This is a genomic window from Salinibaculum sp. SYNS191 (assembly GCF_037338445.1).
Taxonomy (GTDB): domain Archaea; phylum Halobacteriota; class Halobacteria; order Halobacteriales; family Haloarculaceae; genus Salinibaculum; species Salinibaculum marinum.
In genome coordinates this window covers 109,969-328,529 of record NZ_CP147838.1, presented here as the reverse complement: position 1 = coordinate 328,529, position 218,561 = coordinate 109,969, and the positions used below count along the sequence as shown (strand labels likewise).

Annotated in this window: 227 protein-coding genes, 4 tRNA genes, 1 other RNA gene and 3 pseudogenes (1 of these 235 running past the window's edge); 98 read left to right on the top strand and 137 right to left on the bottom strand. The window is 65.6% G+C overall.

Annotated features, from left to right (window positions below; genetic code table 11):
- Positions 1 to 301 precede the first annotated feature (301 nt).
- From WDJ57_RS01750 to WDJ57_RS01740, 3 genes are read left to right on the top strand one after another with little or no spacing between them, the layout of a single operon-like run.
- On the top strand, positions 302 to 706 hold the full coding sequence (locus WDJ57_RS01750; RefSeq protein WP_338903321.1) for a hypothetical protein: 405 nt from the start codon (positions 302 to 304) through the stop codon (positions 704 to 706).
- Complete coding sequence (locus WDJ57_RS01745) at positions 699 to 887, top strand: hypothetical protein (RefSeq protein WP_338903319.1); 189 nt, start codon at positions 699 to 701, stop codon at positions 885 to 887. Before WDJ57_RS01750 ends, WDJ57_RS01745 begins: the two co-directional genes overlap by 8 nt.
- 2 nt (positions 888 to 889) lie before the next feature.
- Entirely contained in the window at positions 890 to 2,284 is a 1,395-nt protein-coding gene (locus WDJ57_RS01740) for a hypothetical protein (RefSeq protein ID WP_338903318.1), read from the top strand.
- Positions 2,285 to 2,321: 37 nt separating this feature from the next.
- Here WDJ57_RS01740 and WDJ57_RS01735 read toward each other — a convergent pair whose 3' ends face one another.
- The 6 genes from WDJ57_RS01735 to WDJ57_RS01710 form a co-directional block, all read right to left on the bottom strand.
- Entirely contained in the window at positions 2,322 to 2,678 is a 357-nt protein-coding gene (locus WDJ57_RS01735; protein ID WP_338903315.1) for a DUF4177 domain-containing protein, read from the bottom strand.
- Positions 2,679 to 2,758: 80 nt separating this feature from the next.
- Positions 2,759 to 3,826: a CAP domain-containing protein gene (locus WDJ57_RS01730; RefSeq protein ID WP_338903312.1), complete on the bottom strand. Its 1,068-nt coding sequence runs from the start codon at positions 3,824 to 3,826 to the stop codon at positions 2,759 to 2,761.
- A 185-nt stretch (positions 3,827 to 4,011) separates the two neighbouring features.
- Positions 4,012 to 4,863 carry an HNH endonuclease gene (locus WDJ57_RS01725; protein WP_338903309.1) on the bottom strand — a complete coding sequence of 284 codons (852 nt, stop codon included), beginning with the start codon at positions 4,861 to 4,863 and terminating at the stop codon, positions 4,012 to 4,014.
- 611 nt (positions 4,864 to 5,474) lie between these two features.
- On the bottom strand, positions 5,475 to 6,008 hold the full coding sequence (locus WDJ57_RS01720) for a hypothetical protein (RefSeq protein WP_338903307.1): 534 nt from the start codon (positions 6,006 to 6,008) through the stop codon (positions 5,475 to 5,477).
- A 113-nt stretch (positions 6,009 to 6,121) separates the two neighbouring features.
- A complete protein-coding gene (locus tag WDJ57_RS01715) occupies positions 6,122 to 6,682 on the bottom strand; it encodes a hypothetical protein (RefSeq protein ID WP_338903304.1) in 561 nt (186 codons plus the stop codon).
- Positions 6,683 to 7,093: 411 nt separating this feature from the next.
- Positions 7,094 to 7,867 carry a hypothetical protein gene (locus tag WDJ57_RS01710; RefSeq protein ID WP_338903302.1) on the bottom strand — a complete coding sequence of 258 codons (774 nt, stop codon included), beginning with the start codon at positions 7,865 to 7,867 and terminating at the stop codon, positions 7,094 to 7,096.
- A 188-nt stretch (positions 7,868 to 8,055) separates the two neighbouring features.
- Here WDJ57_RS01710 and WDJ57_RS01705 point away from each other — a divergent pair.
- Positions 8,056 to 8,205 (top strand): annotated as a pseudogene (locus WDJ57_RS01705) (HNH endonuclease); the annotation flags it as partial.
- 102 nt (positions 8,206 to 8,307) lie between these two features.
- A pseudogene (locus WDJ57_RS01700) lies at positions 8,308 to 8,439 on the top strand (DeoR family transcriptional regulator); the annotation flags it as partial.
- 1,189 nt (positions 8,440 to 9,628) lie between these two features.
- On the opposite strand, the gene WDJ57_RS01695 reads toward WDJ57_RS01700, so the two are convergent.
- From WDJ57_RS01695 to WDJ57_RS01685, 3 genes are all read right to left on the bottom strand, one after another.
- Positions 9,629 to 10,756, bottom strand: a complete 1,128-nt coding sequence (locus WDJ57_RS01695; RefSeq protein ID WP_338903299.1) for a hypothetical protein — start codon at positions 10,754 to 10,756, stop codon at positions 9,629 to 9,631.
- Positions 10,757 to 10,761: 5 nt separating this feature from the next.
- Positions 10,762 to 11,442, bottom strand: coding sequence for a helix-turn-helix domain-containing protein (locus WDJ57_RS01690; RefSeq protein WP_338903296.1), 681 nt, complete (start codon positions 11,440 to 11,442; stop codon positions 10,762 to 10,764).
- A 788-nt stretch (positions 11,443 to 12,230) separates the two neighbouring features.
- On the bottom strand, positions 12,231 to 13,175 hold the full coding sequence (locus tag WDJ57_RS01685) for a tyrosine-type recombinase/integrase (protein WP_338903294.1): 945 nt from the start codon (positions 13,173 to 13,175) through the stop codon (positions 12,231 to 12,233).
- Between the two features lie 108 nt (positions 13,176 to 13,283).
- Here WDJ57_RS01685 and dinB point away from each other — a divergent pair, with 108 nt between their 5' ends.
- Positions 13,284 to 14,543 (top strand): DNA polymerase IV, encoded by a 1,260-nt coding sequence (dinB, locus tag WDJ57_RS01680; protein WP_338903292.1) that lies wholly within the window; start codon positions 13,284 to 13,286, stop codon positions 14,541 to 14,543.
- On the opposite strand, the gene WDJ57_RS01675 is transcribed toward dinB, so the two are convergent.
- The 3 genes from WDJ57_RS01675 to WDJ57_RS01665 form a co-directional block, all read right to left on the bottom strand.
- On the bottom strand, positions 14,544 to 14,891 hold the full coding sequence (locus WDJ57_RS01675) for a hypothetical protein (RefSeq protein ID WP_338903290.1): 348 nt from the start codon (positions 14,889 to 14,891) through the stop codon (positions 14,544 to 14,546).
- An 82-nt stretch (positions 14,892 to 14,973) separates the two neighbouring features.
- Complete coding sequence (locus tag WDJ57_RS01670) at positions 14,974 to 15,735, bottom strand: hypothetical protein (RefSeq protein ID WP_338903288.1); 762 nt, start codon at positions 15,733 to 15,735, stop codon at positions 14,974 to 14,976.
- Between the two features lie 74 nt (positions 15,736 to 15,809).
- Positions 15,810 to 16,388 (bottom strand): DNA-3-methyladenine glycosylase family protein, encoded by a 579-nt coding sequence (locus WDJ57_RS01665; RefSeq protein WP_338903286.1) that lies wholly within the window; start codon positions 16,386 to 16,388, stop codon positions 15,810 to 15,812.
- Between the two features lie 77 nt (positions 16,389 to 16,465).
- Between WDJ57_RS01665 and WDJ57_RS01660 the strand changes: the two genes are divergently transcribed.
- Positions 16,466 to 17,533: an mRNA surveillance protein pelota gene (locus WDJ57_RS01660; RefSeq protein ID WP_338903284.1), complete on the top strand. Its 1,068-nt coding sequence runs from the start codon at positions 16,466 to 16,468 to the stop codon at positions 17,531 to 17,533.
- An 84-nt stretch (positions 17,534 to 17,617) separates the two neighbouring features.
- Positions 17,618 to 18,862, top strand: coding sequence for a sensor histidine kinase (locus WDJ57_RS01655; protein ID WP_338903282.1), 1,245 nt, complete (start codon positions 17,618 to 17,620; stop codon positions 18,860 to 18,862).
- On the opposite strand, the gene WDJ57_RS01650 is transcribed toward WDJ57_RS01655, so the two are convergent.
- Positions 18,859 to 19,629 (bottom strand): MBL fold metallo-hydrolase, encoded by a 771-nt coding sequence (locus WDJ57_RS01650; RefSeq protein WP_338903280.1) that lies wholly within the window; start codon positions 19,627 to 19,629, stop codon positions 18,859 to 18,861. The genes WDJ57_RS01655 and WDJ57_RS01650 overlap by 4 nt on opposite strands.
- 96 nt (positions 19,630 to 19,725) lie before the next feature.
- On the opposite strand from WDJ57_RS01650, the gene leuS reads away from it, so the two are divergent.
- The 4 genes from leuS to WDJ57_RS01630 all read left to right on the top strand — a co-directional run bounded on the left by leuS (position 19,726) and on the right by WDJ57_RS01630 (position 26,896).
- A complete protein-coding gene (gene leuS, locus WDJ57_RS01645; RefSeq protein ID WP_338903278.1) occupies positions 19,726 to 22,389 on the top strand; it encodes a leucine--tRNA ligase in 2,664 nt (887 codons plus the stop codon).
- 100 nt (positions 22,390 to 22,489) lie between these two features.
- Complete coding sequence (locus tag WDJ57_RS01640) at positions 22,490 to 23,677, top strand: pyridoxal-phosphate-dependent aminotransferase family protein (RefSeq protein ID WP_338903277.1); 1,188 nt, start codon at positions 22,490 to 22,492, stop codon at positions 23,675 to 23,677.
- A 195-nt stretch (positions 23,678 to 23,872) separates the two neighbouring features.
- The gene (locus WDJ57_RS01635) at positions 23,873 to 24,043 is read left to right on the top strand and encodes a hypothetical protein (RefSeq protein ID WP_338903276.1); all 171 of its coding nucleotides are present in this window, start codon (positions 23,873 to 23,875) and stop codon (positions 24,041 to 24,043) included.
- A gap of 96 nt (positions 24,044 to 24,139) precedes the next feature.
- Positions 24,140 to 26,896, top strand: coding sequence for an ATP-dependent helicase (locus tag WDJ57_RS01630; protein ID WP_338903275.1), 2,757 nt, complete (start codon positions 24,140 to 24,142; stop codon positions 26,894 to 26,896).
- Between the two features lie 61 nt (positions 26,897 to 26,957).
- Here the strand turns inward: WDJ57_RS01630 and WDJ57_RS01625 are convergent, their stop codons facing one another.
- From WDJ57_RS01625 to WDJ57_RS01615, 3 genes are read right to left on the bottom strand one after another with little or no spacing between them, the layout of a single operon-like run.
- Positions 26,958 to 28,175 (bottom strand): lactate racemase domain-containing protein, encoded by a 1,218-nt coding sequence (locus WDJ57_RS01625; protein ID WP_338903273.1) that lies wholly within the window; start codon positions 28,173 to 28,175, stop codon positions 26,958 to 26,960.
- Between the two features lie 45 nt (positions 28,176 to 28,220).
- The gene (locus WDJ57_RS01620; protein WP_338903272.1) at positions 28,221 to 29,048 is read right to left on the bottom strand and encodes a phosphatase PAP2 family protein; all 828 of its coding nucleotides are present in this window, start codon (positions 29,046 to 29,048) and stop codon (positions 28,221 to 28,223) included.
- Positions 29,049 to 29,093: 45 nt separating this feature from the next.
- On the bottom strand, positions 29,094 to 31,775 hold the full coding sequence (locus WDJ57_RS01615) for an AAA domain-containing protein (RefSeq protein ID WP_338903271.1): 2,682 nt from the start codon (positions 31,773 to 31,775) through the stop codon (positions 29,094 to 29,096).
- Positions 31,776 to 31,882: 107 nt separating this feature from the next.
- Between WDJ57_RS01615 and WDJ57_RS01610 the strand changes: the two genes are divergently transcribed.
- From WDJ57_RS01610 to WDJ57_RS01600, 3 genes are read left to right on the top strand one after another with little or no spacing between them, the layout of a single operon-like run.
- A complete protein-coding gene (locus WDJ57_RS01610; RefSeq protein WP_338903270.1) occupies positions 31,883 to 32,434 on the top strand; it encodes a hypothetical protein in 552 nt (183 codons plus the stop codon).
- On the top strand, positions 32,434 to 32,829 hold the full coding sequence (locus tag WDJ57_RS01605) for a nuclear transport factor 2 family protein (protein ID WP_338903269.1): 396 nt from the start codon (positions 32,434 to 32,436) through the stop codon (positions 32,827 to 32,829). Before WDJ57_RS01610 ends, WDJ57_RS01605 begins: the two co-directional genes overlap by 1 nt.
- On the top strand, positions 32,829 to 33,080 hold the full coding sequence (locus WDJ57_RS01600) for a hypothetical protein (protein ID WP_338903267.1): 252 nt from the start codon (positions 32,829 to 32,831) through the stop codon (positions 33,078 to 33,080). The genes WDJ57_RS01605 and WDJ57_RS01600 overlap by 1 nt, the downstream gene beginning before the upstream one ends.
- A gap of 6 nt (positions 33,081 to 33,086) precedes the next feature.
- Here the strand turns inward: WDJ57_RS01600 and WDJ57_RS01595 are convergent, their stop codons facing one another.
- The 10 genes from WDJ57_RS01595 to WDJ57_RS01550 form a co-directional block, all read right to left on the bottom strand.
- Positions 33,087 to 34,754 (bottom strand): tRNA uridine(34) 5-carboxymethylaminomethyl modification radical SAM/GNAT enzyme Elp3, encoded by a 1,668-nt coding sequence (locus WDJ57_RS01595; protein WP_338903266.1) that lies wholly within the window; start codon positions 34,752 to 34,754, stop codon positions 33,087 to 33,089.
- Between the two features lie 51 nt (positions 34,755 to 34,805).
- Entirely contained in the window at positions 34,806 to 35,654 is an 849-nt protein-coding gene (locus WDJ57_RS01590) for a mechanosensitive ion channel family protein (protein WP_338903265.1), read from the bottom strand.
- Complete coding sequence (locus WDJ57_RS01585; protein ID WP_338903263.1) at positions 35,648 to 36,547, bottom strand: hypothetical protein; 900 nt, start codon at positions 36,545 to 36,547, stop codon at positions 35,648 to 35,650. Before WDJ57_RS01585 ends, WDJ57_RS01590 begins: the two co-directional genes overlap by 7 nt.
- Before the next feature lie 162 nt (positions 36,548 to 36,709).
- Positions 36,710 to 38,791: a DHH family phosphoesterase gene (locus tag WDJ57_RS01580; protein ID WP_338903262.1), complete on the bottom strand. Its 2,082-nt coding sequence runs from the start codon at positions 38,789 to 38,791 to the stop codon at positions 36,710 to 36,712.
- 74 nt (positions 38,792 to 38,865) lie between these two features.
- Positions 38,866 to 39,129 (bottom strand): hypothetical protein, encoded by a 264-nt coding sequence (locus WDJ57_RS01575; RefSeq protein ID WP_338903261.1) that lies wholly within the window; start codon positions 39,127 to 39,129, stop codon positions 38,866 to 38,868.
- Between the two features lie 63 nt (positions 39,130 to 39,192).
- The gene (locus WDJ57_RS01570; protein WP_338903260.1) at positions 39,193 to 39,792 is read right to left on the bottom strand and encodes a YIP1 family protein; all 600 of its coding nucleotides are present in this window, start codon (positions 39,790 to 39,792) and stop codon (positions 39,193 to 39,195) included.
- A gap of 75 nt (positions 39,793 to 39,867) precedes the next feature.
- Entirely contained in the window at positions 39,868 to 40,446 is a 579-nt protein-coding gene (locus tag WDJ57_RS01565; RefSeq protein ID WP_338903258.1) for an NADPH-dependent FMN reductase, read from the bottom strand.
- A gap of 46 nt (positions 40,447 to 40,492) precedes the next feature.
- Entirely contained in the window at positions 40,493 to 40,915 is a 423-nt protein-coding gene (locus tag WDJ57_RS01560) for a universal stress protein (protein WP_338903256.1), read from the bottom strand.
- 40 nt (positions 40,916 to 40,955) lie between these two features.
- Complete coding sequence (locus WDJ57_RS01555) at positions 40,956 to 42,047, bottom strand: sodium:phosphate symporter (RefSeq protein ID WP_338903254.1); 1,092 nt, start codon at positions 42,045 to 42,047, stop codon at positions 40,956 to 40,958.
- A gap of 357 nt (positions 42,048 to 42,404) precedes the next feature.
- Positions 42,405 to 43,574, bottom strand: a complete 1,170-nt coding sequence (locus WDJ57_RS01550) for a CBS domain-containing protein (RefSeq protein ID WP_338903252.1) — start codon at positions 43,572 to 43,574, stop codon at positions 42,405 to 42,407.
- Between the two features lie 111 nt (positions 43,575 to 43,685).
- On the opposite strand from WDJ57_RS01550, the gene WDJ57_RS01545 reads away from it, so the two are divergent.
- Positions 43,686 to 44,213 carry a phosphopantetheine adenylyltransferase gene (locus tag WDJ57_RS01545; RefSeq protein ID WP_338903250.1) on the top strand — a complete coding sequence of 176 codons (528 nt, stop codon included), beginning with the start codon at positions 43,686 to 43,688 and terminating at the stop codon, positions 44,211 to 44,213.
- Positions 44,214 to 44,264: 51 nt separating this feature from the next.
- On the opposite strand, the gene WDJ57_RS01540 is transcribed toward WDJ57_RS01545, so the two are convergent.
- The 4 genes from WDJ57_RS01540 to WDJ57_RS01525 form a co-directional block, all read right to left on the bottom strand.
- Entirely contained in the window at positions 44,265 to 45,188 is a 924-nt protein-coding gene (locus WDJ57_RS01540) for an A/G-specific adenine glycosylase (RefSeq protein ID WP_338903248.1), read from the bottom strand.
- A 152-nt stretch (positions 45,189 to 45,340) separates the two neighbouring features.
- A complete protein-coding gene (locus WDJ57_RS01535) occupies positions 45,341 to 46,039 on the bottom strand; it encodes a TMEM165/GDT1 family protein (RefSeq protein ID WP_338903246.1) in 699 nt (232 codons plus the stop codon).
- Between the two features lie 123 nt (positions 46,040 to 46,162).
- Positions 46,163 to 46,789: a fibrillarin-like rRNA/tRNA 2'-O-methyltransferase gene (locus tag WDJ57_RS01530; protein WP_338903243.1), complete on the bottom strand. Its 627-nt coding sequence runs from the start codon at positions 46,787 to 46,789 to the stop codon at positions 46,163 to 46,165.
- Entirely contained in the window at positions 46,786 to 47,616 is an 831-nt protein-coding gene (locus WDJ57_RS01525; RefSeq protein ID WP_338903239.1) for an NOP5/NOP56 family protein, read from the bottom strand. The genes WDJ57_RS01530 and WDJ57_RS01525 overlap by 4 nt, the downstream gene beginning before the upstream one ends.
- A 151-nt stretch (positions 47,617 to 47,767) precedes the next feature.
- Here WDJ57_RS01525 and WDJ57_RS01520 point away from each other — a divergent pair, with 151 nt between their 5' ends.
- The gene (locus WDJ57_RS01520; protein ID WP_338903236.1) at positions 47,768 to 49,813 is read left to right on the top strand and encodes an AMP-dependent synthetase/ligase; all 2,046 of its coding nucleotides are present in this window, start codon (positions 47,768 to 47,770) and stop codon (positions 49,811 to 49,813) included.
- A 26-nt stretch (positions 49,814 to 49,839) separates the two neighbouring features.
- Here the strand turns inward: WDJ57_RS01520 and WDJ57_RS01515 are convergent, their stop codons facing one another.
- From WDJ57_RS01515 to WDJ57_RS01490, 6 genes are all read right to left on the bottom strand, one after another.
- Positions 49,840 to 50,220, bottom strand: coding sequence for a secondary thiamine-phosphate synthase enzyme YjbQ (locus WDJ57_RS01515; protein ID WP_338903233.1), 381 nt, complete (start codon positions 50,218 to 50,220; stop codon positions 49,840 to 49,842).
- Between the two features lie 25 nt (positions 50,221 to 50,245).
- Positions 50,246 to 50,632 (bottom strand): hypothetical protein, encoded by a 387-nt coding sequence (locus WDJ57_RS01510; RefSeq protein WP_338903231.1) that lies wholly within the window; start codon positions 50,630 to 50,632, stop codon positions 50,246 to 50,248.
- A 72-nt stretch (positions 50,633 to 50,704) separates the two neighbouring features.
- On the bottom strand, positions 50,705 to 52,699 hold the full coding sequence (locus WDJ57_RS01505; RefSeq protein WP_338903228.1) for a SpoVR family protein: 1,995 nt from the start codon (positions 52,697 to 52,699) through the stop codon (positions 50,705 to 50,707).
- Positions 52,696 to 54,000: a YeaH/YhbH family protein gene (locus WDJ57_RS01500; RefSeq protein ID WP_338903226.1), complete on the bottom strand. Its 1,305-nt coding sequence runs from the start codon at positions 53,998 to 54,000 to the stop codon at positions 52,696 to 52,698. Before WDJ57_RS01500 ends, WDJ57_RS01505 begins: the two co-directional genes overlap by 4 nt.
- Positions 53,991 to 56,270 carry a PrkA family serine protein kinase gene (locus tag WDJ57_RS01495; RefSeq protein WP_338903224.1) on the bottom strand — a complete coding sequence of 760 codons (2,280 nt, stop codon included), beginning with the start codon at positions 56,268 to 56,270 and terminating at the stop codon, positions 53,991 to 53,993. The genes WDJ57_RS01500 and WDJ57_RS01495 overlap by 10 nt, the downstream gene beginning before the upstream one ends.
- Before the next feature lie 4 nt (positions 56,271 to 56,274).
- Complete coding sequence (locus tag WDJ57_RS01490) at positions 56,275 to 58,347, bottom strand: PrkA family serine protein kinase (protein WP_338903222.1); 2,073 nt, start codon at positions 58,345 to 58,347, stop codon at positions 56,275 to 56,277.
- 562 nt (positions 58,348 to 58,909) lie between these two features.
- Here WDJ57_RS01490 and WDJ57_RS01485 point away from each other — a divergent pair.
- Both WDJ57_RS01485 and WDJ57_RS01480 read left to right on the top strand, forming a co-directional pair.
- Positions 58,910 to 59,296 carry a DUF5820 family protein gene (locus WDJ57_RS01485; protein ID WP_338903221.1) on the top strand — a complete coding sequence of 129 codons (387 nt, stop codon included), beginning with the start codon at positions 58,910 to 58,912 and terminating at the stop codon, positions 59,294 to 59,296.
- A gap of 48 nt (positions 59,297 to 59,344) precedes the next feature.
- Positions 59,345 to 59,794 (top strand): UPF0179 family protein, encoded by a 450-nt coding sequence (locus tag WDJ57_RS01480; protein ID WP_338903220.1) that lies wholly within the window; start codon positions 59,345 to 59,347, stop codon positions 59,792 to 59,794.
- A gap of 9 nt (positions 59,795 to 59,803) precedes the next feature.
- On the opposite strand, the gene WDJ57_RS01475 is transcribed toward WDJ57_RS01480, so the two are convergent.
- The 6 genes from WDJ57_RS01475 to WDJ57_RS01450 form a co-directional block, all read right to left on the bottom strand.
- Entirely contained in the window at positions 59,804 to 60,598 is a 795-nt protein-coding gene (locus tag WDJ57_RS01475; RefSeq protein WP_338903218.1) for a succinylglutamate desuccinylase/aspartoacylase domain-containing protein, read from the bottom strand.
- A 150-nt stretch (positions 60,599 to 60,748) separates the two neighbouring features.
- Positions 60,749 to 61,231 (bottom strand): DUF309 domain-containing protein, encoded by a 483-nt coding sequence (locus WDJ57_RS01470; protein WP_338906229.1) that lies wholly within the window; start codon positions 61,229 to 61,231, stop codon positions 60,749 to 60,751.
- Positions 61,232 to 61,278: 47 nt separating this feature from the next.
- Positions 61,279 to 62,244 (bottom strand): alpha/beta fold hydrolase, encoded by a 966-nt coding sequence (locus tag WDJ57_RS01465; protein WP_338903215.1) that lies wholly within the window; start codon positions 62,242 to 62,244, stop codon positions 61,279 to 61,281.
- 207 nt (positions 62,245 to 62,451) lie between these two features.
- Complete coding sequence (locus WDJ57_RS01460) at positions 62,452 to 63,558, bottom strand: hypothetical protein (protein ID WP_338903212.1); 1,107 nt, start codon at positions 63,556 to 63,558, stop codon at positions 62,452 to 62,454.
- 103 nt (positions 63,559 to 63,661) lie between these two features.
- Positions 63,662 to 63,913: a hypothetical protein gene (locus tag WDJ57_RS01455; RefSeq protein ID WP_338903211.1), complete on the bottom strand. Its 252-nt coding sequence runs from the start codon at positions 63,911 to 63,913 to the stop codon at positions 63,662 to 63,664.
- A gap of 79 nt (positions 63,914 to 63,992) precedes the next feature.
- Positions 63,993 to 64,208, bottom strand: coding sequence for a hypothetical protein (locus WDJ57_RS01450; protein WP_338903209.1), 216 nt, complete (start codon positions 64,206 to 64,208; stop codon positions 63,993 to 63,995).
- Between the two features lie 209 nt (positions 64,209 to 64,417).
- On the opposite strand from WDJ57_RS01450, the gene WDJ57_RS01445 reads away from it, so the two are divergent.
- Positions 64,418 to 64,645, top strand: a complete 228-nt coding sequence (locus WDJ57_RS01445) for a HalOD1 output domain-containing protein (RefSeq protein WP_338903207.1) — start codon at positions 64,418 to 64,420, stop codon at positions 64,643 to 64,645.
- Between the two features lie 150 nt (positions 64,646 to 64,795).
- Positions 64,796 to 65,452 carry an AIM24 family protein gene (locus WDJ57_RS01440; protein ID WP_338903205.1) on the top strand — a complete coding sequence of 219 codons (657 nt, stop codon included), beginning with the start codon at positions 64,796 to 64,798 and terminating at the stop codon, positions 65,450 to 65,452.
- A gap of 408 nt (positions 65,453 to 65,860) precedes the next feature.
- Here the strand turns inward: WDJ57_RS01440 and WDJ57_RS01435 are convergent, their stop codons facing one another.
- On the bottom strand, positions 65,861 to 66,658 hold the full coding sequence (locus WDJ57_RS01435; protein ID WP_338903203.1) for a GNAT family N-acetyltransferase: 798 nt from the start codon (positions 66,656 to 66,658) through the stop codon (positions 65,861 to 65,863).
- Positions 66,659 to 67,009: 351 nt separating this feature from the next.
- Here WDJ57_RS01435 and WDJ57_RS01430 point away from each other — a divergent pair, with 351 nt between their 5' ends.
- Together WDJ57_RS01430 and WDJ57_RS01425 are read left to right on the top strand one after the other, a co-directional pair.
- The gene (locus WDJ57_RS01430; protein WP_338903201.1) at positions 67,010 to 67,174 is read left to right on the top strand and encodes a hypothetical protein; all 165 of its coding nucleotides are present in this window, start codon (positions 67,010 to 67,012) and stop codon (positions 67,172 to 67,174) included.
- 374 nt (positions 67,175 to 67,548) lie between these two features.
- Positions 67,549 to 67,839, top strand: a complete 291-nt coding sequence (locus tag WDJ57_RS01425) for a PadR family transcriptional regulator (RefSeq protein WP_338903199.1) — start codon at positions 67,549 to 67,551, stop codon at positions 67,837 to 67,839.
- A 112-nt stretch (positions 67,840 to 67,951) separates the two neighbouring features.
- Here the strand turns inward: WDJ57_RS01425 and WDJ57_RS01420 are convergent, their stop codons facing one another.
- The 3 genes from WDJ57_RS01420 to WDJ57_RS01410 all read right to left on the bottom strand — a co-directional run bounded on the left by WDJ57_RS01420 (position 67,952) and on the right by WDJ57_RS01410 (position 69,718).
- Positions 67,952 to 68,461, bottom strand: coding sequence for an SHOCT domain-containing protein (locus tag WDJ57_RS01420; RefSeq protein WP_338903197.1), 510 nt, complete (start codon positions 68,459 to 68,461; stop codon positions 67,952 to 67,954).
- Between the two features lie 127 nt (positions 68,462 to 68,588).
- Positions 68,589 to 69,122, bottom strand: a complete 534-nt coding sequence (locus WDJ57_RS01415; protein ID WP_338903196.1) for a phage tail protein — start codon at positions 69,120 to 69,122, stop codon at positions 68,589 to 68,591.
- On the bottom strand, positions 69,119 to 69,718 hold the full coding sequence (locus WDJ57_RS01410) for a phage tail protein (RefSeq protein WP_338903194.1): 600 nt from the start codon (positions 69,716 to 69,718) through the stop codon (positions 69,119 to 69,121). The genes WDJ57_RS01415 and WDJ57_RS01410 overlap by 4 nt, the downstream gene beginning before the upstream one ends.
- Before the next feature lie 306 nt (positions 69,719 to 70,024).
- Between WDJ57_RS01410 and WDJ57_RS01405 the strand changes: the two genes are divergently transcribed.
- Both WDJ57_RS01405 and WDJ57_RS01400 read left to right on the top strand, forming a co-directional pair.
- Positions 70,025 to 72,634, top strand: coding sequence for a PAS domain S-box protein (locus WDJ57_RS01405; RefSeq protein ID WP_338903192.1), 2,610 nt, complete (start codon positions 70,025 to 70,027; stop codon positions 72,632 to 72,634).
- Positions 72,635 to 72,764: 130 nt separating this feature from the next.
- Positions 72,765 to 73,784: an NAD(P)/FAD-dependent oxidoreductase gene (locus WDJ57_RS01400; RefSeq protein ID WP_338903190.1), complete on the top strand. Its 1,020-nt coding sequence runs from the start codon at positions 72,765 to 72,767 to the stop codon at positions 73,782 to 73,784.
- A gap of 198 nt (positions 73,785 to 73,982) precedes the next feature.
- Here WDJ57_RS01400 and WDJ57_RS01395 read toward each other — a convergent pair whose 3' ends face one another.
- Complete coding sequence (locus WDJ57_RS01395) at positions 73,983 to 74,879, bottom strand: hypothetical protein (RefSeq protein ID WP_338903188.1); 897 nt, start codon at positions 74,877 to 74,879, stop codon at positions 73,983 to 73,985.
- Between the two features lie 1,408 nt (positions 74,880 to 76,287).
- Positions 76,288 to 78,051, bottom strand: a complete 1,764-nt coding sequence (locus WDJ57_RS01390; RefSeq protein WP_338903185.1) for an adenosylcobalamin-dependent ribonucleoside-diphosphate reductase — start codon at positions 78,049 to 78,051, stop codon at positions 76,288 to 76,290.
- Between the two features lie 112 nt (positions 78,052 to 78,163).
- Between WDJ57_RS01390 and WDJ57_RS01385 the strand changes: the two genes are divergently transcribed.
- The 5 genes and pseudogenes from WDJ57_RS01385 to WDJ57_RS01365 all read left to right on the top strand — a co-directional run bounded on the left by WDJ57_RS01385 (position 78,164) and on the right by WDJ57_RS01365 (position 80,522).
- On the top strand, positions 78,164 to 78,907 hold the full coding sequence (locus tag WDJ57_RS01385; protein ID WP_338903183.1) for a SagB/ThcOx family dehydrogenase: 744 nt from the start codon (positions 78,164 to 78,166) through the stop codon (positions 78,905 to 78,907).
- Between the two features lie 79 nt (positions 78,908 to 78,986).
- On the top strand, positions 78,987 to 79,565 hold the full coding sequence (locus tag WDJ57_RS01380; RefSeq protein WP_338903181.1) for an SLC13 family permease: 579 nt from the start codon (positions 78,987 to 78,989) through the stop codon (positions 79,563 to 79,565).
- A gap of 119 nt (positions 79,566 to 79,684) precedes the next feature.
- Positions 79,685 to 79,867: a DUF5786 family protein gene (locus WDJ57_RS01375; RefSeq protein WP_338903180.1), complete on the top strand. Its 183-nt coding sequence runs from the start codon at positions 79,685 to 79,687 to the stop codon at positions 79,865 to 79,867.
- 5 nt (positions 79,868 to 79,872) lie between these two features.
- Positions 79,873 to 80,082: pseudogene (locus WDJ57_RS01370) on the top strand (IS5/IS1182 family transposase); the annotation flags it as partial.
- 83 nt (positions 80,083 to 80,165) lie between these two features.
- Entirely contained in the window at positions 80,166 to 80,522 is a 357-nt protein-coding gene (locus WDJ57_RS01365; RefSeq protein ID WP_338903179.1) for an SHOCT domain-containing protein, read from the top strand.
- A 132-nt stretch (positions 80,523 to 80,654) separates the two neighbouring features.
- Here the strand turns inward: WDJ57_RS01365 and WDJ57_RS01360 are convergent, their stop codons facing one another.
- From WDJ57_RS01360 to WDJ57_RS01340, 5 genes are all read right to left on the bottom strand, one after another.
- Entirely contained in the window at positions 80,655 to 81,563 is a 909-nt protein-coding gene (locus tag WDJ57_RS01360; RefSeq protein ID WP_338903178.1) for an ABC transporter permease subunit, read from the bottom strand.
- Positions 81,564 to 81,925: 362 nt separating this feature from the next.
- On the bottom strand, positions 81,926 to 83,014 hold the full coding sequence (locus WDJ57_RS01355) for a DUF4350 domain-containing protein (protein ID WP_338903176.1): 1,089 nt from the start codon (positions 83,012 to 83,014) through the stop codon (positions 81,926 to 81,928).
- Complete coding sequence (locus WDJ57_RS01350) at positions 83,001 to 83,897, bottom strand: S49 family peptidase (RefSeq protein WP_338903174.1); 897 nt, start codon at positions 83,895 to 83,897, stop codon at positions 83,001 to 83,003. The genes WDJ57_RS01355 and WDJ57_RS01350 overlap by 14 nt, the downstream gene beginning before the upstream one ends.
- Positions 83,894 to 84,559, bottom strand: coding sequence for a LolA family protein (locus WDJ57_RS01345; protein ID WP_338903172.1), 666 nt, complete (start codon positions 84,557 to 84,559; stop codon positions 83,894 to 83,896). The genes WDJ57_RS01350 and WDJ57_RS01345 overlap by 4 nt, the downstream gene beginning before the upstream one ends.
- A gap of 311 nt (positions 84,560 to 84,870) precedes the next feature.
- The gene (locus WDJ57_RS01340; RefSeq protein WP_338903170.1) at positions 84,871 to 85,203 is read right to left on the bottom strand and encodes a cupin domain-containing protein; all 333 of its coding nucleotides are present in this window, start codon (positions 85,201 to 85,203) and stop codon (positions 84,871 to 84,873) included.
- A 498-nt stretch (positions 85,204 to 85,701) separates the two neighbouring features.
- Between WDJ57_RS01340 and WDJ57_RS01335 the strand changes: the two genes are divergently transcribed.
- Positions 85,702 to 86,181, top strand: a complete 480-nt coding sequence (locus WDJ57_RS01335) for a hypothetical protein (protein ID WP_338903168.1) — start codon at positions 85,702 to 85,704, stop codon at positions 86,179 to 86,181.
- A gap of 634 nt (positions 86,182 to 86,815) precedes the next feature.
- Here WDJ57_RS01335 and WDJ57_RS01330 read toward each other — a convergent pair.
- Positions 86,816 to 88,108 (bottom strand): hypothetical protein, encoded by a 1,293-nt coding sequence (locus WDJ57_RS01330; RefSeq protein ID WP_338903167.1) that lies wholly within the window; start codon positions 88,106 to 88,108, stop codon positions 86,816 to 86,818.
- Between the two features lie 617 nt (positions 88,109 to 88,725).
- Positions 88,726 to 88,800, bottom strand: a tRNA-Arg gene (locus WDJ57_RS01325).
- Positions 88,801 to 88,969: 169 nt separating this feature from the next.
- On the opposite strand from WDJ57_RS01325, the gene WDJ57_RS01320 reads away from it, so the two are divergent.
- Positions 88,970 to 89,602 carry an RAD55 family ATPase gene (locus WDJ57_RS01320; RefSeq protein WP_338903165.1) on the top strand — a complete coding sequence of 211 codons (633 nt, stop codon included), beginning with the start codon at positions 88,970 to 88,972 and terminating at the stop codon, positions 89,600 to 89,602.
- 39 nt (positions 89,603 to 89,641) lie between these two features.
- Positions 89,642 to 90,049: a CoA-binding protein gene (locus WDJ57_RS01315; protein WP_338903163.1), complete on the top strand. Its 408-nt coding sequence runs from the start codon at positions 89,642 to 89,644 to the stop codon at positions 90,047 to 90,049.
- Here the strand turns inward: WDJ57_RS01315 and WDJ57_RS01310 are convergent, their stop codons facing one another.
- Together WDJ57_RS01310 and WDJ57_RS01305 are read right to left on the bottom strand one after the other, a co-directional pair.
- Positions 90,050 to 90,376 carry a DUF5798 family protein gene (locus WDJ57_RS01310; protein ID WP_338903159.1) on the bottom strand — a complete coding sequence of 109 codons (327 nt, stop codon included), beginning with the start codon at positions 90,374 to 90,376 and terminating at the stop codon, positions 90,050 to 90,052.
- A 50-nt stretch (positions 90,377 to 90,426) separates the two neighbouring features.
- Complete coding sequence (locus WDJ57_RS01305; protein WP_338903157.1) at positions 90,427 to 91,887, bottom strand: sensor histidine kinase; 1,461 nt, start codon at positions 91,885 to 91,887, stop codon at positions 90,427 to 90,429.
- A gap of 130 nt (positions 91,888 to 92,017) precedes the next feature.
- Between WDJ57_RS01305 and WDJ57_RS01300 the strand changes: the two genes are divergently transcribed.
- From WDJ57_RS01300 to ffs, 4 genes are all read left to right on the top strand, one after another.
- Positions 92,018 to 92,461 (top strand): response regulator, encoded by a 444-nt coding sequence (locus WDJ57_RS01300; protein ID WP_338906227.1) that lies wholly within the window; start codon positions 92,018 to 92,020, stop codon positions 92,459 to 92,461.
- Complete coding sequence (locus tag WDJ57_RS01295) at positions 92,458 to 93,552, top strand: hybrid sensor histidine kinase/response regulator (protein WP_338903155.1); 1,095 nt, start codon at positions 92,458 to 92,460, stop codon at positions 93,550 to 93,552. Before WDJ57_RS01300 ends, WDJ57_RS01295 begins: the two co-directional genes overlap by 4 nt.
- A gap of 48 nt (positions 93,553 to 93,600) precedes the next feature.
- The gene (locus WDJ57_RS01290; RefSeq protein ID WP_338903153.1) at positions 93,601 to 93,990 is read left to right on the top strand and encodes a DUF7548 family protein; all 390 of its coding nucleotides are present in this window, start codon (positions 93,601 to 93,603) and stop codon (positions 93,988 to 93,990) included.
- Positions 93,991 to 94,034: 44 nt separating this feature from the next.
- Positions 94,035 to 94,349: signal recognition particle sRNA (gene ffs, locus WDJ57_RS01285), an RNA gene on the top strand.
- A gap of 425 nt (positions 94,350 to 94,774) precedes the next feature.
- Here ffs and WDJ57_RS01280 read toward each other — a convergent pair.
- The 3 genes from WDJ57_RS01280 to WDJ57_RS01270 form a co-directional block, all read right to left on the bottom strand.
- Complete coding sequence (locus WDJ57_RS01280; protein ID WP_338903151.1) at positions 94,775 to 95,671, bottom strand: mechanosensitive ion channel family protein; 897 nt, start codon at positions 95,669 to 95,671, stop codon at positions 94,775 to 94,777.
- On the bottom strand, positions 95,668 to 95,916 hold the full coding sequence (locus WDJ57_RS01275; protein WP_338903149.1) for a YhbY family RNA-binding protein: 249 nt from the start codon (positions 95,914 to 95,916) through the stop codon (positions 95,668 to 95,670). Before WDJ57_RS01275 ends, WDJ57_RS01280 begins: the two co-directional genes overlap by 4 nt.
- A gap of 64 nt (positions 95,917 to 95,980) precedes the next feature.
- A complete protein-coding gene (locus tag WDJ57_RS01270) occupies positions 95,981 to 96,265 on the bottom strand; it encodes a ribonuclease P protein component 4 (protein ID WP_338903147.1) in 285 nt (94 codons plus the stop codon).
- Between the two features lie 87 nt (positions 96,266 to 96,352).
- Between WDJ57_RS01270 and WDJ57_RS01265 the strand changes: the two genes are divergently transcribed.
- Entirely contained in the window at positions 96,353 to 97,426 is a 1,074-nt protein-coding gene (locus WDJ57_RS01265) for a glycosyltransferase family 4 protein (protein WP_338903145.1), read from the top strand.
- Here WDJ57_RS01265 and WDJ57_RS01260 read toward each other — a convergent pair.
- Positions 97,423 to 99,195, bottom strand: coding sequence for an alkaline phosphatase D family protein (locus WDJ57_RS01260; protein WP_338903142.1), 1,773 nt, complete (start codon positions 99,193 to 99,195; stop codon positions 97,423 to 97,425). The two genes, WDJ57_RS01265 and WDJ57_RS01260, sit on opposite strands and share 4 nt — an antisense overlap.
- A gap of 158 nt (positions 99,196 to 99,353) precedes the next feature.
- Between WDJ57_RS01260 and WDJ57_RS01255 the strand changes: the two genes are divergently transcribed.
- Positions 99,354 to 100,463: a glycosyltransferase gene (locus tag WDJ57_RS01255; protein WP_338903140.1), complete on the top strand. Its 1,110-nt coding sequence runs from the start codon at positions 99,354 to 99,356 to the stop codon at positions 100,461 to 100,463.
- Between the two features lies 1 nt (position 100,464).
- On the opposite strand, the gene WDJ57_RS01250 is transcribed toward WDJ57_RS01255, so the two are convergent.
- Positions 100,465 to 101,208 carry a ribonuclease H-like domain-containing protein gene (locus tag WDJ57_RS01250; protein WP_338903139.1) on the bottom strand — a complete coding sequence of 248 codons (744 nt, stop codon included), beginning with the start codon at positions 101,206 to 101,208 and terminating at the stop codon, positions 100,465 to 100,467.
- Between the two features lie 160 nt (positions 101,209 to 101,368).
- Here WDJ57_RS01250 and WDJ57_RS01245 point away from each other — a divergent pair, with 160 nt between their 5' ends.
- Positions 101,369 to 101,869, top strand: a complete 501-nt coding sequence (locus WDJ57_RS01245; RefSeq protein ID WP_338903137.1) for a GNAT family N-acetyltransferase — start codon at positions 101,369 to 101,371, stop codon at positions 101,867 to 101,869.
- Positions 101,870 to 101,897: 28 nt separating this feature from the next.
- On the opposite strand, the gene WDJ57_RS01240 is transcribed toward WDJ57_RS01245, so the two are convergent.
- The 3 genes from WDJ57_RS01240 to gatC all read right to left on the bottom strand — a co-directional run bounded on the left by WDJ57_RS01240 (position 101,898) and on the right by gatC (position 104,168).
- On the bottom strand, positions 101,898 to 102,500 hold the full coding sequence (locus WDJ57_RS01240) for a hypothetical protein (protein WP_338903136.1): 603 nt from the start codon (positions 102,498 to 102,500) through the stop codon (positions 101,898 to 101,900).
- A 112-nt stretch (positions 102,501 to 102,612) separates the two neighbouring features.
- A complete protein-coding gene (gene gatA / locus WDJ57_RS01235) occupies positions 102,613 to 103,893 on the bottom strand; it encodes an Asp-tRNA(Asn)/Glu-tRNA(Gln) amidotransferase subunit GatA (protein ID WP_338903134.1) in 1,281 nt (426 codons plus the stop codon).
- Positions 103,890 to 104,168 (bottom strand): Asp-tRNA(Asn)/Glu-tRNA(Gln) amidotransferase subunit GatC, encoded by a 279-nt coding sequence (gene gatC, locus WDJ57_RS01230; RefSeq protein ID WP_338903132.1) that lies wholly within the window; start codon positions 104,166 to 104,168, stop codon positions 103,890 to 103,892. Before gatC ends, gatA begins: the two co-directional genes overlap by 4 nt.
- 219 nt (positions 104,169 to 104,387) lie before the next feature.
- On the opposite strand from gatC, the gene WDJ57_RS01225 reads away from it, so the two are divergent.
- The 3 genes from WDJ57_RS01225 (at position 104,388) to WDJ57_RS01215 (ending at position 108,027) form a co-directional block, all read left to right on the top strand.
- Positions 104,388 to 105,365: a transcription initiation factor IIB gene (locus WDJ57_RS01225; protein WP_338903130.1), complete on the top strand. Its 978-nt coding sequence runs from the start codon at positions 104,388 to 104,390 to the stop codon at positions 105,363 to 105,365.
- 97 nt (positions 105,366 to 105,462) lie between these two features.
- Positions 105,463 to 106,281, top strand: coding sequence for a transcriptional regulator TbsP (gene tbsP, locus WDJ57_RS01220; protein ID WP_338903128.1), 819 nt, complete (start codon positions 105,463 to 105,465; stop codon positions 106,279 to 106,281).
- 45 nt (positions 106,282 to 106,326) lie between these two features.
- Positions 106,327 to 108,027 (top strand): YcaO-like family protein, encoded by a 1,701-nt coding sequence (locus tag WDJ57_RS01215; RefSeq protein ID WP_338903125.1) that lies wholly within the window; start codon positions 106,327 to 106,329, stop codon positions 108,025 to 108,027.
- 31 nt (positions 108,028 to 108,058) lie between these two features.
- On the opposite strand, the gene WDJ57_RS01210 is transcribed toward WDJ57_RS01215, so the two are convergent.
- The 5 genes from WDJ57_RS01210 to WDJ57_RS01190 all read right to left on the bottom strand — a co-directional run bounded on the left by WDJ57_RS01210 (position 108,059) and on the right by WDJ57_RS01190 (position 112,794).
- A complete protein-coding gene (locus WDJ57_RS01210; RefSeq protein WP_338903123.1) occupies positions 108,059 to 109,207 on the bottom strand; it encodes a DUF63 family protein in 1,149 nt (382 codons plus the stop codon).
- A 78-nt stretch (positions 109,208 to 109,285) separates the two neighbouring features.
- Positions 109,286 to 110,122 carry an inositol monophosphatase family protein gene (locus WDJ57_RS01205; RefSeq protein WP_338903121.1) on the bottom strand — a complete coding sequence of 279 codons (837 nt, stop codon included), beginning with the start codon at positions 110,120 to 110,122 and terminating at the stop codon, positions 109,286 to 109,288.
- A 168-nt stretch (positions 110,123 to 110,290) separates the two neighbouring features.
- Positions 110,291 to 110,485, bottom strand: coding sequence for a hypothetical protein (locus WDJ57_RS01200; RefSeq protein WP_338903119.1), 195 nt, complete (start codon positions 110,483 to 110,485; stop codon positions 110,291 to 110,293).
- 379 nt (positions 110,486 to 110,864) lie between these two features.
- Positions 110,865 to 110,948: transfer RNA gene (locus WDJ57_RS01195), tRNA-Leu, on the bottom strand.
- A gap of 238 nt (positions 110,949 to 111,186) precedes the next feature.
- Positions 111,187 to 112,794, bottom strand: coding sequence for a hypothetical protein (locus tag WDJ57_RS01190; protein ID WP_338903117.1), 1,608 nt, complete (start codon positions 112,792 to 112,794; stop codon positions 111,187 to 111,189).
- 280 nt (positions 112,795 to 113,074) lie between these two features.
- Here WDJ57_RS01190 and WDJ57_RS01185 point away from each other — a divergent pair, with 280 nt between their 5' ends.
- On the top strand, positions 113,075 to 113,887 hold the full coding sequence (locus WDJ57_RS01185) for a MarR family transcriptional regulator (protein ID WP_338903116.1): 813 nt from the start codon (positions 113,075 to 113,077) through the stop codon (positions 113,885 to 113,887).
- On the opposite strand, the gene WDJ57_RS01180 is transcribed toward WDJ57_RS01185, so the two are convergent.
- The 6 genes from WDJ57_RS01180 to WDJ57_RS01155 form a co-directional block, all read right to left on the bottom strand.
- Entirely contained in the window at positions 113,884 to 114,891 is a 1,008-nt protein-coding gene (locus WDJ57_RS01180) for a TIGR04024 family LLM class F420-dependent oxidoreductase (protein ID WP_338903115.1), read from the bottom strand. The genes WDJ57_RS01185 and WDJ57_RS01180 overlap by 4 nt on opposite strands.
- A gap of 46 nt (positions 114,892 to 114,937) precedes the next feature.
- Positions 114,938 to 115,732 (bottom strand): hypothetical protein, encoded by a 795-nt coding sequence (locus WDJ57_RS01175; protein WP_338903114.1) that lies wholly within the window; start codon positions 115,730 to 115,732, stop codon positions 114,938 to 114,940.
- 42 nt (positions 115,733 to 115,774) lie between these two features.
- Positions 115,775 to 116,185: a peptide-methionine (R)-S-oxide reductase MsrB gene (gene msrB, locus WDJ57_RS01170; protein ID WP_338903113.1), complete on the bottom strand. Its 411-nt coding sequence runs from the start codon at positions 116,183 to 116,185 to the stop codon at positions 115,775 to 115,777.
- Positions 116,186 to 116,251: 66 nt separating this feature from the next.
- Positions 116,252 to 116,488, bottom strand: coding sequence for a hypothetical protein (locus WDJ57_RS01165; protein ID WP_338903111.1), 237 nt, complete (start codon positions 116,486 to 116,488; stop codon positions 116,252 to 116,254).
- A 200-nt stretch (positions 116,489 to 116,688) separates the two neighbouring features.
- The gene (locus tag WDJ57_RS01160; RefSeq protein ID WP_338903109.1) at positions 116,689 to 116,916 is read right to left on the bottom strand and encodes a HalOD1 output domain-containing protein; all 228 of its coding nucleotides are present in this window, start codon (positions 116,914 to 116,916) and stop codon (positions 116,689 to 116,691) included.
- Between the two features lie 270 nt (positions 116,917 to 117,186).
- The gene (locus WDJ57_RS01155) at positions 117,187 to 117,621 is read right to left on the bottom strand and encodes a hypothetical protein (protein WP_338903106.1); all 435 of its coding nucleotides are present in this window, start codon (positions 117,619 to 117,621) and stop codon (positions 117,187 to 117,189) included.
- A 159-nt stretch (positions 117,622 to 117,780) separates the two neighbouring features.
- Here WDJ57_RS01155 and glnA point away from each other — a divergent pair, with 159 nt between their 5' ends.
- Positions 117,781 to 119,136 (top strand): type I glutamate--ammonia ligase, encoded by a 1,356-nt coding sequence (gene glnA / locus WDJ57_RS01150; RefSeq protein WP_338903104.1) that lies wholly within the window; start codon positions 117,781 to 117,783, stop codon positions 119,134 to 119,136.
- A 336-nt stretch (positions 119,137 to 119,472) separates the two neighbouring features.
- Here the strand turns inward: glnA and WDJ57_RS01145 are convergent, their stop codons facing one another.
- A complete protein-coding gene (locus WDJ57_RS01145; RefSeq protein WP_338903102.1) occupies positions 119,473 to 120,132 on the bottom strand; it encodes a TMEM175 family protein in 660 nt (219 codons plus the stop codon).
- Positions 120,133 to 120,236: 104 nt separating this feature from the next.
- Here WDJ57_RS01145 and WDJ57_RS01140 point away from each other — a divergent pair, with 104 nt between their 5' ends.
- Together WDJ57_RS01140 and WDJ57_RS01135 are read left to right on the top strand one after the other, a co-directional pair.
- Positions 120,237 to 121,385, top strand: coding sequence for a hypothetical protein (locus WDJ57_RS01140; RefSeq protein ID WP_338903100.1), 1,149 nt, complete (start codon positions 120,237 to 120,239; stop codon positions 121,383 to 121,385).
- A 113-nt stretch (positions 121,386 to 121,498) separates the two neighbouring features.
- The gene (locus tag WDJ57_RS01135) at positions 121,499 to 123,022 is read left to right on the top strand and encodes a hypothetical protein (protein ID WP_338903098.1); all 1,524 of its coding nucleotides are present in this window, start codon (positions 121,499 to 121,501) and stop codon (positions 123,020 to 123,022) included.
- 103 nt (positions 123,023 to 123,125) lie between these two features.
- On the opposite strand, the gene WDJ57_RS01130 is transcribed toward WDJ57_RS01135, so the two are convergent.
- Positions 123,126 to 123,782, bottom strand: a complete 657-nt coding sequence (locus tag WDJ57_RS01130; RefSeq protein ID WP_338903096.1) for a lactate utilization protein — start codon at positions 123,780 to 123,782, stop codon at positions 123,126 to 123,128.
- A gap of 620 nt (positions 123,783 to 124,402) precedes the next feature.
- Between WDJ57_RS01130 and WDJ57_RS01125 the strand changes: the two genes are divergently transcribed.
- The 8 genes from WDJ57_RS01125 to WDJ57_RS01090 all read left to right on the top strand — a co-directional run bounded on the left by WDJ57_RS01125 (position 124,403) and on the right by WDJ57_RS01090 (position 130,968).
- A complete protein-coding gene (locus WDJ57_RS01125) occupies positions 124,403 to 124,681 on the top strand; it encodes an amphi-Trp domain-containing protein (protein WP_338903094.1) in 279 nt (92 codons plus the stop codon).
- A 97-nt stretch (positions 124,682 to 124,778) separates the two neighbouring features.
- Positions 124,779 to 125,789 (top strand): NADP-dependent oxidoreductase, encoded by a 1,011-nt coding sequence (locus WDJ57_RS01120; RefSeq protein WP_338903092.1) that lies wholly within the window; start codon positions 124,779 to 124,781, stop codon positions 125,787 to 125,789.
- Positions 125,790 to 125,839: 50 nt separating this feature from the next.
- Positions 125,840 to 126,370 carry an SRPBCC family protein gene (locus WDJ57_RS01115; protein ID WP_338903090.1) on the top strand — a complete coding sequence of 177 codons (531 nt, stop codon included), beginning with the start codon at positions 125,840 to 125,842 and terminating at the stop codon, positions 126,368 to 126,370.
- A gap of 412 nt (positions 126,371 to 126,782) precedes the next feature.
- The gene (locus WDJ57_RS01110; protein WP_338903089.1) at positions 126,783 to 127,106 is read left to right on the top strand and encodes a HalOD1 output domain-containing protein; all 324 of its coding nucleotides are present in this window, start codon (positions 126,783 to 126,785) and stop codon (positions 127,104 to 127,106) included.
- Positions 127,107 to 127,491: 385 nt separating this feature from the next.
- Positions 127,492 to 128,373, top strand: a complete 882-nt coding sequence (locus WDJ57_RS01105) for a mechanosensitive ion channel family protein (RefSeq protein ID WP_338903088.1) — start codon at positions 127,492 to 127,494, stop codon at positions 128,371 to 128,373.
- A 118-nt stretch (positions 128,374 to 128,491) separates the two neighbouring features.
- Positions 128,492 to 128,878: a DUF7344 domain-containing protein gene (locus WDJ57_RS01100; RefSeq protein WP_338903087.1), complete on the top strand. Its 387-nt coding sequence runs from the start codon at positions 128,492 to 128,494 to the stop codon at positions 128,876 to 128,878.
- A 435-nt stretch (positions 128,879 to 129,313) separates the two neighbouring features.
- Positions 129,314 to 130,543 carry a DUF4397 domain-containing protein gene (locus WDJ57_RS01095; RefSeq protein ID WP_338903085.1) on the top strand — a complete coding sequence of 410 codons (1,230 nt, stop codon included), beginning with the start codon at positions 129,314 to 129,316 and terminating at the stop codon, positions 130,541 to 130,543.
- A 98-nt stretch (positions 130,544 to 130,641) separates the two neighbouring features.
- On the top strand, positions 130,642 to 130,968 hold the full coding sequence (locus WDJ57_RS01090; protein ID WP_338903083.1) for a hypothetical protein: 327 nt from the start codon (positions 130,642 to 130,644) through the stop codon (positions 130,966 to 130,968).
- Between the two features lie 199 nt (positions 130,969 to 131,167).
- Here the strand turns inward: WDJ57_RS01090 and WDJ57_RS01085 are convergent, their stop codons facing one another.
- A complete protein-coding gene (locus WDJ57_RS01085) occupies positions 131,168 to 132,100 on the bottom strand; it encodes an alpha/beta fold hydrolase (RefSeq protein ID WP_338903081.1) in 933 nt (310 codons plus the stop codon).
- 85 nt (positions 132,101 to 132,185) lie between these two features.
- Here WDJ57_RS01085 and WDJ57_RS01080 point away from each other — a divergent pair, with 85 nt between their 5' ends.
- Positions 132,186 to 132,848 (top strand): helix-turn-helix domain-containing protein, encoded by a 663-nt coding sequence (locus WDJ57_RS01080; protein WP_338903079.1) that lies wholly within the window; start codon positions 132,186 to 132,188, stop codon positions 132,846 to 132,848.
- Positions 132,849 to 133,118: 270 nt separating this feature from the next.
- Positions 133,119 to 133,754, top strand: coding sequence for a class I SAM-dependent methyltransferase (locus tag WDJ57_RS01075; RefSeq protein ID WP_338903077.1), 636 nt, complete (start codon positions 133,119 to 133,121; stop codon positions 133,752 to 133,754).
- Between the two features lie 774 nt (positions 133,755 to 134,528).
- Here WDJ57_RS01075 and WDJ57_RS01070 read toward each other — a convergent pair.
- The gene (locus WDJ57_RS01070) at positions 134,529 to 134,777 is read right to left on the bottom strand and encodes a hypothetical protein (RefSeq protein WP_338903075.1); all 249 of its coding nucleotides are present in this window, start codon (positions 134,775 to 134,777) and stop codon (positions 134,529 to 134,531) included.
- Positions 134,778 to 135,022: 245 nt separating this feature from the next.
- Here WDJ57_RS01070 and WDJ57_RS01065 point away from each other — a divergent pair, with 245 nt between their 5' ends.
- The gene (locus WDJ57_RS01065) at positions 135,023 to 135,874 is read left to right on the top strand and encodes a hypothetical protein (protein ID WP_338903074.1); all 852 of its coding nucleotides are present in this window, start codon (positions 135,023 to 135,025) and stop codon (positions 135,872 to 135,874) included.
- A gap of 22 nt (positions 135,875 to 135,896) precedes the next feature.
- Here the strand turns inward: WDJ57_RS01065 and WDJ57_RS01060 are convergent, their stop codons facing one another.
- From WDJ57_RS01060 to WDJ57_RS01030, 7 genes are all read right to left on the bottom strand, one after another.
- The gene (locus WDJ57_RS01060; protein WP_338903071.1) at positions 135,897 to 136,718 is read right to left on the bottom strand and encodes an IS5 family transposase; all 822 of its coding nucleotides are present in this window, start codon (positions 136,716 to 136,718) and stop codon (positions 135,897 to 135,899) included.
- A gap of 838 nt (positions 136,719 to 137,556) precedes the next feature.
- A tRNA-Thr gene (locus tag WDJ57_RS01055) sits at positions 137,557 to 137,630 on the bottom strand.
- Between the two features lie 11 nt (positions 137,631 to 137,641).
- The gene (locus WDJ57_RS01050; protein ID WP_380630237.1) at positions 137,642 to 138,121 is read right to left on the bottom strand and encodes a GNAT family N-acetyltransferase; all 480 of its coding nucleotides are present in this window, start codon (positions 138,119 to 138,121) and stop codon (positions 137,642 to 137,644) included.
- 55 nt (positions 138,122 to 138,176) lie between these two features.
- On the bottom strand, positions 138,177 to 138,743 hold the full coding sequence (locus tag WDJ57_RS01045; RefSeq protein WP_338903066.1) for a CBS domain-containing protein: 567 nt from the start codon (positions 138,741 to 138,743) through the stop codon (positions 138,177 to 138,179).
- Positions 138,744 to 138,839: 96 nt separating this feature from the next.
- Positions 138,840 to 139,601 (bottom strand): GTP cyclohydrolase III, encoded by a 762-nt coding sequence (locus WDJ57_RS01040; protein WP_338903064.1) that lies wholly within the window; start codon positions 139,599 to 139,601, stop codon positions 138,840 to 138,842.
- Positions 139,602 to 139,646: 45 nt separating this feature from the next.
- Positions 139,647 to 139,958 carry a DUF7344 domain-containing protein gene (locus WDJ57_RS01035; RefSeq protein WP_338903062.1) on the bottom strand — a complete coding sequence of 104 codons (312 nt, stop codon included), beginning with the start codon at positions 139,956 to 139,958 and terminating at the stop codon, positions 139,647 to 139,649.
- Positions 139,959 to 140,058: 100 nt separating this feature from the next.
- Entirely contained in the window at positions 140,059 to 140,361 is a 303-nt protein-coding gene (locus WDJ57_RS01030) for a DUF5785 family protein (protein ID WP_338903060.1), read from the bottom strand.
- 193 nt (positions 140,362 to 140,554) lie between these two features.
- Here WDJ57_RS01030 and WDJ57_RS01025 point away from each other — a divergent pair, with 193 nt between their 5' ends.
- A complete protein-coding gene (locus WDJ57_RS01025) occupies positions 140,555 to 141,625 on the top strand; it encodes an ABC transporter permease (RefSeq protein WP_338903057.1) in 1,071 nt (356 codons plus the stop codon).
- Positions 141,626 to 142,327: an ABC transporter ATP-binding protein gene (locus WDJ57_RS01020; RefSeq protein WP_338903055.1), complete on the top strand. Its 702-nt coding sequence runs from the start codon at positions 141,626 to 141,628 to the stop codon at positions 142,325 to 142,327.
- A 1-nt stretch (position 142,328) separates the two neighbouring features.
- Here WDJ57_RS01020 and WDJ57_RS01015 read toward each other — a convergent pair whose 3' ends face one another.
- Positions 142,329 to 143,684 (bottom strand): RimK/LysX family protein, encoded by a 1,356-nt coding sequence (locus WDJ57_RS01015; RefSeq protein ID WP_338903053.1) that lies wholly within the window; start codon positions 143,682 to 143,684, stop codon positions 142,329 to 142,331.
- Between the two features lie 91 nt (positions 143,685 to 143,775).
- On the opposite strand from WDJ57_RS01015, the gene WDJ57_RS01010 reads away from it, so the two are divergent.
- Positions 143,776 to 144,780 (top strand): succinylglutamate desuccinylase/aspartoacylase family protein, encoded by a 1,005-nt coding sequence (locus WDJ57_RS01010; protein WP_338903051.1) that lies wholly within the window; start codon positions 143,776 to 143,778, stop codon positions 144,778 to 144,780.
- Between the two features lie 12 nt (positions 144,781 to 144,792).
- Here the strand turns inward: WDJ57_RS01010 and WDJ57_RS01005 are convergent, their stop codons facing one another.
- On the bottom strand, positions 144,793 to 145,851 hold the full coding sequence (locus WDJ57_RS01005; protein WP_338903049.1) for a saccharopine dehydrogenase family protein: 1,059 nt from the start codon (positions 145,849 to 145,851) through the stop codon (positions 144,793 to 144,795).
- 80 nt (positions 145,852 to 145,931) lie between these two features.
- Between WDJ57_RS01005 and WDJ57_RS01000 the strand changes: the two genes are divergently transcribed.
- Positions 145,932 to 146,249 carry a cupin domain-containing protein gene (locus WDJ57_RS01000; protein ID WP_338903047.1) on the top strand — a complete coding sequence of 106 codons (318 nt, stop codon included), beginning with the start codon at positions 145,932 to 145,934 and terminating at the stop codon, positions 146,247 to 146,249.
- 103 nt (positions 146,250 to 146,352) lie between these two features.
- On the top strand, positions 146,353 to 147,465 hold the full coding sequence (locus WDJ57_RS00995; protein WP_338903045.1) for a hypothetical protein: 1,113 nt from the start codon (positions 146,353 to 146,355) through the stop codon (positions 147,463 to 147,465).
- An 18-nt stretch (positions 147,466 to 147,483) separates the two neighbouring features.
- On the opposite strand, the gene WDJ57_RS00990 is transcribed toward WDJ57_RS00995, so the two are convergent.
- From WDJ57_RS00990 to WDJ57_RS00935, 12 genes are all read right to left on the bottom strand, one after another.
- Positions 147,484 to 148,050, bottom strand: coding sequence for a DUF192 domain-containing protein (locus WDJ57_RS00990; protein ID WP_338903043.1), 567 nt, complete (start codon positions 148,048 to 148,050; stop codon positions 147,484 to 147,486).
- A 562-nt stretch (positions 148,051 to 148,612) separates the two neighbouring features.
- Positions 148,613 to 148,696 (bottom strand) — tRNA-Ser (locus tag WDJ57_RS00985).
- Between the two features lie 26 nt (positions 148,697 to 148,722).
- A complete protein-coding gene (locus WDJ57_RS00980; RefSeq protein ID WP_338903042.1) occupies positions 148,723 to 149,478 on the bottom strand; it encodes a hypothetical protein in 756 nt (251 codons plus the stop codon).
- A 123-nt stretch (positions 149,479 to 149,601) separates the two neighbouring features.
- Entirely contained in the window at positions 149,602 to 150,519 is a 918-nt protein-coding gene (locus WDJ57_RS00975) for an alpha/beta fold hydrolase (RefSeq protein WP_338903040.1), read from the bottom strand.
- Positions 150,520 to 151,749 (bottom strand): chorismate synthase, encoded by a 1,230-nt coding sequence (aroC, locus tag WDJ57_RS00970; protein WP_338903039.1) that lies wholly within the window; start codon positions 151,747 to 151,749, stop codon positions 150,520 to 150,522.
- A 48-nt stretch (positions 151,750 to 151,797) separates the two neighbouring features.
- Complete coding sequence (locus WDJ57_RS00965; protein ID WP_338903037.1) at positions 151,798 to 152,283, bottom strand: hypothetical protein; 486 nt, start codon at positions 152,281 to 152,283, stop codon at positions 151,798 to 151,800.
- Positions 152,284 to 152,586, bottom strand: coding sequence for a ribbon-helix-helix protein, CopG family (locus WDJ57_RS00960; protein ID WP_338903036.1), 303 nt, complete (start codon positions 152,584 to 152,586; stop codon positions 152,284 to 152,286).
- 47 nt (positions 152,587 to 152,633) lie between these two features.
- Entirely contained in the window at positions 152,634 to 153,926 is a 1,293-nt protein-coding gene (gene aroA, locus WDJ57_RS00955) for a 3-phosphoshikimate 1-carboxyvinyltransferase (protein WP_338903034.1), read from the bottom strand.
- 57 nt (positions 153,927 to 153,983) lie between these two features.
- A complete protein-coding gene (locus tag WDJ57_RS00950; protein WP_380630232.1) occupies positions 153,984 to 154,877 on the bottom strand; it encodes an ABC transporter permease in 894 nt (297 codons plus the stop codon).
- Positions 154,874 to 155,893, bottom strand: coding sequence for an ATP-binding cassette domain-containing protein (locus WDJ57_RS00945; protein WP_338903032.1), 1,020 nt, complete (start codon positions 155,891 to 155,893; stop codon positions 154,874 to 154,876). Before WDJ57_RS00945 ends, WDJ57_RS00950 begins: the two co-directional genes overlap by 4 nt.
- A gap of 98 nt (positions 155,894 to 155,991) precedes the next feature.
- Positions 155,992 to 156,381 carry a winged helix-turn-helix transcriptional regulator gene (locus WDJ57_RS00940; RefSeq protein WP_338903031.1) on the bottom strand — a complete coding sequence of 130 codons (390 nt, stop codon included), beginning with the start codon at positions 156,379 to 156,381 and terminating at the stop codon, positions 155,992 to 155,994.
- 51 nt (positions 156,382 to 156,432) lie between these two features.
- Positions 156,433 to 156,921 carry a halocyanin domain-containing protein gene (locus WDJ57_RS00935; protein ID WP_338903030.1) on the bottom strand — a complete coding sequence of 163 codons (489 nt, stop codon included), beginning with the start codon at positions 156,919 to 156,921 and terminating at the stop codon, positions 156,433 to 156,435.
- A gap of 88 nt (positions 156,922 to 157,009) precedes the next feature.
- On the opposite strand from WDJ57_RS00935, the gene WDJ57_RS00930 reads away from it, so the two are divergent.
- Entirely contained in the window at positions 157,010 to 158,194 is a 1,185-nt protein-coding gene (locus WDJ57_RS00930; RefSeq protein ID WP_338903029.1) for a M24 family metallopeptidase, read from the top strand.
- Here the strand turns inward: WDJ57_RS00930 and WDJ57_RS00925 are convergent.
- Positions 158,161 to 158,832 (bottom strand): class I SAM-dependent methyltransferase, encoded by a 672-nt coding sequence (locus tag WDJ57_RS00925; RefSeq protein ID WP_338903028.1) that lies wholly within the window; start codon positions 158,830 to 158,832, stop codon positions 158,161 to 158,163. The genes WDJ57_RS00930 and WDJ57_RS00925 overlap by 34 nt on opposite strands.
- A gap of 425 nt (positions 158,833 to 159,257) precedes the next feature.
- On the opposite strand from WDJ57_RS00925, the gene WDJ57_RS00920 reads away from it, so the two are divergent.
- The gene (locus WDJ57_RS00920) at positions 159,258 to 159,467 is read left to right on the top strand and encodes a ribbon-helix-helix domain-containing protein (RefSeq protein WP_338903027.1); all 210 of its coding nucleotides are present in this window, start codon (positions 159,258 to 159,260) and stop codon (positions 159,465 to 159,467) included.
- On the opposite strand, the gene WDJ57_RS00915 is transcribed toward WDJ57_RS00920, so the two are convergent.
- The 3 genes from WDJ57_RS00915 to WDJ57_RS00905 all read right to left on the bottom strand — a co-directional run bounded on the left by WDJ57_RS00915 (position 159,468) and on the right by WDJ57_RS00905 (position 162,088).
- Positions 159,468 to 159,881 carry a hypothetical protein gene (locus WDJ57_RS00915; protein WP_338903026.1) on the bottom strand — a complete coding sequence of 138 codons (414 nt, stop codon included), beginning with the start codon at positions 159,879 to 159,881 and terminating at the stop codon, positions 159,468 to 159,470.
- Between the two features lie 25 nt (positions 159,882 to 159,906).
- A complete protein-coding gene (locus tag WDJ57_RS00910; RefSeq protein WP_338903025.1) occupies positions 159,907 to 161,241 on the bottom strand; it encodes a right-handed parallel beta-helix repeat-containing protein in 1,335 nt (444 codons plus the stop codon).
- A 154-nt stretch (positions 161,242 to 161,395) separates the two neighbouring features.
- A complete protein-coding gene (locus WDJ57_RS00905) occupies positions 161,396 to 162,088 on the bottom strand; it encodes a hypothetical protein (RefSeq protein WP_338903024.1) in 693 nt (230 codons plus the stop codon).
- Between the two features lie 122 nt (positions 162,089 to 162,210).
- Between WDJ57_RS00905 and WDJ57_RS00900 the strand changes: the two genes are divergently transcribed.
- A complete protein-coding gene (locus WDJ57_RS00900) occupies positions 162,211 to 162,894 on the top strand; it encodes a VOC family protein (RefSeq protein ID WP_338903022.1) in 684 nt (227 codons plus the stop codon).
- A 10-nt stretch (positions 162,895 to 162,904) separates the two neighbouring features.
- Here the strand turns inward: WDJ57_RS00900 and WDJ57_RS00895 are convergent, their stop codons facing one another.
- Positions 162,905 to 163,207, bottom strand: coding sequence for a DUF5779 family protein (locus WDJ57_RS00895; protein ID WP_338903020.1), 303 nt, complete (start codon positions 163,205 to 163,207; stop codon positions 162,905 to 162,907).
- A gap of 232 nt (positions 163,208 to 163,439) precedes the next feature.
- Between WDJ57_RS00895 and WDJ57_RS00890 the strand changes: the two genes are divergently transcribed.
- From WDJ57_RS00890 to leuD, 7 genes are all read left to right on the top strand, one after another.
- Positions 163,440 to 164,645, top strand: a complete 1,206-nt coding sequence (locus WDJ57_RS00890) for a LeuA family protein (protein WP_338906325.1) — start codon at positions 163,440 to 163,442, stop codon at positions 164,643 to 164,645.
- A gap of 330 nt (positions 164,646 to 164,975) precedes the next feature.
- Complete coding sequence (gene ilvB, locus WDJ57_RS00885; RefSeq protein ID WP_338903019.1) at positions 164,976 to 166,757, top strand: biosynthetic-type acetolactate synthase large subunit; 1,782 nt, start codon at positions 164,976 to 164,978, stop codon at positions 166,755 to 166,757.
- Positions 166,754 to 167,413, top strand: coding sequence for an acetolactate synthase small subunit (gene ilvN / locus WDJ57_RS00880; RefSeq protein WP_338903018.1), 660 nt, complete (start codon positions 166,754 to 166,756; stop codon positions 167,411 to 167,413). Before ilvB ends, ilvN begins: the two co-directional genes overlap by 4 nt.
- A complete protein-coding gene (gene ilvC / locus WDJ57_RS00875; RefSeq protein WP_338903017.1) occupies positions 167,406 to 168,419 on the top strand; it encodes a ketol-acid reductoisomerase in 1,014 nt (337 codons plus the stop codon). Before ilvN ends, ilvC begins: the two co-directional genes overlap by 8 nt.
- A gap of 5 nt (positions 168,420 to 168,424) precedes the next feature.
- Positions 168,425 to 168,640 (top strand): hypothetical protein, encoded by a 216-nt coding sequence (locus tag WDJ57_RS00870; RefSeq protein ID WP_338903016.1) that lies wholly within the window; start codon positions 168,425 to 168,427, stop codon positions 168,638 to 168,640.
- Entirely contained in the window at positions 168,637 to 170,058 is a 1,422-nt protein-coding gene (gene leuC / locus WDJ57_RS00865) for a 3-isopropylmalate dehydratase large subunit (RefSeq protein WP_338903015.1), read from the top strand. The genes WDJ57_RS00870 and leuC overlap by 4 nt, the downstream gene beginning before the upstream one ends.
- Positions 170,055 to 170,804 (top strand): 3-isopropylmalate dehydratase small subunit, encoded by a 750-nt coding sequence (gene leuD / locus WDJ57_RS00860; RefSeq protein WP_338903013.1) that lies wholly within the window; start codon positions 170,055 to 170,057, stop codon positions 170,802 to 170,804. The genes leuC and leuD overlap by 4 nt, the downstream gene beginning before the upstream one ends.
- Before the next feature lie 38 nt (positions 170,805 to 170,842).
- Here leuD and WDJ57_RS00855 read toward each other — a convergent pair whose 3' ends face one another.
- The gene (locus tag WDJ57_RS00855) at positions 170,843 to 171,043 is read right to left on the bottom strand and encodes a dodecin (protein ID WP_338903012.1); all 201 of its coding nucleotides are present in this window, start codon (positions 171,041 to 171,043) and stop codon (positions 170,843 to 170,845) included.
- Positions 171,044 to 171,165: 122 nt separating this feature from the next.
- Here WDJ57_RS00855 and WDJ57_RS00850 point away from each other — a divergent pair, with 122 nt between their 5' ends.
- Positions 171,166 to 172,173, top strand: coding sequence for a sodium:calcium antiporter (locus WDJ57_RS00850; protein ID WP_338903011.1), 1,008 nt, complete (start codon positions 171,166 to 171,168; stop codon positions 172,171 to 172,173).
- 2 nt (positions 172,174 to 172,175) lie between these two features.
- Here WDJ57_RS00850 and WDJ57_RS00845 read toward each other — a convergent pair whose 3' ends face one another.
- Complete coding sequence (locus WDJ57_RS00845) at positions 172,176 to 172,580, bottom strand: CBS domain-containing protein (RefSeq protein ID WP_338903009.1); 405 nt, start codon at positions 172,578 to 172,580, stop codon at positions 172,176 to 172,178.
- A 101-nt stretch (positions 172,581 to 172,681) separates the two neighbouring features.
- On the opposite strand from WDJ57_RS00845, the gene WDJ57_RS00840 reads away from it, so the two are divergent.
- A complete protein-coding gene (locus tag WDJ57_RS00840) occupies positions 172,682 to 173,662 on the top strand; it encodes an isocitrate/isopropylmalate dehydrogenase family protein (protein ID WP_338903008.1) in 981 nt (326 codons plus the stop codon).
- Positions 173,663 to 173,720: 58 nt separating this feature from the next.
- Entirely contained in the window at positions 173,721 to 173,870 is a 150-nt protein-coding gene (locus WDJ57_RS00835) for a DUF7557 family protein (RefSeq protein ID WP_338903006.1), read from the top strand.
- Here the strand turns inward: WDJ57_RS00835 and WDJ57_RS00830 are convergent.
- The 5 genes from WDJ57_RS00830 to WDJ57_RS00810 all read right to left on the bottom strand — a co-directional run bounded on the left by WDJ57_RS00830 (position 173,867) and on the right by WDJ57_RS00810 (position 176,142).
- The gene (locus tag WDJ57_RS00830; RefSeq protein ID WP_338903004.1) at positions 173,867 to 174,325 is read right to left on the bottom strand and encodes a DUF5799 family protein; all 459 of its coding nucleotides are present in this window, start codon (positions 174,323 to 174,325) and stop codon (positions 173,867 to 173,869) included. The two genes, WDJ57_RS00835 and WDJ57_RS00830, sit on opposite strands and share 4 nt — an antisense overlap.
- A 57-nt stretch (positions 174,326 to 174,382) precedes the next feature.
- Positions 174,383 to 174,778, bottom strand: a complete 396-nt coding sequence (locus tag WDJ57_RS00825) for an OsmC family protein (RefSeq protein ID WP_338903003.1) — start codon at positions 174,776 to 174,778, stop codon at positions 174,383 to 174,385.
- Between the two features lie 121 nt (positions 174,779 to 174,899).
- Positions 174,900 to 175,619, bottom strand: a complete 720-nt coding sequence (locus tag WDJ57_RS00820) for a metal-dependent hydrolase (RefSeq protein ID WP_338903002.1) — start codon at positions 175,617 to 175,619, stop codon at positions 174,900 to 174,902.
- Positions 175,620 to 175,690: 71 nt separating this feature from the next.
- Complete coding sequence (locus WDJ57_RS00815) at positions 175,691 to 175,879, bottom strand: hypothetical protein (RefSeq protein ID WP_338903000.1); 189 nt, start codon at positions 175,877 to 175,879, stop codon at positions 175,691 to 175,693.
- A 2-nt stretch (positions 175,880 to 175,881) separates the two neighbouring features.
- Entirely contained in the window at positions 175,882 to 176,142 is a 261-nt protein-coding gene (locus WDJ57_RS00810) for a hypothetical protein (RefSeq protein WP_338902999.1), read from the bottom strand.
- Positions 176,143 to 176,215: 73 nt separating this feature from the next.
- Between WDJ57_RS00810 and WDJ57_RS00805 the strand changes: the two genes are divergently transcribed.
- The gene (locus WDJ57_RS00805) at positions 176,216 to 177,349 is read left to right on the top strand and encodes a S1C family serine protease (protein ID WP_338902998.1); all 1,134 of its coding nucleotides are present in this window, start codon (positions 176,216 to 176,218) and stop codon (positions 177,347 to 177,349) included.
- A gap of 10 nt (positions 177,350 to 177,359) precedes the next feature.
- On the opposite strand, the gene WDJ57_RS00800 is transcribed toward WDJ57_RS00805, so the two are convergent.
- The 3 genes from WDJ57_RS00800 to WDJ57_RS00790 are packed head-to-tail and all read right to left on the bottom strand — an operon-like array spanning position 177,360 to position 179,933.
- Complete coding sequence (locus WDJ57_RS00800) at positions 177,360 to 178,241, bottom strand: hypothetical protein (RefSeq protein WP_338902997.1); 882 nt, start codon at positions 178,239 to 178,241, stop codon at positions 177,360 to 177,362.
- Positions 178,238 to 179,398, bottom strand: a complete 1,161-nt coding sequence (gene priS, locus WDJ57_RS00795; RefSeq protein ID WP_338902996.1) for a DNA primase small subunit PriS — start codon at positions 179,396 to 179,398, stop codon at positions 178,238 to 178,240. The genes WDJ57_RS00800 and priS overlap by 4 nt, the downstream gene beginning before the upstream one ends.
- A gap of 52 nt (positions 179,399 to 179,450) precedes the next feature.
- Positions 179,451 to 179,933 (bottom strand): GNAT family N-acetyltransferase, encoded by a 483-nt coding sequence (locus tag WDJ57_RS00790; RefSeq protein WP_338902995.1) that lies wholly within the window; start codon positions 179,931 to 179,933, stop codon positions 179,451 to 179,453.
- 107 nt (positions 179,934 to 180,040) lie between these two features.
- Between WDJ57_RS00790 and WDJ57_RS00785 the strand changes: the two genes are divergently transcribed.
- The 8 genes from WDJ57_RS00785 (at position 180,041) to WDJ57_RS00750 (ending at position 184,910) form a co-directional block, all read left to right on the top strand.
- The gene (locus WDJ57_RS00785; RefSeq protein ID WP_338902993.1) at positions 180,041 to 180,760 is read left to right on the top strand and encodes a DUF502 domain-containing protein; all 720 of its coding nucleotides are present in this window, start codon (positions 180,041 to 180,043) and stop codon (positions 180,758 to 180,760) included.
- A complete protein-coding gene (locus WDJ57_RS00780; RefSeq protein WP_338902992.1) occupies positions 180,757 to 181,170 on the top strand; it encodes an archease in 414 nt (137 codons plus the stop codon). The genes WDJ57_RS00785 and WDJ57_RS00780 overlap by 4 nt, the downstream gene beginning before the upstream one ends.
- A gap of 61 nt (positions 181,171 to 181,231) precedes the next feature.
- Complete coding sequence (locus WDJ57_RS00775) at positions 181,232 to 181,483, top strand: hypothetical protein (RefSeq protein WP_338902991.1); 252 nt, start codon at positions 181,232 to 181,234, stop codon at positions 181,481 to 181,483.
- 38 nt (positions 181,484 to 181,521) lie between these two features.
- Positions 181,522 to 181,986 carry a DUF5788 family protein gene (locus tag WDJ57_RS00770; RefSeq protein WP_338902990.1) on the top strand — a complete coding sequence of 155 codons (465 nt, stop codon included), beginning with the start codon at positions 181,522 to 181,524 and terminating at the stop codon, positions 181,984 to 181,986.
- Between the two features lie 7 nt (positions 181,987 to 181,993).
- A complete protein-coding gene (gene polX, locus WDJ57_RS00765) occupies positions 181,994 to 183,733 on the top strand; it encodes a DNA polymerase/3'-5' exonuclease PolX (RefSeq protein ID WP_338902988.1) in 1,740 nt (579 codons plus the stop codon).
- 1 nt (position 183,734) lies between these two features.
- Positions 183,735 to 184,196 (top strand): Mut7-C RNAse domain-containing protein, encoded by a 462-nt coding sequence (locus WDJ57_RS00760; RefSeq protein WP_338902987.1) that lies wholly within the window; start codon positions 183,735 to 183,737, stop codon positions 184,194 to 184,196.
- 45 nt (positions 184,197 to 184,241) lie between these two features.
- Positions 184,242 to 184,475, top strand: coding sequence for a hypothetical protein (locus tag WDJ57_RS00755; protein ID WP_338902986.1), 234 nt, complete (start codon positions 184,242 to 184,244; stop codon positions 184,473 to 184,475).
- A 45-nt stretch (positions 184,476 to 184,520) separates the two neighbouring features.
- Positions 184,521 to 184,910 carry a hypothetical protein gene (locus WDJ57_RS00750; RefSeq protein WP_338902984.1) on the top strand — a complete coding sequence of 130 codons (390 nt, stop codon included), beginning with the start codon at positions 184,521 to 184,523 and terminating at the stop codon, positions 184,908 to 184,910.
- Here the strand turns inward: WDJ57_RS00750 and WDJ57_RS00745 are convergent.
- Positions 184,904 to 185,041, bottom strand: coding sequence for a hypothetical protein (locus tag WDJ57_RS00745; protein ID WP_338902983.1), 138 nt, complete (start codon positions 185,039 to 185,041; stop codon positions 184,904 to 184,906). The genes WDJ57_RS00750 and WDJ57_RS00745 overlap by 7 nt on opposite strands.
- 101 nt (positions 185,042 to 185,142) lie before the next feature.
- On the opposite strand from WDJ57_RS00745, the gene WDJ57_RS00740 reads away from it, so the two are divergent.
- Positions 185,143 to 185,613, top strand: coding sequence for a DUF5797 family protein (locus WDJ57_RS00740; RefSeq protein WP_338902982.1), 471 nt, complete (start codon positions 185,143 to 185,145; stop codon positions 185,611 to 185,613).
- Here WDJ57_RS00740 and WDJ57_RS00735 read toward each other — a convergent pair whose 3' ends face one another.
- Complete coding sequence (locus tag WDJ57_RS00735) at positions 185,614 to 186,663, bottom strand: DUF5787 family protein (RefSeq protein ID WP_338902981.1); 1,050 nt, start codon at positions 186,661 to 186,663, stop codon at positions 185,614 to 185,616.
- A gap of 78 nt (positions 186,664 to 186,741) precedes the next feature.
- Here WDJ57_RS00735 and WDJ57_RS00730 point away from each other — a divergent pair, with 78 nt between their 5' ends.
- Genes WDJ57_RS00730 through WDJ57_RS00720 form a run of 3 tightly spaced genes read left to right on the top strand, consistent with a single transcriptional unit; the run spans position 186,742 to position 189,219 of the window.
- Complete coding sequence (locus tag WDJ57_RS00730) at positions 186,742 to 187,455, top strand: nucleotide exchange factor GrpE (protein ID WP_338902980.1); 714 nt, start codon at positions 186,742 to 186,744, stop codon at positions 187,453 to 187,455.
- A 48-nt stretch (positions 187,456 to 187,503) separates the two neighbouring features.
- Entirely contained in the window at positions 187,504 to 188,808 is a 1,305-nt protein-coding gene (locus WDJ57_RS00725) for a hypothetical protein (RefSeq protein ID WP_338902979.1), read from the top strand.
- 27 nt (positions 188,809 to 188,835) lie between these two features.
- Positions 188,836 to 189,219: a DCC1-like thiol-disulfide oxidoreductase family protein gene (locus WDJ57_RS00720; protein ID WP_338902978.1), complete on the top strand. Its 384-nt coding sequence runs from the start codon at positions 188,836 to 188,838 to the stop codon at positions 189,217 to 189,219.
- A 3-nt stretch (positions 189,220 to 189,222) separates the two neighbouring features.
- Here WDJ57_RS00720 and WDJ57_RS00715 read toward each other — a convergent pair whose 3' ends face one another.
- On the bottom strand, positions 189,223 to 189,693 hold the full coding sequence (locus WDJ57_RS00715) for an NUDIX domain-containing protein (protein WP_338902976.1): 471 nt from the start codon (positions 189,691 to 189,693) through the stop codon (positions 189,223 to 189,225).
- Positions 189,694 to 189,908: 215 nt separating this feature from the next.
- Here WDJ57_RS00715 and dnaK point away from each other — a divergent pair, with 215 nt between their 5' ends.
- A complete protein-coding gene (gene dnaK, locus WDJ57_RS00710; protein WP_338902975.1) occupies positions 189,909 to 191,822 on the top strand; it encodes a molecular chaperone DnaK in 1,914 nt (637 codons plus the stop codon).
- A 76-nt stretch (positions 191,823 to 191,898) separates the two neighbouring features.
- On the opposite strand, the gene WDJ57_RS00705 is transcribed toward dnaK, so the two are convergent.
- Both WDJ57_RS00705 and WDJ57_RS00700 read right to left on the bottom strand, forming a co-directional pair.
- A complete protein-coding gene (locus WDJ57_RS00705) occupies positions 191,899 to 192,693 on the bottom strand; it encodes an HpcH/HpaI aldolase family protein (RefSeq protein ID WP_338902974.1) in 795 nt (264 codons plus the stop codon).
- A 71-nt stretch (positions 192,694 to 192,764) separates the two neighbouring features.
- Entirely contained in the window at positions 192,765 to 194,501 is a 1,737-nt protein-coding gene (locus tag WDJ57_RS00700) for a Rieske (2Fe-2S) protein (RefSeq protein ID WP_338902973.1), read from the bottom strand.
- 129 nt (positions 194,502 to 194,630) lie between these two features.
- Between WDJ57_RS00700 and dnaJ the strand changes: the two genes are divergently transcribed.
- Complete coding sequence (dnaJ, locus tag WDJ57_RS00695; RefSeq protein WP_338902972.1) at positions 194,631 to 195,785, top strand: molecular chaperone DnaJ; 1,155 nt, start codon at positions 194,631 to 194,633, stop codon at positions 195,783 to 195,785.
- A 15-nt stretch (positions 195,786 to 195,800) separates the two neighbouring features.
- On the opposite strand, the gene WDJ57_RS00690 is transcribed toward dnaJ, so the two are convergent.
- Both WDJ57_RS00690 and WDJ57_RS00685 read right to left on the bottom strand, forming a co-directional pair.
- Positions 195,801 to 196,112 (bottom strand): MazG nucleotide pyrophosphohydrolase domain-containing protein, encoded by a 312-nt coding sequence (locus WDJ57_RS00690; RefSeq protein ID WP_338902971.1) that lies wholly within the window; start codon positions 196,110 to 196,112, stop codon positions 195,801 to 195,803.
- Between the two features lie 48 nt (positions 196,113 to 196,160).
- Positions 196,161 to 196,544, bottom strand: coding sequence for a hypothetical protein (locus tag WDJ57_RS00685; protein ID WP_338902970.1), 384 nt, complete (start codon positions 196,542 to 196,544; stop codon positions 196,161 to 196,163).
- 110 nt (positions 196,545 to 196,654) lie between these two features.
- On the opposite strand from WDJ57_RS00685, the gene WDJ57_RS00680 reads away from it, so the two are divergent.
- Positions 196,655 to 197,413 (top strand): hypothetical protein, encoded by a 759-nt coding sequence (locus tag WDJ57_RS00680; RefSeq protein WP_338902969.1) that lies wholly within the window; start codon positions 196,655 to 196,657, stop codon positions 197,411 to 197,413.
- On the opposite strand, the gene WDJ57_RS00675 is transcribed toward WDJ57_RS00680, so the two are convergent.
- The 4 genes from WDJ57_RS00675 to WDJ57_RS00660 form a co-directional block, all read right to left on the bottom strand.
- Positions 197,410 to 197,601 carry a DUF7333 family protein gene (locus WDJ57_RS00675; RefSeq protein ID WP_338902968.1) on the bottom strand — a complete coding sequence of 64 codons (192 nt, stop codon included), beginning with the start codon at positions 197,599 to 197,601 and terminating at the stop codon, positions 197,410 to 197,412. The two genes, WDJ57_RS00680 and WDJ57_RS00675, sit on opposite strands and share 4 nt — an antisense overlap.
- Before the next feature lie 62 nt (positions 197,602 to 197,663).
- On the bottom strand, positions 197,664 to 198,419 hold the full coding sequence (locus WDJ57_RS00670) for a hypothetical protein (RefSeq protein ID WP_338902967.1): 756 nt from the start codon (positions 198,417 to 198,419) through the stop codon (positions 197,664 to 197,666).
- 55 nt (positions 198,420 to 198,474) lie between these two features.
- Complete coding sequence (locus WDJ57_RS00665) at positions 198,475 to 199,311, bottom strand: aldo/keto reductase (protein ID WP_380630231.1); 837 nt, start codon at positions 199,309 to 199,311, stop codon at positions 198,475 to 198,477.
- Positions 199,312 to 199,370: 59 nt separating this feature from the next.
- A complete protein-coding gene (locus WDJ57_RS00660; RefSeq protein ID WP_338902966.1) occupies positions 199,371 to 200,600 on the bottom strand; it encodes a digeranylgeranylglycerophospholipid reductase in 1,230 nt (409 codons plus the stop codon).
- A 124-nt stretch (positions 200,601 to 200,724) separates the two neighbouring features.
- Here WDJ57_RS00660 and WDJ57_RS00655 point away from each other — a divergent pair, with 124 nt between their 5' ends.
- A complete protein-coding gene (locus tag WDJ57_RS00655) occupies positions 200,725 to 201,780 on the top strand; it encodes a hypothetical protein (RefSeq protein WP_338902964.1) in 1,056 nt (351 codons plus the stop codon).
- A gap of 46 nt (positions 201,781 to 201,826) precedes the next feature.
- Complete coding sequence (locus WDJ57_RS00650; RefSeq protein ID WP_338902962.1) at positions 201,827 to 201,979, top strand: hypothetical protein; 153 nt, start codon at positions 201,827 to 201,829, stop codon at positions 201,977 to 201,979.
- On the opposite strand, the gene WDJ57_RS00645 is transcribed toward WDJ57_RS00650, so the two are convergent.
- Positions 201,980 to 202,324, bottom strand: coding sequence for a DUF5658 family protein (locus WDJ57_RS00645; protein WP_338902961.1), 345 nt, complete (start codon positions 202,322 to 202,324; stop codon positions 201,980 to 201,982).
- Positions 202,325 to 202,454: 130 nt separating this feature from the next.
- Between WDJ57_RS00645 and WDJ57_RS00640 the strand changes: the two genes are divergently transcribed.
- Positions 202,455 to 203,729, top strand: coding sequence for a heptaprenylglyceryl phosphate synthase (locus tag WDJ57_RS00640; protein ID WP_338902960.1), 1,275 nt, complete (start codon positions 202,455 to 202,457; stop codon positions 203,727 to 203,729).
- Between the two features lie 84 nt (positions 203,730 to 203,813).
- Here WDJ57_RS00640 and WDJ57_RS00635 read toward each other — a convergent pair whose 3' ends face one another.
- A complete protein-coding gene (locus tag WDJ57_RS00635; protein ID WP_338902958.1) occupies positions 203,814 to 205,184 on the bottom strand; it encodes a cryptochrome/photolyase family protein in 1,371 nt (456 codons plus the stop codon).
- A gap of 228 nt (positions 205,185 to 205,412) precedes the next feature.
- Between WDJ57_RS00635 and WDJ57_RS00630 the strand changes: the two genes are divergently transcribed.
- Positions 205,413 to 205,946 carry a hypothetical protein gene (locus WDJ57_RS00630; RefSeq protein WP_338902956.1) on the top strand — a complete coding sequence of 178 codons (534 nt, stop codon included), beginning with the start codon at positions 205,413 to 205,415 and terminating at the stop codon, positions 205,944 to 205,946.
- 43 nt (positions 205,947 to 205,989) lie between these two features.
- Here WDJ57_RS00630 and WDJ57_RS00625 read toward each other — a convergent pair whose 3' ends face one another.
- Entirely contained in the window at positions 205,990 to 206,853 is an 864-nt protein-coding gene (locus WDJ57_RS00625) for a 2-oxoacid:ferredoxin oxidoreductase subunit beta (RefSeq protein WP_338902955.1), read from the bottom strand.
- Positions 206,850 to 208,613: a 2-oxoacid:acceptor oxidoreductase subunit alpha gene (locus tag WDJ57_RS00620; protein ID WP_338902954.1), complete on the bottom strand. Its 1,764-nt coding sequence runs from the start codon at positions 208,611 to 208,613 to the stop codon at positions 206,850 to 206,852. The genes WDJ57_RS00625 and WDJ57_RS00620 overlap by 4 nt, the downstream gene beginning before the upstream one ends.
- Positions 208,614 to 208,730: 117 nt before the next feature.
- Between WDJ57_RS00620 and WDJ57_RS00615 the strand changes: the two genes are divergently transcribed.
- Positions 208,731 to 209,366, top strand: a complete 636-nt coding sequence (locus WDJ57_RS00615) for an FAD-dependent oxidoreductase (RefSeq protein WP_338902953.1) — start codon at positions 208,731 to 208,733, stop codon at positions 209,364 to 209,366.
- A gap of 229 nt (positions 209,367 to 209,595) precedes the next feature.
- Here WDJ57_RS00615 and mce read toward each other — a convergent pair whose 3' ends face one another.
- The 3 genes from mce to WDJ57_RS00600 form a co-directional block, all read right to left on the bottom strand.
- Positions 209,596 to 209,982 carry a methylmalonyl-CoA epimerase gene (mce, locus tag WDJ57_RS00610; protein WP_338906323.1) on the bottom strand — a complete coding sequence of 129 codons (387 nt, stop codon included), beginning with the start codon at positions 209,980 to 209,982 and terminating at the stop codon, positions 209,596 to 209,598.
- 17 nt (positions 209,983 to 209,999) lie between these two features.
- Positions 210,000 to 211,676, bottom strand: a complete 1,677-nt coding sequence (locus tag WDJ57_RS00605; RefSeq protein WP_338902952.1) for an acyl-CoA mutase large subunit family protein — start codon at positions 211,674 to 211,676, stop codon at positions 210,000 to 210,002.
- Positions 211,677 to 211,765: 89 nt separating this feature from the next.
- Complete coding sequence (locus WDJ57_RS00600; RefSeq protein ID WP_338902950.1) at positions 211,766 to 212,344, bottom strand: GNAT family N-acetyltransferase; 579 nt, start codon at positions 212,342 to 212,344, stop codon at positions 211,766 to 211,768.
- Between the two features lie 129 nt (positions 212,345 to 212,473).
- Here WDJ57_RS00600 and WDJ57_RS00595 point away from each other — a divergent pair, with 129 nt between their 5' ends.
- Positions 212,474 to 214,471, top strand: a complete 1,998-nt coding sequence (locus WDJ57_RS00595; RefSeq protein ID WP_338902948.1) for an AMP-binding protein — start codon at positions 212,474 to 212,476, stop codon at positions 214,469 to 214,471.
- 12 nt (positions 214,472 to 214,483) lie between these two features.
- Here the strand turns inward: WDJ57_RS00595 and WDJ57_RS00590 are convergent, their stop codons facing one another.
- The 3 genes from WDJ57_RS00590 to WDJ57_RS00580 form a co-directional block, all read right to left on the bottom strand.
- Complete coding sequence (locus WDJ57_RS00590) at positions 214,484 to 215,815, bottom strand: hypothetical protein (RefSeq protein ID WP_338902947.1); 1,332 nt, start codon at positions 215,813 to 215,815, stop codon at positions 214,484 to 214,486.
- A gap of 31 nt (positions 215,816 to 215,846) precedes the next feature.
- Positions 215,847 to 217,310, bottom strand: coding sequence for a double zinc ribbon domain-containing protein (locus WDJ57_RS00585; RefSeq protein ID WP_338902946.1), 1,464 nt, complete (start codon positions 217,308 to 217,310; stop codon positions 215,847 to 215,849).
- A 177-nt stretch (positions 217,311 to 217,487) separates the two neighbouring features.
- Positions 217,488 to 218,561, bottom strand: the 3' portion of a protein-coding gene (locus tag WDJ57_RS00580; protein ID WP_338902945.1) for a PP2C family protein-serine/threonine phosphatase. Its footprint extends 18 nt past the window's final position; the window shows 1,074 of its 1,092 coding nt (coding positions 19-1,092); its start codon lies beyond the right edge, outside the window; it ends in the stop codon at positions 217,488 to 217,490.

Sequence of the window (218,561 nt, the reverse complement as noted above, 5' to 3'; positions counted from 1 at the left end):
TGCGGACTACCCGCCCCCGTCACGGTTCCATGTGAGGCGGACCTACACCACCAGTCTGCTGAGTCTCAGAATTTCTCAGTCTGAGACGTGCCATAATCGGAATCCACCGAACACGTCAGATATATCATATATCCTAGGTTTTAAGGTCAAGAGGGCCGATGTATGGCACAAGCGCAGTCTACGCTATCTATCATATCGCGTCTGGGGACAGGGGAACGCTCGGGTGGTTTCACTGAGGGAAGGCAAGGGTCCCCACGATCTGCACAGGCTTGCAAACAACCGCGAACCAGCAGACACAGACATGAGTAAGTTCGATTTCGACGCAGTAGAACAGATTGGCGAAGTGCATCCCGACTACGTCGGGCACCTCCTGCGGCACCGAGATACCAGAATCGAGGTTCACCACGGGGACACCTGCCTGATGACCATTGAGGACCCCACGAAAAGTCAGGTGGCACGGCCTCGAATCCATCGCATGAACGGGCGGAAACAGGTGTCGTTCAAACTCTCGGCTGTCGTGGAATGGCCGAGAGTTGATGTGAGTGAGCGGCTGGACGACGTGGCCGACGACGCCAAGACCACCGACGACACCGACGATGACGTAGAGGGCGGGGACAATGAGGACGACGAGGACGACTACGAGGACCACATGACGTTCACTCTCGGGGACGGTCCCGCAGATGGTGGTGAGGATGACGATGAGTGATACTCACGGGGAATCACGGACCATCGAGGGCGACGACATCCCCGAGGGTGGTGTGGTCTTACAATCGGGTGCCGTACTCGGTCCCGATGGTGACCTCTTGGGCTACCTCGACCCCGATGAGCACCGCGACGATGCAGTTCTTCAAGATGAGATTCCAGAGGAAGCAGAGGGGTGTGAGTGACCATGCCGAAGGCGACACTGCGTCCCGTCGGCGGCGACGGGACGGACCCGCTCGTCGCACACAATCCCAGTGAGGCAACTGCCTCGCGAGTGTACGTCAACGAGCTACGCATCCCCGTCGCCGACGTGGATGTCCACATCCGCAACGAGGGGCCACTCGCCATCACGCGCTACGCCGAGGTGGAGTTTCCGTCCCCGTACAACGGACAGGATTACCTCGATGCCTTCCGTGGGTCGCGTCCGAGTCTCCAGTCGGATTGGGACACGCTCCGTATCGAGTTGCGCGACACCGTCACAGGTGAGTACCACACGGAGTTTCACGGCCTCGTGACGGGGGTTGGCTCCAGTGCCAGCGACAACGACCGTATCTACAAAGCACGAGCACGAGGGCCTGGACACTTCCTCGACAAGCAGGCGACCAACATCAAACTGGACGAGTTCGACCTCGCATACGGCCTCGACAGGATCACGGACGCCCTCGACGGTGTCTTTCCGTTCCCCGTCGTCTCCGCGCTCGGTGAGGACGCACAGGCCCCGCAGGCGACGGACCCCGAGGGACAGGCAAACGTTGGTGGGATTGGCGTCCCCAGTCAGTACGTCGCCGAGGAGAACCCACGCATCGGCTCGAAAAAGCACTTCCGTGCGAACAGGCACACATTGGCCGATGTCGTCGACTACGTCGCCGAGAAGACGGGTGCCGACATCTGGCTCCAACCAGTTGAAGACGGTGCCGTCCTGACGACGGTGAGCGACGTTACGCACGAGTATCGGGCACACTACCTCGACCAGCAGTCGAGTGAGTCCGTCGGCGGTGGGTCGTCCCGCGACATCTCGGTGACAGCGGGGGACAGTGCCGAAGCGGATACCACGCCCGAGCGGGTGGCGCAGATCATCGCCAACGACGCACTGTCCGAGCTACGGCCCGTGAATAGTGCCGTGGCGAAGGGGCAAGCGGAGGCCAGTTACGGTGCGGATACCGACATCGGCCTCTCCGTCACTAACCAGTACGCAAAGGTCACGGCCCGCCACGAGACCCTGTACGAACGTGCTGGTCGGACGGAGTTGACCCCTGGCCCCTACGTCGAGAGCGACGGACAGAACGCCGAGGAGGTTGCCAACGACGCTGTGAGTGCGCTGAAAGAGGCGCTACGTGGTGCGACAGGCGGGGATATGACCACTCGACTCGTGGCTCCTGTCCTCCCCTTCGATACCATCAGAGCGAAACCTACGTGCCGTGGGCAATCTCTGAGCGATACCGACCCACTGACCTACGAGGTGCATCGGGTCCACCATCACATTCCCAATTCGGGCATCCCAACGACGACGCTCAACGTCGGTGTCGCCGTCCGTGACGAGGATATCGTTACCGAACGCTCTTGGGAATCTGTCGGTACGTGAGAGGGGGTGTAGGTCCGTAGCAGTCGACGGATTTTCTCTACTCCTTGCTCTGTTCTTCTGGTATTTGCTTGCGCTCGTATTCGACGGGGCGTTTGAATAGCAGAAGATTCGTTTTCGATCCTTCTGTCCCAGTCATTCCGACATCGTCGGCAGCACCCTCGATAGTAGCGATCAACTCCCAACCATCCTTGCCGAATTGATTGAGTTCCTCCGCAGATGGCCCATCTCCCTTCCCAATACCGTCTTTTAGCATCGAGCGAATCCCGTCTTCAGGTCCCTTCCGTATGTCGAGTACGGCGTACTCCCATTGTTGAATCCCATCGTCAGTCGTGGCTTCCCAGCGGTCACTAAACGTGGGTTCATCGTCACTGTCGTCGGTGGTGAACAATCCCATGTCGCGCCCCACTCCCACGACTTTCAAAAGTATTGTCACGTTGTGGCCTCAGACCCCACTCCGCTCCGAAACAGCTATATTCAGCAGAAGTTCTGGGTCGCGTAGACCTTTTGATGACCGTCCTCGTTAGCGACGGCGATTCCTATTCCTTCATTCTTCCAGTACCTACGCAGAATGTTTTCACGGTGTCCTGGTGAGTTCATCCACTGACGCACCAAGCCGTACCCAATTCTCGTCTCGTTGCCGTTGTAATCCACAGTCTCACCAGAGTTCGTACGAATGTCGGTATCTGCAAAGGTGTATGCGATATTCTCTGCACCAGTAGCGTATTGTGAACCACTAATCGCAACACGGCAGTCGTAGCCAGCAGCCTCATATCGGTCGCTGAAGTCACTACCGTCTGGTGCGTTGTGTGAAAAGTAACCACGGTCGGCCATGTCCTCACTGTGACCGTCGGCGATATTGTGGAGTTGCTTGTCGTATCTTAGTTGTTGCAGGCCCCGCTCTCGACGGACCTGATTTATTCGTTGGTGAACTGCCCGTTCTACAGCGGTTTCATTGACATTCTCGTCTAAGAAGCCGCCGCCCGAACCCGACGACTCTGCTGGGCCACCGCTGCCATCCGTTTCCTGACCCTCACCAGCTGGTGAGTCTTGTGATTGATTGCTACGGAGAACATCAAAGCCATCGCTCACAACTCCAATAGCAGTCTCCGCCGTGTTGTCGACCGAGGCTATTCCCACAGCACCACTAATTCCACCGAGAATCAACCCAATGGAAAGTAGAATCACACCAAACCGTTTGAGCGATACACTACGACGTAGTTGGGTGGCTGGAACTGACTCTGTAGCCCAACGGATTGCAGGGATTCCTGCTTTCCAACCACACTCATGACATTCGAGGATCCAGTCGCCGCTTTGTCTATAGATATAGTTTCCACAACTTGGACAACTCTGACTCTCGTAGCGTTTTGCGCCACGATTTAGCCAGTACTTGGTTCTGAAAAAGGTCGCAATCAATATCCTCGTGGTTATGAATGCTAAAATTCCAACGCCAATAGAGACAACAATTGAGAGATAGGAAAGAAAAGCAAGATATCCACTGACTGCTCCAAGAGTCAGAGCAGTCAGAATTTGCTTCCAGTACATGCAGAAAAGTATATACTAACTATCCAAGAACTTTCTGAACTTGATTATCTGAAAGCTGGCTATCTTTCAACGTCTAACCTGCTGTCGTCAATGGGTCTGACAGCCACCCAGAGCCTGGGGCTTCTGCCGTATTCTTCGAATACGGATGGCTGTGGTGACAAACGTCAGAAAACTACGACACGCTATTACACCGTCAATTGGAAAATCCCCTCTTTATAATCAGTCGCCAAATTGGGCCACGGATACGGCGGTTGTTCTTTCCTGCCTGTGAGGTAGTCTCGTGTGGCAGGCTGACCGTCGAATCTCAGTTTGAACATCTGAATGAGTTTGTGGGGAGTTAAGTTGTCGGTCGCACCCCTTTCATGTTCGTAGAGACCAATATCACGCGCATTGCGCTCGACCTTGTGATGGATTACGTCTTTTGTAATTTCGTCTCCCCAGCTCGTAGTCGAAATCAGGAGTTGTTTGGAATCAGAATCAGGTCGGATAGCGAGGTATCGGTTCAGTTCCGCTCTCATCTCCTTATCCAGCGGGACCTGAGTGTCACACAATCGTTTTGAATTGCCGCTTCCAGCGCCTATCTCGTTGGTCTCAACGAGTATGAACGGGAACTTTCTCGGTCCTATGGTCGAGGTGAGTTCGCTTTTGCCAGCGCGAAGATAGATATCAGTCACATCAATATTTACTATTTCTTCAACCCCAAGCCCAGTTTTGGCAAGAAGTAATATGACGAGTTTGTCGACAGGATGACCGCACTTTGATACGAGAGTTCTGGCCGTTTCGACTGTCGGTGTCCAACTGGTCGAAGTTGGGTTCACATGTTCAACAGAGAAATTTACATCAGGGTGTGATTTTTCGTGACACTCATAACAGAGCGTTCGGAGGTTCGATAGTTCGTCCTGCCCACCAGCCGCCTTCGGCACAATGTGGTGAACTTGTAGCATCCCAGTTGCACCACAGTTTACGCACTCGTGATCATCAAGTTGGATTCGCTTATTTCTAAGTTGATACCAATCGGTATCTCCCTCATTCCGCATTAACTCAATCCATTGCTGTCAATGAGCAAAAACCTTATTGAGTGTTGTATTCAAGATTTTTTGTCTGAATTATCTTTAAATACTGTGAAAATATAGCGGGATAGCGTGGAGTGTGAGAGCATAGACTACCCTCACCACCCGCCACGGCTTGTCGCCCGCTTCGGATTAATCCGTGTGTGGTGACAATGCAAGAAACTCCCGACCAACCTGTCGGGTAGCCCCATCCACGGCCACACACCTTTAAGTACCATCCCAAATCGAGTACAACCGTTTTCACCGTGGTTGAGGGTGTCGAGCGTGCGGAAACGAAAGTGTCTGACTTAGCACGGTAGGGTTCAGAGAGAATCGTAGCGACGGGAGACCATCGACGGAGATGGGGCTGTCTGCGCAGAAGAATACACCCGACGGAGAATGGACCGACCGTGGTGAGGCATGATTCAGCCCCCAGACAGTGGACAACTACTCGAAGCCGACAACGACGACTGAATCTATTTGTGGGGACTGAAACTCAAAAGTACAGAACGACACCCGCGCCAATGAGGAACAGGACCAGCATCAGCAGCACGAGCCAGTCAGGTAAACCCTGTAGTGGATCGTCTTCAGCCATTGTATCACAGCCCAGGGATATCGCCAAAGCCGCCACTCCCTCCCAAATCGTGCGGTTCGCCAAAGTTCTCACGACGTTTGATAATGAATGTGAATTGTGTCTGATCCATGCCAATCCCTGGGCCTCGATTTTGTGTTAGTTTATTCTCCACCTCTCGCCAGCCGTCCATATCGTCGATTCCACATGCGAGAGCAATCACATACGGATAGTTGTCGGCGTAGTCTTCTAACTGCCCACGCAGTTTCCTCTTTTGCGAGTTGGAGAAATGCCGCTTCATCTCGATACCGACAATGTCGTCGACAACGACATCTCCACGCGAGGTCCCACGCTCTCGACTGACGACATGGTTGCCACCTCCTCCACCTCCACCAGCCATCATATCCAATACTCCACCACCAGACTGCTCATTCAATTGTTCTTCGAGGAATTCAGCAAGTTCGTTCTGGAATTTGCTTTCGTGGCCGTAGTCCTGTGAGGGTCGCCAGGCATCAACAAGATTAAGCACAGTCTGATAGGTTTGATCGTCCTGTCCGAACATGATTATGCGTTTGGACATGAATATAATAAATCTGGGTGACTACGCCCAGCACCCGACACGACCAGTTGCACACTTGGAATCTAACCGAGTGTAGTGACGCGCGCTAGGAAGGGTTATGCAGTCAGGAAGTGAGGCACTGGAAACAGGTAGTCCGATGGGACGTGGTGATAGTGGTCACCCTTCGCTCTGTGGGTCGGTGCGTTTGCGACGAAATGTCGCGGTGCGTATCCGATGAGTCTACATCTGTTTGGGCCGATTCGGTGAGCGAGCGCGTAATAATCCGCCCGTAGCGGTTCGTATGCGTCGACAGTGAGAGCTGGGTCCTCTCGATGTCGACCGACTGTCTTCACATCGATTGTGCCACCCTGGTATACGAGATCGACGCCACCGTCTCCGTCGGCATACAGTTCGGTGTCGAGGCGCTCGGAGATTCCGAGGTGACGGGCGAGCGCGTCCTCCCCGAGCAGTCCCGTGAAATGGTTCGGAGCAGTCCCATATGCGCCGTTCTCGACACGGCGTTTGGCGTGGGCTTCGAGTGCCTGAAACCATCCCCGTGGGATGTCGTAGACAGGGAACTTGTTCAGGGGAATGTCTGCCGCCGAGATGAGCGGCGTCGGTGCTGGCTCTGTCTGTGGCGATACGGTCGCGGACTTCTCGGTGTGATCTTCCGTCATAGTTGTCACTCACGATGCCACCGATTTCTCTCACGGCGAAGGAGTCATGAAGCCCCTGACCGTAGGTCCTCATGATTCCCCGACGCCGAGTGACCCTCGGTGGCGGGGGGTCGCTCACGTTGCGCCGTCGTGTATGGACTCACCGCGGCGCAACCTTCTTCAGCGCATTGACGGCGATGTCTCTCAGTCACTTCTGACTCCAGCAACCCTGCAGCAGGCATCGTGCCCACTTCAACGCGCCACATTCCATGCGAGGTGGGGTGGACAAATAAAACTTCATCCGATTCGGTGAAAGTAAAACGGAAATTTGCCATTTTTGTACGTTAGAGAGTCTGATACTCTGTTATTGCGCCACCCTTCTCTAGTTTATTTATACCAGTATTGGGTTTCTCCGTCTTCCTGAGACGTGAGTCACTGCCGCCATGCTTGAAAGATGTGGCTGATGACCTCTCGTGTACTGCTACATTCATAGATCTCTTGGGCATGTTCCCTCGTCATCTGCAATGCCGTTTGATGAGGAGTAGAAAACCAACGACCGACCAGGGGAATATTTGGTAGTGACTTCAGCAGATAGATTACAGACAGCAATAGCAATCCACTCTGTCGGTGTATGCTATCGTTCCAGATCGCATACCCAATCAATCGAGTTCGGCGTCTCTGATACGTTCGACCACGTACAGCTCGAAGTTCACGGTGTAGCGTTTTATGAACGAACGTGTCTGCACGCATTACCCACACGTATATAACCACTCCACCGACAAGAGTGAGAGGTAATACCTGCGTTACGATAGTTGTCAAACTAAGCTTATTGATAGCAAATCGTAGAAGCGAGTCGTGGGTCAGCAACATCCCCAACGCAATAAGAACTACAGAGATCACCGAGAGATACCACTTCACCGTCTCCCATGCCGAGTCTATCCTGTTAAATAGAGGGTGAGGATCAGTCTCTTGTCCGTACCTCTCGTTGATGATTTCACGCAACTCGCTGTTGCTCTTGTCCGAGAGGTTCTCGCTCACATCATCAATCTCCTGCGCTACGTGAACATAAGTTGGAACAAGGTGTTCGTCACGAATCTGTTTAAATTCCTCAATTGGAAGAAGGGCCGTTACGATGCTGCGCTTTGTCTCGTTAGACAGTGCGGTCTGGTTGAGATGAGCCTGGTGTTTTGCTGAACGGCTCGACATTAACCCCATTTCGTCTTAGCAACTGAAAAACATATCCCAGCAATCAATGAGTGTCCTGACGGCAGCACGTAATAACTCATGGTGTCAACGTGTCCAAAGTACTCGCTGTGCGGTTAACAGTACAGAATTCAATTTCAATACTGTTTTGTTGGCCAAATTTTATTCCAGCTTAGTTTCCAGTAAATCACATGGGAGATGGCTATCCCTCTGACTGGGACAGTCGACGAAAGGCTGTATATCGGAGGGATGATTATCAGTGTCGTAACTGCGGTCGCCAAGGCGGACCACACGGTGACGCAGAACTCCACGCTCACCACATTGTTCCAAAGTCTAAGGGTGGGAGCGACGAGCTATCGAATTTGGCGACACTCTGTGGCGAATGTCACAATGAGGCTCACCTACACGACATCAACGACAGAAAGAATGAGGAAGATGACGGACTGAGTGATCATGTCGAGGAACTTGCTGCAGAACTTGGTGTAAGTCGGCCAGAGATTAGAAAGGATCTTGAAAATCTAACATCGTATTCTGTCCCTATTCCTGAGGCTAAAAAAAGCGTGCGTCGAAAGCATACTCCTAAGCACAAATGCGAAACGGAGGAATCCTCCAATATTAATTCAGGCAATCGTTCTTCAGAATCAGAGCAAAATGAGTCTTCTCGGAAGCATACGGGTATGCCGCACACTTGGCCAGGACCTGAATGGAACTCCAGTAAGGCCTTAGATAGTAACTCCACCTCTACTAAAACAAATAGTTCAAACAAAGGCTCTACTCAAGGAGAAAAATGGAACTTCAGATGGGAAGACACGAAACAGTCATCTCGATCTTCTAATTCGGGTTCAAAAACGTCCTCATCAACCAAAATAGGGTCATCTCAGAATACCCCATCTGAAACAGATTTAGACATGGAAATGATAGAGGCAGAACTTGATAGGCATCCAAATTTAGGAGTCGCGCCCTGGCACTTTAAAGATGATCTTCCACTAAAAACAGAAGGCAAACATCAACCCTCAAGCGAAGAAATTTCAGGGGCAACTATATCTAAGCAATCGGACTCAAACGCAGAACCTGATCAGGAATCTTCGGAAGAGCGGGAGCACAATTCACTTCTAAAAGGAATTGTAAAAGTTGTAGTTGGGTTAGCTCTCCTTTCTGGAGCTCTTCGTTTCATTACGTTTCTCTTCCAACTGGCTATGTAACGAGGTCTAACTATCACAATTCTGCCCGTTATATACACCGCGGCGCAACCTTTCTCACAGCGCGTCGACAGACACACCTCTATCTTACTGTGGACTCCTACAACATCGCAGCGGGCATCACGCCCACTTCAACACGCCGTGGCATATCGGAGGGCAGGGGGCGGCAAAAACGTTTGTGTCAGTGCGCTCCTGACCTAATGCCAGTTCTACTGTACGATTACATACTCGCCCGAATGATGTTCAAATCGGTGAGTTCGTTGGAGTCATCTGCGAAGTTGTTGTGCCGCCACGGCAGGAATCGCGCCTACCGTCGGACGGACCACTCGGCACCCAACGGCTACACCCCTTTAAGTACCATCCCAAATCGAGTACTACCGTTTTCGCCGTGGCTGAGGGTGCCGAGCGGCTGGAAGCGGAAATATTCGACTTACTACGGTAGGGTTCATAGCAGAACCGTACCGACGGGGGGAGCCACGACGGAGATGATACTGCCGACGGAAGAACACACCCGTCGGAGGAACGGACCCGACGGGGACCGATGCAGTGCGAAGCAACTCAGTGCCTACGGAGCGTCGGCCTCTAACGGCTCGAACGCCACGGGACGGGAGTTGATAGTTACCTTCTCAGGACCGCCACCACTGTTGTCAATGTCCTCGGGAACGGCATACGTCTCGTCGTCGTCCTCACCGTCCTCACCCCACCAACCTTGTGAGGCGTTCACAAGGTGGGGGAACACCGACTGGTCGGGCCGCCACTGTCGGATACCCGTCGCCCACAATAGGGCGAAGAACCGCATCGGTCCCCTATCGGACTGGAGGACGTTCGGGACGCTCGGGTTTGACCTCTCCCCGTCGTCGGGACCGAACCCACCGAGATACTTCGTCATCTCGCGGGGGAGCGCCGTTGCCAGCGGGACGCCGTCAGGGTCGCCGTCGTACTCACGTCGTGCGGGGTTGTGCCGTACTTCGACGGCGTCGGGACCGTGGTACCGTGGTCGGGCCTGGTCAACCGCTCGAACGTGGGCATCCACGGCGGGGTAGATGTCCGTCTCCCCGACAACACCCTCGGGGTCATGGACCCACAGGGCGTCATGCAGGTGGGCATACCCGTTGCTGTGGGGTTCCAGCACCGAGAGACGGGCGTAGGTCAGGCCGTGATGGTCCGCGATGTGCCGCTGATACGCGGCGTATACGGCGCTGTTTCCGTCGAGGAGGTCCGCGAGATGGTCGGCAGGTGGCTGTGGTTGGCCGTTCTCACCGAATGCTCTCGCACGTCTGACGACGTGGACAGTCGTCACGTCTTCGCCCCAGAGCTTGCGGGCGGCACGGTCTACGCCAAGAGTTCGTCCGTGTCGGTCCTTCGCTGCTTCCTCGGTGAAACGGTGGCTGCTCGGGCGAACACCCTTCTCGTCGAACCACGTATCTGCGGCCTTCTGCTGCCGCCAAATATAGTCCTCGAAGGCATCGATTACGTCTGACCATGACTTTGCTCGCCCTTTCTCCGTCGCCGCCTCCTCGCGGAGATTGACGCCGTCCCGCGCCGAGAGATACTGGTCCTCGATGCTGTCGGCGTGAGTGTCGGGTCGGATTCGCTGCTGGTCGGGATCGACATACGGGGACGAATCCCGCTGCCCTCGCCGCTGTGCCCGTCGCTTTGCCGCCTTCGCCTGACTCAGTGAAATCTCCTGCATCGTCGTCAGTCTGCGGCGGCTCCGCTTTCATCCGCAACTCGGCGGGCCAGGTCCTCGTCACCTTCTTCGAGGTCGTCAACCTCGTTCACGAGCCGTTCCCACTCCTCGATGTCAATGGGCGGCTCGCCGTCATATTCCTCGAATATCTCGGCCAGTTTCTCCTCCAAGAAGATGCCTCCCGCTGCATGAATGATACTGTGGACAGTCGCAGAAATGACCGCCATATTCTCGGGGACATCGATAGGATGGGGAGCCCCAGCCTCGTGGTGGACTACTGTCTCGTCGGCGAAGATGTCGCTGGTGCTGAAAATGTACTCACCATCGACATTCTCGGCCAGCAGTGCCACCAATTGGTGTTCGTAGAATCGGATGCGTCCACTGTCACCATCGGGGACGTGGTACAGTCGTTTACCGTCGTCGCGGGCCGTCGTCACCGAGACGCACCGCCCCGACTCCTGGGCGGCGACTATATCATCACGAGTTTCAATGCCGAACTGGCGGAGCCATCGGCTTATTGTGGACGGTGAACAGCCCAACACCTCAGCGCACTCGGCCACAGTAAGGCCGTTCTCGACGTAGAGGCGTCGGAGTAGGCCATCGTCCTTCCACGGCTCTGCGCCATGCTCAAGGGTCGTTCGGCTGGTATCGATGCTACTCAACGAAGGGGTATCTTCCTCGACACTCATGTTTACGGGACTCTACCGACACCGAGTGGATGGAGCCTTGCAGATTACGAAGGTTTTATATCGAAGTCCTCGAAAAGTTAGGTACATAGCAAAGTCGCACCCTTTCGCCTGCGTCAACAGGCGGAGGACCACGCCACCCCATTCTCTCTGCCGATAGATTGTTGTATAATTGAACCTGCCGTGTATTAAAGGTTTGGTGGAAATTTGAAACCAAGTTACATACTGTTACCTGACGCCTGCTTGCGATTTACTTATCGGGTCTGTTTAACCAACTTCAAAGTTGATTAGTTTCGGGCGTACTTATCTGAAAAATTCAGGTTTTAGCGCGTGCGAGAATCTGCGTTCAGACAAACCAAGCGGCAATATTTACGACATGGGGACAGGCTTTTATGCTGAATATCGCCAAATTTCTATGTAATCACAATCACTCGGAGCCTATCCGATAAGCAAGCTCCCCGCTGTCGAGTCCGCTGCAATACGGACATGAAACACCCCGAGTCCGCTGGTCGGTGTCGTGATCAGGCCAGCATACCTGACTCACGGCTAACCCACAAATTACCACGTTTCCCTGTGGGTCACGACCTCTCCCCAACGACTACGAGGGATGCAGGACAGGGTCTACAAGGCAGGTAACGGTACCAAGGAACATTCCCTTACAAAGGTGATATCTCCCCTTCTTACCGCATTTTGGGGGAGAGTCCGTCTTTACCGCATAGTACCTTAGGTACGGTGAACTACGTGTACTACGGTGTATACCGTAAGGAGTGTTGAGTCGGGGCTGAACTGGGTTAGACGTCGTCCAGATACTGCCGTCGGAGGTCTGCCCGTTCCTCCTCAGTGCGTTTGTCGTAGTGCCTGTCAAGTGTGTCCTGTGAGACGTTCATCCTGTCCGAGACCACTCGCTCGGGAACGTCCTGCTTCAACCAGTGCGTGATTGAGCCACGTCGCACGTCGTGGGGGCGAGTGTTGTGTGGGCATCCGACCGATGCATCGTAGCTGGCGGTGTATTCGCACTCAGAAGGGTCCTTCCCGCTCGGGCACTCCTGACCGTGTTCGCAGGGGCAGGTCACACGGTACACTCGCTTCGGGAGATAGCGTCGGTGCATCCGCCCGTGGACGCTGCTGAACAGTGGCTCCCGTCCATAGTCGTCCGTGGCATCGGTTCGCTGGTGGTCGACGTAGTCGCGGACCACACGCATCGTCTCGGGTGGCAACGCCACGATGCGCTCACCGTCCTGTCCGTTCTTCAGTCTCGTCCCGCTGTCGGGTCTGTGACGGACGTGAATCTGGTTTTGCTCCCAGTCGATGTCTCCAACGTCGAGACTGTGCAAGCCGCCCAGACGTGCGCCCATCTCCCACATGAGGAGAAACAGGACGTGGTCGAGGCTGGCGTAATCGAACCGTTCGAGGTGGTCGAGGATTGCCTCTGCGCGGTCTTGCGAGAGGTACGTGTCCCGTTCGTTCTCTCCCTGTTCAAGCGTCGGGACAGTAATTTTCTCGGGAATGGTGTCGGGGACAGCGTCGATGGTCACACAGAACTGCATGAACTGGCGCAGGTCCGAGAGATTCGAACGGAGTGTGACTTTGTTGATGCCGTCCTTGCGCCAGTTACGATATCGATGGATGTCACGGCCGCTGATGTCGTTGAGGTCGGTCACACGTGGCTCGTTGCCGTTATCTTCCCCCTCACACCAGCGGACAAAGAAGCCGAGGCGGTACTCTTTGGCTTGCACAGTGTTCGGTGAGAGTTCACCGCGACACTCTTGTAGGTACATTTCCAACGCTTCACGTGGTTCGATGGGTTCGAGATCGTATCCCGTCATTTCCAATCACCGAAGTCCATGAGCGGGAATCGTGAGCACCAGACCGATTGGTTCGAGACACGTGGACAGGCGGGACCACAAGTCATCTGTCACGTCGACATGGACTGTTTCTACGCGGCCTGCGAGCGCCTGCGCGAGCCAGCACTCCGCGGCCAGCCCCTCGTCGTCGGCATGGGGTACGAACCCGGGACCACGAACGGCGCGGTGGCGACGGCGAGCTACGAGGCACGGGCGTTCGGCGTGGAGTCGGCGGAGGCCATCTCGGCCGCTCTGGAGAAACTCCCCCGCAAGATCGACGCGGTCGACGACCCCTCCATGGACGTCGAGGAAGCGGGCTTCTACAGACCCGTCGACCTGGACTTCTACGACGAAGTCGCGAGTGAGGTCAAGGACATACTCCACGACGAGGCCGAGACGGTCCGGGAGGTCAGCATCGACGAGGCGTACCTCGATATCACGGACCGGGTCGGCTGGGAGGACGACCCCGAGATGTTCGCTCGGCGCGTCAGGGAGCGCATCGACGACGAGGTGGGCGTGACCGCCAGCGTCGGCGTCGCGCCGACGATGAGCGCGGCGAAGGTCGCCAGCGACCACGACAAACCCGACGGGCTGGTCGTCGTCGAACCCGGCGAGGTCAGGCGCTTCCTCGCACCGCTGGACGTGGAAGACGTCCACGGTATCGGCCCGGTGACGGCCGCAGAACTCCGGGAGATGGGCGTGCGGACGGCCGGCGACCTGGCGGCGGCGGACCCGTCGGTGCTCGGTGAGAAGTTCGGCGAGCGCGGCCGGGAGGTCCACCGCTACGCCCGCGGCGAGGACGACCGCACGGTAACGCCCAAAGGAGAGCCAAAGAGCCTCTCCCGCGAGTCCGCGTTCACCGAGCCCACCGCGGACAGCGAGCGAAAGCGCGAGCGAATCCGACTGCTCGCAGCCGACGTCGCCGAGCGCGCGTCCCGCGAGGGCGCGCTCTACCGGACCATCGGCGTCAAGGTGGTCGTCCCGCCGTTCGACGTCAACACGCGGGCGCGGTCGCTTCCGGGCCCCGTGGAGGACGCGGACCTCGTGGAAGCGGTCGCGCTGGAACTGCTCGGTGAGTTCGCGGACGAACGGGTCAGGAAACTCGGCGTCCGCGTCTCGAACCTCTCCTTTGCCGACGGGGACCAGACGAGCCTGACGGGGTTCGACGCCGACGGCGAGGCAGAGGGCGCGAGCGACGACCGGTCGACGCCGGAGGCTGGGGACTCCGCGGGACAGCGGTCCCTGACAGATTTCGAATAATCAGTTGACGCCGCTCTCCAGGTTCTCGAGGAGTTTGCCGACGAAGAGTCCGAGCCGCGGCGAGATGTCGTCCGGGTCGGTCGCCTCGGCCGGCTGTGCGGCGAGCGTCTGGACGAACCGTTCGGAGTGTGTCATCGCCTGCATCATGTCGACCACGTCGACCGTGAGTCCCTCGTCGGAGGTGTCCATCGCCGGGTGACGCTCCTTGGCCTCCTCGGAGTAGGTTATCGTCCAGGACGGGCCGCCCACGACCGCGAGCGCGTCCGCCACCGGGCCGATCTCCAGCGGGCCCTCGGGCGAACCCACGTATATCGTGTCGTCGTCGACGACGGTATCGTAGCGTGGCATGGTGGACGGAACTGGCGTCCTGACGGCCGATAGCACCGCGACCGACGTAAGCGCACGGGTCGTCTCGTCCCCGGGACCCGGCTCAGGCCGGCAGGTAGTTGTCGAGCGTGTAGACGGTTCCCGCCGCGGCAGCGCCCGACCCGAGACCGGCCAGGATGCCGTTGACGACGATGGTGCCCCACTGCGCCGACGCGAGTCCGGGACTGACCGCCCCGACCAGGCTGGCGGTCGTGTCCGCGCTCGACAGCAGCGACTGCGGAATCGAGGGGCCGAGCAGGGAGATGAGCGTCGAGGAGACGACGACGATGATGAGTCCGCCGGCGAACATCCCGGCCCCCGCCGTCGCGAGTTTCGCCTGCTGGTCGTCTGCCATCCGCGTCGCGACGAGGACGCCGACGAGGATAGCGAGCGCAAACGCGATGAAGGGCGCGAGTTCGGTGCTCATGTACGAGACGATGACCTCGTGTGTCGTGGAGATGCCGGCGTTGAGTTGCTGAACGGGTGACGCGGCAGTCGACGTCCCGGCTCCGGCCTGGAACTGGCCGGCGGCAGCGGCCGCCTGCCGGGCGGTCTGCGTGGCGGCCGGCAGCACCGGGAACCCGCCGATTTTCATCACCAGAATCATCATCACGCTGAACGCCGCCCCACCGACGGCGCTCAGGATGGCGATACCCTTCAGGAAGCGCTGTGGCCCCGGCCGCTGCAGCGCGTCTATCGGTGACTCGCCACCGGCCTGTGGCGGCTGCCCGTACTCCGTCGACCGGGACTGCCCGCTCTCCGGTCGGCCGTCCCGAGTCTGCTCTGATACGTCGTTCTCGTCTGGCTGCTTGCCTGACCCTGACATCACCGGTCACTGATACATTACAGCCTGATAAATCTATACAAAAATACGTGTCAGGTAAATTTTGAAAGGGCAGGTCATCCGTCGGCGGCTCGCCAGAGGTACAGCGCGGCGTAAGAGCGATAGGGGCGCCATGGCTCCGCCCGCTCGACCATATCGTTTCGTGACATGTCTGAATCAGCAACCTGCCACATCCCCTTTCGGACGCCCAGGTCCTCGACGGGGAACACGTCCGGACGGCCGAGACAGAACAGACAGAACATCTTCCCGGTCCACGGCCCGATGCCGCGTATCTCCCCGAGTTCCGCCAGGACGTCTTCAGTCGACAGGTCGGCGAAAAAGTCGCGGTCGTAGTCCCGCTGCTGGAAGCGCTCGGCGGCCGCCCGCACGTACTCGACTTTCGCAGCCGAGAGGCCGGCATCCCGGAGTGCGTCTTCGTCGGCTGCGAGCACCGCCGCGGGCGTCACCTCGAAGCGCTCGAACACCCGCTCGCGGATGGCGGCCGCGGCGTCCATCGACACCTGCTGGCGGATAATCGAGACGACCAGGCGCTCGAAGAGGTCGTCTGCCGGTTCGAGTGCGAGCGGGCCGTGTTCCGCGACCAGCGGGGCGAGTGTGTCGTCGGACGCGAGTGCGTCGGCTGCCTCCCGGTGCATGTCCGGACCGAGGGCCCGGGGGGTGATGTAGGCGACGCTATCAGCACTGACTTACCGGGGAAGCGCCGAGGGTGCGTATGCGCATTGCCGACCGGCACACGGTCGAGGGTGGCCGCGAGCGGTACACGCTCGTCCCCGAGAGCCTGGACGACCTCTGGCACCTCGCACACGTCATCGAGCCCGGGGACCGGGTGGCCGGCGACACGACGCGTCGTATCCAGCGCAACGACGAGCAACTCCGGGACACCGGGGGCGAGCGGGAACACATCTGGGCCGAACTGGAGGTCGAGGACGTCGAGTTCGCGAAGTTCGCCAACCGCCTGCGGGTCAGCGGCGTCATCGCCGAGTGCTCCCGCGAGGACCAACTGGGCCACCACCACACCATCAACGTCGAGGACCACGAGGAACTGGAAATCGAGAAACGCTGGAAACCCGACCAGCGCGAGCGAATCGAGGACGCCGTCGAGGCGACAGAGAACCCGGACGTCGCCATCGCCACCGTCGAGGAGGGCGAGGCCCACGTTCACACCGTCGCCCAGTACGGCACGGAGGAGCGCGCGACCATCACCGCACCCACCGGCAAGGGCGAGTACGCACGCCCGCGCTCGGAGCTGTTCGCGGAGTTGACCGACGTGCTCCGCCGGCAGGACGCCGAGGCAATCATCCTCGCCGGGCCGGGCTTTACGAAGCAGGACGCGCTCGCGTACATCCGGGACGAGGCACCCGAGGTCGCAGAGAAGATAACGACAGTCGACACCAGTTCGGTCGGCGACCGCGGCGTCCACGAGGTGCTGAAACGCGGGGCCGTCGACGAGGTCCAGCGGGAGACCCGCATCGCGGAGGAGTCGGACCTCATCGACGCGCTGATGGAGGCCATCGCCGAGGGCGCGAAGGTCGCCTACGGGCCGGAACAGGTGGCGAAAGCCGCCGACTTCGGTGCCATCGACCACCTGCTCGTGCTCGACGAGGCGCTCCGGGTCGAACGCGGCGGCGAAGCGGAGTGGGACGTCGACGCCGACGAGATACTCGAGACGACCGAACAGAAGGGCGGCGAGGTGACCGTCTTCTCCAGCGAGTTCGCCCCCGGCCGACAGCTCTCGAACCTGGGTGGCATCGCAGCCCTCCTGCGATATCGCCTGGAGTGACAGACCCACGCGGTAGAAATCGGCGAAACGGTTTTTTGTACTGCAATCCTCGTTCCGCCAGCACGACGGAGTGTCGGTCACAGAATGTCACCTGACGAACAGAGCGAGCGGCGTGCAGACGGGTCCAAGACCGCCCGGACCGTCGGCCAGCTCGTCAAGTACAGCCGCGAGGTGAACAAGAGCCGGACCGTCGACGAGGTGGCGACGTACGCACTCGAAGCCGCGTTCCACGTCATGGACGGCCATCCCTCTCCGACGGTCACTGAGGTCCGCCAGGGTGACCTCTGTGTGCTGGAGACCATGGCCGCCGGCGTCGAGACCGGCGGAGAGCCGAGCGCAATCGCACGGCGTGCCTACGAGAGCGGGAAGACGGTCGTGCTACCCGGGAAGGGAATCCCCGTCGAGTACGCGACCGAGGACACGCTGGTCGTCTCGCCCGACCAGCTGGACACCAGGCCGCCCGCCGACGAGTTGACTATCGCGTCACCGACGGTCACCACCGACGACGTCGGCGAAATCGGCGTCGTCATGACGATCCGCTGGCCCTCGGTCGAGTCCGTCGCATCCCACCACGTCAAGCCGGTCGAGTACCTCGCGGACCACGTCGCGACGGCCATCCAGAACATCCGCTCGCGGGAGCGCCTGGAGCGAGCGCGCAACGACCTCGCCAGGCGAAAGGAGATGATAGAGGTCTACGACCGGTTGCTGCGGCACGACCTCGGGAACGACCTCCAGGTCATCACCGGGTACTCCGACGCGCTCGTCAGGACGGTCGAGGACGACGACCAGATAGCCGAGTACGTCGACAAGATTCACACGACCGCGGTCAGCGCGGCCGACCTCATCGACCGCGTCGGGGACCTGGTGAAGACCCTCGAAGAGGAGGAACAACCCGAAGCGCGACCGCTCCGGCCGATCGTCGCGGACGTCGTCGAGACGGTCGACGCAAAGTTCCCCGACCTCACGGTCCAGTGCGACGCCGGGGACTTCGACTACGAGGTCTTCGCTGGTGACCTGCTGGACTCGATTTTCACGAACATCCTCTCGAACGCTGCCGTCCACAACGAGGACCCGGTCACTGTCGACGTCTACGCCGAGGAACCCGCCCCCGACACCGTCGTGGTCGGGTTCGCGGACGACGGCACCGGTGTCCCCGAAGAAATCCGCGACGAGATATTCGCGATGGGCGAGCGAGGCCCAGACAGCGACGGCACGGGTCTCGGCCTCGGCCTGGCGCGCGCACTCACCGAGTCCTACGGGGGCGACATCGCGGTGCGGACCAGCGACGCCGGCGGCGCTGACTTCAGGGTCAGGCTGGACTGGCCCTAGTCCGAGATGTCGAGCGTGAGGCCGTCGCGGGCCATCCGGACGTCCCCGTCGTAGTGGCTCCCCAGCGACTGCAACATCTCCTCGTGCTTGCCGTCGGTGTGGGGGTAGAGGTGGGTGAGGTAAATCCGACCGAGGTCGGCGTCTGCCCCGGCCAGGGTCTTCCCGAGGGAGGCCGGCGTCGGGTGGTTCGAGACGTCCACCTCGTCCGGGAACGAGCAGTCGTGGACGAACACGGCCGACCCGTCGGCGAACTCCACCAGTTCCTCGAAGGCCTCGCTGTCACCGCTGAACGTGATGGGACCGGCCTCGGCTGGCGCTTCGAACCGGTACGCGAGACAGTACATGGAGTGGCGCGTCTCCATCGCGGCCACGTCGAAGCCGGCGACGTCGTGTGGGTCCGACGCCGGGGTCGGGTCGAGTTCGCGCACCGTGAGGTCGATGCGCTCGTGCATGTAGTCGTGGACGTCGAGCAGGCCCTCCACCAGGTCGCGGGTTCCCGCCGGGCCGGCGATGGTCAGCGTCTCCTCGCCGGCCAGCCAGCGGGCTTTCATCAGCGGCAGTACGTCGGAGACGTGGTCAATATGGTGGTGGGTCAACAGCAGGGTGTCGACGCCCTCGTAACCCGTCGGGGTCCGCGCGAGCCCGTGAAGCGCGCCGCTGCCGCAGTCGACCATGAGCGTCGACGTCTTCGATTCGAGCAGAAGCCCCGTCTGGAAGCGCTCGCCGGTCGGCATCGCGCTCCCGGTGCCGAGGAATGTGAGACGCATATCCGCAGTCTCGACGGGCCGACGGAAAGGGTTGTCCACGGAGCCTGGTCCGAACAATGATATGCCAGCGCGTCGGAGCCACACCAACGGCCGTCTATGTCACAGCGGAGCTACAACCACGCGCGAGTGCAAGAGTACTGGAAATTCGTCTGGAACAGGGACGAGACCTACCGACTCGACGACGACGCAGTCGACCCGACCTACGTCCTCGGGATGTTCCCCTACACCTCCGGGAACCTCCACATGGGTCACGTCCGGAACTACGCGATTACGGACGCCTACGCCCGGTATCGCCGGATGAACGGCGACGACGTCCTGCACCCGATGGGCTGGGACGCCTTCGGCCTGCCGGCGGAGAACGCCGCCTACGAACGCTTCACCGACCCCGAGTCCTGGACAGAGGCCTGCATCGCGCAGATGCGCGAGGAGATGGAGGACATGGGCTTTGGCTACGACTGGTCGCGGGAGATAACGACCTGCGAACCGGAGTACTACCGCTGGAACCAGTACTTCTTCCGCGAGTTCTACGAGGCCGGCCTGGTCGAGTACGAGGCGGCGACGGTGAACTGGTGTCCCGACTGCGAGACGGTGCTGGCGGACGCGCAGGTCGTCGAGGACGGAGCGACCCCGGACGGGGCACAGGGAGACGGCGGAGCCGTCGACGTCTGCTGGCGCTGCGAGACGCCGGTCGGCCAGCGTGAACTCGACCAGTGGTTTTTCACCATCACCGACTACGCCGACGAACTGCTGGCGGGCCTCGATGACCTCGACGGCTGGCCGGAGAGCGTCAAGGAGATACAGCGCAACTGGATCGGCAAACGGGATGGCGCGCGCGTGAGTTTCGAGGTGGCCGACCACGGTGAAGTGGACGTGTTCACCACCCGACTCGACACCGTCTGCGGCGCGACGTATCTCGCCGTCGCACCCGGGCACGAGGTTGCCCGCGACATCGCCGAGGCGGACGAGGCCGTCGCCGAGTACGTCGAATCCGTCCGGCAGGGTCAGGACAGCCGCAGCATGTCCGGCGTCGAGACGTCGGCGACCGCGACGAACCCGGTCACCGGCGAGGAGCTTCCGGTGTACGTCGCTTCCTACGTCCTCGACGACGTGGGGACTGGTGCGGTCATGGGCGTGCCCGCACACAACGAGCGCGACCACGCGTTCGCGCTGGAACACGACGTCGACATCGTGCAGGTGGTCGAACCCGTCGACGGCTCTGCCGACGGGCTCCCAGCCCAGGCGTACACCGACGAGGGGATGCTCACCGGCAGCGGCGAGTACGACGGCCTGGCGAGTTCGGCCGCCAGGGAGCGCCTGCTCGAAGACCTCGATTCGGCAGAGCCCGACGAGACCTACCGCCTCCGGGACTGGCTCATCTCCCGCCAGCGGTACTGGGGGACGCCGATTCCGGTCGTCCACTGCGACGACTGCGGGCCGGTGCTGGTCCCGGAGGAGGACCTGCCGGTCGAACTCCCGGAGTTCGTCCAGACGACGGGCAATCCGCTTGCGGACAGCGACGAGTTCGTCTACACCGAGTGCCCGGACTGTGGCGAACCCGCGCGACGGGAGACGGACACGATGGACACCTTCGTCGACTCGTCGTGGTACTACCTCCGCTTTCTCTCGCCGGACCTCGACGACGCCCCCTTCGAGGCGGACCGTGCCCACGACTGGCTCCCCGTCGACGTCTACGTCGGCGGCGAGGAACACGCAGTGCTCCACCTGCTGTACATCCGGTTTTTCACCCGCGCGCTGTCGGACCTCGGCCTGCTCGACGCCGAGGAACCCGTCCAGCGGCTCATCAACCAGGGGACGGTGCTGTACGACGGCGAGAAGATGTCCAAGACGAAGGGTAACGTCGTCAATCCCCACGAGTACGGCGCGGAGACGACGCGGCTGTTCGTCCTCTCGGCGGCCCACCCCGAACAGGACTTCGAGTGGACCGCCCGCGAGGTCAGCAGTTCCTACGACCTCCAGCAGGAACTCTTCGAGATGGTGCAGTCGTTCACCGACGGCGGGGAGCGTCGCGAGACGAGCGAGGCCCACGACGAGTACGTCGCCCGCGAGATAGACCGGACCATCGCCGCCGCGACGGAGGATTACGACCGCTTCCGCTTCCACCAGGTCGTCAACGAGATACGGACGCTGGCGGGGCTGTTGCGCCAGTACCGGGAGTTCGACACGCCGAACGAGGAGGTGTACCGCCGCGGACTGCGCGTGTTGACGCGGTTCGTCGCACCGCTGACGCCGTACCTGGGCGAGGAACTGTGGAACATGCTCCGTGGTGGCGGTCTCGTCGCCAACGCCGACTGGCCGGAGCCCGACCACGACAGCGAGAACTTCAGCATCGAGCGCAGTCTAGTCCGCACGCTGCGGGCGGACGTGCGCGACATCTTCGACGTGGCCGACATCGACGACGCCGAGGAGATAGAACTCGTCGTCGCGCCGGCCTGGAAGTTCGACGCCTACGAGATGGCCCGCGAGGCCGAAGACGGCGATGCCCTCGTGGGCAAGATAATGAGCGATGAGGAGATACAGGAACACGGCTCTGCCGCGCAGTCCTACGCCGAGGACCTGGACGCGCGCCGTCAGCAACTCGAACCCGTCCTCGCTCGCGACGACGAGTACGAACTGCTCGACAGGGCGGCGTGGCTGCTCGAAGACGAGTTCGGCGCGGCGGTGACGGTCAGGAAGGGCGAACCCGACGAGGAACTGTCCGGGAAGGCACGGCCGGGTAAACCCGCGGTCCACATCCAGTAACAGGCCGGTCCCGGGAGGTCTCGCACACTCGGAGCGGGTCGACAGAGCGGTCTCCCGTCACCGGTCGGCTTTTTACGCCCGTGTACAGAATACACAGTACATGAGAGACGCGCCAGAGACAGACGAACTGTTGCCGCCGGACCGTACCCTGATGGGTCCGGGCCCCAGCAACGTCCATCCGCGCGTGCTGCGCTCGATGGCGACGCCGCTCGTCGGCTACCTCGACGACTACTACGTCGAGGTCATGAACGACCTCCAGGAACTGATGCGGTACGTCTTCCAGACCGACAACGAGTACACCTTCGCCGTCAGCGGAACCGGGACCGCCGGCATGGAGACAGCCTTCTCGAACCTGCTTGAACCCGGGGAGACGGTACTCGTCCCGTCGAACGGGTACTTCGGGGAGCGGATGGGTGCCGTCGCGGAGCGCGCTGGCGCGGACGTCGTCTCCGTCGACGCGCCGTGGGGCGAACCGCTGGACCCCGCCGACGTGGAACGGGCCGTCGAGACGGAAGACCCCAGCGTCGTCGGCGTCGTCCACGGCGAGACCAGCACCGGCGTCAAGCAACCGCACATCGACACCATCGCGGACATCGTCCACGACAACGACGGCTATCTCGTCGTCGACACCGTCGCTTCCCTCGTGGGCAACGAGTTCCACACAGACGAGTGGGGCGTCGACGTGGTCTACACAGGGTCCCAGAAGTGCCTCTCCGCGCCGCCGGGCGTCGCCCCGATAACGTTCAGCGACCGTGCCGCGGAGAAGGTCAAGCGCCGCGAGGAACCCGTTCGGTCGTGGTACCTGGACCTGACCGGCGTCTGGGAGTACTGGGGCGACGAGCGGAATTACCACCACACGGGGCCGGCGTCGACGAACTACGCGCTCCGGGAGGCGATGCGGATGGTTGCCGGCGAAGGCATCGAGAACGTCTGGGACCGGCACCGGCGCGTCGCCGGCGCGATAAAGGCCGGCGTCGAGGCGATGGGCGCACCGCTGCACGTCGCGGAGGACTACTGGCTCCCGACGCTGAACCCGGTCGAAGTCCCGGACGGCGTCGACGATGGCGCAGTCATCGAGCGCATGATGGACGACCACGGCATCGAGATAGTCGGCGGCCTCGGTGCGCTGGAGGGCGACATCTTCCGCGTCGGCTGTATGGGCAACTCGGCCCGCCCCGAGAACGCGATGCAGTTCGTCTCCGCGTTCGGGTCGGTGCTGGCAGCGGAGGGTGCCGACGTTGACCCCGAAGCCGGTGTCGCAGCGACGAGCCGCGTATTGGGCGAGTGAGTGCTTGAAACGGCAGCTTTCGTCCGTTCGCATCTGGCTCCCAACGGGAGTGTTCTGGTAACCGACCGTCTGGCAGGTATCGTCCCCGCTCTGTCCGGCGGTTTGGCCGCGGCCTGTCACGCATGACAGATATGCAAGGGTTTATGCTGTGTGGTACGCATACACACACCACTCCTTCCGGGGGAGACCGACCGTATGAAACTCGGAAACAAGTGTACCGTCTGTGGCGAGCGGGTCGGGGCCGACGAAGTGGTTCGGTGTGACGACTGTGGTAACGAGATGCACAGCCCGTGTACCGACTTCGAAACCAAGTACGAGTGCAAGCAGTGCGGGTCCGAACTCTGGATAGGCGCTGTCGAGTTCTGAGGGCGACGCGCCCACCAGAGTGTTGCGTTTTCATTTTTCACCCCGCGCACCAAACCCACAAGAGGCTCGGGACCTGAATCCCAGCCAGTTACTGCCATGAGTCGCGGACGCGACCTGCTCGCCGAGCAGGACCTGGCGGTCGACGCCGATGCGGTGGAGATAGACGACGGCGACGTCCTGGACCTTCTGGAACCGGCCGTCCGCGAGTGGTGGGTCGAGCAGTTCGGAGAGTACGTCCCCGGCAACGGCGGTTTCTTCACGCCACCGCAGAAGGAGGCCATCCCGCTCATCCACGAGGGCGAGAACGCGCTCATCTGCTCGCCGACTGGCAGCGGGAAGACTTTGGCGTCCTTCTCAGGCATCATCAACGAACTCTTCCGCCGGGAGAAGGCCGAGGGGCTGGACAACGCCGTCTACTGCCTGTACATCTCGCCGCTGAAGTCGCTGGCCAACGACATCCACCGCAACCTGGAGGTGCCGTTGGAGGGCATCACCGAGAAACTCGACGCACGCGGCGAGGACGTCGAGATACGCCACGCCATCCGCCACGGGGACACGCCCGACAGCGAGCGCCAGCGGATGCTTTCGGAGACGCCCCACATCCTGAACACGACGCCGGAGACGCTGGCGATACTGCTGAACTCACCGAAGTTCAAACAGAAGCTCGAATCCGTCGAGTACGTCATCGTCGACGAGATACACAGCCTCGCCGAGAACAAACGGGGCACGCACCTGTCGGTGTCCCTGGAGCGACTGGAGGCGATGGCAGAGACGTCGCCGACGCGAATCGGTTGTTCCGCGACGGTCGAGCCGCTGGAGACGATGGCGGAGTTTCTCGTCGGCCGTCGGGAACCCGGCGGCGACCCGCGCGAGTACGAACTGGTCGACACGCGCTTCGTCCGCGAGTTCGACATCGAACTAACCTGTCCCGCGGACGACCTGATTCACACGCCGTCGAACACCGTCAACGAGCGGTTCTACCGCCAGTTGCACGACCTGATTCGGGACCACACCAACACGCTGGTGTTCACGAACACCCGCTCCGGTGCCGAGCGCGTCCTCCACAACCTCCGCGAGCGGTTCGGGGACTACGACGAGGACAACTCCGGCTGTCACCACGGTAGCCTCTCGAAGGACCGCCGACAGGCCATCGAGGAGCAACTGAAAGCGGGCGACCTCGACGTGGTGACGACCTCCACGTCGCTGGAACTCGGCATCGACATGCCCCACCTGGACCTCGTCGTGCAGGTCGGGTCCCCGAAGTCCGTCGCCTCGCTGCTCCAGCGGGTCGGCCGGGCGGGCCACCAGCTCGGCGAGACGGTCACCGGACGGGTCATCGCGCTGGACCGGGACGAACTCGTCGAGTGTGCGGTCATGCTGAAGAAGGCGGAGGAGGGGTTCGTCGACCGCGTGTTCGTCCCGGAGAACGCACAGGACGTGGCCGCCCAGCAGGTCTACGGGATGGCGATAAACGGGCCGCGACCGGAGCGGGAGGTTGTCGACATACTCCGGAGCGCGTACCCCTACCGGAATTACAGCGACGACGACCTGGAACAGCTGTTCCGGTACCTGACGGCGGACTACGACGGGATGGAGGAGAAGAACGTTTACGCGAAGATATGGCGGGACGCGAACGACCCGCCGGACGGCGAGCACCACTACGAGGAGTACGAGGTGGGGCAGCGACTCGTCGGCAAGCGCGGCCGGATGGCGCGGGTCATCTACATGACCAACATCGGGACGATTCCGGACTCCTTCACCTGCGACGTGTTCACCCGCAGCAGCGACGAGTGGGTCGGACAACTCGACGAGGAGTACCTGGACACCCTGGAGAAGGGCGACGTGTTCGTCCTCGGCGGCGACCACTTCGAGTTCGTCTACCGGCGCGGGTCGAAGGTGTACGTCGACCGGACGGCCGCGCGTCCGACGGTCCCCTCGTGGTTCTCCGAGCGCTTGCCGCTGTCGTACGACCTGGGTCGGGAGATACTGCAGTTCCAGCGGGAACTCGTCGAGCGCCTGCGCAACGGCGGGAAAGCCGAGGTCCGCGTCTGGCTCAGAGAGTTCCCTCTCGACGAGAACAGCGTCCAGGCGGTGGCGCGGATGTTCGACGAGCAGGTCCGCTACGCCGGCCTCGACAGCGTGGCGACGGACGACAGGCTCGTCATCGAGGAGGAGCGCGACCACGACGAGTACGAGCGCCACTACTACGTCCACTCCAACTATGGCCGGCGGTTCAACGACGGCTTCTCGCGGTTGCTGGCCTACCGCTGTGCCCAGGTCGCCAACGCCAACGTCAAAGTCGCCGTCGCGGACCACGGGTTCACGCTCTCGATGCCGCTCAACCGGAAGGTGGATATCGCCGGCATCGTCGCGGACCTCTCACCCGGCGAGGTGCGCGAGGACCTGCGAGCCAGTCTGGACGGGACCGACCTGCTGGACCGCTACTTCCGCATCAACGCCACGCGGTCGCTGATGATTCTGAAACGGTACAAGGGCCACGAGAAGTCCGCCAGCCAGCAGCAGGTCAGCAGCGACATGCTGCTGGGGTTCGCCGAAGACCTCGACGACTTCGCCGTCATCGAGGAGACCTACCGGGAGATTCTGGAGGACAAACTCAACGTCGCCGGCATCGAGTCGGTGCTCGGGGAACTGGAGTCCGGCGACCTGGAAGTGGTCGCCAAGCGCGTCGACTCGCCGACCCCGCGGGCATTCGGCCTGGCGACGCTGATGGCGAGCGACGTGGTGCTTGCCGAGGACGAGTCCGCGGTCCTTCAGGAGTTCCACCGGCGCGTCCTCGACGAGATAGAGGGCGAGGGCGGGCAGACGACGGACGACGCGATTGCGTCGGAGTAGATGCAGGGACAGGAGCCGTCAGCGTGCCGAGGTCACGGTCGGCGCGAGGTCTGGTGACCGTTTACACCAGCAACGTACTCAGCGCGCCCGGGACGACGAGGACCCGACTGCCGGGTTCGATGGCGTCCTCGACGGCCGGTGTGGCGTGCATCAGACAGTCCTCGACGATGTCGGGGTGCTGGCTGTTCGTCATCCAGATGTCGTGCTCGCGCAGCGTCCTGGCGACGACGAACGCCCGCTGTGCGCCGGGTTCGTACCCCTGTCGCATCTCCTCGTAGAGCGCGTCGGCCGACTTGGCGGTCGAGAGCCGCTCGTAGAACCGTCTCTCGCCGGTACCCTCCCCCGCACCCTCGGGTAAGGCTGCCGGGACGACGACGCGTCCGCCCTCTCCCAGCGGGTTGTGCGCTCCGAGGACTACGTACGTCGCGGCCCGCGTCGCCTGGTAGAGGTTCGCGTCCTTCGGCGCGCCCACCCCCGCAATCACGGCGTCGTACCCGTCGTCGACCGCGACAGACAGCGCCTCCCGGGCCGTCGCGGCGAGGTCGGCGACGACCGCTCGCGGGTCGCCCGCGCTCGCGCCCATGATGCCTGCGGGACCGTGCGTGACGTTCAGGCTGAACTCCAGTCCGACGACGTCCCCCGCTCGGTCGACGAACTCGCGGAAGGGATTGTCCTCGATACGCCCGAGTCGCACCCCGTCCCGGGCGAGCATCTCCGGGCCGTGTGAGTAGCGAATCTGCGATTCTCCGCCAGCGCCGATGACGACGGTCTTGGCACCGCCGGAAAAGCCCGCGTACTGGTGGGGCTCGACCATGCCGGTCGCGAGCACCACGTCCGCTGCGGCGACGCGCTCGTTCAGTTCGATGGTGCAGCCGTCGACGGTCCCAGCCTCCACCGTCGCGGCCGGGTCGTGGTTGACCGCGAGGTCGGCGTGCTCGCCCAGCGCGACCTCGATTTCGGCGTCTGTCATCGGGCGGTGGAGGCCGAGGCCGAGCACGACGGTGACCTGCTCCCGGACCACGCCTGCCCGCGACAGTTCGTCGAGCAAAACGTCGAGCAGCACGTCGTCCGGCGTGGCCCGGGTCACGTCAGTGACGACGACGGCGACGGTGTCGTCCGGGTCGACCCGGGAGGAGAGCGGCAGTCCGTGCGGGTCCGCGACCGCCTGCTCCGCTGCCGTGCGCACGTCGACCGCTTCGCCGCCGGCCGGTTCGCAGACGGTCACGTCGCAGTCGGGAAGGTCGACGCTGACCTGTCCGTCGCCGAGTGGAACGTCCATACGGAGGGTCGAGTACCCACCGACAAAAACGTCCCGCGTGGAAGCCTAGCCGGCGTTGACCAGACCGAGGGCGCCGGGGAGCAGCAGTGCACCGCCAATCATGACTCCCCCAGCGGTGACGACTGCCAGCGGGTGTCCGACCGCGAGCGCGAGCGCGTAGGTGCCGCCCAGAAGCGCCAGCCCTGCCGCGACGAGCACCACGCTCGGCCCAAGCCCGTCCACTGTCGGCAGTTCGTCGACGTCGACCGTGGCGAAGACGGCGGTCGCACCCAGTGCGCCGCCGAAGGTAAAGAGCGGGTCCGGTCCGGACTCCGTCACGGCGACGGCGAGGACTGCAATTACGCTCCCTGTCGCTGCTGCCAGCGTCCGTCGGCGGTACGGGGTGTACCAGAGCGCGGCGACCACGGCGAGGCCGACGGCGTGGCCCACCACCACGTCACCGAGGTAGTGGACGCCGATGACGACCCGCGAGAGCCCGACGAGAGCGACGAGGGCGGCGAGTCCAGCCACGACCTTGCGGTTCCTGAGTCGGGCGTCGACTGCCACGAGACCCCCGTAGACGACGGTCGCGCCGATGGCGTGCCCGCTCGGGAACCCGTAGGACTCCGTCTCGGGTGCGACAGCCTGGACGGCCGCTGGTGGGCGCGGTTGCGCGAGACCGTTCTTCAGGAATATCGTCAGCGCGACCGCGACGAGCGCGAACCCGACGAGCAGCGCGGGACTGCGGCGGTCGTCGGCAAGCCAGTAGTAGACGGCGACGATGGCGAGCAGGAACGGCGGGTCGCCGAGGTGGGTCAGGAGCGCGAAGAGTTCGGTGACCGCTGGCGGGGCGAGGTCCCGGACGACGTCGCTGAGTCCACGGAGCCGAATCACGTCTGGTGGTTCCCTCCGAGTGCAAAAGTCGCTGTGGTTCGGTGGTCACCGCGCCCACTCGACCATGCGTGCGTAGGTGTCGTCCGTAGACAGCGCCGCCGCGTCGCCGACGAGGACGAGTGCCTTCTTTGCGCGGGTGAGCGCGACGTTGACCCGCCGGTAGTCCTCGAAGATGGGGCTGTCGAGGTCGCCGGTCGCGACGAAGGAGATGACGATGACCTCCTTGCTCGACCCCTGGAAGCGGTCCACGGTGTCGACGGCCAACGCCTCCGGGACGTGTTTGTTGATTTCTGCGACCTGTGCCCTGTAGGGGGCGATGATGCCGATATCCGACAGGTCCACGCCGGCGTCGAGGTAGGCCTGCACCGTCTCCGCGACTGCGGCCGCCTCGTCGGGGTTGGTGTTGCCGACCGTCGCCCCGTCCGGGTCCACGAACGCGACCGTGTCCTCGAGGTGCTCGGGGAGCCCGTCCACGTCCACGCCCGACAGGTCCCGGACGTGCTGGGCGGCCACGTCCCCGGTTGCGGGACGGAGCTGTCCGTCGTAGAACTCCCGGGACGCGAAGGCCTGGATGCGCTGGGCCATCCGGTACTGCTGGTCCAGCAGGACGCTCGCGTCGGGGTAGGTCTCGATGAGCCGCTGGAATAGGCTCTCGCCGAGGTCGGCACAGCGGTCGTCGCCGGCGATGTCCTCGGCGGCCTGGACGACGGGCGGAAGCTGGTGGTGGTCGCCAACGAGGACCGCGCGGTCGGCCAGCGCCGTCGCCGCGAGCGTCCCGGGCTCCGTCAACTGGCCGGCCTCGTCGACGATGGCCGTGTCGAAGTCCTGCTCGCGCATCAGCCGCGACCCGCAGGAGGCCGTCGTCGCGGCGACGACCGCGGCCGACCGGAGTTCGTTGACGCACTCGTCGGGGTCGCCTGCCGTCTGGAGCCGGTAGGACTGCATGTCCTCGCGGACGCCGCTCTCGGTACCGACGCGGACGATGTCGGTGAACCCCTGCTCCTCCAGCGCCTCGATGGCGTTGTCGACCGCACGATTCGTGAACGCGGAGAGGAGCACCCGGTCGCCGCGCTCGACGAGCGCCCGGACGACCGTCGCCAGCGTGTACGTCTTGCCCGTCCCCGGCGGACCGTGGATGAGCGCCACGTCCTCGGCACCGACCGCCAGCCGGACGGCCTCGTTCTGGGCCGGGTTGTTGTCGACGAACGTCTCCTCGACGTCCCGGAATTCCGGCTCTCGCCTGCCGAAGAGTACGTCCTTGCGCTCCGCGGACTGGGTGAGCAGCGTGTCGTGCAGCGCCGTCAGCATCCGGTCCGCGCCGATTTCGGAGGGGTAGACGTCCAGTCGGCGGAGGTACAGCGGCTCGTCAGCCGTGACGACGATTTCGTCCGCGATGCGCTCGACGCGGGCCAGTTCGGCGTCGCCGCCGACCGGGTCGCCGTCGCTGGCGAGCACCAGGTCGCCCTCGCGTATCTTCGAGACGGCTCCCGTCCCCGTGGCGCGGAGTTCCCAGCGGCCGCCGTCGAGTTCCCGCCGGCCGGCCGGTTCGAGGTCCACGAGGGCGCGGTCGTTCGCGGCCCGCTCCTCGGGCGATTGCTCCCAGAGCTTCGCGTACTCGCGGTGGACTGCCCGGCGTTCCCGCTCTATGGCGCGGTAGAAGCGGTCGAAGTACGTCCGCTCCTCCTCGGGAATCGGCGTGCCGATTTGGCCCGCTTTCGACTCCTGGTCCAGGCGGCCGGAGACGGCCATGCACGTGTCCTGCTCGAAGCAGTACTCGCACTTCGCGTCGGCCTCGTACCCTGTCGGGACGCCGCTGTCGTGTTCCATCGCCGCCAGCGCGTTGCGCTCGCGGAGGACGAACTCCAGCAGGCCAGACCCGATGGAGAAGTCCTTCGCGGGCGAGAGGTCGCCGGACTCCTCGGTGCGCTCGACTGCCGCGTTCTTCGTATAGAGGAGCGTTCCGGTGTCCGGCGGCGTCCCGCGCCGCTCGCCGAGGATGAGGGCGTAGCAGGCCGCCTGCACCTTGTCGTGGAAGCGCGGGTCGCGACGGGTGTTCTTCCCCGTCTTGAGTTCGACGGGCATGCCCCGGCGCACAGCGTCCGCTCGTCCCTTCAGCCCGTAGCGCTCGCTGACCAGCGTCTGCTCGGAGCGCCAGTCGTCGCCGCCGGTGAGCGTCCCCTGGTTCAGCCACCCCTGGATGGCCGACGCGTGCTGGCGGACCGTCTCCCGCATCGAATCGGGGTCGGCACCCAGGAGACCGAGGTCCAGCCCCGCCTCCTCGACGCGTGCCTCGACGGCCTCCTCCAGGTCACGGCCGCGCAGGAGGTCGCCGAACACCTCGTGGACGATGGTCCCCTTCACGACCGGTTCGGCCATCGGCGTGCCGCCGATTTTGTTCAGGTAGTACATGCGGGGACACTGCACCCACTGGCGCACGTCGGTCACGTCGACGAGGAAGTCCGGTTCGACGACGACCATCGTGTCCTCGCCGGTGGTGTACTGCGTCTCGCCGCGGTACTCCCGCTCCTCGGCGTCGTAGACGGCCAGTTCCATCCCCGGGTCGGTGTACTCGGCCGTCTCGGTCCACTTGCCCCACAGCGTCACTGTCGTCGGGTCGCCCCGGCCCCGGTCCGGTCTGACGGTCAGTTCCACCAGGTCGCGCTCGCCGTACTGCGTGTCGACGGTCCGTGGGTCCTCTACCTCGGTGACGACGCCGCGAATGTTCACGGAAACGGGCAGGACCGGCGGCGGAAAAACGCTTCCGGTCGTGGTGGTGCTGGCTCGATTCCGGCACAACCGGGAAGTATTTTCACCTACAGTCCGTGGTGGCAGACATGCGCGTCCGCGACTGGCAGGACATCATGGACGACGTCGTGGAGAGCAACGCCGACCCGGAGGGCTGGCGCGCGGTCGGCGGTGACCGCACCAGCGGCATCGGGGAGGACCTCTTCATCGGGCACCCCAGCGCCGGCGTCTTCCAACTCAAGACGTACGCGAAGAACCCCTACGACGTCGAGGGCGTCGGTGCTCGCGTGGCACGGAAGATCGACGACGAACTCGACCCGCTCTTTCCGGGACAGGAGGACGCCCCCGGCCACTTCGGCGTCCAGCAACCGCCAGAGGACGAAGACGAGGCCGAAGCGGCGGTCAAGAACCTCAAGACCGTCGTCGAGACCCACGCGGACGCACCGACCACGCCCCAGGCGCTGTTCGACGACATCATGGACGCCCTCGACAGTCCGGCCTACGGTCCCATGGACTTCGAGAACTACGACCGCCCGGACAGCCTCGACGAACTGACCGACACCTTCGACGAGGCCGAAGACTTGCTCGACGCAGAGCTCGAAGACACCATCGACGAGTCCGTGCGGCGAGGGTTCCAGTGATGGGGGCCGGCGACGTCGTCGACGCGTACTACGACTCGCTGCGCGCCGGTGATCCCCTCGCCCCCTACTTCAGCGACGCCGGAACCACCGTCAAGTTCGGCATCTCCGAGTCGCTGTGGGGCGGGACGGACGTCGCGACGGCGTTGCAGGCTCAGACCGAGCGGACCGCCGACTGGACCGTCGAGAGCCGCAACCTGACCGTCGACCGGCAGGGCGAGACCGCGTGGTTCGCCGACGACGTCTTCATGGCGTGGACGGACACCGAGCGGCGAATCCGCTACGAGTTCGACACCCGCTGGAGCGGGACGCTGGTGCGGGGAGAGGGAGACGACCAGACAGGGACCGACGGGTGGCAGTTCGTCGGCATGCACGTCAGTACCGCTGGTGACCTCTGATGGTGGGAGGCGTCTCCGAGGAGGAGCGAAGCAGTTTCGCGCGGCGCGCCAAAATCGGGTTCGTGCTCCTGGTGGGCCTCTCCGGCGGCCTCATCACGCTGCAGGCCGACGCTGGCGCGTTCTGGTTCCTGGTGGCGACCGGCATCGGGATGGCCGTCGGTGTGGTACTGGTCTGGATAACGTTCCCCGACAGGCAGGAGCTTCGACAGAGCCCGGGGTCGAACGACTCTCGCCGCCGCGGACGCCGGTAGCTCCCTTCAGGAGAGGCGCTTGGAGACGTACGGACCGTCCTGGCGGTACCCGAGCTTCTCGCGGTAGTACTCGCGGACGCCGATGCCGCTGAGAATGGCCAGCTTGTCGTAGCCGGCGTCGGCGGCCAGTTCCTCTGCGGTCTCGACCAGCCGTCGGCCGTACCCCTGGTGTTGCTGCTGGGAGACGCCCGCGCTCGCCGTCCCGCCGCCGACTCCCACCTCGCTGCCGTAGACGTGCAGTTCCCTGACGACGGCCGCGTCGGCGAGTTCGTGCCGTACTGGTTCGTTCGGGAACCGGAGCCGACAGAAGCCGACGAGGAGGTCCTTCTCGCGGTCCTCGAAGCTGACGAAGTGTTCGGTGCCGCCGGCCACCTCGTACTCGGTCACGTCCAGCGTCACGTCCTCCGGCTCCTCGTCGTTGTGCCCGACCTCCCGACAGCGGATGCAGTCGCAGGTCCAGCCGTGTTCGTCCATCCGCTGGCGGGCGAGCTGGCGAAGGTTCGACTTCCAGACGCCGCCCTCGATGAAGTCCGCGGGGATGTCCCGCTGGACGCGCTGGAGGCGGGTGTACTCCGGAATCATCGACTTGATTTCGGCGACCAGTTCGGCCGCCTCGTCGTTGGAGAGCGGGTCGAACTCCCCTTCGTGCCACCAGTCGTAGACGGCCGTCCCCTCGACGACCAGCGTCGGGTAAATCTTCAGGAAGTCCGGCCGCCACTCTGGCCGCTCGAAGATGCGGCGGAAGTCTTCGAGGCACATCTCCTTCGACATCCCGGGCTGGCCGGGCATCATGTGGAAGCCGACCTTGAAGCCGGCGTCGCGCAGCCGCCGGTTGGCGTCGATGGAGTCCTGGGTGCCGTGCCCGCGGTGCATCTCGCGGTTGATGCGCTCGAAGGTCGTCTGCACGCCCACCTCGACTTTCGTCCCGCCGAGGTCGAGCATCCGGTCTATCTGCTCGGGGTCGCACCAGTCGGGCTTGGTCTCGAACGTCGTCGCGATGTTGCGCACGTCCGCCGTCTCGTTCTCCGCGATGACGTCCTCGACGTAGCGGAAGTCGTAGTCGTCCGGGTCCTGCGCAAAGGTCTCGCCCTCCGCCGGCTGGGGCTCGGCGTCGACGTCGTAGTCGTTCATCGCTTCGAGCGCCCGCTTGACGAACCACTCCTGGTAGTCGTGGCTCCGCGCGGTCATCGTCCCGCCCATCAGGATGAGTTCGGCCTTGTCGACGGGATGGCCGATTTCCCGGAGCTGGTGCAGGCGCAGCGTCACCTGCCCGTACGGGTCGTAGTCGTTTTGCTTCCCGCGGGCGGCGGCGGGTTCGTGGCCGGTGTAGCTCTGTGCGCTGGAGAACTCGGAGTCGGGGCCGCCCGGACAGTACAGACACTTGCCGTGGGGACACCGCTCGGGCGAGGTCATGATGGCGATGGGCGAGACGCCCGACGCCGTCCGGACGGGTTTGCGCCGCAGCACCTCCTCCAGTTCGTCGCGGCGCTCCTGCGGGGCGAAATCCAGCAGTTCGGAGTTCTGTGGGACCTTCGGCGCGGAGTAGTCCCCACAGACTTCCTTCTTCTTGGCTTCGAGGTTGTCGCGGTCGATTTCGCCGTCGAGAATCCGGTCGACCAGTTCCGCGCACACCTGCTCGAAGGTATCCGATTCCGCCGGCGCGTCCGTACTCATCGGTTGGCCTAGCTCCCCGCTTTGGCCGAATAAGCGTGTCGCTTCGGGGGGTCACTCGCTGACGCCACCCGCGGGGTCCGGAGCGACCCGCGGCGACTCGATTCCCCGCCGACTGAACTCCTCGAACACGCGGTCGGTCACGTCTGTCTTGAACCGGAGTTCGTTTCGCAGGTCGTTGACGTATGCCTTCCCCGTTATCGTCCGGTAGTGGAGGTCGTCCGCCAGGTGGACTTCGACGGGGTACTCCTCGGTGATGTAGACGTACTGTGACGAAACGAGTGCGTCCTCGACTATCTCTCGGGCCTCGCGGGCGTTGGACTCGGGGTCGATGTAGAACTCGACGGTGACGAGCATCTCCGCCTGCCCGGCGTTGGCGTTGGCGACGGCCTCGTTGAAGAAGAGGTAGTTCGGGACAGAAACGAGCGTGTCGTTCGGCGTCAGCACCTGCGTCGAGCGGATGCCGATGTTGGTCACTTCGCCGTAGTACTCCCCGATCTGCACTTTGTCGCCTATCTGATAGGGCTGTTCCGCGACCAGCACGAGACCGCCGACGACGTCCGCCAGGAGGTCCTTCAGTCCGAGTCCCAGCGCCGCACCGAGTAGACTTGAGAAGGCCAGAATCTGCGTCGACGTGAGCTCGAACAGCAGTGAGAGGACGACGTAGACCGCGCTGCCGTAGACGATGAACTTCAACAGCGGGATGAGTAGCGTGATGCGAAAGCGGTTGGCGAGATAGCGGTCTGCCAGGGCCGTCAGCCCGGTGCTGAGACCTCTGCCGACGAGATAGGCCGCGACGAGGATGATGGCGGAGTTGAGCAGCATCGCCAGGTCGATGCCCAGCGAGTCCTTCACGCTCGACGCGTTGCCCACTTGCAACGCGACGGTCCCCGCGGTCACCATATCAGTTGCCTCCCGCGGAGGTGTTCGACGGTGGTGTGGAGCCGTTCGGGAACTAGCCTCACGGTCCCCTCGTCGATTTCGACGACACCCTGGTTCGCCAGCGTGCCCAGTGAGCGCTGGACCGGGACGTTCACGACGATGTCCTGCAGCGTCTCGACCGCTACGCTCCCCTTCGCGAGCACCAGTTCCAGCAGGAACGCCTCGTCGTCGTCGACGTCGAGTGTCCCTGCCACCTCCTCGACGGAGGCGGGGGCTATCTCACCGTCGCGGACCGACCGCTCCCAGAGTCGCCCGGCGACGCCCGGATTCCCGTCGGAGAGGTAGGTCAGTTTCTGGAAGACGACTGCTTCGACGTCGCCTACCTCCCCGCTATTGGACCGCGAGGTGATGTACTCCATGTTCAGTTCGGGAACCGGCAGGCCCACCGAGCGGGAGCCGAGCGACACCGTCGCCCGGTCGAAGCCGATGGACTTCACCCGGCCGTCGGCGCCTGTCTGGACGAACGCCGGCAGGTCGGGGCCAAAGTGGTTCGTGAGCAGTTCCGTTATCGCCGTCGAATCCAGCGTCGGAATCTCTACCTTCCGGGGGAAGGTGTGTTCCACGTCACGTATCTGTCTGAGATACTCCCAGGCGTAGAAGTTCCAGGCCGTCACGAAGAGCGCGTCCCGCTCGACGACTTCGGCGAGGAACTCGTCCAGGACGTCGTACCCGCCTATCTGTCTGGTGTAGAGATAGTGACAGCCGTCGACGATGACGACCTCGGCGTTCGGAAAGGAGAGTGTTCCGCGCTCGGAGACCACGCTGTCGTAACTGACCCGCTGTGACGCCGCACCGAAGGCTTCGTCGGCGTACTTTAGCAGCACCTCGCGGCCGGCGAACGGTTCCCCGACCACGGCGACGTTCGAAACTGTGCCGTCCAGGTGGGCAGCGATAGCGCCGTCGATGGCGTCGAACAGCCCCTCTAGCCCCGCCGCCCGGAGGTCACCCTCGGATAGCTCCAGTGCAGGTCACCCGTGCAGAGACAGCACGACGACGATGTGTAAAGTTTCCGGTGGTTACAGGTGGTCGCCGAGCGCCGCGAGCAGCGTGTCCCGGGCCGTCGCGCGCTCGCCGGCCAGGTACTCGATGCGACCCTCGCGTGCGCCGCGGGCGTCCAGGCCCGCCTCGGGTGCCTCGGCCCGTGCGTCCTCGACCACGGCGCGGACGTCGACGTCGGCGTCGGTCCGGACGTACGCCTCGTCGGTGTCGAAGCCGACGACTGCGGCGGCCTCGTCGCGGTGGTCGCGGTAGAGAGCGTCCAGCAGGAGGTCCGTTGGCGGGAACTCGTACTGGTGGGTGTAGCTGTCGGTGTCCAGCACCAGCACGGTCTCGCCGTCGACCGTGCGGTTCTCGATGTTCGCCGTCGCCGTCTCCAGTTCCGTGTTCATCTTCGCCCGGAACTGCTCGCTGATGTGCTCGGCCAGGGCGGGGACGTCCTCGCCGGTCTCGGCGAACAGCAGGTCGATGATGAGTTCGCGCTTGTCCTCGTACGACTGGTAGTACGCCTCCAGCGCGATCGCCTCGCGAATCTCGCGGACGTCGTCCGCGTCGTGGCCTGCCTCGGCCGCGATGTCCGCGTACCCCTCGGGCGTGTTCTCCCAGAAACTCACCGCGGGGAGGTGTCGCAGGTCGCCGCGGACGTCGCCGTTGACGTGAGCGGCGATGTTGGCCGCGAGCGCCGTCGCCGTCGTCCCCGGCGCGTCCGCCAGCGACGGTGCGACGAGAGCGTCGACCTCGGATTCTATCTCCTCGTCGACGACCCGCTCGTCGACGACGACGCGGCGCGCGCCGTAGACGTCGAGCAGTTCGAGGCCGTCCAGCGACTCGGTCGTGCCAGCCGCGGCCACGAAGACGAAAAGCGGCAGTTTCTCGCCGTGGCGCTGCCGGTTCGAGAGCATCCCCGTCACGTCGCCGGTGGCGTCGTCCATGTCGTAGACCGACCCTTCCAGCGGGCGGCGGTCGAAGTAGTGGTACTCCGCGTCCGCGTTCTGGTGCTCCTCGCGGACCAGCGGGAGCGTCGCGCGCTCGATGGCGACGCCGGCGACGTAGCCGTCGGCGGTGGCGCTGTGGCGGACGACGACCGGGCGTCCCTCCAGGACGGCCCGTCGAATCGCCGTCGCGGCATCGCGAATCGGTTCGGTGACGGCCTCGACCGCCGGGTCCTCGGCCAGCGGCTCGACGGCGTCCGGCCGGGCGCGCTTGACCATCGCGTCCTCCATGCGCTCGGTGACCGCGTCGCGCTCGTCGTCTTCGAGGACGACCAGCGCCTCCGTCTCGACCTGCAGTTCGCCGCGTCGTTTCTCGACTTCGCCCTCGATGCGGACGATGTCCTCCTCGGACACCTCGGGGTAGGCACGGACGCCGGCCTCCTTGAATGCCGCACAGTCGACCGTACTCGTCTCGTCGCGGACCTCGAACACCGTCGGGCCGCTGGTCTGGCGCGCGGTGACGACCTCACCCTCGATGCGGACGACGTCACCGATGTAGCCGTCCAGTTCGGCGATGGTGACCTGCGGCGTTTCCTCCTGCTCGTCGGTCTGCTGCGGTGCCGCCTCCTCAGCGGCGCTCGCGTTTCCCGTGTCGGCCTCCGGTTCCTCGTGCGGTTCGGAGGACTCGTCGGCCTGTTCGGTCCCGGCCTCGTCTCGCGCGCTCGAACTCGTCGTGTCGGCCGCCGACGTCCGGACGGGACCGTCTTCTTCCGTCTCCGCTGTCTGTTCTTTGAGCTGTGCGCCGTCCTGGTCGGGGTCGTCGATGAGCGTGCCGCGGAACTCGGATTCGTCCTGGCGAATCGACCAGCCGAGGTCGACGTTGCCGTTGTCCCGGACGTTCTGTACCTGCACGAAGACGGTGTCGCCGGCGTCCCAGTCGAGGCTCTCCAGCCGCTGGTCCAGTTCGCTCTTGTGGAGCAGACCGGTGACGCTGTCGCCGATGTCGACGAAGACGCCGAACTCGGCGAAGCCGTCGACCGACCCGCGGTAGTAGCGGCCCGGCGACAACTGGCCGGGCTGATTCCCGCGGAACTCGAAGACGACGTCTTCCTCATGCAACTCACAGATGCGACCATCGACAGACGTGCCGCAGATGATACACGAACCCATTGCCAGGTGAAAACGGCCCCGCCCTAAAACGGTTGTCGAAACGCGTCCGCCGGAACACCGTCAAAAACCGCCGCTCACTCGAAGAGGTCGCTCTCCTCGCGCACCATCTCGATGCCGCGAGCGACCTCCTCGACTTCCTCGGGGAACAGCGCCACCTCCACCTCGTTCCCGGTGTCGTCCTCGAAGGCCAGTTTCACCCGCTCGTCACCGAAGGTGCGGACCTCCACGCCCTCGACGTCGTAGAGTTTCACCGTCGCCGACTTGTTCGAGGCACCGACGTGCTTGACTGCGCCGTCCTTGAGTTCGAACATGAACTTGCCGAGGTCCAGGTTCAGCATGGTCGGGAGTGCGCACGCTGCCGGCAAAAGCGCTCCTGTCGCGGACGGCGGCCGCTCCCCGAACTACCCGGCGACCAGTGCGGCGGCCGTCTGCAGGTCGGCGACCACGCCGAACCCGTACCCGACCAGCAACAGGACCGGCACGCCGGCCACGCCCACCGCCCGCGGCAGCGAGATGTCGTGGACGACGGCCATCCCGAGCACCATCAGGCCCAGGCTCCAGAGGCCGACGGCGGCCTGGAGCCAGATGCTGGGCACCCCAAGCAGCGCCAGCGGCGCGAGCGCGTAGCAGATGACCTGGACCGTCTCGCTGACGCCGGCGCGCTCCTCGACGGTCCCGATGAGGACCACGGTCTGGAGGGCGGCCGTCAGGTGGATGCCGGCTGGCATGACCAGGACGACTGTCGCCAGCAGCCACAGCGCCGCGGAGGCGAGTGGCTGGCCCGCGACGACCGGATAGGCGCCGGAGACGGTGGCGATGCGCGTCAGTTCCGCCACGAAGACGACGACGGCCGCGAACGTCAGCCCCGGTGCCTGGTCGCCCGGTGCAATCCGGCGAGCGAAGAACTGCCGGGGCCGGACGAGTACCTCGACCCACGCCAGCCCGAGCGCGACAGGGCCGCGGTCACGTCCCTGGCCCGTATTCTCGACCCACTGCGTCACGGTCTTCGATTGGGTCCGCGGGGGCTTGACGGTTGTGACACGGGCCGGCCGTGTGTCAGTCCCGCGCGCCGCGGCTCAGTCGCCCGCACCGACGTTCTCCTCGCTCTCGAAACAAGCGGGGTCGGGCTGGATGTCGCTGTACTCGACTGCCCGGCGACCGAGGACGGCGACGCGTTCTGCGAGGTCCGCGTCGACGAAGGAGCCGTCCTCGAACTTCCCGCTCGCCCGGGGCACGGCGGCCTGGTAGGGCAGCACCCACGCGTCGAGCGCCCGACAGACCGACCGGAGGTGCTCCAGCGCAGTGATGGGGAAACTCCCGCCAGCGACGCCCAGTAGCCCGACTGTGACGTTCTCGAACTCGTCGAACCCGCAGTAATCGAGCGCGTTCTTCAGCGGCGCGGCGTAGGAACCGTGGTACATCGGGGTGCCGAGGATGACGGCGTCTGCTTCGCGGACCTGCTCGCGGAGTCGATTCGCGTCGCCGGCGTCCTCGTCGTCCGGGTCGAACACCGGCAGGTCGAACTCCCTGAGGTCGATGAGTTCTGTCGCGGCTCCGCGTTCCTCGGCGGCATCGAGGGCGTGACGCAACGCCGTGCGCGTGTAGCTTCCGTCCCTGAGACTCCCGCAGATGGCGACGACAGTCGGTGGTGTCATAGCGGCCGTAGGTCGCGGACCGTCTTTAGAGACCGGGGTGGGGCCGTCAGCGGACGACGGTCACCGGCACCGACGCGCGCTGGACGACAGTCTGTGCCACGCTGCCGAGGAGGACCCGCGAGACGCCCGAGCGGCCGTGGGAGCCCATGACCACGACGTCGACGTCGTGGTCGGCCGCGTAGTCGACGATGCTCCGTGCGGGTTTGCCGTAGACCGTGTCCGTCTCGACGCCCCCGGGGTGGTCGGCGGCCTGCTCGCGCGCGTCGGCCAGCAGGTCGTCGGCCCGCTGTTCTGCCCGGGCGTGCAGCGTCTCGGAACCCAGCAGCACCTCGCTGCTGTAGCTCTCCTCGACGTAGTCGATGACGTGCAACACGGTGATACGGGCGTTCCCGTGAACTTCCATCGCGTACTGGAGCGCCGCCCGCGCCTGTGGCGAGCCGTCGGTGGGGATGAGCACGTGGTCGACCATACGTGTACCGAGGGCGGCCAGCGAGTAATACTGCGCCCCGTCAGGCGAGCACGAGCGGCACGGCAAGGAGGAGGACCGGGGTCGCAGCCAGCACGACCAGGAAGGCAGCGAACACCCGACGGTCCGCGAGCACCCGGTCGTCGACGGCGCTGATGGCACGCGCGTACGGGCGATGGAAGACGAGTGCGACGAGCGTCACGAGCGCGGCGGTCCCGAGGACGAGCAACACGGTGGCGGTCCCGACGGCCGTTTCGAGTACGACTGCGACGACGAGCGTGTCGAACAGCGTCCCGAGATTCGCCCCGAGGACGTACGGGATGAGTTCGTCCCGCTCGACGTACCCGCGGTTGTACAGCGGGACGATGACGCCCAGCGAGAAAGCGACGCTCGTGGTCACCGTCGTTATCAGGACGCCGAAGGCGAAGGAGAGCCAGGTCCGACGGAACCGCCTGAACAGGTGGTCCCGGAGCGCGCTCGTGTCGACGCTCTCCAGCACGCGGTCGAAGAGGCTGAGGCTCCCGAACAGGAGCGCCACTGCCAGCCCGAACGTCGGCAGCGGTCCGAGTGCGGCGGTCACGGCACCGACCACGGGGTCGAACACGGACAGCGGCCGGAGAGCGACGGTCCACTCGCCGGTCACCTCCAGCGCCGGCCCCGCCAGCGACGGGAAGGCGAGATAGCCGACCGCGAGTGCCGGCACGTAGATAGAGTGGGTCAGCAGGAAGGTGAGCACGCCCATGCTGACGGCCTCCTGCAGGGAGTAGCGGTCCTTCTGGAAGTAATCCAGCGCACCGATGAAGAGGACGATTGCCGCCCCGCCGAGGCGGGAGCCGACGACCATCAGGAACAGTGACTCGGCCGTCAGGAGGCCGGCGTCGAACAGTGAGAGCGCGAGCGCGGCGACGACGGACCCGTTCGCGAGCACGTACGACGCGAGCCAGCTCAGTCCGAGCGCGGAACTCCCGTCGACGACCAGGCGGGTGAGCAACCCGCGGAGCGTCGGTTCGGCAGCCGCTGTCGCCGCCCCGAGCAGTTGCACGGCGAACAGGAACAGCACCACCGTCCCGGCGGCCACACCGCCGAGCCAGAGCGACGTCGGGACTGCGTCGAGCGACGGCCAGGCCCTGCTCACGCGTCTCGCCTCCCCCCTCGGGACCGCGCAGGCGTCACTGTCGAGTCACCCTACGTCATACTCCGGCGGCCCGAGTGAAAGTGCTAGTGTCGCCGCATCGCGTGACTGGCATCGGTGGACCCACAGGCCGCTGTCAGCGGCGGGCGGTTTCTTGTTCGCCGCGACCGCAGTAGGGGACGAGGGCCGCGCAGTCGCCCGGTCCCAGTGTCAGCATGACGGTCACCGGTCTCTGCCAGATTTGCGAGGGAGCGCCCGCGGAGTACCAGTGTGCACGCTGTGGTGCGCTCGTCTGCCCCACCCACTACGCCCGTGAGCGCGGCCTCTGTACCGAGTGTGCCAAAGACTGAGCCGCGGGAGTCACCGCCCCCAGGGGTCGGTCATCGACGCCGTCTCGGTCCCCGCGGTCCCGCGGGCCTGCATGATGTTGAACGCCCGCATGAGGTCGGTCCGCGAGACGAGGCCGACGACATCGCCGGCCTCGTCGACGACCGGCAGCCGACCGATGCCGGTCTGTTGCATCTGCTGGAAGGCCGTCATCGCCTCCGCGTCGGCCAGTATGGTCTCGACAGTCGTCGTCATCACGTCCTCGACACGGTAGGCGTCGCGCTCGACCGGGTCTATGTCCGAGGCGTCGTCGAGGGTCACCATCCCGACGAGGTTCCCGTCGTCGACGACGGGGTAGCCGACGTGGCGCTCGCGCATCATCCGGTCCAGCAGGTCCGCGACGCTGGTGTCGCTGGTCACCGTCTGGAGGTTGCCGCGGGACGTCATCACGTCGCCGACGCGGACGCCCTCGAAGGACGCCTTCAGCGTGGTCTGCTGTGCCTCGCTGGAGGCGGCGATGTAGATGAAGAAGGCGAGCAGGATGAGAAACCAGTTGAAAAAGAGGCCGAAGATACCCATCAGGAACGCGAACAGCTTCCCGACTTCCGCGGCCAGCTGAGTCGCCTGCGCGTGCGACCGGGACCGGGCGAGCAGCGCACGGAGTATGCGACCGCCGTCCATCGGGAACGCTGGCAGGAGGTTGAAGACGGCGAGGACGACGTTGAGGATGGTGAGGTAGCCGAAGACGAACCGCAGCGGCGTGGCCGACGCTGGGAGCAGGACGAACGCGGCGTAGGAGCCCATACCGACGAGCACGCTCACCACCGGGCCGGCGATCGATATCCAGAACTCGTGTCGCCAGTCCTCCGGGAACTCCGCGAAACTCGCCATCCCGCCGAGCAGCCAGAGCGTGATGGAGTCGATGGCGTAGCCGTAGCGCATCGCGACCAGCGAGTGGCCGAACTCGTGGAGCAACACGCCGACGAACAGCCCCGTCGCCGAGGCGAACCCGAGTATCCACGGCAGCGAGCCGTCCGTCACCGCCGACTCGGACAGGCTCGTACCGAACACCTGGTTTATGACCAGGACGAGCTGGTCGATGTCGATGGCGATGAACACTGCAAACAGCGGGAGGATGAGCAGGAACGACCAGTTGAGTTTGATCGGGATGCCGAAAGCAGAGCCGACCCGAATCCCTCGCATAGTAGCCACTTCGTCGCCTGGGACCGTAAATGCAGGCAGTCCTCGGCCGTCGGCCGCCCGGACGAACGGCAATCCCATGGGTATACCAAGGTGGGTGTCAAATGGGGCCCTATGTCGGACACGGCACGAACTGCAATCCTCGGTGGGACGTTCACACCCATCCACAACGGGCACCGCGCCCTCCTGCACACCGCGTTCCAGGCTGCCACCCACGGCCACGACGGCGACGGGCACGTCATCGTTGGACTGACGGCGACCGACCTCGCCAAGGAGACCCGGAGCGACCCGTCACATTCCACTCTCCTCGGCCCATACGAGAAGCGCCACGACACGCTGGACGCCGAACTTGGCCGTGTCAGCGACGCCTACGACGCGACGTACGACATCATCAAGCTGACCAACACGCACGGCCCCGCGGCGACGCGCTCGGACATCGACGCGCTCGTCGTCTCGCCGGAGGCCAAGGCCCAGAAGCGCGCCCACGAACTCAACGAGCGCCGCGTCGAAGACGGGCTCCACCCGCTGGAGGTCCACACTGCCCCCTTCGTCATCGCCGAGGACGGCACGCGCATCAGCAGCACGCGCATCAGGAACGGGGAAATCGACGCGGACGGGCAACTTCTCGACGGGCAGGACTGACGCCGGTCTGTCCCTTCTCCGCCTCGCTCCCTCTCTGCTTCCCGGCCACGCTCACTTCTGCAGACGGGCGGCCGGTTGGTCGCCGCCGCGGTCGACATCCACCAGCCCGTCGGCTGCAAGGTCCTCCAGCAGCCCCAGGAGCCACTCTCGGCCGTATTCGCCGTCAGGGGCGTAGTCGACGCGAACCCGCGGCCCGAGGTCGTCCAGCGCCAGTTCATCGTACTCCTTCAGCGCCGCGACGACGCGCCCCCGCATCTGCCGTCTGCTCCCCTCGAAGGTCGGTTGCATCGGCACGTCAGGTGCGGTGAAATCGCCCGTCCCGTAGGCGTGACACCACTCCCGCCAGGGACACCCTGCCTCGTCACACCGGGGCGTCTTCTCGCAGGCGACGCCGCCCAGTTCCATGATGGCGTTGTTCCAGACTCGCGACTCGCCGTCGGGCATCAGTTCCCGCGCGGCCGTCTCGAACGCCGCGTCGTCGTCCGGGACGTCGAAGGCGCGGTAGAGGACTCGCTTGACGTTGGTGTCGACCACGGCGTCCCCGTTGTCGAACGCGAAACTGGCGACGGCGTTGGCGGTGTAGGGGCCGACACCCATCAGTTCGGAGAGGCCGTCGGGGTCGGTCGGGAACTCGCCGTCGAACTCGGTCTCGACCTGTCGGGCGGCCTCGTGGAGGTACTTCGCGCGGTTGTTGTAGCCGAGGCTGTGGTCGGTCCAGAACCCCACCACCTCGCTGCGGTCGGCGTCGCCCAGGGCCGCGGCGGTCGGCCACCGGTCGAGAAACGCCTCCCAGGCGTCGACGACGCGGCCGAGTTGGGTCTGCTGGCTCATGACCTCCGAGACCAGAATCTCGTAGGGGTCGGTGGTCTCCCGCCAGGGGAACGACCGGTGGTCGGCCTCGTACCACCCCACCAGCGCCTCCCGGACCGCGTCGACGGGGAGGCTCCCGAACGTGTCGGCGTCCGTCTCGTCCATCAGGCGTGTCCTGGGGCCGGTCGGCTTTGTGCGTGGCGGTCCGCGTGTTACCCGGCGTCGCCGCGCTGGAGTCTGACGTGTGCGCTCGTCGCGTCACCGACCTCGAAGGACAGGTCGCTACCGGCGTGACCCGAGGTCCGTGATACCTGCGGTCACCCGAAGGAGAGGACGATAGCGGCGAGCGCGTCGACCAGCGTCTCCCAGACGGAGAACCCCGTCGCGACGGACAGCAGGGTGTCGAGGCCGAAAAAGAGGAACAGGCCGGCGGCGACGAAGTGGGCCTTCCTGAGGTTGAGTTTGTGGGCGAACCGGTGGAAAAACAGCGCGTTCGCGAGGCTCACCGGGATGATGGCGAGCATCTCGCCGGCCCAGATGGCCGGCGTCGCGCCGTACTCCAGCGCCAGCGTGAAGGTGACGACCTGGGTCTTGTCGCCGAACTCGCCCACCGCCATCATCGAGAAGATGCCGACGAACGTGGCGACGGACTGCGGGAGTTCGAAGCCGCCGATGGAGTACTCGCGGTTGCCGGCGAACTCCGTGTACCCGCCGTCGGTCGTCGTCGCCGTTCCGCCCTCTGCCGGTGCCGACCGGTAGAGCATGACAGCGAACACGAGAAACAGCACGGCACTCACGAGAGTGAGGACGACACCCGGGAGCAGCCCCTGGATGGCGTCCCCGACGACGATTTCGAGGGCCGTCCACCCGGCGAAGGCCGTTCCCGCGGCCGCGACGACGACGAACGGGTTGAACCGCGTCGACAGTCCCGCGATGATGAACTGCACCTTCTCCCCCGGGAGCACCGCCAGCTGGGCGACGAAGGCGACCACCAGTATCTCGACGAATCCCGCCATCCGTTACACTCTCCCCTGGTTCAGCCTGCCCATTCTCGTCTCGAATTAGACGAGTCTAATTAATAAGTCCGACGATGGGAAACATATCTGCCAGCACCTCCGCCCGTGTCAGGCGGCGACGACTCAGCGTGGTCGGGCCACGACACCGAGGTGGTCGTCGTGGAACGGCTCCAATCGCGTGCTTGCGAGCACCTCGTAGCCCTCCCTGAGCTGGTCGCGCACGTCGTCGAAGACAGTCACGGGGTCGGCCGTGACGTCCTCGCTGCGTGCCTTCACCGCCAGCAGGAGTCGTCCGTCGTCGTGCAGGAACTGCCGGTTCGCCAGCGCGACCGTCGCCTGTCCCCGCGTCGCCACGTCCTGGACGATGGCGTCGACCGGCTCGACGACGTGGGCGTACGTCTCCGGTTTGCGGGCGTCCTTGAGCAGGGGGAACAGGTTCGGGCGGACCGCGGCCACGTCGAGGAGGTCACGCGCCGGCCGCGGCGCGAACTCCACCGCGTAGGTCGGGCCGGCGAAGTCCGCGACGTGACTCGCTGTCGTCCCCGCGGCGGCACCGAGGTACAGCACCGTCTCGTCACCGTCGAGCCCCGTGTCGAGGCCGTGTTCCAGCATCGCCCCGAGTTTCGACCGCCGCGGGTCCCACTCGCGCCACTCCCCGTCGGTCGCCTCCTCGGAGACCCGCTCGCCGCGCGTCGCCAGGACGGTCTGTCCGCCGATGTCCCGGCGCTGCACGCCAGCCGGGAGCGTCACTGCGAATCACGAGCGCGGATGCGCTCCATGCGGTCGGCCAGTTCCTCCGCCAGCGACGGCCGCAGGTCCCCGCTGTAGTGGTCGACCCGCGCCGCGATGCTGAGTTTCCCGGCGAGGGCGCGTGCCGCCGACCCGCGATTCGCTTTCGGCGTCGTCCGGACGTACTCGTGGGTGTAGATGACGCCGTGTTTCGGGGACGGCGCGCCGCCCTGCAGGTGTGCAAACAGCGCGTCCTCCGCCCCGAGCACCTGGAGCGTGCCCGAGGGTTTCTTCGCCAGCGGTTCCAGGCCACCAGCCAGCGCGATGAGGCGGGCCGCCAGGACGGGCCCCGCGAGTTCGGCGAGGTTCGGGGCGACCTGCGGCGTGGTGCGCTCGATGAAGCCCCTCAGTGCGTCGCCTTCGTCCGCCAGGTCGGCGACGCGTCGGGCCAGCGCCCGCAGTCGCTCGTCGGCCGGCGACTCCGGCGCTCGCTGTGCCAGTTCCCGGGCGTACTCGACGCCCGTCCCGGCGTCGTCGTACCGGCTACCGGCCCACTCGGCGACGCGCTCGGCCAGTTCGTTGGCCTGGCGGTCGCAGTCGTCCATCGCCCGAAGGGCGTGAATCAACTGCTGGTCGTCGCTGCGCTCTGCGTCCCTGACCGCCTCGCGCGTGGCGTGCATCGCGGCCGCGTGCAGGGTGTCGTAGTACTCCTCGGCGTTCGCGGCGAACCCGTCCTCGACGGCGCGGGACGGCCAGTCGGCGGGTCCGGAGGCAGAGCCGTCCCGTATCGCCGCGGCCGCCGCGTCGGTGTCGTCGGGGTCCACTCCGACGTACCAGCCCTCGTTCATACCCGCCGTACCGACTGCGTGGCGAAAAAGGTACGCTCTCGGTCGCTCCCGTGCCGAGTAAACAGTAAACTCCAGATATGTTCACTCGTTGAAGCGATATGTGCCTTTCGGTGGGTGCAACTTTTGTATCAGTGGCGTGTACGATGATGACATGGTACTTTCGGACGAGGAACCGGCGTGGCTGCGCGCCGAGCGGGAGTTCCAGGACGACCGGTTCCAGCGCGGCACGCTGCCAGAGCTGTTCGAGTGGAGCGCGGAGCACCATCTCGACAGCGACGCCCAGCTCTACAAAGGGGGAATCTACGACCGCACGATGACAGGGGTGATTCCCCGCGCCGAGGACGGGGAGTTCGCACCACTGAGCTACGGCGAGTTGCGCGACGTGGTCCGCCGGCTCGCAGCGGGCTTTCGGGACCTCGGACTGACCGCGGACGACCGCGTCGGCATCTTCGCGAACACCCGCATGGAGTGGGCACAGTCCGATCTGGGGCTGCTGGCCGCCGGCTGTGTCGTCACCACCGTCTACACGGAGTCCTCGCCCGAACAGGTCCGCTACCTGCTCGACGACCCCGGCGCGACCGCCGTCGTCGTGGAGAACGGGGAGTTACTGGAGCGAGTCCTCGAAGTCGAGGATGACCTCTCGCTTGAGGCAATCTTCCTCATGGACCACGTAGAGGGCTACGAGGACCGCGAGGACATCTACACGCTGGGGGACGTCTACGAGCGCGGTAACGAGGTCTTCGACGTCGACGCCTACCGGGAGTGGCTCGACGAGCGCGACCCCGACGACCTCGCGAGCCTCATCTACACCTCTGGGACGACCGGCCAGCCCAAGGGCGTCGAACTGACCCACTGGAACTTCCGCTCGAACGTTCACCAGACGCTCCGGCGTGTCGGCCCTCGCCCGGACCGAACCGGTGACGACCCGTGCATCGACGAGGAGACGACCAGCATCTCCTTCCTGCCGCTGGCGCACGTCTTCGAGCGTATGGCCGGACACTTCCTGATGCTCGGCTCCGGCGCGGCTATCGGGTACGTCGAGCACCCGGACACGATTTCCGAAGACATCAACAAGATACGCCCGACGACGGGTGCGAGCGTCCCGCGGGTCTACGAGCGCATCTTCGCCACGATGCGCGAGGAGGCCGGCGAGACGGGCCTGAAACGCTCTATCTTCGACTGGGCGCTAGACGTCGCCAGGGACTACCAGCGAGCGGACAGTCCCGGCCCGGTCCTGCGCGCGAAGCACGCCCTCGCCGACCGGCTGGTCTACAGCACGGTCAAGGACAACCTGGGCGGCCGCCTCAAGTTCATGGTCTCCGGCGGCGGCAGCCTCAGCGCCGACCTCTGCCGCGTGTTCAACGGCATGGGCATCAAAATCGTCGAGGGGTACGGCCTGACCGAGACCTCGCCCGTCATCTCCGTGAATCCGCTGGAGGACATCCGCCCGGGAACGCTCGGACCGCCCCTCGTCGGTCTCGACGTCGCCATCGACGAGTCCAAAGCCACCCCCGGCAACGTCGCCGAATCATCGGGAGCGGTCGGGGAACTGCTGGTCCGCGGGGACAGCGTCAGTCCCGGCTACTGGCACCGACAGGAGGAGACACAGGCGGCGTTCCTCCCCGAGTTGCCAGCGGGTGCGGTCGAGGTCCGCGCCGGCGAGGCGGACCCTGGCGACAACTGGTTTCGCACCGGCGACATCGTGGAGCGAAGCGACGACGACTTCCTCGTCTTCCACGAGCGAATCAAACAGTTGCTCGTGCTCTCGACCGGCAAGAACGTCGCGCCGGCCCCAATCGAGGAGCGCTTCGCGACGAACGACCGCGTGGACCAGGTGATGATACTCGGCGACGGCCGGAAGTTCGTCAGCGCACTGCTGGTGCCCAACTTCGAGCGCCTGAAGCGGTGGGCAGACCAGGAGGACGTCGACCTCCCGGCGGACCGCGAGGCGATGTGCGAGGACGACCGCGTGCGGGAGTGGGTCGGTGAGGCCGTCGCGGCGGTCAACGCCGACCTGGAGTCCGTCGAGACGGTCAAGAAGTTCGAACTCGTGCCCCGCGAGTGGACCGCCGAGAACGACATGCTCACGCCGTCGATGAAGAAGAAACGCCGGAACATCGAGGACGTCTACGCGGACCGCATCGAGGCGATGTACGCGGACGAGGAACCCGAAACGCCGACGACCAGCGACGACTGACGCTGGGCGCGCACCCGGCAGCGCCCTCAGACGACGACCTGGACGGTCCGCGTCCGGGGGCCGTCGCACTCCACGAACAGCACGGACTGCCAGGTGCCGAGCGCGAGCGACCCGTCCGCGACTGGAATCGTCTCGCTCGGGCCGACGAGCAGCGCCCGGACGTGCGAGTCCGCGTTGTCGTCGATTTCGTCGTGTGCCCAGCCCTCGTCGGGGACGAAGTCGGCGAGGGCGGTTTCGAAGTCCCCGAGCAGCCGCGACTCCGCCTCGTTGACGGCGATGCCGGCGGTCGTGTGCCGGACGAAGACGGTCGCGGTCCCGGTCGCGTCCGCCGGGACGGCGGCTTCCACGCGGTCGGTGATATCGACGACTACGAGGCGTTCGTCAGTCTGGACCGTGAACTCGCTCATACGGTAGCTCCGTCGGCCTGGTTAATCAACATCCGGTCCGATTCAGGCGCGCGTCGAGTTCCGTGTCGAGGGCCTCCTGCGAGGAGAGCGTCACGACGTCCACGTCGAAGGCGGACTGGTGGGCGGCGAAGGCCGCGAGCACGCTGTCGGGCGTCCGCTCGCCCACGAGGCGGAGTTCGCCGGCCAGTCCGAAGGGGACGAGCTGGCTGACCGTCTCGGCGATGACCGCGGCGGCCGTCGACGAGATGGCGGCGCAATCTGTCAGTTCCGTCACGACGACGAACGGCCGCCCGAGGTCCCTGGCCGCCAGCACCGCGGCCCTGCGGTGGCCGGACAGGTCTGCCGCCGTCACGTCGTCCTCGCAGACGAGGCGGATGAGCCCCCGGTCGGGGTCCGAACGCTGGGTGAACATACGTTCGTTTGGCTACCGACGGGTTAGCTTTCGGTACCTAACGTGTGTGAGAATCGGGAGCGGGTGGCGGTCTCAGGCCGTCCACTCGTCCGGTTTGGTGTCGTAGTCGATGTCCGTCGCGGCGAGGTGTTCGACCTCCTCCCAGTCGAGTTCGCGCTCGCTGAAGTCCATCCCGTCGAAGCTGATGAGGCGGCCGCGCTCGGTCGGTTCGGGTTCGCGGTCCCGCCGCCGGGCCACCTCGACGTCGTGCTCGTCGTACTCCTTGACGATGGTGCGGATGTTCACCGGGCGGCCCCACAGTTCGAACACCCGTTCCAGGGTGTCCTTGGCCTGCTCTATATCCAGACTGACGCCGTTGTACTGGTGGTCCAGCAGGAGTTCGTTGCGGTTCTCGTAGTTCCCGTCGGCGACGACGACCGTCGGCTTCCCGAAGTTGGTAAAGCGCAACATCAGCTTCTTCTTCACGTCGCGGTGGTCCGTGGACGTGACGCGGTAGTCGTTCGACGCGCGCATGTACTCGTAGGTGAAGTACTCGTTGGCGTCGACGAACTCCTGGGTGAGGAACTCGTCTAGGAAGGTCACGTCGTTGTGGCTCTCGCGGACCTCCCGCATCCGGTCCCAGCCGACCGTGTAGTCGACGTCTTCGAGCGCTTCCTCGACGCTCCCGTAGCGGGCGTCGTCGAACATGTACCGCGAGATGCGCTCCAGTTCCCCCTGGCTGATGTGGCCGAGGAAGCCCCGGTACTGGGGCTTGACCAGCGAGTAGTGTCGTTCCGCCATGCCCTCGTAGGTAAGTACCTTCCAGGGATACTCCGCGACGTCGAGGTCGCCGGCTTTCGCCCGCGCCAGCGCCTCGGCGTCGACGCGGGGGTCCTCCGGGTCTAACGCCTCCAGGTCGTCGGCGTCGATGGCGTCGACCATCGGGTCCGGTTCGAGCCGTTCGACCACGTCCCTGAAGTCGACGGTGTCGTGGAAGTTGCGCCAGGTCAACCCCTCGACGCGGAGCAGTAGTTCGGCGACGTGGCGGCGGTTCTCCGTGTTCTCGACGTACTCCCAGAGTTCGAGGCCGAGGCTGTAGGGGTTGAACCCGGGCGAGCCCAGAACCTGGCTCATGTGGTCGGCGTAGGTGACGAACTCGTCGGCGCCGGCGAAGTTCTCGTCGGCCATCATCAGCGACTCCCAGTAGGAGGCCCACCCCTCGTTCATCACCTTCGTCATCTTCTGGGGCGCGAAGTAGTACGCCTCCCGCCGGAGCATCTCTAAGATGTCCCGCTGCCAGTCGGTCATCTCGACGGCCTTGCCCGCGTCGTCGTCGTACTGCTTGCCGTGCTTGCGCAGGAAGCCGAGGACGTCCTTCCACGGCTCTGCGGGGAAGGAGACGGGCGCGTCGTCGTCGCGCTGTGCCTCCAGCCACTCGTCGTCGAACACCTGCCGGCGGACCTCCTCGGAGAGGTCGAGGTCCGACAGGTCCGCCTCGATGTCGGCCGCCTCGAACTCCGGCACCTCCTCGTCGAGGTCGATGGGTTCGTAGGGGCGGTGCTGGTTGACGTTGTCCTCCAGGCAGAGGACGTGGTCTATCCACCGCTCGACGTCCGCCCGGTCTATCTCCGGGTCCTGCATGTGCTCACGGATGGCGTCCGCGTGGCGGGCCAGCATCGCGGCCGCGTCCGGGTCGTCGGCGAACAGGCCGAACCACTCGTTGTTGTTGAAGAAGTCGGCGTGGGCCTCGACGTGGGTGATGACCGCCTTCTGGTCGGCCAGGCTGTTCGACACCTGCAGGAAGGCGTGCGAGGGGTTGTCGTTGTTGACGATTTCGAAGGCCTTCCCGCCGAGGAACTGGCCCTGCTTTTGCTGGCGGTCGTACTGCATCCCCCACCGCCAGTGGGGGTAGCGCTGCTGGAACCCGCCGTAGGCGATGAGTTCGTTCATCTCGTCGTAGTCGACGATCCAGTAGTTGACCGGGTACGGGTCCAGTCCCAGTTTCTCGGCGAGGTTGGAGGCCTCCTCGACGGCCTCCTCCAGTTTCTCCGCCTCGCGTTGCATCTCGAACTCGTCTCGCGTGGTCATGCTTCTGCCTCCGTGCTGAGAATCTCGTAGATGGCGCTGGTCACGTCCTCGGGGCTGGAGATGTACGCGACGGCGACGTCGCCTGCCTCACGGAAGTGCCGTTCGACCTCCTCGGCGTGGGTCGCGTTGATGGCGTTGCCCGAGGGCTGTGTCTCCACGTACGCGTGGAGGTTGGCGTCGATGCGCTCCATCAGCGGGATGACGTTCTCCTCGGTGTCGTTGCTGGAGTTCTCGCTGTCGCCCGCCGCGAAGACGTAGCGGTTCCACTCGCTCCAGGGGTACGCCTCGTCCAGGCGCTCCATCGCCAGTTCGTACGCCGAGGAGATGCGCGTCCCGCCGCCCGAGCGGATGCCGAAGAAGTCCTCGCGTTCGACCTCCCAGGCCTCCGCGTCGTGGGCGATGTAGACGAACTCGGCGTGGTCGTACTTGCCCTGGAGGTACCAGTCCAGCGGCGTGAACGTCCGCTCGACGAGTTCGCGCTTCTTCTGGCGCATACTCCCGGAGACGTCGCGGATGTTGACGACGACCACGTTCTTCTCGCGCTCCTTCTCGATTTCGGGGTAGCGGTAGCGCTCGTCCTCCCGGCGGAAGGGAATCTGGTCGACGCCCTCACGGCGGATGCGCTCGGCGGTGGACGTGCGCTCGACGCGCTCCTCCATCTCCTCGATGCTCTCGTACTCGGTGCGCTCGTCCCGGGGAATCTGGTCGTAGGCGTCCTCAAGCCAGGACCGGGAGACGGGGATGTTCTCGCCGCGGGCCCACTCGAAGACCGCGTCCGGGCCCCAGCCCTCGACTTTCAGCGCCTCGCGGACGAAGTCGCGGTCGAAGTCCATCGCGAGCTTTCGCTTCAGCCCCTGCTTGAACAGCCGCTCGAAGTCCAGCGTCGACGTCGGCCCGGACCGGGTGATGTCCGTGAAGTCGCCCTCGACTTCCTCGACGACCTTCTTGCCCTTCGGGTCCAGGTCCAGTCCCAGCTCCTCGTCGAGTTCCTGGGCGAACTCCTCGGGGTCCATCTCGTAGTACTCGTGTTCCCCGCCTTCCTCGCCCGGTTCGCCGTCCTCGTCGCCGTCGTCGGGCTGGGGCTGACCGACCTGGTCGCCCTCCTCGGCGTCGCCCTGGCCGACCCCGCCCATGTCGCGCTGGGCGTAGGCGAACTCCGGGAGGTCGACGATTTTGATGGGAATGCGGACGGAATCGGGACGGCTCTGGCCGAGGTCGCCGTACTGGATGAACTCCGCGAGGTCCTCGCGGCGCTCCTCGCCGACCTCCCGGTACCGCTCGATGTCGTCTTTCAGTCCCATTTGTAACTCACCTGGCTCATGACGTGGCGGCTGGTCAGCTCCGCCGACGCCTCGCTGTAGTCGTACATGTCCTGGAGGTTCTCTATCGTGGATTCCTTCAGCGCGGCCGTCTCGGTGCCGCCGGGCGGATTGTCCCACTGCCGGGGGTCGAAGTCCTCGAAGGTCCGGCGGACGTCCTCCCAGTCGTGGCTCCCGAGGACGGTCCTGATGACCGGTATCTCCTTGGGGTTGACGTCGCTGACGCGGAACTCGTCGTCGCGGTGGTGCCACGCGTGGCGGTTCAGCGCCGTGATTATCTTGTCCGTCCGGAAGTTGCGGACCTGTTCGTGGGGCTTGTCGCCCTCGTAGTCGTCCTCGGTAAAGCGGCCGAGGTGTTCCACCTCGAACACCTTCATCGCCAGCAGGTCCGGTTCCTCCAGCTCGCCGCGCTCGTTCTCTATCTTCTCGCCCTCGGCCCACGCGTAGACGTGCTCGACGTACTCCTCGACAGTCTCCTCGTCGACGCGCTTGTCTCGCATCATCGCGTCGAGCACGTCCTCCTCCTGCCGGGTGAAGATGTGATTTTTCACGGGGACGACCCGCTCCTCGAACTCCGCGGCCTCGGTGTTCGAGAACACGGGAGCGTCGGGCAGTCCGTCCGCCATCGCGTCCAGCACGTCGCGGGGCATGATGACGCCCTCGACGGGCAGGTCCTCGTGGAACCGGTCGGATTCGACGTGCAGCAGGTCCGCGATGGTGTCGCGGGTGTAGGTGACGGGGATGCCGTGGTCGCCGTCGGCCGCGTCGTCGTCGAAGTCGAACTCCTCGATTTCGATGCGCTCGTCGCCCTCCTGCAGGTACCCGCGGTCGAACAGCAGCGCCTTGTCCACCAGGTCCAGGCCACCGGGGACGTCGCTCTTGTCCAGGCGGCTGACGACGCTGTACAGCGCCGCCGCCTCGATGGTGTGGGGCGCGAGTTCGCGTTCGGTCACGGTCCCGCTGCTGTCGCGGACGCTGATGGAGAGCGGTTCGCGTATCCACTCCTCTATCTGGTCCCACGAGGCCGCGGTCCAGACCGACGTCTCGTTGGTCAGTTCCCGGCGCAGCAGTTCCGCCTCCAGCGACCGGTTGGTCAAATACCCGAAGCGGCGCTTGTCCAGCCGCCGCTTGAGTGCCTTCAGCGGGTCCTGGCCCTCGCGGTCGGCGTGCTGATTCAGTTGCGCCTCCAGGTCGGGGTTCGAGATGATGACCAGTTGCGTGTCGATGTCCATCCCGATGCCCTTGTCCAGTTTCACGCGGCCCTCGTCTGGCACGTTCAGGAGCTTCTGGAGCAGGTCGGCGTGCTGGGCGGCGTCCTCGACGACGGTCAGCAGGCCGTTGCCCTGCGAGAGGACGCCGTCGTAGGAGAACGCCTGCGGGTTCTTCCGGCCGCGGGAGTCAAGTTCCCGGAGCATGCCGGCCATCCACGAGCCCACCAGCCGCTCCTTGGGCTGGCCGTCGTCCTCGGAGTGGAGGACGCCGATGCCCTGCCCGATGTCGACCACGAAGTTCTTCACGCGGAGGTGCTGCGGGTCGGTCACCGCGGAGAACAGTTCCGTCTCGCCGTTGCGGCGGTACTGCTCTTCGAGGTGGTCGTACGCCTCGCGGCAGAACGGGTCCAGGTCGCCCTCGACGCGGACGGGGATGTGGTCGTCCAGGCGCTCGTTGAGTTGCGTCACGATGTCCCGGCGGACGCTGTCGGGGAACACCGTCAGCGGGTGCGACTGGACCGGACTCTCGTACCAGTCGTCCTCGTCGGGGACCGACTGGCCGCCGTAGGTCAGGCCGCCGGATTCGCCCGCACCGGCGACGTTCCACTCGACGGTGTACCGGCGGCCCCGCTCGGTCTTCGAGTACTCGCGGAGGCCGTTGATGAGACAGCGCTTGAGTTCGGATTTGCCCGTCGCAGTCGGGCCGTCGAGCCAGATTATCTTCTCCTCCTTGCCCCGGCCGGCCGCGATAGAGCGCAGGTCGTCGACGAAGTTGTTGAGCACGGCAGTGTTGCCGAGGATGGCGTGCTCGCCGTCGTTCCACGGGTCGTCGAAGAAACGGTAGCGCTCTTTCTCCTCGCCCTCCTCGATGACGGTGCGCGTGCCGGCGTCCTCGATGGCGTCGAGCAGGTACTTCGAGGCGTGAGCCGCGCGTTCGGGGTGGTCGAACAGCATCTCGACGTACTCGCCAAGGCTCATCGGGGCCGAGTAGGTCTCGTCGAGCGCCCGGTCCGCCGCGCCGATGAAGTCCTCGCCGCTCACGGTCTTAGTCCTCCATCTCGCTCTTTGCGACCTCGGCACCGGCGAACTCCAGCACCTCCTTGGCACCTTCCTCGGAGTACCCCTGCTCGATGAGCGCGTCTATCCACTGGTTGCGCTCGTCGTCGTCCATCTCGCCGCTGGAGACCAGCGCCGAGAAGTTGATGTTGTGTTTCTTGTCCTCCCAGAGCTTGCGTTCGAGCGCCCGGCGCAGGCGGTCGTTGTCCTGCGGGTCGAACGTCTCTCCCTCGCGGGCGCGCCGCGAGACCCAGTTCGCGACCTCCTGGCGGAAGTCGTCCTTGCGGTCCTCGGGCAGTTCGAGTTTCTCCTCGACAGACCGGAGGAACTGCTCGTCGGGTTCCTGCTCGCGGCCCGTAATCTCGTCCTCGACGGTGTCGTCGTCGATGTAGGCCATGACGTGGTCCATGTACTTCTCGCCCTGGCGCTGTATCTCGTCGATGTCGTATGCCAGCGCGTGGCGCACGTCCTCGATGGCCCGCTCCTTGTACTCCTCGCGCACCATCTCCAGGTAGCGGTAGTAGGTCTCGAACTCGTCCTCGGCGATGGAGCCGTGGTTCTCCAGGTTCTCCTCCAGGTGGTTGAAGGTGGTCAGCGGCGAGAGGAACTGCCGGCTGCGGTGCATCGAGTCCATGATGGCCTCGGCTATCTCGTCGCCGATGAACCGGGGCGAGACGCCGTCCATCCCCTCGCCGATGTCGGCCTTCTCGGCGGCCTCCTCGCGGAGTTTCTTGACGTCGACGTCCTCCGTCTCGTCGATTTCGCCGTTGTAGGCCTTGGCCTTCTGGACCATGTCGACCTTCGTCGCGTCCGGTTCCTCGATGCGGGTGAGGACGCCGAACAGGCCGGCCATCTCCAGGGTGTGGGGCTCGACCTTGATGTCCGGCAGGTCGGCGTTGCGCAGCATCTTCTCGTAGATGTGGGCCTCCTGTGAGTACTGGAGGACGTACGGGAAGTCGATGCGCTTGGTGCGGTCGTTGAACGCCTCCATCTTCTCGTCGCCCTTCTTGTCCCGGTACTCGGGCATGTTCGTCCGGCCGACGATGACCTGGTCGATGTCGATGCGGGGGTTGTTCTTCGGCTTGATGGTCTGCTCCTGCGTCGCGTGCAGGAAGTCGTAGAGGAATTCCCGCTGCAGTTTCAGCAGTTCCTCGCCGGAGAAGATGCCGCGGTTGGCGTTGCAGAACGCCCCCGAATAGTCGAACGCGCGGGGGTCCGACTCGCCGTAGACCGCGATCTTCGAGTAGTTGACGTCGCCGGTCAGTTCCGTCTCGTCCTGGTTCTTCTTGTCCTTCGGCTCGAAGGTCTCGATGCCCTCGCGGCGGTTCTCGTCGGCGACGAAGCGGATGACCTCGACGTGGTTCTCCAGCACCGCCTCCAGGTCGTCGTCGTAGTGACCCAGCAGTTTGTCCATGTAGAACTCGCTGGCGGGGTCCAGCGCCTGCTCGTTGCGGATGGTGTACGGGGCGTCGAGTTCCTCGTTGATTGCCTCGATGACCTTCTTGCGCTGTTTCAGCGGCAGGAGGACGAGCGGGTCCTGGTTCATCGGCGACCGGACGACGTCGTCGGCGGGGTCCTGGTCGGGGATGATGTCACAGAGGTTCGTCCAGCGGAAGGTGTACATCCGGCCCGCGTCGAGGCTCGTGTAGTCCTCGAAGTACCGGCGGACCTGGCGGTCGAAGTCGGACTTCCCGGAGCCGACCGGGCCCAGCAGCAGCTTGATTCGTTTCTCGGGACCCAGCCCGCGCGCGCCGGACTTGACCTTGTTGACGAACTCGTGCATCGCCTCGTGGATGACACGGCCGTAGAAGGTGTTCTCGCCGTCGTGCAGCGGGTCTTCCGAGGCGAGTTTGTACTCGACGACGCCCGCCTCCTCGTCGTACTCTGTGCCGTAGTGGTCGAACATGTCCGCGACCCGCTGGTGGGCGTTTCGGGCAATCTTCGGGTCCTCGTACAGCTGGTCGAGATACCAGTCGAACGTGCGCGCCTCGCGCAGGTCGCCTGGTATCGTGTCCCGATACTCCTGGCTCAACTCTTCGAGAGTCTCCTTGGTACCTGTCATGCTATCACGGTAGGGGTCGTTCGGTGGCGGACGCCCGCGCCGTCCGCGACGCGAACGACGGGTGACCGGCCCGGTCGTGCCCGTCCGGGCGAACGCACACCGAGAGTCGACAGTCGCGACCGGTCGCAACGACCGGTGCGGTCGCTATCGAGCGCTCGATGCACGCATCGCTGGTTTCCGCGACGAGAATCGCGACTGTCGGTGTCGGTGCCTGCATCGCACGCGGGAACCCTGCCGGGCCACCTTGAGTCGGATTCTGGCATGTGCACACATACCAACCACGGGCCTGCAGGATGCAGTCCACGTCGCTGGTAGTCGTCGGCGGAGCACCACCGATACTATTTATCACATGAGTTTTCCATCTATATAAGTCTTCCACCGAGGCCGGCAAATCCGCCCCGCCTTCCGGCCGGCGAAAAGTGCGAAATCAGGTTACGGCAGTCGTCCACGCGCCAGCGACAAAAAGTGCCCACGTGTTTCGTTTATATAAGTAAGCCATGTGTGAACACACACTTTCCACCCGTATCGCGGCACTCTTGACGGGCGGTCACCTACGGGACCTATGAATCAGGAGAACCTGCCGGAGGGTTGGGAGGTATGGAGCGACGAGGGGGCGAAAGTCGTCCTCGCCTTCCGGCCCGACGTCTTCAACGGCGCGGAGATACCGCCGCCGTGCCTGCCCACTATCTACCTGACGAAGGGTCAGCGCGACCGCCGGCCGGGACAGCACCGCCCCGCCCCCGACGACCCGTGGTACGTGACCCTCTTCCTGGAGCCCGACGTGGACAACGGCCAGGAGAGATTCGACAGCCGGGACGACGCCGTCGACGGCGCCGTCGAGACGGCCCGCGCGCTGGCGGACGGGGACATCGACTACCGCGGGCTCTACCAGGTCCCACGGCCCGACTACTTCGAGGCGCTGGACGAACTCACCGGCGGCGAGGAGTGACGTCGACGGGTCGGGGGACTTAATCGGCTCCCCGGCGTACGTGGTCCTATGACTACCGTCACCCTCATCGGAACGCGACTCGCCGAGGCCGGGGTGGAGTTCGTCTACCACGGGGAGTCGAGCGCCTGCGAGGGCTGTCCCTACCGCGACCAGTGTCTCAACCTCACGGAGGGCCACAAGTACAGGGTCGAGAGCGTCCGCGAGGGGGCGAACACGCTCGACTGCGCCGTCCACGACACCGGGGTGACCGCGGTGGAGGTCGAACCCGCACCCATCCGGGTGAACGTCGCCTCGAACACGGCCTTCGCCGGGAGTCGCGCGAGCCTCGAAGGGCCCTGCCCGCACACGAACTGCCCGAGCCACGAGTTCTGCGAGCCCGCGGGCGCGGACTTCGACGAGGAGTATCGCATCGGCGAGGTCGTCGGCGACCCGCCACACGACCACTGCATGCTGGACCGTGACCTGACGCTCGTGGAGTTCGACCCGCCGGTGGACTGAGCCCCGTCGTCAGACGTCGGCCAGCGTCCCGAGGCGCTCGGCCGCGTAGCCGAACACCGTCTCGTAGCCATAGGGCGACATCAACACCGGATAGAACCGCTCCTCGGCGACGATGTCCTCGCCGCCCATCGCCGCGAACGCCTCTCCCTCCTCGACCGCCTGGAAGTTCGCGGCGTACACCTCGTACTCGCGACCGGGCTCCTTCGGTACCCGCCGGTGCAGCCGGAACAGCGGCAGGTCCGTATTCGGCGTGCGCGCCTCCTCCGGCAGCGCCCCCGTGGCACCCAGGAACTCGCGCGCGACCCGGTAGGCGTTCGTCGCGGCCTGGTCCGAGCCCTGGTAGCCACACTCGACCTCGACTGTCCGCGGCAGGGAGGCGAATATCCGACCCCTGTCGAACGAGCCAGCGTCGACGACGGCGTGGACGGTCAGACTCGGGCAGACGTGGCGTTCGAACTCGCCGAGGCCGTTGACGATTGCGAACAGGTCCTCGTAGGACTGGGTGGAGTGCAGCGACAGGATTTCACAGTCCGCGAGTAGCTCCGTCAACTCGGCCGCGAGCCGCTCCTCGTGGGCCTCCGCGGTCGGGTCTCCGGGGAACGACCGGTTCAGGTCGGCGTCGAGGTAACGCTTGCCGGCCGCGACGGCCTCCTCGTTTGCGACGACCAGCGCGACCGGCCGCTGGACGTCCATCTCGTCGTCGACGAGCTGGTCGACGGCGCGCACCCCACAGGGCTCGTCGCCGTGGATGCCACCGACGATAGCGACCTCCGGTTCTCCGTCACCCAGTCGTTCCACCCGCATCTACCAGCCGTTTGCCGGCGCACGGTTGTGTTCGTTGCGGTTCCGGTCAGTTCTCCAGCCCCGGTGGGTGGGAGACTCACCGGCGACCTGCACCGGCCCGGGGCAGAAAGTCTCGCTCGCTCTCGGCACCCCCGAACAGTCCAGACGCGCTCAGTCGAGGCCGTCGGCGTACTCGTAATCCGCCTGTCCCGCGGTCGGGTGCTCGCCGTCCAGTTCGATGGTCCACCCGTCGAGGACCGTCGGGTCGGTCAGCGCGTTTGTGAGCGTAGTCCGAACGCCGAGGACGTCGACGCCGTAGAAGTCGCCCGGGACGCCCTGGAGGTACTGCAGCGCCGTCCGGAACAGCGACCGCATGCCGTCGTCGTTCTCGAAGTCGTAGTGTTTGTACGCGCCGGCGGCGACCTGTACCATCCCGTGGAGGAACTTGCTCTCGGTGGTCCCCCGGCCGTAGTTGTACCACTCGTCCTCGAAGCAGTCGTGGGAATCGTGGTACTCGCCGCTGTTGTACAGCGCGACCCCGTGGACGGTCGCCCGGCGCAGCGTGGCGTGTTCCCACCGCTCGCGCGCCAGGTCCCACCCCGTCGGGTTGGCCGCGGGCGGACCGACGCTCGGGTCGCGCGTGTGGTCGTCCATCGAGAGCCGGTACGAGCGGCGCATCCCTCAATCCGTCGGTGGCCCGTCTACGCCGACTCCACGAAATCGGTGACGGTCCGGCGGACCTCGTCGCCGTGACCGAACACCAGGTGGCCACCGGTCCGGTACGGGCGGAAGGTCGCGTCGGGGATGCGAACGGCCATCCGCTCGACGTCCGCGAACGACGCCAGCGGGTCGTCCTCCGCGTGGAGTATCAGCGTCGGGACGCGCAGCGACTCCAGGTCGTACTCGTCGTCGCGTTCGACCATCGCGGTGTTGGTCACGCGCTCGTCGTTGTAGATGCCCTGTTTGCGCGGTTCCACGGGGAGCAGCGTCTCCAGTAACGCCTCGACGCGGCGCTGCTCCTCGGGCGCGGCGGCGGCGTAGTCGTCGCCGTCGACCCCGAAAAGTTTCAGGAACGCCCACGGCGCGTACGTGACGAGCAGCCAGAACACAGAGTCCCGGAGGATGGCGTGTGGCGGCCCTGTGGCACCCGTTATCTCCCTCTCGCGGGGCGCGGTCGACCCTATCAGCACCAGCGCTCGCGTTCGGTCCGGGTAGTCGAGCGCGAACCTGATTGCGGGTGCCCCGCCCGCCGACGTCCCCACGACGACTGTCTCGTCGACCCCGAGGTGGTCGAGAACGTCCCGGTAAGCCCTGGCCTGCGCTTCCGGGGTGCTGTCGACCGGCAATTCGGAGCCGAGGTAGCCGAACCGTGAGACGCCGATGCAGGCCGTCTCGGCGTCGAAGAGGCTCTGGCCCGTCTGGAGCGCCTGGTCGAACCCGCCGACGATGCCGTGTGCGACCAGCACTGGAATCCCCTCGCCCCGCGTGACGAACTCGACGTCCCCGGCGGCGGTTTCGAGGACGGCACTCCCGGCGTCCTCGACTGCCGCGTAGGCCTCCCGCATGTCCTCTCGGTAGGCGCGGCGCAGTCTCCTCCCGGCCAGCAGGGACCCACCGACGGCAGCACCGGCGAGTGCGACGCGTGCCGCGCGAGCGAGTGCGCTCACGTGTCATCCCCTCCCGGCGCGTCCGGCAGGTGTGCCGAGGACGAGGGCACCGTTGCGCGCACTCCGGCGCTGCGGCGGCCGGGTCTCTCAGTCCGAATCCGCACTCCAGTCTGGACGTCCATCGCTCCCCACGTCCCTGACTAGGTCGCACAGTGACATATACGCAGGCGCTGGGTCTCACCGGGTGAGAAGCGGTCGCGACAGCGGTCAAATCCCGGTCAGGAACAGTTGCACGGCCTTCGGGATGACGACGCTGAGGGCCAGTTGCGACCAGATGCTGAACGTCGCCGGGTACTCGCTCGTCGAACTGACCTCCTCGATGCGCCGTCTGATGTCGTCGACGTCCCCGTCCGCGTCCGCTTTCACGCGGTACTCCTTGACCTTCCAGGGGTCCTCCAGGCAGTCCCGCAGTTGCGCTTCGAGCGCCTGCAGGTTCCGGCGCTTCTCGCGGTGGAGGAACCGGTGGAGCACGAAGACCGCGAATGCGACCGTCAGAATGGTGAGTATCCACACCCCGGTGAAGATGGTCCCGGCCGTGGCGGATATCTCCCACCCCGACACGCCCGGCGCGTACGTGATGAGCGCGTACACGACCAGGCCGACCACGATGAAGTAGTAGGCCTTCTTGATTAGCTCGCCGATGGGTCGGAGCCCGCCGACGCCGTGCGGGTCGAGGAAGTGGATACCGACGTCCGAGCGGTAGAGTCGCCAGGGCGCGACGAACTCGATACCGACGTAGACGACGAAGAACTGGACGAGTATCGGCGCGTACAGGAACGGGAAGACGACCGTGTTCGCCACCACGCCCATCGTCGTGAAGTCGGCGAGGTTGACGTAGGCGCGGAAGAGTTGCAGACCGGCGGCCGCCGCGAAGAGCGCCCACGGCAACCACCCGGGGACGATGTCGCGGAACCGCTCTGGCTCGTCCGCGCGTTCGGCGAGTTTCATCTCCTCGACGGCCTGCAGGTACGACCGGTGGAGGGAGTGGGCACCGTACACCCCACCGATGAGGACGATCGGCTGGAGGAGGAAGTACGGGTTGGTCACGTAGATTGGCGGCGTCCCGAAGACGAGCACGTCGGCCGCCGCCGAGAGGACGGTCCAGGCGACGACCAGTACAGTCGCGTAGACGTACGATGGCGGCACATTCGGGGCGAAGCGGTCGGTGAGAACGCCGAACCCGAGGTAGGTGGCGAACTGGTCCAGCCAGAGGTCCCCACCGCTCGCACCTGGCAGCCAGCTGTCTACCCTCTCATCCGCGACGTCGCTGCCGGGCGTCGGTTGGACGCCGGGTCGTTCGCTGCCCTCCGTCATACGCTACAGTTTCCAGAGTGTCGGTAAATAAACCTGTCCCGCGCCCGGTAGTCTCGCACCCAGCGGCATGTGCCCGGACTGGCCCCGCGCTCGACGTTCTGTCTCACTCGCTCTCGACGCCGGCGTCGTCCTCGGCCGCTGTCTGGACGATTCCCGCTGCCGTCGCGTACTCGAACCACTCCCTGATGAGCGCGTTCGTCGCGATGAAGTACATCGACGAGACCACAAGGAAGAAGACGGACGCAGCGAGCAGTCCCCCGATGTATGAGGCCAGGGGGACGCTGACGAGGTACGCGAGCGACGCACCGACCGTCGTGCCGAGCACGTAGACCATCGGTGAGGGCTTGCTGGTCATAGCAGAAAGGATAGTGCAATGACACATAGTAGTTGGGGCCCTCCCACACGGGTCTCCACCGTCGACGGCTCGCAGGTGGTCAGTCGCCCTCTGCCCACGCCATGACGACGGTGACGACGAGACTCAACCCGGTCAGTGCGGCCGGCGCGAGGCAGTCGTCCACCACCCCCTGGATGTCGAGCGTGGCGTTCAAGGGGGCGAAGATGTTCCCGGGGTAGTGACTGACGATGCAGAGCAGCGTTACTGCCAGGAAGAGGAACGTGAGGCCACCGGTGACGTCTGTCGCTGACGGCATCTGTAGGGGCCGAGGAGGGACAGGGTAATAGTCTTGTTCACCGACAGCGAGTCCCGTCGACTCCATTATTTATCAATGAAATAACCACTGTGGCCGAGATTCAGATGTGAGAACGGGGGAGTGCGACAGCGTCCTGCGATTGAGCCCATATGTGGAATTCATGATACTGCACGCTGAATTTAAATAACCGTTCTCCGAACATCTTCGACATGGAGAGCCCACCAGTCGCTCGCCGTGTCGTCACGAACGTGGCCGACACCAGGGGCGTTCGACCGACTGAACTCACGCCCATCAGCGACGCTATCGACCCCGAGAGTCTCGATACGCTGTTCCCTGCACCGACGGACTCCACGCGGACCCTCCAGTTTGCGTACGAGGGGTACCAGGTCACCGTCGACCACGACGGTGCGATCACTGTCCGGCCGCTGCCCGAGTAACCGCGAGTAACGCGGGGGTGCGGACGCTGGGGGCGACGTACTCGCGACGGGGGATGCTCCCGCTTCCAGGGGGCCGTCCGAATCCATCACTTTCTTGTTGTGTTTCTCGAATTGTCTAGTAGAGCCGCCCTGATTTGGCTCTGTGAAAGTATGGACATCGAGAAGTTCCAGCAAGCACACGCCCCCACGGAAAGCGACGAACCGTTCCAGCTAGAGAACAGCTACACGCTCGACGTCGCCGTCGACGGCTCGATGATGGCGAAAGTCGGCTCGATGATCGCCTACACCGGCGACCTCTCGTTCACCGGGAAAGCGTCGGCAGAAGGCGGCATCAGCGGCCTCATCAAAGAGGCCGCGTCCGGCGAGGGAACGCCCGTCATGACCGTCGAAGGCGACGGTCACGTCTACCTCGCCGACCAGCAGAAGAAGGTCCAGGTCCTCGAACTGGACCCGGGAGAGTCGGTCACGGTCAACGGCGAAGACATCCTCGCGTTCGAGTCCGACATCTCCTACGAGATTAGTTCGATCGACAGTCTCGCAGGGTCCTTCGCAGGCGGACTCACCAACGTCTACCTCGAAGGTCCGGGATACGTCGCCCTCACCACCCACGGCGACCCGCTCGTACTCACCCCGCCGGTCTCGACGGACCCGAGCGCAACCGTCGCCTGGAGCGACACCTCCCCGAACGTCCAGGTCAACAAGAACCTCTCCGACATGATCGGCCAGGAGTCCGGCGAGCGGTTCCAGATGGACTTCACCGGCGAGGACGGCTTCGTCGTGGTCCAGCCCTACGAGGAATTCGCCTGAAAAGCGACGGACGAACGCACGTCACCACCTGCATTTTTTGCACTGTCCGGCCCCGACAGCGACGTGTCTTTCGTCGGCCCAGTGTACGCAGGACGGCGGAGTGAGTCGGGCGAGGGATGAAAGCGCCCCACGCTCCCCGCCGTCCCGGTGCCGCAGTGTGCGGCATCCCGGACTCAGACTGTCCGGGCAGATAGACCCGGGAGACTGTTCCGGGGGAGTAGAGAGCGTCTTCGAGTAGCTACACCGTCTGTGAAGTGTTTTCGCGAACTGGTACCGCCGCCAGCGACGCCGAAGTTCGGTGCAACGAGCCGTTGAAGACGCCGAAGGAGCGCCAGTCGGAACCGGACGACCGGTCGCTGTCCGCTCGCTGCTCTCTGGGCGCGGACGCTCGAAAAGTCCGAACGGGTCTCAGTCGTCGAGCCAGATGGCGAGTTGCACCTCGTCGACGAGCTCGTCGTCGATTCGATAGTGGCCTTCCCGCGTCGATTCGACCGACCAGCCCTCCGCTTCGAGGAACGCGATTGCCCGGTCGTTCGTCGCCGGCAGGTTCTGGTAGACTTTGGCGTAGCCGTGACCGCTGGCCCACTCCAGACCGCTCTCCATGAGCGTGGACCCGAGCCCGTTGCCGCGGTACTCCTCCAGGATGCCCAGCGTCAGCGTCGCCGTGTGGCCCATCTTCGGGGCTTTCGTGCCGCCGACGTGGAGCCAGCCGACGATGTCGTCGCTCACCGTGGCGACGAAGAACACCCTGTCCTCGCTCTCGTTGTGGCGCAGGAGGACGTCCTCGCGCGTGACCTCCTCCGCGAGGCGGCCGGCGACGACGTAGCTGTCCACGGACGCGACGGTCTCGATGACGCCGACGATGCCCGTGATGTCTTCCTGCCGGGCCGGCCGGACAGTCGCCTCCACACCGTCGAGGTCGACGGTTCGCGCGTCGTCGTCGACCGGGAGCGCGACCCGGAGTTTCCCGTCGCGTTCCTCCAGGTGGCCGTCGCGTTTGAGAATCGAGACGTGATGGTCGAACTCCTCCGTCGACAGCGGGACGGACGGTTCGAGTCCCGACCCGGACCGCGCCGGTTTCGACCCGGTCTCCGGCCGGACCAGGACGTTCGTTCGCGCCGTCTCCCGCTCGACGGCCCCGTTGCGCTCGACGTACTCGAATATCTGCCGACGGTGAACGTGCTCGAACTGCGCCGCGTCGCTCATGGGCCTAGAGTCACCTGTCGTCTTCATAGTCTTTCGTGTTGTCAGACGAACACGAGACGGAAGCGCCCGGGACGGCCACGGGAGTTCACCCGAGGGTAGAGAACTGGTGTGAAAGGGATGAACCGCGGCCGGGAAAAGTGGGCCGCGGTGCCGCCCTGAATAGGTCCCCGCTGACGCTTCGGCCCTCCAAGTCGAAGCGTCACTAGATGTTCCGGGACCCATCCAAGTTAAATGTGGTGGAAACGCGGGCGGCGGCACCGTCCGTCTCGCCTCACGTCCACTACCTGTCTAGCTGCTAGTGGATGTCTGACACAGTTTTATGGTGCGCTCACTGCCTATACAGGGGTGAGTATGTTCGAATCGGCCCCACGCGAGGAAAGGCTGACCGTCCTGGCGGCGGTGGCCTTCGTCCTGAGCGTCGGAGTAGCGACCACGCTCCGGTCGGCCGGGGTCGCTTCGCTTCTGCTCCTGGCCCTGACCGCGCACGCATTCGTGTTCCTGTACGTCCGGAACTGAGCGGACGAGGGCACCGGGACCGCCATCTCGCGGCGGACGGGCAGTTCGACCGGCCGTCACTCCCGGGTCACGAACGCCCGGGTACAGTGGTCTGCTGTCCCGCCGGACCTTTCAGTCCCCTCATGCGACGCTCGTACTATCACCGCTGTGTGAAGTCGTCGCCCGACAGTCGTTGCTGTCGCCGTCCGTCGGTCCGTATCGAGGTGCGGGAGCCTGCACGGGCTGTCTGGGACGACGGGTACCCGCTGCTTCCGACGGGAGTCCGGGACACTTCGGAGCCAGCCGAAGGAGACTGACCGGTGACAGGTCGGTGCGAGGGGACAGTATCAGCGGCATAGTATTAACAACCAGGATAAACTATCTTCTAGTGGACCATGTACGACTTGACTGGATTCCAGCGCGACCTCCTGTACGTCATTGCCGGCAAGGACGAGCCACACGGGCTGGCAATCAAGGAAGAACTCGAAGAGTACTACGAGAAGGAGATCCACCACGGACGGTTGTATCCCAATCTAGATACGCTCGTGGACAAGGGACTCGTCGAGAAGGGACAGCGCGACCGCAGGACCAACGACTACAAGATGACGAGGCGTGGCCGCCGGGAAATCGAGGCGCGACGCGAGTGGGAGGACCAGTACCTGGAGAACGCGGGACTGTCGGTCTGACCGGCAGCGACGCGTGCCGTCGGGACCGCCTCGTCGGGACGGACGATGGACAGACCCCGAGAGAACCGGGCAGTCCGGAGAGACTCCCCAGCGCGGGATGGTCCCCGACTTCTCAGGTCTCTCTCTCGACGCTCGCGTGGCGTTCGGAGACTGATGGCAGGGGAGCGACCGAGGCGTCGTCGTCCAGCACCCGCGCTAGCTCGCGTTCGAGGCCTTCGATACCGAGTTCGCCCGCCACGTACCGGGATTTGAGAGCCGCTGTGCGGTCCTCTACGGTCGGTTCGACTCTCGCCGAGAGTTCGAGGCGTGCGAGCGTCGGCGACCTGTATTCGAGGAATTCGAGTACCGAGGCCACCCGGGCGCTGCGCGGGAGTGACACCGCCCGGACCAGGGAGACCACCGTGCCGACCAGGAAGGCCACTGCCAGGAGTCCGAGGAGGATGCCCGCGAAGACCCACTCGGCAAGTGCCGCGACCACCGCCACCAGGACGAACTCGCCCTCGTGGTAGAGGCCGCTGGTGAGGACGGACAGCGCTTCGAGCAGTCCCAGCAGTCCAACGCCGACCAGTACGACGGCGGTGACGACGAAGCCACCGAAGTACAGCCGGTGACGTGATGGCATGTCACACGGTAGGGTCGCAGAGAGATTAAACGCACAGGACCGGCTCAGCAAACCGACAGACAACCCGCACGGGAGCGGTACGAACCCGTGACCAGCGACGACCGCTCCCACTGCACGGGCGGTGCAGTCACGTCGACCTGCCCGTCCCAGTCGACGGCTCCGTCGGCCCGGCGCACTCGTCGAGGTCACCGACGCTGTCGATGCCCGCGTGAGCGAGCTCCAGCGACTCTGTCGCGACCGCTGGCCTGTCGGCGACGAGGTCCGGACCGGTCCACCGAACCGGTCTCGCTGCGCGACAGAGCCACCCGCGAACCGGCCGCTCACGTGCGTCCAGCAGACAGATGCGCACGTCCTGTGGCTCGACGTCCCCTGCCAGCCAGTCCTGGAGCCACGCCCAGAGTGCCCGGTCGTCGGTCACGCCGCGGCGGAGTTCGAGCGGTGGCGAGTGGGCCTCCCGCTCCGCGGGTGAGACACGGTCTGACGTCGGGACGCCACGCCCGCGGCCAGGGGGCGACCCGCGTCGGCGCGTCGCCGCTTCGTCGTCGGGGTTCCCGACAGCGACCGAGAGTCCCCGGACCTCAGTGAATCCCAGGTCCGGGAGCGCGTCACAGAACACCCGGAAGCAGTGCGCACCGCAGGGGTCGCTCTCCCGGCGCGTCACGTCTGCTCGGACTCCTCGTCGCCGGAACGTTCCGGCAGTCGGTCAGTTCCCAGCAGTCGTTCGATACCCTGGGGGACCCCGACACCCCGCGGTAACTCTCCCGTGGGAAGACGCAGCGTGGATTCGGCGTCCGCCTCGTCGTCGGACATCCGGTTCAGGTCCACGCGGCCGAATCCCTCGTGAGCGACGACCAGCCGTTCGACGGCGACCTCGTCCGCCATTGCCGACAGTCGTGGGGCTTCGTACCGGGCCGGCCACGCCTCCCTGAACACCCAGCGGGCCGCGGGTTCGCCGGTCGCGTCCAGGAGCGTGACTGCGGCCGCCCGTCGTGCCGCCGCCATCTCGCCCTGCTCGACCTGGGTTCGCCACTCGAACAGTTCCACAGACCTGTCGGTCACGCCGGTCTCCAGAACGAGGGGTCCGTACGTGTTCAGACCCGGCAGTTTCCGCGGCGTCGGTGGTTCGTTCCCTTCGCGGTACTCGACGACTCCCGACGAGGCCGCCGGGAGGTCACACTGGCTGAAGCCAGCAGCGACGAGTCCGTCGATTTCCAGGACGAACCGTAGCTGTCGGTAGGGGTCGGCCCGTTCCGGCATCTTCAGGCACTCTCCGGTCGCACCGAGGCGTTACGGACGGCCAGGCCGCGCGGACTGTTTGCTACGAACGTCCCAGTTACTGGTGACATACCGAATGACACTCACCGCGCGTCGTATTGAACATTCGCTCCCGCCACTGCGTCTGGGACGTGGCTCCCGGACTGCGACGGGCGCAGGCGACGACGAGTCATTGGCCGGCACCCGTGGCCTGGCCAAACCCGGCCACAGTGTGGCGACGGAGACGACATTTCAATTTATGATATTGCCTGGCAAACCATTATATCCGCCTTCGGAGATGAGTGGACAATGACCACGTCATCTACGGGTGAGGTTCGCGTTCTCCACGTCGATGACGACCTCGAATTCGCCGACACGACGGGGGCCTTTCTGGAACGGGAGGACGACCGGTTCACCGTCGCCACGGCGACCAGTGCCGAGGAGGGACTGGCGAGACTCGACGAGGGGGAGTTCGATTGCGTGGTCTCGGACTACGACATGCCCGGCCGTGACGGCATCGAGTTCCTGCAGCGAGTCCGGGAGACCGCGCCACGTCTCCCCTTCATCCTCTTTACGGGGAAGGGGAGCGAGGAGGTCGCGAGCGACGCGATTTCCGCGGGCGTGACCGACTACCTCCAGAAGGAGGCCGGACCCGAGCAGTACGCGCTGCTGGCAAATCGCATCGCACAGGCTGTGGGCGGCCTGCGGGCGGAGACGAACTACCGGGAGATATTCGAGAAGGCGACCGACGGAATCGTCGTCCACGACCCCGAGACTGGCGAAGTCCTCGACGCCAACCAGCGCTACTGCGAGATGAACGGCTACTCGCGCGAGGAGGTCGTCGGCATGAGCGTCGCGGACATCTCCTGCAACGAGCAACCGTACACCGGGGCCGAGGGCCGGGAACGCATCCACGACGCCGTCGACGGCGACCCGCAGGTGTTCGAGTGGGTCAACGAGACGAAATCCGGGGACCGACTGCCCCTGGAGGTCCACCTCAAGCAGACGACCCTCGGTGGACAGGAGCGCGTGCTCGCCCTCGTCCGCGACATCAGCGCACGCAAGGAGCGAGAGCGGGAACTCGAAGAGACGAACACCGTCCTGGAGACGATCGTCGAACAGTTGCCGATGGGCGTGCTCATCGAGGACAGCGACGGGACCATCCTCGTGGCGAACGACGAACTGTGTGACATCCTCGCTATAGACGCGACGGGTGCCGAGCTCCGCGGCCGCGACTGTGAAGCCGCGGCCCGCGACGCGGCGGACCTGTTCGCGGACCCGGACGCCTTTCTCGACGGAATCGATGAGACGCTCGCGCGACGAGAGCCAGTCGCGAACGAGGAACTCGCGCTCGTCGACGGACGGACGCTCGAACGCGACTACGTTCCCTACACACTCCCCGACGGGGAGGCGAACCTGTGGCTCTACCGGGACGTCACCGCCAGGAAAGCGCGCAGACAGGAGCGCAAACGCTACGAGACCATCGTCGAGACGACCGAAGACGGCATCTACCTGTTCGACGCCGACGGTCACTTCGAGTTCGTCAACCAGCGCGTCGTCGACGTCTCGGGCATCCCCGAGTCCGCCTGGCAGGGGGAACACGTCTCCGTCATGGCCGACCTCGGCACGCTGACAGACGACGAGGTGACGGCCGTCGAGGCGGGCATCGAGGCGGTCGCGCGCGGCGACGAGTCCGAGGTGCGCGTCGAGGTCAGCCCCGACGTCCCACACGAGACGCGCGACCTCGAAATCCGGCTGACGCCGCACGAACCGGACGGTGAGACCCGCCGGGTACTCGGGTTCTCCCGGGACGTCACCGAACGCACGCGGCGCGAGGAGAAACTGAGCGCGCTGTTCGACCACTCCCCGAACCCGATTGCCTACACCGAGTTCGTGGCTGGCGAGCCGAGAATCCGGAACGTCAACGCAGCGTTCGAAACCGTCTTCGGCTACGATGCCGCGGACGCCCTCGGTGAGAAGATAGACGACCTCGTGGTGCCGCCGGACCAGCGGGACGGCGCGGACGACATCAACGAACGGGTGCTGGCGGGTGAGCAGTTCGAGGTCGAGGTGCGCCGCGAGACGACCGACGGCGTCCGCGACTTCCTCCTGCATCCGGTCCCGCTCAGGCCGGAGGGGAGGGGGGACCGCGTATACGCCGTCTACCACGACGTGACGGCGCGGAACGAGTACAAACAGCAACTCGAACGCCAGAACGAACGCCTGGGCGACTTCGCCAGCATCGTCTCCCACGACCTCCGCAACCCGCTGAACGTCGCGACGGGTCGGCTCGAACTCGCGCAGGAGGACTGCGATAGTCCCCATCTCGACGCCATCGAGGGTGCGCTCGACAGGAGTCAGGCGCTCGTCGACGACCTCCTGATGCTCGCTCGCGAGGGGGAGACGGTGGGCGAGGTGCGGCCGGTCGACCTCGCGGAGACCGTCCAACGGTGCTGGGGGACCGTCGAGACGGAAGGGACGACCCTCACCCTCGAAACCGAGCAGACGATTCTGGCCGATTCGAGCCGTCTGAAGCAGCTGCTGGAGAATCTGATTCGCAACAGTGTCGAACACGGCTCGACGAGCACTCGGTCGGCGGCCGACGCCGGGGAACCCCGCTCCGGGACTGGTCGAGGACCTCCCGACGAGGGCGACTCAGTGACGGTGACCGTCGGTGACCTCCCAGACGGCTTCTACGTCGCGGACGACGGCCGGGGCATCCCGGGGGGTGCGCGCGAGCAGGTGTTCGAGGCCGGATACTCCACGACCGACGGCGGGACCGGTCTGGGTCTCCTGATAATCGAGGAAGTCGCGGACGCCCACGGCTGGGACCTCGCCGTCCGCGAGAGCGAGAGCGGCGGGGCGCGCTTCGAAGTCACCGGCGTCGACGTCGTCGAGGCGAACGGGCGCGAGCAGTGACCGGACGTGGGTGGAGTCGCGGATTGACGAGTTCTCTGGCGCTCTCGAACGGACCTCCGTAGCCAGGCTCCCGGGGCGACTTACGGTGCCGTAACTCACGCTTATGAGGCGAGGTGTTGGACCAGAGAGTATGTCAGGTGCGCAAACTGTCGAGGAGTACGAGGTGGTCGTCGTCGGGGGTGGCCCCGCGGGACAGATGGCGGCCATGTACAGCACGCGTCTCGGCCACGAGACCGCTATCGTGGACCGCGGCGGCGGACGCGCCGCGATGATGCAGGAGGTCCACAACATGGTCGGCATCCGCGAGGAGACCAGCGGCAACGAACTGCTCGCGACCGGTACGGAACAGCTCCGCGAGTACGGCTGCGAGATACACCGCGACATGCTCACTTCCTGCAGTCAGGAGGAGGACGGGGCCATCCGGCTCTGTGGCAACAGCGGCGACTACCGCGCGGAGTACGTGGTGCTCGCGACCGGATTCAACGACGTGCGACCGGAACCCCCGCTGCCCCGGACTGGCCGCGGGCTGCACTACTGTCTGCACTGCGACGCACACATGTTCGTCGACCAGTCTGTCTACGTCATGGGCCACGCCGAGAGCGCCGCGCACGTCGCCGCCATCCTGCTGAACTTCACCGACGAGGTGGACCTCCTCACGCGCGGCGAGGACCCCGAGTGGAGCGAGGAGACCGCCGAGATGCTCGCTTCCCACCCCATCGACGTCGTCCACGAGGACGTCTCCGGCGTCCAGAACGGCGAGGACGGCTGGCTGAAGGCGCTGGAATTCGAGGACGGGAGCGTCCGCGAGTACAAGGGCGGATTCGCGATGTACGGGGCCGATTACAACAACGGACTGGCCCGGGAACTCGGGTGTGACATCAACGACGACGGCACCGTCGACGTCGACGACCACGGCCGGACCTCCGTCGAGAACGTCTACGCCGTCGGGGACATGACCCCCGGCCACAACCAGGTCCCGATCGCCTACGGGGACGGCGCGAAGGCGGGTATCTCGATTCACTTCTCGCTCCGGGACTTCCCCCGGGACCCGGGCGCAATCGAGGAGCAGGGGCCGGTCCGCTCCGAGGAGGTCCCCGGTATCCCGGACGCACTCCTCGAACAGGCCGTCGACTTCCACACGTACGATTGACGGGGCGAATCGACCGCGGCGCTGAAAACGAGGGTCGCGGCCAGCGACGACCGGCCGGGCGACAGGTCCGCGGCGTGGTCCCCCCGCCCACCGCCGCGCGCTGGTCCCCGGGACCGCGAAGCCATCTACGACGAACCGACCGAACTGGTATCGACGTGCGGGGACGTCCACGCATACCGCCGCAAGCGCCGTCCGGTGTCAGGGAACCACGACGAGTCGGCCGGTGACGGCACCCAGGAAGAGGAGATAGAACACGGTGCCCAGCGACGCGCTGGCAGCGACCGCACGCCAGGGGTCGCGCCGGGGCAGGGTGTAGTGCAACAGCGGGATGTCGGTCACCGCCGGATGCGTCATGACCCGGTTCATCGCGTACCCCAGGATGGCGACCAGCGGCGGTCCGAGTAGCAGGCTGTTCATCGTCCGGAGGAGTACTTCGAGGGACCCCTGACTCAACGACAGTGTCGCCACGGGACCCAGGAGCGGTGCCGGGGCCGGGACGACACCGAGGCTGGCGGCCGCCGCACCGAGTTTCACGTAGCCGAACAGGAGGATTCCGAGGGCGATAGCGCCGAGTTTCACGGCGAGTGCCCGGCGTCGCTCGTCGACGACGCGCGGGACTAGGAATATCCCGACGACGAAGACGGCGTTCATCGCGAGCCACAGTCCGAGGTCACGGAGTGCGAGCGGGAGTCCCGTCACCAGGATGCCCACCGTGAACCAGTCGAGACTCAGCAGTTGGCTCTTGGGGCACGACCCCGAGAGGACCGCTTGCCGGTGGACCGGGTGGGCGACGTAGTAGCCGGCGCGGACGGCGACGAACACAGGCACGGCGAGCAGATAGGCGAGCAGGCGGACCTGGAGCCCACCGGGAGAGGCGACTGTACCGAGTGCCAGGGCCGTCGAGAAGTCTGCGACACCGTTGACGAGCCAGAATGTCAGAAGCGACGGCGCGAACACGCAGCCGTTGACCAGCGCGGTCAGATGACCGACCGACCAGTCGAACTCTTGAGACAGCAGGTCCTTCAGCGCCGACCACAGCGCCGCGCCGGTCGACCCCGCTGCTGCCAGTCTGAAGCGGGAACGCAGGTCACTCATCGCCGACCGGCCAATCGCAATCTCGCTTTCCGTCGGAAGGGCGTCTCGCTCGCGCTCCGTATCGACTGCACCCGCTCCCGGTTCCCACCTGCTGCACAATCTGTCGACGTCCGAACACAGATGCTGTTCGTCGGTCCCGTATTAAATCTCAACTGAGCGTATGGTAACGCCCGGACCAGTCCATGGCGGAACGCCGCCGCCTGGCCGGCCCCGCAGCGCCCGAACTCGTCGACGTCCAGTCGGAGCCGTGACTTCGTTTCGTCCATCGCAGCGAGCTACCGGCTTTCACTGTCGCTCTGACTGGGATTCCCGACGACCGCGATCATGCACGACGCTACAGCCGTCGTGTGTCTCTGTGTTGGACAGCTACTACGTCGTGGTTTACAGACTGCCATCTTTCGATTATGTCAGTTAGTATAGTATCATAGATATCTATTATTTGTTCGTCGGAATCTACTTATTACAAATGTCTGATTTTCTGTCGATGTCTCCAGTGGTTTTTCCAGTGATGTTGTCAGTCGCCGCTTTCCTGTGTGATTGGTCGATCAGTAATCGGGTATCAGTTGTGCTCTGTAACGAAACGACTGGTCGGTTCGACTAGCAGTGCGCGGAGATAATTTTCGACCTGGAATTTATCGGTCGATTCTAACTGAACCTCTCATTCTGACTCCGGGCCTTTCCCACCGAACCCCTGTTCAGGACCAGTGAGACGATGCCGGGCGAAATCACTGGTTCTGCACCTCGTCGACCCACAGAGCAATTACTACCCCCTGAACCGCAGTAATCGGCTTCGCCAGCCCGCGACCATCTGTTGTGGGACTGCTCGCAGGAAGTCTCTTCTCCGTACGATTACGGGAAGTGATCTCGGTGAGAAAGTACATAATTCGTCTGTTAATACTAATGTATTATTCTATCGTTGTCACTACCGGACTGAGCGACCATCCAGGGGATTCCGTGGCCTGGTCTCCCCTGTAATCTGTGCCTACTTCAGGAATCGTGCTCTTGACGCCACTATGCCTGTAAGGGTCGAAATGACAAGTTAGGCCAGACCGGTAGGACGAGTCTCACGTTAGGCATCGGTTATAGACAGATTTCTACTGGCGACGGGATGCCCGCCCACGGGGACTTCGTGACAGGACAGGTGGCCTGCGGACGGGGGCTGGCGGCGGGTCTGGCTCAGCCATCCTGCCGTTCGTCGGCTGGCCCTCCCTGTTCGCTCATGCCCGTCATTACGGCGACGGCCATGATAATCGTGGGGTGCGCGGACGGGAGAGGCTGCACGGATGGGACTGTCGGTTCCCCGTCTCGTCTGTCGGATGCAGCAAGCGGGTCACCCGGGTGCGGTCCAGGGCACACATCAGGATGATGGCCGAGAAATCCGGACCCGGATGCGTACGCGAGTTCCGTCTCAGTCCTCGGGGAGCGCAACGTAGTCGCACTCACCTGCACACTCCTCTTTGCGCGGGGTGTCACCGAGCACCTGTCCGGGTTTGGCACCCTGCCGGAAGACGGTAACCCCCTTGAGCCCGAGGTCTCGGGCCGTCAGAAATACGTCTCTGACGTCGTCCACGGACGCCGATTGGGGGAGATTCACCGTCTTGCTCACCGCGTTGTCGACGTGCGACTGGAAGGCGGCCTGGATTTCGAGGTGCTGTCTGGCGGGAACGTCGTAGGCCGTCTGGAACAGCGGCTTCACGTCGTCGGGGACTGCGTCGACGTCCTGTATCGTCGTTCGCCCGTGGAGGTCAGCCAGGAGTTCCTGGGAGTAGAAGCCCCGGTCTTTCGCCATGTCGATGAACCGGTCGTTGCGGAGTTCCAGCCCACCCAGGACCTGCTTCGTGTACGCGACGTTGTAGATGGGTTCGATGCTCGACGAACAGCCGGCGATGAGCGATATCGAGCCGGTCGGCGCGATGGTCGTGGTCGTGGCGTTGCGCATCGGCTCCTCGTGAACCGAGTCCGGCCAGGCCGGAAACGGCCCACGTTCGTCCGCCAGTCGCTTCGAGGCGGCCCACGATTCGTCGTGAACGAAGGCCATCACCTCGTCCGCGATGTCGATGGCCGCCTCCGAGACGTACGGAATGCCGAGGTCCACGAGCATGTCCTGAAAGCCCATCACTCCGAGCCCGAGTTTACGGGTCTTCGACACCATCTCCTCGATTTCGGGGATGGGGAACGTCGACATCTCGATGGCGTCGTCCAGCAAGCGGACGCCGAGGTGGACAGTGTCGCGGAGTTTCTCCCAGTCGACCGCGTCGCCATCGGTGTGGTGGCCGAGGTTGATGGAACCGAGGATGCACGCCTCGTATGGCAACAGCGGGACTTCCCCGCAGGGGTTCGTGGCTTCGATGCGACCGAGCTCCGGCGTCGGGTTCCGTTCGTTTATCGTATCCAGAAAGAGAATACCCGGGTCGCCGGTTTCCCAGGCCCGCTCGGCCATCTCGTCGAGCAGGGCGGCGGGGTCCGCCTGGCCGACGATCTCCTCCGTCCGCGGGTTCACGAGGTCGCAGGACTCACCGGAGGCGTAGGCCTCCCAGAAGGCCTCGTCGGTGGCCACGGAGAGATTGAAGTTCCGTAACGCGTCTTCCTCAGCCTTGACCGAGATGAAGCGCTCGACGTCCGGGTGGGAGACGTCGAGCACCCCCATGTTCGCGCCGCGGCGCCGGCCGCCCTGCTTCACCTGTTCGGTGGCCGCGTCGAAGATTCGCATGAAACTCACCGGTCCCGACGCCACGCCGCCAGTCTTCTTCACGACGTCTCCCTCGGGGCGGAGATGCGAGAACGAAAATCCGGTGCCACCCCCGCTCTGGTGGATGAGCGCTGTCTGCTTGACGGCCGTGAATATGGATTCGAGCGAGTCCGCCACCGGGAGCACGAAGCAGGCAGCGAGTTGCTGGAGGTCGGTGCCGGCGTTCATGAGAACCGGCGACGAGGGGAGAAAGTCCAGGTCCCGCATGGCCTCGTAGAACCGTTCCTCGGTCTTCTCGACCTCTCCGCCGAACCGTTCCTCGGTCCTCTCGACGTCTCCGCCGAACCGTTCCTCGGCCGCCGCGAGGTTCGCGGCGACGCGTCGAAACAGCTCGTCCGGGGTTTCGACGACCTCACCGGCCTCGTTCTGCCGCAGATACCGTCGACGGAGAACGGTCGTCGCGACATCGTCCAGTGCTGTCATACTACACTGTGCGCCCCGCGTTCTATTAAGCCGTGGTCTCGCTCCACTGGGTCCTGCTCGTCCGTCCGGAACCCTGCATAGACTTTTCTTGCTCATCGTAGACAGTTCACGTATGGCGCTCGAACGGCTGTCACGCCGAACGATACTCACACTGCTCGTCGTTGCAGGCCTGTCGCTGGCTCTGGACCTCGTTTTCGGCGCATTCCGATTCGTCCGCACGGACGACGGCGACGAGTGGTCGGTCGAGGGGTCCGTCACGCTTCCGCGTCCACGGGACCAGAGCGACGTCTCGGTCGAGGAGGCAATCGCCGACCGCCGCTCCCGGCGGGCGTACAGCGACCGTGCGCTGGAGCGCAGCGAACTCGGGCAGTTGCTCTGGGCAACGCAGGGTGTGACTGACCGGGACAGGGGATTCAGGACTGCACCGAGCGCGGGCGCGCTCTATCCCCTGGAAGTGTACGTCGTGGTTGGGTCCCCCGGCGTGGAGGGGCTGGAAAGCGGTGTCTATCGCTACCGACCGGGGCGTCACGAACTCGACCGGGGCAGAACTGGCAACCTCCAGTCCGAACTACAGGCTGCTGCAGTCGATCAGGAGTTCGTCGAGGAAGCAGCGGTCGACATCGTCGTCTGCGCTGTCGACGAGCGAACGACCCGGAAGTACGGAGAACGCGGGAGACAGCGGTACGTCCCGATGGAGGCCGGTCACGCCGGCGAGAACCTCTCCTTGCAGGCCGAGGCCCTCGGCCTCGCAACCGTCTCGGTCGGTGCCTTCCGCGACGACCGCGTGCGGGACATCGTGGGGGCACCGGCGGACCAGCGACCGCTCTACGTCTTCCCCGTCGGAGGGCGAGCGTGACGGTCGGAGTCCGCTTCCGTCACTGGTCGCGCAGAGATGACGACGAGCTTGAAACGCTCCTCGGGCGACTCTCATTAGTATGGCCCCGCCGGCGGTGACCGCCGACCTCCTCGTCGTCTTCGGGCTCATCATCGTCGCCGTCGTCCTGTTCGCGACGGAGTTCGTCTCGCCGGACGTCACGGCCATCACCATCGTCGTCGCCGTCGTCGCCGTCGTCCTCGAACCGTGGACCGGCGTCGGAACCGACATGGCCTTCATCGGATTCGCGAATACGGCGACGATTACGGTCGCCGCGATGTACATGTTGAGTGAAGATATCCACCGGACGGGCATCATCAACCGACTCAGCGCGACGATTTCACGGTTCGCCCGTGGCAGCGAGTCTCGGCTGCTCTCTACGATGCTCGTGCTCACGAGCGGGATGGCAGGTATCGTCAACAATACGCCCGTCGTCGCGGTGTTCGTGCCCATGGCGACGGAACTGGCCGACGAACACCGGATATCGCCGTCGAAGCTACTGTTGCCGCTCTCGTTCGCGTCGATGCTGGGTGGGCGGAAACAGAGGGGCTTCCGGGCTTTCTGTGGGAAAGTCAAATCGGCCCCCGAACATATAGATTCTTATTTGTACTTTCTAAATCTCGAAAAAGTAGTCTGGTAACAGTGAAGTGCTAAAGAGACAGGACTTGTTCTTTCTGGTTCGAGGTATCGGATATATCTTCCCGAAACTAATATATTTGCTCGTCGCCAGTGTCTACTACAGAGGTAATTCCTATGTCTATGGGGAAATTCGACGAAGAGGAGTACGAGCGGCGCGAGAAGAAGCTCAGTTCGGTCAATACCGACTCGGACTACCACCGGGCAATCTTCGAAGGTCGCATCGAGTACACGGGCGACGATTCGATCGACGAACTTCTCGCCCGGTTGAAAGAACTGAAAGAAAAATCGGCGTCAAAACGGTAGACTGTGTCCCTCCGCTTATCGAGCGCCTCGAATTTTCGTCGCTCCACGAGACGTGGAACGCTCGGTAGGACGCCGACCTGTACGGCAAACGTAGTCAGAACGAGAGAGTGAACTCTCGTGTGAAACGGAGCTATGGCGCAGTCGTCCGCTCACGACCCTGGTGGAAGCAGTTCCGTGAACTCGCTGTCGGCTGTCTCACTCACACCCTCGACAAGGAACGGGGAAACCGTGACTTGCACAATCCACTCCCAGACGACCCGGCACATGGTATTAATTGCTCAAGCTACAACTCTCATACATGGTTGACGGTCCCGTTGACCACGCAATTTTAGCTATCTCGATCATAGCTGTTCTTCTCGGCGTTACCATGCTTGCTGGCGGGGGGCTCACTGCTCTTGCACCGATATTCTTCGGTCTCCTCGGTTTTGCCTATCTGAAAGCAGATTTCGAGCACCTGCGTGCATGGATTGGTTCCCGGGACGAGAGTGACGTCGACGAAGCGGAAGACGCGTTAGCTGTTCTTCGTAGCCGATATGCGAGCGGCGAACTCGACCATGACGAGTTCGAACGCAGGCTCGAGGACCTTCTCGAAACAGAGACGGTGGAACAGGCTGAGAACCGACAACAGCACGAACGGGTACGAGAACGCGAGTAGCCCGAACTGCTCGATGCCAGTTCGCGTATGCAAACCATTCCCATCGACCCACATCCGCGCTACATCCGATAATCCCTCTGCTCATCTGGAAGGTTGACCCGTATTCCTCAACTACATTCGCCAGCGTGTGACTCAGCTTCGAATATCTGTACGACAGAATCGCTGGTATCCGAGTCCAAGTGGAAGCAACATCCACAGAAAGAGGACGACAAACCCAACCCAGTCTTGCAAGAAGTACGCAGTTGACTCCGGGTAGACCGTAATCTCGTAATACTCGGGGATAACCGCTCGCCTCGCGAATAAAAACGCGTTTCCAGGATTGACAAGCCCAAGGAACTGGAGCCAGTCAGGGAGTTGACCTCCCGGGGGGAGCGGCCCGATGAAGAGCCACTGGAGAACTGCCATGAACGCGTCCCATAGCACGAAGACCAGACCCAGCAGTGCGGCTGTTACACCGACAGCGCGTTGCTGTGAGCCGACCAGTGCTGATACCCCAACGCCGATTGCCACGTAGACCATCCCCTGAAACTGCATCAAAGCCGTATTGAGCAGGAACCGATCGAGGTCGAAGAACGCGTACGACAGGAAGGCAACGAGGCCCACTGCCACACTGGCGATTCCAATCGCTACCACGACAACGAGAGTCCGCCCGAGGAATTTCCCAAGGATGACGTCCCGCCGGGAATGTGGCAGCCCCAGCAGCAGTTTGAGACTGCCGCGTTCGTGCTCCCCGGTAATCGTATCGAAGCTAGCAAACAGACCCAGTAGAGGGATGAAGACCGCACCGGGTTGACTGAGGCTGTTAATGAGTGCGAGTGTACTTCTCGGCGACTGCGTCGGATACAACTCTGGCACCCACTGAATGGCCGCAAAAAGGACTGCAGAAAGGAATAACAGAACAGACGCTCCCAGGACTGGATACGAACGCACTCCCTGTCTGACTTCTTTTTTCGCAATCGCTCGGACACTCCTCCTTGTCGATGCTTTTCGGCCGGCCACAGCCGTCTCCGTTCGTGTGAAACTCTCACTACCGTCTGTCATATGGTGAAACTCTCACTACCGTCTGTCATATGGTGAAACTCTCACTACCGTCTGTCATATGGTGAAACTCTCCCGGAATCCTTAGCTCGTTTGCATTTCCGCGCACTGACGAGGTTTGCGTTTTCTGTTGCGTCCTGGTACGGCAATTCGGAACGAAGGCGTCCGAGTCCGGTAGAGCAACTGGCATCCGTGCCACAACGGTCACTCTTCGAACTCCTGTGCGAGAAGCTCGCGAGTGGGACGGAGTTCTGAAAGCTCCTCGCTCCGGGTGACGGTGCGCGAGACGGTTGACCCGAACCGCGTGACAGACGTGCGAATAGCACTGGCCGGGACGGCGAGCGGGAAGATATGCCTCTTCCCGGCTACGGGCTGGTCCCGTTCGTGGGCGTGGACGTACCGTTGCCCGGGAGGGTTGGCGTGGTGCCAGGCTGCGTCGGTGGGGTGAACCCGCCAGTCCCGGTTCCGGACGAGGGTTCGGCCGGTTCCGGGACGCCAGGGGACTTCTCGCCGGAAACGAGGAAGTCCGCGAGGTTACTCACGAAGGCCTCGTTGTCGGCAAGTGTCGCGCTCGCCGGCTGGAGGAACTCCGTATCTCCAACGGCGGTGACGTTGCCTGTCCGGGCGGCGACGGGGTACGTGCCGCTGCGTCGCGTTGCGGAGGCGCGCACGTCGACACTCTCGGCGACGACCTGACTGCTTCCACTTATCGCCAGCGGCGTCGCGTCGTTCACGACGAGCCGGTCGACACCGGCCGTGAGTGGACCGTCGGCGACCGAGTCCGCGTAGACGCGCTGGAAGTTGTTGACGTTATCAGTCATGTCGAACAGGTAGCCAGCGCCGAAGGAGATCTCGAAGCGCGCGGCGAGGTTCGTCGGCTGGCCTGGCGTGGCGGTGTCGCCGGTCGACGTGCCGATGGGAAGACTGAGCGACGTCCCGGATGGAGTCTGGCCGACCGGATCGGCGAGCATGAGCACGCGGCCGCCGGCGTCGGCGAAGGCTTCGACGCCGTTGCTCTCACTGGCGGTGTACGAACTTGCCGGGTTCACGACGACGAAGGCGTCGGCAGACCGCAACGTCGCGTTCAGCCCCGACGAGCTACTCGAAAGCCCGCCGGTTCCCAGGCCGTTCGAACTCCCGCCGGTGTAGAACCGAACGTCGTGGCCGGCGCTGACGAGCGCATCGACCATCGGCTGTAGCCCACCTTCGGTGACGGCGTTCCCGTGGCTCTTGTCGATGATGACGGTCTTCGTCCCGTTACCGACGGCCGGTTCGACGCTCCCGCTGTCGTCAGCGGGCTCCAAACGCAGTGCGTCGTCGTACGCCGAGGCGTTGACGTTCTCGGACTCCGGCGACTCCGAGACGATGGTCCCCGTTGCGACTGTCGCCGACACGATAACCAAGACGACAAGCGCGAACACGCCGAGACCCTTCAGCAACTCAGTTCGCGTCATTGGCTCTCACCTCGATTGGCTCCGCACTCGCCAGTACGTCGATATCTCCGTGCAGCATGAAGTAGCGCGTCATGTCGATGTCGGTGACGTTCACGCCCGCTTCCGGTGATTGCCTGAGCCCGATTTGGCTCAGCGTGCTCGGAGAGGGCGATTCCATCCGTATGGTCTCGTAGTCCGAGAGGCCGGCCTGATCGGCAGCCCTGTCGATGGCAGCACCGAGGCCCCCGACCTGGTCGGCCAACCCAAGGTCGATGGCCCGGCGGCCCGAGTAGACTTTCGCGTAGGAGAGCTCCGTGGCCGAGAGGGTGAGGTTGCGCTCGGCCACGACGCTGCCGACGAACGCACGACGGAGTGCCTCGACGCGGCGACGTACCTCCGAAAGCGTCCCCGAGGTCGTTTTGTCCGGACCCGTCGTAATCTCGTTATTTGGCGCTCCACCAGGGGGGATGGTCGCCCGCACACCGACGCTACCGACGGTACTGGCCGGCGTCACGTAGATGCGGTCGGCGGGGACGCTGGTGTAGTATCCGCCCGATAGCGCCGAGCCTGTGACAGCTACCGTCACCGGCATCTGCTTGCTCGTTCGTTTCACCGACAGGTAGAGCTGTTCGCTGACTGATGCCAGCCCACCACGGCTGTTCACGTCGACGACCACCGCCTTGATTGAGTCGTTCTGCCGGGTCTCGCGCAGATCGTCCAGCGCTGCCGTCGCGGTGTCATCAGTGATAGTCCCGTGGACTTCGACCACCGCGACCGTCCCGTCCGAATCGGTCGACATCCCCCACGCGTAGGGGACCAGGGCGGCACCGACGATCAGGCCGACGATTCCGAACACGACGACCGGGCCGCCGAGACGGTCGAGGAGGCCGGATTCGTCGTTCATGCCGTCGCTCCTCCCGTGCTCGAAGCTGTCTCGGGAAGCTGCTTCGGTGCTCGCAGCGAGATGTTCTCGAACTGGATCGTCTCCGCCACTCGCTGACCGTCTTCGGTCCAGGTCGACTCGATCCGGAGCGGGACCGCACGCTCGGCGTCGATCCAGACCCGCCGCTCGGGCCGTGTCTCGGCGGCGCTGTCCGGCGGCGTAATCACGAAGACGACGGCCAGACGACCCCCGACCCGGTCACGCCTTTCGAAGACGACCTCGTTCTCGCGCACGAGGTCCGCTGCGACCGTGCCGTAGAGTGCCTCGGCTTCGAACGCAGTCGCGGTCCGCTGACCGGCAAACAGCTTCGCCGAGGGGTTCTCGATGATGGTAACCTCGCCGGCATTCGGGCCGGTCTGTGGTTCGACCACGAGTGCATTGCCCTTGTCGAAGGCGACGGTCGCCCGTGCAGTTCTGGTTTCGCTGCCGACCTGGACCCGCTGAGTCATCGTCGCCTGGAACCCGTCCAGTTGTTCGTAGCGTGATTCTACCTGGTCCGCGACGACCGACGGATCGTCGACCTCCGTCCCGGGCGCCCCGAGACAGCCGGCCGTAACGAATACCAGGCCGACGACGCCCAGTAGTGCGCGTCGCCCAGTTCGGTTCGAGAGTGGTCGTAACATGTGCCATCGCTTCCTTCACTCACCAAGGACAAGCCCCCATTGCGGAGTTTCTGGGTATGTAAACTACCACAATGTTTATCTAATGTTTTCCCAGACACAGTGGGTTCATCGTCCCCCGTTCGACGACACAGTCACTCTCCCGGTTTCCACTTGCGGGAATGATTCAGCCCATCAGCCGAGAGCCGGATTGGGTTCTGGTCCAGGTTAGGTCTACCCTCGCCTCGGTAGTGGGTTCAGGAACGAGAAACGACTGTAGCGTTGAGCGCGATTAGTTGCCGCGTTGTTCTCCTCCCGCATCTTCGAACCTGTCCTCACGACGGCCGCCCGAGGACGGATTCCTCGGCCCCTGCGAAGACGATGAGGGCCGTGATTTCCTCGTCAATATCGAAAAAGTCGTGCTCGACGCCTTGTTCGACGTAGATGACGTCACCCTCCTCGACGGTGTACGAGTCATCACCGACGTTGACCATCCCGCTCCCGGAGAGGACGAAGTACAGTTCGTCCTCCTTGTGAGGGGTTTTCGGCTCGGGATTGGGAAACCGAGCGATCTCGGCGCGTATCGAGTCCTCACTGAGCACTTCCAGGTAATCTTCGTCCCCCTGTTCGAGCTTGTCGACCAGTTCGGTCGTCGAAACGTGTCCCATGAGTTCGTATCTGAGTACCTCGGTTCAGAACTGAATCAATACTTCGATTCTTGAGCGGTCGGAGTGGGGTCACCGACTCGCCGACGTCGATCACGAAAGCAGTCGGTGGACGATAGCAGGCACAGATTCGTTTCACACAGGAAGAATATCTGCTGATACAGCGCGTATCCGGGGGTATGGCATCAGCACCTGCAGACCACGAGTGTGAGCCATGCACCACCGACGACGACCCACTCAGGAGGCTGAGTATGCACCGTATCTCGACGAACGAATCGAAGCATTCTGGAAGGTGTATGGAACCGGTGCGGAAACGAGGGGTGCAGTTCTACGGAACGAGGATGGGTGGAATCCGATTCAGACGGGTGTAAATAGACGGCGAGAACCCACGACCAATTCGCTACAGAAGATCGGTTCCTTTATTCCAACAATAGTCGTCGTCGTAGATATCGGTCGGTATTCCCTGAACCGACTTCCCCGTCGCTAGCCGGTGAGTATCAGATGACCTCCGAGCAATCGATCCACTCCACTCCGTCTTCAGCATCGAAGCAGGCAACTCGAAATCCGCCAACGAAGCGAGCAACACTCGTTGGTGGGGCTGTAGGGATATGTGTCGGCCTGAGTTCGCATTTTCTGTTACTGGATTATTCTGTCGTCTCTATTACCCTCTGTCTCCTGTACTCCATCGGCGTTACGCTCGTGATCGACTATCTCAGTATCCTCCGGCAGACCCCCTACGATGGCGGGAGCTGGTGGACGATTGCCTTCGGTGCCACCACCGGACTCGTTTTGATGGTTGTACAGCTGATCTACCGCCCGATCGTTGCAGATAAGATCGCAGCAAAGCGTGACCTCCCCGAGGGAGTGATAACCGTCCCGTTTAATCTCATCCTTATTTTGTGGCTTTTCATATTCGGTGTCGCGTTAGTCTCACTGGCATACGGGATCGGAATGGCAGTAACGGACATGACCGAAGGCTAATGCTCTCTGTCAGCCTCCCGCTCCCGACCGCCGGAGTCAATAGTCACCATCGGGAACCGGGTCTCTCGGGCGAGATGGTACCCTTTGCGCCTCTGTGTCGATGATTCACTCAGGTCAGCATCGAGGTCCACGTATATATCAAGATACTGATGGCCAGTTACAGTTGCGACAACGGTCTCCAGTATCGCGGTCAACGTGGTCTCGAATCTCTGCCCAGGTTCCTTCGATTATCCCACCATTCGGTTCAGCACCACAGCCCCGAGTACCGAGTAAATGCCATGTCTCTGTCTGCGTATTCTGGACAGCCTTCATGTAGCGACGTTTGAGTTAGACAGTAATAGGGTGTCGGACTAAGCGCCGCTCAGGTCCTAACCAATCAGCTTTCGCCAACTGTTACAGGCATCGGTCTCACTGAGACGACTCACTCACACCCTAATGCTCATCGCCATGCGCTGCTAGTCGGGGTCGCCTGTTGCGAGTTCTGCTGACAGACAAGAGCCCGTTATAGAGTCGTTCTAAGGGATTGGTTTTACCGCTGTCAGCCAGTGAATCGGCCCAGCTGTTAGATACCGTGTTCTTACAGACCGGTGCATCTCTCGCGTTTCAGCAGCACTGATGGGTACGTGTCAATCGGTTAGTTCACCTGTCCTGAAAGCTCAGCTCCGGCTTTGAACTTCACCTCGTTCGATGCCCCATTCGCGTTCACCAGATGGAGCACGGGCGCGTCCAGCGCGAGATGCGTGATGTGCGGCCCCTCGTCCGTCTCCAACTCCTGCCCCGGCATCTTCCGTCTGACACTGTCGATACCCGCTTTCGCACCCTCCGGGAGGACGCCTTTCTCCACCAGCTCGGCCATAGTGCCTGCATCGAGCCGCGCCCCTCGGCGAGACCGTCCCGCAACGACTCTCCGACGACGCTCCGAATCCGCCCGCTCCACTGCGTCCCCGAATCCATCTCCGTCGGAATCCACATCGTCGAGGTCGATACCAACGACCGGTGCAGCATCCACCATCGTCAACATCGTCATTGAGTCTTCGTACAACGCCGCGTCGTCGATTACCCAGCCGCCTGAGTAGATGAGCTGTCCGTCACTCTCTGCACGACCCACGTACAACAACGCTGGGAACGGGTGCGGGCATCCCGGTGGCTGGACCAGTACCTGCGCCACAAGCGTCTCGAAGATTTCTGGCGTCGCTTTCCCACCCCCGTCCGACGCACCACTCCACGCTTGGTAGATTGCTTCAGTCGATGATTCGGGGCCGTCCGACCCACCGTGCGTGCCGACCCGCACGACCGCCGGGCCTCCGCCAGCTTCCGGCGGTGAAGTAATCACTGCGACGGGACCGTCGTCCGCTCGAACGACCTCAAGACTCCCGCCCGTCGCCCTCGGCCCCGATACCTCCGCGACGAAGTGAGGCGTCGTCCCGCACACCGCCCCCGGATGATTTCCGGGGTCGTCATCGTCGCAATCGCCAGCATCATCCGGGTCACCCGGACCAGCCTTCGGCGTCCCCCACGAGTACACCCGTCCATCACCGTCGTACTGCCCCGTCAGGTACTCGATGAGTCGCTCCGGCGTCACCGCTTCGGCGATACTCCCGTTCCCACCCGGAACCTCAGCGTCAGGCAGACAGACAGTGAACCGCTCGCCAACAATCGGCTTCCCGTCCAGATACGCGACGAGCTCGTCATCCTCGTCAGCATCAGAGACACCATCTCCATCCGCGTCCCCGTCTGACGACCTCGTCGAGCTCAGCCGAGGCCGGTTACTTCGCGAGGAATTGTGGTTCTGCGCCATCACCGCAGAGGACGTAACCCACCCTTCCAACTCTACGCGCTCGGCCAGCGTCGGAGTCAGTCGAGCCACGTGCGGGCTCCCCGGAGCCATCTCGAAATTGACTTCTGTTTCATCGTCATTCCAGCCCATCCCGGCGAACACCGCCGCAGGCGACGCCCCCGTGTTCGTCAACGAAGACGCCACCCGATTCAAACACCCTGCGAGCGACCCAACCGCGACGGCACCGCCTACCGCGAGGAGGCGACGGCGACTGATGGTAGCGTGTGACACATCACGTGGGGCAACGGTAAGTCTTCGTGAATTCATAATTAACTACTGAAAGAGTGACGCAAACATAAGTATAGTTATAATTCTCGGATACGATTGTCTTCCGGGAAACAACGCCCGGGCTTCTGTGTACACTCTCCTCTAGTCGGGGAAATTTGCCCACCAGGGTATCTGACGAGAGACGAGCTCTCGGCGTGGGATAGCGGGAATCGACGCACAAAGAATGGCACTTTTCCGCTCCCTGAACAAGGTGGGGCAGCAGACGACTCTGTGATAGCTCTTCTCGCGCGGGCAGCTACAATTGACAATATACCAATGAAACTAATAACGTTATTAAATTAAGGTAATCCTGACTCTAGCAAATCGCACGACTGAGGAGACCGGGATGACGTGGCATAATGAACTCTGCTCCGAGAAAGGATAGGGGTTTAAATACACCCCGTCACTGTTTGTTGGCTCCTAAGCGTTATGCGGAAGGATGGGCGCTGCAGGATTTGAACCCGCGACATCTTGGTCCGAAGCCAAGTGCTCTGTCCAAGCTGAGCTAAGCGCCCGGTAGCCACGAGTTGCCGGTGTCGAGATAAAAACTCCCCGGTTCCGGTTCCGTCCTCGGAAATCTGTTGGACGAAAAGTGATATATGTCGGAGGCAGAAAAGAATAGCCAAAGGCGGCCGGTGGCGGTATCGGTGTGGGTGCGTCACCGATTGCTGAGCGAGAGTCTCAATGTACGACCTTGGCCCGGACTTCGAGGACGCCGCTGTGGCCCCCGGGACGAACATTCTCATCGCGGGGCCACCGTTGACTGGCAAGCGGCGCCTGGCGATGGACATTCTGGCCCACGGCGCCGGACTGGGGGAGGGGTCAGTCATCGTCACCACGCGGGACAGTTCGGAGCGGGTGCTCGCCGACTATCGCTCGCGGGTCGACAACCCGGACGCGGTCGACCTCGGCGTCGTCGATTGCGTGACCCAGCATCAGGGGCGGTCGACCGCCGACACCGACGTAGTGAAGTACGCGTCCTCGCCGGTGGACATGACGGGTATCGGTATCAAGTTCTCGGAGTTCCTGGAGGAGTTCTACGGGGAGCGTGACCGCACGCAGAACCGGGTGATGCTGGATTCGCTCTCGACGTTGCTGATGTACTCAGACGTCCAGACGGTGTTCCGGTTCATGCACGTGTTCACGAGCCGCATCGACGACGCGGACGCGCTGGGGGTCCACGTCATGGAGTCCACCGCCCACCAGCCGGAGGCGCTGAACACGATGAAACAGCTCTTCGACGGCTTCGTCGAGGTGGACGAGGACCGCGAGAAGACGGTTCGCCTGCCGGACGTGGACGCCAGCGCGGCACCATAGCCCCCTATTCTTTTGCTCTCGGGGCACCTCACTCCGTGCATGCCAATCACGAGCGACGACGAACTCCGCGAGGTACTGGACGTCGACACTATCGCCGTGGTGGGGTGTTCGACCACGCCCGGGAAGGCGGCTCACGACATCCCGAAGTACATGCTGGACCACGGGTACGAAATCGTCCCGGTCAATCCCTTCGCCGACGAGGTCTTCGGCCGCGAGGCCTACGACTCGCTGGCGGACGTCCCGGACGACATCGACCTCGTGGACGTGTTCCGGCCGAGCGAGGAGGTCCCGGGCATCGTCGACGCCTGTCTGGAGCGCGATGACGCGGGCATCATCTGGATGCAACTGGGCATCCGCGACGACGAGGCGGCGGCCCGGGCCGAGGAGGCCGGCAAGCGCGTGGTCCAGGACAAGTGCCTGAAGGTCGAGCACCAGCGCCTGCTGTAGTCACGTCTCTTCGGACACGTCGACCGTCGTGCCGTCGGCGTCGCCGTCGGGTTGCTCCCCGGCGTCGTCCGCGGCGGTCGGTTCGGGCGGGAGGTCGGCCTGTTCCAGAACGTCGTCGACGTCGATTCCCTGCTGTTCTGCGAGCGCCTCGACCAGCGCCCGCTGCTCGGCGACGTCGCGTTCCAGGTGGTCGACCTGCGTGCTGGTGTGTTCGACGTCTCTCTCGAGTTTGGTGAGACGCTCGATGACCTCGTTCATCTTGCTGTAGAGCTGTTCGGCCGCGTCGATGACCTTCTGGAGTTTCTTGGCAGTTCCGCCCAATCCCATGCCCGGCCGTAGCAGGGGCGGGTACGTGGGTGTTGTGGTCGGCTGTCCTGTCAGGTCGGAATCGTGAAGTAGAACGTCGCGCCCTCGCCCTCGCTCGACTCCACCCACATCTCGCCGCCGTGTCGGGAGACGATGCGGTCACAGATTGCCAGCCCGATGCCGGTGCCGTCGCTGTCGCGGCTCCCCTGCTCGAATATCTCGAAGACGCGGTCCTGTCTGTTCTCGGGGATGCCCGGGCCGTCGTCGGCCACGGAGAAGCGGACATCGTCCTCGCGGCGCTCGGCACCGACGTGTATCGTCGTCCCGTCACCGCCGTGTTCGATGGCGTTCTCGACGAGGTTCTGGAAGACCTGACCGAGCTGGTTTCTGTCGGCCTCGACCGTCGGGAGGTCGTCGCAGGTGACGGTCGCGTCGTGTTCCTCCCGGAGGAGTTCCAGGTCGCGCATGGTGTCGGCGAACACCTCGCCGGCGTCGGTCTCGGTGAACTCCTCGCCCTGGGTCCGGACCCGCGAGTAGTCCAGCAGGCCGTCTATCATCGCCTGCATCCGGTCGGCTCCGTCGATGGCGAAGTCCATGTACTCGTGGGCGTCCTCGTCGAACTGGTCGCCGTACTCCGTCTCCAGCAGCGAGATGTAGCTGGAGACCATCCGCGCGGGCTCCTGGAGGTCGTGTGAGGCGACGTAGGCGAACTGCTGGAGGCGCTCGTTGGACCGCTCCAAGCGGCCGACCGTCGCTTCGAGTTCCGCTTTCGTCGTCGAGAGTTCCGTGATGTCGGTGTAGAGGAGATAGCCACGTTCGCTGTCGCGGAAGGGCACGACGCGAAGCTGGAAGTCGCGCTGTCCGTTCGCGGTGGCGGTGTGGAGCCGCGTCGCGTCTTCCTCTCCCGCCCGGAGGGAGCCTGTGATGACCGCCCGCGTCTCTTCGTCGTGGCTCACCGTCTCGAACAGGGGGTCGCCCGCGGGACTGTCCCCCTCGGTGCCGAACATCTCGGCGAAGGCGGCGTTCTGTTCCACGACGACGGGTTCCCCGCCCGCCAGAACGACCTCGACGACTTCGGCCGGTGCGTTCTCGAACAGTGCCTCGAACTTGTCGCGTTCGCGCCGGGCGGTCTCGCGTGTGACTTCCGACCGGGCGGTGGCGTAGCCCACCAGCGTGCCGGCGACGGCACCGCCGATGGTTATCTGGAGGACGATGAGCCACGGCTTGAGTTCCCCCTGGATGACCTGCGCGCCGACGACCTCGGCCGCCACCACGAGGAGGCCGGCTGTGCCGATGTACTGCCACCGGGTCACCGCCGTCATGAACCGCTCGTCCCGCCGCTGGTACACCAGGTACCCGGCAGCCAGCACGGCGAGTGCAGACCCGAGTGGTACCACATTCTCCAGCAGCGTCGACCACAGCGGCTTGTTCTCGACCAGCCAGTCGCGCACCACGTCGCGAACGACGATGCCTGCCAGCAGCACGGATAGCAGTCCGGTGAGCCCCAGCGACGCTCGCTTGCTCAGTTCCATCTGTCTCGTGACAGGACACACAGCAGGTAAAACCTGGTGACACGCGACGACCGGGTGACGGAGCGGAGCGGGTCGGAACAGTTAACAGGTCTGTAGGCCCTCATATGACAAGTAACTGGAGGAATATCTTCTGGTACCAGACGACGGTGACCCAATCGAAATTCTGCTCGCGGAGGACAATCCCGGCGACGTTCGCCTGACGGAGAAGGCACTCGAACACGGGAACATCATCAACAATCTCCACGTTGTCACGAACGGTGTCGAGGCGATTGAGTTCCTGCGACAGGAGGGGGAGTACGCCGACGAACCCCGGCCCGACCTCGTGTTGCTCGACCTGAACATGCCCAAGAAGGACGGCCGGGAGGTGATGGCAGACATGGAGGAGGACCCTTCGCTGCGCCGGATTCCGGTCGTCGTCCTGACGAGTTCCGAGGCGGAGGAGGACGTCGTCCGCTCGTACGAACTCACCGCCAACGCCTACCTGACGAAGCCGGTGGACTTCGACGGCTTCGTGGACATCGTTACGCGAATCGAGGACTTCTGGTTCTCCGTCGTGAAGATGCCGCCGAAATGAGCGGGGAGGCGCTGAGCGAGAGCCGTGACGCTCTCGCCGTGTTGCTCGTCGAGGACAACAGCGGCGACGCGACGCTGGTAGAACATCACCTCCGTCGCGGGTCGTTCCCCGGCGTGCCCGACGAGCAGGCCATCACTCACGTCGAGAGTCTCGACGCGGCACTCGACGCCGTCACGTCGTCGACGTTCGACCTCGTCCTGCTGGACCTGGGGCTGCCCGAATCGACCGGCGTGGAGACGCTGGAGCAGTTCCTCCCCGAGGCGTCGGACGTCCCCGTCGTGGTGCTGACCGGGCTGGACAACAAGGAGACGGCGGTCCGGGCCATCCAGCAGGGCGCACAGGACTACCTCCCGAAGGGTGACCTGGGTCCCGACGTGCTGATGCGGTCGATGCGGTACGCCATCGAGCGACACAAACAGGAGCGGGCGCTGCGCGAGCAGACCGAGCAACTGCAGTTTTTCAACAGTATTCTCCGCCACGACGTGGGCAACGGGATGGAGGTCATCCGGCACAACGCGCAGTTGCTCGACGAGGACCTGTCGGGACCGGCGGCCGACCGGGCGGCGACAATCCGCTCGTGGAGCGACGACATCATCGACCTCACGGAGAAGATACGGCGGATGCTGGAGGCCGTCGCCCGTGACGGGGAGGTCGAACTGGCACCGGTGGACCTCACAGCGGTCGTCAGGGACCGGACCGAGCACGTCGGGACGATGGACGAGGCCGCCACCATCGAGACGTCGCTGCCCGATGACCCCGTTCACGTCCTCGCCAACGATATGCTGGGGGCCGTCATCGGGAACCTCCTCTCGAACGCCATCGAGCACAACGACAGCGCCGAGCCGCGGGTGACTGTCGACGTGACCGCGGGCGAGGAGACGGTCACGGTCGCAATCGCGGACAACGGCCCCGGCATCCCCGACAGCGCCAAGGAGAGTATCTTCGGGTGGGGGGAGACAGACGGCTCCTCGGAGGGCGGGTTCGGCCTGTACTTCGTCGCAACGATGGTCGACAGCTACGGCGGGACCGTCGAGGTCCGCGACAACGACCCCGAGGGTGCTGTCTTCCACATCACCCTGCCTGCCGTCTGACGGCGCGACCCCGCGCCTTTTAACACCGGCCCGCTCGGAGCCCCAGGTATGGACGACGTGAACCTCGCCCCGCTGGTCGGTATTCTCGGCTGCGTCGGCGTCATCGTGGCCCTGCTGTACCCCTACGTTGCCGCCGACGGGAGTGTCGCCACGTACTACGGGTCGGGCCTGGTGAACCCGCTCGTGGCGGGGCTGCTCGCGCTCGTGACCATTATCGTGCTCGCGGCGGGCCGCGAGGCCCGGACGGACCCCGGCATCGCGGCGGGCGCGGGGCTGGTCTTCGGGCTCTTCATCTTCCTCATGACGCTGGGGTGGGGAATGACCACGCGGCTGGACGCCGTCGCCATCTCGGAGTTGCACCGCTGGGTCGTGCCCCTGCTGGCGCTGCTGATTCCGGTCGGGTCGCTGTGGTACTCGCGCGCTCTGGGTGTGTTCTGAACCGACTGTTCCGAAAGGCCCTTATGCAGTACCGCGGTAGGTTGTGGTGGACTAGGTCGGGCGGTTAGGCCCCGCTCCACCCGTCCCCACTATGGTCTTTAGGGGAGACCGAACGCCGGGGGCGTCCGGTCAGACGGGCGTGGGCCCCGCAAGCCAACGTGGAAGCCTCGTCCTCCGGGGACGGCGGTCCGCGTGGAAGCATCTGCAGGGATGTGCCCGCGCGGTTAACCGAGGGTACCCCGCCAGGCGCGGAAGCGAGCAGCGGACCCTCGGACAGCCGTCGCTCGCAGGGTCGCGGGGTGGAGGAGGCGCGCGGGACTACCCGCGTCCGAACGCCGGGCCACCCCGGTTGTCCGCTCCATTCATACTGATCCACTTTTTGTAGCGTCGGGTCTCGGGCGCGCCCAGCGGCGCGCACCGGACCACTCCTTACAAAAACTTAGGGAAAAGGCTCCTCGCGGCCGGTCAGCCGCTCGGAGTACAACACATCTTCCCTACCGCAACCGCCACCGCAAAGCGGCAGCCCTGCCCTTCCCCGACTCGGCCGACAAGACGGCCTCATGGCCGAAGACCGGAAACGCAGAGCGATGGCCGCGAGCGCGTTTCATCGCGCGAGACGGGGGAAGGAAGGTCTGCCACGAGCATCCGCGCGAACGAAGTGAGCGCGGTTCACTGCGAGCGCTCTACCGAGCGCGAGCAGCCTTTTTCCCCAAGTTTTTGCAAGGAGTGGGCCGCGGCGCGCCGTCAGGCGCGCGGCGAGCCCCGACGCAGCAAAAAGTGGTCGCTAGTCGTCAGCCGGTTCGGCCACTGCGTCGAGATTCTGCAGGTCGAGGCCTCCGCCGACGGTGCGGTTCGGGTAGGGGATGTCGATGCCCTCCGCGTCGAAGCGCTCTTTCACGGCGGTGACGTACTCGCCGCGGGTCTTCACGAAGTCGGCGCGCGAGGGGTCGGAAATCCAGATGCGCGACTGCAGACCCACCGAGGAGTCTCCGAGTTCCGTCAGGCGCACAGACGGGCCTGGGTCGTCGAGAATCTCGTCGTGTTTCTCGGCCTCGTCGACGATGATGTCGGTGGCCTGGTCGATGTCGTCGTCGTAGCCGATGCCGAAGAGGAACTTCAGACGGAGCTTCTCGTGTGCGACGGGGTTCTTGATGACGCCGGCGGTGAGTTGCGAGTTGGGCACCGTCAGCAGTTCGTTGTCGAACGTCCTGACGCGCGTCACACGGAGGCTGATGTCCTCGACGACGCCGGAGTTGCCGTCCCACTCTATCCAGTCGTCGATACGGAACGGCTTGTCGGTGAAGATGAAGATGCCGGCGACGAAGTTCTGGATGACGTCCTGCATCGCGAAGCCGATCGCCAGCGTCGCCGCGGCGGCGATAGTCGCCAGCGCGCCGAGGAAGCTCCCGTAGCCGGCAGCGCCGAAGGCGACGGCGATGGCGGCGAAGACGACGGTGAAACGGGTAATCTTCTGCAGCGGTTTCTTGGCGTGGGCGTCGAGGCCGCGCGCGTCGAGGACGCGGTTGACGAGCGAGCCGACGACGGCACGGCCGACGAGATAGAGGACGGCCGCGACGATGACGAACGTCAGCGCGGAGCCGACGGGCCCGGCGTACGGGACGCCAGCGGTGTCGAGGGCGTCGGCGACGGGCTGCGACGCCTGGAGCACCAGCCCGTTCATCGCTCGAACACGGCGGTGTGGCCCCGGACCTGAACGACTTCGGCGTTGACCGCGTCGCCGAGTTCGTCGGCGAGGCTCTCCGTGTCGGTCCCGCCGCGTGCCGCACGCAGGAACTTCACCTTCACCAGTTGGCTGTCGCCGAGCTGGTCGTTCAGTTCGTCGGTGACCGCCTCGACTCCGTTCTTCCCCACCCAGACTGTCACGTCGAGGTCGTGAATCCGCCGTGTCCGCTCCGTGTCTGCCATGCCAACCCCCTAACGGCGCATCGGATTTAAAAGCACTCTCTCGTCCGTTCGAGTGTATTCCCGGTCAGCCCCTGTCGTGATACGGATAGCGGCTCTGGTGGCCGCAGTCGCAGGTCACGACGACGTGCCCGTCCTGGAGGCGGACGCGGGCGTTCTTCCCGGGTCTGAGGTAGGCGTCGCAGGCGTCGCAGGTGAACCGGAGGAACTCGCGGGGCAGCGAGAGGCGGTTGCGTTCGGCGAGGCGGCGTGCCCGGCGGACGTACTCCCGGGCCCGGTCCTCGTCGCCGGCCACCGTGGCCTCACGGGCGAGTTCCTGCAGGCGCTCGATGCGCTCCTCGGCGACAGTCACGCCTGGCCGTCGGAGCGGGGGGCTGGTATAGGTTCCGCTCCGTCGCCTTCCGGTAGCGTTTTGCCCGGGCCTGTCGACACCTCGGGCGTGCGCGTCCTGCACTACCTCGAACTGGCCGAGCAACTCGACCGTAGCGGCATCGGGACCTCCTTCGACCACCAGCGCCAGGCGCTCGCGATGACCAACGTCGACGTGGTCGGGTCACCGTGGCAGGACGACCATCCCGTCTGGGCGGCTGCCAACACCGCCATCGGGAACGGCTTCTTCAAGCAGTTCGACCTCGCTCACTGCAACATGATCGGCCCGGGCAGCGTCGCCGTCGCTCGCCGGGCAGCCAGCGAGGACGTCCCGCTCGTCCTCCACTCCCACGTCACGCGCGAGGACTTCGCCGAGAGCTTTCGCGGGTCGAACTACCTCGCCAAGCCCCTCGGGGAGTACCTCCGCTGGTTCTACTCCCAGGCCGACCTCGTGCTCTGCCCCAGCCAGTACACGAAGGGTGTTCTCGATGACTACCCGGTCGACGCGCCGATTCGGCCTATCACCAACGGCGTCGACGTCGACGCACTCTCCGGCTTCGGGAACCTGCGGGACGAGTACCGCGACCGGTTCGACCTCGACGGGATGACCGTCTTCGCGGTCGGCAACGTCTTCGAGCGCAAGGGCCTCACGACGTTCTGTGAACTCGCCGAGACCACCGACTACGACTTCGCGTGGTTCGGACCCTACGACACCGGTCCGCAGGCATCAAGCACGGTCCGGAAGTGGACCCGAAACCCGCCGGACAACGTCACCTTCACCGGGTGGGTCGAGGACATCCGCGGCGCGTACGCGGCCGGCGACGTCTACCTCTTTCCCACGAAGGCAGAGAATCAGGGCATCGCCGTGCTGGAGGCGATGGCCTGCGGGAAGGCCGTCGTGCTCCGGGACATCCCGGTGTTCCGGGAGTTCTACACGGACGGCGAGGACTGCCTGCTGTGCTCGGACTTCGGGGAGTTCCGCGACGCGCTCGACCGCCTCGCGGATAATCCCGACCTGCGGGAGCGCCTGGGTGCAAACGCCCGCGAGACGGCCCGCGAGCACAGCCTCGACCGGGTCGCCGAGGAGTTGGCCGACGTCTACAACGCGGTGCTTGCGGGCGAACCCGAGCGGGTCGTCGACTAGAACCAGCCGCTCCCGAGGTTCTCCTCGAAGCGGTTGTACTGCTCGTCGAGTTCCACGTCGCCGGCTGGAACCCGGTATTCGGCGAGTTTGCTCCGCTCCGCGTCCGCCGAGTCGGTCGTGGCGTCGACCTCGTAGGCGGTGTACCGGCACTCGTCGTCGGTGAACGTGACGACGCTGTAGCCGTTGCGGTACCAGTCCATGAACTGGATGTGACCGTTCTGGGCGGTGGCGAGGTCGTTCAGCGCCTCGCTGTCCCAGGGGGTCGAGAAGTCGAGCAGGCTGTCGGCGGTGAGGCTCGACACGGCCGGCGTCACGAGTTCGACGCCGACGCGCCCGGATTTGCCGTTTCCGACCTCGCCGTAGTGCGATTCCATGTATCCTGCGAGCGAGCAGTGGAGGTCGCCCGTCAGCGCGATGACGTTGTCAGGCCCCTCCGCGGCGAGGTGTTGCATCAACTCGTAGCGCTCGGCCTGGAACCCGTCCCAGGAGTCCTGGAGTATCTCGACCTGGTAGCTGCCCGTCCCGAGTGTCAGCGGCAGCGTCAGCACCTCGTTCAGCCAGACGGTCCACGTCGCCGTCGATTCGCTCATTCGCGACTTCCACCACTCCTTCTGGCGCTCTCCGAGCATCGTGCGGTCCTGGGCGTCCTCGCGGCCACACGACAGGCGCTCGCCGGGGCAGGCGGGTCCGTCCCGGAACAGCCGTTCGTCCGTGACGACAAATTCCGCCAGGTCGCCGAACTCGACAGTCCGGGAGAGGCGGAACTGCTCGTGGAGGTCCGTCGCCGAGGGGTCGTACTCGACGCGGGCGGGGACGTGTTCGACCCACGCCTGGATGCCGTTTGCCGTGAGTTCGAGCGCGAACTCCGGGTCGTTCCCGTCGGCCTTGTCGGGCAGGACCGGCGCGTCCGCCGCGTAGTCCCAGTAGCGGTTGTTCGCTATCTCGTGGTCGTCCCACCCCGCGATGAGCGTGTGTGCCGCCAGCCCCTCCTGCATGAGCGGGTCGGACTTGTAGGTGCGGTACAGAAAGCGAAAGTCCTCCAGCGTCTCCGCCAGGGGCTTCCCGCTTGGCAACTCGAAGTTCCTGTCCTCGGGAATCGGCCGGTTCGGCGCGGTGTAGGCCCCGTTCGCGGACTCGTAGATGAAATCGCCGAGGTGGACGAGGAAGTCCACGTCCGACTCGGCGACGTGGTGGTAGGCCCCGTAGTAGCCGTTCTGGTAGTCCTGGCAGGCCAGCACCGCAAAGGAGAGTTCGCCCACGTCGTCGTCGCTCGCGGGGAGCGTCCGGCAGCGACCCGTCTGGCTCGGGGTCCCGTCGTAGACGAACCGGTAGTGATAGCGTGCGTTCGAGGCCAGTTCGCCGTCCAGGTCGACTTTCACGGTGTGGTCCCGGGACGGCGTGATGCGCTCGGCGGGGACCGCTCCCCGGAAGACGACGTCCTCGAAGGCCTCGTCGGTCGCGACCTCGACGCCCAGCGGCACGCCGTCGGTGAGCACTGCGGGGGCCACGCGCGTCCAGAGGATGACGCCGCGGTCCGTCGGGCCGCCGCTCATCACGGCCTGGGGAAACACCGCCGTCGGGTCGCGGCTGTCGTCCACGGCCAGCGTGGCGTCCATCGCCGGTCGCGCTTCGACGGGCCGGGCGATGGGTCGGTCGGCGAGCATCGACGCGAGTCCGCCGCCGGCTGTCGCCGCGGCGACGCTTCGCAGGTACCGTCTGCGGCCTATCTTCCCATCCCTCCGCTCTCCGTTCGCGCTATCGTCTCCCATACTACATACTAGTCACGATTCGAATATGAAACCCGGCCACGAGGCTTGTGTACCGTGAATTTGCAGTTTACAGTTACTATCATGTAGTTTGGTTTCGAGCTACTGCCGCTCGCCCACAATAACAACTGATTAGTCGCTCCGTGGACGACTCCGGCCCGATGACGCTCCCGCGGGTGGCGACCTTCACCGACACGTACCTCCCGACGGTCAACGGTGTCACCTACACGGTCAAGACCTGGCGGGACTGCTGGGAGGGACGCGGAGGGCGGATGGACGTCGTCTACCCCAGCAGCGACCACGACCCCGGCGCGGGCGAGCACCCGGTCGGCAGCGTCGCCTTCCCGTTCTACGAGGGCTTTCGCCTCGGCCTGCCTCGCGTTCCCGAGGCAATCCGCCGGGTCGACATCGTCCACTCGCACACGCCGTTCGGCATCGGCATCGGCGGGATGCGCCTCGCGCGGACGCTGGACGTCCCGCTGGTCGCCTCCTACCACACCCCCTCCGCCGAGTACGCGGAGTACCTCTCGGTCAACGGGACTATCGAGCGTGCGGTCCGGCGCTCTGCGACGGCCTACGAACGGCTCTTTCTCGACCGCGCCGCGGCCGTCGTCGTCCCGAGCGCGGAGACGGCCCGACACGTCCGGGAGACCGTCGGCGTCTCGACAGAGACGGCGGTCGTTCCGAACGGCGTCGACACCGACTTCTTCCGGCCGGACGCGGACGGCTTCCGTGAACGCTACGGCCTGCCCGACGGTCCGCTGGTCGGCTACACCGGCCGCCACGGTCACGAGAAGCGCCTGGAACTGCTGCTCGAAGCGGTCGCCGAGATGGACCGCGACGTGACGCTCGTCCTCGGCGGTGACGGCCCCGCCCGCGACTCACTGGAGGCCGACGCCGGCGAGTACGGCATCGACGCCCGTTTCCTGGGCTTTCTGCCGCGTGCGGACCTCCCCGCGTTCTACGCCTCGCTGGACGTGTTCGGGTTTCCCAGCCCCGTCGAGACGCAGGGACTGGTCGCGCTGGAGGCCAACGCCTGCGGGACGCCGGTGGCGGGCGTCGACGCCGGCGCGCTCGCGGACACCATCACCGACGGCGAGAACGGGTACAAGGCCCCGGCCGGCGACCCCATCGCGCTGGCCGACGCCATCGAGCGCGTGCTCTCCGAACGCGAACGGCTGTCGGCGCAGTGTCTCGACCGACGCGAGGACATCAGCGCGGAGCGGGCGGTCGACACGCTCAGCGACATTTACGAACGGCTGGCCGACTGACTCACTCGGGCGCCTCGAAGACTCTGTCGTGGAGCCGCTGCGTCACGGTGTCGAGCAGGCGCTCCATGTTCGCCGTGTCGTCGCGGTTGTACGAGACCAGCGTCTCCAGGGCCCCCTCGTCGCCGCGCTCGTACTCGTGCCACAGCCGCACCGCGTCCCGCCCGGAGAGGTCCGGCCGGTCGCGGTCGATGCCGACCGTCTTTTCTATCTCCTTGAGTCCGCCGGTCAGGTCCAGCCGCCGGCAGGGGTACATGAGGTCGACGTGTGGCAGGTCAACGGTCAGGTCGAAGGACTCCTCCAGGAAGGGGACGTCGAATCGCTTGCCGTTGAACGTGACCAGCAGGCTCGCGTCGGCGAGTTCCCGCTGGAGGCGGTCGGCGTGGAGGTCGCGGCCGCGGACGAAGGTCGTCGTCTCGCCGCCGCGGTGACAGCTCACGACGGTCACGTCGTCGCGGTACTCGCTCAGCCCCGTCGTCTCGATGTCCAGAAAGCAGGTCTCCTCGCGGAAGTTCTCGTAGAGCCGCCAGTGGCTGCCCGACGGGAAGGCGTCGGCGAAGAAGCGGGCGTCGCCGTCGTCGAGGTGGTCCTGCGCGGTGGTGATGAACTCGTGGACGTCGTCGGCCGACGCGGGGCCGGGGACGGAGCCGTCGAAGTCGTCCCAGGTGGTGACGCCGCGTCGCCACAGTTTCCGTTCGGTCGTCTCCCCCACCCCGCGAACCGGAATGAAACTGTTCTCGACGCGCATACTGCTCCCTGTGTGGCCCGACGATATATGTCTCACGCGTCGACCCGCGCCCGCCACGAACTGACGCGGCCGGCGAGGTGGCCCCCGTCGTTCGCGCACCGGCGCACACCAAAACGGTATGACAGTCTGGCACGATTGACCGGCCGGTGACAGTTCGAGCATGGTCGACGCTGACATCCGGCCGGCCCGACCCGGCGACGTCGAGGCCATCTGTCGCATCGCCGAACGAACCTGGCACGAAGCGTATGACGACATCCTCCGGACCGGGACCATCGAGACGGCGCTCGCCGAGTGGTACGACCCCGACCAGTTGCGGTCTGCAGTGGAACGCAACGGCGTGGGTTACTTCGTCGCCGAGACCGGGGACGACGTCGTGGGCTTCGCCAGCGGCGGGCCGACGGACGACCCGGCCGTCGCGACGCTCGACACCATCTACGTCGACCCCGACCTGTGGGGGGACGGTATCGGGAGCGACCTGCTCTCGGCCGTCGAGTCGTTCTGCCGCGAGGCGGGCTGTGAGACCCTCTCCATCAGGGTCCTCGCCGGGAACGAGGTGGGGCTGTCGTTCTACCGGGGCGAGGGATTCGAGACAGTCGAGGAGCGCGAGACGGACCTGTTCGAGGAGAGGGTGACCGACGTTCGCCTCGAAGGGTCGCTGTAGCTCGGCACGCTCCGCTGATGGCGCGGACTCACTTGCCGTCCGTTTCCGGTCCCTCGACCGTCGCGTCGGTGCAGGCCAACAGCGTGGACCGCTCGGTCCGCTCGACGGTCCCGTCGGGGCCGAGTCGCACGAGCGTCGCGGAACTGTTGCAGTCGAACCAGCTCTCGTCGAGTTCGAACGTCGTGACGAGGTCACCGTCGACGCTGACGGCCACGCTGTAGGTCGCCGGCTGCTGGAGTTCGATGCTGACGGCGTGGCGCGCCGGGACCTCGTAGCTCCCCGACACGCTCCTGAGAACCCCGTTGCCCGAGGGTGAGACCGAGAACGTGACGGCCCTGTCCGTGTCGACGTCGTTGTAGAGTCGGAGGTGGTGTGGCCGGACGTCCGCACTCGCCCCGCCGGCCTCGCCGGGCACCGTCAGCGTCTCGTGGACCGTCACCGGTCGCTCCGACGGCGTACCCGTGTCCACCGGCGTGTCGTCGGTGCGCTCGGGTGTCGACCCGCGGCTGTCGCTCGGCGTCTCGGTGTCGTCGGTCGGCGCGTCGGCGTCGGCGGCCCCGAAACCGGTACAGCCGGCCAGACCGGTCCCGAGGGCCGCACCGAGGCCACCCAGGAGTGTCCGTCGCTTCATATCCAGTCCGACGGGTCCCTATACCGAACCGATTGCGGATACTCAAACGACGATTTGAGTCCAGGTCGGGGAAAAATGCGCTCGGTCCCGTTGATTACTCGCGCTCGCAGTGCTACGCCAGCGCGCTGCCGGCCCGGATGATCTCCTTCTCGCCGAAGGCCGGGCCGACGAGTTGCAGGCCGACCGGCAGGCCATCGTCGGTTTCGCCGGCGGGGACGGAGATGGCGGGCAGGTTTGCGAGGTTCACCGGCGTCGTGTTCGCGTCGGCGAGGTACATCTTCAGCGGGTCGTCCAGGCTCTCGCCGAGTTCGAACGGCGGGACGGGCATGGTCGGCGAGGCGAGCACGTCCGCGTCCGAGAGCGCCTCGTCGAAGTCCTGCTTGACCCAGGCGCGGGCGTCCTGGGCCTTCTTGTAGTACTTGTCCTGGTAGCCCGCCGAGAGCGCGTACGTCCCGAGCAGGACGCGCCGCTTGACCTCCGCCCCGAAGCCTTCTTCGCGGGCCTTCGCGAAGCTCTCGTTCCAGTTGCCCTCGTAGCCGCCCGAGGTGCCGTAGCGGACGCCGTCGAACCGCGCCAGGTTCGAGGACGCCTCGGACATCGCGATGACGTAGTACGCCTCGACGGCGTGTTCGACGCTCGGCAGGTCCACCTCGTGGTAGCTGGCTCCCTGTGCCTCCAGTTCGTCGATGGCGTCCCAGAACGTCTCGACGACTTCATCGTCGGCCCCCTCGACGAGTTCGGTCGGGACGCCGATGGAGAGGCCGTCGACGTCGCCGTCGGCGGCGCCGGCGAAGTCGTAGTCCGTGCCGTACTCAGTCGCGTCCTGGGTGGTCGCGTCCCGCTCGTCGGGGCCGGCGACGACCTCCAGCAGTTCAGCGGCCTCCTCGACGGTCGGAGCGATGGGACCGATCTGCTCCAGGGAGTTGGCGTATGCGACGAGGCCGTACCGCGAGACCAGTCCGTAGGTGGGTTTGATGCCGACGACGCCGCAGAAGGCGGCCGGGCAGCGCACCGAGCCGCCGGTGTCGGTGCCCAGCGCCATGTCCGCGTCACCGGCCGCGACGACGGCCGCGGAGCCACCCGAGGAGCCGCCGGGGACGTGCCCTTCGGCGGCGGGGTTCTCCGTCGGCCCGAAGGCGCTGGTCTCCGTGGTCGTTCCCATCCCGAACTCGTCCATGTTGGTCTTGCCGGGGATGGTCGCGCCGGCGTCCTTCAGTCGCTGGACGACCGTCGCGTCGTAGGGCGGGACGTAGTCGTCGAGCATCGCGGACCCGCAGGTTGTCCGGACGCCCTCGGTGGAGATGTTGTCCTTGACCGCGACCGTGCGCCCGGCCAGCGGGCCGTCGTCGCTGCCCGCGATGGTCTCCTCCGTGATGTAGCCGTTGTGATTCATGAGACGCGCGGACCCTTGAAGTAGCCGTCCTCGGTCTCCGCGGCGTTTTGCAGCGCCTCCGACTGGTCGAGACACTCGCGGGTCTCGTCGGGGCGCATCACGTTCGTCAGTTCGGGTTCGCGTTCGACTTCGGGCACCTCGTCCAGCGTCTCGAAGTACGCGAGGATGTCCGCGAACTGCTCGGCGAACAGTTCGAGTTCGTCGTCGGCGAGGTCCACCCGCGCGAGGTCCGCGATGTCCCGGACCTCCTCGGGGTCGACGGCGGGTTCGCTCATGCCTGCGGGAAGTACCGGCCCGTCGGTAAGCGTTTCGAATGTCGCCCTGCCGGCCCTGACCGCGTCGGACGTCGCCCGGGGGATTCCGATTTCGATAAACAAAGTTCGTAAATCGGAACTTTCCTGACCGTGAACAGCCAAAGAATTTAAGTCGCTCGCTCGCCAACAGGATATTGCAACCGACGTTTTCCGGGTATCAGTCCCGTTCCCCAGTCCAAAATGACCGACACCACCACGAGGCGCTATACGCGCGAGCGCGAACGCGAGAGCGAAGACGAACAGCACGCGGACGAGGACGAAACGGTCTGTCCAGAGTGCGGCGGCAAACTCGCCTCCGACAGCGAGCACGGCGAGACGGTCTGTGAGGAGTGTGGCCTCGTCGTCGAGGAAGACGAGATAGACCCCGGTCCGGAGTGGCGTGCCTTCGACTCCAGAGAGAAAGACGAGAAGTCGAGGGTCGGCGCGCCCACGACGAACATGATGCACGACAAGGGGCTGTCGACCAACATCGGGTGGCAGGACAAGGACGCATACGGAAATGCCCTCTCCAGCCGTCAGCGCGAGAAGATGCAGCGCCTGCGCACCTGGAACGAGCGCTTCCGAACGCGAGACTCCAAGGAGCGCAACCTGAAGCAGGCACTCGGTGAAATCGACCGCATGGCCTCCGCGCTCGGCCTCCCCGAGAGCGTTCGCGAGACGGCCAGCGTCATCTATCGGCGCGCGCTCGACGAGGACCTGCTGCCCGGCCGGTCCATCGAGGGCGTCGCCACTTCCGCACTGTACGCCGCGGCTCGCCAGGCCGGCACCCCCCGCTCGCTCGACGAAATCGCGACGGTCTCCCGCGTCGAGAAAGACGAGATAGCCCGCACCTACCGCTACGTCGTCCGCGAGCTGAACCTGGAGATACGGCCCGCAGACCCCGAGAGCTACGTCCCGCGGTTCACCTCGGACCTCGACCTCTCGGAGGAGGTCGAGCGCCGCGCCCGCCAGCTCCTCCAGAACGCCAAGGAGAAGGGCGTCCACTCCGGCAAGTCCCCGGTCGGCCTCGCGGCCGCCGCCGTCTACGCGGCGTCGCTGCTGACCAACGAGAAGGTCACCCAGAGCCAGGTCTCCGAAGTCGCCAACATCTCCGAGGTCACCATCCGCAACCGCTACCACGAACTGCTCGAAGCCGAGGACGGCGTCCCCGGCGTCTGACTCTGGTGACCCCGGACCCCGACCCAGGCAGACTTATCTGATTTCGTACCAGTCGGCCACTAAAAATAAATACCGTAGTCGGCAATATATCTCAGTAATGCTTCGTGAAACTGTTCGCGAGGACTCGGTGGTCGACGTGCTCTCGGCCGGGCTGGTGGGGGCCGACGAGGATCACATCGTCGTCAACCCGTCGCAGGCGACGATTGCTGCGCTGGTCGAGGTGCTCCAGACCGCGGAGTCACCGCCGCAGGTTCGGCTCTTCGCCGCCGAGCCGTCGCTGAAGGAGTTGATGAACGACTTTCTCGTCGCGAGCGCCGTGGCGGACCTCATGGATGGGGGGACGATGGCGGTACGGACGCTTGACACCGTGCCGAACAACGCGCTGCTCGTCTCGCGGGAGTCCGTCGTCTCGCTGGTCGAGGCCGGGGACCGCGCGGCCGGGCTGACGACGACGGCTGACGAATTCGTCGCCGCGACATACGACCACTACGACGAGCGGTGGGAGGGCGCGGAACCGTTCTCGCTGCGGACGCCGCCCCGCTCGGAGGTCATGGCGACGCTGGAGGCAGACATCGGGCCCGAAGTAGCGTCCGACTTCTCGGCCATCCTCGACTCGCTGGACTCGGCCAGAGGCGACGGCCAGGGGCTCGACGAGGTGACCATCAGCCTCCTCGTCGCCGCCCGCAACGGCGAACTGCTCTACGACATCAGCAAGTGGGGGGAGGACGTGGGGCTTGCGAGCAAGGCGACGTTCTCGCGGACGAAGACCCGCCTGGAGGACAACGGACTCATCGACACCGAGAAGGTGCCAATCGACGTCGGCCGGCCGCGACTGCGGCTGATGCCCGGCGACGAGCGACTGGCGGAAGCGGACATCGAGGACGTGGCGAGCGTCGCCATCGAGATGCTCGCATAGAGCGGCTTGCATAGGCTTATCCCGCCCGCATCCGTGGCCCCGTCTATGACTGTTGGTCTCGTCGGGTCGGGTCCCGCGGCCGCCGCCGTGGAGGCGGCGCTGGGGGACGTCGACGTCGACACGGTCTCCGTCGAACAGGACGCTATCGCCGAGTTCGACCTCGCTGTCGTGACCGGACAGGCCGGTGACGCCGTCTTCGAGCGGGCGAACCAGGTGGCACTCGACGCCGGACAGCGCTGGCTGGCCGTCGAACTCGGCGGCGTCGGCGGCTTCCCCGTCGTGGACGCCGCCGTCGCCGGCTTCGGTCCCGACACCGGCTGTTACGAGTGCCTGAGCGGCCGGGTGAGCGCGAACCTGGACCCGCAGGCCGAGCCGACCGCCGCGCCTCCCTCGCACACGGCCCGCTTCGCCGGGGCCGTCGCGGGCCGGGAGGCGGCACGCGCCCTCGTCGACGACGGCGGCCTGTTCGGGCGGGTCGTCGAGATTCCCCACGCCAGCCGCGAGTTCCTGCCGCTGCCGGACTGTGCCTGCGACGACGGACAGACACACCTGCCGGCACACACTCACGTCGAGCGCGACCTCGAAGCCTCGCTGGCCCGGGCCGAACGCGCCGTCGACGACCGCCTGGGGCTCATCCAGGACGTCGGCGAGGCGGAGTCGTTCCCGGTACCGTACTACCTCGCCCACAGTTGCGACACCTCCGGGTTCAGCGACGTCAGCGCCAGCCGCGACGCGGCCGGGGTCGCTGCCGGCTGGGACCGGGCGTTCATGAAGGCCCTCGGCGAGGGTCTGGAGCGCTACTGTGCCGGCGTCTACCGCGTCGACGAGTTCGAGACGGCACCGGAGACGGCCGTGACGGACGCCGTCAGTCCGGCCGTGTTCACCTGCGTCGACGACCACGACCCGACCGCGCAAATCGAGTGGGTCCGTGGCGAGAACCTGGCGACCGGCGACCCGGTCCACCTGCCGGCGGAGTTCGTCTACTACCCGCCACCCTCGCGGCGGTACTGTTCGCCGGTGACGACCGGACTGGGGCTGGGCAACGGTGGCGTCGAGGCGCTGCTCGCCGGCCTCTACGAGGTCATCGAGCGCGACGCCTCGATGCTGTCGTGGTACTCGACGTTCGAACCGCTCGCGCTGGAGGTTGCAGACGAGGAGTTCCAGACGCTGGTCGCCCGCGCGGACTCCCAGGGGCTCTCCGTGTCGACGCTTTTGCTCACCCAGGACGTGGACGTTCCCGCCGTCGCCGTGGCGGTCCATCGCGACGAGTGGCCGAAGTTCGCGGTCGGGTCCGGCGCGGACCTAGACGTCGCCAGCGCGGCCCGCTCGGCGCTTGCCGAGGCGTTGCAGAACTGGATGGAACTGCGCGGCATGGGGCGGGAGGACGCTGCGGACGCGACCGGCGCTATCGGTCGCTACGCCGACCTCCCGCCGGAAGCCGAGGCGTTCGTCGAGACGGACGGCGCCGTCCCCGCGGAATCGGTCGGACCCGACGAGGTGCCCACTGGCGAGGACGAACTTGAGGAGGTGCTGGCCCGACTCGACGACGCCGACCTGTCGGCGTTCGCCACCCGGACGACGACGCGGGACGTGGCGGCGCTGGGGTTCGAGGCCGTCCGCGCGGTGATTCCGCAGGCGCAGCCGCTTTTCTTCCACGACCCGGTGTTCGGGGAGCGCGCGGAGACCGTCCCGCAGGAGATGGGGTTCGAACCGCGACTCGACCGCGAGCACCACCCGTTCCCCTGACGCGGCGCCGAGCCGCGGCGCGACGGCCCGTTCAGATGCCGAGGGCGACGCGAATCATGTCACGCGTGCCCGGGCCGAGACCGACCGCGACGATTGCGACCAGCAGCATGATGGCGTAGCGGGGGTTCTCCTCGATGAAGGTCCGGTCGAACACGCCGACGATGGCGGTGGCGACGACGAGCTTCACGGCGAGAAACGTCCAGGAGTCGCCGATGATGTCCGTGAGCCAGGCCGGCTGGACCGCCTGCGTCACGTCGATGATGATTCTGTTGACGACGTGTTTGGCCGAGTAGCCGTCGCCGGGGATGCCGAAGGCACCGGTCCAGTCGGAGGCGAGGACGTTCGCCACGCCGTCGATGGCGTGGCCCCAGATGACGACGAGGCCCATCAGCCCGGTGCCGGCGTGGATGGCGGGTCTGTACCTGCCGACGCCGTAGTAGATGGCGACCGAGAGCAGCGTCGCCAGACCGACCACCGTGACGAGGACCAGCGGGAACGAGAGCACGTAGTCGGTGGTCACCGAGAGGTAGGCGAGGTAACCGAAAGTGGCGAGGAAGGCCCCGACGCCGAGCGCCCCCAGCGGGTAGTGGTAGGTGTCGGTGCGGCCGGAGTGTTCCAGCCACTTGGCGACGGCCAGGGCGGCCATCGTGACGAAGAAGACGGTGAAGTAGATGAACGGGCTGATGAGTGCGGCGCTGGCGGGGAAGTCGATTGCGGGCGCGAGGTCGGCGCGCTGTGCGGCGACGAAGGAGTCTTCGACCACCCGGAGCGCCCCGCCGAAGAGCATGAACGGGACGAGTGCGAAGAAGAAGTCCTCGAAGGGTTCGAGGTCGATGCGCTGGATGAGCAGGTAGACGCCTGCCAGCATGAAGACGAGGACGACGACGTAGCCGAGCGTCGAGACGGTGGTGTAACCCGGTTCGGCGACGTAGGCGTTGCTCAGGCCGGTACAGCCCGACGCGGGGTTGACGACGACCTCGCCGGTGTCGCGGAAGTAGGCGGCACAGCTGGCACCCTCGGAGTCGGCGAAGACTGGTCCCCAGAAGTACTGCCAGATGAAGCCGTAGTAGATGCGCTCGGTGAACAGAACCGCTCCCGTGACGATGGCGACCACGCCGGCCACCAGCGTCCCGAACCACGCCTGTTCGGGACTCACGTCGTACCGCTCCAGCGCGTTCATGTTGCCCACGCCGAGGGGAGCCAAGTTGAGGGTTCCGGTCCCGTGCGCGTTCCCGTCACCGGCGCACGGCCGTCGCTTTCAGTCTGCTGCCTCGACGCTGGTCCCCTCCCGGACGGCCGCCAGCACCTCGTCGTGTGCCTCGCCGTTGGAGACGACCAGTCCCTCGCTGTCGTGGTGCCAGCGGTCGCCGTGGACGTCCGTCGCCGTCCCGCCGGCGCGGCGAATCAGGTGGACGCCGGCGATGGCGTCCCACGGGTGTGGGGTCCGGGGCATGAACCCGGCGTCGAGGCCGCCGGCGGCGACGAGCGCGAGCGAACCCTGGAGGCAGCCAAAGCGCCGCACGTCGCCGAAGCGGCCAGCCGCCGCCTCGAAGAGGTCCGTGTAGGGGTCGCCGTGCTTGAGCGCCCACCAGCCGATGAGTCCCGTCGCGAACGTCTCCGGGTCCGACCGGTCGCTGACGGACATCGCGCTGTCGTTGCAGGTGACGCTCTCGGGGCCCGCCGTGTAGATGTCCCGCTCTGCTGGCAGGTACGTCGCAACTCCGACGGGTTCGCAGTCGACCACGGCGGCCACGCTCGTCCCCCAGAACCGGATGCCCCGGACGTAGTTCGCGGTCCCGTCGATAGGGTCGACCACCCAGGCCGGGCCAGTCTCGGGGACGCGCTTGCGAATCTCGACGTCGTCCGCGCCGGGGACGGTCACGTCCTCCTCGCAGACGAGCGCGTCGCTGGGGAACTCCTGCTGGATGGTCGCGATGACCTGCTGTTGGGCGTCCCTGTCGGCCGCCGTCACGAGGTCGTTCTTGTCCGTCTTGGTCTCGACGGTCAGCGGCTCCCTGAACGTCTCCTTGGCGACGATGCCGCCCGCACGGGCCGCCCGCTCGGCCACCGCCGCCCGCCGAGTCGCGTCTGTCATACTACCCGCTGTCGGGCGCTGGTAGTTAACGTGTTCGTTGTGTGGACAGTCGCCGCCCGGGCGGGGCCACGCTGGTGCAATCAGGAATGGGTCAGGTGGAGCGGCCCCGCACAGAGACGGGACAGGCGGCGCTGGGCAGGGGTAGTTCGGACGGGTGACGGGGACGACTCACTCCCGGAGGCGGTGGCTGAACACTACCTCGTCGAGTTCCTCTGCTGCTGTCTGGCCACCGTCGGTGGCTAGCGGGCTCTGTTCCTCGACCATCGGGACGAGGGGCGCTCCTGTGTTCTCGGCGTCGGTGTAGTGCTCGTACATGGTTGCAACGGGTTCCGAACGTGTCTCGCCACGTTCGAGTACCGTCACGCAGAGTGACGGGAACCTTCACGATTCTTAATGAAGGTTCTACTCAACTCGTCGGACTGCGGGCTAATAAATATAATGATTATTAATTTTAATTAGCGGCAAATCTCGCGCCTGCTGCTGTGGGGCGGTAGCGTCGACCGCAGGAAGTTGCGAGGGAAGACCGCTCCTGCTCACGGGTCACAGCGTTCCCCGTTCGCTTCGAGGCCGCCCGAGATGGTCGGCCTCGCTCCGTTACGGACTTCCGTGCACTGTGTGCGAGGGGCCGTAGTGGCCCACAGTGCGAGGGAAGGGATTTGAACTACGCGGTCGGCAACGCCGCCCTCTCGTTCGAATCCCTCCTGCACATCTCACGACCCTCGCGTTCGCTCGGGTCTGAGAGTGCGAGGGAAGGGATTTGAACCCTTGGACCCCTACGGGAGCGGATCTTGAGTCCGCCGCCGTTTCCAGGCTTGGCTACCCTCGCACTTCGCTGGCGCGAATACCGTTCTCAGCCTCTCACGCGCCTAATCTCTCTTGTCGCAGGTCCTCTCGATCTGCGGCTTCGGATTCGGGCGTCGGTGTTTCGCCGCATGCCGTCTTAAACTCCCCGGGTCGTGACCGCCGTCTCCCCGACTGACGCCGGTCGTGACGGAACCCAGTGGTAACTCATCACGATAGGACCCTTTAGACTGACGGCCCGCCGCGTTCGGATTCCGCGCCCGTTACCGTTCGCTCTCGTCGGTGACGGCGTCGTCTCGCTCGCTCTCGTCGGGTGCCTCGACGGGACCGACGATAGCTTCTCGCTCCGGAGTGTCACTGTCCTCGTTCCCTGTCTCCGCGCCGAAGCGGTCGTGCTGACGGCCCCCGTCTGCGGCCTGCCCGACGATGGCGGTGTCGAGACTGATTTCGTGGTGGGTGTCGAGCGCGGCGAGACTCGCTGGCGCACCCGTCGCCTCCTCCCCGGGTGCTGGTTCAGCCGCCGTCTCCGCTGCTTCGGCGGGCATCTCGACTGTCTCCGTCTCGCGAATCTCCTCGATTGTCGCTGCCATGCGCCGGCGCTGGTCAGCGAGTTCGTAGACGGCCGTCGGCTGGCACTCGTCGGCTACTTCCGCGGCCCGGTCGACGTGGTCCTGCGCTGCTGCGTAGCTGCGAAGGGCCTCCTTCACGTCGTCGTCCTCGTCGTCCATCCCCTCCCGCCACTTCCGGCTGGCGAGAGCGCGGTGACAGTCGACGAGCCGCCGTCCGGCCGCCTGCAGTTCCTCCCGGACCTTCTCGGGGTCGCCGGTGAACTGGCGGTTCTCCGGCCCCAGTTTCAGGGCCAGGACGTCCCCGTAGCGCCGGTACGCGGTCTCCCAGTGGTCGACCGCCTCGGCGCGACTGTCGGCGTTGAATCCGCGTATCTTCGCCTCGTGGGCCTGGCGAATCGGCTCCGCGGCGACGGTCTCTATCTCCCAGGACAACCGGTCGAGGTCGTCCCGGAGTTCCCGCTCCTCGCCGAACCGGAACCGGTCCGGCCGGCTGACCGCCTCGGCGCGGTGGCTGGCGCGCTCGTAGTGAGACTGCGCTATCTGCAGTACCGGCTCTGCCTGCTCGTAGTCCCCGTTCTCGACCAGGTGACGACCGAGTTCGAGCTGTGACTCCGCGCGCTCGATGAACAGCCTCGTGTAGGCCCGTTCAAGCGTCCGCTCGATTTCGGTCAGTTCGGGTGCCAGCACCTCGTCGTCGATGGGTTCGGTCCGGTGCACTGCCCCGATGAGGGCGTCGAGGCTGGCGCGCGCGTCGTCGTAGGTCCGCTCGGCGGGTTCCCACTCCATCGCGTCGGCGTGGGACCGAATCTCGCCGGCGGCCAGTTCGACGTCGTTGCGACACGCGACCAGCCGGGTCCGCACGTCGCCGACCCAGCGGAGGTGTCGCACGACACTGTCGACGACGTCCGGGTCCGCGTCCGGGAGCGGAAACTCCCAGCGGACGCCGTTCGCCATCGAGAGCGCGAGCACGGGGCCGTCGATGCCGATGGCAGCGAGGTCGTCGTAGGCCAGCGAGCCGGCGTCCGTCCCGACCTCACCGGCCGCCACGTCGGCCGACGCGAACAGTATCCGTCGGTCCGTGACTGCCATGGCGACGGTGACCGAGACGTGGCGCTCCTCGTGCCCCGACACCCGTGTCAACCCCTCGGGACTGACGAACGCCGCACGCACCCGCTCATTATTATCAATGATACTGGAGACGGCTTCGTCCGCGAGCGCCCCTCGCGCGCCCGCCGTATCGGCCGCCTCCTGCGGGTTGTGGTCCTCAGGTGGAATGGCTAATCCCCAGGATAGTATTTTCATCGTAGATAATAAAATGCTCGCTGCTCGCCGAAATGTGGGGATTTACTTACCAGTTCTGTCCGAGATGCTCCACGCTCCCCCCCGTCGGTCGGTGGCCTCCGTTCGCCGTCACGGAATACGTGCCCGTTCGTCCCCAAGTACAACTATCGTAGTCATGCACACAACCCAGATGGTATTTAGACAAGTTTGATTGTCTCCAATCTCGGAAAAACGCCGGAATCGAGCGTCTCTGGCAGTAGAGGGAAAAAGCACTTGTTCTGTCACTCCTCAGGGTCTCCCAATGACAGACCCCGCCGAGACGGGCGCTGGCTCGGACGTGCTACAGAGCAAGCGCGACGCGACGCGATACCAGATTCTGGTGCAGATTGCGGAGCACCAGCCAGCGGTCAGTCAGCGCGAGATCGCCGAGGCCATCGGCATCACCTCGCAGGCGGTCAGCAACTACCTGCAGGAACTCGTCGACCAGGGGGCCGTCGAGAAGCACGGGCGGGGCCGCTACGAGGTCACGAAGGAGGGCGTCGACTGGCTCATCGGCCGGACCGACGACCTCCGCTCGTTCGTCGAACACGTCTCGGAGGACGTCATCGGGCAGGTCGACGTCGAGAGCGCCATCGCGACCGGCTCTATCGACGAGGGCGACCGGGTTTCGCTCTCGATGCGGGACGGCTGTCTGCACGCGACGCCCGGTGACGCGGGTGCCGCGACGGCCGTCGCCGTCACCGACGCCACGGAGGGTGCGGAGGTCGGCATCACCGACTTCGAGGGGGTCGTCGACTACGAACTGGGAACAGTCACGGTCATCCCGGTCCCGTCGGTCCGCAACGGGGGTTCTGGCGAGGTGGACCCGGACGTCGTCGCCGAACACGCTGCGGCGAACGACCGCGTGGCGACGGCGGGGACCGAGGCTCTCGCCGCTGCCACCGCCGCGGGGGTCGACCCGGACATCCGGTTCGCCACCGCCGAGGCGGTCAAGGAGGCCGCCACGAAGGGCCTCGACGTGCTCCTCCTGACCGTGGCCAGCCAGCTCTCGGAGCACACCGACGCCCTCCGGGACCGCTCGCTGGAGTACGAGGTCGTCGACGCGTCCCTTTAACGCGGTGCGAGCGCGTCCGTCGTCGCCTCGATGTCCGCTCTCTCCGCCGCCCGCGGGAACGAGATGGCCACGGCGTCGACACCGTCGACGCCCGCGAACTCCGCCACCCGCTCCTCGCACTCGGCCGGCGTCCCCGCGACGGCGAGGTCGTCGAGCAGGTCGTCGCCGATGGCGGCCATCGCCTCGTCCTTGTTGCCGCTGGCCCACTGCTGGGCGACCGTGTTCGCCGTCTCCTCGTACCCCTGTCGCGCCAGCGCGTCGCGGTAGAACGTCCCCATCCCGCCGACGTAGAACGCCAGGTGCTCGCGCGTGAGGTGGCGCGCGCGCTCGCGGTCCTCCAGCGCACAGCAGGTCAGCGACACCGTCACGCGCCTGTCCTCGGGGTCATCGTCGGCCATCTCGACGCCACGCCGGAAGTCCGCCATTCGCTCTGCGATGCCGTCGGGCGTCGCCAGCAGCGCGTGCCACCCGTCGCCAAAGCGGCCCGCGAGTTCGACGGCCGTCGGTCCCATCCCGCCGGCGTCAACGGGCGGTGGCGTCTCCGGCGGGTCGTGACGGAGCCGGAAGCCCGCGAGCTGGAAGTACTCGCCGTCGTACTCGACGGTCTCCCCGGAGAGGACCAGCCGGACGACCTCGATGGCCTCCCGCGTGCGCCGGAGCGGGTTCCCGTACTCGACGCCGTGCCATCCCTCCATCAGGATTGGGCCGCTCGGCCCGACGCCCAGGCGGAACCGGCCGTCGGACGCCTCCTGCAGCGTCGCCGCCGTCTGTCCCATGAGCGCCGGCGAGCGGGAGTAGACGTTCATGATGGACGTCCCGATACCGACGCGCTCCGTCCGGGCAGCGATGGTCGCGAGGACCGTCACCGCGTCGCGGCCCCACGTCTCCGGGAGCCAGACGCGCTCGTAGCCGGCGCGCTCGGCGTGCTCGCTCATCGAGACGAAGTCGTCCAGGTGCTCCTGTGCGGCGACGGGAAGAAACACGTCGCGGACGGCATCTGTCATACTCACCCGTGCGAGCGCACGGAAATAAAGCTACGTCCCGCCGTGGTCACTCCTCGCCGTCGGCCGGGTCGTCGACCGGCCGGGCGACCCTGTCCTCCGTCGGCTCGTCCGCCTCGTCGCTGTCGGGCCCGTCCCTCCCGGTGCCCTGGCCCTGGAGGACCTGGCCGAGTGCCGCGCTCGCCGTCCCGCCGACCAGCGGGTACGCGATGCCGTAGAGCACCGCCTCGGAACGGGCCGGGTACAGCACGGCGTTCTCTCCGGTCCGGACCAGCACGAAGGACACTCCCAGCGAGAGCGCGAGAAAGCCCGCGGCCATCGCGACGCCGGCCGCCACGCTCCCGAAGACTATCTCGTTGGGGTCGAGCGCGTCCACTTCTATGGCCCGATAGCCCAGGACGACGCCGACGGCCACGATGGCGAGAATCGGCACCGCGAGGTAGACGACGTCGGGGAGCGCGCTCACGGTCGGTGCGGTCCCGCCGCCGGACACCTCGTTGACGACCTCGCCGTCGACGAGCTGTGTCCGGGTTATCGACTGAAAGCCCGTGACCGAGTTCGACCACACCTCGGTGACCTGCTCCTGGACCTGCCCGCTCTGTTCGATGCGCAGCGTCTGTCTGGTGTACGTCGGGACGTTGAAGGCGTTGTAGAACACCTGCGCGGCCGAGCGCAGTGCCGTGGTCAGCCCCTGCGAGAAGGTGAGTGCCCCGGACCCGACCAGCAGGCCGACGAAGACGACGTACCCTCCGAGGAAGCCGCCCAGGCCGGCCAGGAATCCGTCGACGATTGGCAGTTCCTCCAGCCGGTCGAGGCGTCCGCCGTCGCGTGATGCGTCGCTCACAGGCCAACGGCCGCGGACGAGCGAAAAAAGCGTTCCGGTGGGCTACTCGTCGGGCTCGAAGTCCAGCGCTGCCGAGTTGATGCAGTAGCGCTTCCCGGTCGGCTCCGGGCCGTCGTCGAAGACGTGGCCGAGGTGGCCGCCGCAGTTCGCGCAGACGACTTCGGTCCGTCGCATCCCGTGGCTCGTGTCCAGCCGCGTCTCCATGTTGCCCTCCTGGTAGACGTCCCAGAAGCTGGGCCACCCGCTGCCGGAGTCGAACTTCTCGTCGGACGCGAACAGCTCCGTGCCACAGCCGGCACAGGTGAAGACGCCGTCGTCTTTGACGTCCAGCAGGTCGCCGCTGAACTTCGGCTCCGTTCCCGCCTCGCGCAGGATGCGGTACTCCTCGTCTGTCAGTATCTCTCGCCACTCCTCCTCGTTCTCGGGAAGTTCGCGTTCGCTCTGCTCGCTCATACATCCGATAGGGGCTGGAGCGTCATATACTCGGTGTCCTGGGGGCGACGGCAGGGTCTCGCCACGTCACTTCCTGGCCCCCGTCGCCCCGAACCGGGCCGGGACGATGGACAGCGCTGCGACCCAGACGGCAGCGGCCACGACCAGCGTCAGCACCGACGCGACGTTGCCGTTCATCGCGAACACGACAGTCAGCGCGGTCATCGCGAGCGCGTACAGGGCCATCATGCCGACGATGAACTTCTGGTACAGGGCCAGTTGCATGAACTGGTCCCACGACAACACGGATAGCGCGAGCACCATCGTGTCGGCTCTAGGTAGTCGTCATGTATGTATTCTCGTACTGCGACGGCACGTGGTCAGGGGACACCGCCGCCGGCAGGTGGGGAACCTCTCATTTCGCGCGCAATAATTCGTGGCGGTCACGTTCCAGCGGTCGACGTCCCCGACGCGGGTCGGCTGCGGGGGACGCTGCGTGAGTGTCCGTGTACTGCGGGGTCCGGTTAGCGGCCCTCGGTTGGGGTCAGCGAGACGTCGCCAGTCGAACTGACGCACACCTCGTACCCCTCGTAGGTGAACAGCACGTGACCGGCACTGTGGTTGAAAAGCGAGTCCAGCGCGTCGGGGTCGACGGCCCGTGCCAGAGGTTCGGGCAGTTCGGTCGCGGGGACACCTTCACGGGCGGCGACGGCCTCGATTACTGACCGACTCAGCGACGCATTCGATGCCATGTGTGGGATATGAGTATCGCTACGTGAAATTCTATCGGTTCCTCTCACCGTCCCTGGATTTCTCGGTGAATTCACGCAGTAACTGGACCTACGGCGCTATGTCGTCCCAGTTCGGTCCGCTGTACAATCCCCTTTGCTCCCACTCCAAGCCCGGTCCCAATCAGCCTGGGGAGGTGGGTGGTCCGCAGGTCGTCTTTCAAACACTTTCCGTCCAGTCGACGAGCAACCGAGTGATGCACCGCTCCGACTGCGTCTCCGGAGTCCACTCGCTCATGGACGGAGTGCCCGCCAGGTGACCAACCCACCGACCGCGCTCATCCCGAGGCCGACAGCGGTCAGGGCGAGCGTCGTGACGTGGCCGCTGACCGGCCGACACTGGACCGGGGCCCCACCGGGCGTGAACGAGCAGACGCCGCTGCTCCAGGCGAGAAACAGGACCACCGCGCCCCCGAGGAACCCGATACACCCGACCAGCAGGCGATTCACCGCGCGGTGCTGTCGCTCGAACTCCTCCCACCGGTCCCGGACGGCGTCGCGCTCCCACTGGGTGCCGCGCTCCATCGTCGCGACGAAGTATGTGATGCAGTCACAAACCACTGTCGCCGGCTCTGCCCGTCCGGACCGGCGCGGGTTGCAGTCGAGGGCGCAGCGCGTGGCCCCGGCGATGCCTGGCAATATTTTCCAGGGGTCGTGTCCGTTTTTCACACACATATGAAATCTCGAAATGTTATTGAAATATCCATTACCACGAGCAGCGGACGCAATATAGAATTAAACGTTTGGTCGATAAGATACAGAAATAAACTGTGTTAGTTCGGATAATAGAATATTTATGCCTGTATTGTGGACTAGTGGGCGTAGAAAATGACGAGTGCAACACTCTCCGACGATGCACAGGCCGTCATCGACGAAATCGAGGAGCGCGACATCGACTTCCTCAGGTTGCAGTTCACGGACATCCTGGGAACGGTCAAGAACGTCTCTATCCCCGCCGAGCAGGCGGAGAAAGCGTTCACGGAAGGCATCTACTTCGACGGCTCCTCTATCGACGGGTTCGTCCGCATCCAGGAGTCGGACATGCGGCTCGTGCCGAACCCGTCGACGTTCGCCGTGCTCCCCTGGACCAGTGCGGGAGATCACACGAGCGCGCGGCTCATCTGTGACGTCTACGACACGGCGACGGACGCGGCGTTCGACGGCGACCCCCGGTGGGTCCTCAAGCGCGCCGTCCAGCGGGCCAACGACATGGGGTACACGGTCAATACAGGTCCGGAACCCGAGTTCTTCCTGTTCGAGGAGGACGAGGACGGCGACGCGACCCTGGACTTCTCCGACAGCGGGGGGTACTTCGACCTCGCGCCGAAGGACCTCGCCTCGGACGTCCGCGGCGACATCATCTACGGACTCGAGGAGATGGGCTTCGAGGTCGAGGCCAGCCACCACGAGGTGGCCGAGAGCCAGCACGAGATCGACTTCAAGTACGACGACATCCTCAGCACGGCCGACAACGTCGCGACCTTCCGGTCGGTCGTCCGGGCTATCGCCGCCCAGCACGACATGCACGCGACGTTCATGCCCAAGCCCATCCCGAAAATCAACGGGTCGGGCATGCACACACACCTGTCGCTTTTCACCGAGGACGGCGAGAACGCCTTCCACGACCCGGCCGATGAGTTCAACCTCTCGGAGACGGCCAAGCAGTTCCTCGCGGGCATCCTCGAACACGCGCCCGCCATCACCGCCGTCGCGAATCCGACGGTCAACAGCTACAAGCGACTCGTTCCCGGCTACGAAGCCCCGGTCTACATCGCGTGGTCCGACGTCAACCGTTCCGCGCTCGTCCGCAAGCCGGCCGCGCGGACGCCCGCTGCGAGCCGCATCGAACTGCGCTCGCCGGACCCCTCGTGTAACCCGTACCTCGCCTTCGCCGCGATGATTCACGCCGGGCTCGACGGCATCGAGAACGACCTCGACTGTCCCGACCCGGTCCGCGAGAACATCTACGACTTCGACGAGGCCGAACGGGCGGAGTACGGCATCGAGACGCTGCCGTCGAACCTGGGCGAGGCCGTCGACGAACTCGAAAGCGACGAAGTCCTCATGGACGCGCTCGGCCCGCACGTCGCCGAGAAGTTCGTCGAGGCGAAACGCCAGGAGTTCCGGGAGTACCTGGTCGACGTCTCCCAGTGGGAGATCGACCGCTACCTGGAGAAGTTCTGACCGGCGACCCCCTCGCCGACTCGGTTCCGCCTGCTGCGACGCCGGGCTCCCACCGGGCCCACCCAGTACTGACAGATGTGTTGTTTTTATAGGAATATAAACTCGAATGTCTATCTATACTGAATATTTACGAAGGTAACAACAATTATGACGCTCGAAGTAAAAGACCAGAGTGCCCCGTAGCGGCTGTGACTCCGTCGCAGTCGCCGGGGTAATTGTCACCCCTCTGCTTCCGAAGGTGACTTCGACCGCCCCGGGGGAACCACACGGAACCGTCGGGACGGTCGTTTTACTCGAAGGCGATACGTGCGACGCGACAGCGGGCACCGACGCCGTTCAGTCCGTTTCGCTGCTATCGGCCTCTTCTGCTGCCACCTCGATGCTCTCGACCAGCCGCGAGTTCAGGGCGGCGTTGATCGGCACGAGCAGGAGCCAGGTGAGCACTGCCCACCCGGGGTCGACGGTCGCGACGACGATAGAGAGGAGGAACACGACCGGTGAGACGAGGTACCGCGTGGCCTGAATCGTGACGACTCGCGAGGTGAGCCCTTCCTCAATCAGGCGCTTTCTCGACGCGTACAGCCACAGGAGCGCGAGACTGAGACCGGTGAGCGCGAGCACCGCTGCGATGAACGCGATGCCGAATGCGTTGGGGTAGGTGCTGAAGACGCTCGTGCCGTAGGGGACGAACGCCACGAAGAGCAAAAAGAGGAGGTTCAGCCAGAGAACCCCCCGATTGTGCTCCTCGATGTAGACGAACACGCGCCGGTGGAGCGTCCAGTAGAGCCCGATGACGAGGAAGCTGAGCGTGTACCCGACGAACTGGTTCCACTGGTCGAAGACGACCGCCTGGAGAGCCTCGGACGTCGTCCCCGGCGGCAGCTCCGGGACCGAGATTTCGAGCACCAGCAGGGTGATGGCGATCGCGATGACGCCGTCCGAGAGCGCGAGCAGCCGGTCCGTCTCCTCGCTCTCACGCCGGAAGGGGAGTGCCATGGCGTCTAGTACGTACAGTAGCGAGACACAACATGCTGCTCACTGCGTCTCACCTCCACGTCAAGACGGTATTTTTATCAAAAAAATCTGGTGAATAGGGACCAATGGCGAGTCTGACAGTGGGCGACCTCTGGATCGAGCGCGCGGCCGAGGTGGTGGGATTCGACGGGGTCGGCGAGCGGGTGTTTGGCACGACAGCGGCAGGGCCGTACCTGTTGATGGTGACTATCGTTCTCGTGCATCTGCCGCTGCTCTCTCTCGTCGGCTGGCTCCAGACGGGCGTGCTGTCCTTTGCCGTGAACCCCGGTGAAATCTTTCAGGTCGTTGCCTGGCCGGCGGTCGTCTGGATTCTGCTCCGGACGAAATCGAAGTACGAAGCGACCATCAACGACCTCCCGGAACCGGTCGATGCCGACATCAGAGGACTCAATCTCGAAAGCCCGCTCACCTCGCGACTCCTGTCTCTCGTCGGGCTGCCAGCAGACACGACGGGCAAGGCCGACGCCGCGCTCGACACGCTCGTCCACCGACCCGTTCGGCGGGCGATTCTGGTCGGTGGGCTGGTGCTCTACGGGCTCGTGCTCGCGACCGACCCGTCCAGCGTCGTCGGGCCGGTTGCCGACCTGACCGGGCGGGCCGTCGCCGCGGTCCGATTCTACGTCGTCATCCCCTTCGTTCTGTACCCCATCGGCGCGGAGTTCGTCGCCGTCGTCGTCGGCGTCCTCGTGTTGTTGCCGTTCAAAATCGAACGGGCGACGCTCGTGGACTTCTCCGACCCCCACGGCTTCGCCGGATTGGCCCCCGCGGGGACCCTGTTCAAAAGCGTCGCCGTCTCCTACTTCATTCTGGTGGCGCTCTTTGCGGTGTTCCAGACGGTCGCCACCGGGACGAGTCCGACTGGCCTCTTTTCGTCGACGCTGCTCGCTGGTGGTTTGCTGCTCGGACTGGGGCTCTTTCTCGGACCGCTGTTGCGCATCAAGTCCTACCTCGCCGCGGCAAAGGAGGCGAAAATCGAGGCGCTTGCCGAAGCGTCGAGACGGGTCGGGTCCACCGACGACCTGTTCCCGTACGCCGAACCGGAGTCGACCGACGACGCGAGCCAGTACACGTACAACCACATCCGGATGCAGCGCGTGCAGTCCACCAGCGAGTTGCCGATCGACTTCGCGATGGTCCAGGAGATACTGTTCGCGCTGGTCCTCCCCTACGTCAGTTCGCTGGTGTTCGATTTCGTGGTGCGAACTGTCGCGTAACCCCCGACCATCCCCGGTCGGGACCGGCCCGACCCGCATGTGACACTAGTATTATATATTCTGCCACAGATGTCAGGATTTATCAGGGTCTACTCCGTCCTGTCGGGTACTTGATGGACGCTCCTTCTGAATTCGACCGTCGCCGTTTCCTCGAACGCGCTGGCGCTGTCGGTACGGCGCTGCTGCTGGCGGGCTGTGCAAGCTCCGGTGACACTCCGACCGAGACACCACCCGACGGGACCCCGACAGAGACCGCTGTCCCGACGCCGACGGAGACGGCAAGCCCGACGGAAACAGCGACACAGACTCCCGACGACGACACGGCGACGCGAGAGGACACCGCCACCGAAGACGAACCGGATGTCGACCGCCCGGCGAACTACCGCTGGGACATGGAACCCGGCCGGGACGACGGACTCCGAACTAGCCTGGGACGGTTCGTCAGCGAGCCTGTCGGCGGGGTGGTCAGGGACCATCCTGCGTTCGACTACACGACCGACTCGGAGCGGGACACGCATACCATCGACTTCGAGGCGCTGAAACTGTACCGCGACAGCAATTTCGACGTCATCGTCGAGCATCCGATCGACAACGTCCCGATGGAGCGCATCGTCCAGTCGTTCGTCGACGACTCCATCTATCCGAAGGCGAAAGAGGGCGGATTCCTGAAAGAGTCCGAGGATGGGCCGACGAGTTACGACGCGGAGAAGTGGAAGAACGCTGATACGGTAAAAGAGTCCCTCGACTACGGGCACACACTCCTCATCTCGATTCTGTACAACTACGTGAAAATCTCCACGTACGAGAACGTCGTGCTGATTCGGGAGGCGTACAAGCGCTACCACGACTTCGACGTGCTGGCGTGGAAAGTCCCGATGGAGATGGGGTCGCGACTGGCGGGGATGCTGTACTCACCCGACGACGACACGGTGCGGACGTACAACATCGGCGGGCCGTGGTCCGGCCACGGCGAAGCCCAGTCACACGCCGAGATACAGAACTGGCGGGTCATCGACGACCCGAACGACCTGGGGCGAGACGACCCGGACAGGATACACCATCCAGTCCTGTTCCACACCGACGAGTGGGACCGTCAGGGCATCGACTTCAAGGACGCGAAGGAGTCCGCCGTCTTCATGATCCAGCGCATCGCGTCGAGCACGACGCGGAGCGTGATGAGCGAGTTCACACCCGGCCCGAGGCTCACGACCGCCGACGAACTCGTCCACCAGGGGATGACGACGGGCCTCGCGAAACAGCTGACCCGAACGCTGCTGGAGTACAACCAGCGCCCCGAAGCGGACTTCGAGGACATCTGGCACCTCGCGAACGTGATGGAGTACACGGAATTCCTGGACGGCAACTACGTCTACGACACTGCGAAGAAGGACGACGACTACACGGGTATCTTCGACGGCGACTTCGCCGTCTACGAGATTACGGACGCGACGGCCCTCGAAGGCGGGCCGACCATCGGCGAGTTCGAACCCGACTTCAAGGGGACGCCAATCGGGAGTGCAACGCCGGTGAGCGACGCCGCCGACGAGTTGAACGACTTCTTCCGTGAACTGTGGTGGGACAAGGAGGGTAAATTCGACAACTTCGGGCAGATTTACGACAGTCTCAGTGCGGTCTGAGTTCCGCGGGGCGGAGGCCCACTGCTGAGCGGGGCGGCGACTCGGCAGTGGTCTCAGAAGCGGTCACTGGTGTGCGCCGGTGGACTGCCGTCAGGAATCGGGTTCAGTAACCGAGCTGGTCGCGGACGAGGACGACAGTCGTCCGCCCGTCTTCGAGTTCCTGCCGGAAGATGAGTTGCTTGGCGATCGCCGAGTCGACGCCGTACGCTTCCTTCGCGCGCTCGTTCTCCAGCGGGTAGGCCACGGATTCGAGGCGGTCGAGCGCGTCGTCGAGCGTCGGGACGATCTTGTTGACGCCGCTGACGATGACGACGTTGCTGGCGGCGAAGGGATATGCGCCGATGCGACTGCCCGACCGGTCGGCCGCGACGAGTTCGCCCGACTGCGCGATTGCGTTGATGCCGCCGAGGAAGTAATCGGCAGTCTGTGACTCCCTGCGGGCGGCCTGGCGCTCGGCATCGTCGTCGATACTCCAGATTTCGTCCGGGAGCGCCTCCCAGTCGTGGTCGCCCTCGGTCAGGTACTCGACGAAGCCGATTTCTTCGAGAGTCGTGGAGTGGCCGTTCATCACCGAGGCGTCGGCCGGGATGTGCGACTGCACCGTCTCCAGGGCCTGTTCGGCGGAGTCGACGACCACGACGTCGAACCCGTTGGCTTCGAGGTTCGCCACTGTCTCGTCGACGGTGGCATCGTCGGGGAGTTCGTCGAGCGTTGCGTCGATTGCAGCGTCGTCTACGTAGTCGGATTTCTGTTGGGACATGGCGGGTGGCTGTAAACGTCGACGTACCGCAGTACCGCCCGGGGAGACATAAGCGCTCGCGGACGCCGGTGTCAGGTGGTTACACCGATGCTACCGGTCACTGTGAACTGTGCTCGTCGCCAGCCGAGCAACGGGAGATGGCTCCTGGACCGCCTGGCCGTCTCCCGGTACATGACGGGACGGCCCGGTCGGTCTACGGCCGCTCTCACTACCGTCGAATCGTGTACGTTCTCTCGCACCCCTTGCACTGGATTTCCCACTTGTCTGCGTCCTCGTGCAGCACCTCGTACCCCTTCCGCGGGTCACTTATTTGCATACGTTTGAACTCCTTCCCGCATCCGTTACATTGGTCGAACGAGTCTATCGTTTCTGGACACATACTACACATATATGCCGCATCGCGTATAAAACCAACACAAATTTTGGGTCGGTGCGGTGGAGTCGGGCACTTTCCTGCCACGTCGTGCTCGCGGGGGTCCGGACTCGCCCGGGGCGGTCGAGTCGTTCCAGCGAGTGGGTGGTTCGGTCGGACCGACTAGTGTGCACATACCGACCAGGCGGATTTTCCGGGCCCCGGAAAGTGCCGCATACTTATTCGGCGTTCTGCCGGACGAAGGGGCATGGGAGAACTGGAAACGGAAGCGCAGAAGACGCGAGCCGAGATTGCGACGTCCCTCCGGGACCTGGCCGACCAGCTCGACAGCGGAGGAGATGTGACGCTCGACGTCGGCGGAACAGGCGTGCAAGTCGACCCGACAGAGCCTGTGACCTACAAACTCGAAGCCGAATCGGACTGGTCCGAGGGGGACACGGAGGCGAAACAGAGCATCGAGTTCGAACTGGTGTGGTGGCGCGAGGCTGCCACTGCCGCGGACGCGGCCCTCGACATCCAGGAGTGAACGATTCTCGCATCCCGGGATTACCGTTGTCCGGTTCCTCGTCGGCGGCCGCATCGGAAGCAGCACTGTTTTCGGCGCAGGCGGCGGATGGTGGAGCATGCGAGATTCGAACCGCGAGTGGGTGTTTGCCGAGCGTCCCGACGGTGAGCCGGACATGGATAGTTTCGAACTCCACGAAAGCGACGTCCCGGAGCCGGAACACGGCCAGGTCCTCGTGCGGGTCCGCTACCTCTCCGTCGACCCCTACATGCGGGGTCGGATGCGGGACGCGGAGTCGTACGCCGAGCCGTGGGACGTCGGCGACGCGATGAACGGCGCTGTCGTCGGTGAAGTCGTCGAGAGCGAAAGTGACGCGTACGATACCGGCGACCTCGTCACGGGCAACGGAACGTGGGCGGACTACACCGTCCTCGACGCTGGCGACGTCGCTCCCGTCGACCCGACTATCGCGGACCTCCCCGCCTACCTCGGGGTACTCGGCATGCCCGGCCGGACAGCGTACTTCGGGCTCCTCGAAGTCGGCGAACCCAACCCGGGTGACACGGTCGTGGTGTCGGGGGCGGCCGGTGCGGTCGGCTCAGTGGTCGGCCAGATTGCGAAGCTGAACGGGTGCCGCGTCGTCGGCTCCGCGGGCACCGACGAGAAAGTCGAGTGGGTCACCGACGACCTCGGCTTCGACGCCGCAATCAACTACAGGGACGTCGACGACTACCGGGCGGCACTCGACGACGTCGCGCCCGACGGCGTCGACGTCTACTTCGACAACGTCGGCGGCCCGCTGACTGATGCCGTCTTCACGAAGCTGAACCTCGACGCCCGGGTCGCCGTTTGCGGCCAGATCGCTCACTACAACGAGGAGGGCGTCCCGACGGGACCGCGCAAACTCCCGCAACTCATCGCACCGCGTGCGAGAGTCCAGGGACTGCTCGTCAGTGACTTCGCACCGCGATTTACCGAAGCCACCGAACAACTCGCCACGTGGGTGGCGTCGGGCGACATCAGCCATCGCGAGACTGTCGTCGACGGCCTCGAGAACGCACCGGAGGCGTTCCTCGGACTGTTCTCCGGTGACAACATCGGGAAGCAGGTCGTCGGGGTCTCCGAGTAGCGCACCGCCAGCAGCGTGTGTCGGGGTGGGAAAGACGAGCGAGACGCTGGTTGTGCGCCGACGGGACCGACCCCAGCCACACCTATATCCGCAGCCAGTGTAGTATCGGCGTGCATACAGTTAGCGTGAGGAGAGAGATAGATGCGCCGAGAGAAGTCGTCTGGGGAGTTCTCGACGACTTCGGCGGGGTCGCGAAGTACAACCCGAACGTCACCACGTCGAGCATCGTCGCCGGCCCGGAGAGTGGACCGGGGGCGACCCGGGAGTGTGTCCTCCGTGACGGCGGCCGTATCGAAGAGGAGATAACCGAGTACGTGCCCGACACCGGATACACCGTGAACTTCACAGACGTCGGGAAGTTCCCGCTCAGGGAGAACGTGGTCGACATCCACGTCGAGTCCGTCGACGGGACGCGAACGGCCGTTACCATGACGTCGCACTTCAGGCCGAAGTTCGGTCCGCTCGGCTGGCTACTCGCGAAGACCATGATGGAGTCGAAGTTCCGGGACACGTTCGACGAGGTCCTCGAGGGACTCGACTCGTACGTCCACACGCTCGAAACGCCCGCACAGAGCGGGTGAGTATCGTCTCACGTACGACCCTCGCGGGATTTGATGACTCTCCTGTGCGTCGCTCGCCAGGCCAGGCTCACCCCGGAAGGTGGCGGGTTGTTCGACACACTGGCTTTCGGGGACCCACGAACGGACGTACCGTCCGGGCGCGGACGATACGGCGGCGGTCTAGCGGCAGAGGCGAGGACGGGCCAAGCACGTCGACGGTTACGGTATTAGAGGGTGGCCCACGTGTCGGCGCGCAGCGGCGTACGGCGAGTGTCGGCTGCGAAGGAACTGCCCGCCATCGGTCGGTACGCGGGTACTGATTCACGGCAAACGTATCAATCTATAATGTGAAAATCACAATAATGTTTATGCATCTTGCTCCCGATTTTCCGGCTACGAACCCACGGGCTGGGACGGGTTCTGTACCAATCCAATGACAGCCACGACACCGGAGCCACGGGCGGCCATCGAGTATCGACCAGAGATAGACACGTACCGAGTGACGTTCGAACACGGGAGCGCACCACCGAGTCTCGTCGTCCCGGAGACGATGGCGACCGTCACGGAGACGGCAGTCGACGACCTCGACCCGCTGCACGCGGTCATCGACCCGGACGCCCTCGACGCTCTGTTTCAGCCACGCGTGAAGAGTGCTCACCGCGGCGATGGGGAAGTCATCTTCGAGTATCTCGGCCACGAGGTGACGGTGCGGAGCTGTGGTGAGATACTGGTTCAGCCCCTCGCCGAATCTGAGTGAGCCGTTCCCGCTCTGTCGACGATGTGTTCGAACGGTGCGTGAGACTGTTTCTGTGGCCCTGACCCCAGCAAAGTCGAGCGACGTGACTGCTCTCGCTGCCATCACAAATATACGGCTTGCGCGTTTCCGTCGGGATGGTCTCGTCGCTGGCCGGTACTGGCAGTCCGGTGCGAGACCCGTGGCGGCGAGTGTGTGACCGCCGCGTTACCGTCGCACGCTCGTCTCACCTGACGTCCCCGGACGCTTCCCCCTCTTTCTGGAGGCGGGTTTCGCCACGCAGCCTGTCGTTGCCGCCCTCAATCTCGTCTAGAGTGGATGTACCACAGTTGGTCGCCACTTTCTGGCCAAATTATATATACTGACTTGTCATGTATGCCTACGGAGTATGTTACCACTTCAACAAGGAATCTCCCTTGAGCCACAGGAGTACGTCACGCCCCTCGTCAGCGCGGCCACGACGGTCGTTATCTTCGCCGTCGTGTTCGTGGTGCTGTACCTCCTCGGGAAGTACTTCGTGACCAGGGCGGTCGAACGGACTCTGCGACATCGCAACTTCGACGAGACGCTGGTCGGGCTGGCAGTGAGCACGACAGTCGGAATCGTCGCCGTCGCGGCGGTGGCGCTTGCCGCGACAGTCGCCGGCTTCGGCGTCGTCCTCGCGGCGTTCGCAACGCTCGCCGGTGCGCTCGCGCTCGCTGTCGGGTTCGCCGCCCAGGACCTCATCGCCAACTTCGTCGCCGGCGTGTTCATCATCCAGGACGAACCGTTCACCGTCGGGGACTGGGTCGAGTGGAACGGAAACAGCGGCGTGGTTCGAGACATCCAGTTGCGAGTGACGAAGCTCGATACGTTCGACAACCAGTTGGTTACCGTTCCGAATAGCGACCTCGCCAGCGCGGCTGTCATCAATAACGTTGCCAACGACCAGCGCCGCGTGTCAGTCGACTTCGGCATCGGGTACGAGGACGACATCGACCTGGCACGTGAGGTCATTATCGAGGAAGGCGAGCGTATCGACGGCGTCCTCGGCGACCCTGCCCCGTCCGCTCCCGTCACGTCGCTCGGTGACTCCGCAGTGGTGCTCTCGGGACGAATCTGGATAGAGACGGCCGAGAGCAGCTACGGCGCGGTTCGCGCACAGTTCGTCGAGGCCGTCAAAGAGCGCCTCGACGCCGAGGGCATCGACATGCCCTACCCCAACACCGAACTGTCCGGGGCCATCGACGTCACGAACGTCGATGGAACGGAGGGCGTCACGGGCGACTGAGGTCACTCCCGTGGGGCCGCTGTCGGAACTGGTGGCGCAGTCGCCAAGTTGATAGATTATTGACGCGTGAGAATACTCAGTAGCTACATCACGTTCTATGGCTTAGTTCCAGGTGCCGATGAGCAATCATTCCCCAGACTCCGAGCACGCGAGTCAGCCTGCAGAGGGGATAGCCAGCCCCGCCCTCTCTGACGACCGTCTGTACCGGGCGCTCACTTCGACCCTCCGCCGGCGGACGCTCTACGTCCTCCTCGTCCAGGGGGAAAGTACGGTCTCCGAACTCGCGACCCTCCTCGCAGGCTGGGAGGCCACGGCCTGGAAGTCCATGACGTCCAGGGAGGACTACGAGCAGATTCGAACCAGCCTCTTGCACCACCACCTGCCACTGCTTGCCGACGTGGGGCTGGTGAGCTACGACCGCGCGTCCGGTGCCGTGACACTCGAACCAGTCACCCCTGCCGTGCAGGACCTCATCAGCCAGAGCGTCGAGACCGACCGCCGGTGAGTGGCCCGGACTCGCGCAGTCTTTTGCCCGGAGTGCAGGACGAAACTCGATTTCTGGTCAGCGATGACCGGTCAGCACGGTTCCTGAAAGGGCGGTCGAAGAATCAGGACCTCTGGTGACACCGCTCGTCGGCACGGCACCCGCTGGGGAGTGCCACCGCGGGTCTGTTCGGCCGGGCCTTTCGTCTCGGACACTCTGGCCGCCCGGGCGTACGGTGAGGTTTCCAGCGAGCGAGCGAAAAACCAGGACACACGAGCGGGATAGACGGCTGGGGGTAAGCCGACCCTCGCTGGAGTCCGGCGAGCCTACCAGGAATCGTGGTGAGCTGTCCCGTCAGACCGTTTCGCTACGACGACCTTACCGGAACCGGCCGTTCGCGGGGTCTCACCTACACCGTCTATAACAAAGACGCTGTCAGGCCAGTAATAGACTGAAATGACACGAAGAGCACTAGCGACAGTCCTCATCGTCGCGCTCGCTGTCGTCGGTTCGGTCGCGGTCGTCACCGCGACGACCGGCCACCAGCCAGCGCAGATGGAGGACGACGAGAACGGCGAGACGACAACACTGACCTCACAGGAATCGATGTTCCTCCGCGTGGTCCACGCGTCGCCGGACGCGCCCGCGGTCGACGTCCTCGTTGACGGGTCCGTGGTCTACGAGAACGTCTCCTTCGGGACCGCAAGCGACTACCTCGAACTCCCCGCCGGCACCAGCGACGTGACCATCCAGGCAGCGGGAGACCCCGATACGGTCGTCTTCGAGGACGAGGTGACGTTCGAGCCCCGGGCGGCATTCACTATCGCCGCCAGTGGCGAGATTAGCGAGGGTGCCGAGACGTCCTTCGAGCCGGTCGTCTTCGAAGACGACGCGGCCGCAGTCGAGGACGACGAGTCGGCGCTCAGCGTCGTCCACCTCGCGCCCGACGCGCCCGCAGTCGACGTGACCGTCGGGGAGGGCGACTCGATGCTCGTTCTCGCCGAGGACGTGTCCTTCCGGAACGCCTCGGAGTACGTGACCGTCCCATCGGGCGACTACACGGTGGACATCCGCGAAGCGACGGAATCGAACAACGGCACGGTCGTGGCCTCGGTTGACGTCTCGCTGTCGGGCGGGACGGTCTACTCCGCGACGGCCATCGGCTACCTCGACCCTGCGTCGGCCCCCGCCGACACGCCGTTCGAGGTGTTGCTGACGGAGGACGCCCAGACGACTATCACCGTCCCCTCGCCGGCGGCTCCGATGCCGCCGCTGACGGAGACTCCCGAGGACAAGGTGACGGAGACGGAGGCCGAGCCACCGAAGGAGACCGAGACAGAGACGGAGAGAGAGACCGAGACTGCGACAGAAACCGAAACTGCCACGGAGCGAAAGACTGAGACCGAGACTGCAACGGAAACCGAGACGGCAACGGCAACGGAAACTGAAACGGAGACGGCGACTGAGACAGCGACCGAAACGGCGACGGAAACCGAGACGGCAACTGAGACTGAAACCGCGACTGAGACGGCAACGGAAACCGAGACTGCCACGGAGACGGAGACAGAGACGGAAACCGAGACTGAGACGGAAACGCCGACTGAAACTGAGACGGAAACTGAAACGGAGACAGAGACCGAGACGGAAACCGAGATGCCGGACGAGACTGAAAACGACTCGCTGTAAGGAGAGCGGTCGGCCGGCCACCCAGCCCGTCGTCGCTACCGGCCCTCGCACTCCCGACTCGACACACGACTTTACTGTCCCGAGCCCCGGGTAGAGATATGGCACCGGAGCCACGTTCGGCGCTGCCGGAGCGACCGCTGCGGAAACGGGAGCTCACGGAGTTGGGGCGTGCAGGCGCGTACAGCGTTCGCCGGTATTCCGACGAAGCGTACGCCATCGTGTTCATCGGGTCCGAACACGTCTACGGCCTCGGCTACGACGACGACCCCGCTGTGACGGTCACGATGGGTCCCGGTGCAGCGTACGACTGTCCCGAGTGTGAGTGGTTCAGAACCGGCCGGACGACCGCCCCAGAGACGTTCACGGACCACCTCGAAGACGAACACGACTACACACCCGCAAAAGCCCGGCACGTGCTGCACTGAGCCCGCGCAATCGAGAGGCCGATTCCCCCCACACTGTTCTCAGGCCCGTCTCGATACGCCAGCGCGGTATCGCCCCGAGAAACCAGGTGCCACCAGGTGCCACTCGTCCGCTACAGAGGTGGTAGAGACGCGGATTTGCCCTTCGTCACTGGCGCGGGCGGTGAGGTCCGCGGGCAGCAACCAGGACACAGCCTCGCGGTCAGTCTTCGAGAGGGCTCGTTGGCACCGACAGCGAACTCTGTGTTAGATGGTGAATTAGCTCGTCAGTCACTTCTTCACGCTCGTGATGGACCCAGTGTGACGCATCGGGGAACATCCGGAGTTGGGCGTCCTCGCAGTAGTCGACGCTTTCTTCGGCCATCGACGGGCGGAGCGCGATGTCGTCTTCGCCCCAGCAGATCAGCGTTGGCTGGGTGACATTGTCGCGCGGAGGGCTGTCCGACCGGCGGAACCCACGGTACCAGTTGATCCGTGGTTCGATGCCGGTGTACTGCCAGGCCGTCTTGTAGCGCTCTATCGTTTCGTCGTCGAAAGTACCCTCGTTTGACGTGATTTCGAGCGAATCGACCATGTTGTCCATGTCGTTCCGACGCAGGAGCCACTCGGGGAGTTTCGGCACCTGATAGAACCACACGTACCAGCTTCGGAGAATCTGTTCGGGGCTCGACCGGAGGGTTTCTCCATAGACTGTCGGGTGGGGGACGTTCAAGATACCGAGGCGCTCGACCACGGAAGGGTGCCGGAGGGCGACGTTCCAGGCGACGAAGCCACCGAAGTCGTGCCCGACGATGTGGGCCGACTGTCGACCCTCACTGTGGATCAGTTCGCAGACGTCGGCCGCGAGATTCGAGAGCCGGTAGGCATCGATACCGTCGGGCGCGTCGCTCAGATTACAGCCGCGCTGGTCCGGCACGACCACGCGGAAGCCGGCGTCGACGAGTGGCCCGATCTGATCGCGCCAGCCGTACCAGAAATCCGGATGGCCGTGTAGGAGGACGACGAGTGGATCGTCGGGGTCGCCTGCAGCCACGGTGTGTAACTGCAAGCCGTTGATAGTGCGGTAGGTGGATTCGAGTTCGTATGCAGGGAGCAACGATGCGTCTGTATCGGTGGGCGGGTTCGTGACTGCCATCAATAGAGGGTTCGGGCTCGAATCGGATTCAGCCGTTGTCGGCTGTCCTAGTGTGTTTAAAAGCGAGGCGGCCGCTGGACTACGCATGAAGTACCTCCATCTTGCCCTGCAGTACGACCGGGAGGTCCAGCATCCGATGCAGCGGCTCCTGACGGATTCCGAGGGGGTCGAGCGCAGTTGGCTCGTCACCTGGAACTTGCTGGGCGAGGGTGCTATCATACATACGCTATTTTACATCATCGGCGAGCGGGAGCGGTACGAACAGCACATTGCTGGTGCCGAGGGGACGGTCGACTACGATATCACCCCAGTCGACGACGGTTCGTTCTACGCGTACGTTCGAGAGCGTGAGAAGGACGTCTTCGAGCGCTTCCGCACAGCGTTCGAACAGCCGTCAGTCGTCGTTGTGCCACCGCTCGCCTATCGGCCCGACGGGCGAGTAGACTTCGACGTCCTCGGCGAACCTGCAGACCTGGAGGGGAGTCTCGACAGGTTGCCCGACGAAATCACCGTCGAGGTGTCCGAGATCGGCGAGTACGATGCGCGCCCGGACGTCCCTGCTGTCGATCTCACGGCCCGCCAGCGTGAGGCGCTTCGCGCGGCGGTGACGGTCGGGTACTACGAGTATCCACGGACCGGAAGTGTCGCAGACGTAGCCGAGGTGCTCGACTGTGCAACGAGCACTGCCTCGAATCATCTGCAGAAGGCAGAGGCACGACTCATCAGGCAATTTATCGGAGCACGCTGACCTCATGGAACCTCGCGACGGTGAGCAGGTCTGGTGGTCCGGTTAATGAACGCACACCAGACGCGTCGCCCCCTGTCTGCAGCACCACCTGTGCCAACTACTCGATTCCTGCCAGAAACGGCGTGACCGATACAGAGGGTGTATCCATCAACAGAGCAGCTATCTATTTCAGATTCTGCTTTTTAAGTCAGTTGTGGGATGAGCGTACGAACCAGGTAACTCTCCGAGTTCGTGTAAAATAATTTCATTCTGGCGAAGGACGAACGAGACATGGCCGAAGACGATTGGAACCAGTTCTACTCGACGGGCGAGTACGAGAGATCTGCGTATCTCGCTGGTGAGATGATGGACGAGTACGTAGACCGATTTTTCACTGCATTAGGGTCGTCACCCGATTCGTTCGCCTCGGTCGGCTGTGGCCCGGCCGTCACCGAAGTCGCGCTTGCGGATCGACATCCCGACATAGAGTTTTACTGCTGTGACATCTCTGAGCACGTGATTCGGGACAACCGTGAGTTAGCCGAGCAACGCGACCTGTCTAACATCTCCTTCAGCGTGAGATCGCTACCTGACATCGATATGGGCCGAGAGTTCGATATCGTCTACTGCATGGCGACGCTGTACTTCGTCGAGGAGATCGAAATCGCGATCGAAACCCTCTACAATCACGTTGCCTCCGGTGGATACCTGATCTTTAACTATCCGACCGAAGCAACCCGGGACTGGCTCCGAGACGCTTCCCAACAGAAGCGCGAGTTTTTCTCTCCCGTCGTGTCCGGAACAAATCTATTAACTGAGAAAGAAATCGAACACGTGCTCGGAACGACCCTTCAAGATTATTGGGAGCTGGTTGGTGCAACCGAGTTACAGTCTGCAGGGCATCCTGCCGTGTTCGTTCAACGATAGCTACACCTGCTCTCTTGGCCAATCAGGGTGGTTCATTTCAACAGTTCCTCTGCTCTGACTATGCGCCCTGTATGCGGCAACGGATACGTCAACTACTCATTCCTGTAAATAACTACGTGACCGACTCAGAGCATCTGTTACTCATTCGAATCAAAGTTCCAGAGTCCGTCAACCGAGTGGATTGTTAGGTACGTACCATCGGACGAAGCGGTGACCTTGGAGTGAACTTGTACCCGGTTAAAATTCTCCCGCGTTGTCGAAACGTTAAAACTCCCGACCGACTCGTCGTCTTCGGCCCACTCCGGACTGGTTGTTCCGACTACATAGCGCACAGAATCGAACTGTTCAGTGAGCGTGCGATGAAGGGAATCCGAAACGGTCGGCATTCGGGGTATCGGAAATCGATCTGCCCACTCCTCGTTGAGATAAACGAGATCTGGGGGTGTGCCGTTTTCATAGCTGGCATCGACATTGATGATCGGAATCTCTGTCGTCTGGCCTGATTCCTCGATGAGGCCATCAATCAGTTTGAATTGTACGTATCCTTCGACTCGCTGGGGGGAGTTTAGACACCCAGCAAGGGCGAGCGACACGCTAGTTCCAGCCGTACTCAGGAACGCTCGTCTGGAGGGCATATGCGTGTCTATGTCGCCTCGGTGACAATGTATTTTGTGAGATAAAGGCCGTCCCTCACAGAGAAATTGACCACCTGATTCACAGCAGTACGTGAGACAATGCGACCCGCATTCTGCGTCTAAACAGGGCACAGAGATTCTATTTATCCATGCGCTTGCCCTGGCGATAGCCGATCACTCCCGCCTGTACCGTCGTTTTGAGGATTCGAAACATACCGACAAAGAGCCGGGTTAGGAGGATTCCTCCACCAATGAAAATCAGCGTTCTTGCGAGCCCGACTCCGCCAAGCAGAAGGGTGTCAGGAGTAATCAACCCAAGAACGAACAGAGCCAAGCCGATCCAGAATGCTTCATCCCGCTGAGAGAGGACTGTGAGCGTTTCCGCCATCGTTCTACATGTGTTGCTACGAGAATAAGTGTCTTCTCTCGGAGAGTGTTGTGCCGTGTAGCCAGGTGTGCCTACCCAAACTACTCTATATCTGTCAGTGACTGCTTGACCGATACCCCGCTTCAGATAGGTAGTACCACAAGACACTTTGAGTACTGTCAGACACGACAAATATGGTATCTGTCCCTTCACGAAGACGCCTTCCAGCACTCTGCTTGGTACTGGTTGCGGTGAGTCTCGTTGTGATGGGGGTCACTGGATATCCTCACTCGCGGGCAGGGGACACGTATTCCATCCAGCAGACCGACAAGCCAATTTATAGCTACGACGAACTCTCCACGAACGCACAGCATCTCCTCCAGAATAGCTCCGAGGGAGATCGTGTCGCCGTCACTCAACCCCCTGACGATTTCAGTTCTAAGGGTTGGCACTTCGTGCGATATGAAGAGGAGAATCTTTGTTTGCAAGTCTCCGACACGATAGCTGAGTCCGCAACTCAGACCTCTGAATCAATGTCAAGTGGCAACTGGACTGTTAGCGTTCAGAACTGCGGTGCTGCGCTGACATTCGACAGCATGGACCCGATTGCGCTGGAATTCGAGACCCTGTCCCCGCGGGGGAAAGCGTACATTTTGGCGGTTCTCGATACTCCGGATAACCAATTGAGAATCACCCGAAAGTTGCCAAAAGAGTTTGACGCCGCTATCGGAGATAGTTATGCCCCCCGTGGGCCCGAGATGGAAAGGATGACCGGGGGAGGATTTTATTATCTTTTCAAAAACGGCACCGTCTACGAGGTCAGTATCATCGGACCGGGCGGACTCGGTGGGTTGGGACTCGTACTCAGCAACTCAGTGCTCGTGATTGGTGGGCTCGGGCTCGCTGTCTTTGGACTACGCAGTTACCGGCGGTCTGAGACCCGCTGGACGCTCGTCCTTCTCGCAGGCGCATCCATCTTCGTTCTGCCAGCAGTGCTCAACCTCGTGGGACTAATTCGATGGTCTCTGTTGATCGAACGGTTCGAGGTTCCCGGCGCTGCTGTTCTCCTCGGCCTCTCGGGTCTCTCGGTGTTCCTATACGATATGTTGGCTCTGTAGTTTCGGTACACGGCGGTTGATTTCATGGATATCTCACGCTCCGGCGAAGGTTGTAGACGGTGGCTTTGAGCAGCATTTCACGGAACTCCAGCCACCAGCTTCGCGCACGCACGGCAGCGCCGAGCGTGCGCTTGATTGAGGAGAAGACGGTTTCTGACATGGAGCGCTGATGATACCGATCACGGTCCATACGGGCGTTATGGGCGTGATCGAGCGGATTCATGATCCTGTGCTTGATCAGCGGTCTGATGCCGTTCTCGCGGAGTTCGTCGCGGAAGGCTTTCGCGTCGTAGCCTCGGTCGGCGGCGAGGCTCCGCAGGTCGCCCGCGTTCCGTCGGGCGACCTGCGGGCCGATCTTCGCATCATGCTTCTTCGAGGTGGTCGAGTGGATGTCGGTGATGTATAGCGTTTCGACATCCACGAGAGCAGTGACTTTCAGCGCTCGGACGCGGTAGTGCGTGCGGTTGGCGTAGTGGCGGCTGGGTTGGTCGCGGTCGAAGCCGGTCGAATCGATGGCGGCGTGGCCGGTGCGTTTCTCGGCTGAGGAGCCGAGAAACGCACGCCAGGTCGCAGTTGGAATCCTTGCAAACCACGTGCGGAGAACGGTGTAATGAGGCAGCCGCCTGAGGCCGATCTCGTCGAGGACGCCGGGCATCTCGCTGAGTAAATCCACGGTGATGCGGTAGGATTTGCCCAGCTCGATGCGGAGTGCATGCAGCGTGAGCATCGCCCATTCGGCGAACCCGCCACCCCCTTCGGGGTCGGCGGGTTCGTCCGGGTTAGCGACAACAGATTTAGCCTTCGCGACCGTAACACGAGTGAAGAGGCGGAATTCCGATACCACAACACTCTGCCTCTTCGCTTTCTACAGCGATAACGTAGTCGCGGCGCTCTCGTCTAGCGAAACTACAGAGCCGATATGTTCAACCAACAGACGGCCTGAACTGATTCAGGGAGTGCGCTTCTGGCGTGTCATTCTCCCCCTGTGACGCTATCTTATTGAGCCGGTTTCTTCGCGGTGGGTGCGCAGTATGTAGCCGTACCTTCACCACCTATCCAATCTCTTGTCAGTAAGGACGTGCTGCACACCGCGAGCGAGTTCAGCGTCGCGGTTCGATGTGATTTTGACCTCGTGTCCCTATTCGTCGGTTGTGCTTGGCCTCCGGTTCTTCGTGTGTACGGGCTGTGGAACGGTCTACGCGGACGTCGACTACCCGCTGGACTGTCGGACGTGCGACGACGCCTCGTTTGACGAACTCGCTGCCGGGACCCAGGCTGCTGCGTATTTTACAGGTGGTCGAGGCGAATGCCCCGGGGCTTGACCCCGAGGCGATTCACCGGACGCTGACGCCAGTGCTGGTCCCCGGTGACAGCGCATCGACCTCGACATCTCGCACGAAGAGCGAGACTGCTCTGCATTCTGAGAGGCGACTGTCTCCGGAACGGTCATCGCCGGGTCTGTCGGCGGACCCGTCATCGTCGCCGCAAGCGTCGACGTCGGTCGCCGCTCGCCAGTCGTCGTGATTGTCGTCGTCACGCGACATGCTGGGAGCGGGTCCCGTCCGGCGGTCATGCGACGACCCCCTGGATGTGCGATGGGGGGTCCTCGTCGACGTTCTCGATGTCGAAGCCTGAAGAATCTGAAGTGCCGCTTAAGAGGTGGCTTTGAACATTTAGCTGCAAGCCAGGGGAGGGATTTGAACCCTCGAACTCCCGATTACAAGTCGGGTGCTTGAACCACCCAAGCTCCCCTGGCGCACCCGACTGTTATTCGTCCCCCTTTGAGTGCGTATCGCTTTCGACTGGCTTCTCGACCTGGACGCGGTGGGGGGTGTAGCCGTGATTCCGGTAGAACCGACGGGCGTGCTCGTTGTCGGCCATCACCTCCAGCGAGACGCTGTCGACGCCGCGCTGGGCGAGCCGGCGCTCCGCTTCCGTCAGCAGCCGGGAGCCGAGACCCCTGTTCCGGTAGTCGGAGTCGACGTAGAGGTTCTCGACGATGCCGCGCTCGACGTCCTGTTCGTAGGTGCCGCTCTCGATAGTGAACATGACGAATCCCACGATGTCGGTGGTCTCCGCGACCAGCGCCCTGTCGCTGACGGCGTGGCGCACGACGGTCTCGCGAATCCGCGTCCGGTTCGCCTCGGCGAAGATGTGCGACCCGTGCTCGCGCTGGCCGGCGGCGAGTGCGACCCACTGGTCGACGAGCGTATCCGCGTCCCCGAGGTTCGCCACTCGAATGTCGATACTCTCCATTCGGGTACCCGTATCCAGGTGGTCACGCGGGAAAGCGTTTTCCGCGCTAGATGTCCCGGCAGTCCGGACAGACCAGCTGCCCGTTGAACGACGTCAGGTCGCTGGCGAACGTCCCACAGACCTCGCAGATGCTCTGGTCCTCGTAGCTGTCCTGTGGCTCCTCTTCGGCTGCCAGGGCAGAGCCGGTTCCCTGGGCAGGGGCGGCCGTCTCGACCGGTGCCTCGCGGCTCCGCTCGTGGACCCGCGCGCCGAGGAGGTCGTGTTCGGTCAGGACGCCCAGCGCCTCGCCGCGGTCCATGACGACGAGTCGCCGCGCAGACCGCGCGGACATCCTGTCGGCCGCTTCGTCGAGTCGTTCCTCGGGCGAGACCGTCGGGATACTCTCGGTCATGGCGTCGGCGACCGTCGCATCCCCGGGCGCGGGGCCGTCGACGAGCAGTTCGAGGACGTCGCGCTCGGTGACGACGCCGACGGGTTCGCTGCCGCGCAGCACGACGGCGGTGTCCGCGTCCTCACGCAGGAGTACTTCGACCGTTTCGATGAGGTCGTCCGACTCACTGACGCCGACGTATTCGCGGTTGACTAACTCCCGCACTGAGACTTCCGAGTTCATGTGCGAGTTGTTGCCACACAATCGGCAAAAAGGTACCTCCAGTACGCTTAAACCCGAATATCCCGTACTGCCTAGGTTGGATGCGTTCGCCCCGTCTCAGAACGCCATCTCGATGTCCGTTCCGTCGACCCGACACTGTTCCAGTGCGTGCTTTGCGTCCATGCCGGCATCGCTCGCCGTCTCGCCGCGCCCGACGCCGACCTTCAGGTCGACGTCGACGGCCGACCGGACGTGGTCGATGGCGTCCCGGTAGGCCGGTGCGTCCAGGTCGGGGCAGACGGCGATGACGTTGTCGCCACCGACGAAGAAGGACAGCGAGTCGTGGGCCTGTCGCATGTACCGCATGAGTTCGGCGTAGCCCTGCTCGATGTGGATGAACGTGTCGAACTCGTTGAGTTCGTCGGTGTACTTCCCGGTGGCGTCGTTGACGTCGAAGTGGGCGATCTGGACGTCCTCGGCCGTGCGGAACTGCTCGTCGATGGCCCGCCCCCGGAGAATCTCGCGGCGGTGCTGGTCCTGTGCGCTGCCGGCCTCCTGGAGTTGCTCGGTCGCGGTTCCCAGCGCGGAGACGGGGTCGCGGCCGGTGGCGACGCTGAGGCTCATCGTCACCGGGTACCGGTTGCCCACCGACTCCTGGACGAGCGCGTGGTCGTCCATGTCGACGCCGTTCGAGACGGCTATCATGTTGTCGAACCGCGAGAAGAAGACGTAGGCGTCGCGGTTGCCGAACAGTTGCGAGAGGTCCGCGAACAGGCGGGACTGCAGCGTCTGAAGGTCGACCTCGCGGCGCGGCTCCGGCGTCACCGTCCACGGGCCGTAGTTGTCTATCTGGATGTGCGTGACCTGCGTGTTCGTCACGATACCGCCCGTTTGGAGCGCACCGATTTCTGTCTTTGGATACGCTCACCCCTCGATGTGGTCGACGATGGCCGGCGACGTGAGACTGACACACCCCCGCATCGAGTCGTAGTCGACGACCCCGGTCGCAGTCAGTTTCGGCAGGTGTTCGTCGTAAATCTCGGCTTTGAGGCGCTCCCGCGGGTCCGAGTCGTCCGCCTCGACGGCGGCGGCGATGTCGTCGACCACCATGCACCCCTCACTCTCGGCCAGGACCTCCAGCATGCGCCGGCGGCGCGGGGCCGAGAGGATGTCCTCTATCACCTCCGGTGGCAGTCCGACCGCCGGGACTGCGCGGCTCTGTGAATCAGTTGCCATATCTGAACCAACTACATCCCCCTACAAGTATGTTGTGTGGTCACAAACCACGGATCGGTGCCTCCCGCGCGCCCGGCCCACGGCCGCCTCCACCGGCCAGTCAGGCGTGTTCGAGCCGGTAGGGCCAGTAGCCGTCCTCGCGCATCTGCTTGCCGACGCGCTTGTGGAACTCGGGGAACGTCTCGAACTCGGTGTCGTCGTCGATGTCCGCGAAGATGTCGGCGACGCTGACGACAGTCTCGTAGTCGATGCGAACGGGGTGGTCGCCGTACTGTTCGACGTACTCGCCGGCGGTGAAGGGGAAGTCCTCCTCCTCGTCCACCTTCTTCGCGAGGACGGCGTGGCCGTACTTGCGCCGTCCCTCGCTGCCTTCCTCGCCGTCCGGGTCGTGGGGCCAGTCCATACCCGCACTTCTGGCGAACCACGCAAAAGGATTTCTCTCTGCGCCTGTCGCGGCCGGGCCGCCGGTCGGACCCCATCCAAAGTCTCGTTATTGACGCCGGATTCCTGCCTGTCGGACCCCATCCAAAGATATATTGACGCCGTACTGATTCTTGCCTCTGTGTACCGGCACGAGCGCCGAGGGGAGATGTAGGATGTCGCTTCGCTCGCTGCTGAAAAAGGAGTTCCACTGGAGCAAGCACAACGTCGCCGCGCTCCTCTTTATCCTCCTCGTGCTCCCCGGCTTCTTCGCCTACACCAGCGTCGCCTTCGAGACGGTCATCCCCCGCGACGCGCCGATGGCCGTCGTCCCCGGCGACGAGAACGTCACCGACAACGACATGACCATCGTGAAAGGCAGCGTCACCGCCTTCTCCGACCCGGTCGTCGTCGACAGCGAGGAGCGAGCGACACGGATGCTCCGGCGCGAGGCGGTCTACTCCGTGCTCGTCGTCCCGCCCGACATCACCGAGGCGGACAACGACAACGCCAGCTTCACCTACACCGTCGACGGGAGCATCGTCCCCTACAAGGAGCCCTCGAAGGCGCTGCGCAACGTGATGGCCTTCCAGTTCGACAGCCTGCTGAACGCAGACGTCAGCGTGGACCGGCGGGTTCTCGACCCCGACAACACGCTCTCTGAGTACCTCGTCCCCGTCTTCCTGATGGCGATACTCATGCTCTTTGCGTTCACGTACGTCCCCTACAACCTCGCCCAGGAAGCGGCGGTGCTGGACCGCCTCCGCGCAGAGGCGTCACTGGAGGCCGTCGTCGGCGCGAAACTCGTCTACTTCACGCTGTTGATGCTCGTCCCGATCCTCGTCTTCCAGGGTGCAGCGGCAGCACTCGGGTACGCGACGAACGCGCTGGCACCGGCCGCCCTCGTCGGACTGCTGCTCACCTTCGTCGTCCTCGCCGCACTGGCTATGGCGGTCATGGTCGTGTTCCGCTTCGGGACGATGGGCCGATTCGTCAACGTCGTCCTGCTGCTGGCCGTCGTCGGTTTCTCCGGCCTCGCCTACCCCGTCGGGTACTTCTCGGCGCTGCGGAAGACGCTCGTGCGACTGTTCCCGACCCACTACGCGATGGTCATCACCCGCAGCGGGATGTTGAAGGGCCTCGACCTCTCGCTGTTCCTCGACTGGGTGGCCGGCCTGCTGGCAGTGGCGGGGCTGGCCCTGCTCGCGCTGAAACTGAGTGCGGTCTACTACCGGAGGACCTCCTGAATGCCCATCACCGTCGACGGCGTCCGGAAGGAGTACGGCGACGTCGTCGCCGTTGACGACGTCTCGCTGACCATCGAGCAGGGGCAGTTCCACTGTCTCATCGGCCCCAACGGCTCCGGCAAGACCACGATGTTCCGGATGCTGCTCGGGCTGACGAACCCGACGGCGGGGACCATCTCGATTCCGAACGCGACAGTCGGCTGTGGGTTCCAGGACCCGAACTTCTACCCGTCGCTGACGGTCCGGGAGAACATCGAGGTCTTCGAGAGCATGGTCGGGGGCGTCGCGGAGGACTGGCGGGAGACGCTGCTAGACGAACTCCGTCTCGCGCGGGCGCTCGACCGGCCCGCTGGGGACCTCTCGGGCGGATTCGCGCGGAAACTCGACCTCGCGCTGTCGCTCCTGGGGGAACCCGACTACCTCCTGCTGGACGAACCGCTGGGCGCGCTGGACGACGTGTCGACGGAGCGCCTGCTCGCCTTCCTGAACTCCTACGTCGCCGCCGGCCACTCGCTGCTGGTCTCGACGCACCACATCACCGAGTTCGAGCAGTACGTCGACCGCGTCACGGTCATGCACGACGGCGACCTGGTGCTGGACCGCGAGCGGACGGCGGTTGAACTCGACGGACACGACAGCCTGCAGGAGTACTACGTCTCGATGGTACTGGAGCGGGAAGGTTCGACGGCCGCGCTGGAGTAGCCTATTCCTCGCCTTCCTCTTCTTCCTCTTCCTCGCGCTCGCCGCCCTCCTCGTCGACCTTCCGGGTCACGTCGACGTGGTAGTGTTCGAGGATGTCACGGCCGAGCAGGAGCGGGTAGTCCATGTGGCCGCGGTCCTCGACGCTGGCGGTGACGGTGTGCTGGGTGCCGCCGACGCCGACGACGACGTCCACGACGGGGCGGGCCTTCCCGCCCTTGACGCTGCCCGAGCGGACGCGGACGATGTCCTTGATGGGGCCGGTCCCGATTTCGGCGGCCAGTTGCGCGTCGATGCTGGTCCGCGTCGCGCCGGTGTCAGACTTCGCGAGGACGTTCTCGCTGCCGCGGGTCCCGCTGACGACGACCTCCTCGATGTAGCCGATGACGCTCGGCTCGGTCGGTCCCTCGCGCTTCTTGCGGGGCGCACAGGTGGGCATGGAGTCGTCGAGCGTGCCCGACAGTTTGGCGACCTGCTCGTCGTCGACGGTCCCGCCGGCGCGTTCGATTGCGAGTTTCGCGATGTAGGGCGCGGGGCTGGTGCCCGTCGCCTCGAAGAGCCCGCGGAACCCGGCGGTCGGGTTCGTCTCCAGGACGACCCAGCCGCCGCCGTTCTCGATGAGGTCGACACCCGCGTAGTCGAGTCCGACCGCCTCGGCGGCCTGACGGGCCATCTCCTTCGCGTTCTCGGGGAGGTCGTCGGTCGCGTCCTCGACGTCGCTGCCCAGCGAGACGTTGGTCCGCCACTCGCCTTCCGGTGCCTTGCGGTACATCGCGCCGATGATCGTCCCGCCGACGATGTAGACGCGGGCGTCGCGGGTCTCGCCCGGGCTGTCGACGAACCGCTGGAGGAACGCCTGCCGGTCGCCGACGCGGGGGTTGACGGGGTCGTCCAGGTCGACCTTCCAGGCACCGCCGCCGTGGGTCCCGATTGCGGTCTTGTAGACGGCCTGTTCGCCGAACTGCCGGCGAGCGTCGTTGAGCCGGTCGCCGGCCAGCGCCATCAGGGCGTCGGGAATGGGGACGTCCGCTTCGGCCAGTGCGGCCGCGGTGGCGAACTTGTGCATCGCCGTCGTGACCGCACCCGGCCGGTTCAGCATCGGGCGGACGTGGTCGAACAGCTGTGCCAGCCCGAGTTCCTCCGCGGGGTGGGCGCTCGTCGACAGCAGGAGCCGGTTCGCGACGATGTCCACGTCCGGTTCGAGCGTCAGGTCGCCGTCCTCGACGCTGATTGCGGTGTTCGCGCGTCGGTACCACTCGGTTCCGTGGCCGAGCGCCTCGACTGCGTTGAGAATAGCCTTCGTCTCCTTGCTGCTGTGGAGGCCGAGCACGCCGACAGTGACAGATCCCTCGTCGTCCATATTTGTGGTGTCGGAGTCGCCCCGAATAGTCCCTCCGATTGGCGGAACGCCTGTCGTCAGATGTATGTCCGTCCCCCCCGCATCGCTTTGCATGACAGCCGCCGAGCCGTTCACGTACCAGGGTGGACGGGTCGACCCCGGTGAGACGCAGAACCTCCGGTACACCGTCACTGAGACGTATCTCGGCGACCCCGTCCGGATGCCGGTGACCATCGTCAACGGCGACCGGCCGGGACCGACGGTGTTCCTCTCGGCGGCCGCCCACGGCGACGAACTCAATGGCGTGGAGGTGGTCAGGGAGGTGGCCCACGAGTGGGACCACACCGGCCTCAAGGGGACGCTCGTCTGCCTGCCGGTCCTGAACGTCCCCGGATTCATCGCACAGCAGCGGTACCTCCCCATCTACGACCGCGACCTCAACCGGTCGTTCCCGGGCGACCCCGAGAGCACGAGCGCCAAGCGGATGGCCCACAGCATCTTCCACAACTTCATCGAGCCCTGCGACTACGGGCTGGACTTCCACACCTCCACGCGCGGCCGGACGAACATGCTCCACGTCCGGGCGGACATGGCCGACGACGCCGTCGCCCGCGTCGCCAACGCCTTCGCCTCGAACGTCATCATCGACAAGGAGGGCCCCAGCGGCACGCTCCGCGGGGAGGCGACCGAGGCGGGCACACCGGCCATCACCATCGAGATGGGCGAGGCACACCGCTTCCAGCGGGAGTTCATCGACCCCGCGCTCGGCGGCGTCCGGAGCGTCCTCGCGGAGTTCAGCATGCTCGACACCGCGACGGTCGCCTGGCCCGGCTGGCGGACGGTCATCGCCGGCTCCGCCGAGAAGACCTGGATTCGCGCCGACGCCGGCGGCCTGGTCGACATGCACGCCGACCGCGGCGAACTCGTCCACGAGGGCGAACGCATCGCGACCATCGGCAACCCGTTCAAGACCGACGACACGGAGGTCCGAGCGCCCTTCACGGGACTGCTCGTCGGCGTGCTGGAGAACCCGGTGGTCTACCCCGGAAACCCGCTGTGTCACCTCGTCAAACTCGACGAGCGGACGCTGCGGGCAATCGAGCGCAACAATTACTGACGCCCGTCGCCGTCAGTCGACGTCCTCGAACGAGCAGCCGTCTATCGACAGCACCAGGTCCGGGCCGTACGCCGACGCCGGCGTCTGGTAGCCCGGCGTCACGTCGCCGTCCACGATTCGCGAGAGGATTTCCACGACCGACGCCGCGGTGAATCGGTAAGTCTCGGGGGTGTGCACGCGCGACCGGACGGTCTCGGTCCCGTCCGTCGCCTCGCCCCAGAACGTCGCGGACCCGGTTTCGCGTTTCCGCTCGTCCGGCCCCTTGACGGTCCGCTCGACGAGCCACTTGAGCACCCGTTTGACCGGCCCCGACGTGAGCACGGGGGAGAGGACGTTCGACGCCCGGAGCGCGCGAAGACTGTTCTGCGAGACCGGCACGTACACCTCGACGTTCGGGATGCCGGTGCTGTGGTACGCGGTCGCGACGTCGCCCCACGGAAAGGCCGTCATCGTCTGCGGTCCCCGACCGGTGTCTATCACGCGCGTCCGCTCGCCGAGGGGGACCGACCGGATGGCGCCGTCCTCGCGGACGGCCGAGCCCTCGCCGAGCCCCTCGATCATCGTCTTGAGCGTTCCCGCCGACGCCTCCATGTCGCCGACGTCGAAGACCAGCGTCAGCCGGTCCGCGTCGGGCAGGCGGTCGTGGAGCCGCGCAGCGAGGCAGTCGGAGGGGACCACGTCGAACCCGGCCCCGGGCAGGAACATCAGGCCGGCGTCGGCCGCCAGGTCGTCGTAGCGCGCGATGCCCTCCAGGACCGGTATCTCGCCGGTGATGTCCAGGTAGTGAGTTCCCGCGGCGAGACAGCCGTCGACCATCGACTTGTAGGTGTCCACGAACGGGCCGGCGCAGTGGGCCACGACGTCGACATCCTGGAGGGAGGCGGCGACGGGGCCGTCCAGGTCGAACGCCCGGTGGTCGAGGTCGAGTTCGGCCGCCAGCGACCGAAGCGGCCCCTTCCGTCGGCCGGCGACAATCGGGTCGAGGCCGGCGTCGACGGCGGCGCGGGTGACCAGTTCGCCGGTGTAGCCGTACGCCCCGTAGACCAGGACGGTCTGGGAGTCGTCGCTCATGCGGGTTCATCGCGTCCCGGCGGCAAAGGTGCCACGCTCGGCGACGAATCTTTTAGCCGCCAGGGTCCGTACGCGTTGCCATGTCGTACACGACAGTCCGCTACGACGAGGTCGAACCGCGCGCGCCGGGGATGCACTTCCTCCGTGACGCACTCGACTGCGAGAACCTCGGCGTCACCGTGCTGGACGTCGACTCCGGCTGGACCGGCAAGGAGCACGACCACACCCACGACTCCCAGGAGGAGGTCTACCTGCTACTCGACGGCTCCGGCAAGCTCACCGTCGACGGCGCGGACGTCCCGCTCCAGCCCGGTACCGCCGTCCGCGTCGACCCCGCCTCGACCCGACGGCTCTCCTTCGACCGGGACAGCCTGCTGGTCATCGCGGGCGCACCGTAGGCCGACGACGGCCGTGCTCGTACGTTTAACTGCCCCGGCGCGGTAGAAGCGTCCGCGCGGTCCCACTGCAAGCGGACTGCTCGGCACCGACGCAGACTCACCAATGCCAGCCGACACACCCTCGACGGCCGACACCGCCCCCTCCGGTCCCCCGAGCGGCAGGTGGACCCGCACCGTCGCGGTGGTCGTTCTCGCGGCTCTCGTGGCGGGGTCGATATTCGCCGCCAGCGCGGGTTATGACGGCGGTGACCAGCCCGAGAGGACTACCGTCTCCGGCGTGACCGGCAACACGACCGTCACTGTGAGCTACACCACTCCCGCCAACGGGACGCAACGGGTGACCGTGGCGGACGTGGACCCGGCGCTGTCAGACGCCCAGTCCGGGTGGGCAATCGTCCGGCAGTCGACGCTGCCGGCGGCGGTGGTCGACGCCGCCGGTACCTCCGGGTCGGGTATCGTCACCGTCGGACCGTGGGCGCTCGTCGGCGAGATGTCGACGGCGACGACGACCGTCGGGAACGCGACCCTGCGAGTCGTCGCGCCAAACGGCAGCAGGACCGACCCGGCGCGCAAGGCGGGCTTTCTCGCCCGCTTTCTTTCGCCGTACGCCTTCGGTCCGGCCCTGGACCGACCGATTACGATACTCGCCGCACCGCGGACGCTCCCGTCGCGGGGTCTGATGCACAGCGACCGCTCGGGGTACGTGACCCAGCACGCGTTCTGGGACGGGGAGGTCGACAGCGTCTGGATTCACGAGTACATCCACGGGCGAGAGAACGTCACGCTCGCCCCCGAGATGCGGTGGTTCGACGAGGCGGCCGCGAAGTACCTGACCTACCGCGTCCTCGAAGAGCAGTACGACCCGGTCACGGAGGCGGACATCCGGACGGAGTTCGCGACCAACCCCACCTTTCCGGACGTCCAGCTCTCGAACGCCTCCGCCGTCGCGGCGACGAGAGCCGACTACCACCGGGGCGCGAGACTGCTGTACGCCGTCGACGCGCGCATCCGCGCCGGCAGCGACGGCGAGCACACGTTCGTCGACGTGTTCCGGACGATGAACGCCCGCGACGGTGCCATCTCGGCAGCGAAGTTCGTCCGCATCGTGGAACGGCACTCCGGGCAGGAGGAGCGCTGGATTCACGCCGCGATGACACAGCGCGGGAACCTGTCGACGCTGGTCGAGCCGGCTGGCGAGGGCGTGTTCGACGACTGACGCGGCCGGCCCGGCGGGTCACTCCGGGAGGCTGAACGCGAGCACGTCGCCCGCCTCGATGCCGCGCTCGGTCGTCCAGTGCTCGTTGACCTCCAGCACGTACTGGCCGCGGCCGGGATAGTGCTGGTCGTCGCCGTCCTCGTTCGGTCCGGGTGCGGGCGCGTGGTGGATGCGCGTGATGACGCCCTCGGCGTCGGCGTAGACGATGTCGATGCCGAAGTCCATCTCCCGCATGACGAACGTCCGGTCGGCCACCGCCGAGTAGACGAACAGCATGCCGCGGTCCTCCGGCAGCGCAGCCGTGTCGCTCAGTCCGGTGTAACGGAGCTGTCCGGTGTCCGCGATTGCCGCCGTGATGGACCCGAGAACGCGCCCGCCCGGCGTCTGCACCTCCACTTCTGTCGCCTCGTACCCGGCGTGGACTGGCTCCGCGGTGGGCGTCGATGTCCGTGTCTCGGTCTCCCGGACCGTCGTCTCCGTCGCGGTGTCGGCTGCTTCGCTCGATGCGCCGGCACAGCCCGCGAGTCCGACCGCGACGGCGCCCGCGCCGCTGTCGAGAAACTGCCGTCTTGAGAGCCGAGCCATAGCTACCCGTTCGGGACTCGACCGATTACTGTTTTCGCTCCGCCGGGTCGCGCGAGGCGTCGAAAAGCGTCGGGGTGGGGAACAGCCTGGAGGGGCCGTCAGTCAGCGGAAGCGGATGGAGAGGCCGTCAGTCAGCGGATGGAGGGGCTATTCGGAGGGCTCGTCGGGACGTCGCCGTTTCCGCGCACGCTGTGCCCGGATGCTGTCGGCGATGTCGCGTTCGTCGGAGTCGCTGCGTGTCATGGGGCTCACACCGACAGTCGTCGTGTCGGCATCACTTGCTACGGTAGGGGATATAAAGAAACGAACGAACACTCAAATCCCGATTTTAGTTATCAGCGTCGCTAGAGCGCCGAATCTTGTCATCTGGTAGCGCACCACTCGTGCGCGACTGGTCTCCGTCACATCCCGGCGGAGACGCGTTGCTCACCGGGCGAGTTCTCGGAGCAAAAGCGGTAGGGATGGGATTTGAACCCGATGCCAGACCTCACTCCGTTCGGTCTGCCGTGATTCAAATCCCAGCGTAGGGTTCGGCGCGGCGCGCTCGTGCGCCGCGCACTCACGGTGGGGATGGGATTTGAACCCATGAGTCCTCTCGGACACCTGCTCTCAAGGCAGGCGCATTAGGCCGCTCTGCCACCCCACCGCGGCCCAAACTTCCACGTCAGGTCCCTAAGAACTGTCGGATGTCCGCGCGACTGTCAGTCCGTCGTCGGTCGACTCCGCGTACAGTCCGAGGCTGTCGATGACCGTCGCCGTCTCTACCGGGACCTTCCGGCCCGCACGGAGGCGCGCCCGGACCTGCGTCACCAGGTCGGCGAGGTCCGCCCCACTCTCGACGACCGGCGTCTGTGGCAGGAAGTCGACGTCGAGATCGGCGTCCCGCGCCCGGTCGGTCAGCGTCTCGATTGCCGGCGCGGCGTACGCGTCGTCGAAATCGACCGGTTCGGCGAAGCCGGCGAAGTAGACCCGCCCGCCGGTCCCCGGCCCGAGCACCACGTCGCTGTTGCGGAGCTTCATCGCCGCCGAGCCGATCTCCTCCCGCCCGAGGAACGGGCCGGTCGGCTCCACGAGCGCCACCGTCCGCTCCGCCTCGGTGTTCAGGAGGTGTGTCGCGGTGTTGCCGGCCCGGCCGGCGAAGGTCTCGCCGACCTGGACCTCGTACCGGACGTCGCTCGGCTGTTCGAGGTCCCCGCTCAGCACATCTCGGAGCCGTTGTTCGGAGTCGACGTCGCCGGGCACCTGCTCGGAGTCGCGGTAGTTCACCAGGAGGTCGGCACCGCTGTCCTGAATCGCGCGGCAGACGTCGGTGAGCATCGCGCTGTACAGCTCTGTCGCTTCCGCTGCCGTCAGCGGCGTCGTCCCGGGGAGACCCGACAGCACGAACCCCTCGACCGGCGGGTCTGCGAGCACTGCGACCGTTGCCATACCCGCTCGTCGGGCCGGCACCGTCTTGGCGCTTGTTGTTCGGGTTCTCTGCCGACCCACTCAGGAGAGGTCGAGCCGAACAGCCACAGAGGGGAGACGGCGTCGTCGCTGGCCTCGGCGCAGCTACTCGATTCCCAGGAAGGCAGCAGCGTCCGCGGCAGTCTCTGCGGGTGCCTCCTCCATCGGGACGTGGCCGACGCCGGGGTAGGTCTCCATCGTCGCGTCGGGAATCTCGTGGACGAACCGCTCGCCGAGTGCCGGCGGCAGCCAGTCGTCCTCCTCGCCCCACTGGACCAGCGTCGGGCACTCGACGGCCATCGGCTCCATCGGGGCCGGACGTGCGGCCTCGACCAGCTGGAGGACGGCCCGGCGGTTCCCCGTCCGCAGGACGAGGTCGTGATAGCGCCGCACCACGTCGGAGGTGAGCTTCGACGGGTCGCCGTAGGCGTCCCGGAGGATGCTCCTGACCGAGGACCGCGGCGTCACGTAGCGCGGGACCATCTCCCACCCCGGCTGGGAGAACAGCCGCGCAGCCCGTGGAACGACGTTCTGGCGGCCCGCGTCGAGCAACAACAGTTTCTCGACCCGCTCGGGATAGGTCGCGGCGAAGCGCCAGCCGATGGCACCACCCAGCGAGTTCCCGGCGACGGCGACGTCCTCCAGACCGAGTGCCTCGCAGAACTCCTCGAGCGTCTCCACGTAGTGCGAGAGGCTGTACTCGCGTTGCTCGTTCGGCCCCGTCAGTCCGAACCCGGGCAGGTCGAGGCGCACCAGCCGCACGTCGTCGCCCAGCGCCCTTTGCCAGCCGTCCCAGGTGTGGAGCGACGAGTAGACGCCGTGCAGTGCAAGCAGCGTCGGCGCGTCCTCGGGACCCTGGTCGCGGTAGTGAACGCGAGCGCCGGCGACGTCCGCGAACGCGGACGCACCGTTCGTGTAGCGCGCTTCGAGGAGGCTCCCCGGGATGTCTGGCTGGAACGGTGCGAACTCGGCGTAGTTCTCCCGTGCGAGCAGCGTCGTCGTCGCGGTGAACGGCCCGAACATCTATTCCTCGTCCAGCGTCTCGGCGCTCGTCGCCGCGTCCTCGGGGTCGTTGACGGGGCTCTGCGGGTGGTAGTCGGTGTCGTACTCGCCGGGTCGGTCGTCCAGCCGGTCGGGGTTGATGCGCCCCCCGAGCAGCATGAAGTCCAGAATCGTCAGGCGCAGCATCGCTTCGACGACCGGGACCGCGCGGGGCATCAGCACGGGATCGTGCCGGCCGACGACCTGTATCTCCTTGCGCTCGCCAGTCTCCCAGTCGACCGTCTCCTGGGATTTGGGGATGGACGTCGGCGCGTGCCAGGTCGCCTCGCCGTAGATGGGCTCGCCGGTCGTGATGCCGCCCTGGAGCCCGCCGTGGTCGTTGCCCTCGGGCACGGGGTCGCCCTCCTCGCTGACCGTCTCTGGGTGGGATTCGCCGTCGTCGAACTCCCAGTCCTCGTTGCGCTCCTTGCCGCGCATCGTCCGGGCGTCTCGGCCCTTTCCGAACTGGAAGGCCGTCGTCGCCGGAATCGAGAAGATGGCCTGCCCGAGGCGGGCGGGGAACGAGTCGAACCGCGGCGCACCGAGTCCGCGCGGAACGCCGCGACACTCGAAGTAGACGGAGCCGCCGATGGAGTCGCCCTCCTGCTGGTACTGGTCGATGGCCTCGCGCATCTCCTCGGCCGTCTCGGGGTGGGCACACCGGACCTCGTTGTCCTCGGTGTGTTCGAGCATCTCCTCGAAGGTGACTTCGGGAGCCTCGATGTCGCCCACCTGGTTGACGTGTGCCTTGACCTGCACGTCGTAGTCGGACTGGTCGAGGACTTCCTTTGCGATTGCGCCCGCCGCGACCCAGTTGACCGTCTCGCGGGCCGACGAGCGGCCGCCCCCGCCCCAGTTGCGCGTGCCGAACTTCGCCGAGTACGTGTAGTCGCCGTGAGACGGTCGCGGTGCCGTCACGAAGGGTTCGTACTTGCCCGACCGGGCGTCCTTGTTCTGGATGACCATGCCGATGGGCGTCCCGGTCGTGTAGCCGTCCTGCAGCCCGGACTTGATGGACACCTTGTCGGGTTCCCCGCGCGAGGTGGTTATCATCGACTGGCCCGGCTTGCGCCGGTCGAGTTCCGCCTGAATCGCATCCTCGTCGAGTTCGACGCCGGCGGGGACCCCGGAGACGGTACAGCCCATGGCTTTCCCGTGGGACTCCCCGTACGTGGTCACCTGAAAGAGCCTGCCGAAGCGGTTGCCGTTCATTGCTATTGGGTGTGAAGCGCTGGCATTTAGATGTTGAGATACCAGTGCTCACTCCTCGAACAATCGACGGGCACGTCGATAGATGGGCGATTCCAGCCAGTCGCGGTCCGCGCCAATCGCATTCAGACGTGCCAGCGCCTCCTCTCTGTCGAGAACTCCCCGCGTGACCAGGGCTCGCAGCAGAAACGGTGAAATCGCGACTCGCGCGCCGGTCGCCGACTCCAGTTCCGGGAGTGCCCGCAGGTCGTCAGTCAGGAGGAAGTCCGCCCCCAGTTCGGTGGCGAGGATGGCACAGCTTCCTTCCCCGGCGTCGATGCGTGAGGACTCTATCGCTTCATCGACATCGTGGGTGCTCAAGGTCTCCTGGTCGATGACGGTTGTCGCCGCTTCGGCGTGCCGGTCATCGTACTCGGCTGTCTCCCGGAGTTCCGCGACGACGGTCACAGTCGTGTGGACGTCGAACTCGTCGAGCGTCGTCTCCAGTATCCCTCCCGTCGCCAGGGAGATGAGCGCGCTCGTGTCCGCGACAATCATCTACAACTCTGCGATGTCGTCCGCGACGTCTTCGCCCCGTTCGAGCAGGGACTTCGATGCTCTGGCCGCCTCGGCATCCTGTCGCCCGATGACGGCTTTGAGCGCGTCGAATCCGATTTCGCCGTCGAGGTACAGTTCGACCACGTGCTCGCGGAACGCCTCGTCGCCCTCGATGTCCGCAAGGTACTCCCTGAGCGCCTCGGTCACGATGTCAGTCCGGTCCCTGTGGGTTACCTCTGCCGCGATATCGGCTTTCTCGACAAGTTCGTCAGGGAGCCGGAAGTTCACTCGTTTCGTTCCCATCGCTGGTGTATGTACGTTGTACGTACTCGTTGAAAAGGATTCGCCGCCTACGGCCGGCCCACGTCCGCGCCGAGCCCGGCCAGCACGTCGAAGAAGTCCGGGAAGGACACGTCGACGTGCTCGGCCCCGCGAATCGTCGTCGTCCCGTCGGCGACCAGCCCGGCCACCGCCAGTGACATGATGATGCGGTGGTCGTCGCGGCCGTCGACCGTCGCGCCGGACAGCGTCGAGTCGCCGCCGTGGACGGTCAGCGTCTCCTGTTCCTCCTCGACGCTCGCGCCCATCTTCGTCAGCGCCTCGGCCATCGCGCTCACGCGGTCGGTCTCCTTGTAGCGGACGTGCTCGGCGTTCGTGATGCGGGTCGTCCCGTCGGCGGCCGCGCCGAGCACCGCGATGGTCGGCAGGAGGTCCGGGGTGTCCTCGACGCTCACCTCGATGCCGTCGAGGGCGCTCTGTTCGACCGTTATCTCGCCAGCGTCGCGGTCCCAGTCGATTGCCGCGCCCATCTCCTCCAGGATGTCGACGATGGCCTGGTCGCCCTGCGCGCTCGGGCGAGCGCCGGCGACGGTCACAGCATCGTCGCCCGCCAGTGCGCCCGCCGCGAGGAGGTAGGACATCGAGGAGAAGTCGCCGGGCACGTCGTACTCCCCGCCGGAGGGACTGTAGGACTGGAACCCGGCCACCGAGAAGCCGCGCTTGGTTCGGCGGGCGGTGACGCCGAACGCGTCCATCACCTCCAGCGTGATGTCGACGTAGGGGGCGGATTTGAGTTCGGTCTGGAGCGCGAGGTCGATGCCGGCGTCAGTGGTCGCCCCGGCCATCAGCAGGGCGGTGATGAACTGCGAGGAGACATCGCCGGGGATGGCCGTCGTACCGCCGGTGATTGGGCCGCCGATTACCAGCGGGGCCTGGCCGTTCCCGCGGGTCGACTCGGCGCGGCCGGCCAGCTGGTCGATGGACTGCAGGAGCGGCCCCTGCGGGCGGGACCGCAGCGAGTCGTCGCCGGTCAGGACTGTCAGCCCGTCCGCGAGACCCGCCGCGGCCGTGACCAGCCGCATCGTCGTCCCGCTGTTGGCGCAGTCGATGACGTCGTCCGGGACTTCGGGGTCTCCGTCGAAGCCCTCGACGGCCAGCGTCTGCGCCGCCTGGTCGTAGGAGACTGTCCCGCCGAAGGCCTCGACGGCGCGCATCGTCGCCCCGGTGTCGGCGCTCATCAGGGGGTCGTTGATGGTCGCGCCGTCGGCGTACCCCGCGGCGAGAATCGCGCGGTGGGTGTAGCTCTTCGAGGGCGGGGCCTGTGTCCGCCCCCGAACTGTCGACTGAGAGATGTCCGCGTCCATGGTCTCTGCTCACGGCCCGCCCGTATCACAGTATCGGACGCGGAGAGTCTGTCCGCGCTACTGGACGTCCGCGCTGGTCGCCCGCCGGAGCATGATGACGGCCAGCGTGCCGAAGAGGATATCCAGGACGAGCAGGATTGCCAGTGCGGGGACCAGCGTGTTCCAGATGCCGCCGAAGCCGGTCACCTCCAGCACCGTCATCACGTCCTGATTCAGGATGATGGCCCGCGCGGCGTCGACGCCGTACGTGACGGGGTTGAACGTCGCGACGGTCTGAATCCACTCCGGCAGCGCCTCCAGCGGGAGGAAGGCAGTCGAGACGAACAGAAGCGGGAACTGCAGCAGGTTCGCGCCGATGATGGTCGACTCCTGGTCGCGCGTGATGACGGCGACGATGTTCGAGAAGGACATGAACCAGATGGCAAAGAGGATACCGACGGCTACGATGCCCAGCGCGCCGACGATACCGGTCTCGATGGTCGCCCCGAGGACGACGCCGAGGCCGAGGATGATGGCAATCTGGATACCGATGCGCAGCAGTTCCGCGCCGCTCTTGCCGGCGAAGACACCGACGCGGCTCATCGGGCTCACCAGCACCTTCTCGAACATCCCCTGTTCGATGTCGTTGACGAGGCCGACACCCGATGTTGCGGCCGCGGCCAGCGCCACCTGCATCGCGATGGCGGGCACGAGGTAGGTCTCGTAGGTGAGACTCGCGCCGCCGCGGTTGATGGCCCCGGTGGCGACGCCGCCGAACACCTGCGTAAAGAGGACGAGGAAGATGATGGGCTGGACGAGCGAGACGACCAGGACGAACGGGTTGCGGACGGCCTTGAGATTCCAGCGCTTGAAGTTCACCCAGAAGTCGCCGACGAACGTGTTGTTCGTCTCGCCGACGGAGGTGCTCGCCGCCTCGCTGGCGGCGCTCCCGTCTTGCGAGGGTGTACTCACTGGGCCACCTCCGTCGGCTCCGTCGGCTCCGTCTCCGCGCCGTCGTCCTCGACGGACTCGTCGACGTGCTCGCCGGTGATGGCGAGGAACACGTCGTCGAGCGTCGGCGCGCGGACGTTGAAGCCGGTCACCGTCAGCCCGGCGTCGCGCAGCGCGACGAGCAGGTCCGTGCCGTGCGAGCGGGCGCGTTCCGAGGTGACGCTGATGCCGTCGTCGGTCACTTCGATGCTGACGCCGCTCTCGAAGATGGCCGACTCGTGTGCGACCCGCGCAGCGCGCTCGTTGGCCTCCTGCCCGTCGGCGAGTTCGATGTCGAGAATCTCGCCGCCGACGCGCCGCTTGAGTTCCGTCGGCGACCCCTCGGCGACGATTTCCCCGCTATTGATGACGCCGATGCGGTCACAGAGCTGGTCGGCCTCCTCCAGGTACTGCGTGGTCAGGAAGATGGTCGTCCCCTGGTCGTTGATGCGCCGGAAGTACTCCCACAGGCGGTTGCGCGCCTTCGGGTCCAGCCCGGTCGTCGGCTCGTCCAGGAACACCAGCGGCGGCCGGTGGACCAGCGACGTTGCCGCGTCCAGGCGCTTGCGCATCCCGCCGGAGAAGTCGTCGGCCCGCTTGTCGGCCACGTCCGCGAGGTCCACCAGGTCCAGCAGTTCGTCGATGCGCTCGCCGCGCTCGCCCCGGGGGACGCCGTAGGACTCGCAGGCGAAGGCGAGGTTCTCGCGAGCGGTCAGTTCGGGGTCGATGCTCGTCTCCTGTGGCATGTAACCGATGGACCCGCGGACGTTCCGGGCCTCGCGCTCGACGTCGAACCCGTTGACTGTCACCCGGCCGCCGGTCGGTTTCAGCAGCGTCGCCAGAATCTTGATAGTCGTCGTCTTGCCGGCTCCGTTGGGACCGAGAAAGCCGAAGAACTCGCCACGCGGGACGGTCAGGTCGACGCCACGGACTGCCTCCGTGCCGTCGGAGTAGGTCAACGCGACGCCTTCCGCCTCGATGGCGTTCTCGCCGTTCATGTCCCCCTCTTACGGATTCTGAAGTGATATACCTTCGACAGTGTCGCCCCGTAGTAACTACTGACCCCCGAAGTCGGGGGTCGCGGAGCGGTCCCGGTTCACTCCCCGTCTGCGTCCATTCCCGTCTCCAGACCGTGCGTCTCCGCCCAGTTGCGAAGTTCCTCGAAGACGCTGGCCAGGTCCAGCGCGCGCTGGGTGGCCTCGTACTCGACCCGCGGCGGAATCTCGTCGTAGGAACGCCGCTCCAGCAGGCCGGCGTCGACCAGTTCCGCCAGCCGGTTCGACAGCGTGTTCGGCGAGATGCCGAGCGTCCGCTCCAGTTCCGAGAAGCGCCAGGGCCGTTGCTCCTGCCGGACGACGTAGAACAGAATCGCCATCGCGTGCGAGCGCCCGAGCAGCGAGAACAGTTCCGTCGCCGGGTGGCCCCCGTCGTACTCACCGGGGATGGGCGGGTCCGACTCCTCTGCGTCCGTAGAGGGCTCTCTCATGGTCGTTACTACCGATTGTGAAGTATTGGATGTTTGGGTCCGAGCGGCCCGCTACTCGATGGAGCCGACGGCGACGACGCCCTTCATCCCGACGCGCTGGTGGGGGGTGCAGTAGTACTCGTAGACGCCCTCGGACTCGAAGGTGTGCTCGAAGTGGGGCCCGGCCTCGTAGTAGATTTCGCTCCGGAAGGCACCGCCGGGACTGACGACGTCGTGTGCGCCGCCGTTGCCGGTCCACTCCCAGACGACTGTCGTTCCCGGGTCGACGGCGATTGCGGCCGGCGCGTAGGCGCGGGAACCACCGTTGCCCAGCGCCCCGACTGTGACCGTCGTCTCCGCCTGGTCGCGGGCGTCGACGACTGACCCGTCGAAGTTGGTCGTCGTGGCGAGCCAGCCGTCGAAAGATGCGTCCGCTGTCAGCGTCGGCCGGGGCGTCCCGGAGGGGGTTGCGGCGCTCCCGCCGGAACAGCCAGCCAGCGCGGCGATGCCCAGACTCCCGACGCCGAGCAGGTACTGCCGTCGTGTCCGCTGCTGGTCCATACCAGAAGGTACGGCAGGCGAGGGGAAAACCTGTCTATTTCCGGCGCGCGACGACGAGATATTTACTGGTGGCGCCCGGAGCGCCTGTATGGACCCCGACCTCTCCGGACTCGACGCGGCACTCGACGAGCAAGGCGTCGACGGCTACCTCGTCCACGCCGACTCGACCGACTCCGACCAGCTCTATCTCTCCGGGTTCGACGCCCCGGACCCGTTCGTGACGCTGTACGACGGCGACGTCAGACTGCTGTTCGTCCGCAGCCTCGAATACGGCCGCGCGGTCCAGGAGAGCCGCGCGGCGACAGTCGAGCGCTTCGTCGACTTCGACCACCAGGCGAAAGTCGAGGAGTACGGCCAGCGCGAGGCGGCCGACCGCGTGCTCGCGGCGTTTCTCGACAGCCACGGCGTGCAGTCGGTGGCGGTCCCGCCGAAGTTCCCGCTGCAGACCGCCGACGGCCTCCGCGAGCAGGACGTCGCCGTCGAGGTTGACGATGACAGCACGGTCACCGGCATCCGCGCCACCAAGACCGACGAGGAGGTGGACCACGTCCGCGCCGCACAGCGGGCCAACGAGGCTGCCATGGCGCGCGCCGAGGAACTCGTCGACGGCGCGACGGTCGACGACGACGGCCACCTCCGCCACGACGGCGAGGTGCTGACCAGCGAGCGCGTCAAGGAGGAGATAGAGGTCACGCTGTTGCGCCACGGCTGTGCGCTCGACGAGACCATCGTCGCCTGCGGCGCGGACGCGGCCGACCCCCACGACCGCGGCAGCGGGCCGCTGTCGGCCGGCGAGGCCATCATCGTCGACATCTTCCCGCGGGACAAGGCCTCGAAGTACCACGCGGACATGACGCGGACGTTCTGCCACGGGGAGCCGAGCGAGACGATTCGCGAGTGGTACGACCTGACGGCGGAGGCGAAGGAGGCCGCGCTGGACGCGCTCGAACCGGGCGTCACGGGTGAGACGGTCCACGACGTCGTGTGCGACGTCTACGAGGACGCGGGCCAGCCGACGCTGCGCAGCGACGAGCGCACCGAGACGGGATTCATCCACAGCACCGGCCACGGCGTCGGGCTGGACGTGCACGAACTACCGGGCCTCGGACCCGGCGGTGGCGAACTCCGGCCGGGCCACGTCGTCACCATCGAACCGGGGCTGTACGACCCCGAGGTCGGCGGCGTCCGCATCGAGGACATCGTGGTCGTCACCGAGGACGGCTACGAGAACCTGACCGACTACCCCGAGACGTTCGTCGTCGGGGACGACTGACTGTCGGCGCGTTTCTCCGCGGTGGTGACGCGCACCAACCGTGGGTGCCACACTGGACCGGCCACGTGCGTCTCGACGCCGTGCCAGCCGGCCGCGAGGGCGTTCTCCCGCGCCTCTCGCTCGTCGGCGGTGTGAAACAGGGCCTCGTTCGCCAGCGCCGCCCAGTTCTCCATGGGGTTCCACGACGGGACTCGCGTCCGATTGAAGCCGGCGACGAGCAACCGCCCACCCGGCCGCGTCACGCGCCGGGCCTCCGCCAGCGCCGCCTCCGGGTCGGGAAAGAAGATGACTGCGCCGACGGAGACTACGGCGTCGAAGGTTTCGGACGCGTAGGGCAGGTGCGCTGCGTCGCCTCGCACGTACCGGACGTCGGCCGCGGCCTCCCGGGCCTGCGCGAGCTGTGGGCGACTGTGGTCGAGCGCGTCGACGGTGCCGGCCCGCCCGCCAAGTTGCCGACTGGTCGCGCCGGTGCCGCAGCCGACGTCGAGGACGTGCGCGTCCGACCGGAGACCGAACTCCGAGAGCACCGCGCGCTGGAGCGACGCGGGCCAGAACGTCTCGCCGACCAGCGGGTCGTACAGCCGGGAGACCAGCCGATACCACCGCCGTGCCGCGGTCCTGTCCTGGAGGAGTCCCATGCATGGCCGACGGCTTCAGAACACTTGACACTTTCTCGGCCGGTGGATTTCATCATTAACTTTTATTATGTTCGGGGGTGCACTACGGAGTACGATGCTCGCGGTACGCGCTGTACGCCGTTCGCTTTGACTCACTGAGCGTCGCCTTACGACTATCCTGCGGCCGGACGGAAACAATGAGCACACACCCACAATCCACACCCACGACACCGACACGACCCCAGACACGTACCACGAGCATACGGTTCACGACGGGAAACGCCCCGCGGACGTTCTGCCCGGACAACACCGACCCCTGTCCCCAGATGTTCGCCGACAAGTGGACCGCAACCGAGCAGTGACTCGTCCTACCCGCTGTTCTCGCCGCGACCGGCAGACGACCGGCTGACACAACTCCTTTCCGCCGTCGCGTCCTCGCTCCAGTCATGACGGAGTACACCACGGTCTCGATACCGAAGGACCTGGGCGACCGGGTCGAGGAGACCATCGAGGGGACGAGCTTCTCCAGCACGAGCGACCTGGTCCGGTTTCTCCTGCGCAGCATCGTCATCCAGCACCAGCGACAGGGCGAACTGACGGAGGCCGAGTTCGCGGAAATCGCAGACCAGCTAGAGGACCTGGGCTACCTGAACTGACTACAGCGCCGCGTCCTCTTCGGGGGGCTCGATGTCGAGTATGGTCAGCGCCTGCTCGCGGCCGTGCCGGTCGAACGCCGCCAGCGAGTCCTCCTCCCACGGCGGAACGGCGACGAAGACGACCTCCTTCAGGTCGTCGCGCTTTGACAGCCGCAGGTCCCCGCGCGGGTGCGAGACGAACCGCCCCTGGGTCTGTCCGACCGGCATCCCGAGGTCGACGCCGAAGACGGCGTTGACGGGTCTGGCGGCGTTTGGCATGTAGAAGTGCGTGAACACCGGTGTCTCCGGGGCCAGGTTCGACTCCGGGATGTCCCCGGCCGAGGTGACAGCCAGCGGTATCGTCGTCTCCTCCGGTTCGCTCTCGCTGGCCAGGCGCAACAACGTCTCGACGAGCCCCCGGGTCGCGTACAGCACATCCGTTGCTAAGGTCCCGGGATACTTAGCCCCCCGGCCTCTCGCCGGCGCGACAGCCGGCCGACCCGTGGCCGGCGATGGTGTCGTCGGGGACGCGCACGACCCCGGCCTCGTCACCGCCGGCTGGCGCGTCGTCGCTTTGGACCACTGCAACGACGCCATCCTCCCGCACAGTCGCTGTAATGGTGCCACTCCGCGGGTCGACGGAGGCGTTCGCGACGGGACGCCACTCCCGGCCGTCGAAGCGGCGCACTTCGACGCCGCCGTCGAGTGCTGTGCTGTCGAACCCGCCGAACGTGACGGTTACCGCCGCCGCGACGCCGGTGACATTCACACCCGCCGACGCCAGGGCTCCCCCGGCGAGGGTCGCCAGCTTCTCCGTGTCGACGCGGGCGACGGAGACGGGTTCGTCCGTGAAGCCCACAGTGATGCCCCCGCCGAGGTCGACCCGGTCTGCGCTGAAGGTTCCCATCTGCCGGAGAATCGCCGGGCCGGCGTTGTCCCGGACGGTCACGTTCAGGAGGCTGTCGTTGCCGGCGAAGTCGCCGACGACGCCGGGACCGTCGGTGTCCTCGACCACGGCGTCCCGTACCGTGTTCTGCGAACTATCGGAGAACAGGAGTCCCGCACCGGTGTTGTTCCGGACGGAGACGCCCTCGAAGACGTTGTCGAAGGTGTCCGTCGAGAGGTAGATGCCCGAGGAGAAGTACACGCTGCCCCCGTTGCCGGTCGCGCGCACGTCGTCGAAGGTGTTCCGGAAGACACCGCCGGTGGAGAACAGACCCGTGTCGGCGTTGTCCCGAAGTTCCAGCCCGCGGAACGTGCTGCGCCCGACACCGCGCAGGGACATCCCGATTCTGTTGTCCGTGGCGGCGATGTCACGCACTTCGACCCCGGTGGAATCCTGGAGATAGATGCCCCTGTCGGCGTTGGTCCGGGCGGTTACAGCCCGGAAGTGGACTCCCTCCTCGCCGCCGAAGAGAGCGACGCCAGTCCCCCAGTTCTCGACGGTGACGTTCTCTATCGTCACGTCACTGATTGTCTCGATCTCCGACCGGCGAATCAGGATGCCGGTCCCGGTTCCGTTCCGGCCGGCGACGGCGTAGCCGCTCCCGTCCAGCGTGACGCCGTCGGTCCGGACGCGGATGCAGACCAACTCGTCGTCGGTTTGCGTTCCCGCGGGTAGGGACAGGTCCCCCACGAGTTCGTAGGTGCCCGACTCCGTGATGGTCGTACACGCATCGATTTCCCGAGTGGCACCGTCGTCGCCCGCTTCTACAGGCGGACTCGCGGCCGCGACCAGTCCGGCCCCGACGAGCAGTAGTACAGTCCCACCAAGAAGCAGTCGAGAGACGTTCATGCGTGGCGTCCCCCTCGCGGCAGGAAATACGGGGCAAATCGTTCGTGACGGAATGGACGGCTTACCCCGCCTGGACTGCACCCGGGCCGTTCTGCTGGGACCGGGCGGCGGAGAGGAGAGTGCGGCGCGGTAGCCCGTGCTTACGTCCGGCCCGTCACACCGGGAGGAACATCTTCAGGTTCTGCAGGTACAGACTCGGCGCGCGGCCGCGGGACCGCGAGACGGCTTCCTGTAGCGCTCCGGCGGCGTCGTCGTGGATGCCCTCGCCGTGGCCGACGAGAATCCGCTCCGGGTTCAGTCGGGCGAGTTTCTTTGGCGGCATCAGGCGCAGTCCCGGATGGACGCCGAGTCGTTCGCTGGACGTACAGAACAGGTCCGTCGTCCCGACGGCCTCCGGGACCAGGAGGACGCCGTCACCCTCGTGGAACAGGGCGGCCTCCTTCCAGGCGAAGTTGTCGACGACTTCGTAGGCAGTGAAGCCGGTGTCGGCGAGTTCCCGACCGAACAACTCGACGGGCGCGTCGAACTCGTCGGCGATGCCGCTCATGAACTCGGGGAGGTGGACGGCCACGTCGTGGCGGTTCGCGATGGCGGCCGCGTCGCGCTTGTGCCTGTCGAGGAGGACGACGACGCCGGCGACGTCGCCGAACTCCGCCACCAGGTCGTCGAGGCCCTCGGCGTCGACGGGGTCGACGAGCCACACCTCGCCGTCGACCGCCAGCGCGTGACTGGCCCGCTGCATCCCCTCCTCGGGGAAGGCTATCCAGCCGACGCCGGCGGTGTCCTCGGCCTCGAAGCGGTCAATCTCTTTCAACTCGGTCGCGACGCCAGAACCTTTGAAGGACATACCCCTCTCTACGCCCCCAACGGGCTAAAAACGAGTACCATACGTGGTAGGGACCGCCGAAGCGACCGCCGGAGGGCGACGGTCCCCAAACCGATTTGTCCGTGGCGGCTGAACCGCCGTATATGCTCTCGGGTTGCCGGTGGCTCGCACTCGAAGTGAAGTACCTCGACCGCGCGCAGTCCTTTTACGAGGCATTTCTCGACCTCGACGTGCGCGCCGAGCGCGACGGCGAGGCGGTCCTCGGCGTCGGGGAGACTGACCTCGTCCTGCGCACGCCGGGGACCGTCCCCCGGGGCGGCCTGCACACCCACTACGCTCTCTCGATTCCCGACACGGAGTACGACGACTGGTACGACCGCCTGGACCAGCGGTTCGACCTCGTCGAGCACACCTTCGGGGACGCCCGCTCGCTGTACTTCTACGACACGGAGGGCAACTGCGTCGAACTCGGCGAGAGCGACGTGGCGGGGCCGGGCGTCGACGGCCTCTTCGAGGTGGTCCTGGAAGTGGAGGACGTCGAGCAGGCGCTGTCGTTCTACACGGACCTCGGGTTCGAGACGGTCGACCGCGGCGACGACCGCCAGCGGGTGCGGCTGTCGACCGGCGCGCTCGACCTGGAACTCTGGGAACCCCACCTCGGCCTGGCCGACGCCCGCGGCGGGGTCCACGTCGACGTGGGCATCGCCTGCGATGACCCGGGTGGGGTGGCAGACGGCGTCGCCGACCGGGCGCTGTCCGTCACAGAAACGGCCGACGGCGTCCGAATCAGGGACCCCGACGGGCACTACGTGACGCTCGCGGAGTAGTCTGCAGCAGTCAGTTCAGCCGGTCGGCATCGATGTCGACGCCCGGCGGCGTCACGACGAGGAAGTCCCGGAAGTGCATGAGTTCGCCGCCGTCTTCCTTGACGTCGCGGGCGAACCCGGCCGCCAGTTCGTTCAGGTCGCCCTCGACGTTCAACACGAGGACGGCACCGGCGTCGACGGCGTCGACCCACTCCTCCGGGTCTGTCGTGCCGTCGAGGACGCCCAGGACGACGCGTCCGGTGCCGTCGCCGTCGCTGCCGTCGTCCAGTTCCTCCTCGACCGATTGCAGGTCTGGTCCCTCGAAGTCGCTCATATCCGAGTCTCTGCGGGAGGGAGCAAAAACCTCCCGGCAGGTCTGGCGTCCGGCCGGGAGGTCGCCTGCCGCCTCCCGACCGTCGTCGCGGGTAGTCGGTAAAGGCCGCCGTTCAGGCCCGGAGGCCCGCTTCCCGGCCCGGCCGTGCGACGTGCTGGCACGCATATCGCCCCTCAGACAGATTTATATGCGGAGAGCGTCCTGTATCAGATGCCTATGACACACACGGAGGATTCGTCGGACACCCCGGCGGATCGAGTTCTTCCAGGGCACTCTGGATAGTACGTCCGAGATTGCGGACGCACGAATTTTCGACACCACGCTGCGCGACGGCGAGCAGACTCCGCGGACGTCGTTCTCCTACGAAGACAAACGGGAGATAGCCGCGCTGCTCGACGAGATGGGCACACACGTCATCGAGGCCGGGTTCCCGGTCAACTCCGACGCGGAGTTCGAGGCGGTCCGTGACATCACGGCCGCCTCGTCGACGACGGTCTGTGGCCTGGCCCGCGTGGTCGAACAGGATATCGAAGCCGCGCTCGACGCCGGCGTCGACATGGTACACGTGTTCGTGTCCACCAGCGACGTCCAGCTCGCAGACTCGATGCACGCCACCCGCGAGGAGGCCCAGCAGCGTGCCGTCGAGTCGGTCGAACGCGTGAAAGAAGCCGGGGTCGAGTGCATGTTCTCGCCGATGGACGCCACCAGAACCGACGAGGGGTTCCTGCTGGACATCGTCGGCGCGACCACCGAGGCCGGCGCGGACTGGATCAACATCCCCGACACCACCGGCGTCGCGACGCCGACGCGGATGGCGAAACTGGTCGCGAAGGTCGTCGACGCCGCGGAGGGCGCGCGCGTGGACGTCCACACCCACGACGACTTCGGGCTGGCCGGCGCGAACGCGCTGGCGGGCTTCGAAGCGGGAGCCAGCCAGGCGCAGGTGTCGGTCAACGGCATCGGCGAGCGCGCCGGCAACGCGGCCTACGAGGAGGTCGTCATGGCCTTGCGCTCGCTGTACGACGTCGAGACCGGCATCGACACCACGAAGATTACGGAACTCTCGCGGATGATAGAGGAGAAATCCGACGTGCCGGTGCCGGGCAACAAGCCCGTCGTCGGGGCCAACGCCTTCTCCCACGAGAGCGGCATCCACGCCGCCGGCGTCATCGAGAACTCCGACACCTTCGAACCGGGCGTGATGACCCCCGAGATGGTCGGGGCCAAGCGCGAACTCGTACTGGGCAAGCACACGGGGCAACACTCGGTACGGGAACGGCTGAAGGAGGTCGGGTTCGAACCGACCGACGAGGAGGTGCGGGAGGTCACCCGCCGCGTCAAGGACTTCGGCGCCGAGAAACAGCGGGTGACGATGGAAGAACTGAAGAAGTTCGCCCGCGAGGTCGGCGTCGACCAGGTCGAGGAGGTCCGGGCGTAGGCTCATGGCAGCCTTCCGCCCGCCCGCAGACGCGTGCCAGCGGCTGGTGAACAGTCGCTCGCGGGCGAATGCGCGGGCGTCCACTCGCGGGGGTGCCGGGGCGCGCACGTCTCAGAAGCCTTATTACGACGGCCAGACAGACACTCGTACTGATGCGACAGACTGCTCGCGGCCGGACGACGCGTCCCGTCGGGAGCGACGCCATTCTCCGTATTGTAGGGGCGGCATAGCCCCTCACAATACGCCACTTTCCGGTTTCGTATCGCCAGTTCACGAGGAGGTCAATATGGACACACATCGACACATGACACATCACAGCGGGGGACGACGATGAGCGAACGCGCATCCGTCCCCAAGGAAGACGAAGCGGACGCCGAGGCCGAACCGGCCGAGGACGAAACGACAGACGAGCAACCGGCCCAGACCGGCGCGGACGCCGTCGCGACCGCGCTGGAGAACGCCGGCGTGGAGTACCTGTTCGGGGTGCAGGGCGGGGCCATCATGCCCGTCTACGACGCTCTGTACGAGCACGACGAGATGACGCACATCACGATGGCTCACGAACAGGGCGCGGTCCACGCGGCGGACGCCTACGGCATCGTCAGCGGCGAACCGGGCGTCTGCATGGCGACGTCGGGTCCGGGCGCGACGAACCTCGTGACCGGCATCGCCGACGCCAACATGGACTCCGACCCGCTCATCGCGCTGACGGGGCAGGTCCCGACGGACCTGGTGGGCAACGACGCCTTCCAGGAGACCGACACCATCGGCGTCACCCAGCCCATCACCAAGCACAACATCTTCGCACAGAGCCCCGACGAGGTCGGGACGGACGTCGGCCACGCGTGGGCGCTTGCCAACGAAGGTCGCCAGGGACCGACGCTGGTGGACCTGCCGAAGGACGTGACCCAGACCGAGACGGACGTGAAGCCCGGGAAACCGGAGACGCCGGACACCTACAACCCGCCGACGGAGGCCGACGAAGTGGTCGTCGAGGAGGCTGCGAAGACCCTCGCCGACGCCGACCGGCCGGTCATCCTGGCCGGCGGCGGCGTCATCAAGGGCGAGGCCGTCGACGAACTCCGACAGTTCGCCCGCGAGTACGAGATTCCGGTCGTCCAGACGATGCCCGGGACGGGCGCGTTCCCCGACGACGACCCGCTCAGCCTGGAGATAGCCGGCATGCACGGCACAGGCTACGGCAACCTCGCCATCTCGAACTGCGACGTGTTGCTCGGTATCGGCACGCGCTTCGACGACCGCCTGACCGGCGGCATCGACTCGTTCGCCCCCGACGCCGACGTCATCCACGTCGACATCGACCCCGCGGAGATATCCAAGAACGTCTACGCTGACTACCCGCTGCTGGGCGACGCGAAGGCGGTCATCCGCCAGCTCGACGACGCGCTGGAACGCGCCCCCGACTGCGGGGACTGGCGCGACCAGTGCGACGAGTGGAAAGACGAGTATCCGATGGACTACCAGACGCCCGAGGACGAACCCCTCAAGCCTCAGTACGTCGTCGAGAAGTACGACGAACTGACGCCGGACGACACCATCGTCACGGCGGGCGTCGGCCAGCACCAGATGTGGGCCTGGCAGTACTGGACCTGGAAGCACCCGCGGACGTGGGTGACCAGCCACGGCCTGGGGACGATGGGCTACGCCGTCCCGTCGGCCATCGGCGCGAAACTCGCCGCGCCCGACCAGGAGGTCGTCGCCTTCGACGGCGACGGCTCCTTCCTGATGACGGCCCAGGAGCTCTCCGTCGCGGTCCGCGAGAACCTCGACATCACCATCGTCGTCCTGAACAACGAGGCGGTCGGCATGGTCCGCCAGTGGCAGGACGGCTTCTACGAGGGCCGCCGGATGGCCTCGGAGTACCCGTGGATTCCGCAGTTCGACAAACTCGCGGAGGCCTTCGGCGCGCAGGGGCTGCGCCTGGAGGACTACGACAGCGTCGAGGAGACCATCCAGGAGGCCCGCGACTACGACGGGCCCTCCGTCATCGACGCCATCATCGACCCGAGCGAGAACGTCTACCCGATGGTTCCGAGCGGGGGCGACAACGCCCGCTTTGCACTGAAAGAGGACCACCTGGAGGAACTATGAGCGACGAAGGACTGCGCGGACCCGGCCCGAACGAACGGATACTCCCCGAGGGGCGACGCAACGACCAGGGCATCCGCATCGACCCCGAGGCGGAAGCAGAGCACCCGCCCGAGCGCACGCTGCTGTCCGCGCTCGTGAAGAACGAGCCCGGCGTGCTCGCGGAAGCGTCCGGCCTGTTCAGCCGGCGACAGTTCAACATCGAGTCGCTGACTGTCGGCCGGACAATCGACCCGGAACTCTCCCGGATGACCATCGTCATCGAGGAGCCCCGGCCGGGCATCGACCAGGCCAAGAAGCAACTGGAGAAACTCATCCCGGTCGTCTCGGTGCGGGAACTGGACGCCGACGCGGTCCAGCGCGAACTGGTCATCGTGAAGGTCAACGGCGAGGAACCGGACAAGGTCAACGCCATCACGCAGATGTACGACGGCGAGACGCTGGACGCCGGCCCGCGGACCATCACGGTCGAGTTGACTGGCGACGAGCAGAAGATAGACGACGCAATCGACGCCTACGAGCAGTTCGGCATCCGCGAACTCGTCCGCACCGGCTACGCGGCGCTGGCCCGCGGCGAGGCACCGACTGCACGTGTGAAGCAGCCGAACAAGGCACCGACGGAATCGCAGGTCGCGACACAGGAGGTTTCAGATGACTGATTCAGACGCAGACGAATTCAACACAGAGGTCTACTACGACGCAGACGCCGACGCATCGAACATCGAGGACAAGACCGTCGCCATCCTGGGCTACGGCAGCCAGGGCCACGCGCACGCCCTGAATCTCGCAGACAGCGGCGTCGACGTGGTCGTCGGTCTCCGCGAGGGCTCCTCGTCCCGTGAGGCCGCCGAGGCCGAGGGCCTGCGGGTTGCCGACCCGGTCCAGGCCGCCCGCGAGGGCGACATCGTGAATATGCTCATCCCGGACACGGTCCAGCCGACCGTCTACGAGGCCATCCGGGAGGAACTGAGCGCCGGCGACACGCTCCAGTTCGCCCACGGGTTCAACATCCACTACGGACAGATAGAGCCGCCGGAAGACGTCGACGTGACGATGGTCGCGCCCAAGTCACCGGGCCACCTCGTCCGCCGGACCTACGAGCGCGGCGAGGGGACGCCGGGGCTGCTGGCGGTCTACCAGGACGCGAGCGGCGACGCCCACGCAGAGGGGTTGGCCTACGCGCAGGCCATCGGCTGCACCCGGGCGGGCGTCATCGAGACCTCGTTCCAGGAGGAGACGGAGACCGACCTGTTCGGCGAGCAGGCCGTCCTCTGTGGCGGCGTCACCGAGATGGTCAAGGCCGGCTTCGAGACGCTGGTCGACGCCGGCTACGCCCCGGAGATGGCCTACTTCGAGTGTCTCAACGAACTCAAGCTGATTGTCGACCTGATGTACGAAGGCGGCCACATGGGGATGTGGAACTCCGTCTCCGACACCGCCGAGTACGGCGGGCTGACCCGCGGCGAGGAGGTCATCGACCGCGAGGGGATGGAGGAGATTCTCGAGGGCGTTCAAAACGGCGAGTTCGCCCGCGAGTGGATTTCCGAGAACCAGGCGCACCGGCCGGCCTACAAGCAGTACCGCGAGGCCGAACAGAACCACCAGATAGAGCAGGTCGGCGAGCGCCTGCGCGAACTGTTCGAGTGGGGCGACCAGCCCGAGTGATAGACATGACAATGGAAGACGTGGACCACACGCATCCACACACGGACGAACCGTTCAACGCCTCGTTCCGTCGCGGCCCCGCGGTGGCGGCCGACGGCGGGCGGCCCGACGCGGCCGAGGAGGCAATCGAGACGATGGAGGACGTGACACACGACCCTCCGTCCGAGGGGGCAAATCGCTCCTTCGAGCGGGGCACAGAGGGACGGACGGACACAGTATGAGTCAGGGAACACTGTACGACAAGGTCTGGGACCGGCACAAGGTGACGACCCTGCCCAACGGGCAGGACCAGCTGTTCGTCGGCCTGCACCTCATCCACGAGGTCACCAGCCCGCAGGCGTTCGGGATGCTCCGCGAGCGCGACATCGAGGTCGCGCGCCCGGACCTGACGCTGGCGACGGTCGACCACATCGTCCCGACGGCCGACCAGTCCCGGCCCTACAGCGACGACGCGGCCGAGGAGATGATGGCCGAACTGGAGGAGAACGTCCGCGACGCGGGCATCAACTTCCTTGACCCGACCACGGGTGACCAGGGCATCGTCCACGTGGTCGGCCCGGAGCAGGGGCTGACCCAGCCCGGCAAGACCATCGTCTGCGGCGACAGTCACACCTCGACCCACGGTGCTTTCGGCGCGCTCGCGTTCGGTATCGGCACCTCGCAGATTCGCGACGTGCTGGCGACCCAGACCATCGCGATGGACAAGCAGAAGGTCCGGAAGATTCAGGTCGACGGCGAACTGCAGGAGGGCGTCGAGGCCAAGGACATCATCCTCGAAATCATCCGCCGCCTGGGCACCGAGGGCGGCGTCGGCTACGTCTACGAGTACGCCGGCGAGGCCGTCGAGGACCTGGGCATGGAAGGGCGGATGAGCATCTGCAACATGTCCATCGAGGGCGGCGCGCGCGCGGGCTACGTCAACCCCGACGAGACCACCTACGACTGGCTGGAGGAGACGGACTACTTCCAGGACAACCCGGAGGAGTTCGACCGGCTCAAGCCCTACTGGGAGTCCATCCGCAGCGACGCGGACGCCGAGTACGACGACGTGGTCACCATCGACGGCTCCTCGCTGGAGCCGGTCGTTACCTGGGGCACCACGCCCGGCCAGGGCGTCGGCATCACCGACCCGATTCCGGCCCCCGAAGAACTGCCCGAAGACAAGCAGGACACGGCCCGGCGCGCCCAGGAGCACATGCGCGTCGAACCCGGCGACACGATGGAAGGCTACGAGATAGACGTGGCCTTCCTCGGTTCGTGTACGAACGCGCGCCTGCCAGACCTGCGCCGCGGCGCCAACATCGTCGAGGGCCGCCAGGTCCACGACGACGTGCGCGCGCTGGTCGTCCCCGGAAGCCAGCGCGTCCAGAAAGCCGCCGAGGAGGAGGGCCTGAAGGACGTCTTCGAGGCCGCCGGCTTCGAGTGGCGCAACGCCGGCTGTTCGATGTGTCTGGGCATGAACGAGGACCAGCTGGAGGGCGACGAAGCCTGTGCCTCCTCGTCGAACCGGAACTTCATCGGCCGGCAGGGGAGCAAGGACGGCCGCACCGTCCTGATGAATCCCCAGATGGTCGCTGCCGCGGCCGTCGAAGGGAAAGTGACAGATGTGCGCGAACTGGAGGAGGTGGTCAGTGTATGACGCGCGAGGACGAACGAAGTGAGTCCTCGGAACGCGTGAGCGGTGAGCGGCACGAGACCGACCAGCGGGAGGTCTCGGATAGCGCGAGCGGTGAACGTAGTGAACCGCGAGCGAGCGAGCCGCGAACCGACGGTGGTACCGAGGACATCCCCGAGGTCACGCACGTCTCCGGGACGGGCATCCCGATTCGCGGGAACGACATCGACACCGACCAGATAATCCCGGCCCGGTTTATGAAGGTCGTCACCTTCGACGGGCTGGGCGAGTTCGCGTTCTTCGACCTCCGGTTCGACGACGAGGACAACCAGAAAGACCATCCGATGAACGAGGAGCGGTTCCAGGACGCTTCGGTTATGATGGTCAACAGCAACTTCGGCTGTGGTTCCTCCCGCGAGCACGCCCCGCAGGCCCTCATGCGCTGGGGCATCGACGCCATCATCGGCGAGAGCTTCGCGGAGATTTTCGCGGGCAACTGTCTGGCGCTGGGCATCCCGACGGTCACGGCGGATCACGAGACCATCAACGCGCTCCAGCAGTGGGTCGACGACAACCCCGACGGCGAAATTTCGGTCGACGTCGAGGCGGAGACCGTCACCTACGACGGGCAGGAAGTCTCGGTCACCGTCAACGAGGGCCAGCGGAAGGCGCTCGTCGACGGCATCTGGGACACCACCGCGCTCATGAAGTCGAACGCGAACGAGATAGCGAAGACGGCCGCAGACCTGCCGTACGTCGAAGAAGCCTGAACGGCCTGCGGAACGATTCTCCGCCGTTCCGGTCGACGCTACTCCTCCAGTTCGAACGCGACTTCGGCCTCGACCTGGTACTCGCGGGCGTTGAGGCCGCCGACCTGGACGCTCTGCTCGACGACTTCCACCCACTGGACGTTGTCGATGGTCATCTCGGCCCGCTGGATGGCGTCGTCGACTGCTTCCTCGAAGTTCTTACCGCTCGTTCCGATGAGCGTGATTTTCTTGAAGACCATCTCGTCCCCCCGTAAGGACCAGGGTGTGGTAAAGCTACGTGTGACGACCGCGGCAGGGTGCAGTCGCGGGCCCGACCGAACTCCAGTACGCTATTGTGCGTCGGCGCGGAGTATCTGCACGAATGGCCTCGCTGCCAGTCCTGGCACTGCTCGCGGTCGGCGCCACGGCCGTCATCTGGAAGGGAAGCGACCTGCTGGAAAACGCCGCTGCGCGGCTCTCGCGACACTACGGCCTGCCCGTCGCGGTCCACGGCGCGGTCGTCATCGCCATCGGCTCCTCGTTCCCGGAACTCAGCTCCGTCGTCATCAGCACGCTCGTCCACGGCGAGTTCGCGCTGGGCGTCGGTGCCATCGTCGGCAGTGCCATCTTCAACCTGCTCGTCATCCCCGCCGTCTCGGCGCTTTACAGCGAGTCCCTGGAGGCGACGCGGGACATCGTCCACAAGGACGCCCAGTTCTACATCATCAGCGTGCTGGTCCTCTTTATCACGTTCGCGCTGGGAGCCACGTACGTCCCCGGCGGGACGAACGAGGCGGCGCTTCTGACGCCCGCGCTCGCCATCCTGCCGCTTCTGACCTACGCCGTCTACGTCTTCCTCCAGTACCAGGACACGCGCGAGTACACCGCGCCGCTGGTGCGGGACGTCTCGCCCCGCCGGGAGTGGGGGCTCGTGCTCGTCTCGCTCGTGCTCATCACCATCGGCGTCGAGGGCATCGTCCAGGCGGCGCTCGGCTTCGGGGAGGCCTTCGACACGCCCAGCGTCCTCTGGGGGCTGACGGTCATCGCTGCGGGGACGAGTCTGCCCGACGCGTTCGTCAGCGTCAGCGCGGCGAAGAAAAACGAGGACGTCACCAGCCTAACGAACGTCCTCGGGAGCAACACGTTCAACCTGCTGGTGGCGATTCCGGTCGGCGTCATCCTCGCGGGGTCGGCCGAGATCAACTTCCTGACAGCCATCCCGCTGATGGCTTTTCTCGCGCTGGCGACGCTCGTGTTCATCATCTTCACCCGGACCCACCTCGAACTCACGAACGTCGAGGCGATTAGCCTGCTCGTCCTCTACGGGATTTTCCTGGCGTGGATGACGCTGGAGAGCATCGGACTCATCGAGACGGTGCAGGGAATCTGAGGTTACGCCGGCGAGGGCTGCTCGACGTAGGAGAGGTAGGCGGTGAGGTCCGTCGTCGAGAGCATCCCGATGACGCCCTCCGTCTCGTCGACGACCGGCAGGTGGTGGATGTTGTAGGTGATCATCTTGTCCGCGGCGTCGCGGATGGAGTCCTGGGCCTCGACGGTGACCACGCGGTCGGTCATGTACCGCTCGACGGTGGTCTCGGCCTTCGGCTTGCTCTTGGCGACGATGCGCACGAAGTCCGTGCTCGTCAGGATGCCTTCGAGGTGGTTGTCCTCGTCGACGACGACGAGCGAGCCGATTTGCTTGTCCAGCAGCCTCTCCGCGGCGTCCTCGACCAGCGTGTCCGGTGTGACGCTGACCACGCCCGACGACATCAGCCGAGCGACGAAGATGTCTTCCATACGGGGAGAATCGAAGGTCGGGTGCTAATGCTTGTCGGTACGACGCCGGCGGAGCGGGCGGGACCGAAACCCCCATTTCCCGGCCCGTCGGACGTGCAGCCATGACTCACGAGATTGCGGTCATCCCCGGCGACGGCATCGGGCAGGAAGTCACGCCAGCGGCACTGGAGGTCCTGGAGGCGCTGCCGGTAGACTTCGAGTTCGTCCACGGCGAGGCCGGCGACGAGACCCTGGCCGAGCGTGGCGAGGCCCTGCCCGCGGAGACGCGCGAACTCGCCGAGGAGGCCGACGCGACGCTGTTCGGCGCCGCCGGCGAGACGGCCGCCGACGTCATCCTCCCGCTTCGCTCGGCCGTCGGCTCCTTCGCCAACGTCCGCCCGGCCCGCGCCTACCCCGGTCTCGACGCCGTCCAGCCCGACACGGACCTCGTCTTCATCCGGGAGAACACCGAGGGCGTCTACGCCGGCATCGAGTCGGAGATTACCGAGGGCGTCACGACGTGCACGCGGGTCATCACCGAGGACGCCTCCCGCGAGATAGCTGAGTACGGCTTTCGCTACGCGAAACAGAACGGCTACGACGACGTGACCATCGCCCACAAGGCCAACGTCATGCGGACGACCGACGGCCTGTTTCTGGACGTCGCGGAGTCGGTCGGCGACGAGCGCGGGGCCGACTACGACACCGCGCTGATGGACGCGCTGGCGATGCACCTCATCCAGCGCCCCGAGGAGTACGGCGTCGTCATCTGCCCGAACCTCGCCGGCGACATGCTTAGCGACCTCGCCGCCGGCCTCGTCGGGGGCCTCGGACTGCTGCCCAGCGCCAACGTCGGCCACGAGAACGCGCTGTTCGAACCGGTCCACGGCTCCGCGCCGGACATCGCCGGCCAGGGCGTCGCCAACCCCAGCGCGATGATTCTCTCCGCCGCGATGCTGCTGGACCACCTCGGCTACGTCGAGGCGGGCGACCGCGTGCGAACGGCGGTCGAGGACGTCCTCGACGAGGGGCCCCACACCCCGGACCTCGGCGGCGATGCGCCGACGGAAGACGTGACCGACGCCATCGTCGACCGGCTCTGAGGCGACGCAGTGGTGCCGGCCCCCTGCCCTTAAGTCGCTCCCATGCGACAATTCCAGTATGCCCACCATCGAGCTTGACGAGGGGACGGTCGAGCGACTCGACGACCTCCGCGTCGAGGACGAGTCCTACGACGAGATAGTCACGGAACTCATCAACATCTACCAGGCCGAGGAGCTGACGCTGTTCCACAGCGGCGACGAGTACTAGGGCTGTTCGGCCGCCGCCTGGCGAATCTCTTCCCACCGCCCCTGCTCGCGCAGGTACGCCTCCAGCTGTTCGGTGTACTCGTCGACGAGCACCTTCGCCGCCGCCAGGCGCTCCTGGTCGGGCGTGTCGGAGCTGTCGTCCGAGAGAAAACCGAGGTACTGCCGCAGGCGGCCGAACAGGCCGCTCCCGTCCGGCGCGCTCTCCACCGGCCGGGCGGCCCCGCCCATCTCCCGCTGGATGTTGTCCAGTTCCGGGATTATCTGCCGTATCTTCTCACGGTCGGCGACGAGATGCGCGCCGTCGGGGTCGTCGGCGTCTTTCACCTCGAACTCGACGGCGGTCATGATGAGGCCCCACTCCTGGTTGGTGAACTCGGAGCCCTCCAGCGTCGACTGGAACTGCTGGTCGACCTGCATGCGAGCGCCCGCGAGGCGGTCGGTCCAGTTGTCGGTCATACGTCCCCGTTGCGCAGCGCCCCGTATGAGCGTTTCCCGACGGGGCGCGGTCGGCGGTTAGAAGGCCTCGTCGGTGACGCTGATGTCGGCGTGCAGGCCCTCCCGGAGCGCGGAGTGGACGTGACAGATGTCCTCCGCGCGGGCGACGACGTCGTCGACGCTGTCCCCGAGCGACCCTTCGACGTGGATGTCGAACGCGATGCCGGTGAGGTCGTCGTCCTCGTCGAGGTCTGCGGTGACGTCGACCTCGACGTGGCCGATGTCGTCGAACCCCTCCTTGTTCGCGCCGACGCGGAAGGCCGGGACGAAACAAGATGCGTAGTCGGCGGCGAGGACCTGATTCGCCGTCGGGCCGTCCTCGCCGAGCGCGTCGACGACCAGTTCCCACTCGCCGGTCACGCTCCGTACTGTGTACCCCTCCTCGCAGGTGCTGGTGACTTCGATGTCTGCCATGGGCCACCCGACACGCGCCAGCGGGAAAACAGTACGCCTGCGGGCGGGACTTGCCCTCACCGGTCCACAGTACCAGAACTGTCGCCGACGTCACCTGCGAGGGCGTGTCGCGATGGGGCCGCTACAGTTCGAACGTCTCGTCGCCGTCCAGGACGACGGGTTCGGCGGCGGCACCGGTGCCCTCGACCTCGTTCACGAAGTCGTCGGTTTCGATTTCGATTGGCGGGAAGGTGTCGTAGTGCATCGGGAAGGCGTAGTCGACGTCGAGCCAGTCCGCGGCGATGGCGGCCTGCATCGGCCCCATCGTGAAGTGGTCACCGGCCGGCAGGGCGGCGGCGTCGGGTTCGAGGTAGGGGCCGATGACCTCCCGCATCTCCGTCATCAACGCGGTGTCGCCGGCGTGGTAGAAGGTCGTCGAGTCCTCGTCGGATATCTGCGTCGGCTTGGTGTCGGCGATGACGTAGCCCGCAGGGAGTCCGCCGCTGGGCGTGACGAAGCCCTGGCCCATGCCGTTGGTGTGGTCCGCACGGTGCATCGTGACGAAGGCGTCCCCCAGTTCGACTGTCCCTCCGAGGTTGAACCCGACCACGTCGTCCTCCGCGAAGCCGTGCCGTTCCGCGAGGTGTCCCGTCACCTCCGGCGTCCCGGCGAGTGTCGCGTCCGGGTACGCGCCTACGTCCGCCACGTGGTCGTCGTGGCCGTGCGTGACGAGTACGTAGTCCGGGTCGAGGTCCGCGGGCTCCATCTCCGTCTTCGGATTGTCGAAGAACGGGTCGATCAGAATGCTCGTGCTCCCGACTTCGACGTGCCACGTCGCGTGGCCGTGCCAGGTGAGTTGCATTGCGTGTGACTGTACCGCTGTCGGACACTTAATGCTACCCGAACCCGCGAAATCGCGTCCCTTCTCCGCAATCAGCCAGCTAGCGCCCGGTACCGCGCACCGACGACGACCGCGATGAGTCCGGCCAGCAGCGTGAACCCGCCCCCGGAGCGTTGCGTCGCGACCGGCGAGGTGTGGTCGGCCACAGTCGCCACCGGGCCGCCGGCGACGACGGCCAGGACCGCGACGAGCGCGAGGACCGCGAGCGTCTGCCCTCGCATCGTCACTGGCCGCCTCTGCCCGTCCGCCGGGCGCGGGCTATCCAGGCTTCCATCTGCTGGTTCAGCGACCAGAACAGCACCACCGTCATGACCACGACGGCCACGACGACGACGGCCCCGAGGTAGAACACGTTCGAGGCCGGCAACCCGACGATGAGCACGAGCGCCCCGGCGAGCAACATCTCCAGCGCACAGCGCACGCCGGGCACGATGAAGTCCGGCGGCGGCACTTCGGTCGTGTTCGACTGTGAGTCGGCAGCCATGCGACGGCGTACGGCGGGGCCCGGGTAGTACTTTGCCCTGCAATTTAACCCCCTCGCGCCCCAGTGTGCGGACATGAATCAGGAGACGTGGTCGCGCAGGCGAGTGCTCGGTGCGCTCGCGACCGGTGTCGCCGGAGGCGTCGCCGGGTGCTCCTTCGGCGCGCCCGAAAACGAGGCCCCGGAGACGAGTCGCGACCCCATCGCCACCATCGACGGGACCTTCGACTCCTACGCGGCCAACGGGGACTCGACTGCCGACGGGTCGACGTACACCAGAGTCTACAATCGAGTCTCGCCCTCCGTCGCCGCGGTTCGCGTGCGTCAGGAACTTGGGAGCACCGCCAGCGGCACGGCGTGGGTCTACGACGACAGCCACCTCGTCACGAACGAGCACGTCGTCTCCGGTGCCGCGGAGGTCTCGGTCTGGTTCGATGGCACTGGGTGGCAGGATGCGGAGGTCGTCGCGACCGACGTCTACAGCGACCTCGCGGTCCTCCGCGTCGAGGACCGCCCGGAGAGCGCCGGCGCGCTCCCGCTCGTCCAGTGGGAACCCCCGACGGGCACCCAGGTCATCGCACTCGGTAACCCGTTCGGCCTCTCGGGGTCGGTGTCGGCCGGCATCATCAGCGGCCAGAACCGCACCCTCCCGGCCGGGACGGCCAGCAACGACTTCTCCATTCCCGACGCCGTCCAGACGGACGCGGCGGTCAACCCGGGTAACAGCGGCGGCCCGCTGGTAACCCTCGACGGCCAGGTCGCCGGCGTCGTCAACTCCGGCGGCGGCGACAACATCGGCTTCGCCATCTCTGCCGCCATGGTCCGTCGCGTCGTCCCCGCGCTCATCCAGGACGGCGAGTACGACCACAGCTACATGGGCGTGCGCCTCACCGGCGTCACGCCACCCATCGCCGAGGCGAACGACCTCCCGATTTCGTGGGGCGTCTACATCGCATCGGTCGTCGACGGCGGCCCCTCCGACGGCGTGCTCCAGGGGTCGACCGGCCAGACCACGCTCGACGGGCAGCGTATCGAGACCGGCGGCGACGTCGTCTACCGGATGGGCGGCGCGGACATCCCGACCCAGCAGGCGCTGTCGTCGTACCTGGCGCTGGAGACCAGTCCCGGCGACACAATCGACGTGGCGGTCATCCGCGACGGCCGGCGCCAGACGGTGCAGTTGACACTCGGCGAGCGCCCGCCACCGTAGAATCACCCCCTCAGTCGAGCCGTTCGGCCGCGTCCCGCGAGACCAGCGGCTCCACGTTCGTCGACGGGAGCGTCACGACGTCGTTCTCCGAGAGGTCGTACTCCCGCTCGTCGAAGCCGAGGAAGTCGCCGACGTCTCTGGTGATGCGGACGGTCTCGCGGTCGACGCCCGACCCCGAATCCGCCGCGGTCCCCCCGTCCTTGCGCAGTTCGGGCTCCGGGGGCGTTCGACCGGCCGCGTCGTCGCCGTCGGTCCCGCCGGACGCCGGGGATGCCGCGGCCGGCTCCGACGGCTCGCCGCCCATCACGTCGGCGGCGCTGACGCCGTCTGCCCCCGCGTCCGTCGGTCCCCCGGCGGGGTCCGACCGCGGCTCCGGGTCGGCCGCCGGACGCTCCTCGCGCGGCTGACTCTGGGTTTCGGGTGGCGCTGGTTCCCCCGACTGCGGTTCCGTTTCCGCCGCAGGGTCGGACGGCTCGGAGCCAGCGGTACCCGGTGGAACGCCCTCGGTCCCGTCGAGGACGTCCATGACGTGCTGGCGGTTCGTCTTGATGTCCTCGACGAGCGTCTCGAACAGTTCCGTCTCCTCGGCGGTCATGCCGTCGGATTCGGCCGGCAGGTCAGCGGCGGCGAACGACGCCGCCTTGACGATTTTGCCGACGCGCTTCTCGTAGATTGCCTCGACTGTCTTCTCCGCGGTGTCTATCTCGTCGCTGAGTCGGTTCACTTCGGGGGCGTCGAAGGGGTCGTCCGCGCGCTCGGCGGCGCGCTCGCGCTGTTCGCGCAACTGCCGGATGAACTCGCCGGTGTCCTCGTAGAACGTCTCGCGCAACTGCTGGAGCTTGTCGGTCTGTCGCTCGCGGTCGCGCACCGATTGTAATTCGTCGAGATTCATCCTTCCTGCCCCTTCTCGGCGCGGCCCCGACACATCAGGAACACGCCGAGGTACTCCGGAACGGTAACCTCTCGCTCCTGGAGTGTAAAACTATCGCCATCCAGTTCGACCCGGCCGCCGTCCGTGACTTCGACCGTGATGTCGTGGGTCCGGAAGGTCTCCGGGACGGCGTCGACCAGCGGGTCGAACGCCGCGATATCGTCGCGGTCGATGCGCTGGACCGCCAGTCCGCTGCCGCCGTGGATGCTCCCCGGCAGGCGGATGAGCCTGTTGGTGTCGGTGGTGACGGGTTCGTCGATGGGCGCGTTCTCCGCCGCGACGGTCTCACCGACGAGCGAGTCCACCAGCGTCCGGATGCCGACGCCGCCGGCCTCCATGTTGCCGCTCTCTATCGCCTCCCGGTTGCGCTGGATAGCCCCGTAGATGGTCTTCGCACGTCCCTCGCCGATGCCGTCTAGGTCCTGGAGGCGGTCGAGCGCCTCGGCCTCGCTCGTCCCGTCGATGTCGTCGACGAACGCGAGCAGCCGGCGGTGGACCCGGTGGGCCCAGCCGCCGTCGGTCGGCAGGACGCGGGCGGTGACGTTCCCGCGCATCTCCGTGCGAATGAGGCTGTCGGGGTCCAGGCCGATGCCGCGGACGTAGTCGACTATCTCGCGGCGCGCGTCGCGTTCGAGGTGCTGGATGCACTCGTCGCGGACGTGGACGTGGTAGCCCCGGCCGCCCGAGAAGACGACCGTCAGGTTCTCGAACGCGAAGTCGTCGGTGAGAAAGTCGAGCAGCCGCACCAGCGCGTCCTTGCACTTCTCGAGCATCTCGGCGTAGGAGTCGTCCGGTTCGGCCCGCGGCAGGTGGTCGGCGTCCAGGTCGAAGATGAGGTCCGAGGACTGCCAGGTCTTGCTGCCCATCGTCGAGGCGCTGGGGTCCTCGTAGCGGCCGGCGGAGAAGTAGACGTGTCGCGGCCGCTCGCGCGCGAGGAAGTCCCCGATGTCGCCGAGGTCGAGCAGCGACTTGTGTCGGATGTAGGTCTCGCCCGGCCCCTCGGTCCAGGGGACGTAGCCCCACTCGCGGGCGTGGGCGTCCGGCGGCGGGGTCACGTCGCTCCGGCGGTAGTGGTCCCCGAAACGACCCCTGAGGTACGCGCGTGTCCGCTCTTCCATCGGCTCCCCGTTGGCCCGAGCGTGGCAAAAGGGTTTGTGTCGGCGGCCGCGGTCACCGGCCCAGCAGGTTCGCCAGGCGCTCCCGGATGGTCCCCTCGTCGCCCAGCCGGAGGTAGTAGGCGTCGCCGCCGTCCTCGTAGTAGCTGTCGATGCGCCGTTTGACCTCGAAGCCGAGGTGCTTGTAGAACCGCAGGGCCTCGGCGTTGGTGGTTCGGGCGTGGCAGGTCACCGACCCGTAGTCCTCGGCGACGCGGGCGATGAGCCGCTTGCCGAAGCCCTGGCCGCGGTAGTCGCTGCCGACGGCGAGAAAGAGGATGTAGCCGTCCCGGCGGACGGCGGCAAAGCCGACCAGGCGGTCCTCCGAGCGGTCGACGTACAGGTAGACGGTCGAGCGTTCGTACGCGTTCTCGAAGAAGCGGCGGCGCTGGCGGAGAACGCCGTCCTCCCGGCGGATGCGTTCCTTGAGCTTCCAGGCGAGGCCGACGTAGTCGTCGTTGCCGGGACTCACGACCTGCCGCTGTACGTTGACGCTCACTACCCCGGTCATAAATGGGGGACGATAATAATTCCACCGCCCCCGGCGACCGCTCAGCGGACCCGGTGGGCCACAATTCTTTCCCCGCTCTGCCCGAATTCCCAGGTATGTCTCGGCCCACGGGAACGACGAGGGAGAGCGCGCGGAACTACCTCAGACAGTCTTTCGTCACGGGGCTGGCCATAACCATCCCGGCCATCGTGACGGTGCTCGTGCTCGTCTTCGCCTACAACTTCATCTCGAACCTCCTGAACCCGCTGACGGTCGTGGTCAAGGACGCCTTCAGCGTCGGGAGCGACCTCCCGGCCGTCGCCGTCCAGGTACTCGCCGGGGGCGTGCTGGGGCTTCTCATTTTCGTCGTCGGACTGACCGCCGAGAGCCAGTACGGCGGGGGCGGCCTGGCCAGGCGGTTCGAGCGGTTCCTGGCCTCGATTCCCGGAATCGGTTCCATCTACCGGAGCATCGACGAGATAAGCGACCTCCTGCTGGACAGCGACACCGAGAGTTTCCAGGAGGTCAAACTCATCGAGTACCCCGACGAGGGCTCGTACACGCTGGGGTTCCTGACTGCCGACACGCCCGAGGCCGTCCGGCAGGCCACCGGCCACGGCGAGATGGTGACGCTTTTCATGCCGATGGCACCGAACCCGGTCATGGGCGGGTACGTCGTCCACGTCTCCGCCGACCGCGTCTACGACGTGGACATGTCCGTCGAGGAGGGAATCCAGTCGCTCGTCTCCAGCGGCGTCGCGGTCGACGACCCCGACGAGGTGACCGCGGACCGGCTCTCGGAGGCCGGGGAGACTGCCGGCGGTGAACTGATATGAGCTTCGACCTGCGCGAGCACACGGCCGACGTCGCCGTCGAGGCGACGGGCGGGACGCTCGGCGGGGCCTTCGCCGCGGCCGCCGACGGCATGGCCGCCGCGATGTGCGACGAGGTGCCAGCAGAGGGTGGCGAGCGCCGCGACGTCGCCGTCACGGCCGAGGGCAGGGAGGCGCTCCTGTTCGACTACCTCGACGAACTCATTTACGAGCGGGACGTACGTTCCGTCCTGCCAGTGGACAACACCGCGACGGTCTCGGAAGCGGACGACGCGTGGCACGTCGAGGCGTCCTACCGGGGCGTGCCGCTGTCGTCGGTCACCGCACGGGACCTGAAGGCCGTGACCTACTCCGAGATGGCCGTCGAGGAGACCCCCGACGGGTGGCGGGCGTACGTCGTCTTCGACGTCTGAGCCTGGTCACGCCGCATACAAACGACGTGAAATGGTGTCAAAATCCCCCAAATACCGTCTGATGCCAACAGACACTTACCTGTCGGACACCTCAGTCCAGGTGATGACCCGCGTGAACGCCCTCGGTGGCGTCGGGTCGGTTCCCGATACCACGCCGCTCAGACAGCGCCGAAAGGCCGTCCTCGTCTGTCCCAGCTGCGGCCACGAGAGCCCCGTGGACGGTGACTGGGTCGAGACCCTCCGCGACGAGACCGTCGACGTCTCCTGTCCCGACTGTCGCACCCTGCTCACCAGGCGCTGGCGACGCGAGTGAGCGAAGGAGCGAAGTACGCCAAGCCGATACGTCCGTGTGTGAGAGAGTTCGAGCGCAAGCAGCTCCTGGAGCGCGTCGAGCGCGAGGGAGCGACCGTCGGTGCCGACATCCCCGACCGCATCACCGTGCAGGGCGAGGAGATCGCCCTGCAGGAGTTCGTCTTCGAGATAAAGCGCCGGGAGACGATTCCGTCCGGCGAACGCGAGCGCGTCGAGCAGGCTAAGCGGAACCTCCGCCGCGAGCGCCTCCAGCGCAAGCAGCGCATCGAGGACGAGTTTGCGGACATCAGCCGCGAGGAGGGCGAGGAACTTGTCGAAGCCATCATCGGCATCGACCGGGCGCTGAACGCGCTCGAACAGCTCGGCCCCGTCGACATCGAGCGCGAGGCCGAGGCACAGGAGGCCGCCGACCGCAAGCGCTGGATGAGTTTCCTCCGGAAGGCACTGGGTCACGAGAGCGACGCTGCCGGACACAGCGCCTCCAGCCGCGGACTGGGCAAATGACACAGCCATGACCACCAACGACGAGGTCGCCCGACTGCTCGAAGAGTTCGCCGACCTGCTGGAGGCCAAGGGGGTCGAGTACAAGCCCCGGGCCTACCGCCGAGCGGCCGAGAACGTCCGCGACTACCCCGATTCCGTGGTCGTCCTCGCCGCCGACGGCCCGGATGCAGTCGCGGAGATAGACCGCGTCGGCGACGCCATCGCGTCGAAGATAGTCGAGTTCGCTGAGACCGGCCGCATCGAGGAACTGGAGGAGTTGCGCGAGCAGCTCCCCGTCGACATGGCGGCGCTGACCGCCGTCGAGGGGGTCGGCCCGAAGACCGTCGGGACCCTCCACGAGGAACTCGGCGTCGAGACGCTCGACGACCTCGAAGCCGCCGCCGAGGCCGGCGAGATACAGGACGTGAAGGGCTTCGGTCCCAAGACCGAGCAGAACATCCTCGACGGCATCGAGTTCGCCCGCGAGGCCCACGAACGCGCGCTGCTGGGCGAGGCCATCCCCAGCGGCGAGGAGGTCCGGGACTTCCTCCGGGGCGTCGAGACGGTCGGCGAGTGTGAACTCGCCGGCTCTATCCGCCGGTGGAAACCGACCGTCGGCGACGTGGACGTGCTCGCGGCCAGCGACGACCCCGAGGCCGTCGTCGACGCCTTCACCGGCTGGGACGGCGCGGAGTCGGTCATCGAGGCCGGTTCCGGCAAGGCGAGCGTCCGCAAGGGCGGCGTCCGGGTCGACCTGCGCGTCGTCGCGCCCGACGAGTTCGGCAGCGCGCTCCAGTACTTCACGGGGAGCTGGGAGCACAACGTCGAACTCCGGAACCGGGCCATCGAGCGGGACCTGAAGATGAACGAGTACGGCGTCTTCGACGTGAGCGACGTCGAGGACCCCGACGCCGGCCAGCGCGTCGGCGAGCGCGTCGCCGGCGAGACGGAGGAGAGCATGTACGAGGTGCTGGACCTCCCCTGGATGGTCCCGGAACTCCGCGAGGGGCGGGGCGAAATCGAGGCCGCGGCCGCCGGCGAACTGCCAGCCGTCGTCGAGGAGACGGACGTCCGCGGCGACCTGCACGTCCACACCGACTGGTCGGACGGCACGGATTCCATCGAGGAGATGATAGCCGGGGCGGCGGCCTACGGCCACGACTACGTCGCGATTACCGACCACGCCTCGGGGCCGGGGATGGTCGGCGGGGTCGGCCTCTCCGACGAGCGCCTGCGCGAGCAACTGCCGGCAGTCCGCGAGGCGGCCGACGAGGCCGACGTCGAGGTGTTCACTGGCGTCGAGGCCAACGTCGGAGCAGACGGCTCGGTGTCGGTCGGCGACGACCTGCTCGCGGACCTGGATTTCGTCGTCGCCTCCCCGCACGCCGGCCTCGACGGCGACGGCACCGACCGGCTCGTCGCGGCCGCGGAGCACCCGGCGGTCGACGCCATCGGCCACCCGACGGGGCGGCTCCTGAACGAGCGCTCGGGGCTGCAAATCGACGTGGAACGGCTCGCGAGCGTCGCCGCCGACAACGACACGGCGCTGGAGATAAACTCCGACCCCCGCCGGCTGGACCTCACCGGCCGGGCGGTCAGGACCGCCGTCGAACAGGGGGCGACTATCGTCGTCTCCACGGACGCCCACCGGACCAGCAGTTACGGGCACGTCCGGTACGGGGTCCACACGGCCCGCCGTGGCTGGGCCGAAGCCGGCGACGTGCTCAACACCCGCGACGCCGACGGCGTGCGGGACTTTTTGGACTGACATGGGCGACCCGACCACCGAGCAGTTGCTACTGGACACGATGCTCGGCAAGCTCGCCACCTACCTCCGGATGTGTGGGTACGACACCGCGTACGCGCTGGACGACGGGCTGGAGGCCGACGACGCCGTCCTGGCGCGGTCCCGCGAGAGCGGCCGCACCCTCGTGACCCGGGACCGCCAGCTGGCCCGGCGCGCGCCCGACGCCGTGTTGCTCACGGAGCGGGAGGTGGACGACCAGCTCCGGGAACTGTCCGCGGCGGGCTACGCGCTCGAACTCGCGGACGAACCCGCTCGCTGTGGCGTCTGCAACAGCCCCGTCGAGCGCGTCGCGGCCGACGAGCGCACGCCCGAGTACGCCCCCGACCCCGGCGAGACGGCAGTCTGGCGCTGTGTCACCTGCGGGCAGCACTTCTGGAAGGGGAGCCACTGGGACGACGTGGGCGAGACGCTGGCCTCGCTGTGAGCGCCAGGCGGAAAGAATATTTGTTGGTCGGTCGAACGGTTGGATATGGTCGGAATTCAGATGAGCGGCCAGTTCGCCCTCCTCGTCGGTCTCCTCGGTGCCCTCTGGATTTACCTCGACGGCCGGAAGCGGAACATGGAGACGGCCGACATGTGGGCCGTCGGATTCTTCGTCGGGATGTTCATCCCGCCGATAATCGGCGCGGTGGTCGTCGCTGTGCTGTACTCCCAGAAGCGCAACCGCGGGCGCGGCAGCTACCCCGTACAGCACCGCCGGTAGTCCCGTGGAGACAGTGCTAACTGGTTGCAGTCCTACGGTCAGCCAATGAGTTACTCGCTGTCGGAGACGGAACTCGTCGAGTTGTTCACCGGACGGGTCGTCGAGAGCCTCGCCGTCAAGCAGGACTTCGGGACCGCCACGGTGGGGTGCCGGGCCTGCACCGAGGACGGGACGCTTCGCTCCGGCGACCGCGTGACGGTCGCGCTGACCTGTTACGAGGACCACTCCTGGGAGATGGAGGGCGTCTACTGCGAGGACCACGCGGTCGACTCGGTGGCCGATACCATGGGCATCCGGGCGGAGAACCAGGCCGTCGTCGCGGCGACGCTCGAAGCCGCCGGCTACCACCCGCCGAAGGGGAACTTCGAACCGGACGCGCTGACGCTCGGCGCTGTCGAGATACTGGACTACAGCCCGACCGCTGACGGTTACTGACCGGGCGACTCGTCCTCCCGCGGCGGTTCTGCTTCGTCTTGCCGCCGGAGTTCCTCGACCATTTCGCGCTCGTACTGGCGCTTCTCGACCGTCTGGGCCTTCTTAACGCGACTGGCTCTGGTGTCTGCCATGTGGTACCGAATGGCTCGGAAGGATATAACTGTACGTTCCGCTGGCGCGCCCTGCCGGACTCCGGAACGCCATTGTACCCCCTCTCCCGTACCATGCACCAATGACCCTCTCGGAGCAGGCACAGGACCGCCTCGCGGACATCGTCGAACTCCAGCCGACGAAAAACGCCGACCTCCAGGAGCGGTGGGACATGGACAGCGGCAGCGAGGTCCACTCGTACCTCGAATCCGAACTCAAGGCGTACTACTACCGCAACGAGGACAGTCTCATCTGTGCGACCCCGGAGGCCGAGGCCGTCGTCGCCGGCGAGGACCCGGACTTCACGGAACGGACTGTCGACGTCGGCGACCTCGAAGCCGCGGCGCTGGACGTACTTCCCGGCCCCGACGACGACCCACAGAGCGTCGTCGCGACGCTGCACGCGCTGCGCGAGGCGGGACTGGACCCCGAAGTCGACGAGGTCCGCTCGGCGCTGCACGGGCTCGTCGACAAGGGTGCCGTCGAGCGCATCCGGACCACGGTCCCCACTTTCCGCCTGGCGCTGGACCGCGAGAACCTGGTCGTCAGCTAGTCACTTCTCGTCCGCCCTCGGTCGGTGCCGCTGTCGCTGGTCGGCGAGCAGTTCCTTGATGCCGCTTCCCGGACCGCCGTCTATCGGCCAGCCGCGCTGTCGCCAGGCCGGCGGTTCGGGCTCGAAGTCGGCGCAGGAGCCGGCACACTCCGTCTGTGTCTGGTGACACTCCTTCGCCGCGCAGTACGGCCGCGCGACGCTCGCGGCAGGCTGGAGTTCGAAGTGCCGGCAGTCCGGCCGCATCGAGTCCAGATAGGCCCGCCAGCCCCGCTCGTAGGCGCGCTCGGCGATTTCCAGTCGCTTGTCGGCCTTCCACGCGGGGTCGGCGTACTCGAACCGGGCGGCGGAGGCGTCGCGGCCGCTGCCCGACGGGCGCTCGACGATTCGAGTGCCGGGGTCGTCGACCGCGAGTGTCCGCGGCTGCCAGGTCGCTGCGACCGCCTCGGCCCCGCGCTCGCCGGGGTCGACCGCGAGAATCCCCGCCTCGACGGGAATGCCCTCGAAGAGGGCTGGCGTGACCGGCCCGCCGGTCGCCTCGGTCGCGACCCACACCTCGTCGGCCAGCGCGAGCGCGACGTCGCGCTCGACCTGCGGCGTGAGCGCGCGGGCGGCGCTTTTGTCGAGGTCCGGCTTGTTCTCGATGGCGACGATTCGCTCGACCCAGTCGGGGTAGGGCCACTTCCGCCGGAGTTCGATTCGGTTGCCCGCCGTGCGCGTCTCGACGACGCCGCGGTCGGCGGCGCGGTGGACGGCCTCGCGGACGTACCGCCACGGGTAGCCGGGGTCCGGGAGGGCGTCGCGGTACCACGCCCACGCTTCGGGCGCGTTGCGCACGACGTGTAGCAGGTCCGAATCGAGTCGGCGCTGCCCGAAGCGCGCGCGGGCGGCAAGGCCTTCCGGGTCGCACTCCAGAACGACGGTGTCCCAGCGGCGCCCTCTGGTTCCCAGTTGCCGTGCGACCACGACCGGTCGCTCCCGGGTGGCTCCCGGCGGCCAGTGGTGCTCGGCCCACTGGCAGACCTGCAGTTCGAAACTGAACTCCGAGTCCACGGCGGGTGTCGACCCCGGGCGGGCAAGAAGCTACCGCCTTTCTCAACCCTTTTATCCGCGAGACGCCATCCATCGCGTATGACCGAGCAGGACGCGACGGACCCGCAGGCAGCGTCGGACGGCGACGGCGAGGCCGCCGCCGACGACCAGCAGGCGACCGATGCGGACCTCGACGACATCGCCGAGGAACCCGCCGGCGACGCCGACGAACTGCTTGACGACATCGCGGCAGCGGACGAGGATGTCGACGAGTCGCTCGTCGAGCGCGTCGCGGACTCGGACCCGGCGGAGATAGCCGCCGAACTCGCCGCTCTCCGCGAGCGCGTCGAGACGATGGAGGAGAGCCTGGCCGAGCGCGAGGACGAGGTGTCGGACCTCGAATCCCGCCTGAAGCGCAAGCAGGCGGAGTTCCAGAACTACAAGAAACGACAGAAAAAGCGCATGGAGGAGGAGAAACAGCGCGCCACCGAGGACCTCGTCGCGCGCCTCGTGGACGTCCGCGACAACCTCCAGCGAGCGCTCGACCAGGAGGAGGGCGCGGACATCCGCGGCGGCGTCGAGTCCACCCTGCGGCAGTTCGACGACGAACTCGACAGGGAGAACGTCGAGCGCATCGAACCGGAACCGGGCGACGACGTCGACCCACAGCGTCACGAGGCGCTGGCGACGGTCCCCTCCGAACAGCCCGCCGACACCGTCGCGCAGGTCCACCGGCCGGGCTACGAGATGGCGGGGAAGGTCATCCGCACCGCGCAGGTGGCCGTCAGCGACGGCTCGAAGGCCGACGAGTAGCCCCCTCAGGGTGAAGGATTTTTGTCACGGGGTGAGTAGGCTCGGCGTATGGTCCCCCGAACCCGCGCTCTCCTCCTCACAGCCGTTGCACTCGCGCTCGTCGCTCCCGCGGCAGCAGCGCCGCCGCCCGAACCGGTCTGTGACGCCTGTGGCGACACCTTCGAGAGACACGCCGAGTACCACGGCGTCGACGTCACCGTCGACCGCAGCACCGCGACGGTGACCGTCGCCGAGAACGGGACGGCGACGTGGGTCGTCCGCAACGACCTCGCACCCTCCCCGGCCGTCGACCGCCTCCGGAGCAACGCCACGCTACTGACCGAGGCGACGCGGACCGCGTTGCGGAACGCCGACTTCGTGGCTGCGAACGTCTCGGCCGATGGCGTGCTGACTATGACGTTCCGCCGGCCGGACTTCGCGGAGCGGGGGGTCGGCGGAACGCTCCGCTCGGGCGAATTCACCCGCAGTTTCGGCTACCGAAACCTCGACGGCCTCGGTGCCGACCGGCTGGTCGTCGTCGCGCCCGAGGGGACCCGCGTCGCCGCGAGCGTGCCTGGCAGCACTGTCTCGGACGACGGGGTCCGCATGACGCTCACAGACTTCGACCGGGGTGGCTTCGTGACGTTCGTTCCGGAGAGCGCGACGCTGGGATTCCTCTTGAGCTGGCTCTCCATCGCCGCCGTCGTCGGGCCGGTGGTGGTCCAGAACGCGCTCCTCGGCGTCGCTCTCCCCGCCGCCGTCGTCGCGGTACTGGTCGTCGGTGCCGGCCGCCTGTTGCCCGAACTCGACGGCGTCCTCGGCGCGATTCGCGCCCGGCCCGGGCGGTCGCTGCTTCTCGCTGGCGTCGCCGGCGTTGGGCTCTCGTTCGCGGGACGGGTCCTCTCCGTCTTCGGGACGGGCCTCCCTGTCCTGTTCGGCGTGAGCGTCACCGCGGTCGGCCTCGGAGCCGTTCTCGTCGGTACCGGACCGGTTCGCTGGACGTACGGCCGGGCGCTCGCTGTCGCGGTGCTCGGAGCCGCAGTCGCCGCCGTCGCCGTCGCCGCCGGGTCCGTCCTGTTCTACGGACGCGTGCCCTGGTTCGGTCTCGGCCCGCGGCTCGCGTTGCTCACGGCCGTCTTCGCCTTTCTCCCCGCCGGCTTCGCGCTCCGCCGGGGGCAGCGGCGACTCGGCGTCGCGACGGCAGCCGCTGGTGTCGTGCTGGCGCTCGGGGCCACGACGCCGCTGGTGGACACGTACCAGGTCTTCGGGCTGGGATTTAGGGTCGTGCTCGCGCTCGGCGACGCGCTCTGGCTGGCGGCTCTCGGCGTCCCGTTGCTGGTCGTCGGGGCGGCCCTCGCCGGGAGCGGAACCTAAACGGGCCTGGCGGTCACAGCGGGGGACATGAGCGACTCGACGCTCGTCTACGACGACGACTGTGGCTTTTGCACGTGGTGGGCCTACCGCATCGCGGACCGCTCGGAGGTCGACCTGGTCGGCTTCTCCGAACTGACCGACGACCTGCGCGAGCGACTGCCCGACGACTACGAGGACTGTGCTCACCTCGTCACCGACGACGAGGTGTACTCCTGTGGGGAGTCCATCGAGGAGGCGTTCCTGCACTCGGGTGTCGGCGGCGACGTCCGCCCGGTCGTGGAGTTCCTGCGGCAGTTCGACGAGTACGGCGGCCTCCGCGAGCGCGCGTACCGGCTGGTCGCCGACAACCGCGACACGCTCGGTCACGTGGTCTCGGTGGACCCGCCGGCGCGGTCGGGCGGGTCGGACTGACTGCTACCTGGTCCCCGGCAGGTCGTACGCGTCGAAGTACCGGTGGACCATCTCGTGGTGGCGCTCGTCGGGTTCGGCGACGAACTCGTAGTCCGTGTGCTGGTCGTCGAGCGAGATGGACGGCTCCCCGTCGGTCGGCCACACGCGGAAGACGACGTTGACGGTGTGCCGTGAGACGTCCTCACCGAGCGCGCTCCGGTCCCAGAAGTGTTCCTCGACGCCCAGCGTCTCCGCGACGGTCACGTCGACGCCGAGTTCGTCTCGGGCGACCCGCCGTGCGGCCGCCTCCAGCCTCTCACCCTTGTAGAGGCGACTCCCCGGCCAGAACCACTCGTCTTTCACCGGCTCGTTGGCTCGCCTGGCCACGAGCACGCCGCCGTCGTGGACCAGGACCACCTCGACGCAGACCTGCGGCATCGTGTCGTGGAAGGCGGTGAACAGCTCCTCGTCGATGTAGTCGTCGACGACGTCCATACCACTGCTCGGGCCGGGTCGCATTTAGAGGCACCTACCGCCAGCCGAGCGCTCTGTGGCCGGCCGAGAAGCGGTCGATTTGCGGTCAACTTATATGATGTGGTCAGAGCCCTCGCAGGCCCGGAAAACCACCGGCAGTGGCCGGGACACCGTCGACGGACACTCAGTTCATCTAGCAACTTTTAACCGGCGCAGACGGGTATAGACGGACAAGAATGGCGAGTAACAAGATTCTTGGAATCGACCTCGGGACCACGAACAGCGCGTTCGCGGTCATGGAGGGTGGCGACCCGGAAATCATCGTCAACGGAGAGGGTGACCGGACGACACCTTCGGCGGTCGCCTTCAGCGACGGCGAGCAACTGGTCGGCAAGCCCGCGAAGAACCAGGCCGTCCAGAACCCCGAGAACACCGTCGAGTCCATCAAGCGCCACATGGGCGAGGACGACTACACGGTCGCACTCGACGGCGAGGAGTACACGCCCGAGCAGGTCTCGGCGATGATTCTCCAGAAGATAAAACGCGACGCCGAGGACTACCTCGGTGACGACGTCGAGAAGGCGGTCATCACGGTGCCGGCGTACTTTTCAGACCGGCAGCGCCAGGCGACCAAGGACGCCGGTGAAATCGCCGGCTTCGAGGTCGAGCGCATCATCAACGAGCCGACGGCCGCGGCGATGGCATACGGCCTCGACGACGAGTCCGACCAGACCGTCCTCGTCTACGACCTGGGCGGGGGCACCTTCGACGTCTCCATCCTCGAACTCGGCGGCGGCGTCTACGAGGTGGTCGCGACCAACGGTGACAACGAACTGGGCGGCGACGACTGGGACCACGCCATCATCGACTACCTGGCCGACGACTTCGAGGACGAGTACGGCATCGACCTCCGCGAGGACCGCCAGGCCCTCCAGCGCCTGACAGAGGCCGCCGAGGAGGCGAAAATCGAGCTCTCGAACCGCAAGGAGTCCAACGTCACGCTCCCGTTCATCGCCTCCGACGAGGACGGCCCGAAGGACCTCGAAGCCTCCATCACCCGCGCGAAGTTCGAGTCGCTGACCAGCGACCTCGTCGAGCGGACCGTCGGCCCGACCGAGCAGGCACTGGAAGACGCCGGCTACTCGAAGTCGGACATCGACGAGGTCATCCTCGTCGGCGGGTCGACGCGCATGCCGATGGTCCAGGAGAAGGTCGACGAACTGACCGGCCAGGAGCCCAAGAAGAACGTCAACCCGGACGAAGCAGTCGCGCTGGGTGCGGCCATCCAGGGCGGTGTCCTCTCGGGTGACGTCGACGACATCGTGCTCGTCGACGTGACGCCGCTGTCGCTCGGCGTCGAGGTCAAGGGCGGCCTGTTCGAGCGCCTCATCGAGAAGAACACGACCATCCCGACCGAGGAGTCGAAGATATTCACGACCGCCCAGGACAACCAGACGCAGGTCCAGATTCGCGTCTTCCAGGGCGAGCGCGAACTGGCCGAGCAGAACGAACTCCTCGGCGAGTTCGCCCTGACGGGCATTCCGCCGTCACCCGCCGGCGTCCCGCAGATCGAGGTCACGTTCGAACTCGACGAGAACGGCATCGTGAACGTCTCTGCCGAGGACAAGGGCTCGGGCAACAAGGAGAACATCACCATCGAGGGCGGTGCCGGCCTCTCCGACGAGCAGATAGACCAGATGAAAGAGGAGGCCGAGGAACACGCCGAGGAAGACGAGAAGCGCCGCAAGCGCATCGAGGCCCGCAACGAGGCCGAGTCCACGGTCCAGCGCGCGAACACGCTGCTCGACGAGAACGAGGAGCAGGTCGACGACGACCTCCGCGAGCAGATCGAGGACGCCATCTCCGAGGTCGAGGAAGTGCTGGAAGACGAGGACGCCGACCGCGAGGAGATAGAGGCCGCCACAGAGTACCTCGCCGAGGAACTCCAGGAGATCGGCAAGCAGGTCTATCAGCAGCAGGCCGCCGAAGGGGCTGCCGGTGCCGGCGCAGCGGGCGCTGGTGCCGCCGGCGCTGGTCCCGGCGCGGGCGCAGGTCCGGGTGCCGGCGCAGCGGGTGCCGGTGCAGGCGGTGCCGACGAGGAGTACGTCGACGCCGACTTCGAGGACGTGGACGAAGACGACGACGAATAAGCCACCTGGACTTCTCCGCCGACGACTTTCTCTCTCGTATTTTCACGGCCGATAGCCACCTAGCGCCGAGCGTGCGTCAGTCCCGCTCGTGTTCGTAGTCGTCCAGCCAGTCGTTCACGGCCGTCTGCAGCGCGCCGGTGGTGCTCCCGAGGTGGAGCATCTGGTACCCGTCCTCGACCTTCTGGTTGACGTCGTCCATCCCGAATCCGAGACCACCGACAGGGACGCCGGCGTCGACGGCCGCGGAGCGGACCGTCTCGACGGCCTCCTCTACGTCGGGGTGGTCCAGTTCGCCGGGGTGGCCCAGGGAGACGGACAGGTCCAGCGGTCCGATGAAGACGAACCCGAGGTCGGGTACCGCCAGGATTTCCTCGATGTTCTCGACGGCTTCCCGGGTCTCGACGGTGGTCCCGACCATCGTCTCCCGGTCCTCCCGCTCGACGTAGTCTTCGCGCAGCCCCCAGCGGCGGGCCCGCGGCGCAGCGAGGCCACGGTCGCCAGGGTCCCCGTCGTAGGTGAACCGGGCGGACCTGACGGCTTCCTCGACCTCCTCGGCTGTTTCGACGCGGGGCAGGAACAGCGTCCGGACGCCGACGTCCAGCGCCTTCCGAACCAGCGTCGGGTCCGTGTCGGGCAGGCGGACCAGCAGCTCGGTCCCGGTGCGCTCGGCGGCACGGAGCAGGTCCTCGATCGTCGGCGCGTCCCACGGGTCGGGGCCGCCGTGTTCGAAGTCGAGCCAGACGAAATCCAGTCCCATCTCGCCACAGACCTCGACGAGCGTCGGACTGTACGTCGAATCGAGGACGCCCAGGGCGACCTCACCCGATTCCATCTGCTCTCTGAGTCCGTTCTGCTGTTGTTGATTCGCCATGTGCTAACGTTCATCACTATCGTCAATAAAACCCGACTGGTGACACATGACAGTCACCGCGGCGGCGGGACTCAGTCATCCTCGTGAATCGCCTCGCCGCGGTGGAGGCGACTGGCGATGCTGAACGTCTGCTCGCTGGCCCGACGGGTCGGGAAGTGCGCCGCCATGTACCGCGCGGTGGCAATCAGGGGGAGCCGCCGCGCCGCCTCGCTGTCGGCACGTTCGAACCGCCGGACCGCCGCCTCGACGTTCTGGAGCGTGTGGAACTGGGGGTCCTCCCGGAGGAGCACTTTCCCGAGCGTCTGAATCAGGTCGGGCGAGTCGCCACCGGCGGCGAAGTGCTCGGCAACGAGCGCGCCCGCCTCGTCGACGCGGCCCTGTTCGTCGAAGCTGTCCAGCAACTCGGTCCGGATGCGTTCGGGGCTGCGGTCGGACCCGTCGGGGTCCGGAATCGGCGCAGCGGGCTGGTTCAGGAAGCGGTCGAGGTAGACGCTCATCGCCCCGTCGAGTGCGGGCCTGTACGCCTCGATTGCGTCGGTCCGGCGGGCGAGTTCGTGGCCGGCGTTGGCGTACGTGAAGGTGTGGTGGACGGTGTTCCAGTCGCGGAACTCGTTGCTGGTGCCGAAGTGGGCGACGCGCCGCGTGGCTGCGCGGGCGACGGCGTCGGTGAGTTGTTCGGCGCTCGCGCCGTCGCGGATGCCCCCCTCGACGGCGTCCATGATTGTCTCGGGGTCGTCACCGAGCAGCGTGTCCACGAAGCCGTCGGGTCGCGCCCAGGTCTCGCCCTCGCCGGCCGCGACGAGGTCGTTCAGCGAGTCGTGGGCGTCGAAGACGAGCGCGGCGACGTCGACGGGTTGGCGCCACTCCGAGCGCTCCTCCGCGCGGGCGGCGTCGGTGAACTGCTCGACTGTCGACGCGAGGACGTCCGGGACCTTCTCCCAGCCGACGTGGTCCAGCGTCTCGCAGGCCTTGTTCACGAAGTCCAGCGTGTGGCTGGCGTTGAGGTAGAGGTGGTCCGTCGCCGCGGCGAGCAGAATCTCCACGACGTCCTCGGGCGGGAGGGCGGCGACGGCAGTCCGGAGCGTGCGCTCTGCGCCGTCGCTGTCGCGGACGTCGCAGTTCTCGCGGAACCAGGACTTCAGGCGCTCTTTCGTGACTTCCTCGTTCGCCAGTGCGTACTGGTCGAAGCGGGGCGGTTCACCGGCGCAGTTGTCGGCCACTTCGCTCACGCCGACGTACATCGCCCGGCGCTTCTCGTCGTGTGCGAGGTGGTCGTAGAGGTTCGCCATCGTCCCGAGCGTGGTCAGCCCCCGGCCCCATCCCGACGCTCGGTAGGTCGTGCCGAAGTCGAGTGCGGTCGAGAGCGGCGTGGCGAAGCCTTCGCCGAGGTCGTCGAGGTTGATGACGGCCTTCGCGGTGACCAGCGAGAGGTTCTCGGCCATGCCGTCGACGAGGCGGTTGCGCCAGTGGGTCTCCGGGGCGACGTCCCGCGGCGGGTCTGGGTCGACGTAGACCGTGCCGTCCTCGACCTCTGTCGGGTAGGTCTGAACGTCGTCCGCGAAGATGTCGAACGTGTCGCCACAGGCCAACTCGAAGCGCGCGTGGTGCCAGTGGCAGGTGAGGATGCCGTCCTCGACGGTGCCGTCGGAGAGCGGGAAGCCCATGTGGGGGCAGCGGTTGTCGACGGCGTACACCTCCCCTTCGTGGTGAAAGAGGGCGATGCTGTGGTCGGCGGGCGAGACGACGAGTCGCCCCACCTCGCGGAGGTCGGCGAGGTCGGCGACGGGGACTGTGTCAGCGGATGCCATGACACCGTCTTGGGGCCTGGGTCAGGAAAAGGTTCGCTGGAGACGATTCCTGTTGGATATCGGAAGTGAAATCGTGGCTTCCCAAGACGGACTTTTCAAGTAGTCCTATCGATTACAACGGGACAACTGATGACTGAGGACTTCTACGACATACTCGGTGTCTCGCGGGACGCCTCCGACGAGGAGATACAGCAGGCGTACCGGGAGGCCGTCCGGGAGTACCATCCGGACGTCAGCGACGACCCGGACGCCGAGGAGAAGTTCAAGAAGGCCAAGACGGCCAAGGAGGTCCTGACCGACGACGAGAAGCGCCGGATGTACGACCAGATGGGCCACGAGCAGTTCGTCGAGGCCGAGAAGCGCGGTGCCACCGACAGCGGCCGCGGCGGTGCCGGCGGCATGGGTGGCATGGGCGGCATGGGCGGCGGTGGCCCCTTCGGCGACATGCAGGACATCTTCGACCAGTTCTTCGGCGGCGGTGGCGGCGGGGGGCGCAACCGCCCGCGGCAGGGCCAGGACCTCAAGACGAGCCTCGAAATCGACCTCGAAGAGGCCTACCACGGCGTCGAGAAGCAGATGGACGTGCGCCGCCCAGAACAGTGCAGCGACTGCGACGGCCGCGGCCACCCGCCGGGGACCGACTCACAGACCTGCCCAGAGTGCAACGGGCAGGGACAGACCACGACGGTCCAGCAGACGCCCTTCGGCCGGATGCAGTCCCGGCAGACCTGCCGGCGCTGTGAGGGCGAGGGAACCATTTACGAGGAGACCTGTTCGACCTGCGGCGGAAACGGCGTCGTCCGCGCAGACGCGACGCTGACCGTCGAGGTTCCGGCGGGTATCCGCGACGGCCAGACGCTGCGGATGGACGGCGAGGGCGCGCCCGGCGAGCGCGGCGCGCGCAACGGCGACCTGCTGGTGGAGATTTCGGTCGCGGACCACCCCGACTTCGAGCGGGAGGGCGACGACCTCTACACGAACGCACCCATCTCCTTCCCCCAGGCCGTCTTCGGCGACACCATCCAGATAGACACGCTCGACGGCACGGTCGAACTGGAGATTCCAGACGGCACCCAGAGCGGCGAGCAGTTCCGCCTGCGAAAGAAGGGGATGCCGCGACTCCAGCGCCGGGGGCAGGGCAACCTCTACGTCCAGGTCCAGGTCGTCACGCCGGAGTCGCTGAACGCCGACCAGAAGGAGGCGCTGGAACAGTTCGCCGAGGCCGGCGGTGAGGAAATCGAGGTCGAACAGGGCTTCTTCGACAAGATTCGCGACTCGCTGTAGCGGGCCACGCGCCCCTCACTCACCGCTCGCAGCGGTGTCGCGCTCGGCGAGGCGGTCCTCGTACTTCTCGATTGCCGTCTCCAGTGCCCCCTCCGCATCGGTGTCCGTCGCATCGGCCAGCGCGAGCAGTGCAAAGAGCGTGTCGCCCAGTTCGTCCGCTGCGATGTCGACCGCCTCCGGGTTCGAGCCGTAGTCCGTCGACTCGTTGACTTCCTTGGCGAGTTCACCGAGTTCCGAGGCCGCGTCGAGGAGGCGGTAGGCCGGCGGTGCGTCCAGGTCGTGCGTGGCGACGAACTCTGCCACGCGCTCTTGATGAGCGGAGACCATGTCGACGGCAGCGTCCGCTGTCCTCAAGAGCGTTGTGCCTTCCGGCACTCAGGAGACGGCCGAGAGGGCCGCCATTGGGCCGAGAAACCCGACGAGAAAGGCCAGGATGCTCGCGAGAAACGGGGAGACGTTGAGGACGTCGACGCCGGCCACGAAGGAGCCGACGTAGGCCACGACGACGGCCGAGGAGACCCAGAGCGTCGCGAAGACGCAGTTCCACCGGCTCTCGAAATCCGGGCCGTACCCGTCGAAGGCACTGGGGACGCCGACTGCGACGGCCAAGAGCAACAGGAAGACCGACTGGTCGCCGGCTAACTGGCTGTGGAAGGCGTACGCGGCCGGCAGTGCGACGGCAATGGCCGTGGCTATCGTGACGTTTCGCGTGCTCGTCACTCGCTGGCGGAGTGTCGAACTGGGTTCGGTGGAGGGCATCGACCGGGAGTTCGCCCAGGGACAATATAAAAGCGGGAGCGGAGTTGCTGACTGCGCAACCACGACACGGCGGACGACGCGCTTTTCGTGATTCGGGCCGAGCCCCCGGTATGGACACGCTGGCCGATGTCGTCGCGGCGGGCCGCGACCGGGAGGGACCCGTCGTGGACGCCCCCGACCGCACCGCTGACTACACGTACGCCGAGTTCTCGACGAACGCCTGGAAGGCTGGCAACCTGCTGCGTCACTACGGAGTCCGGCCGGGCGCGACTCTGTCGGTCGTCGTCGGCCCGAAGGAACCGGGTCCGGACGACGAACCGGGATGGCTCGGCTCCGCCGCCGACCCGCTCGTTGCGCTGCTGGGCGGGGCCTGCCTCGGTGCCGTCGTGGACCTGACGCCAGAGCAGCCAGTCGGGGGCCGAGCTATTGTCCTGCCGGACGCCTGGCTGGACCGCTACGAGGTCGAACCGGGCTGTTCCCGCCTCGCCTACGGCGGCCCGCCGGAGGTATCGGGGGTCGCACACTTCGAACGGGAACTCTGGAGCGAGAACCCCATCGCACCCCCGGGCGAACTCGCAGCCGAAGACCCACTGCTGCGCGTCGACGGACGTGAGTACACCCACGGCGAGATGCTGGCCGCGGCGCAGGCGGTCGTCGACCAACAGGGACTGACAGCAGCGGACCGCGTGGCTATCGACGCGCCGCTGACGACGCCCGGGGCGGTCGCGGCCGGCGTCGTCGCACCGCTCGCTGTGGGTGCGACGATTCTGCTCAGAACTGGCGCGACCGCGCCGGAGGACGTGGTGTACGTCGTCGGAGACGCGTCGACGTGGGGCGACCGCGCGGTCGACCCGGCGACCGTCCCCTAGTGGCCGGCGCGGTATTCGCCGTGTTTGACGCCGAGCGCGAACGCGATGGCCGCGAAGACCAGCATCGACGGCGCGACCATCATCAGGACGGTCGACGCTTGCATCATGCCACTGCCGATGAGCCCACCGATGCCGAGAACGACGACGAGCAGGAGGATACCTCCCGCCCGGAGGAAGTCGAACTTCATACCCTCTCTGGGGGCTGAACGCGCAAAAACGTTCAGAAAGCGGCCATCGTCCGCGTCGCGGTCTACTCCGGCGTCGGGCGCACGAAGTCCGCGAGCGTGACGACGAGACCGAGCAGCCACCCCAGCGGGACGGAGATGCCGAACCACATCAGGACGTAGGAGAACCCTTCGAGGTCGAAGTTCCGAATCAGGTACGTCTTCACGTCGTCGATGGCGGCGGGACCGTTCGCGAGCAGCCAGTCCTGGAGCGAGTCGCTCCCCGAGAGGATGACCGAGCCGACGGCCTCGGAGTACAGCCCCGCCACGACCGGCGGGAGGAAGATGGCCGTCATCGCGAACGGGTAGGCGAACAGGACCGTCGTCACGCGGCCGCCCAGCCGCCAGGCACCGAAGGACAGCGCCGCCGAGAGGATACCGACGACGCTGGCCGCCGCGATGGCGGTGACGCCGCCGGCGTCGAACGCGCCCGAGAACTGGAACTTCGCGAGCAGTGCGAGCGCCCCCCAGAGGACGACGAACAGGCCGACGACGCCGGCGAAGCCGATGCTGACGGCGGTCGTGTTCAGCCGGCGGGTCTGGAAGCGGACGAAGTAGCCAAAGAGGACGAAGGGGTAAATGAGCGCGACGATGGGCGTCCCGAGCGTCGACCAGGCCCGATAGAAGACGAGGCTCGCGCCGCCGTCGGGTTCCCACTTGCCGAGGACGGTCCCCTCGGCGCTGCGCTGGCGCGGATATATGAACTCCATCCAGGTCTCGTGCATTCGCTTGAGGTCGAACTGCACGGCCTCGACGACCCCCTGTTCGGTCCCGGCAGACATATCCCCCCGTTCACGGCCATTCCGGTTTATGCTTTCGTCTCCGGGGTGTCCGTCCTCACGCCCAGGACGGCGGCGCGAAGTCCGGGTTGATCTGCCGGTCGGACCGTTCGATTTCGTCTATCTGTGCCACCTCGTCGTCGCTCAGCTCCAGCGCCAGGCTCTCCCAGTTGTCGCTGATGTGATCCGCGCCGGTCGCCTTCGGGATGGCGGTGACGCCCTTCTCGCGGAGCCACGCCAGGCTGACCTGCGCCTCGCTGACGCCGTGCGCGTCCGCAATCTCCCCCAGCGTCGGGTTGCCGAACACCTCGCCGCGGGCCAGCGGCGAGTACGCGACCAGATTCACGTCGTGGGCCTCGCCGTAGGCGCGGAGTTCCTCCTGGGGGAGGAACGGGTGCATCTCGACCTGGTTGGCGAAGACGGGTGCGTCCAGCAGTTCCCGTGCCTCGTCTATGTGGTCCGGCTCGAAGTTCGAAACGCCGACGTTGCGAATCGTGCCGTCGTCGTAGAGTTCGTCGAACGCCCGCAGCGTCTCCTCGGCGTCGTACGTCCGGGAGGGCCAGTGGACGTACAGCAGGTCGAGGTAGTCGGTCCCGAGTTCCTCCAGGCTGCGCGCCGTCGATTCGAGCACGTCGTCGTAGGAGAGTCGGCTTATCCAGACCTTCGTCGCCAGGAAGACGTCCTCGCGGTCCACCTCGGCCGCCGCGATGCCGTCGCCGACTGCCTCCTCGTTCTTGTAGGCCTGGGCGGTGTCGACGTGCCGGTAGCCCATCTCCAGCGCGGTCCGGACCGACTCGGCGCACTGGTCGTGGTCCTCGTTTTGCCACGTTCCGAGCCCGAGCATCGGCATTTCATCTGCGTGCGGGACGCTGTCGGGAGAGAGGTTCTGAGACATACGGGCGGACTTCGACCGGGACGCCAAAGTGTGTTGTGACCTGCGAAAACGGGCCCCGGTCAGATGCCGAGTTTCTGGCGGGCGTACTTCGCGATCAGCGGCACGTCCGAGAGGTGGATGAGTTTGCGCCAGGAGAGCACGTCGCCGCCGTTGATGTCCGAGAGCGTGTCGAAGTCCAGGCTCCGCAGGTCCGCCATCAACTGGTCGTAGCGCTCGTTCGGGGCGAGGTAGAGCAGTTCCGTCATCGTCAGGCGCTCGCGCATCTTGGGGGCCACCTCGCTGTGCCAGAGTTCGTCGTAAATCTGCATCTGCTCGGCCGACGTGTCGGGGCTCTGTGTCAGCGCCCGGTCCGCCGTCACGGCCGCGGCGCGGGCGGACTTCATGCCCTTGTGGATACCTTCGCCCCACAGCGGGTCGATGGTCGGCACCGTGTCGCCGATGGCCATGAACCCGTCCGTGCTCAACTGCCCCGGGGGCTGGATGTGCGCGGAGCCGCGGTGCTGTTTGCCTTCCAGTTGCGTCGCGCTCTCGAAGCGCGGGTCCGTCTCAAGCCAGTAGTCCAGGTAGTCGTCGATACCCATCCCGTCTCTGGCGTGCTCGCGGTGGGACTCGTTCTGGATGTAGCAAAGGCCCACCTTCGCCGTGTCCCCGCCAGTGTGGAAAATCCAGGAGTAGCCGCCGGGCGCGAGGTCGTGGTCGAGCCGAAGCATCATCGTGTCGGTCAGGTCCGCGTAGCCGTCGGCGTCGAGGTCGACGCCCTCGAACTCGTACTCGACGCCGATGGCCTGGCGCTCGCGTTCGAGGTCGCTGACACCGAGTTCTTTCGCCAGCGGCGCGGCCGGCCCCGTCGCGTCCACGACGATGTCCGCGTAGACCTCCTCGTCGCCGTTGTAGCGGACGCCGACTGCCTCGCCGTCCTCGACGATGGGTGCGGTCGCGCGGGTGTCGAAGCGGTACTGCGCGCCGCGCTCGCGGCTGTCCGCGACCAGGAATCGCTTGAAGTCGGCGAACTCCAGCACTGCACCGGGCTGTGCGCGGTCGAAGTGGTTGTTCGGCGACTCCAGGACCACTTCGTCGGTGAAGTGCATCACCACGTCGTCGGGGACGCCGAAGGAGGCCATCATCGACGGGAAGGTCCCGCCGGTCGATTTGTTACTCTGACGTGGGAAGTCGGCTTCGGGCTCGGTCTCCAGTACGAGCACGTCGTAGTCTCGCCCGGCCAGGTCGCGGGCGCACTGTGCCCCCGCGGGGCCTGCCCCGGCGATTACCACGTCAAAGCGGTCGGTCATACGTGCAGGTACAGTCTGTGCGTAATCAACCTTGCTGAATCGAGTGGCCCCGTCGCCGCCAGCCGCCGCCAACCGGCAGTCTAAAGCCCCCGCCACTACCACGCTCGGGATAACTCCGTAGACAATGCTCAGGACAGGTGCAGCCAGTCTCGCCACGCGGGAGGCCCTCCCCACGTCGCTCCGGGCCGTGCTCGGTTACTACGCCGACACCGGCGTCTTCGACTACCGCAGCCTCCGCCTGCAGCGCCGCGTGGAAGACACGAGCGCCGCCCTGGTCGACGAGGCTTTCGCCGCCGTCGAGTCCGCCATCGCCGCGGAGTTCGACCGCGAGTTCGTCAACTTCTCCTACGACACGAAACTCGTTCTCCCGGCCGAACTGACGCTGGGCTACCTCTACCGCCACGGCGGGGACGACCGGCACGCAGAAGCGGTCACCCGTCTCGTCATCGAGGCCCTCGTCGACGGCGACATGCGCGACGCCATCAACGACGACGAGTTCGAGGATTTCGAGGTGGACTTCGCCGTGGACAACGGGGACATCCGCCGAGTGGCGGAAGTCGCCCAGGAAACCCTCCAGAAGCGCGTCGAGGACCGCTTCGCGGAGTACCCCGACGCGGTCCGCGAGGCCTACGACTGGGCCGTCGACATCTCCGAGGCCCACCAGGACGAGGACGAACACTTCCGGGCCCTGATGGAGCGGGCCGAGGAGCGCGGCGATGACCCGGCGCGCGCCGACATCCGCGAGGAGTACAAGTTCGCGGACTTCGCGGACCCGCCGGCCGTCTTCGACGCGGGCGAACTCGACCTCCCCTACCTGAAGACCCAGTACGACCGTGTCGGCGTCATCTACGACGGGATGATAGAGATGTACCGCGAGGCCGGACTCGCCATCGAGGACGCCTTCAAGAAGTCCATCGTCCTGTCTATCATCGGTGCGCAGGTCTGGCTCGACGACGTGGACGACTACCGCGCGGACATGCGCGAGGGACAACTGACCCCGGTGACGGCGGAGTACCTCCTCGCGGAGACCGACCGTGCAGCCGCAGATGCCGTCGTGGGCATCTCCGAGCAGTACCTCGACCTGGCGAAAGAGCACGCGGCCGCCGTGGACTCGACGCTGACCGGCATCGCCGCCGAGTACATCTACCGGTCCGGGTCGCCCGAGGTTCTGCCGCGGTAACTCCGCCGGCGATAGTGACTTGAGACTCCCAGGGGTAGTTTCATCTATGGCCCTCCGTGACCACATCGAGGAACTCGAACCGACCACGCTCATCCTCGTCGGCTTCGTCCTGTTCGTCTTCCCGGAGCCTGCGACCTCCACGCTCGGCGTCGGACTGATGCTGCTCGGTGGCGCCTGGTGGCTGTGGGCCTGGCGCTGACTACAGCGCGGCCAGCGTGAGCGCGTTGGCCCCGACGACGAGTAGCGAGACGATCGCGAACCCGGCGAGCACCGCGCTGGCCCGCTCGTCGTCCAGCACAGTCCACAGCAGGACGACCACCACCAGGGCGCTGAACTTCAGGAGGCCGATGCCGGGCGTACCGTAGGTCTCCATGAAGGCTCGCGCGACCCGGTTGCCCTCGTCGAGTCCGCGCCCGAGGCCGACGATAGTCGTCACGATGTCGAACACGGACGCGAGGATGACCACCGTCCAGAGGACGGCGTCGGACTCTGAGAGCGGGCGAATCGGCCGCCAGACCAGCGGGCGGTCGCTGTCTGCGGGCATCCCCTGACACTGACAGCGCACAGTGTTTAACACCGTCGGCCAGACAGCGAAGGAACGGTATTGCCGCACGATAACACACCGCGCGATAAGTGGATACGCTTTTTAAATCTCCCCGGAGAGTGTGCCAGTAATGCCGGGGCTCGCAGACATCGTTCAGACGGTCGACTCGCTCGGAGCGGCCATCTCTATCGGCGGTCGAACGCTCCTCTCGCTGGATACCAATCCCGTGCCGGCGAGGTGGGACCACATCACGAAGGTCGACCCCGAGGAGGAGAAACAACTGCCGCTGGCCTACCCGCTCTATCTCTCACACACCAGCGCTGTCTCCGTCGGCGGCTCCCGGGACGTGACCGAACAGAACACCGCGGAGACGTTCGACATCCTCGACGGCCTGGACGTCCCCGCCTTCCACGAACCGAGCGAGGCCACCCACGTCACCGAGGAGATACGCGACCGCGCCGAGTTCATGGCTGTCCCGGAGGTCCTCAACGGGGACAGCGAGTCGCTGGTCGGCACGCTCGGCAAGGGCGTCGAGCACGTGAAAGAGGACGTCGCGCCGGGGCTCATCGCCGAGAAACTCCCGCTCCCGCTGGGCAGCACTATCGAGGGCCGTCTCTCCGATTTCGCCGCCTCGTGGATGCTCCACGAGGCCGTCTTCGAGGCCTACATCATCATGAACGTCGACAGCGCGGCCGCCCGCGAGGCCAACGTCACGGCCGAGGACCTGCTGACCCCCCGCGAGGCCAAACAGCACGCGATGGCCGCCGAGACCCACCTGGAGAGCGAGGTCATCTATCTGGAGTACTCCGGCACCTTCGGCGGCGAGGAGGCAGTCGACATTCTGGAGGAGGTGACCGACGGCGTCTCGTGGTCGCGCGTCTGGTACGGCGGCGGGCTGGACAACCGCGAAAACGCACAGTCCGTTCTCGACGCCGGCGCGGACGCGGTCATCGTCGGCAACGTCTTCCACGACGTGGCCGAGGAGGAGGCCGACCTCGCAGCGCAGGCCGCGGAACAACTGGATTCGGACGCCGGCCGCGACGACATCCGGGAGTGGGTCGAGGACACCGTCGACGTCGTCGAGACCAGCGCCGCCAGGTACCTCTCGACTATCGTCGACGTCCCGGACTACGAGGACCGGGCGGCCCGCTATCTGGCAGCCGGCATCGAGATGTACCTCCAGTTGCAGGCGCTGGCTTCCGGGGTCACCGACGCCGACGCGGCCACGCTCCGCAGCACAGTCGCGAACAATCCCGTTCCCGGCGAGTCCGTCTTCGCCGACGTACTCGACCAGGACGTCGCGACCGACGTGGCCGAGTCCATCACGCTCGCACTGCTCGCCGAATACTTCGACGTCGACCTCGCCGACAGCATCGCCGCCCACCACGTCGCCGCGGAACTGTAAATTCGGTCTGCCGTCCTTTCTTTCGGCCCAATCCTGCGAACGACACTGGCCCGCCTGCTCCCGCTACCAGCGAGCAGCCGGTAGTCACCGTTTGCCGAGCGCTTCTTCGAAGACGTCCTGTGCACGGTCGTAGGCCGCGTTGCGGTCGACGATGGGATGGCAGTACTCCGGTGCCAGTCGCTCGCGGCCGGCGTCTGAGAGCGTCGGCCAGTCGACGATGCGGTCGGGGTCGACGCCCCGTAACTCCGGGACGTACTCCTGCACGTAGGTCGCGTCTGCGTCGTACTTGCGCATCTGGGCGACGGGGTCGAAGATGCGGACGGCCACGCTGTCGGTCCCGGTGGAGGCTATCCACTGCCAGTTCCCGTAGTTGTTGGCAGGGTCGTGGTCGACCAGTTGCTTCGCGAAGTACCGCGCCCCTTCGCGCCAGTCGACCAGCAGGTGCTTCGTCAGGAACGAAGCGACGTTCTGGCGCGGGCGGTTGTGGACGTATCCCTCCTGGTTCAACTGCCGCATCCCCGCATCGACGAGCGGATAGCCCGTCTCGCCGCGCCTCCAGGCCGCGAAGTGGTCCGCGTCGTTCACCCAGGCGATTGGCTTCGGGAACGACTTGTAGTTCGTCGTCAGGAGGTCGGGATTGTGGAACAGGAGGAGGTAGTTCGCCTCGCGCCAGGAGAGTTCGTAGCGGAACTTCTGGACGTTCTTCCGGGCGCTTCCCGAGACGGCGTCGTGGCGCTCGGTGGCGTCGGCCCAGACCTCGCGGATGCCAAGCATCCCCGCGGCGATGTACGGCGAGAGCCGCGAGACTGCACCGACCGGACGTTCGACAGCAGCCCGCATGTCGTCGCGGGTGTCGCTGTACGTCTCGATGCCCACGTCCAGGAAGCGGTCGTAGCGCTCGCGTGCCGCTCGGTAGCCCGCCGACGGTAGTTCGATGTCGGCCTCGATGCGCGGTGCAGTCGTCTCGTCGGAGACGTCAACGAGGGACTCCCGGTCGGGAATCTCGAACGGGGCGGCTTTCGGCTGGTCCTGCCAGTCGTCGTAGAAGCGGCCGTGGTTCTCGTACTGGGGCGCCAATTTGCCGGGGTCGACCAGTACTGCGTCCGTCACTGCCTCCGTCGGGACGGCCGCGTCGACACGGCGCTCGCGGTTCCGTCGGGCCGGTCGGTAGAGGCGATTGTAGTAGACTCCGTCGGCGCCGTACTCCGCCACGACGTTCGGGAGTACCTCCTCGGGCGCCCCGGCGCGGACGAGGAGGTCACCGCCGAGGTCACGGTAGCCCCGCTTCAGGTCGCGAACCCCCGCCATGAAGAACGCGCGCTGGCGCTTGCCGATCTGCTTCAGCATCTCGCGCTCGACGACGTAGACCGGGAGGACGCTCCCCTCCCGCGCAGCGAGGGCGAGCCCCCGATTGTCGGGGATACGGAGGTCGCAGCGGTGCCAGAAGACGTGCATACCTCCGCTTTGGGACCCGACGTACAAGTCGTGGATGCCAATTCTGTTGTGTGTCGTCGGTGAAACGCCAGGAAAAACAATTGAGTTGACACGAGCCGCGGAGAACAGCAGGTGTCGCTCGTTCCAGTTCGTACGTCGTCGGGAAGATATTTCGCCGCAGGCGTTCGGGCAGTGAATCGTAATCGAGCAGAAATATTTTTCAAACAGACATGAGTACCAGTCGCCTGAATGGCTGCCAAACAGTCACAAGACGAAAGCGTTCTCGAACCGCACATCCCGCCCGAGGAGAACTTGCAGGCCTCGGCGACGGGACGGGGGCAGATTACGGCCGTGACAGACCGGCGAGTGCTGTCGGTGTCGGAAGCGGCGAGCGGGACGGAACAGCAGCGGGAGGTCGAGAGCGTCCTGCTAACGTCCGATACCGTGGTCGGCACGCGGTACGGCCGCACCGACAGCGAGAACCGGGCGACGCTCCGGCGACTCGTCGGCATCGCGCTGGCAATCCTGGGTGCGCTCCTCTTTTTCGGTGGCCTGCAGGTGCGGGGCGACGCCCAGGGCCTGCTGGTGCTCCTGGGACTCGTCGTCGCCGGCATCGGCGTCTACCTGTACATGAGTGCGGAGGACACGATGGAAGGCGACGTGTCCATCACCGTCCGGCGAGCGGGGGAGATACCGGACCGGACGTGGACGTTCCCGCGAGGTCACACGGAGGTCCCGCAGGCCATCTCCGAACAGGTTGCGAAAATCCACAGTCCGGACTAGTGCGGCCGACCGCCGGGAGAAGTGAGTCGAGAGATGGAGCGGTTCAGTAGAACTCGCGGACGAGGTCCATGGCGTCGTCGGGCGCGCCGTCGGGAATCTCCGACATGTTCTGGTCGACGCCCTCGCGCTCCTCGAAGGGGACGGAGTCGTCGTCCTGGTAGATGACGCCCATGTACTCCTTGTCGCCCTCCAGAATCTTCCGCTTGGCCGCTTCCCTGTCGTGGGGGTCGTGGTCCTCCTCCCCCAGGTCGACGATGGTGTCGCGGAAGTAGTCGTAGGTGTCCACGTCGTTGAACGTCACGCAGGGCGAGTAGGTGTTGACGAAGCCGAAGCCGTCGTGTTCGATGGCCTGCTTGACGATTTCCGTGTGGCGCTGGCTGTCGGAACTGAAGGACTGCGCGATGAACGTCGCGCCGGCCGCCAGCGCGAGCGCGAGCGGGTTCACCGGCGGCATGTTAGTGCCGTCGGGGCTGGTCGAGGTCTCGAAGTCCTCACGTGAGGTCGGCGAGGCCTGGCCCTTCGTCAGGCCGTAGATGCGGTTGTCCATGACGACGTAGGACATGTCGACGTTCCGGCGGACCGCGTGGATGAAGTGGCCCGACCCGATGGAGTAGCCGTCGCCGTCGCCGCCGGCGACCATCACTTCGAGGTCGGGGTTGGCCAGTTTCACGCCCGTGCCCACGGGTAGCGCGCGGCCGTGGACGCCGTGGAGCGCGTAGCTGTGCATGTAAGTCCCGATCTTCCCGGAACAGCCGATGCCGGCGACCACGAACGTGTTGTCGGGGTCGTTGCCCGTCTCGGCGAGGGCCTTCATCATACCGTTCATGGTCCCGAAGTCGCCGCAGCCGGGACACCAGGTGGGTTGCTTGTCGGACTTGAAGTCGACGAATCTGACGTCTGAGCTCATTGTGCTGCCTCCTGTGGTTCCGCAATCGCGTCCTCGATGTCCTCTGCGAGTTCGTCGGCCTTGAATCGCACGCCGGTGTACTTGTTGATGCGGTTGACCCGTTCGAGCACGTCGTGTTCGATGAGGTCCGCGAACTGCCCGGTCGCGTTACACTCGACGACGATGGTCGTCTCGGCTGCCTCGATGGCATCCGAGAGGTCCGGCCGCGGGTGGAGGTACGGAACCGAGAGCAGGCGGATGTCGATGCCCTCCTCCTCGAGGATGTCCATGCCCTCGCGGATGGCTCCCTCGTTGGACCCCCAGGAGATGACGAGCGTGTCCGCGTCGGGTTCGCCGAACTCCCGCGGACTCCAGTCCTCCTGCTCCCGCGCGGTCTGGACCTTGCGCTCGCGCTTGTCGACCTGCTCGACGCGAATCTCCTGGTCCTCCGTCCGGCGACCGAGCGCGTCGTGCTCCAGGCCGGTCGTCATGTGTGCGCCGTCCTCGGTGCCGGGGAAGGCACGCGGGCTGACGCCGTCGGCGGTCGGGAAGTGCGGCTGGAAGCGGCCCTGTTCGTCCAGCCAGGTGTCGATGTCCTCCTCGTCGACGACCTTCCCGCGGTCGATTTCGACCGCGTCCATGTCGAACGTCGACGGCTCGAAGGTCTGTTCGGTCACCGACAGCGCGAGGTCGGAGACGAGGAACACGGGCGTCGAGTACTTCTCGGCGAGGTTGAACGCCTCGATGGCCTTCCAGAAGCACTGGGAGACGGTGGTCGGCGCGACGACGAAGCGCGGGACTTCACCGTGGCCGCCGTACAGGGCCATGTTGAGGTCGCCCTGTTCCTGCTTGGTCGGCATCCCGGTCGAGGGACCCGAGCGCTGGACGTCGGTGATGACCAGCGGCGTCTCGGACTGGGCGACCAGCCCGAACGTCTCGGTCATCAGGTCGATGCCGGCCCCGGACGTGGCGGTCATCGAGCGTGCGCCCGCCCGCGCCGCGCCGAGTGCCATGTTGATGGCGGAGAGTTCGTCCTCGGCCTGGACGACCTTCCCGCCGTAGTCGTCGATGCGGCCGATGAGATACTCCATGATGGAGGTGGCCGGCGTGATGGGGTAGCCAGCGTAGAAGCGACAGCCGGCGGCGAGCGCGCCCATCCCGAGCGCCTCGTTCCCGTTGAGGAGGACGTAGTCGTTGTCGGTCGTTTCCAGGTCGTAGTCGAAGTCGTAGTCGTACTCCTCCTCGACGTACTCCTGGCCGAGCCGAGCGGCCTCCTTGTTGTTCTCGACGATGGCCGACCCCTTGTCCTTGAACCGCTTGGTCAGGGACTCGTCGAGGTTCTCGATGGGGAAGTCGGCCACGGCGCAGGCCGCACCCAGCGCGACGACGTTGGCCATGATGGCTCCGCCGGCGTCCTCGGCGAGCCCTTTCAGGGGCACGTCGAGCCCGATCATCCCCTCCGGAATTTCGAGGTCCTGCATCGTCGTCCGGTCGCCATCGTAGATGATGACGCTGCCCTCGTGCAACTCGTCCATGTTCTCGTCGATAGTCCGCTCGGTCAGCGCGATGAGAACGTCCAGCCGGTCCACGACGCTCTCGACGCGGTCGACGGACGTTCGTACTTTGTAGGCGGTGTACCCACCCCGGATTCGTGACGCGAAATCCTTCGAGGTGAGAACGTGTCGTCCCGCCCGCGATAGCGCCTGAGCGAAGATCTTTCCTGTAGAGGCAATCCCATCGCCGGCTTCGCCGCCGATGGCCCAGTTCAGGTCGTCGGGCATGCTATTTCACCGCTACCCCTGGCTGGAGGTTAAGCCTTCTGCATGGCAATTGCATACATTTTCGCCGCCCCGTCGCGGACCGAAACCACCTTTTCGTGCCTCCCTAGAAGGTTTGTCATGGACCGGACACACGTCACTGTCGCGGCCGTCCACGACGTCGGCCCCGACGCGATCGCTGTCGAACTCGAAACCCCCGAGGGCTTCGACGCCTGGCCCGGCCAGTTCGTCAAACTCGTCGTCACCGTCGACGGCGAGGAACAGCCCCGGTTCTACACTATCTCCTCGCCCGACGTCGCCGGCACGTTCGAGTTGACCATCGGCATCGACCCCGAGGGCGAGGTCTCGCCGCGCCTTCGCGCCATCGACGCTGGCGACGAACTGGTCGTGTCCGGCCCCTACGGCGACGCCTACTACGAGGAGGAAGGACACGTGCTCGTCCTCGCCGGCGGTCCCGGCATCGGCCCGGCCGTCGGTATCGCCGAGCGCGCCCTCGACGACGGCGGCGAGGCGGCCATCGTCTACCGGGACGACGCCCCAATCCACGAGGACCGTCTCGCTGAACTCGGTGCCCGCGGTGCCAGCATCGAGATTCTCACCCCCGCCGACACGCTGGAGGCGGCCGTCGCCGACGCGCTGACCGACGACACCCAGGTGTTCGTCTACGGATTCGCGGACTTCCTCGACGACGCCACCACTGCCATCGAAGCGGCCGGTGGCGACCCCGAAGTCGCGAAAATCGAGAACTTCGGCTAGCCACCACCTTTTTCCCGCTCGGGTGGCGGGCGCGGCTTCGCCGCGCACCGCACCGCTCGCGGCAAAAACGTGGGCGAAAAAGGCTGCTCGCGGCCGGTCGGCCGCTCGCAGGAAACCGGCGGCAAAGCCGCCGGATGCTCGTGGTAGGCCTGCCCTTCCCCGGGTTCTCGCGGGTCGCACAGCGACCACGCGCTCCCGGCCACGCACGACGACGAGCCGTCTACTCCGTTCAGTGCTGGACGAACTCGACCAGGATTCCGCCCGTAGATTTTGGGTGCAGGAAGGCGACTTCGTGGCCCCACGCACCGCCCCGGGGTTCCTCGTCGATGAGGTCGATGTCCATCTCGCGTGCGTGGGCGAGCGCGGCGTCGATGTCGCCGGTCGCGACCGCGAGGTGGTGAATGCCTGGCCCGTTACTGTCGAGGTAGGAAGCGATGGCACCCTCGTCGTCGGTCGGTTCCAGCAGTTCGAAGTAGCCGTTGCCAAGCGAGAGGAAGACGACGTTCATCCCGTCGAAGGTCTCCTCGTGGGCGACGTGGGTGTCGAACAGGTCGGTGTAGAGGTCGGCCAGTCCCGCCGCGTCGTCGGTGGCGATGCCGGCGTGGTCGAAGTGCATGTCCATGTTCGGTCACCTCAGATACCGGGCTGGTACTCGCCGAAGACATCGCGCAACGCGTCGCAGATTTCGCCCGTCGTGGCGTAGACTTTCACCGCGTCGATGATGTAGGGCATCAGATTCTCCTCGCCCTCCGCGGCCTCTTTCAGCGCCGCGAGTTCGGCTTCCACGGCCTCGTCGTCGCGCTCGGCGCGGACGGCTTCGAGGTTCTGTTTCTGCTTGCGCTCCTCTTCTTCGCTGACTTCCTCGATGTCGACTTCGTCTTCCTCGTCGGTGGTGAACTCGTTGACGCCGACGATGATGCGCTCGCCTTCCTCCTGTTCGCGCTGGCGCTCGAAGGCGACGTCCTGAATCTGGCGCTGGACCCACTGGTTCTCGATGGACTTGCGCATCCCGCCGCGGTCGTCGATTTCGTCGAGGATGTCGAACGCCTCGTCTTCGAGGTCGTCGGTCAGGCTCTCGACGTAGTAACTCCCCCCGAGCGGGTCGATGGTGTCCGCCGCGCCCGACTCGTGAGCGAGAATCTGCTGGGTACGCAGGGCAGTGCGGACGGACTTTTCGGTGGGAATCGACAGCGCTTCGTCTTTGCCGTTGGTGTGGAGGCTCTGGGTCCCGCCGAGGACTGCGGCGAGCGCCTGGTAAGCGACGCGGACGACGTTGTTCTCGATTTGCTGGGCGGTCAGCGTCGACCCGGCGGTCTGAGTGTGGAACTTCAGTTGCTTGGACTTGGGATTGTCCGTGTCGAAGCGGTCCTCCATAATCTTCGCCCACATCCGGCGGGCGGCGCGGAACTTCGCGACCTCCTCCAAGATGTTGTTGTAGGAGGCGAAGAAGAAGGACAGTTGCGGCGCGAACTCGTCGACGTCCAGGCCGGCGTCGATGGCGGCCTCGACGTAGGCGATGCCGTCGGCCAGCGTGAAGGCGATTTCCTGCGCGGCGGTCGAGCCGGCTTCGCGGATGTGGTAGCCGGAGATGGAGATAGTGTTGAAATTCGGTGTCTCCGCGGCGCAAAAGTCGAAGATGTCCGTGATGATTCGCATCGAGGGCTCGGGCGGGTAGATGTAGGTGTTGCGGGCGATGTACTCCTTGAGGATGTCGTTCTGGATGGTGCCCCGCAACTCCTCGCGGTCGACGCCCTGCTGGTCGCCGACGGCGATGTACATCGCCAGCAGGACGCTCGCGGGCGCGTTGATGGTCATCGACGTGGAGACTTCATCGAGGGGAATGCCGTCGAAGACGGTCTCCATGTCGGCCAGCGAGTCGATGGCGACGCCGGTCTTGCCGACTTCGCCAGCACTCATCGGGTCGTCGGAGTCGTGACCCATCTGGGTCGGCAGGTCGAAGGCCATCGAGAGGCCGGTCTGTCCCTGGTCGAGCAGGTAGTTGAACCGCTCGTTGGTCTCGGCGGCGGTCCCCATCCCCGCGTACTGGCGCATCGTCCACAGCCGTCCCCGGTACATCGTCGGGTAGACGCCGCGCGTGTAGGGGTCTTCGCCGGGGAACCCGACGTCTTCCTCGTAGTCGATGTCGGCGACGTCCGCGGGCGTGTACAGGGGGTCGACGGCCTGCCCTTCGGTGTCTGTCGTGAACTCCTCCTTGCGCTCGCCAAAGCGGTCTACGGTGGGCGCGTAGGATTCCGCCTCCCACTCCTCCTTCGCGGAGCGGATTTCGTCGAGGTCCTCCTGTTCGAACATGAAAAAAACTGAATGTGGCTGTCGACTTAACCCTTCAGTAACTGAGTCGAGGTAGCCCGTGACTCGGTCACACCTCCTACCGACCGCCGCTACCCCGTATCGTACTTGTACGTCGCCTCGTCGGGGTCGATACCGAAGTCCTCGGGTCCCTCCTCCGGTTCCGTGTCCTCCTCCTGGGCCCGCGCCCCCTTGAACGCCTCGCGGAGCCGCCGCGGCATCCGGAACCGTTCGGGCTCGATGCGCATCGGCACGGCGTCGGGTTCCAGCGACTCCTGCTTCTCGGTGAGCCGCTTCCGGAGCGTGTCCGGCAACTGGGCGGGTTCGATGCGTTCGAAGCCGAACTGGGCGAGATACTCCGCCTCGCCGGAGAGGGTGTACACGACGTCGAAGTCGCTGTCCCCGGCCGTCTGGACGAGCCGCTCGACGACGTGGGCACCGACCCCCTGGCCGCGCCACTCCTCCAGGACGCCGATGCTCGTCAGTTCGCAGAGCTCGCCGTCGTCGGTCTTGTGAATCCGGATGCGACCGAAGCCCGCCCGTTCGTTTTGCTCCTCGTCGACGGCGATGACGTAGTCCCGGGAGCGAAAGGCCGTCTCGTCGAGACCGAGGTCCTCGATGTGGTCGAGCAGCCACGCTTCGTCGCGATTGCGGGCATCCCGGACGTACATACTCTCCGTTTGGCGAGCCGCGGTCAAAAGGATACTGCCGTCTGGGAGCGCCTGCGGACGCGACCCCGGCGTTACGTCGCGGTCACACAAGTTCTTTGAGGGACGTCAACATTGGTGCTGGTGAGACACATGCCTGAGTCAACGACGGAACTCGACGACGTCCTCTACGAGCCCAGCGAGGCGTTCGTCGAGGAGAGCAACGTCTACGCGTTCATGCAGGAACACGACATCGAGGACTTCGAGGACCTCCACGAGCGGACCGTCAGCGACGTCGACGGCGTCGACGCCTCCGGGCTGGACTGGTTCTGGGACGAGGTCGTCGACCACCTCGACCTGGACTTCTACGAGGACTACGACCAGGTACGCGACGCCAGCGAGGGCCCGCAGTTCACCGACTGGTACGTCGGCGGCGAACTCAACATCGCCCACAACACGGTCGACCGACACGCCCGTCCGGACTCGGAGACCCGCAACAAGGTCGCCACCATCTGGGAGGGCGAGGACGGCGAGGTCCGCGAGGTGACCTACCACGAACTCCACCAGCAGACCAACCGCGTCGCCAACGCCCTCGAAGAACGGGGTATCGGGACGGGCGACACCGTCGGCCTCTACATGCCGATGGTCCCCGAAATCGTCCCGCTGCTCTATGGCTGTTTCAAGGTGGGTGCCATCGCCGTCCCTATCTTCTCCGGCTTCGGCGTCGACGCCACTGCGACGCGCATCGAGGACGCGGAGTGCTCGGTGCTGTTCACCGGCGACGGCTTCTACCGCCGCGGCAGCACGGTCGAACTCAAGGAGGCCGCCGACGACGCTATCGCGGAGGCCGGCCACGTCGAGCACACCATCGTCTACAACCGGCTGGGCTCCGACGAGAGCGACCTGCCCTGGCACGACCGCGACGAGTGGTGGGCCGACGCCGTCGGCAGCCAGTCGGACGAGTACGAGACCAAATCGCTCCCCTCGGACCAGGAGTCGATGCTGCTGTACTCGTCGGGGACGACCGGCAAGCCGAAGGGTATCGTCCACACGCACGCGGGCGGCCTGGTCCAGCCCGCGAAGGAGATCTACTTCTCGTTCGACCACAAGCCCTCGGACCGCTTCTTCTGGGTCTCCGACATCGGCTGGATGATGGGGCCGTGGACGCTCATCGGCAACCACGCACACGGCGGCACCATCTTCCTCTACGAGGGCGCACCGGACGAACCCGAACCCGACCGGTTCTGGCGGATGATAGACGACCACGCCCTGACGACCTTCGGCATCTCGCCGACGGCCATCCGCGCGCTCCAGAAACACGGCGACGAGTGGCTGGAGGGCCACGACCTCTCCAGCCTCCGCCTGCTCGGCTCGACGGGCGAGCCCTGGGACCCCGACTCCTGGGTCTGGTTCCTGAACAAAATCGGCCGGGGCGAGGCCCCCATCATGAACATCTCCGGCGGGACCGAAATCTTCGGCTGCTTCCTCCAGCCGACGCCCCTGCACTCGCTGAAGCCCGGCACGCTCGGCGGGCCGGCGCTGGGCATGGACGTCGACATCGTGGACGCCAGCGGCGAGTCCATCGCGGACACCCACGAGAAGGGGTATCTGGTCTGCAAGTCCTCCGCGCCGTCGATGACGAAGTCGCTGTGGTCGGGCGACGAGCGCTACCTGGAGGAGTACTGGTCGACCTTCGAGGACATGTGGGACCACGGCGACTGGGCCCAGAAGGACGAGGACGGCTTCTGGTTCCTGCTCGGCCGCGCGGACGACGTGCTCAACGTCGCCGGCCGGAAGGTCGGCCCCGCGGAGGTCGAGGGCGCGCTCATCGAACACGAGGCGGTCAACGCCGCCGTCGCCATCGGCGCATCGGACGACACCACCGGGACTGCCGTCGTCACCTACGTCATCCTCAACGACGGCTACGACGAGAGCGACGCCCTCCGGGAAAAACTGCGGGGACAGGTCGGCGAGGACCTCGGCAAGCCGTTCCGGCCGCGTGAAGTGCTGTTCGTCGACGAGTTCCCGAAGACCCAGAGCGGGAAAATCGTCCGCCGCATCATCCAGAGCGTCTACGAGGGCGAGCAATTGGGCGACCTCTCCAGCATCGAGAACCCCGACGCAATCGACGGGATAGACGACGCGCGGTAACGCCGTCGCCGCTTACTCTGCCTGTAGTTCGCTGCCGCAGGTCGGACAGTAGTCGAAACTCGCGTCAGCGCCGTAACGGTCGCCACAGGAGGGACAGCGGTAGCCGCCGTCCGCGTCGGATGTGTCCTCGCTGCCCGACAAGGCACTGTCGTCGTCATCGTCGAAACCGCCGCCAGAAGGTGGCTTGAACACCCGCGTGTGGCTCCGCTCGTCGTACTCGTCCTCGTCCTCCTCCTCGTCACCGCCGTCGTCCGCCGTTTCGGTGCTGTCGTCCCCGCCAGTCGTTCCTTTGCTCGCGGTTGCACTCCCCGCGGACGCGCCACCGGCGGCACCGCTAGACGAGGCAGCCGACGCGGAGGCGGACTTCCCTGCGCCAGAGGCCGTCGCCGTCGCCGCCCCGGTCGAGGCCGCTGGCGTGGTCGACGACCCGGACTGTTCGCTGTCGGACTGGTTACCTGCGGAGTTGCTGCCCGACTTGCTGCGGCCGGAGTTCCCGTGCATCGGCCGCGCGAACTCCGGGTATCGCTGTCCGGTCCGTAGCTCCGACCGGGGAACGTCGGGGCTCCTGGTCCGGTTGACCTGCGCGGCGACGACCTGAACCGCGAAGTACAGGCCGACCAGCGCGACCGGGACGAGCGCCGTCGCACCCAGCAGGTACGGCACCGTCACGTCGGCCACGGTGGTCGCGCCGACCAGCGCCGTCTCGACGGTGCTGACGCCGACCTTCCCTGCCAGGCCGGCCGCTGCCGCGTCGACGATAGCCTGCCGACCGGTGAGCGTCGCCGCGCTGACGGGAATCGCGACGGCGTCGACACACAGCGCGAGGAACAGCAACGCCTCCGAGAGTCGCGGATGTGAGAAGCTGAAGACGCGGTAGCTGGCGGGGACCGTTCGCACGAGCGTGAACAGCCCGAGCGCGCTCGCGACGCCCAGGAGCGCGGCCGTCGCCTCTCCGAGCGCGACGGCGGCACCGATGCCGCCGACAGCGAGGAGGAGATAGGGGGCGACGAGCAGGAACGGATGTGTGAACCGGTAGTGCTGGCGGACGTTGTCGTTCGCGTTCGTCACCGCCCGGTCGACCAGGAAGGTGACGACGGCCGCCGGAACGAGTACCCAGAGAACGACAACGAGCACGACTGTCGCCGTCCCGGTCGCCTGCCACGCCGCCGCGGAGGTCGCCCGGTCGCCGAAGTCGAGCCCGAAGTTCAGCGCCGCCCCGGTCGCACCGACCCAGACGGCGTAGGCGACGGCGACGGCGACGGCCCCGCCGAGGAGTCGTCGCTCGCCGGTGACGAGCAACCGGAGGGACGCGACGAACTCCCGGAGAATCTGTGCTGTGTCCATGGTGGGTGGCGACGTGTGCGCACCTTCAGCGTTATGGCTCCCGGACCTCGATGCTGATGACGTCGGAGAGGGTTATCTCGTCGCCGGGACCGACCGGCTCGCGGTCACCCTGCTCCATGTTCTGGTTGTTGAGCCGCGTCGGGTTCCGCCCCAGGTCGACGAGGTAGAACGCCCCGCCTTCTCTGACGAACCGGACGTGCTCGCGGTGGATGCGGACGGCCTCGTCCTCCTCTCCGCCGTGGTCGGTGATGATGCGCCGCAGTTCCCTGCCGACGGCGTCGCCGTCGCTCACGAGGATTTCCTCGCCGCGCGTCGCCAGGAGGAGCTGTTCCGGCTCCGACGGCTGCTCGTCGTCCTCGCCCGCCGCTTCGTCGGCGGTGTCGGCTTCCGCTTCCGTCTCCGCTTCGCCGTCGCGATGCGCGTCCAGGTCCTCGCCGCAGGACGCACAGAAACTGTCGCTGGGCTCCACGTCGTCCCCGCAGGACGGGCACTCCGACAACTGGTCGTCGCCACGGTGGGCGTCGAGGTCCTCGCCGCAGGACGCACAGAAGCTGTCGTCCGGGCCGACGCCGCTGCCACAGGACGGGCACTCGGTCAGTTCCGGCTCGGCCGCCTCCTCGCCCGGTTCCACGGCCGAGACGTCCTCGCCGCAGGAGGGACAGAAGCTCACGTCCGCATCGAGCGTCGTCCCGCAGCCCGGACAGTCGATTTCTTCGGCCTCCTCGGCCTCCTCGGTCTCTACTTCACCCTCCTCGACCTCGACTTCCTCCTCACCTTCGCTCTCTGTCTCCTCCGCTTCCGCCGCAGACTCCTCTGGCTCGGCTTCGGGGAGTTCGTCCGCTTCGCCTTCGTCGGCCTCGTCTTCACTCGCTTCGGGTTCTTCCAGTTCGCTCTCGTCGAGTTCCGGCTCTTCCTGCTCGACGTCCGCTTCGAGCTCCGGTTCCTCGGCGTCGCCCCCGGCCACCTCGGACTCCTCGGCCGCTTCCGCTTCCTCCGTGACAGATTCGATGGCAGGCTCGGCATCCGCTCCATCGTCCCCGGCCAGCGAGTCGTTGTCTGCGGGTTCGCCCGCTTCGACTGGCGACTCGTCGTCCGGTTCCTCGCCTTCGGCCGCGTCCGTCTCCGCGAGCGGGTCCGCAGCGGGTTCGTCCTCCTCGTCCTCGGCGTCGCTCTCCGCTGTCTCTGTCGCCTCCACCCCGCTCTCCTCGTCGTCTTCATCCGTCTCGTCGTCCGCAGCCCCGAATCCGAACGCCTCGTCCAGTTCGTCGCTCCCGTCGGCCTCGTCCATCTCCCCGGCTGCCAGCGGGTCCGAGGACGCGTCAGTGTCTTCGTCGGCAGTCGTTTCCTCGTCGACGTCGTCTTCTGCCTCGATGTCTACCTCCTCGTACCGCCACTGGCCGCACTCGGAATTGGTGCACCATCCCCCGGCAGCCGTCGGGTCGAACTCCTCGCCGCAGACGGGACACTCGACCAGCGAACTGGAACTCTCTGACATTGCTGTCCCGACTGTCGCAGGCCGTGTAAAAAACTGTTGCCCCCGCAACTAGAGTGGCCTTACTCCGGTCGTCCACTCGGGCGTCGTCCAGCGGAGACGGAAGCGAGCGGGCTCACATACCGGTAGGACGTGCTTACTCGCCGACCGAACCGACCGGTACGTCGGGCCGACGCCGGGTCACTCGTCGACGATGACTGTCTCGCGGTCCTCGACGGGTCTGGTCTCGTCCACGTCGCGGAATCGTACCTCGGCGTCCTCGGGGGTCGCGGGGAACGCGCCGTCGCGGAGCAACAGCGCGGAGAGGTTGTCCTTCCCGCCCCGGTCGTTCGACAGTTCGACCAGCGAGGCCGCGGCGTCGTCCAGCGACTCAGCGTCGAGGACCGTGTCACGAATCTCCGCGTCGGTGACCACGGCCTCTCTGATTCGCTCGGCCACGTCCTCGCTACGGTCACTCTCGACGTACTCCTCGTGGAGGTGCGGCGCGTCGGTCTGGGCGTCGATGAGACCGTCGCTGGTCACCAGCAGGATGTCCTCTGCGTAGACGTCGACGGATTCCGTCTCGACCGCCACCGAGGCAGTCTCGGGGTTCTCCGTCCCCGTTCCCCCGAGCGCGCGGGTGATTTCGTTCCCGCGCGGGTGGACGTGGGCCTCGGCGTCGTCGAGTTCGCCCTCCCGGTGCAGTTCCTCGACGACCGAGTGGTCCCGCGTCAGGCGCGCGATGTCCGACTGCGCGCAGTTGACGAGGTACGCCCGGCTGTCGCCGACCCAGCCGTAGTGGAGCCGCCCCTCGACGACGATGCCGGCGACGACGGTCGTGTACGCGCCCACGCCGGTCTCGGCCGCGTTGGCGACGATTGCCTGGTGGGCGGCGACGATGGCGTCCTCGATGGCCCCGCGCAGGTCCGCCTCGTCCGGTACCTCGGGTGTCCGTTCGACGTCCACGTCGAAGGGGTCCGGGTCGGCCCGAGCCGCCCGGACGACGACGTTCGCCAGTTGCTCGCAGACGACTGTGGTCGCGATGTAGGAGGCGACGTCGCCGGCGTCGTGCCCCCCAGCGCCGTCGGCGAGGACGAACCCGGCCGCACCGCGGTTGGCCGGCCGGTCGCGCCCGTCGCCGTCGCCGTCGCGTTCGGTCGGGTCGACGGCGATGCGCTGGCCACGGTAGCCCTCCCGGTGGCCCTGCTCGAAGACGGTCAGCGCGATGCTGTCCTCGTTGATGCCCGACTCCCGTTTCCGCTCGCCGATGTCGTA

What these genes read in the sequence shown, in the direction of transcription:
- WDJ57_RS01750 (WP_338903321.1), top strand. Translation starts at nt 302, where the DNA reads ATGAGTAAGTTCGATTTCGACGCAGTAGAACAGATTGGCGAAGTGCAT.
- WDJ57_RS01745 (WP_338903319.1), top strand. Translation starts at nt 699, where the DNA reads ATGAGTGATACTCACGGGGAATCACGGACCATCGAGGGCGACGACATC.
- WDJ57_RS01740 (WP_338903318.1), top strand. Translation starts at nt 890, where the DNA reads ATGCCGAAGGCGACACTGCGTCCCGTCGGCGGCGACGGGACGGACCCG.
- WDJ57_RS01735 (WP_338903315.1), bottom strand. Translation starts at nt 2,678, where the DNA reads ATGGGATTGTTCACCACCGACGACAGTGACGATGAACCCACGTTTAGT.
- WDJ57_RS01730 (WP_338903312.1), bottom strand. Translation starts at nt 3,826, where the DNA reads ATGTACTGGAAGCAAATTCTGACTGCTCTGACTCTTGGAGCAGTCAGT.
- WDJ57_RS01725 (WP_338903309.1), bottom strand. Translation starts at nt 4,863, where the DNA reads ATGCGGAATGAGGGAGATACCGATTGGTATCAACTTAGAAATAAGCGA.
- WDJ57_RS01720 (WP_338903307.1), bottom strand. Translation starts at nt 6,008, where the DNA reads ATGTTCGGACAGGACGATCAAACCTATCAGACTGTGCTTAATCTTGTT.
- WDJ57_RS01715 (WP_338903304.1), bottom strand. Translation starts at nt 6,682, where the DNA reads ATGACGGAAGATCACACCGAGAAGTCCGCGACCGTATCGCCACAGACA.
- WDJ57_RS01710 (WP_338903302.1), bottom strand. Translation starts at nt 7,867, where the DNA reads ATGTCGAGCCGTTCAGCAAAACACCAGGCTCATCTCAACCAGACCGCA.
- WDJ57_RS01695 (WP_338903299.1), bottom strand. Translation starts at nt 10,756, where the DNA reads ATGCAGGAGATTTCACTGAGTCAGGCGAAGGCGGCAAAGCGACGGGCA.
- WDJ57_RS01690 (WP_338903296.1), bottom strand. Translation starts at nt 11,442, where the DNA reads ATGAGTGTCGAGGAAGATACCCCTTCGTTGAGTAGCATCGATACCAGC.
- dinB (WP_338903292.1), top strand. Translation starts at nt 13,284, where the DNA reads ATGAGCGGGAATCGTGAGCACCAGACCGATTGGTTCGAGACACGTGGA.
- WDJ57_RS01675 (WP_338903290.1), bottom strand. Translation starts at nt 14,891, where the DNA reads ATGCCACGCTACGATACCGTCGTCGACGACGACACGATATACGTGGGT.
- WDJ57_RS01670 (WP_338903288.1), bottom strand. Translation starts at nt 15,735, where the DNA reads ATGTCAGGGTCAGGCAAGCAGCCAGACGAGAACGACGTATCAGAGCAG.
- WDJ57_RS01665 (WP_338903286.1), bottom strand. Translation starts at nt 16,388, where the DNA reads ATGCACCGGGAGGCAGCCGACGCACTCGCGTCCGACGACACACTCGCC.
- WDJ57_RS01660 (WP_338903284.1), top strand. Translation starts at nt 16,466, where the DNA reads ATGCGCATTGCCGACCGGCACACGGTCGAGGGTGGCCGCGAGCGGTAC.
- WDJ57_RS01655 (WP_338903282.1), top strand. Translation starts at nt 17,618, where the DNA reads ATGTCACCTGACGAACAGAGCGAGCGGCGTGCAGACGGGTCCAAGACC.
- WDJ57_RS01650 (WP_338903280.1), bottom strand. Translation starts at nt 19,629, where the DNA reads ATGCGTCTCACATTCCTCGGCACCGGGAGCGCGATGCCGACCGGCGAG.
- leuS (WP_338903278.1), top strand. Translation starts at nt 19,726, where the DNA reads ATGTCACAGCGGAGCTACAACCACGCGCGAGTGCAAGAGTACTGGAAA.
- WDJ57_RS01640 (WP_338903277.1), top strand. Translation starts at nt 22,490, where the DNA reads ATGAGAGACGCGCCAGAGACAGACGAACTGTTGCCGCCGGACCGTACC.
- WDJ57_RS01635 (WP_338903276.1), top strand. Translation starts at nt 23,873, where the DNA reads ATGAAACTCGGAAACAAGTGTACCGTCTGTGGCGAGCGGGTCGGGGCC.
- WDJ57_RS01630 (WP_338903275.1), top strand. Translation starts at nt 24,140, where the DNA reads ATGAGTCGCGGACGCGACCTGCTCGCCGAGCAGGACCTGGCGGTCGAC.
- WDJ57_RS01625 (WP_338903273.1), bottom strand. Translation starts at nt 28,175, where the DNA reads ATGGACGTTCCACTCGGCGACGGACAGGTCAGCGTCGACCTTCCCGAC.
- WDJ57_RS01610 (WP_338903270.1), top strand. Translation starts at nt 31,883, where the DNA reads ATGCGCGTCCGCGACTGGCAGGACATCATGGACGACGTCGTGGAGAGC.
- WDJ57_RS01605 (WP_338903269.1), top strand. Translation starts at nt 32,434, where the DNA reads ATGGGGGCCGGCGACGTCGTCGACGCGTACTACGACTCGCTGCGCGCC.
- WDJ57_RS01600 (WP_338903267.1), top strand. Translation starts at nt 32,829, where the DNA reads ATGGTGGGAGGCGTCTCCGAGGAGGAGCGAAGCAGTTTCGCGCGGCGC.
- WDJ57_RS01595 (WP_338903266.1), bottom strand. Translation starts at nt 34,754, where the DNA reads ATGAGTACGGACGCGCCGGCGGAATCGGATACCTTCGAGCAGGTGTGC.
- WDJ57_RS01590 (WP_338903265.1), bottom strand. Translation starts at nt 35,654, where the DNA reads ATGGTGACCGCGGGGACCGTCGCGTTGCAAGTGGGCAACGCGTCGAGC.
- WDJ57_RS01580 (WP_338903262.1), bottom strand. Translation starts at nt 38,791, where the DNA reads ATGGGTTCGTGTATCATCTGCGGCACGTCTGTCGATGGTCGCATCTGT.
- WDJ57_RS01575 (WP_338903261.1), bottom strand. Translation starts at nt 39,129, where the DNA reads ATGCTGAACCTGGACCTCGGCAAGTTCATGTTCGAACTCAAGGACGGC.
- WDJ57_RS01565 (WP_338903258.1), bottom strand. Translation starts at nt 40,446, where the DNA reads ATGACACCACCGACTGTCGTCGCCATCTGCGGGAGTCTCAGGGACGGA.
- WDJ57_RS01560 (WP_338903256.1), bottom strand. Translation starts at nt 40,915, where the DNA reads ATGGTCGACCACGTGCTCATCCCCACCGACGGCTCGCCACAGGCGCGG.
- WDJ57_RS01550 (WP_338903252.1), bottom strand. Translation starts at nt 43,574, where the DNA reads ATGCGAGGGATTCGGGTCGGCTCTGCTTTCGGCATCCCGATCAAACTC.
- WDJ57_RS01545 (WP_338903250.1), top strand. Translation starts at nt 43,686, where the DNA reads ATGTCGGACACGGCACGAACTGCAATCCTCGGTGGGACGTTCACACCC.
- WDJ57_RS01540 (WP_338903248.1), bottom strand. Translation starts at nt 45,188, where the DNA reads ATGGACGAGACGGACGCCGACACGTTCGGGAGCCTCCCCGTCGACGCG.
- WDJ57_RS01535 (WP_338903246.1), bottom strand. Translation starts at nt 46,039, where the DNA reads ATGGCGGGATTCGTCGAGATACTGGTGGTCGCCTTCGTCGCCCAGCTG.
- WDJ57_RS01525 (WP_338903239.1), bottom strand. Translation starts at nt 47,616, where the DNA reads ATGAACGAGGGCTGGTACGTCGGAGTGGACCCCGACGACACCGACGCG.
- WDJ57_RS01520 (WP_338903236.1), top strand. Translation starts at nt 47,768, where the DNA reads ATGGTACTTTCGGACGAGGAACCGGCGTGGCTGCGCGCCGAGCGGGAG.
- WDJ57_RS01515 (WP_338903233.1), bottom strand. Translation starts at nt 50,220, where the DNA reads ATGAGCGAGTTCACGGTCCAGACTGACGAACGCCTCGTAGTCGTCGAT.
- WDJ57_RS01510 (WP_338903231.1), bottom strand. Translation starts at nt 50,632, where the DNA reads ATGTTCACCCAGCGTTCGGACCCCGACCGGGGGCTCATCCGCCTCGTC.
- WDJ57_RS01505 (WP_338903228.1), bottom strand. Translation starts at nt 52,699, where the DNA reads ATGACCACGCGAGACGAGTTCGAGATGCAACGCGAGGCGGAGAAACTG.
- WDJ57_RS01500 (WP_338903226.1), bottom strand. Translation starts at nt 54,000, where the DNA reads ATGGGACTGAAAGACGACATCGAGCGGTACCGGGAGGTCGGCGAGGAG.
- WDJ57_RS01490 (WP_338903222.1), bottom strand. Translation starts at nt 58,347, where the DNA reads ATGACAGGTACCAAGGAGACTCTCGAAGAGTTGAGCCAGGAGTATCGG.
- WDJ57_RS01485 (WP_338903221.1), top strand. Translation starts at nt 58,910, where the DNA reads ATGAATCAGGAGAACCTGCCGGAGGGTTGGGAGGTATGGAGCGACGAG.
- WDJ57_RS01480 (WP_338903220.1), top strand. Translation starts at nt 59,345, where the DNA reads ATGACTACCGTCACCCTCATCGGAACGCGACTCGCCGAGGCCGGGGTG.
- WDJ57_RS01475 (WP_338903218.1), bottom strand. Translation starts at nt 60,598, where the DNA reads ATGCGGGTGGAACGACTGGGTGACGGAGAACCGGAGGTCGCTATCGTC.
- WDJ57_RS01470 (WP_338906229.1), bottom strand. Translation starts at nt 61,231, where the DNA reads ATGGACGACCACACGCGCGACCCGAGCGTCGGTCCGCCCGCGGCCAAC.
- WDJ57_RS01460 (WP_338903212.1), bottom strand. Translation starts at nt 63,558, where the DNA reads ATGACGGAGGGCAGCGAACGACCCGGCGTCCAACCGACGCCCGGCAGC.
- WDJ57_RS01455 (WP_338903211.1), bottom strand. Translation starts at nt 63,913, where the DNA reads ATGACCAGCAAGCCCTCACCGATGGTCTACGTGCTCGGCACGACGGTC.
- WDJ57_RS01450 (WP_338903209.1), bottom strand. Translation starts at nt 64,208, where the DNA reads ATGCCGTCAGCGACAGACGTCACCGGTGGCCTCACGTTCCTCTTCCTG.
- WDJ57_RS01445 (WP_338903207.1), top strand. Translation starts at nt 64,418, where the DNA reads ATGGAGAGCCCACCAGTCGCTCGCCGTGTCGTCACGAACGTGGCCGAC.
- WDJ57_RS01440 (WP_338903205.1), top strand. Translation starts at nt 64,796, where the DNA reads ATGGACATCGAGAAGTTCCAGCAAGCACACGCCCCCACGGAAAGCGAC.
- WDJ57_RS01435 (WP_338903203.1), bottom strand. Translation starts at nt 66,658, where the DNA reads ATGAGCGACGCGGCGCAGTTCGAGCACGTTCACCGTCGGCAGATATTC.
- WDJ57_RS01430 (WP_338903201.1), top strand. Translation starts at nt 67,010, where the DNA reads ATGTTCGAATCGGCCCCACGCGAGGAAAGGCTGACCGTCCTGGCGGCG.
- WDJ57_RS01425 (WP_338903199.1), top strand. Translation starts at nt 67,549, where the DNA reads ATGTACGACTTGACTGGATTCCAGCGCGACCTCCTGTACGTCATTGCC.
- WDJ57_RS01420 (WP_338903197.1), bottom strand. Translation starts at nt 68,461, where the DNA reads ATGCCATCACGTCACCGGCTGTACTTCGGTGGCTTCGTCGTCACCGCC.
- WDJ57_RS01410 (WP_338903194.1), bottom strand. Translation starts at nt 69,718, where the DNA reads ATGCCGGAACGGGCCGACCCCTACCGACAGCTACGGTTCGTCCTGGAA.
- WDJ57_RS01405 (WP_338903192.1), top strand. Translation starts at nt 70,025, where the DNA reads ATGACCACGTCATCTACGGGTGAGGTTCGCGTTCTCCACGTCGATGAC.
- WDJ57_RS01400 (WP_338903190.1), top strand. Translation starts at nt 72,765, where the DNA reads ATGTCAGGTGCGCAAACTGTCGAGGAGTACGAGGTGGTCGTCGTCGGG.
- WDJ57_RS01395 (WP_338903188.1), bottom strand. Translation starts at nt 74,879, where the DNA reads ATGAGTGACCTGCGTTCCCGCTTCAGACTGGCAGCAGCGGGGTCGACC.
- WDJ57_RS01390 (WP_338903185.1), bottom strand. Translation starts at nt 78,051, where the DNA reads ATGACAGCACTGGACGATGTCGCGACGACCGTTCTCCGTCGACGGTAT.
- WDJ57_RS01385 (WP_338903183.1), top strand. Translation starts at nt 78,164, where the DNA reads ATGGCGCTCGAACGGCTGTCACGCCGAACGATACTCACACTGCTCGTC.
- WDJ57_RS01380 (WP_338903181.1), top strand. Translation starts at nt 78,987, where the DNA reads ATGGCCCCGCCGGCGGTGACCGCCGACCTCCTCGTCGTCTTCGGGCTC.
- WDJ57_RS01375 (WP_338903180.1), top strand. Translation starts at nt 79,685, where the DNA reads ATGGGGAAATTCGACGAAGAGGAGTACGAGCGGCGCGAGAAGAAGCTC.
- WDJ57_RS01365 (WP_338903179.1), top strand. Translation starts at nt 80,166, where the DNA reads ATGGTTGACGGTCCCGTTGACCACGCAATTTTAGCTATCTCGATCATA.
- WDJ57_RS01360 (WP_338903178.1), bottom strand. Translation starts at nt 81,563, where the DNA reads ATGACAGACGGTAGTGAGAGTTTCACACGAACGGAGACGGCTGTGGCC.
- WDJ57_RS01355 (WP_338903176.1), bottom strand. Translation starts at nt 83,014, where the DNA reads ATGACGCGAACTGAGTTGCTGAAGGGTCTCGGCGTGTTCGCGCTTGTC.
- WDJ57_RS01350 (WP_338903174.1), bottom strand. Translation starts at nt 83,897, where the DNA reads ATGAACGACGAATCCGGCCTCCTCGACCGTCTCGGCGGCCCGGTCGTC.
- WDJ57_RS01345 (WP_338903172.1), bottom strand. Translation starts at nt 84,559, where the DNA reads ATGTTACGACCACTCTCGAACCGAACTGGGCGACGCGCACTACTGGGC.
- WDJ57_RS01340 (WP_338903170.1), bottom strand. Translation starts at nt 85,203, where the DNA reads ATGGGACACGTTTCGACGACCGAACTGGTCGACAAGCTCGAACAGGGG.
- WDJ57_RS01335 (WP_338903168.1), top strand. Translation starts at nt 85,702, where the DNA reads ATGACCTCCGAGCAATCGATCCACTCCACTCCGTCTTCAGCATCGAAG.
- WDJ57_RS01330 (WP_338903167.1), bottom strand. Translation starts at nt 88,108, where the DNA reads ATGGGCTGGAATGACGATGAAACAGAAGTCAATTTCGAGATGGCTCCG.
- WDJ57_RS01320 (WP_338903165.1), top strand. Translation starts at nt 88,970, where the DNA reads ATGTACGACCTTGGCCCGGACTTCGAGGACGCCGCTGTGGCCCCCGGG.
- WDJ57_RS01315 (WP_338903163.1), top strand. Translation starts at nt 89,642, where the DNA reads ATGCCAATCACGAGCGACGACGAACTCCGCGAGGTACTGGACGTCGAC.
- WDJ57_RS01310 (WP_338903159.1), bottom strand. Translation starts at nt 90,376, where the DNA reads ATGGGATTGGGCGGAACTGCCAAGAAACTCCAGAAGGTCATCGACGCG.
- WDJ57_RS01305 (WP_338903157.1), bottom strand. Translation starts at nt 91,887, where the DNA reads ATGGAACTGAGCAAGCGAGCGTCGCTGGGGCTCACCGGACTGCTATCC.
- WDJ57_RS01295 (WP_338903155.1), top strand. Translation starts at nt 92,458, where the DNA reads ATGAGCGGGGAGGCGCTGAGCGAGAGCCGTGACGCTCTCGCCGTGTTG.
- WDJ57_RS01290 (WP_338903153.1), top strand. Translation starts at nt 93,601, where the DNA reads ATGGACGACGTGAACCTCGCCCCGCTGGTCGGTATTCTCGGCTGCGTC.
- WDJ57_RS01280 (WP_338903151.1), bottom strand. Translation starts at nt 95,671, where the DNA reads ATGAACGGGCTGGTGCTCCAGGCGTCGCAGCCCGTCGCCGACGCCCTC.
- WDJ57_RS01275 (WP_338903149.1), bottom strand. Translation starts at nt 95,916, where the DNA reads ATGGCAGACACGGAGCGGACACGGCGGATTCACGACCTCGACGTGACA.
- WDJ57_RS01260 (WP_338903142.1), bottom strand. Translation starts at nt 99,195, where the DNA reads ATGGGAGACGATAGCGCGAACGGAGAGCGGAGGGATGGGAAGATAGGC.
- WDJ57_RS01255 (WP_338903140.1), top strand. Translation starts at nt 99,354, where the DNA reads ATGACGCTCCCGCGGGTGGCGACCTTCACCGACACGTACCTCCCGACG.
- WDJ57_RS01250 (WP_338903139.1), bottom strand. Translation starts at nt 101,208, where the DNA reads ATGCGCGTCGAGAACAGTTTCATTCCGGTTCGCGGGGTGGGGGAGACG.
- WDJ57_RS01245 (WP_338903137.1), top strand. Translation starts at nt 101,369, where the DNA reads ATGGTCGACGCTGACATCCGGCCGGCCCGACCCGGCGACGTCGAGGCC.
- WDJ57_RS01240 (WP_338903136.1), bottom strand. Translation starts at nt 102,500, where the DNA reads ATGAAGCGACGGACACTCCTGGGTGGCCTCGGTGCGGCCCTCGGGACC.
- gatA (WP_338903134.1), bottom strand. Translation starts at nt 103,893, where the DNA reads ATGAATCACAACGGCTACATCACGGAGGAGACCATCGCGGGCAGCGAC.
- gatC (WP_338903132.1), bottom strand. Translation starts at nt 104,168, where the DNA reads ATGAGCGAACCCGCCGTCGACCCCGAGGAGGTCCGGGACATCGCGGAC.
- WDJ57_RS01225 (WP_338903130.1), top strand. Translation starts at nt 104,388, where the DNA reads ATGACCGACACCACCACGAGGCGCTATACGCGCGAGCGCGAACGCGAG.
- tbsP (WP_338903128.1), top strand. Translation starts at nt 105,463, where the DNA reads ATGCTTCGTGAAACTGTTCGCGAGGACTCGGTGGTCGACGTGCTCTCG.
- WDJ57_RS01215 (WP_338903125.1), top strand. Translation starts at nt 106,327, where the DNA reads ATGACTGTTGGTCTCGTCGGGTCGGGTCCCGCGGCCGCCGCCGTGGAG.
- WDJ57_RS01210 (WP_338903123.1), bottom strand. Translation starts at nt 109,207, where the DNA reads ATGAACGCGCTGGAGCGGTACGACGTGAGTCCCGAACAGGCGTGGTTC.
- WDJ57_RS01205 (WP_338903121.1), bottom strand. Translation starts at nt 110,122, where the DNA reads ATGACAGACGCGACTCGGCGGGCGGCGGTGGCCGAGCGGGCGGCCCGT.
- WDJ57_RS01190 (WP_338903117.1), bottom strand. Translation starts at nt 112,794, where the DNA reads ATGAAAATACTATCCTGGGGATTAGCCATTCCACCTGAGGACCACAAC.
- WDJ57_RS01185 (WP_338903116.1), top strand. Translation starts at nt 113,075, where the DNA reads ATGACAGACCCCGCCGAGACGGGCGCTGGCTCGGACGTGCTACAGAGC.
- WDJ57_RS01180 (WP_338903115.1), bottom strand. Translation starts at nt 114,891, where the DNA reads ATGACAGATGCCGTCCGCGACGTGTTTCTTCCCGTCGCCGCACAGGAG.
- msrB (WP_338903113.1), bottom strand. Translation starts at nt 116,185, where the DNA reads ATGAGCGAGCAGAGCGAACGCGAACTTCCCGAGAACGAGGAGGAGTGG.
- WDJ57_RS01165 (WP_338903111.1), bottom strand. Translation starts at nt 116,488, where the DNA reads ATGGTGCTCGCGCTATCCGTGTTGTCGTGGGACCAGTTCATGCAACTG.
- WDJ57_RS01160 (WP_338903109.1), bottom strand. Translation starts at nt 116,916, where the DNA reads ATGGCATCGAATGCGTCGCTGAGTCGGTCAGTAATCGAGGCCGTCGCC.
- glnA (WP_338903104.1), top strand. Translation starts at nt 117,781, where the DNA reads ATGACGAGTGCAACACTCTCCGACGATGCACAGGCCGTCATCGACGAA.
- WDJ57_RS01145 (WP_338903102.1), bottom strand. Translation starts at nt 120,132, where the DNA reads ATGGCACTCCCCTTCCGGCGTGAGAGCGAGGAGACGGACCGGCTGCTC.
- WDJ57_RS01140 (WP_338903100.1), top strand. Translation starts at nt 120,237, where the DNA reads ATGGCGAGTCTGACAGTGGGCGACCTCTGGATCGAGCGCGCGGCCGAG.
- WDJ57_RS01135 (WP_338903098.1), top strand. Translation starts at nt 121,499, where the DNA reads ATGGACGCTCCTTCTGAATTCGACCGTCGCCGTTTCCTCGAACGCGCT.
- WDJ57_RS01130 (WP_338903096.1), bottom strand. Translation starts at nt 123,782, where the DNA reads ATGTCCCAACAGAAATCCGACTACGTAGACGACGCTGCAATCGACGCA.
- WDJ57_RS01125 (WP_338903094.1), top strand. Translation starts at nt 124,403, where the DNA reads ATGGGAGAACTGGAAACGGAAGCGCAGAAGACGCGAGCCGAGATTGCG.
- WDJ57_RS01120 (WP_338903092.1), top strand. Translation starts at nt 124,779, where the DNA reads ATGCGAGATTCGAACCGCGAGTGGGTGTTTGCCGAGCGTCCCGACGGT.
- WDJ57_RS01110 (WP_338903089.1), top strand. Translation starts at nt 126,783, where the DNA reads ATGACAGCCACGACACCGGAGCCACGGGCGGCCATCGAGTATCGACCA.
- WDJ57_RS01105 (WP_338903088.1), top strand. Translation starts at nt 127,492, where the DNA reads ATGTTACCACTTCAACAAGGAATCTCCCTTGAGCCACAGGAGTACGTC.
- WDJ57_RS01100 (WP_338903087.1), top strand. Translation starts at nt 128,492, where the DNA reads ATGAGCAATCATTCCCCAGACTCCGAGCACGCGAGTCAGCCTGCAGAG.
- WDJ57_RS01095 (WP_338903085.1), top strand. Translation starts at nt 129,314, where the DNA reads ATGACACGAAGAGCACTAGCGACAGTCCTCATCGTCGCGCTCGCTGTC.
- WDJ57_RS01090 (WP_338903083.1), top strand. Translation starts at nt 130,642, where the DNA reads ATGGCACCGGAGCCACGTTCGGCGCTGCCGGAGCGACCGCTGCGGAAA.
- WDJ57_RS01085 (WP_338903081.1), bottom strand. Translation starts at nt 132,100, where the DNA reads ATGGCAGTCACGAACCCGCCCACCGATACAGACGCATCGTTGCTCCCT.
- WDJ57_RS01080 (WP_338903079.1), top strand. Translation starts at nt 132,186, where the DNA reads ATGAAGTACCTCCATCTTGCCCTGCAGTACGACCGGGAGGTCCAGCAT.
- WDJ57_RS01075 (WP_338903077.1), top strand. Translation starts at nt 133,119, where the DNA reads ATGGCCGAAGACGATTGGAACCAGTTCTACTCGACGGGCGAGTACGAG.
- WDJ57_RS01070 (WP_338903075.1), bottom strand. Translation starts at nt 134,777, where the DNA reads ATGGCGGAAACGCTCACAGTCCTCTCTCAGCGGGATGAAGCATTCTGG.
- WDJ57_RS01065 (WP_338903074.1), top strand. Translation starts at nt 135,023, where the DNA reads ATGGGGGTCACTGGATATCCTCACTCGCGGGCAGGGGACACGTATTCC.
- WDJ57_RS01045 (WP_338903066.1), bottom strand. Translation starts at nt 138,743, where the DNA reads ATGAACTCGGAAGTCTCAGTGCGGGAGTTAGTCAACCGCGAATACGTC.
- WDJ57_RS01035 (WP_338903062.1), bottom strand. Translation starts at nt 139,958, where the DNA reads ATGGCAACTGATTCACAGAGCCGCGCAGTCCCGGCGGTCGGACTGCCA.
- WDJ57_RS01030 (WP_338903060.1), bottom strand. Translation starts at nt 140,361, where the DNA reads ATGGACTGGCCCCACGACCCGGACGGCGAGGAAGGCAGCGAGGGACGG.
- WDJ57_RS01025 (WP_338903057.1), top strand. Translation starts at nt 140,555, where the DNA reads ATGTCGCTTCGCTCGCTGCTGAAAAAGGAGTTCCACTGGAGCAAGCAC.
- WDJ57_RS01020 (WP_338903055.1), top strand. Translation starts at nt 141,626, where the DNA reads ATGCCCATCACCGTCGACGGCGTCCGGAAGGAGTACGGCGACGTCGTC.
- WDJ57_RS01015 (WP_338903053.1), bottom strand. Translation starts at nt 143,684, where the DNA reads ATGGACGACGAGGGATCTGTCACTGTCGGCGTGCTCGGCCTCCACAGC.
- WDJ57_RS01010 (WP_338903051.1), top strand. Translation starts at nt 143,776, where the DNA reads ATGACAGCCGCCGAGCCGTTCACGTACCAGGGTGGACGGGTCGACCCC.
- WDJ57_RS01005 (WP_338903049.1), bottom strand. Translation starts at nt 145,851, where the DNA reads ATGAGCGACGACTCCCAGACCGTCCTGGTCTACGGGGCGTACGGCTAC.
- WDJ57_RS01000 (WP_338903047.1), top strand. Translation starts at nt 145,932, where the DNA reads ATGTCGTACACGACAGTCCGCTACGACGAGGTCGAACCGCGCGCGCCG.
- WDJ57_RS00995 (WP_338903045.1), top strand. Translation starts at nt 146,353, where the DNA reads ATGCCAGCCGACACACCCTCGACGGCCGACACCGCCCCCTCCGGTCCC.
- WDJ57_RS00990 (WP_338903043.1), bottom strand. Translation starts at nt 148,050, where the DNA reads ATGGCTCGGCTCTCAAGACGGCAGTTTCTCGACAGCGGCGCGGGCGCC.
- WDJ57_RS00980 (WP_338903042.1), bottom strand. Translation starts at nt 149,478, where the DNA reads ATGGCAACGGTCGCAGTGCTCGCAGACCCGCCGGTCGAGGGGTTCGTG.
- WDJ57_RS00975 (WP_338903040.1), bottom strand. Translation starts at nt 150,519, where the DNA reads ATGTTCGGGCCGTTCACCGCGACGACGACGCTGCTCGCACGGGAGAAC.
- aroC (WP_338903039.1), bottom strand. Translation starts at nt 151,749, where the DNA reads ATGAACGGCAACCGCTTCGGCAGGCTCTTTCAGGTGACCACGTACGGG.
- WDJ57_RS00965 (WP_338903037.1), bottom strand. Translation starts at nt 152,283, where the DNA reads ATGATTGTCGCGGACACGAGCGCGCTCATCTCCCTGGCGACGGGAGGG.
- WDJ57_RS00960 (WP_338903036.1), bottom strand. Translation starts at nt 152,586, where the DNA reads ATGGGAACGAAACGAGTGAACTTCCGGCTCCCTGACGAACTTGTCGAG.
- aroA (WP_338903034.1), bottom strand. Translation starts at nt 153,926, where the DNA reads ATGGACGCGGACATCTCTCAGTCGACAGTTCGGGGGCGGACACAGGCC.
- WDJ57_RS00945 (WP_338903032.1), bottom strand. Translation starts at nt 155,893, where the DNA reads ATGAACGGCGAGAACGCCATCGAGGCGGAAGGCGTCGCGTTGACCTAC.
- WDJ57_RS00940 (WP_338903031.1), bottom strand. Translation starts at nt 156,381, where the DNA reads ATGAGAGAGCCCTCTACGGACGCAGAGGAGTCGGACCCGCCCATCCCC.
- WDJ57_RS00935 (WP_338903030.1), bottom strand. Translation starts at nt 156,921, where the DNA reads ATGGACCAGCAGCGGACACGACGGCAGTACCTGCTCGGCGTCGGGAGT.
- WDJ57_RS00930 (WP_338903029.1), top strand. Translation starts at nt 157,010, where the DNA reads ATGGACCCCGACCTCTCCGGACTCGACGCGGCACTCGACGAGCAAGGC.
- WDJ57_RS00925 (WP_338903028.1), bottom strand. Translation starts at nt 158,832, where the DNA reads ATGGGACTCCTCCAGGACAGGACCGCGGCACGGCGGTGGTATCGGCTG.
- WDJ57_RS00920 (WP_338903027.1), top strand. Translation starts at nt 159,258, where the DNA reads ATGACGGAGTACACCACGGTCTCGATACCGAAGGACCTGGGCGACCGG.
- WDJ57_RS00910 (WP_338903025.1), bottom strand. Translation starts at nt 161,241, where the DNA reads ATGAACGTCTCTCGACTGCTTCTTGGTGGGACTGTACTACTGCTCGTC.
- WDJ57_RS00905 (WP_338903024.1), bottom strand. Translation starts at nt 162,088, where the DNA reads ATGTCCTTCAAAGGTTCTGGCGTCGCGACCGAGTTGAAAGAGATTGAC.
- WDJ57_RS00900 (WP_338903022.1), top strand. Translation starts at nt 162,211, where the DNA reads ATGCTCTCGGGTTGCCGGTGGCTCGCACTCGAAGTGAAGTACCTCGAC.
- WDJ57_RS00895 (WP_338903020.1), bottom strand. Translation starts at nt 163,207, where the DNA reads ATGAGCGACTTCGAGGGACCAGACCTGCAATCGGTCGAGGAGGAACTG.
- ilvB (WP_338903019.1), top strand. Translation starts at nt 164,976, where the DNA reads ATGAGCGAACGCGCATCCGTCCCCAAGGAAGACGAAGCGGACGCCGAG.
- ilvN (WP_338903018.1), top strand. Translation starts at nt 166,754, where the DNA reads ATGAGCGACGAAGGACTGCGCGGACCCGGCCCGAACGAACGGATACTC.
- ilvC (WP_338903017.1), top strand. Translation starts at nt 167,406, where the DNA reads ATGACTGATTCAGACGCAGACGAATTCAACACAGAGGTCTACTACGAC.
- WDJ57_RS00870 (WP_338903016.1), top strand. Translation starts at nt 168,425, where the DNA reads ATGACAATGGAAGACGTGGACCACACGCATCCACACACGGACGAACCG.
- leuC (WP_338903015.1), top strand. Translation starts at nt 168,637, where the DNA reads ATGAGTCAGGGAACACTGTACGACAAGGTCTGGGACCGGCACAAGGTG.
- leuD (WP_338903013.1), top strand. Translation starts at nt 170,055, where the DNA reads ATGACGCGCGAGGACGAACGAAGTGAGTCCTCGGAACGCGTGAGCGGT.
- WDJ57_RS00855 (WP_338903012.1), bottom strand. Translation starts at nt 171,043, where the DNA reads ATGGTCTTCAAGAAAATCACGCTCATCGGAACGAGCGGTAAGAACTTC.
- WDJ57_RS00850 (WP_338903011.1), top strand. Translation starts at nt 171,166, where the DNA reads ATGGCCTCGCTGCCAGTCCTGGCACTGCTCGCGGTCGGCGCCACGGCC.
- WDJ57_RS00845 (WP_338903009.1), bottom strand. Translation starts at nt 172,580, where the DNA reads ATGGAAGACATCTTCGTCGCTCGGCTGATGTCGTCGGGCGTGGTCAGC.
- WDJ57_RS00840 (WP_338903008.1), top strand. Translation starts at nt 172,682, where the DNA reads ATGACTCACGAGATTGCGGTCATCCCCGGCGACGGCATCGGGCAGGAA.
- WDJ57_RS00835 (WP_338903006.1), top strand. Translation starts at nt 173,721, where the DNA reads ATGCCCACCATCGAGCTTGACGAGGGGACGGTCGAGCGACTCGACGAC.
- WDJ57_RS00830 (WP_338903004.1), bottom strand. Translation starts at nt 174,325, where the DNA reads ATGACCGACAACTGGACCGACCGCCTCGCGGGCGCTCGCATGCAGGTC.
- WDJ57_RS00825 (WP_338903003.1), bottom strand. Translation starts at nt 174,778, where the DNA reads ATGGCAGACATCGAAGTCACCAGCACCTGCGAGGAGGGGTACACAGTA.
- WDJ57_RS00820 (WP_338903002.1), bottom strand. Translation starts at nt 175,619, where the DNA reads ATGCAACTCACCTGGCACGGCCACGCGACGTGGCACGTCGAAGTCGGG.
- WDJ57_RS00815 (WP_338903000.1), bottom strand. Translation starts at nt 175,879, where the DNA reads ATGCGAGGGCAGACGCTCGCGGTCCTCGCGCTCGTCGCGGTCCTGGCC.
- WDJ57_RS00810 (WP_338902999.1), bottom strand. Translation starts at nt 176,142, where the DNA reads ATGGCTGCCGACTCACAGTCGAACACGACCGAAGTGCCGCCGCCGGAC.
- WDJ57_RS00805 (WP_338902998.1), top strand. Translation starts at nt 176,216, where the DNA reads ATGAATCAGGAGACGTGGTCGCGCAGGCGAGTGCTCGGTGCGCTCGCG.
- WDJ57_RS00800 (WP_338902997.1), bottom strand. Translation starts at nt 178,241, where the DNA reads ATGAATCTCGACGAATTACAATCGGTGCGCGACCGCGAGCGACAGACC.
- priS (WP_338902996.1), bottom strand. Translation starts at nt 179,398, where the DNA reads ATGGAAGAGCGGACACGCGCGTACCTCAGGGGTCGTTTCGGGGACCAC.
- WDJ57_RS00785 (WP_338902993.1), top strand. Translation starts at nt 180,041, where the DNA reads ATGTCTCGGCCCACGGGAACGACGAGGGAGAGCGCGCGGAACTACCTC.
- WDJ57_RS00780 (WP_338902992.1), top strand. Translation starts at nt 180,757, where the DNA reads ATGAGCTTCGACCTGCGCGAGCACACGGCCGACGTCGCCGTCGAGGCG.
- WDJ57_RS00775 (WP_338902991.1), top strand. Translation starts at nt 181,232, where the DNA reads ATGCCAACAGACACTTACCTGTCGGACACCTCAGTCCAGGTGATGACC.
- polX (WP_338902988.1), top strand. Translation starts at nt 181,994, where the DNA reads ATGACCACCAACGACGAGGTCGCCCGACTGCTCGAAGAGTTCGCCGAC.
- WDJ57_RS00760 (WP_338902987.1), top strand. Translation starts at nt 183,735, where the DNA reads ATGGGCGACCCGACCACCGAGCAGTTGCTACTGGACACGATGCTCGGC.
- WDJ57_RS00755 (WP_338902986.1), top strand. Translation starts at nt 184,242, where the DNA reads ATGGTCGGAATTCAGATGAGCGGCCAGTTCGCCCTCCTCGTCGGTCTC.
- WDJ57_RS00750 (WP_338902984.1), top strand. Translation starts at nt 184,521, where the DNA reads ATGAGTTACTCGCTGTCGGAGACGGAACTCGTCGAGTTGTTCACCGGA.
- WDJ57_RS00745 (WP_338902983.1), bottom strand. Translation starts at nt 185,041, where the DNA reads ATGGCAGACACCAGAGCCAGTCGCGTTAAGAAGGCCCAGACGGTCGAG.
- WDJ57_RS00740 (WP_338902982.1), top strand. Translation starts at nt 185,143, where the DNA reads ATGACCCTCTCGGAGCAGGCACAGGACCGCCTCGCGGACATCGTCGAA.
- WDJ57_RS00730 (WP_338902980.1), top strand. Translation starts at nt 186,742, where the DNA reads ATGACCGAGCAGGACGCGACGGACCCGCAGGCAGCGTCGGACGGCGAC.
- WDJ57_RS00725 (WP_338902979.1), top strand. Translation starts at nt 187,504, where the DNA reads ATGGTCCCCCGAACCCGCGCTCTCCTCCTCACAGCCGTTGCACTCGCG.
- WDJ57_RS00720 (WP_338902978.1), top strand. Translation starts at nt 188,836, where the DNA reads ATGAGCGACTCGACGCTCGTCTACGACGACGACTGTGGCTTTTGCACG.
- WDJ57_RS00715 (WP_338902976.1), bottom strand. Translation starts at nt 189,693, where the DNA reads ATGGACGTCGTCGACGACTACATCGACGAGGAGCTGTTCACCGCCTTC.
- dnaK (WP_338902975.1), top strand. Translation starts at nt 189,909, where the DNA reads ATGGCGAGTAACAAGATTCTTGGAATCGACCTCGGGACCACGAACAGC.
- WDJ57_RS00705 (WP_338902974.1), bottom strand. Translation starts at nt 192,693, where the DNA reads ATGGCGAATCAACAACAGCAGAACGGACTCAGAGAGCAGATGGAATCG.
- WDJ57_RS00700 (WP_338902973.1), bottom strand. Translation starts at nt 194,501, where the DNA reads ATGGCATCCGCTGACACAGTCCCCGTCGCCGACCTCGCCGACCTCCGC.
- dnaJ (WP_338902972.1), top strand. Translation starts at nt 194,631, where the DNA reads ATGACTGAGGACTTCTACGACATACTCGGTGTCTCGCGGGACGCCTCC.
- WDJ57_RS00690 (WP_338902971.1), bottom strand. Translation starts at nt 196,112, where the DNA reads ATGGTCTCCGCTCATCAAGAGCGCGTGGCAGAGTTCGTCGCCACGCAC.
- WDJ57_RS00685 (WP_338902970.1), bottom strand. Translation starts at nt 196,544, where the DNA reads ATGCCCTCCACCGAACCCAGTTCGACACTCCGCCAGCGAGTGACGAGC.
- WDJ57_RS00680 (WP_338902969.1), top strand. Translation starts at nt 196,655, where the DNA reads ATGGACACGCTGGCCGATGTCGTCGCGGCGGGCCGCGACCGGGAGGGA.
- WDJ57_RS00675 (WP_338902968.1), bottom strand. Translation starts at nt 197,601, where the DNA reads ATGAAGTTCGACTTCCTCCGGGCGGGAGGTATCCTCCTGCTCGTCGTC.
- WDJ57_RS00670 (WP_338902967.1), bottom strand. Translation starts at nt 198,419, where the DNA reads ATGTCTGCCGGGACCGAACAGGGGGTCGTCGAGGCCGTGCAGTTCGAC.
- WDJ57_RS00665 (WP_380630231.1), bottom strand. Translation starts at nt 199,311, where the DNA reads ATGTCTCAGAACCTCTCTCCCGACAGCGTCCCGCACGCAGATGAAATG.
- WDJ57_RS00660 (WP_338902966.1), bottom strand. Translation starts at nt 200,600, where the DNA reads ATGACCGACCGCTTTGACGTGGTAATCGCCGGGGCAGGCCCCGCGGGG.
- WDJ57_RS00655 (WP_338902964.1), top strand. Translation starts at nt 200,725, where the DNA reads ATGCTCAGGACAGGTGCAGCCAGTCTCGCCACGCGGGAGGCCCTCCCC.
- WDJ57_RS00650 (WP_338902962.1), top strand. Translation starts at nt 201,827, where the DNA reads ATGGCCCTCCGTGACCACATCGAGGAACTCGAACCGACCACGCTCATC.
- WDJ57_RS00645 (WP_338902961.1), bottom strand. Translation starts at nt 202,324, where the DNA reads ATGCCCGCAGACAGCGACCGCCCGCTGGTCTGGCGGCCGATTCGCCCG.
- WDJ57_RS00640 (WP_338902960.1), top strand. Translation starts at nt 202,455, where the DNA reads ATGCCGGGGCTCGCAGACATCGTTCAGACGGTCGACTCGCTCGGAGCG.
- WDJ57_RS00635 (WP_338902958.1), bottom strand. Translation starts at nt 205,184, where the DNA reads ATGCACGTCTTCTGGCACCGCTGCGACCTCCGTATCCCCGACAATCGG.
- WDJ57_RS00630 (WP_338902956.1), top strand. Translation starts at nt 205,413, where the DNA reads ATGGCTGCCAAACAGTCACAAGACGAAAGCGTTCTCGAACCGCACATC.
- WDJ57_RS00625 (WP_338902955.1), bottom strand. Translation starts at nt 206,853, where the DNA reads ATGAGCTCAGACGTCAGATTCGTCGACTTCAAGTCCGACAAGCAACCC.
- WDJ57_RS00620 (WP_338902954.1), bottom strand. Translation starts at nt 208,613, where the DNA reads ATGCCCGACGACCTGAACTGGGCCATCGGCGGCGAAGCCGGCGATGGG.
- WDJ57_RS00615 (WP_338902953.1), top strand. Translation starts at nt 208,731, where the DNA reads ATGGACCGGACACACGTCACTGTCGCGGCCGTCCACGACGTCGGCCCC.
- mce (WP_338906323.1), bottom strand. Translation starts at nt 209,982, where the DNA reads ATGCACTTCGACCACGCCGGCATCGCCACCGACGACGCGGCGGGACTG.
- WDJ57_RS00605 (WP_338902952.1), bottom strand. Translation starts at nt 211,676, where the DNA reads ATGTTCGAACAGGAGGACCTCGACGAAATCCGCTCCGCGAAGGAGGAG.
- WDJ57_RS00600 (WP_338902950.1), bottom strand. Translation starts at nt 212,344, where the DNA reads ATGTACGTCCGGGATGCCCGCAATCGCGACGAAGCGTGGCTGCTCGAC.
- WDJ57_RS00595 (WP_338902948.1), top strand. Translation starts at nt 212,474, where the DNA reads ATGCCTGAGTCAACGACGGAACTCGACGACGTCCTCTACGAGCCCAGC.
- WDJ57_RS00590 (WP_338902947.1), bottom strand. Translation starts at nt 215,815, where the DNA reads ATGGACACAGCACAGATTCTCCGGGAGTTCGTCGCGTCCCTCCGGTTG.
- WDJ57_RS00585 (WP_338902946.1), bottom strand. Translation starts at nt 217,310, where the DNA reads ATGTCAGAGAGTTCCAGTTCGCTGGTCGAGTGTCCCGTCTGCGGCGAG.